The organism is Xanthomonas dyei, assembly GCF_002939865.1.
Lineage (GTDB): Bacteria > Pseudomonadota > Gammaproteobacteria > Xanthomonadales > Xanthomonadaceae > Xanthomonas > Xanthomonas dyei.
On sequence record NZ_MDEE01000002.1, the window covers coordinates 55,378 to 258,897 of the forward strand.

At 65.0% G+C, this 203,520-nt stretch carries 159 protein-coding genes, 2 tRNA genes, 9 other RNA genes and 5 pseudogenes (1 of these 175 only partly in view); 96 read left to right on the plus strand and 79 right to left on the minus strand.

Annotated features, from left to right (window positions below; translation table 11 throughout):
- Both XdyCFBP7245_RS02830 and XdyCFBP7245_RS02835 read right to left on the minus strand, forming a co-directional pair.
- Nucleotides 1-1,572, minus strand: the 5' portion of a protein-coding gene (locus XdyCFBP7245_RS02830; RefSeq protein WP_104614304.1) for an HrpF/NolX family T3SS translocon protein. Its footprint begins 1,311 nt before the window's first position; the window shows 1,572 of its 2,883 coding nt (coding positions 1-1,572); the start codon lies at nucleotides 1,570-1,572; its stop codon lies off the left edge, out of view.
- Between the two features lie 991 nt (nucleotides 1,573-2,563).
- A complete protein-coding gene (locus XdyCFBP7245_RS02835) occupies nucleotides 2,564-2,905 on the minus strand; it encodes an HPF/RaiA family ribosome-associated protein (protein WP_055853941.1) in 342 nt (113 codons plus the stop codon).
- A 287-nt stretch (nucleotides 2,906-3,192) separates the two neighbouring features.
- Here XdyCFBP7245_RS02835 and XdyCFBP7245_RS02840 point away from each other — a divergent pair, with 287 nt between their 5' ends.
- Nucleotides 3,193-5,616, plus strand: a complete 2,424-nt coding sequence (locus XdyCFBP7245_RS02840) for a DUF3772 domain-containing protein (RefSeq protein WP_104614444.1) — start codon at nucleotides 3,193-3,195, stop codon at nucleotides 5,614-5,616.
- A 121-nt stretch (nucleotides 5,617-5,737) separates the two neighbouring features.
- Here the strand turns inward: XdyCFBP7245_RS02840 and XdyCFBP7245_RS02845 are convergent, their stop codons facing one another.
- The 3 genes from XdyCFBP7245_RS02845 to XdyCFBP7245_RS02855 all read right to left on the minus strand — a co-directional run bounded on the left by XdyCFBP7245_RS02845 (nucleotide 5,738) and on the right by XdyCFBP7245_RS02855 (nucleotide 10,263).
- The gene (locus tag XdyCFBP7245_RS02845; RefSeq protein WP_104614306.1) at nucleotides 5,738-7,846 is read right to left on the minus strand and encodes a phosphoglycerol transferase I; all 2,109 of its coding nucleotides are present in this window, start codon (nucleotides 7,844-7,846) and stop codon (nucleotides 5,738-5,740) included.
- 153 nt (nucleotides 7,847-7,999) lie between these two features.
- A non-coding RNA gene (locus tag XdyCFBP7245_RS02850) (sX9 sRNA) lies at nucleotides 8,000-8,079 on the minus strand.
- A 459-nt stretch (nucleotides 8,080-8,538) separates the two neighbouring features.
- On the minus strand, nucleotides 8,539-10,263 hold the full coding sequence (locus XdyCFBP7245_RS02855; protein WP_104614307.1) for an ABC1 kinase family protein: 1,725 nt from the start codon (nucleotides 10,261-10,263) through the stop codon (nucleotides 8,539-8,541).
- A 255-nt stretch (nucleotides 10,264-10,518) separates the two neighbouring features.
- On the opposite strand from XdyCFBP7245_RS02855, the gene XdyCFBP7245_RS02860 reads away from it, so the two are divergent.
- Nucleotides 10,519-11,460, plus strand: a complete 942-nt coding sequence (locus tag XdyCFBP7245_RS02860) for a DUF808 domain-containing protein (protein WP_104614308.1) — start codon at nucleotides 10,519-10,521, stop codon at nucleotides 11,458-11,460.
- A gap of 14 nt (nucleotides 11,461-11,474) precedes the next feature.
- Here the strand turns inward: XdyCFBP7245_RS02860 and XdyCFBP7245_RS02865 are convergent.
- A non-coding RNA gene (locus XdyCFBP7245_RS02865) (sX9 sRNA) lies at nucleotides 11,475-11,551 on the minus strand.
- A 255-nt stretch (nucleotides 11,552-11,806) separates the two neighbouring features.
- On the opposite strand from XdyCFBP7245_RS02865, the gene XdyCFBP7245_RS02870 reads away from it, so the two are divergent.
- Nucleotides 11,807-13,183, plus strand: coding sequence for a glycoside hydrolase family 10-like protein (locus XdyCFBP7245_RS02870; RefSeq protein WP_104614309.1), 1,377 nt, complete (start codon nucleotides 11,807-11,809; stop codon nucleotides 13,181-13,183).
- A gap of 4 nt (nucleotides 13,184-13,187) precedes the next feature.
- On the opposite strand, the gene XdyCFBP7245_RS02875 is transcribed toward XdyCFBP7245_RS02870, so the two are convergent.
- Both XdyCFBP7245_RS02875 and XdyCFBP7245_RS02880 read right to left on the minus strand, forming a co-directional pair.
- A non-coding RNA gene (locus tag XdyCFBP7245_RS02875) (sX9 sRNA) lies at nucleotides 13,188-13,264 on the minus strand.
- Nucleotides 13,265-13,339: 75 nt separating this feature from the next.
- Nucleotides 13,340-14,968, minus strand: a complete 1,629-nt coding sequence (locus tag XdyCFBP7245_RS02880) for a GGDEF domain-containing protein (protein ID WP_104614310.1) — start codon at nucleotides 14,966-14,968, stop codon at nucleotides 13,340-13,342.
- Nucleotides 14,969-15,453: 485 nt separating this feature from the next.
- On the opposite strand from XdyCFBP7245_RS02880, the gene glgA reads away from it, so the two are divergent.
- The 8 genes from glgA (at nucleotide 15,454) to XdyCFBP7245_RS02920 (ending at nucleotide 28,691) form a co-directional block, all read left to right on the plus strand.
- Nucleotides 15,454-17,037 (plus strand): glycogen synthase GlgA, encoded by a 1,584-nt coding sequence (gene glgA / locus XdyCFBP7245_RS02885; RefSeq protein ID WP_104614311.1) that lies wholly within the window; start codon nucleotides 15,454-15,456, stop codon nucleotides 17,035-17,037.
- Nucleotides 17,034-19,268 carry a 1,4-alpha-glucan branching enzyme gene (locus XdyCFBP7245_RS02890; protein ID WP_170068475.1) on the plus strand — a complete coding sequence of 745 codons (2,235 nt, stop codon included), beginning with the start codon at nucleotides 17,034-17,036 and terminating at the stop codon, nucleotides 19,266-19,268. The genes glgA and XdyCFBP7245_RS02890 overlap by 4 nt, the downstream gene beginning before the upstream one ends.
- Nucleotides 19,269-19,270: 2 nt before the next feature.
- Nucleotides 19,271-21,028 (plus strand): malto-oligosyltrehalose trehalohydrolase, encoded by a 1,758-nt coding sequence (gene treZ, locus XdyCFBP7245_RS02895; protein WP_104614312.1) that lies wholly within the window; start codon nucleotides 19,271-19,273, stop codon nucleotides 21,026-21,028.
- Nucleotides 21,025-22,956, plus strand: coding sequence for a 4-alpha-glucanotransferase (locus XdyCFBP7245_RS02900; protein ID WP_104614313.1), 1,932 nt, complete (start codon nucleotides 21,025-21,027; stop codon nucleotides 22,954-22,956). Before treZ ends, XdyCFBP7245_RS02900 begins: the two co-directional genes overlap by 4 nt.
- Complete coding sequence (treY, locus tag XdyCFBP7245_RS02905) at nucleotides 22,953-25,556, plus strand: malto-oligosyltrehalose synthase (RefSeq protein WP_104614314.1); 2,604 nt, start codon at nucleotides 22,953-22,955, stop codon at nucleotides 25,554-25,556. The genes XdyCFBP7245_RS02900 and treY overlap by 4 nt, the downstream gene beginning before the upstream one ends.
- Before the next feature lie 24 nt (nucleotides 25,557-25,580).
- Nucleotides 25,581-25,766 carry a DUF2934 domain-containing protein gene (locus tag XdyCFBP7245_RS02910; protein WP_039424237.1) on the plus strand — a complete coding sequence of 62 codons (186 nt, stop codon included), beginning with the start codon at nucleotides 25,581-25,583 and terminating at the stop codon, nucleotides 25,764-25,766.
- A 113-nt stretch (nucleotides 25,767-25,879) separates the two neighbouring features.
- Nucleotides 25,880-28,042 (plus strand): glycogen debranching protein GlgX, encoded by a 2,163-nt coding sequence (gene glgX / locus XdyCFBP7245_RS02915; protein WP_104614315.1) that lies wholly within the window; start codon nucleotides 25,880-25,882, stop codon nucleotides 28,040-28,042.
- Nucleotides 28,043-28,058: 16 nt separating this feature from the next.
- Nucleotides 28,059-28,691, plus strand: coding sequence for an NAD-dependent epimerase/dehydratase family protein (locus tag XdyCFBP7245_RS02920; protein ID WP_104614316.1), 633 nt, complete (start codon nucleotides 28,059-28,061; stop codon nucleotides 28,689-28,691).
- A gap of 196 nt (nucleotides 28,692-28,887) precedes the next feature.
- Here the strand turns inward: XdyCFBP7245_RS02920 and XdyCFBP7245_RS02925 are convergent, their stop codons facing one another.
- The gene (locus tag XdyCFBP7245_RS02925; RefSeq protein WP_104614317.1) at nucleotides 28,888-29,646 is read right to left on the minus strand and encodes an SDR family NAD(P)-dependent oxidoreductase; all 759 of its coding nucleotides are present in this window, start codon (nucleotides 29,644-29,646) and stop codon (nucleotides 28,888-28,890) included.
- A 253-nt stretch (nucleotides 29,647-29,899) separates the two neighbouring features.
- On the opposite strand from XdyCFBP7245_RS02925, the gene XdyCFBP7245_RS02930 reads away from it, so the two are divergent.
- The 5 genes from XdyCFBP7245_RS02930 (at nucleotide 29,900) to XdyCFBP7245_RS02950 (ending at nucleotide 33,599) form a co-directional block, all read left to right on the plus strand.
- Nucleotides 29,900-29,975: non-coding RNA, sX9 sRNA (locus tag XdyCFBP7245_RS02930), on the plus strand.
- Between the two features lie 508 nt (nucleotides 29,976-30,483).
- Entirely contained in the window at nucleotides 30,484-31,890 is a 1,407-nt protein-coding gene (locus XdyCFBP7245_RS02935) for an FAD/NAD(P)-binding protein (protein ID WP_104614318.1), read from the plus strand.
- 479 nt (nucleotides 31,891-32,369) lie between these two features.
- Nucleotides 32,370-32,801: a VirK family protein gene (locus XdyCFBP7245_RS02940; protein ID WP_104614319.1), complete on the plus strand. Its 432-nt coding sequence runs from the start codon at nucleotides 32,370-32,372 to the stop codon at nucleotides 32,799-32,801.
- A 225-nt stretch (nucleotides 32,802-33,026) separates the two neighbouring features.
- Nucleotides 33,027-33,461, plus strand: coding sequence for a VirK family protein (locus XdyCFBP7245_RS02945; protein ID WP_104614320.1), 435 nt, complete (start codon nucleotides 33,027-33,029; stop codon nucleotides 33,459-33,461).
- 61 nt (nucleotides 33,462-33,522) lie between these two features.
- A non-coding RNA gene (locus XdyCFBP7245_RS02950) (sX9 sRNA) lies at nucleotides 33,523-33,599 on the plus strand.
- Nucleotides 33,600-33,827: 228 nt separating this feature from the next.
- Here XdyCFBP7245_RS02950 and XdyCFBP7245_RS02955 read toward each other — a convergent pair.
- Nucleotides 33,828-35,291, minus strand: a complete 1,464-nt coding sequence (locus tag XdyCFBP7245_RS02955) for an efflux transporter outer membrane subunit (protein ID WP_104614321.1) — start codon at nucleotides 35,289-35,291, stop codon at nucleotides 33,828-33,830.
- 88 nt (nucleotides 35,292-35,379) lie between these two features.
- Between XdyCFBP7245_RS02955 and XdyCFBP7245_RS02960 the strand changes: the two genes are divergently transcribed.
- From XdyCFBP7245_RS02960 to XdyCFBP7245_RS02985, 6 genes are all read left to right on the plus strand, one after another.
- Nucleotides 35,380-35,997: a TetR/AcrR family transcriptional regulator gene (locus tag XdyCFBP7245_RS02960; RefSeq protein ID WP_104614322.1), complete on the plus strand. Its 618-nt coding sequence runs from the start codon at nucleotides 35,380-35,382 to the stop codon at nucleotides 35,995-35,997.
- A gap of 77 nt (nucleotides 35,998-36,074) precedes the next feature.
- The gene (locus XdyCFBP7245_RS02965) at nucleotides 36,075-37,223 is read left to right on the plus strand and encodes an efflux RND transporter periplasmic adaptor subunit (RefSeq protein ID WP_104614323.1); all 1,149 of its coding nucleotides are present in this window, start codon (nucleotides 36,075-36,077) and stop codon (nucleotides 37,221-37,223) included.
- The gene (locus tag XdyCFBP7245_RS02970) at nucleotides 37,220-40,303 is read left to right on the plus strand and encodes an efflux RND transporter permease subunit (protein ID WP_104614324.1); all 3,084 of its coding nucleotides are present in this window, start codon (nucleotides 37,220-37,222) and stop codon (nucleotides 40,301-40,303) included. The genes XdyCFBP7245_RS02965 and XdyCFBP7245_RS02970 overlap by 4 nt, the downstream gene beginning before the upstream one ends.
- 134 nt (nucleotides 40,304-40,437) lie before the next feature.
- Nucleotides 40,438-41,244, plus strand: a complete 807-nt coding sequence (locus XdyCFBP7245_RS02975) for an oxidoreductase (RefSeq protein WP_104614325.1) — start codon at nucleotides 40,438-40,440, stop codon at nucleotides 41,242-41,244.
- 446 nt (nucleotides 41,245-41,690) lie between these two features.
- Nucleotides 41,691-42,023 carry a DUF6172 family protein gene (locus XdyCFBP7245_RS02980; RefSeq protein ID WP_104614326.1) on the plus strand — a complete coding sequence of 111 codons (333 nt, stop codon included), beginning with the start codon at nucleotides 41,691-41,693 and terminating at the stop codon, nucleotides 42,021-42,023.
- Nucleotides 42,024-42,294: 271 nt separating this feature from the next.
- Nucleotides 42,295-42,373: non-coding RNA, sX9 sRNA (locus tag XdyCFBP7245_RS02985), on the plus strand.
- A 67-nt stretch (nucleotides 42,374-42,440) separates the two neighbouring features.
- Here the strand turns inward: XdyCFBP7245_RS02985 and XdyCFBP7245_RS02990 are convergent.
- The 6 genes from XdyCFBP7245_RS02990 to XdyCFBP7245_RS03015 all read right to left on the minus strand — a co-directional run bounded on the left by XdyCFBP7245_RS02990 (nucleotide 42,441) and on the right by XdyCFBP7245_RS03015 (nucleotide 51,912).
- Nucleotides 42,441-43,730, minus strand: coding sequence for a DEAD/DEAH box helicase (locus XdyCFBP7245_RS02990; RefSeq protein ID WP_104614327.1), 1,290 nt, complete (start codon nucleotides 43,728-43,730; stop codon nucleotides 42,441-42,443).
- Nucleotides 43,731-44,078: 348 nt separating this feature from the next.
- Nucleotides 44,079-45,614, minus strand: coding sequence for a dihydrolipoamide acetyltransferase family protein (locus XdyCFBP7245_RS02995; protein ID WP_104614328.1), 1,536 nt, complete (start codon nucleotides 45,612-45,614; stop codon nucleotides 44,079-44,081).
- Nucleotides 45,611-45,994: an SH3 domain-containing protein gene (locus tag XdyCFBP7245_RS03000; RefSeq protein ID WP_104614329.1), complete on the minus strand. Its 384-nt coding sequence runs from the start codon at nucleotides 45,992-45,994 to the stop codon at nucleotides 45,611-45,613. The genes XdyCFBP7245_RS02995 and XdyCFBP7245_RS03000 overlap by 4 nt, the downstream gene beginning before the upstream one ends.
- A gap of 1 nt (nucleotide 45,995) precedes the next feature.
- Nucleotides 45,996-47,066 carry an alpha-ketoacid dehydrogenase subunit beta gene (locus XdyCFBP7245_RS03005; RefSeq protein ID WP_055853297.1) on the minus strand — a complete coding sequence of 357 codons (1,071 nt, stop codon included), beginning with the start codon at nucleotides 47,064-47,066 and terminating at the stop codon, nucleotides 45,996-45,998.
- On the minus strand, nucleotides 47,059-48,147 hold the full coding sequence (gene pdhA, locus XdyCFBP7245_RS03010) for a pyruvate dehydrogenase (acetyl-transferring) E1 component subunit alpha (RefSeq protein ID WP_104614330.1): 1,089 nt from the start codon (nucleotides 48,145-48,147) through the stop codon (nucleotides 47,059-47,061). Before pdhA ends, XdyCFBP7245_RS03005 begins: the two co-directional genes overlap by 8 nt.
- Nucleotides 48,148-48,324: 177 nt before the next feature.
- Nucleotides 48,325-51,912, minus strand: a complete 3,588-nt coding sequence (locus tag XdyCFBP7245_RS03015; RefSeq protein ID WP_104614331.1) for a lamin tail domain-containing protein — start codon at nucleotides 51,910-51,912, stop codon at nucleotides 48,325-48,327.
- Between the two features lie 315 nt (nucleotides 51,913-52,227).
- Between XdyCFBP7245_RS03015 and XdyCFBP7245_RS03020 the strand changes: the two genes are divergently transcribed.
- From XdyCFBP7245_RS03020 to XdyCFBP7245_RS03030, 3 genes are all read left to right on the plus strand, one after another.
- Nucleotides 52,228-53,124 carry a tryptophan 2,3-dioxygenase gene (locus tag XdyCFBP7245_RS03020; protein WP_104614332.1) on the plus strand — a complete coding sequence of 299 codons (897 nt, stop codon included), beginning with the start codon at nucleotides 52,228-52,230 and terminating at the stop codon, nucleotides 53,122-53,124.
- 177 nt (nucleotides 53,125-53,301) lie between these two features.
- Nucleotides 53,302-54,822, plus strand: coding sequence for a peptide MFS transporter (locus XdyCFBP7245_RS03025; RefSeq protein ID WP_104614333.1), 1,521 nt, complete (start codon nucleotides 53,302-53,304; stop codon nucleotides 54,820-54,822).
- Nucleotides 54,823-54,833: 11 nt separating this feature from the next.
- Nucleotides 54,834-55,424 (plus strand): thioredoxin family protein, encoded by a 591-nt coding sequence (locus tag XdyCFBP7245_RS03030; protein WP_104614334.1) that lies wholly within the window; start codon nucleotides 54,834-54,836, stop codon nucleotides 55,422-55,424.
- A 294-nt stretch (nucleotides 55,425-55,718) separates the two neighbouring features.
- Here the strand turns inward: XdyCFBP7245_RS03030 and XdyCFBP7245_RS03035 are convergent, their stop codons facing one another.
- Nucleotides 55,719-56,207: a MarR family winged helix-turn-helix transcriptional regulator gene (locus XdyCFBP7245_RS03035; RefSeq protein WP_104614335.1), complete on the minus strand. Its 489-nt coding sequence runs from the start codon at nucleotides 56,205-56,207 to the stop codon at nucleotides 55,719-55,721.
- A 122-nt stretch (nucleotides 56,208-56,329) separates the two neighbouring features.
- Here XdyCFBP7245_RS03035 and hppD point away from each other — a divergent pair, with 122 nt between their 5' ends.
- From hppD to hmgA, 3 genes are all read left to right on the plus strand, one after another.
- Nucleotides 56,330-57,445 carry a 4-hydroxyphenylpyruvate dioxygenase gene (gene hppD, locus XdyCFBP7245_RS03040; RefSeq protein ID WP_211287633.1) on the plus strand — a complete coding sequence of 372 codons (1,116 nt, stop codon included), beginning with the start codon at nucleotides 56,330-56,332 and terminating at the stop codon, nucleotides 57,443-57,445.
- Between the two features lie 278 nt (nucleotides 57,446-57,723).
- Nucleotides 57,724-58,116, plus strand: coding sequence for an endonuclease domain-containing protein (locus XdyCFBP7245_RS03045; RefSeq protein ID WP_104614337.1), 393 nt, complete (start codon nucleotides 57,724-57,726; stop codon nucleotides 58,114-58,116).
- A gap of 60 nt (nucleotides 58,117-58,176) precedes the next feature.
- Nucleotides 58,177-59,490 carry a homogentisate 1,2-dioxygenase gene (hmgA, locus tag XdyCFBP7245_RS03050; RefSeq protein WP_104614338.1) on the plus strand — a complete coding sequence of 438 codons (1,314 nt, stop codon included), beginning with the start codon at nucleotides 58,177-58,179 and terminating at the stop codon, nucleotides 59,488-59,490.
- Between the two features lie 453 nt (nucleotides 59,491-59,943).
- On the opposite strand, the gene XdyCFBP7245_RS03060 is transcribed toward hmgA, so the two are convergent.
- Nucleotides 59,944-60,501, minus strand: a complete 558-nt coding sequence (locus XdyCFBP7245_RS03060) for a hypothetical protein (protein ID WP_104614340.1) — start codon at nucleotides 60,499-60,501, stop codon at nucleotides 59,944-59,946.
- A gap of 141 nt (nucleotides 60,502-60,642) precedes the next feature.
- On the opposite strand from XdyCFBP7245_RS03060, the gene XdyCFBP7245_RS03065 reads away from it, so the two are divergent.
- Nucleotides 60,643-61,290: a lectin gene (locus tag XdyCFBP7245_RS03065; RefSeq protein WP_104614341.1), complete on the plus strand. Its 648-nt coding sequence runs from the start codon at nucleotides 60,643-60,645 to the stop codon at nucleotides 61,288-61,290.
- 374 nt (nucleotides 61,291-61,664) lie between these two features.
- On the opposite strand, the gene XdyCFBP7245_RS03070 is transcribed toward XdyCFBP7245_RS03065, so the two are convergent.
- The 6 genes from XdyCFBP7245_RS03070 to XdyCFBP7245_RS03095 are packed head-to-tail and all read right to left on the minus strand — an operon-like array spanning nucleotide 61,665 to nucleotide 67,611.
- On the minus strand, nucleotides 61,665-62,087 hold the full coding sequence (locus XdyCFBP7245_RS03070) for a Na+/H+ antiporter subunit G (protein ID WP_104614342.1): 423 nt from the start codon (nucleotides 62,085-62,087) through the stop codon (nucleotides 61,665-61,667).
- Nucleotides 62,084-62,368: a K+/H+ antiporter subunit F gene (locus tag XdyCFBP7245_RS03075; RefSeq protein WP_055853273.1), complete on the minus strand. Its 285-nt coding sequence runs from the start codon at nucleotides 62,366-62,368 to the stop codon at nucleotides 62,084-62,086. Before XdyCFBP7245_RS03075 ends, XdyCFBP7245_RS03070 begins: the two co-directional genes overlap by 4 nt.
- Nucleotides 62,365-62,871 carry a Na+/H+ antiporter subunit E gene (locus tag XdyCFBP7245_RS03080; protein ID WP_104614343.1) on the minus strand — a complete coding sequence of 169 codons (507 nt, stop codon included), beginning with the start codon at nucleotides 62,869-62,871 and terminating at the stop codon, nucleotides 62,365-62,367. The genes XdyCFBP7245_RS03075 and XdyCFBP7245_RS03080 overlap by 4 nt, the downstream gene beginning before the upstream one ends.
- Nucleotides 62,868-64,412 (minus strand): monovalent cation/H+ antiporter subunit D, encoded by a 1,545-nt coding sequence (locus XdyCFBP7245_RS03085; protein ID WP_104614344.1) that lies wholly within the window; start codon nucleotides 64,410-64,412, stop codon nucleotides 62,868-62,870. Before XdyCFBP7245_RS03085 ends, XdyCFBP7245_RS03080 begins: the two co-directional genes overlap by 4 nt.
- Nucleotides 64,409-64,783 (minus strand): Na+/H+ antiporter subunit C, encoded by a 375-nt coding sequence (locus XdyCFBP7245_RS03090; protein WP_104614345.1) that lies wholly within the window; start codon nucleotides 64,781-64,783, stop codon nucleotides 64,409-64,411. The genes XdyCFBP7245_RS03085 and XdyCFBP7245_RS03090 overlap by 4 nt, the downstream gene beginning before the upstream one ends.
- The gene (locus XdyCFBP7245_RS03095) at nucleotides 64,783-67,611 is read right to left on the minus strand and encodes a monovalent cation/H+ antiporter subunit A (RefSeq protein WP_104614346.1); all 2,829 of its coding nucleotides are present in this window, start codon (nucleotides 67,609-67,611) and stop codon (nucleotides 64,783-64,785) included. The genes XdyCFBP7245_RS03090 and XdyCFBP7245_RS03095 overlap by 1 nt, the downstream gene beginning before the upstream one ends.
- A 168-nt stretch (nucleotides 67,612-67,779) precedes the next feature.
- Here XdyCFBP7245_RS03095 and XdyCFBP7245_RS03100 point away from each other — a divergent pair, with 168 nt between their 5' ends.
- Nucleotides 67,780-68,682, plus strand: coding sequence for an NAD-dependent epimerase/dehydratase family protein (locus XdyCFBP7245_RS03100; protein WP_104614347.1), 903 nt, complete (start codon nucleotides 67,780-67,782; stop codon nucleotides 68,680-68,682).
- Between the two features lie 80 nt (nucleotides 68,683-68,762).
- Here XdyCFBP7245_RS03100 and XdyCFBP7245_RS03105 read toward each other — a convergent pair.
- From XdyCFBP7245_RS03105 to XdyCFBP7245_RS03130, 6 genes are all read right to left on the minus strand, one after another.
- Nucleotides 68,763-68,839: non-coding RNA, sX9 sRNA (locus tag XdyCFBP7245_RS03105), on the minus strand.
- 126 nt (nucleotides 68,840-68,965) lie between these two features.
- Nucleotides 68,966-69,451, minus strand: coding sequence for an Mpo1 family 2-hydroxy fatty acid dioxygenase (locus XdyCFBP7245_RS03110; RefSeq protein WP_104614348.1), 486 nt, complete (start codon nucleotides 69,449-69,451; stop codon nucleotides 68,966-68,968).
- Nucleotides 69,452-69,560: 109 nt separating this feature from the next.
- Nucleotides 69,561-71,168 carry a M4 family metallopeptidase gene (locus XdyCFBP7245_RS03115; RefSeq protein ID WP_104614349.1) on the minus strand — a complete coding sequence of 536 codons (1,608 nt, stop codon included), beginning with the start codon at nucleotides 71,166-71,168 and terminating at the stop codon, nucleotides 69,561-69,563.
- Nucleotides 71,169-71,612: 444 nt separating this feature from the next.
- Entirely contained in the window at nucleotides 71,613-73,355 is a 1,743-nt protein-coding gene (locus XdyCFBP7245_RS03120) for a peptidoglycan-binding protein (RefSeq protein WP_104614350.1), read from the minus strand.
- Nucleotides 73,356-73,474: 119 nt separating this feature from the next.
- Entirely contained in the window at nucleotides 73,475-73,870 is a 396-nt protein-coding gene (locus XdyCFBP7245_RS03125) for a hypothetical protein (protein ID WP_104614351.1), read from the minus strand.
- Nucleotides 73,871-74,181: 311 nt separating this feature from the next.
- Complete coding sequence (locus tag XdyCFBP7245_RS03130; RefSeq protein WP_104614352.1) at nucleotides 74,182-74,676, minus strand: hypothetical protein; 495 nt, start codon at nucleotides 74,674-74,676, stop codon at nucleotides 74,182-74,184.
- 335 nt (nucleotides 74,677-75,011) lie between these two features.
- Between XdyCFBP7245_RS03130 and XdyCFBP7245_RS03135 the strand changes: the two genes are divergently transcribed.
- Nucleotides 75,012-75,088: non-coding RNA, sX9 sRNA (locus XdyCFBP7245_RS03135), on the plus strand.
- Nucleotides 75,089-75,091: 3 nt separating this feature from the next.
- Here XdyCFBP7245_RS03135 and XdyCFBP7245_RS03140 read toward each other — a convergent pair.
- Nucleotides 75,092-75,742 (minus strand): hypothetical protein, encoded by a 651-nt coding sequence (locus tag XdyCFBP7245_RS03140; protein WP_104614353.1) that lies wholly within the window; start codon nucleotides 75,740-75,742, stop codon nucleotides 75,092-75,094.
- A 194-nt stretch (nucleotides 75,743-75,936) separates the two neighbouring features.
- Nucleotides 75,937-76,863, minus strand: a complete 927-nt coding sequence (locus XdyCFBP7245_RS03145) for a phosphoribosylaminoimidazolesuccinocarboxamide synthase (RefSeq protein WP_170068477.1) — start codon at nucleotides 76,861-76,863, stop codon at nucleotides 75,937-75,939.
- Nucleotides 76,864-77,070: 207 nt separating this feature from the next.
- On the opposite strand from XdyCFBP7245_RS03145, the gene XdyCFBP7245_RS03150 reads away from it, so the two are divergent.
- Nucleotides 77,071-77,400: a J domain-containing protein gene (locus tag XdyCFBP7245_RS03150; protein ID WP_055853254.1), complete on the plus strand. Its 330-nt coding sequence runs from the start codon at nucleotides 77,071-77,073 to the stop codon at nucleotides 77,398-77,400.
- 119 nt (nucleotides 77,401-77,519) lie between these two features.
- Here XdyCFBP7245_RS03150 and XdyCFBP7245_RS03155 read toward each other — a convergent pair whose 3' ends face one another.
- Entirely contained in the window at nucleotides 77,520-78,359 is an 840-nt protein-coding gene (locus tag XdyCFBP7245_RS03155; RefSeq protein ID WP_104614355.1) for an outer membrane protein, read from the minus strand.
- A 129-nt stretch (nucleotides 78,360-78,488) separates the two neighbouring features.
- On the opposite strand from XdyCFBP7245_RS03155, the gene rpe reads away from it, so the two are divergent.
- From rpe to XdyCFBP7245_RS03210, 11 genes are all read left to right on the plus strand, one after another.
- Nucleotides 78,489-79,160 (plus strand): ribulose-phosphate 3-epimerase, encoded by a 672-nt coding sequence (gene rpe, locus XdyCFBP7245_RS03160; protein ID WP_104614356.1) that lies wholly within the window; start codon nucleotides 78,489-78,491, stop codon nucleotides 79,158-79,160.
- Nucleotides 79,157-79,648, plus strand: a complete 492-nt coding sequence (locus XdyCFBP7245_RS03165) for a GNAT family N-acetyltransferase (RefSeq protein WP_104614357.1) — start codon at nucleotides 79,157-79,159, stop codon at nucleotides 79,646-79,648. Before rpe ends, XdyCFBP7245_RS03165 begins: the two co-directional genes overlap by 4 nt.
- A 363-nt stretch (nucleotides 79,649-80,011) precedes the next feature.
- The gene (yegS, locus tag XdyCFBP7245_RS03170; RefSeq protein WP_104614358.1) at nucleotides 80,012-80,941 is read left to right on the plus strand and encodes a lipid kinase YegS; all 930 of its coding nucleotides are present in this window, start codon (nucleotides 80,012-80,014) and stop codon (nucleotides 80,939-80,941) included.
- 482 nt (nucleotides 80,942-81,423) lie between these two features.
- Nucleotides 81,424-82,899: an anthranilate synthase component I gene (gene trpE, locus XdyCFBP7245_RS03175; RefSeq protein ID WP_104614359.1), complete on the plus strand. Its 1,476-nt coding sequence runs from the start codon at nucleotides 81,424-81,426 to the stop codon at nucleotides 82,897-82,899.
- Nucleotides 82,899-83,975, plus strand: coding sequence for a threonine aldolase family protein (locus tag XdyCFBP7245_RS03180; protein WP_104614360.1), 1,077 nt, complete (start codon nucleotides 82,899-82,901; stop codon nucleotides 83,973-83,975). Before trpE ends, XdyCFBP7245_RS03180 begins: the two co-directional genes overlap by 1 nt.
- An 18-nt stretch (nucleotides 83,976-83,993) precedes the next feature.
- Nucleotides 83,994-84,782: an SIMPL domain-containing protein gene (locus tag XdyCFBP7245_RS03185; protein WP_104614361.1), complete on the plus strand. Its 789-nt coding sequence runs from the start codon at nucleotides 83,994-83,996 to the stop codon at nucleotides 84,780-84,782.
- Nucleotides 84,783-84,792: 10 nt separating this feature from the next.
- A complete protein-coding gene (locus XdyCFBP7245_RS03190; RefSeq protein ID WP_104614362.1) occupies nucleotides 84,793-85,371 on the plus strand; it encodes an anthranilate synthase component II in 579 nt (192 codons plus the stop codon).
- 202 nt (nucleotides 85,372-85,573) lie between these two features.
- The gene (locus XdyCFBP7245_RS03195; protein WP_104614363.1) at nucleotides 85,574-86,206 is read left to right on the plus strand and encodes a flavin reductase family protein; all 633 of its coding nucleotides are present in this window, start codon (nucleotides 85,574-85,576) and stop codon (nucleotides 86,204-86,206) included.
- Between the two features lie 125 nt (nucleotides 86,207-86,331).
- On the plus strand, nucleotides 86,332-87,369 hold the full coding sequence (gene trpD / locus XdyCFBP7245_RS03200; protein ID WP_104614446.1) for an anthranilate phosphoribosyltransferase: 1,038 nt from the start codon (nucleotides 86,332-86,334) through the stop codon (nucleotides 87,367-87,369).
- A 138-nt stretch (nucleotides 87,370-87,507) separates the two neighbouring features.
- On the plus strand, nucleotides 87,508-88,305 hold the full coding sequence (gene trpC / locus XdyCFBP7245_RS03205; RefSeq protein ID WP_104614364.1) for an indole-3-glycerol phosphate synthase TrpC: 798 nt from the start codon (nucleotides 87,508-87,510) through the stop codon (nucleotides 88,303-88,305).
- A complete protein-coding gene (locus tag XdyCFBP7245_RS03210) occupies nucleotides 88,298-89,014 on the plus strand; it encodes a haloacid dehalogenase-like hydrolase (protein WP_104614365.1) in 717 nt (238 codons plus the stop codon). The genes trpC and XdyCFBP7245_RS03210 overlap by 8 nt, the downstream gene beginning before the upstream one ends.
- Nucleotides 89,015-89,340: 326 nt before the next feature.
- Here XdyCFBP7245_RS03210 and crp read toward each other — a convergent pair whose 3' ends face one another.
- Nucleotides 89,341-90,033: a cAMP-activated global transcriptional regulator CRP gene (crp, locus tag XdyCFBP7245_RS03215; protein ID WP_104614366.1), complete on the minus strand. Its 693-nt coding sequence runs from the start codon at nucleotides 90,031-90,033 to the stop codon at nucleotides 89,341-89,343.
- Nucleotides 90,034-90,170: 137 nt separating this feature from the next.
- Here crp and speD point away from each other — a divergent pair, with 137 nt between their 5' ends.
- Both speD and XdyCFBP7245_RS03225 read left to right on the plus strand, forming a co-directional pair.
- Nucleotides 90,171-90,965, plus strand: a complete 795-nt coding sequence (speD, locus tag XdyCFBP7245_RS03220; RefSeq protein WP_005990692.1) for an adenosylmethionine decarboxylase — start codon at nucleotides 90,171-90,173, stop codon at nucleotides 90,963-90,965.
- A 162-nt stretch (nucleotides 90,966-91,127) separates the two neighbouring features.
- Nucleotides 91,128-91,442, plus strand: a complete 315-nt coding sequence (locus XdyCFBP7245_RS03225; RefSeq protein ID WP_104614367.1) for a DMT family transporter — start codon at nucleotides 91,128-91,130, stop codon at nucleotides 91,440-91,442.
- Nucleotides 91,443-91,966: 524 nt separating this feature from the next.
- Here XdyCFBP7245_RS03225 and coq7 read toward each other — a convergent pair.
- On the minus strand, nucleotides 91,967-92,620 hold the full coding sequence (coq7, locus tag XdyCFBP7245_RS03230; protein ID WP_104614368.1) for a 2-polyprenyl-3-methyl-6-methoxy-1,4-benzoquinone monooxygenase: 654 nt from the start codon (nucleotides 92,618-92,620) through the stop codon (nucleotides 91,967-91,969).
- A 181-nt stretch (nucleotides 92,621-92,801) separates the two neighbouring features.
- On the opposite strand from coq7, the gene rplM reads away from it, so the two are divergent.
- Nucleotides 92,802-93,230 (plus strand): 50S ribosomal protein L13, encoded by a 429-nt coding sequence (rplM, locus tag XdyCFBP7245_RS03235; RefSeq protein ID WP_006451009.1) that lies wholly within the window; start codon nucleotides 92,802-92,804, stop codon nucleotides 93,228-93,230.
- Between the two features lie 2 nt (nucleotides 93,231-93,232).
- Nucleotides 93,233-93,625, plus strand: a complete 393-nt coding sequence (rpsI, locus tag XdyCFBP7245_RS03240) for a 30S ribosomal protein S9 (protein ID WP_055853228.1) — start codon at nucleotides 93,233-93,235, stop codon at nucleotides 93,623-93,625.
- Nucleotides 93,626-94,105: 480 nt separating this feature from the next.
- On the opposite strand, the gene XdyCFBP7245_RS03245 is transcribed toward rpsI, so the two are convergent.
- A tRNA-Gln gene (locus tag XdyCFBP7245_RS03245) sits at nucleotides 94,106-94,180 on the minus strand.
- 52 nt (nucleotides 94,181-94,232) lie between these two features.
- Nucleotides 94,233-94,309: transfer RNA gene (locus XdyCFBP7245_RS03250), tRNA-Met, on the minus strand.
- Nucleotides 94,310-94,427: 118 nt separating this feature from the next.
- On the opposite strand from XdyCFBP7245_RS03250, the gene XdyCFBP7245_RS03255 reads away from it, so the two are divergent.
- From XdyCFBP7245_RS03255 to bfr, 3 genes are all read left to right on the plus strand, one after another.
- Complete coding sequence (locus XdyCFBP7245_RS03255) at nucleotides 94,428-95,045, plus strand: RNA pyrophosphohydrolase (protein WP_104614369.1); 618 nt, start codon at nucleotides 94,428-94,430, stop codon at nucleotides 95,043-95,045.
- A gap of 80 nt (nucleotides 95,046-95,125) precedes the next feature.
- Entirely contained in the window at nucleotides 95,126-95,335 is a 210-nt protein-coding gene (locus XdyCFBP7245_RS03260; RefSeq protein ID WP_104614370.1) for a (2Fe-2S)-binding protein, read from the plus strand.
- A gap of 259 nt (nucleotides 95,336-95,594) precedes the next feature.
- Complete coding sequence (gene bfr, locus XdyCFBP7245_RS03265; protein WP_055853222.1) at nucleotides 95,595-96,065, plus strand: bacterioferritin; 471 nt, start codon at nucleotides 95,595-95,597, stop codon at nucleotides 96,063-96,065.
- A gap of 267 nt (nucleotides 96,066-96,332) precedes the next feature.
- Here bfr and XdyCFBP7245_RS03270 read toward each other — a convergent pair whose 3' ends face one another.
- Genes XdyCFBP7245_RS03270 through XdyCFBP7245_RS03280 form a run of 3 tightly spaced genes read right to left on the minus strand, consistent with a single transcriptional unit; the run spans nucleotide 96,333 to nucleotide 101,254 of the window.
- Nucleotides 96,333-98,591: an ATP-binding protein gene (locus XdyCFBP7245_RS03270; RefSeq protein WP_104614447.1), complete on the minus strand. Its 2,259-nt coding sequence runs from the start codon at nucleotides 98,589-98,591 to the stop codon at nucleotides 96,333-96,335.
- A 39-nt stretch (nucleotides 98,592-98,630) separates the two neighbouring features.
- On the minus strand, nucleotides 98,631-100,589 hold the full coding sequence (locus XdyCFBP7245_RS03275; RefSeq protein ID WP_170068479.1) for an EAL domain-containing protein: 1,959 nt from the start codon (nucleotides 100,587-100,589) through the stop codon (nucleotides 98,631-98,633).
- A gap of 38 nt (nucleotides 100,590-100,627) precedes the next feature.
- Complete coding sequence (locus XdyCFBP7245_RS03280; RefSeq protein WP_104614371.1) at nucleotides 100,628-101,254, minus strand: DUF4126 domain-containing protein; 627 nt, start codon at nucleotides 101,252-101,254, stop codon at nucleotides 100,628-100,630.
- Nucleotides 101,255-101,381: 127 nt separating this feature from the next.
- On the opposite strand from XdyCFBP7245_RS03280, the pseudogene XdyCFBP7245_RS03285 reads away from it, so the two are divergent.
- The 6 genes and pseudogenes from XdyCFBP7245_RS03285 to XdyCFBP7245_RS23685 form a co-directional block, all read left to right on the plus strand.
- A pseudogene (locus tag XdyCFBP7245_RS03285) lies at nucleotides 101,382-102,116 on the plus strand (DUF6776 family protein); the annotation flags it as partial.
- A 6-nt stretch (nucleotides 102,117-102,122) separates the two neighbouring features.
- Complete coding sequence (locus XdyCFBP7245_RS03290; protein WP_104614449.1) at nucleotides 102,123-102,572, plus strand: bactofilin family protein; 450 nt, start codon at nucleotides 102,123-102,125, stop codon at nucleotides 102,570-102,572.
- An 80-nt stretch (nucleotides 102,573-102,652) separates the two neighbouring features.
- The gene (erpA, locus tag XdyCFBP7245_RS03295) at nucleotides 102,653-103,039 is read left to right on the plus strand and encodes an iron-sulfur cluster insertion protein ErpA (RefSeq protein ID WP_055853212.1); all 387 of its coding nucleotides are present in this window, start codon (nucleotides 102,653-102,655) and stop codon (nucleotides 103,037-103,039) included.
- Between the two features lie 320 nt (nucleotides 103,040-103,359).
- Nucleotides 103,360-104,259: an NAD(+) diphosphatase gene (gene nudC, locus XdyCFBP7245_RS03300; RefSeq protein ID WP_104614372.1), complete on the plus strand. Its 900-nt coding sequence runs from the start codon at nucleotides 103,360-103,362 to the stop codon at nucleotides 104,257-104,259.
- A 133-nt stretch (nucleotides 104,260-104,392) separates the two neighbouring features.
- Nucleotides 104,393-105,286, plus strand: coding sequence for a regulatory signaling modulator protein AmpE (gene ampE / locus XdyCFBP7245_RS03305; RefSeq protein WP_104614373.1), 894 nt, complete (start codon nucleotides 104,393-104,395; stop codon nucleotides 105,284-105,286).
- 78 nt (nucleotides 105,287-105,364) lie between these two features.
- Entirely contained in the window at nucleotides 105,365-105,961 is a 597-nt protein-coding gene (locus tag XdyCFBP7245_RS23685) for a hypothetical protein (RefSeq protein WP_146091640.1), read from the plus strand.
- A gap of 285 nt (nucleotides 105,962-106,246) precedes the next feature.
- Here XdyCFBP7245_RS23685 and XdyCFBP7245_RS03310 read toward each other — a convergent pair whose 3' ends face one another.
- From XdyCFBP7245_RS03310 to XdyCFBP7245_RS03325, 4 genes are all read right to left on the minus strand, one after another.
- Complete coding sequence (locus XdyCFBP7245_RS03310) at nucleotides 106,247-106,657, minus strand: DUF2752 domain-containing protein (protein WP_104614374.1); 411 nt, start codon at nucleotides 106,655-106,657, stop codon at nucleotides 106,247-106,249.
- On the minus strand, nucleotides 106,657-107,001 hold the full coding sequence (locus tag XdyCFBP7245_RS03315; protein WP_104614375.1) for a CD225/dispanin family protein: 345 nt from the start codon (nucleotides 106,999-107,001) through the stop codon (nucleotides 106,657-106,659). Before XdyCFBP7245_RS03315 ends, XdyCFBP7245_RS03310 begins: the two co-directional genes overlap by 1 nt.
- Before the next feature lie 305 nt (nucleotides 107,002-107,306).
- Nucleotides 107,307-109,229: an MFS transporter gene (locus XdyCFBP7245_RS03320; RefSeq protein WP_104614376.1), complete on the minus strand. Its 1,923-nt coding sequence runs from the start codon at nucleotides 109,227-109,229 to the stop codon at nucleotides 107,307-107,309.
- Between the two features lie 66 nt (nucleotides 109,230-109,295).
- Nucleotides 109,296-110,198, minus strand: a complete 903-nt coding sequence (locus XdyCFBP7245_RS03325; protein WP_104614377.1) for a LysR family transcriptional regulator — start codon at nucleotides 110,196-110,198, stop codon at nucleotides 109,296-109,298.
- A gap of 97 nt (nucleotides 110,199-110,295) precedes the next feature.
- On the opposite strand from XdyCFBP7245_RS03325, the gene XdyCFBP7245_RS03330 reads away from it, so the two are divergent.
- A complete protein-coding gene (locus XdyCFBP7245_RS03330; protein ID WP_104614378.1) occupies nucleotides 110,296-111,486 on the plus strand; it encodes an MFS transporter in 1,191 nt (396 codons plus the stop codon).
- 61 nt (nucleotides 111,487-111,547) lie between these two features.
- Nucleotides 111,548-111,624, plus strand: a non-coding RNA gene (locus XdyCFBP7245_RS03335) — sX9 sRNA.
- Between the two features lie 167 nt (nucleotides 111,625-111,791).
- Here the strand turns inward: XdyCFBP7245_RS03335 and yccS are convergent.
- The 6 genes from yccS to purH all read right to left on the minus strand — a co-directional run bounded on the left by yccS (nucleotide 111,792) and on the right by purH (nucleotide 119,937).
- Nucleotides 111,792-114,008, minus strand: a complete 2,217-nt coding sequence (yccS, locus tag XdyCFBP7245_RS03340) for a YccS family putative transporter (protein WP_170068480.1) — start codon at nucleotides 114,006-114,008, stop codon at nucleotides 111,792-111,794.
- 227 nt (nucleotides 114,009-114,235) lie between these two features.
- Nucleotides 114,236-114,817 (minus strand): DUF4276 family protein, encoded by a 582-nt coding sequence (locus tag XdyCFBP7245_RS03345; RefSeq protein ID WP_104614380.1) that lies wholly within the window; start codon nucleotides 114,815-114,817, stop codon nucleotides 114,236-114,238.
- Entirely contained in the window at nucleotides 114,814-116,007 is a 1,194-nt protein-coding gene (locus XdyCFBP7245_RS03350; protein WP_104614381.1) for an AAA family ATPase, read from the minus strand. Before XdyCFBP7245_RS03350 ends, XdyCFBP7245_RS03345 begins: the two co-directional genes overlap by 4 nt.
- A 151-nt stretch (nucleotides 116,008-116,158) precedes the next feature.
- Entirely contained in the window at nucleotides 116,159-117,448 is a 1,290-nt protein-coding gene (gene purD / locus XdyCFBP7245_RS03355) for a phosphoribosylamine--glycine ligase (RefSeq protein WP_104614382.1), read from the minus strand.
- Between the two features lie 34 nt (nucleotides 117,449-117,482).
- The gene (locus XdyCFBP7245_RS03360; protein ID WP_104614383.1) at nucleotides 117,483-118,331 is read right to left on the minus strand and encodes a hypothetical protein; all 849 of its coding nucleotides are present in this window, start codon (nucleotides 118,329-118,331) and stop codon (nucleotides 117,483-117,485) included.
- Between the two features lie 22 nt (nucleotides 118,332-118,353).
- Nucleotides 118,354-119,937, minus strand: coding sequence for a bifunctional phosphoribosylaminoimidazolecarboxamide formyltransferase/IMP cyclohydrolase (gene purH, locus XdyCFBP7245_RS03365; protein WP_104614384.1), 1,584 nt, complete (start codon nucleotides 119,935-119,937; stop codon nucleotides 118,354-118,356).
- Between the two features lie 75 nt (nucleotides 119,938-120,012).
- On the opposite strand from purH, the gene XdyCFBP7245_RS03370 reads away from it, so the two are divergent.
- The 8 genes from XdyCFBP7245_RS03370 (at nucleotide 120,013) to XdyCFBP7245_RS03405 (ending at nucleotide 127,969) form a co-directional block, all read left to right on the plus strand.
- Nucleotides 120,013-120,627, plus strand: coding sequence for a CDP-alcohol phosphatidyltransferase family protein (locus XdyCFBP7245_RS03370; protein WP_104614385.1), 615 nt, complete (start codon nucleotides 120,013-120,015; stop codon nucleotides 120,625-120,627).
- Nucleotides 120,628-120,712: 85 nt separating this feature from the next.
- A complete protein-coding gene (locus tag XdyCFBP7245_RS03375; RefSeq protein WP_104614386.1) occupies nucleotides 120,713-122,467 on the plus strand; it encodes a bifunctional alpha/beta hydrolase/class I SAM-dependent methyltransferase in 1,755 nt (584 codons plus the stop codon).
- Nucleotides 122,464-123,801 (plus strand): phosphatase PAP2/dual specificity phosphatase family protein, encoded by a 1,338-nt coding sequence (locus XdyCFBP7245_RS03380; RefSeq protein ID WP_104614387.1) that lies wholly within the window; start codon nucleotides 122,464-122,466, stop codon nucleotides 123,799-123,801. The genes XdyCFBP7245_RS03375 and XdyCFBP7245_RS03380 overlap by 4 nt, the downstream gene beginning before the upstream one ends.
- Nucleotides 123,798-124,241, plus strand: a complete 444-nt coding sequence (locus XdyCFBP7245_RS03385) for a hypothetical protein (protein WP_104614388.1) — start codon at nucleotides 123,798-123,800, stop codon at nucleotides 124,239-124,241. The genes XdyCFBP7245_RS03380 and XdyCFBP7245_RS03385 overlap by 4 nt, the downstream gene beginning before the upstream one ends.
- Nucleotides 124,238-125,725 (plus strand): TIGR04222 domain-containing membrane protein, encoded by a 1,488-nt coding sequence (locus XdyCFBP7245_RS03390; RefSeq protein ID WP_104614389.1) that lies wholly within the window; start codon nucleotides 124,238-124,240, stop codon nucleotides 125,723-125,725. Before XdyCFBP7245_RS03385 ends, XdyCFBP7245_RS03390 begins: the two co-directional genes overlap by 4 nt.
- Nucleotides 125,725-126,369, plus strand: a complete 645-nt coding sequence (locus XdyCFBP7245_RS03395) for a CDP-alcohol phosphatidyltransferase family protein (protein ID WP_104614390.1) — start codon at nucleotides 125,725-125,727, stop codon at nucleotides 126,367-126,369. The genes XdyCFBP7245_RS03390 and XdyCFBP7245_RS03395 overlap by 1 nt, the downstream gene beginning before the upstream one ends.
- Nucleotides 126,366-126,998: a lysophospholipid acyltransferase family protein gene (locus XdyCFBP7245_RS03400; RefSeq protein ID WP_104614391.1), complete on the plus strand. Its 633-nt coding sequence runs from the start codon at nucleotides 126,366-126,368 to the stop codon at nucleotides 126,996-126,998. The genes XdyCFBP7245_RS03395 and XdyCFBP7245_RS03400 overlap by 4 nt, the downstream gene beginning before the upstream one ends.
- Nucleotides 126,995-127,969, plus strand: a complete 975-nt coding sequence (locus XdyCFBP7245_RS03405; RefSeq protein WP_170068482.1) for a phosphatidate cytidylyltransferase — start codon at nucleotides 126,995-126,997, stop codon at nucleotides 127,967-127,969. Before XdyCFBP7245_RS03400 ends, XdyCFBP7245_RS03405 begins: the two co-directional genes overlap by 4 nt.
- A 79-nt stretch (nucleotides 127,970-128,048) precedes the next feature.
- Here XdyCFBP7245_RS03405 and fis read toward each other — a convergent pair whose 3' ends face one another.
- The 3 genes from fis to XdyCFBP7245_RS03420 form a co-directional block, all read right to left on the minus strand.
- Nucleotides 128,049-128,321 (minus strand): DNA-binding transcriptional regulator Fis, encoded by a 273-nt coding sequence (gene fis, locus XdyCFBP7245_RS03410; protein ID WP_002804983.1) that lies wholly within the window; start codon nucleotides 128,319-128,321, stop codon nucleotides 128,049-128,051.
- 114 nt (nucleotides 128,322-128,435) lie between these two features.
- Nucleotides 128,436-129,506: a DUF3426 domain-containing protein gene (locus XdyCFBP7245_RS03415; protein WP_104614451.1), complete on the minus strand. Its 1,071-nt coding sequence runs from the start codon at nucleotides 129,504-129,506 to the stop codon at nucleotides 128,436-128,438.
- Between the two features lie 317 nt (nucleotides 129,507-129,823).
- A complete protein-coding gene (locus tag XdyCFBP7245_RS03420; protein ID WP_005997552.1) occupies nucleotides 129,824-130,201 on the minus strand; it encodes a helix-turn-helix transcriptional regulator in 378 nt (125 codons plus the stop codon).
- A 144-nt stretch (nucleotides 130,202-130,345) separates the two neighbouring features.
- Here XdyCFBP7245_RS03420 and XdyCFBP7245_RS03425 point away from each other — a divergent pair, with 144 nt between their 5' ends.
- Nucleotides 130,346-130,840 carry a hypothetical protein gene (locus XdyCFBP7245_RS03425; RefSeq protein ID WP_104614392.1) on the plus strand — a complete coding sequence of 165 codons (495 nt, stop codon included), beginning with the start codon at nucleotides 130,346-130,348 and terminating at the stop codon, nucleotides 130,838-130,840.
- 11 nt (nucleotides 130,841-130,851) lie between these two features.
- Here XdyCFBP7245_RS03425 and prmA read toward each other — a convergent pair whose 3' ends face one another.
- Complete coding sequence (prmA, locus tag XdyCFBP7245_RS03430) at nucleotides 130,852-131,772, minus strand: 50S ribosomal protein L11 methyltransferase (protein ID WP_104614393.1); 921 nt, start codon at nucleotides 131,770-131,772, stop codon at nucleotides 130,852-130,854.
- A gap of 723 nt (nucleotides 131,773-132,495) precedes the next feature.
- Between prmA and XdyCFBP7245_RS03440 the strand changes: the two genes are divergently transcribed.
- Nucleotides 132,496-133,422 carry a hypothetical protein gene (locus XdyCFBP7245_RS03440; protein ID WP_104614395.1) on the plus strand — a complete coding sequence of 309 codons (927 nt, stop codon included), beginning with the start codon at nucleotides 132,496-132,498 and terminating at the stop codon, nucleotides 133,420-133,422.
- Nucleotides 133,419-133,781: a hypothetical protein gene (locus tag XdyCFBP7245_RS03445; protein ID WP_104614396.1), complete on the plus strand. Its 363-nt coding sequence runs from the start codon at nucleotides 133,419-133,421 to the stop codon at nucleotides 133,779-133,781. The genes XdyCFBP7245_RS03440 and XdyCFBP7245_RS03445 overlap by 4 nt, the downstream gene beginning before the upstream one ends.
- Before the next feature lie 292 nt (nucleotides 133,782-134,073).
- On the opposite strand, the gene accC is transcribed toward XdyCFBP7245_RS03445, so the two are convergent.
- From accC to XdyCFBP7245_RS03480, 7 genes are all read right to left on the minus strand, one after another.
- Nucleotides 134,074-135,441 carry an acetyl-CoA carboxylase biotin carboxylase subunit gene (gene accC / locus XdyCFBP7245_RS03450; protein ID WP_055853158.1) on the minus strand — a complete coding sequence of 456 codons (1,368 nt, stop codon included), beginning with the start codon at nucleotides 135,439-135,441 and terminating at the stop codon, nucleotides 134,074-134,076.
- Between the two features lie 42 nt (nucleotides 135,442-135,483).
- Nucleotides 135,484-135,813 carry a four helix bundle protein gene (locus XdyCFBP7245_RS03455; protein WP_236699304.1) on the minus strand — a complete coding sequence of 110 codons (330 nt, stop codon included), beginning with the start codon at nucleotides 135,811-135,813 and terminating at the stop codon, nucleotides 135,484-135,486.
- A 77-nt stretch (nucleotides 135,814-135,890) separates the two neighbouring features.
- Nucleotides 135,891-136,373: an acetyl-CoA carboxylase biotin carboxyl carrier protein gene (gene accB / locus XdyCFBP7245_RS03460; protein ID WP_104614397.1), complete on the minus strand. Its 483-nt coding sequence runs from the start codon at nucleotides 136,371-136,373 to the stop codon at nucleotides 135,891-135,893.
- 98 nt (nucleotides 136,374-136,471) lie between these two features.
- Entirely contained in the window at nucleotides 136,472-136,918 is a 447-nt protein-coding gene (aroQ, locus tag XdyCFBP7245_RS03465; RefSeq protein WP_104614398.1) for a type II 3-dehydroquinate dehydratase, read from the minus strand.
- Nucleotides 136,919-137,562: 644 nt separating this feature from the next.
- Nucleotides 137,563-139,890, minus strand: a complete 2,328-nt coding sequence (locus tag XdyCFBP7245_RS03470) for a protein-disulfide reductase DsbD family protein (RefSeq protein ID WP_104614399.1) — start codon at nucleotides 139,888-139,890, stop codon at nucleotides 137,563-137,565.
- 5 nt (nucleotides 139,891-139,895) lie between these two features.
- Nucleotides 139,896-140,228 (minus strand): divalent-cation tolerance protein CutA, encoded by a 333-nt coding sequence (cutA, locus tag XdyCFBP7245_RS03475; protein WP_104614400.1) that lies wholly within the window; start codon nucleotides 140,226-140,228, stop codon nucleotides 139,896-139,898.
- 357 nt (nucleotides 140,229-140,585) lie between these two features.
- Nucleotides 140,586-142,361: an endonuclease gene (locus XdyCFBP7245_RS03480; protein ID WP_104614401.1), complete on the minus strand. Its 1,776-nt coding sequence runs from the start codon at nucleotides 142,359-142,361 to the stop codon at nucleotides 140,586-140,588.
- 444 nt (nucleotides 142,362-142,805) lie between these two features.
- Here XdyCFBP7245_RS03480 and XdyCFBP7245_RS03485 point away from each other — a divergent pair, with 444 nt between their 5' ends.
- Together XdyCFBP7245_RS03485 and groL are read left to right on the plus strand one after the other, a co-directional pair.
- Nucleotides 142,806-143,093, plus strand: a complete 288-nt coding sequence (locus XdyCFBP7245_RS03485) for a co-chaperone GroES (protein ID WP_003483210.1) — start codon at nucleotides 142,806-142,808, stop codon at nucleotides 143,091-143,093.
- A 148-nt stretch (nucleotides 143,094-143,241) separates the two neighbouring features.
- Nucleotides 143,242-144,882 carry a chaperonin GroEL gene (groL, locus tag XdyCFBP7245_RS03490; RefSeq protein WP_104614402.1) on the plus strand — a complete coding sequence of 547 codons (1,641 nt, stop codon included), beginning with the start codon at nucleotides 143,242-143,244 and terminating at the stop codon, nucleotides 144,880-144,882.
- A 160-nt stretch (nucleotides 144,883-145,042) separates the two neighbouring features.
- On the opposite strand, the gene XdyCFBP7245_RS03495 is transcribed toward groL, so the two are convergent.
- Complete coding sequence (locus XdyCFBP7245_RS03495) at nucleotides 145,043-145,960, minus strand: LysR family transcriptional regulator (RefSeq protein ID WP_104614403.1); 918 nt, start codon at nucleotides 145,958-145,960, stop codon at nucleotides 145,043-145,045.
- Nucleotides 145,961-146,072: 112 nt separating this feature from the next.
- Here XdyCFBP7245_RS03495 and XdyCFBP7245_RS03500 point away from each other — a divergent pair, with 112 nt between their 5' ends.
- On the plus strand, nucleotides 146,073-146,999 hold the full coding sequence (locus tag XdyCFBP7245_RS03500; RefSeq protein WP_104614404.1) for an alpha/beta hydrolase: 927 nt from the start codon (nucleotides 146,073-146,075) through the stop codon (nucleotides 146,997-146,999).
- Nucleotides 147,000-147,332: 333 nt separating this feature from the next.
- Complete coding sequence (locus tag XdyCFBP7245_RS03505) at nucleotides 147,333-149,576, plus strand: beta-glucosidase (protein WP_211287634.1); 2,244 nt, start codon at nucleotides 147,333-147,335, stop codon at nucleotides 149,574-149,576.
- Nucleotides 149,577-149,804: 228 nt separating this feature from the next.
- On the opposite strand, the gene xopX (XdyCFBP7245_RS03510) is transcribed toward XdyCFBP7245_RS03505, so the two are convergent.
- Together xopX (XdyCFBP7245_RS03510) and xopX (XdyCFBP7245_RS03515) are read right to left on the minus strand one after the other, a co-directional pair.
- Nucleotides 149,805-151,997, minus strand: coding sequence for a XopX family type III secretion system effector (gene xopX / locus XdyCFBP7245_RS03510; protein ID WP_244907754.1), 2,193 nt, complete (start codon nucleotides 151,995-151,997; stop codon nucleotides 149,805-149,807).
- A 206-nt stretch (nucleotides 151,998-152,203) separates the two neighbouring features.
- Nucleotides 152,204-154,222, minus strand: coding sequence for a XopX family type III secretion system effector (gene xopX, locus XdyCFBP7245_RS03515; RefSeq protein WP_104614453.1), 2,019 nt, complete (start codon nucleotides 154,220-154,222; stop codon nucleotides 152,204-152,206).
- Between the two features lie 653 nt (nucleotides 154,223-154,875).
- On the opposite strand from xopX (XdyCFBP7245_RS03515), the gene XdyCFBP7245_RS03520 reads away from it, so the two are divergent.
- The 5 genes and pseudogenes from XdyCFBP7245_RS03520 to XdyCFBP7245_RS03540 all read left to right on the plus strand — a co-directional run.
- Nucleotides 154,876-157,689, plus strand: coding sequence for a TonB-dependent receptor plug domain-containing protein (locus XdyCFBP7245_RS03520; protein WP_170068484.1), 2,814 nt, complete (start codon nucleotides 154,876-154,878; stop codon nucleotides 157,687-157,689).
- A 444-nt stretch (nucleotides 157,690-158,133) separates the two neighbouring features.
- On the plus strand, nucleotides 158,134-159,207 hold the full coding sequence (locus XdyCFBP7245_RS03525; protein WP_104614406.1) for a 3-deoxy-7-phosphoheptulonate synthase: 1,074 nt from the start codon (nucleotides 158,134-158,136) through the stop codon (nucleotides 159,205-159,207).
- A gap of 1,269 nt (nucleotides 159,208-160,476) precedes the next feature.
- The gene (locus XdyCFBP7245_RS03535) at nucleotides 160,477-162,654 is read left to right on the plus strand and encodes a translocation/assembly module TamB domain-containing protein (protein WP_170068486.1); all 2,178 of its coding nucleotides are present in this window, start codon (nucleotides 160,477-160,479) and stop codon (nucleotides 162,652-162,654) included.
- Nucleotides 162,655-163,127: 473 nt separating this feature from the next.
- Nucleotides 163,128-163,494: pseudogene (locus tag XdyCFBP7245_RS24875) on the plus strand (hypothetical protein); the annotation flags it as partial.
- A gap of 281 nt (nucleotides 163,495-163,775) precedes the next feature.
- Nucleotides 163,776-165,563 (plus strand): annotated as a pseudogene (locus XdyCFBP7245_RS03540) (hypothetical protein); the annotation flags it as partial.
- Nucleotides 165,564-165,785: 222 nt separating this feature from the next.
- Here XdyCFBP7245_RS03540 and XdyCFBP7245_RS03545 read toward each other — a convergent pair.
- Nucleotides 165,786-166,703 (minus strand): annotated as a pseudogene (locus XdyCFBP7245_RS03545) (SMP-30/gluconolactonase/LRE family protein).
- Entirely contained in the window at nucleotides 166,703-167,221 is a 519-nt protein-coding gene (locus XdyCFBP7245_RS03550; RefSeq protein ID WP_104614409.1) for a cupin domain-containing protein, read from the minus strand. Before XdyCFBP7245_RS03550 ends, XdyCFBP7245_RS03545 begins: the two are co-directional and overlap by 1 nt.
- 499 nt (nucleotides 167,222-167,720) lie before the next feature.
- Here XdyCFBP7245_RS03550 and glnE point away from each other — a divergent pair, with 499 nt between their 5' ends.
- Nucleotides 167,721-170,546, plus strand: a complete 2,826-nt coding sequence (glnE, locus tag XdyCFBP7245_RS03555; protein ID WP_104614410.1) for a bifunctional [glutamate--ammonia ligase]-adenylyl-L-tyrosine phosphorylase/[glutamate--ammonia-ligase] adenylyltransferase — start codon at nucleotides 167,721-167,723, stop codon at nucleotides 170,544-170,546.
- Nucleotides 170,547-170,736: 190 nt separating this feature from the next.
- Here glnE and XdyCFBP7245_RS03560 read toward each other — a convergent pair whose 3' ends face one another.
- The 6 genes from XdyCFBP7245_RS03560 to XdyCFBP7245_RS03585 all read right to left on the minus strand — a co-directional run bounded on the left by XdyCFBP7245_RS03560 (nucleotide 170,737) and on the right by XdyCFBP7245_RS03585 (nucleotide 176,258).
- Entirely contained in the window at nucleotides 170,737-171,237 is a 501-nt protein-coding gene (locus XdyCFBP7245_RS03560; RefSeq protein ID WP_104614411.1) for a cyclophilin-like fold protein, read from the minus strand.
- 18 nt (nucleotides 171,238-171,255) lie between these two features.
- On the minus strand, nucleotides 171,256-172,284 hold the full coding sequence (locus tag XdyCFBP7245_RS03565) for an alpha/beta hydrolase (RefSeq protein WP_104614455.1): 1,029 nt from the start codon (nucleotides 172,282-172,284) through the stop codon (nucleotides 171,256-171,258).
- A gap of 513 nt (nucleotides 172,285-172,797) precedes the next feature.
- The gene (locus tag XdyCFBP7245_RS03570) at nucleotides 172,798-173,355 is read right to left on the minus strand and encodes a VUT family protein (protein ID WP_104614412.1); all 558 of its coding nucleotides are present in this window, start codon (nucleotides 173,353-173,355) and stop codon (nucleotides 172,798-172,800) included.
- 542 nt (nucleotides 173,356-173,897) lie between these two features.
- The gene (locus tag XdyCFBP7245_RS03575) at nucleotides 173,898-174,401 is read right to left on the minus strand and encodes a hypothetical protein (protein WP_104614413.1); all 504 of its coding nucleotides are present in this window, start codon (nucleotides 174,399-174,401) and stop codon (nucleotides 173,898-173,900) included.
- A 38-nt stretch (nucleotides 174,402-174,439) separates the two neighbouring features.
- Nucleotides 174,440-175,261, minus strand: a complete 822-nt coding sequence (locus XdyCFBP7245_RS03580) for a DUF2145 domain-containing protein (RefSeq protein ID WP_104614414.1) — start codon at nucleotides 175,259-175,261, stop codon at nucleotides 174,440-174,442.
- Between the two features lie 49 nt (nucleotides 175,262-175,310).
- A complete protein-coding gene (locus XdyCFBP7245_RS03585) occupies nucleotides 175,311-176,258 on the minus strand; it encodes a mitochondrial fission ELM1 family protein (protein ID WP_104614415.1) in 948 nt (315 codons plus the stop codon).
- Between the two features lie 134 nt (nucleotides 176,259-176,392).
- Between XdyCFBP7245_RS03585 and XdyCFBP7245_RS03590 the strand changes: the two genes are divergently transcribed.
- Complete coding sequence (locus XdyCFBP7245_RS03590) at nucleotides 176,393-176,983, plus strand: malonic semialdehyde reductase (RefSeq protein ID WP_039424579.1); 591 nt, start codon at nucleotides 176,393-176,395, stop codon at nucleotides 176,981-176,983.
- Nucleotides 176,984-177,344: 361 nt separating this feature from the next.
- Nucleotides 177,345-178,074, plus strand: a pseudogene (locus XdyCFBP7245_RS03595) (YceI family protein).
- A 94-nt stretch (nucleotides 178,075-178,168) separates the two neighbouring features.
- Here XdyCFBP7245_RS03595 and XdyCFBP7245_RS03600 read toward each other — a convergent pair.
- The 3 genes from XdyCFBP7245_RS03600 to XdyCFBP7245_RS03610 form a co-directional block, all read right to left on the minus strand.
- On the minus strand, nucleotides 178,169-178,597 hold the full coding sequence (locus tag XdyCFBP7245_RS03600) for a hypothetical protein (RefSeq protein ID WP_244907755.1): 429 nt from the start codon (nucleotides 178,595-178,597) through the stop codon (nucleotides 178,169-178,171).
- A gap of 585 nt (nucleotides 178,598-179,182) precedes the next feature.
- Nucleotides 179,183-179,971 carry a siderophore-interacting protein gene (locus tag XdyCFBP7245_RS03605; protein ID WP_104614416.1) on the minus strand — a complete coding sequence of 263 codons (789 nt, stop codon included), beginning with the start codon at nucleotides 179,969-179,971 and terminating at the stop codon, nucleotides 179,183-179,185.
- 586 nt (nucleotides 179,972-180,557) lie between these two features.
- Nucleotides 180,558-181,100, minus strand: a complete 543-nt coding sequence (locus XdyCFBP7245_RS03610; protein WP_104614417.1) for a PadR family transcriptional regulator — start codon at nucleotides 181,098-181,100, stop codon at nucleotides 180,558-180,560.
- Nucleotides 181,101-181,288: 188 nt separating this feature from the next.
- On the opposite strand from XdyCFBP7245_RS03610, the gene mdcA reads away from it, so the two are divergent.
- The 9 genes from mdcA to XdyCFBP7245_RS03660 all read left to right on the plus strand — a co-directional run bounded on the left by mdcA (nucleotide 181,289) and on the right by XdyCFBP7245_RS03660 (nucleotide 190,032).
- The gene (gene mdcA, locus XdyCFBP7245_RS03615) at nucleotides 181,289-182,935 is read left to right on the plus strand and encodes a malonate decarboxylase subunit alpha (protein ID WP_104614418.1); all 1,647 of its coding nucleotides are present in this window, start codon (nucleotides 181,289-181,291) and stop codon (nucleotides 182,933-182,935) included.
- Nucleotides 182,936-182,944: 9 nt separating this feature from the next.
- Nucleotides 182,945-183,262, plus strand: coding sequence for a malonate decarboxylase acyl carrier protein (gene mdcC, locus XdyCFBP7245_RS03620; RefSeq protein ID WP_104614419.1), 318 nt, complete (start codon nucleotides 182,945-182,947; stop codon nucleotides 183,260-183,262).
- A gap of 333 nt (nucleotides 183,263-183,595) precedes the next feature.
- Entirely contained in the window at nucleotides 183,596-184,498 is a 903-nt protein-coding gene (locus tag XdyCFBP7245_RS03630) for a biotin-independent malonate decarboxylase subunit beta (RefSeq protein WP_211287635.1), read from the plus strand.
- A complete protein-coding gene (mdcE, locus tag XdyCFBP7245_RS03635; protein ID WP_104614421.1) occupies nucleotides 184,489-185,193 on the plus strand; it encodes a biotin-independent malonate decarboxylase subunit gamma in 705 nt (234 codons plus the stop codon). The genes XdyCFBP7245_RS03630 and mdcE overlap by 10 nt, the downstream gene beginning before the upstream one ends.
- 2 nt (nucleotides 185,194-185,195) lie before the next feature.
- On the plus strand, nucleotides 185,196-185,837 hold the full coding sequence (mdcG, locus tag XdyCFBP7245_RS03640; protein WP_104614422.1) for a malonate decarboxylase holo-[acyl-carrier-protein] synthase: 642 nt from the start codon (nucleotides 185,196-185,198) through the stop codon (nucleotides 185,835-185,837).
- Nucleotides 185,834-186,703: a triphosphoribosyl-dephospho-CoA synthase MdcB gene (mdcB, locus tag XdyCFBP7245_RS03645; protein ID WP_104614423.1), complete on the plus strand. Its 870-nt coding sequence runs from the start codon at nucleotides 185,834-185,836 to the stop codon at nucleotides 186,701-186,703. Before mdcG ends, mdcB begins: the two co-directional genes overlap by 4 nt.
- Nucleotides 186,704-186,869: 166 nt before the next feature.
- Complete coding sequence (gene mdcH / locus XdyCFBP7245_RS03650; RefSeq protein ID WP_104614457.1) at nucleotides 186,870-187,790, plus strand: malonate decarboxylase subunit epsilon; 921 nt, start codon at nucleotides 186,870-186,872, stop codon at nucleotides 187,788-187,790.
- Nucleotides 187,791-187,877: 87 nt separating this feature from the next.
- A complete protein-coding gene (locus XdyCFBP7245_RS03655) occupies nucleotides 187,878-189,233 on the plus strand; it encodes an SLC13 family permease (protein ID WP_104614424.1) in 1,356 nt (451 codons plus the stop codon).
- 79 nt (nucleotides 189,234-189,312) lie between these two features.
- Nucleotides 189,313-190,032 (plus strand): GntR family transcriptional regulator, encoded by a 720-nt coding sequence (locus tag XdyCFBP7245_RS03660; RefSeq protein ID WP_104614425.1) that lies wholly within the window; start codon nucleotides 189,313-189,315, stop codon nucleotides 190,030-190,032.
- Between the two features lie 697 nt (nucleotides 190,033-190,729).
- Here XdyCFBP7245_RS03660 and XdyCFBP7245_RS03670 read toward each other — a convergent pair.
- From XdyCFBP7245_RS03670 to XdyCFBP7245_RS03685, 4 genes are all read right to left on the minus strand, one after another.
- On the minus strand, nucleotides 190,730-191,353 hold the full coding sequence (locus tag XdyCFBP7245_RS03670) for an HAD hydrolase-like protein (RefSeq protein ID WP_104614426.1): 624 nt from the start codon (nucleotides 191,351-191,353) through the stop codon (nucleotides 190,730-190,732).
- A gap of 93 nt (nucleotides 191,354-191,446) precedes the next feature.
- Complete coding sequence (locus tag XdyCFBP7245_RS03675) at nucleotides 191,447-191,866, minus strand: STAS domain-containing protein (protein ID WP_104614427.1); 420 nt, start codon at nucleotides 191,864-191,866, stop codon at nucleotides 191,447-191,449.
- Nucleotides 191,863-192,294 (minus strand): ATP-binding protein, encoded by a 432-nt coding sequence (locus XdyCFBP7245_RS03680; protein ID WP_104614428.1) that lies wholly within the window; start codon nucleotides 192,292-192,294, stop codon nucleotides 191,863-191,865. The genes XdyCFBP7245_RS03675 and XdyCFBP7245_RS03680 overlap by 4 nt, the downstream gene beginning before the upstream one ends.
- Nucleotides 192,291-194,243: a SpoIIE family protein phosphatase gene (locus tag XdyCFBP7245_RS03685; RefSeq protein ID WP_244907758.1), complete on the minus strand. Its 1,953-nt coding sequence runs from the start codon at nucleotides 194,241-194,243 to the stop codon at nucleotides 192,291-192,293. The genes XdyCFBP7245_RS03680 and XdyCFBP7245_RS03685 overlap by 4 nt, the downstream gene beginning before the upstream one ends.
- A gap of 296 nt (nucleotides 194,244-194,539) precedes the next feature.
- On the opposite strand from XdyCFBP7245_RS03685, the gene XdyCFBP7245_RS03690 reads away from it, so the two are divergent.
- From XdyCFBP7245_RS03690 to XdyCFBP7245_RS03715, 6 genes are all read left to right on the plus strand, one after another.
- On the plus strand, nucleotides 194,540-195,139 hold the full coding sequence (locus tag XdyCFBP7245_RS03690) for a hypothetical protein (RefSeq protein ID WP_170068488.1): 600 nt from the start codon (nucleotides 194,540-194,542) through the stop codon (nucleotides 195,137-195,139).
- Nucleotides 195,136-196,458: an XVIPCD domain-containing protein gene (locus XdyCFBP7245_RS03695; RefSeq protein ID WP_104614430.1), complete on the plus strand. Its 1,323-nt coding sequence runs from the start codon at nucleotides 195,136-195,138 to the stop codon at nucleotides 196,456-196,458. Before XdyCFBP7245_RS03690 ends, XdyCFBP7245_RS03695 begins: the two co-directional genes overlap by 4 nt.
- Before the next feature lie 463 nt (nucleotides 196,459-196,921).
- Nucleotides 196,922-197,923, plus strand: coding sequence for an arabinogalactan endo-1,4-beta-galactosidase (locus XdyCFBP7245_RS03700; protein WP_104614431.1), 1,002 nt, complete (start codon nucleotides 196,922-196,924; stop codon nucleotides 197,921-197,923).
- A gap of 597 nt (nucleotides 197,924-198,520) precedes the next feature.
- Complete coding sequence (gene aceE, locus XdyCFBP7245_RS03705) at nucleotides 198,521-201,208, plus strand: pyruvate dehydrogenase (acetyl-transferring), homodimeric type (RefSeq protein WP_104614432.1); 2,688 nt, start codon at nucleotides 198,521-198,523, stop codon at nucleotides 201,206-201,208.
- 44 nt (nucleotides 201,209-201,252) lie between these two features.
- Entirely contained in the window at nucleotides 201,253-202,200 is a 948-nt protein-coding gene (locus tag XdyCFBP7245_RS03710; RefSeq protein WP_158255499.1) for a sce7726 family protein, read from the plus strand.
- Nucleotides 202,172-203,110: a sce7725 family protein gene (locus XdyCFBP7245_RS03715; protein WP_104614434.1), complete on the plus strand. Its 939-nt coding sequence runs from the start codon at nucleotides 202,172-202,174 to the stop codon at nucleotides 203,108-203,110. Before XdyCFBP7245_RS03710 ends, XdyCFBP7245_RS03715 begins: the two co-directional genes overlap by 29 nt.
- Nucleotides 203,111-203,520 lie beyond the last annotated feature (410 nt).

Here is a 203,520-nt window from a genome sequence, read left to right on the forward strand (position 1 = left end):
GCTGTCGCCTTCGACCAATTGCTTGAACGCGTCCTGGTTCAGATCCTTCGGTAGATAGTCCGAGTAGCGATAGAACTCGCGCATCGCATCGCTTTCGGTCATGACCGTCGCCTGGGTCTTATCCGGGCTGTCCGACGCTACATAGTTTTGCGTGTAGCCCTTTGCTTGCTTGGTGGCGTATTCCGCTACCTGCGCGTGGCCGGCCGAGAACTTGCTGAGATCGCCGGCCTTGATCTTGCCGCCACACTTGCCATCGCCCTGCGAGCCGATGGCAAAGAACAGCCGCGGGTCTTTCTGCAGTTCCGTCAAGGCCTTCTTCAGATCCGGCGGGGTCGCGGGATCGTTGATTTTCGCATCGAGATCGGCCCACGCAACCGGCAATTGGTCCTTGTGGCGATCGAGCGTAGTGACGATCTCCAATTCGTTCTGCGTAAGCGTCCCGTCTTTCCATGTGACCGACGAGCCGTCCACCGCAGGTGGCAGTTCGCTTCCCTTCATTTTTTCGGGATTATAGGTCGCGTTCTTTCCACCCAGCGGCGTCACCTGCGGATGGCGGTCGGCAAAGTCGTAGAGGTTGGCGGCAATAAGCTTGCCGTTGCACTTGCCCTGATCGTCTTTGTGGTGTTTGCCGTGTCCCTGCGATGCCAGCGCGAAGAACAGGCCAGGGTCCTGCTGCAGGCCTTGCAGCGCTTTCTTCAGGTCCGGCGGGGTGGCCGGGTCGTTGATCTTTTCATCGAGCTTGGCGAACTCGATCGGAGTCATGTCGCGATGCGCATTGAGCGTGGAGACGATATCGAGCTGGGACTGGGTGAGCGTGCCGCCGTCCCAGGTTACCGATGAACCTTCTGCGGCAGGAGGCGGCGTGGATCCCTTCATATTCTTGGGATTGAATTCGGCATTCTTCCCGCCCAGGTCGGTCACCTGTTGATGATGGTCCGCAAAATCCCACAAATCATCTGCCTTGATCTTGCCGCCGCATTTGCCGTCTCCCTGCGAGCCGATGGCGAAGAACAGACGCGGGTCTTTCTGCAAGCCTTGCAGCGCGCTCTTCAGATCGGGAGGCGTGGATGGATCATTGATCTTGTCGTCGAGTTTTTTGAACTCAATCGGCATCTTGTCCTTGTGCTGATTGAGTGTGGAAACAATCTGAAGTTCCGATGGGGTGAGCGTGCCGCCGTCCCAGGTCACCGACGATCCCTCTACCGCAGGCGGCAGCTTGGATCCCTTGATGTCCTTGGCATCGAACGCGGTCGACAGCGTTGGCCAGGAGGTGCGTTTTTCGATCGGCTGGCTGGCTTGCATGTCGTCAGCTGAAGGCGTGGACTCCGGAATGCCGCCGCTATCTGGCTGACTGCCCGGAATCTCGCAGTCTGGCCCATTGATTGGGGCATTGCGGTAGGTGGCGGCAATCAGACGGTAAATCTGCTGCAAGAACATGTTGTCGATCGCAAGCAACAGATCGGAGTCGTTCATGCCCGACTCGGATCCGAGCAACTCCGGGCACGACGTGTCATCCGTTGGCGGTGGAAGCGGACCGGCGTTACTCCCGGTCGAAAGCGTGTTGAGCGACATATATGCGGCCTCGCAGTGACAAAGCAGGACAGAGCGGCTGCATATGAGTACATGCTCATACGATCACACGGCATGTCTCATGCGGCGAGCACAAATGTTGCCACTCCTCGCTACGGGATGCATGCGCGGATGAACTATTTTGGCGAAAAAAGCGCAAGAAAATGCGCGCAGTCGGAAAGCGTTCGAGCTGCCGTCGAGGTAAGACAGGCTTGCCCCTGGGTGCGCCCACGAGACAACGGAGCGTTGCCGTGGGCTGCGCAGGGGAGGGCACCAGTCCTCAACTGCGTGGTGACCTCACTGCATAGCGCGCTTGCCGCAGCAACTTTCGCCATTACCGCTGGTTGGACGTGGGAGCCGCAGCAGCGACTCTTCAAGAAACTGCACCGCAGCGCTTGTACGTTGGACGTTGCTCGACTTGGCGCTGGCCAGACCACTCGTCAACGGCGCCTCGGCAGCGCGTTGCGGCTAAAAAGAAGCACACGCGAGTGATCCGCATCTTTCGCCGCCGCGCCAGCTTGGAAACGCTGAGGTCGCTCGGATCATGCCAGGCCATTGTCTCTTCTGGGGACAGGGGAGCGGCGCGAGATCCTGCCAGAAGCCACAAACTACGGTGGCACCTCACCCTGGAGGCGCGCTGATTGCCTGGCCTTAGCGCTGATCCCGATGGTGCCTCTGCGTCGCCGCTGGCGCTGCATGCCCGCCAGCGCTGGTGTCGAATGTCCGCGTCGTTCGATGCCGGCAACGCTGATGCACTGCGTTGGAGCCGGGCGTCGATGCCGCAGCGCCGGTGTCCGTCGATATCATGGGGTGCGAGCGCTGACAGCCCGCACTGATTGCGCCAGTGCGCCACTCGGCGCGTCCGTTGCGGACTGCGCCCAAGCCTGTGGCCAATCGCTCCCACGTCATCGGTATCGAGGAACGTGGTGTGCCGAACAGGCCTCGACGCTGGACTCGCTCAAGGGCAGGGCGCGTCGCCCTGCCCAGCAAGCGATCAGAGGCTATCCGGTGCCGGCGCAGTGGCCCTGGCGTGCTGCTTGCCGCGCGCGTGCTCGATGGCGGTGCGCAGCTTGCGGGCGGCGCCGGTGACGGCAGAGGCAGTGGTTTCGGCGCTGTTGGTGGCGGCGATCGGCGGCAGACCGGCGACATGCGCTTCGATACTGCAGGTTCGATCCGCTGCGCCGCCGCGTTGGCCGTTCTCGTCGCGCAAATGCACTTCGACGCGGGTAATGTCGTTGGCAAAATGCGCCAGCTGGGCGGTGCAGGTTTTCTCGACATGTTGCACGACGGACGGGTCATGCGGCACGTGCTTGTCGGTCTGGATCTGAATCTGCATGGAGTTCTCCTTCGCGGTCATCCGCTGCGTCTGCCGCAGCGGTGACCCGATTCTGCGACAGCTCGGTGTTGCCGCAAGGTGACAAGCCGCCAGATGTTCATGCACTGGTCGGCTGGGTGGTCGCACCCTCCCGGACGCTACGCTTGCGTCCGCATGAATTGCCGGCCCGGCGGCGGGCGGCACGGTGGGGGCGGTGGCTTAAGATGCCGGCACCGCGCGGTTCTGCGCCTGTCCGATGCCTGCCTGTGTCCCGATTGCGTTTTGTGCCGTCTGCCCGTTCCAGCGTGTTGTTGCGCCTGCTGCTGTGCTATGCGTTGTGGCTGGCCTTGGCCGGGGGCGTGTTCGCCCAGGACCAGGACACATTGCTGAAGAGCGCCCAGACGCAGCTGGACACCGCGCAGAAGGTGCTTGACCAGGGCGAGGCCGGGCTGGAAAAGGCCGATACCGACCGTCTACGCAAGCTGACCGACTCAGTGGTCGGCGTCCAACGGCAGGCGCAGGAGATTGCACGTCAGCTGGATCCACCGCTCAAGCAAATCAGTTCGCAGCTGGCCGGTTTGGGTGATGTGCAGAACGGCGAAGCGCCCGACCTTAAAAAACAGCGCGAAGCGTTAAAGAAAGAAAAAAACGCGTTGGATGCAGAATTCAAACGCGCCAATCTCCTCGATTCCCAAGCCCGCGAGCTTGCCGACCGCCTGGAACAAAAACGCGCGCAGCTCTTCAGTGTGCAGCTGTCCACGCGCGTTGCCTCACCGCTGTCGCCGGCACTGTGGGCGCAGATCGCGCAGCAATGGCCGGATGACCGTACCCGTCTGCGCGGCGTTTACGACGATACAGACCAGGCGGTGCGTGCCGGCACGGCTGCCAACGGCGTTGGCGGCCTGGTGACGGGTGTGGCGATCGCGCTGCTGCTGGCCTTCCCGTTGCGCATCTTTCTGCGCCATCTGGGGCGGCGCTACGCAGCGTCGCGTGCCCCGGGCGGGCGGTTGCGACGGTCCGGTCTGGCGCTGTGGTTTCTGCTGATCGGCACGCTCAGTCTGGGTATGGCCGCATGGGTGCTGGCCGAAAGCGTGCGTGCGATTGCCCAGGTGCCGGCCGATCTGGACGAGTTGCTGGGTGCGTTTGTCTTCATCAGCTTCATCGCGGCCTTCGTCGGCTCGCTCAGCGCCAGTCTGCTGATGAAGCACCAACCCACCTGGCGGTTGTTCCCGCTGGACGATGCCACCGTCGATCGGCTGCGCGTGCATTGCCTGGCCACCGCCGCGGTGAGCTGGTTCAGCGGCATGGCGATGAAGCTCAACGAGGTGGCGCGTACCAGTGCCGCCGCCGCCACCGCCACCGACGCGGTGGCCGCATTGTTGTATGCCGGCCTGATCCTCTCGGCACTGGCCGGCCTGAGCCTGTCGTTGCGCGCGCGCGCCGCCAGCGCCGGCGCCGCCAGCGCCGATAGCAGCGAGCCGCCACCGGTGGTCTCGCGTGGCGGCGGCGTCATCGTACTGATCCGCCTGCTGGGGCATGTGGCGGTGCTCGTGTCGCTGCTGGCGGCACTGTTCGGCTATCTCAATCTGTCGCTGTTCATCGCGCGCCAGATCATCTGGATCACGCTGATCTGCAGTCTGCTCGGCTTGCTGGTGGTGTTTGCCGACGACCTGCTCACATGGGTTTTCAATCCGGAAGGGCGCTTCAGTCGCGCGTTGTCGCATGCCTCGGGCATGGGCAGCGGACGGCTGGTGCAGTTGGGCCTGCTGCTGTCCGCGGTAGTACGTGTCGTGTTGATCCTGCTGGGAATCGCGGCCCTGATCACGCCGTATGGCGCCAATCTCTCGGCGGTCACCGGCTGGGCCGAGAACGTCTCGCACGGTATCTATCTCAGCGACGAGCTCACCATCACACCGGCGGCGGCCTTGCGCGCGTTGCTGGTGTTCGTCCTGGGCCTGGGCGTGGTGCAGGTGGTGCAACAGTGGCTGCTCAACACCTATCTGCCCAAGACCGAGCTCGATGCCGGCGCGCGCAACTCGATCAGCACGGTGGCGCGCTATCTGGGCTGGTTGGTGGTGGTGGTGTGGGGGCTGACCGCGCTGGGTCTGGACCTGAAGCGCTTGGCGCTGGTGTTGAGCGCGTTGTCGGTGGGTATCGGTTTCGGTCTGCAGGCGATCACGCAGAACTTCGTGTCCGGGTTGATCCTGCTGGCCGAGCGGCCGGTCAAGATCGGCGACTGGGTGCGTATCGGCGATCAGGAGGGCGACGTGCGCAAGATCAGCGTACGTGCGACCGAAATCCAGGTGGGCGACCGTTCGACCCTGATCGTGCCCAATTCGGAGTTGATCACCAAGAGCGTGCGCAACATGACGCTGTCCAATCCGATGGGGCGGGTGCAGCTGCAGTTCTCGGTGCCGTTGGAAACCGATGTGGCGAAGGTGCGCGACATGTTGCTGGGCTTGTTTGCCGAGCATGCCAAGGTGTTGGCGGAGCCGGCGCCATCGGTGTTCATCGACTCGCTGGCCGGTGGGTACGTCAACTTCAATTCGTTCGCCTATGTCAGCAGTCCGCGCGATTCGTATGGCGTGCGCAGCGAGTTGTTCTTTGCGTTGCTGCAGCGGATGGAGCGTGCAGGCGTCGCGCTGCAGTCGCCGCAGGAAATCCGTTTCAGTCGTGCCGGGGTGGCGGTGGCGCGCGACAGTGGCGAGGACGCGTTGTCAGAGCAGCAGTGATACGGCGTGTGCGTCCCACGTGACGTAGGAGTGCGCCGGCGCGTGTTGGATATCGCCGGTAAGCCTGCAGCGCATGCCAGCCCGCTCCTGCGAGGCCAACGCGTTTGGCAGCAATGCTGGCTTACGAACGGTCGGCCACCGGGGTGTCCTTGACCAGTGCCAGGTCGTCGACGCTGACCTCTTCGGTGTAGTCGAGCCAGGCGCGAATTTCCAGATCCTCCACCGCATGCTCCAGGCCCACCGGCATGCGGATGCGTCCGGCGGCATCGGGCACTACCCATTGCTGGGCCAGCACCAGCTTGCGTTCGGACGACACCGCTTCCACCCAGAACGCGCGGGTGGGGCGACGCTTGGCGTAGAGCTCGAGCATGTAGCGGCCTGCAGCAGTCTTGCGCGCGGACTGGGTGAGCATGATCGGCTGACGCACGCGCGGGCGCGGGCCTTGTTGGCTGGCATCCAATGGCGCATCGACGGCGATGCCGCGGGTCAGGTCCGGGTCGCGGTAGAGCTTCATGCGTTGCCGACGATCGACGACCAGCGCGCACCAGTCGCCGTCGGCCGAGCCGTCCTCGAATGCGGTGCAGCGGTCCACATAGGCCAGCGTGCCCTTGCTGTGGGTGCGGTCGAACTGACGCGAGGTGTTTTCCAGGTACACGGTTTTCAGATGGGTGTCTTCGTCGTATTCGAGCAGCACCGGCGGGCGCACCTGTTGCACGCCCACCACCACATCGCCATTGCCGTTGACGCGCAGCATGCGGGTGCGTTGCCCGGTCCACAGCGTGCGTGCAAAGGCGAGATAGCGCGGGTAGTCCTTGCCGCTGTCGCGACTGGCGGCGACGCTGGCGCTGGGCGGTGCATCGCTGGCAAGCAGCGAGCGCCCAAAGCCCAGGCTGCGCATGCCCGGCTCCAGCAATTGCAGTAGCGTGGCACCGGAATCGAGCGTGCTACCTGCGCGCGTGAGCACCTGTTGCGGCGCGATGCCCTTGCCGAGAAACAACAGCAGGTTTTCGCGCTTCTGTTTGGCCAGCACATCGCTCAGATCGTTCGGCATGGCCAGATGATCGGAGGCGATCACAATGATGGTGTTGTTGCCGTAGCGGCTGTTGCGGATACGCGCCACCAGCTCGCCGATCAAGCGGTCGCTGCACTTGATCGCATGCAACAGACCGATGTCGCCCAGCGCGCTGTCGTAGCGCTGGCCCTTGCACGCCAGCGGCAGGTGGCCGGCCGGGTGATGGGTGTCCATGGTCAGCGTGGTCAGCATGAACGGTTGGCCGGCGCGCGACAGGGTCTGGAAGCTGTCCCAGGCATCGTCCAGCAACACGTCGTCGTGCACGCCCCATGCGGAAAAGTGCTTGGGCGCCACGCCTTTATCGCGGAAATGCTGCACGTCATCCACCACGTCGAAGCCATGGCTGGACAGGAAACGGCCCTTGCCGGCAAAGCTGGCATCGGCACCGCCCACGTAGTGATTGCGGTAGCCCTGATCCTTGAGATAGTCGCCCAGACAGCGCGCTTCGGGCAGGAACATGCCCATGCGATCCATGCTGTTTTCATCGCCCGGCGCGGTGGTCAGCGGCACGCCGCACATCGAGGCCACCATGCCGGCGATGGTCCACCCGCTGCCTTCGGTGGAACTGAGATTGCGTACGTCCACCGCTTCGGTGGCCAGCGCGCGCAGGTTGGGCATCAGGCCCGGAAACACCGACTCATCGAAGTAGGTGCGCTCCAGGCTCTCGCCGTAGATCCAGACGATGTTCTTGCGCTTTTGCAGCGGTTGCTGCGGCAGCTGATATTCCGGCACCACCGTGGCGTAATCGACCGGGCGCAACTGGTAGTACAGGCGTTTGCCATCGCGATACAGCGGGCTCACCACGATGCTGACCAACAACATGGCCACGAACGATCCGAACACCACACCGCCGCCGCGCGGGCGGCGGAAACGGCGCACCCTGACCAGGATGAGCGGGCTTAACGACAGCAGCAGCATGCCGATGAACACGGCGATATAGCCGGAAAAGTCGCTGACCCCGGCGCCATCCATGTCTGCGCGCAAGTGATACAGCGTGGCCGCATTGATGCCGTCGCCGCTGAGCCGGTCGATCAAACCCCAGGCGCTGAGCAGCAGCAACAATAGCGAAAGTAGGCCTGCCTTGAGCCACGCCAGACGCGGTGAGGCGACCAACAGCCACAGCAATAGCAACAACGAGAACACCAACATCCAATGCATGCGCAACGTCCGTGGGGGAATGATGCGAGCGCGTTCCGGACGCCTTGCTCGCCATGTCCTGTGCGCCACCTGCAATGTGACACTCGGGTGACGGACTATGCCGCGCTCAAGCTGACTGAAATGTTTGTTGCGTTTGGGGTGTGGGTTTAGAGCGGCAAACAATATGTCGCGAGCAGTCGTCAGGTGGGTGTGGACGGCGCACAGGAATAGTTGCCGCAACGAGCGCAGGCCGCGCCCGCCTGGTGGTGAGTACAGTGGTTTTGTTAGCCGCTCTTAATGCGTTGTTCGATGCGGGTGTGTGCATCCGCATGGAGTGTTTTTTGGGTGTGCTATGGGGCGGTGCGTGCGGTGTTGATTCACGGCAGTCGCAGTGGGTGCTGGCAAGATAATTTGGCAATGCGCTGTGCGTGACATATCTGCTGTGCGTGGCCACGACTGGCGGCGGGTGATCGAGATCGGGCGATTACGCCGGATTCGGTCTTCACTGATCGATGCAATCGGTCATGCTGTTAGCGGCAGCGTTTGCGTCTGTTTGCGTCAGTGCGTCGTTGAGGGCGATGCGGGGTTTGCGTCACACCGTCGAGGCTTGATGCGTGAGCTCGATGAGCGGCTTCGCCACGTACCCTCACCTCAACCCCTCTCCCGGTGGGAGAGGGGCTTTGTCGAATAGTAGCGCGCTGACTCGGCGGCCGCTATCTGTGCCCGCGCTCTTCGCGTGCGCGTACGCGGCGGTCGAATAGCAGTGCGCTGAGCACGATGCCAAGGCCCAGCACGACGCCGAGCAGAAACAGCACCATCGCAATGGCCGGATAGCCCCACAGTTTCAGGCCGGTTTCGATGCGCATCATCTGCGCCGAGGCCATGATCAGCGCCGCGGTGACGATGCCTGCCGCAACGCGGTTGGCGATCTTCTGCAGGCTTTCCATCAGATGCGATTCTTCCAGCCCGGTGACGCGCATCTGCAGGCGGTTTTCCGCGGCCAGCGACAGGATCTCGGACATGCGGCGCGGGCCTTCGCGCACCAGATGCTGTAGTTCCATCGCCTCGCTGGCCAGGTTGGCGGCGGACAGCGATTTTTTCAGCCGCGCGCGCATCACATGCTGCAGGTGGCGTTCGACGATGCGGCGCGTGTCCAGGTTGGGCGACAACGCGCGGCAGACGCCTTCCAGATTCAGCAGGGTCTTGCCGAGCAGGCTCAGTTCCGGTGGCGTGCGCAGTCCGTTCGCGGTGGCGATACGCACCAGATCCAGTACCACGCGGCCTTCGGAGGTGGTGTCGTGCGCGGCATAGCGCGCGATCATCTGCCCGGTTTCGCGCTGGTAGCGGTCTTCGTCGTAATCCTCAAGGCGCGTGCTGAGCGCGATGGTCTCCTCGGCCACTTCTTCGCCGCGCCCGTCGACGGCGGCAAACAGCAGCTTGAGCAGCCGCTCGCGCAGACGCGGGGGTACGTGCGCCACCATGCCCAGGTCGAAGATGGCCAGCCGCCCGTCCTGCAACACACGCAGGTTGCCCGGATGCGGGTCGGCATGGATTTCGCCATGCACGAACATCTGATCCAGATAGCCCTTGACCAGCTCCGCCGCCAAATTATCCATCGGCTGCTCGGTGCGACGCAGGCCGGAGATCTTGTCCACGCGCACGCCTTCGGCCAGCTGCATGGTCAGTACCTTGCGGCTGCTCAGGTCCCAGATCGGTTGCGGCACCCACAACAACGGAAACGGCTTGAGATGCTTGCCGAAGCGCACCAGGGTTTCGGCTTCGTCTTCGTAATTGAGTTCGGCGCGCAGGGTCTTGCCGAATTCGCCCAGCCAGTCGGCAAAGCGCACGCGGCGGCCGATGCCGGTGAGCCGGTCGGCGGCGGTGGCAAAGCTCTTGAGGACATCCAGGTCCGAGCGCACCTGCGCGGCGACTTCGGGCTTTTGCACCTTGATCGCCACCGGTGTGCCGTCGCGCAACGCGGCGCGATGCACCTGCGCCAGCGAGGCGCAGCCCAGCGGCACCGGGTCGAAGAACGAGAACGCCTTGTTGACCGACACGCCGAGTTCTTCTTCGATGATCTGGCGGATGCGTTCCACCGGCACCGAGCTGGTGTTTTCCTGCATGCGCTCCAGCGCGGTGGCGAACTCCGGCGGCACGATGTCCGGGCGGGTGGACAACATCTGGCCGAGTTTGACGAAGGTGGGGCCTAGCGATTCCAGGTCGGAGACGAACTGGTCCGGGGTGCCTTCTGCCGGCACCTCGTACGCGTTGATGGCGGCCGGGTCCAGGTTCATGCCGGCAAACACCCCCGACCCGCGGTACCGCAGCAGCAGGCGCAGGATCTGCGTACGCCGGCTCATGCCGCCCACCACGGCCTGGTCGGCCGAGTGCGTCGCCGGGGCCGGTGCGCGGTGCGGGTCATTCGGACTCAAGGCCATCTCCGGGGCGTCATGCGAGCAGCGAGTGTGGCCAGCGCGGGGTCGTCAGCCGGTGAATCCGGGTGCGCCGTGGCAGCGTTGCGGGCGCTGCCGGTGCCTGCGCTGGCGCGTGTCTGGCCAGGGGTGGGCAATACCGGCAATCGCCCGACAACGGCACGCAACGACCGCGCAATGGCCTGCCATCACCCAATCCGGGCGCGGGATCGGCGAGAATTCACGTTCACTCACGCACGACCACCCTCGAAGGACCTCCGCATGGCCGGTGCCAGCCTGTTCACCCTGCTCGACGACATCGCCACCCTGCTGGACGACGTTTCCATCCTGACCAAGGTTGCGGCCAAGAAGACCGCCGGCGTGCTGGGCGACGATCTGGCGCTCAACGCGCAGCAGGTGACCGGTGTCAGCGCCGACCGCGAGTTACCGGTGGTGTGGGCGGTGGCCAAGGGCTCGTTGGTCAACAAGGTGATCCTGGTGCCGGCAGCGTTGGCGATCAGCGCGCTGGAAGCCTGGTTGCGCGGACGCGGCTACAACGTGCCGTTGGTGATGCCGCTGATGATGATCGGCGGCGCTTACCTGTGCTTCGAAGGCGTAGAGAAGCTGGCGCACAAGTTCCTGCACGACGCCGACGAAGAAGCGCAGCGGCATGCCGAGCGCACCCGCGCGCTGGCCGACGAACAGGTCGATGTGGTGGCGCTGGAAAAGGACAAGGTCAAGGGCGCGATCCGCACCGACTTCATCCTGTCGGCGGAGATCATCGTGCTGTCGCTGGGCGTGGTCGCAGGCGTGTCGTTCGGGCAGCAGGTGACGGTGCTGGTGGCGATTGCGTTGGCGATGACCATCGGGGTCTACGGCCTGGTCGCGGCGATCGTGAAGCTGGACGATCTGGGCCTGTACCTGACCCGTAAGGGCGCGTCGCTGGCGGCGCTCGGCCGCGGCATCCTGGTGGCCGCGCCGTGGCTGATGAAGTTCCTGTCGGTAGCCGGCACGCTGGCGATGTTCCTGGTCGGCGGCGGCATCCTGGTCCACAACATCCCCGCGCTGCATCACATCGTGCAGGATCTGACCAGGTCGGCCGGCGGCCTGGGCTGGCTGGTCGACGCGCTGGGCAACATGGTGGTCGGCGTGGTCGCCGGTGCGGTGGTGCTGGGAGTGGTCACCGGGTTCCAGAAGCTGCGCGGGAACACGGCCGCGCACTGATCTTGTCCTGGAGCGGCGAACAAACCGTAGCGAGCAATCGTCAGGTGGGTGTGGACGGCGTGCTCAGAACCGGAGGGTACGCGTGGACCATGCCGCACCGAGTACCGGCCGCATCCACCGGGCGGTGAGCACAGTGGTTTTGTTAGCCGCTCTTGGTCGCTGAGGCGACAAGCGAACTGGCGTGCACGCTGGCGATCACACGCCTGCGCCTGGCGCGTGACGCTTGCTAACCTGCTTGAACGCCGTGGGTGCGAGGTGCAGGTTGCGTCGCTGCCTGCGGTGGCACTGACGGCAGCCTGGCCGGCCTGGCCGGCGCGTACTGGCAGACATCAGGTGGGAGCGCAGCATGCAGAAGATGATCGAGGGTCTCGGTAGTGCAGGCGGTTCTTCGCCCGCAGTCACGCAGGTAGACGCGGTGCAGGTGGACGACTACGCGCACGTTGCATCGATCAGCGCGTGCTCTGCAATCGGGCGCAGACGCTTCCTGGGGTTGGGAGCTGCGGCAATCGCGGCGAGCATGGCCGGCGCACCGGTGCACGCCGCGCTGCCCACACGCGGGCCGATGCGGGCCACCTGGGTGGCGAGTGTGCTCAATCTCGATTGGCCAAGTGCGGCGTCCTCCCGGATGGCCGATCCGGTTGCGCGTGTCATGGTCCAGCAGCAGGAATTGCTGACGATTCTCGACCAAGCCGAAGCGCTGCATCTCAATACGCTGGTCTTCCAGGTCAAGCCATGTGCCGATGCGCTTTACCGATCGGCGATTCTGCCGTGGTCGCCGGTGCTGACGGGCGTGCTCGGGAAAGACCCCGGTTTCGATCCATTGGCGTTTCTGCTCCACCACGCACACGCACGTGGCATCCAGGTCCATGCCTGGCTCAATCCTTACCGGGTGTCGACCGACATCAGTCAGGCCACGCTGGAGATGTTGACCACTCCATCGGGCGATTCCCCGCCCAGCGTGTATGCGCATCGTCCCGAGTGGGTGGGCGTGGCCGCCAACCGGCTGGTGCTTGATCCAGGCATTCCCGCCGTCCGCCGCTGGATCTGTGCCGTTGTTGCGGAACTGATTGTCCGTTACGACGTGGATGGTGTGCAGTTCGACGATTATTTCTACAGCGAAACCGCCCAGTCGCCACTGGACGACGCACAGACCTACGCGCGCCATGGAGCAGGCTTCGCAGACAAGGGCGATTGGCGGCGCAACAACACCTATCGATTGATGCGCGATGTGGGCAGGACCATTCGTGCGATCCGGCCGCGCGTGGCCTTCGGGGTCAGCCCGGCAGGCGTGTGGCGCAATCGGCAGGACGATCCGCTGGGCTCGGACACGCAGGCAGGCGCGCCCTCGTTCGATGTCGCTTACGCCGATACCCGACGCTGGGTGCGCGAAGAACTCGTCGATTACATCGTGCCGCAGATCTATTGGCCGTTTGCACGGCAAATCGTGCGTTACGACACCATTGCGCGGTGGTGGGCCGACACCGTGGGCAACGGGCGTGTGCAGCTCTACATCGGCATGGCGTTATACAAGGTGGGTCTCGCCAATGCATTGGAGCCGGACTGGGCCGTTGCAGGCGGTGTCCCTGAGATCGCCCGCCAGTTGGACCTCAACGCTGCCTTGCCGCAGATACGCGGATGCATGCTGTTTCGCCACGGATTCCTTGCCATGCCCCAGACCGCGCAGGTCGTGGATTACCTGAAGCTGCGGTGGCAAGGGGGCTAAGAGCGGCCCACAAAACGTAGCGAGCAGTTGTCGGCCGGGTGTGGACGTCGCGCTCAGAACCGGCGTCTACGCGTGGACCATGCTCGCACCGAGCACCAAGCACCAAGCACCAAGCGCGCCGGCTTGGCGGTCAGCACGGGCGTTCTGTCAGCGGCTCTAATCGGCGCTGACCACCCGATTCTTGCCCGCGGCCTTGGCGTCGTACATGGCGCGGTCGGCGCGGCGCACCAGCTCGTCCTGGGTTTCGTCGGTATGGCGCAGCGCCACGCCTGCGCTGAAGCTGATGAAGATCCGCACGTCCTCGTGCAGCAAGGAGCGCTGCGCCAGGGCGCGTTGCAGGCGGATGACCGCCGCGCTGGCTTCGAAGATGGTCGAGTCCGGCAGCAGCAGTACGAATTCTTCGCCGCCGAAGCGGGCAATGGCGTCGGTGGTGCGCAACACCGCCTTGGCCACCTCGACGGTGTGGCGTAGCGCCGCGTCGCCGCCGGCGTGGCCGTGGGCTTCGTTGAGGCGGCGGAAGTCGTCCAGGTCCAGCATCGCCACGCATAGCGGCTGGCCGCTGCGTTGAGTGCGCACCGCTTCGCGCTGGAACAGTTCTTCGAAACCGCGCCGGTTGAGCGCGCCGGTCAGCTGGTCTTCGCGCACCAGTCCGGCGACTGCGTTGAGTTCCTGTTCGAGCGAGGCGATGCGTTGTTCGGCGTCTTCGACCTGGCGGCGTGCGGACAGCAGTTCGTCGCGCGCGGCCAGCGCCTGGGCCTGGACGCCGGCGGTGTCCTGCAGCACGTCCTGCAGCAGGCGATTGAGGTCGGGAATGCTACGAGCGTCGCCGATCGCCTGCGAATAGCCGGCAACGCGGTCGTGGTATTCGCCGGTGCTGGTGGCCATGCCGTCGAGCCGGTCGACGAAGGACACCATCATTTCGCGCATGGCGCTTTTGGAATCGGCAATGCCCTGCTTGAGCAGGCCCTGCTTGTAGATCACCTCGCGCAGGGTGCCGCGCGCCTGCTCGATCGATTCCACGTCCAGCGGCCCGGCCAACAGCTGCCGCACCACCGAGATCTGGCCCTGCAACCAGCTGCGATCGTCCAGGAGTTCGCCGACGTTCTCCAGCAATAGGTCGAACAAGCCGAGCAACAGGTTCTGTTGTTCGCTGGCATCGTCGGCGCGCAGACCGATCTGATGGCTGAGCTCGCGCAGCCGCTGCTCCAGCGTGATCAGCTCATGCCCGGGGCGCCAGTGGCGCAGGGCCGATGCCAGGGTCTGGGCTTCTTCGGCCAGTTCGGGGCTGCGTTGCAGCAAGGTGGCCAGGGCGTTGCCCAGCGCATGCCGCAGCAGGTCGCGTAACTGTTCGGCTTCGGTGCGGCCTTCGGCGATCGAGTCGCCGATATCGATGGTGCGGATGTATTTGTCGATCAGCTGGCGCAGGGTGCGGCCGTAGCCTGGCCAGTCGCCGGCCGCATAGGCCGCGCTCAGGCGCACGCCCATGTCGCCGAGCTCGCCATGCAGGCTGGCGATGCCTTCGGCGAACGCCAGCAACAGCGCTTCGGGATGCGCGGCATGCGAAAACAAGCGAATGAGCAGCGCGGTGGCGGCCGCCGGATCGTGCGCGCCGGACTTGGTCTTGGCGGGAACCAGCTGATGTGCCGCCAGCCCCGGCGCGGCATGCGCACTGCCGCGCACGCTCGGCAGCGCAGCGACCGGGCGCGCGGTGTCCGTGCCGCCCCAGGGCAACAGACGGCGCAGCCCGCCACGCGGGCGGCTTGGAAGGTCAGGCTGGTCGGTCATGCCAGGTCTCGAAAGGTCGACGTGCTATCGCTGGTTATCGGCGCGCGCACGGGTCGCTTGAGCAGACCGGACCGTATGGCGCACTCCACAGCATGCATCCAATCGTGCCGTCACGCTGCGCGACAGCACACGAATGCTGGCATGAACAAGTTACACAGATGACAACGAACGCAGCCGCACTCTCCCGCATTCGGTGCATCTCAGTGCCAATGCACCGATGCGGGGATGTCATCGCACTGCAATGCATCGCTTATGCCTGTAGACATGCGCAATTGTGCGTAAAGGAATGTGGGCTGTCGCAGAAAAGTCAGGACATGTTCACGCATATTTTATTTGGTCGGGGTGTAGATTCATCACCAAGGACGACGTGGAGTACGCGCGTCGTTCTAGCTCCTCATTCGCAGCATGTCGTCTGGCCACATCGGCAGACGATGGTTTTCGCTTCGCCGTTTTCCGTCTCCACCCACTTTACGACGGACGTTTAGATGGTTGCCACGATGCCGCTTCACGCCAGCACTGCACGCCTAGAGCGCAGCACGATGATCCCCACGCTGAAGAAGAGCGGGCGGCCGCGTGATGCACGCGGGCGGTTCATTCGCCATCACGAGCGATTGCCGGTGTCGCTGGCCGATACGCGCGGTGCATTGTTCGTGGTGTCGGAGATGGCCGACTTCATCAAGGCCGGCGGTCTGGGCGATGTCGCGGCGGCATTGCCGCGCGCGCTGCGCCACCGCTACGACGTGCGTGTGTTGATCCCTGGGTATCGGGCGGTGCTCGAGCGCGCCGGCAAGGTGGAGATCGTGGGCCGCGTGTTGGCGCATGCCGCGCTGCCGGCCTGCGACATCGGCCGCATCGTGCAGTCCGATGGCCTGCCGATCTACATCCTGCTGTCCAAGGAACTGTTCGAACGCGATGGCTCGCCGTATGTGAGTACCAGCGGTTCGGAGTTCGAAGACAACGCGATCCGCTTCGCCACCTTGTCGCATGCCGCCGCGCAGATTGCCGCCGGTCATGCCGGCCTGGGCTGGAAGCCGCGCCTGCTGCATCTCAACGACTGGCCGTGCGCGCTGGCGGCCGGTTACGTGCGTTGGTCCGGCGGCACCACCCCGTGCCTGTTGACCATCCACAACCTGGCCTACCAGGGCCTGGTGCCGTATTCGATGGCCTCGGCACTGGGCATCCCGGCCGAAAGGGTGGCCGAGCTGGAGTTCTACGGGCAGATGTCGTTCCTGCGTGGCGGCATCGTCAATGCCGACCACGTCAACACCGTCAGCATCAGCTATGCCAAACAGATCACCGGCCCGGCGCAAGGCTGCGGGCTGGACCGGCTGCTGGCCGGTCGCGCCGCCAAGGGCGCGCTGACCGGCATCGTCAACGGCATCGACGCCAGCTGGGACCCGCGCACCGACGCCCACCTGGATGCGCACTTCAGCGTGAACCAGTGGCAGGGCCGGCAGGCCAATGCCGCCCAGGTGCGCAAGGCCTTCGGGCTGCGCGACAGCACCGGGCCGTTGTTTGCGGTGGTGTCGCGGCTGGTGCATCAGAAAGGTCTGGACCTGATCTGCGAGGTGGCCCCGCAGATCGTGGCGGCCGGCGGCCAGATCGCCGTGATCGGCGGTGGCGAGCCGGAGATCGAACAACAGGTGGCCGAGCTGACCCGCCGGTATCCCGGCCAGGTCGGTGCCTTCATCGGCTTCGAGGAAGGCCTGGCGCGGCGCATGTTCGCCGGTGCGGACTTCCTGCTGATGCCGTCGCGCTTCGAGCCCTGCGGCCTGAGCCAGATGTACGCGCAGCGCTTCGGCTGCCTGCCGATCGCACACGCCACCGGCGGGCTGATCGATACCGTGGACGACGGCGTCACCGGATTCCTGTTCCAGCACGCCAGCGTGGAGGCCCTGCGCCGCTGCCTGGAACGCGCGTTCCGCACGTTCCGCTTGCCCAGCCTGCTGTCGGCGATGCGTCGCGCGGCCATGCTGCGGCCCAGCGGCTGGGATGTGGCCGGCAAGAAGTATCTGTCCCTTTACGAACGCACCGCCGCAACCGCACCTGCGCTTGCGACGGTGTCATGAGCGAACGGTTGGGCGTGCAAGGGCAGGGAACGGAAGGCGAGGCTGTGACCACGGAAGGAGTGTCTGATAGCGCGCTTGCCTTGCAGGCGCTGGCCGACGGAGCGCCCACCGACGCGTTCGCGGTGCTGGGCCCGCATCTGCAGGCCGATGGCCGCCGCCGTGTTCGGGTGCTGGCACCTGGCGCCGAGGCGATGGGCCTGATCGATCCACGCGGCAAGTTGCTGGCGCGCATGCAGGCCGGCGCGGTCGATGGCGTATTCGAAGGCGAGCTGGCGGTCGATGGCCCGTATCGGCTGCGCATCGTCTGGCCTGACGTGGTGCAGGAGATCGAAGACCCGTACGCGTTCGCCCCCACCCTGGACGAGTCGCTGCTGCTGCAGATCGCCGCCGGCGACGGGCAGGCGTTGCGCAGCGCGCTGGGCGCACAGCATCTGCGCTGCGGCGATGTGCCGGGCGTGCGCTTTGCGGTCTGGGCGCCACACGCCCAGCGCGTGGCAGTGGTGGGCGACTTCAACGGCTGGGAGGCGCGGCGGCATCCCATGCGTCAGCGTCTGGGCGGCTTCTGGGAGCTGTTCCTGCCGCGTGTGGAAGCCGGCGCCCGCTACAAATACGCGATCACCGCCGACGACGGCCGTGTGCTGCTCAAGGCCGACCCGGTCGCACGCCAAAGCGAGCTGCCGCCGGCCACCGCCTCGGTGGTGCCCGGCGGCGCCGCGTTTGCGTGGACCGATGCAGAGTGGATGGGAAAGCGTGCGGTGCAGGCATTGCCGGCGCCGATGTCCATCTACGAGGTGCACGCCGCCTCGTGGCGCCGCGATGGCCACAACCAGCCGCTGGACTGGACCACCCTGGCCGAGCAGCTGATCCCCTACGTGCAGGAACTGGGCTTCACCCATCTCGAGTTGCTGCCGATCACCGAGCACCCGTTTGGCGGCTCGTGGGGCTACCAGCCGCTGGGCCTGTATGCCCCGACCGCGCGGCACGGCAGCCCGGATGGCTTTGCGCAGTTCGTCGATGCCTGCCACCGTGCCGGCATCGGCGTGATCCTGGATTGGGTCAGCGCGCACTTCCCCGACGATGCGCACGGCCTGGCGCAGTTCGATGGCGCCGCGCTGTACGAGCATGCCGACCCGCGCGAAGGCATGCATCGCGACTGGAATACGCTGATCTACAACTACGGCCGCCCGGAAGTGACCGCCTATCTGCTGGGCAGCGCGCTGGAATGGATCGACCATTACCACCTCGACGGCCTGCGCGTGGATGCGGTGGCCTCGATGCTGTACCGCGATTACGGCCGTGCCGAAGGCGAGTGGGTGCCCAACGCGCATGGCGGCCGCGAGAATCTGGAGGCGGTGGCGTTCCTGCGCCAGCTCAACCGTGAGATTGCCGCGCGCCATCCGGGCGTGCTGACCATTGCCGAAGAATCCACCGCCTGGCCTGGCGTGACCGCGCCGATCAGCGATGGCGGTCTGGGCTTTACCCACAAATGGAACATGGGCTGGATGCACGACACGCTGAGCTACATGCAGCGCGATCCGGCCGAGCGCGCGCAGCACCACAGCCAGCTCACCTTCGGCCTGGTGTACGCGTTCTCCGAACGCTTCGTGCTGCCGCTCTCGCACGACGAAGTGGTGCATGGCACCGGCGGCCTGCTTGGGCAGATGCCGGGCGACGACTGGCGCCGCTTCGCCAACCTGCGCGCCTACCTGGCGCTGATGTGGGCGCATCCGGGCGACAAACTGCTTTTCATGGGCGCCGAATTCGGCCAGTGGAGCGACTGGAATCACGACCAGTCGTTGGACTGGCATCTGCTCGACGGCGCGCCGCATCGCGGCGTGCAGCAACTGGTGGGCGATCTCAATGCCACCTTGCGCCGCGTGCCGGCGCTGTATCGCGGCACGCATCGCGCCGAGGGGTTCGATTGGAGCGTGGCCGACGACGCACGCAACAGCGTGCTGGCCTTCATTCGTCACGATCCCGAAGGCGGTGCGCCGCCGTTGCTGGCGGTGAGCAACCTCACCCCGCAACCGCAGCACGACTACCGCGTGGGAGTGCCGCGTGCCGGCATCTGGCGCGAAATCCTCAACACCGACAGTGCCCACTACGGCGGCAGCAACCTCGGCAACAGCGGTCCTCTTGCGACCGAGCCGATGGGCATGCATGGGCATACGCAACGTCTGCGCCTGACCCTGCCGCCGCTGGCCACGATCTACCTGCAAGCGGAGAAATAACAATGAACCAGCGCAACGACATCATCCCGGCCTGGGGCGCATGGCCAGCGGGTGAGGGACAGGTGCGCTTCGCGCTCTGGGCACCGGACGCAACGCGCGTGGAAGTGGTCTTCGACGACGGTACGCGCAGCGCGCTGCAGGCCGGGCAGGACGGGTTCTTCACCGCCACCCTGGCCTGCGCGGCAACTGCGCGCTATCGCTACAGCGTCGATGGCGGCGAGCCGGTGCCGGACCCGGCCTCGCGCTGGCAGCCCGATGGCGTGCACGGCCCCAGCGCCGTGCAGCCCACCGACTGCTACCGCTGGCGCAACACCCAGTGGCAGGGCCGTCCGTGGGACGAGGCGGTGATCTATGAGCTGCACGTGGGCACCTGCGGCGGCTATGCCGGCGTGCAGGCGCAGTTGCCGCAGCTGGCCGCGATGGGCATCACCGCCATCGAGCTGATGCCGTTGAGCGCCTTCCCCGGTGCGCACAACTGGGGCTACGACGGCGTGCTGCCGTATGCGCCGGCCGACGCCTATGGCACACCGGACGACCTCAAGGCGTTGATTGATGCCGCGCACGGCCACGGCCTGATGGTGTTGCTGGACGTGGTCTACAACCACTTCGGCCCGGACGGCAATTACCTGCACAGCTATGCCGGCGCGTTCTTCAATGCAGACAAGCCCACTCCGTGGGGCGCGGCCATCGACTTCCACAAGCCGCCGGTGCAGCGCTATTTTCTCGATAACGCATTGATGTGGTTGCACGAATACCGCTTTGACGGCTTGCGCCTGGATGCGGTGCATGCGATCACGCCCAATGCGTTTCTGGACACTTTGCGCCAGACCGTGGAGACCAGCCTGCCGTCTGGCCGCCACGTGCATCTGGTGCTGGAAAACGAGGCCAACCAGGCCTCGCAACTGCAACGCGGCTATACCGCGCAGTGGGACGACGATTTCCACAACGCACTGCATGTGTTGCTGACCGGCGAGGCCGAAGGCTATTACGCCGCCTTCGCCGACAAGCCCACCGAGCATCTGGCGCGTGTGCTCGGCGAAGGCTTTGCATATCAGGGCGAGCCGGACCCGCGTGGTCACGTGCGTGGCGAGCCCAGTGGTGCGTTGCCGCCTTACAAGTTTGTGGTGTTTGCGCAGAATCACGACCAGATCGGCAACCGTGCGCGTGGCGAGCGGCTGACCGTGCTGGTATCGCAACCGCGCTTGCGCGCAGCGTTGGCGTTGACCGCCTTGACGCCGATGATTCCGCTGTTTTTCATGGGCGAGCCCTGGGGTGCGACGCAGCCGTTCCTGTTCTTCACCGACTTCGGTCCGCTGCTGGATGAGGCGGTGCGCGAAGGCCGCCGTCGCGAGTTCGCGCACTTTGCCGCGTTCGCCGACGAGGCGCAGCGCGCCACCATTCCCGACCCCAATAGTCATGCCACCTTCGCCGCCTCGCGCTCGCCGATCGACGATGCGGCGCACGGCGACGGCGCGCAGTGGGCAGCGTGGTTCACTGCGCTGCTCGCCGTGCGTCGCCAGTGGTTGGTGCCCGGTCTTGCCGACGCGCGTGCGGTAAGCGCCAGCGTGCTGGCCGATGGCGCGCTCACCGCCACCTGGGAGCTGCCGGGCGGGCTGTGGCATATCGCCTTCAACGTCGGCCGCGCGGCCGTGCCGCTGCCGCCGCTGCGTGGGCGGGTGGCATTTGCCGAAAACGTGGAGACGTCCGCGCAGCAGTTGCCGGTCGACAGTTTCATCGCCTGGCACGAGGACCGCACATGAGCACGAACACCTTGCACACCCTGGCCGCCGCGGCCGGGGTGATGGTGGAGTGGGTGGACGCCAGCGACCAACCGCGACAGGTCTCCGAGCAGTCGGTGCAGGCGGTATTGACCGCCCTCGAACTGCCATCGGCCACTGCCGCACAACGCGAAGACAGCCTGCGTCGCTGCAAGGCGCAGGCAGACGAACCGGCCGCGCTGCTCACCGTGCAGGTGGGCGCGCCGTTGCCGTTGCGCGTTGCCGCCAATGCGAGTGGCCGCTGGACCGATGACAGCGGCAGCAGCGAAGAAGCACGTGCGGATGCGCAGGGGCAATTGCTTGCACCGCAGCGTTTTGGTTATTGGACGCTGCAGATCGGTGCGCTGACCCAGCAGGTGGCAGTCGCGCCGCAACGCTGTTTCAGCGTGGCCGATGCCTGCGGCCAGCCGTCGCCGCGTGCCTGGGGCATGGCGCTGCAGGTGTATTCGGCCTGCAGCCTCGATGATGGCGGCATCGGCGACGCTGCCGGTGCCGTCGAGTGGCTGCGGCACGCGGCGCTGGCCGGCGCCGATGCGCTGGCACTGAGCCCGGTGCATGCCTCGCGCCCGATCACCGGCGGTTACAGCCCGTATTCGCCCAGCGACCGGCGCTTTTTCGATCCCTTGCATGCCGCACCGGTCCGCGTGTTGGGCGAACTGGCGCTGGAGGCGATCGACGAGATCGCAGGCCTGCGCCAGCGCTTCGATACGCTGCACACCAATGCATTGATCGATTGGCCGGCCTCGGCGCAGGCCAAGTGGGAGTTGTTGCGCCATCTGCACGCGCGCGTGGCGCCGGATCATGCCGATCTGCTCGCCTTCCGTACTGCAGGCGGTGCAGCGCTGGACGGATTCGCACGCTTCGCCGCGCAGGATTACGGCGACAACGATCCGCAGCTGCATGTGTTCACCCAATGGCTGGCAGCGCGCAGTTGGTCCGATGCGCAGCGCGAAGCGCACGAGCGCGGCATGAAGATCGGACTGATCGCCGATCTGGCGGTGGGCTTCGACCCCAACGGTGCCGAAGCCGCTGCCGCCGCAGAGACGGTGTTGCGTGGCCTGGTGCTGGGCGCGCCGCCGGATGCCTTCAATGCCGATGGCCAGCACTGGGGCATCGGTGCGTATTCGCCCACCGCCTTGCGACGCAGCGGGTTTGCGCCGTACATCGCGCTGCTACGCGCGGTGCTGCGCGATCGCGGCGGGATCCGCATCGATCACATTCTTGGCCTGTTGCGGTTGTGGGTGGTACCCGAGGGTGCCGGCTCCAACGAAGGCGCGTATCTGGCATACCCGCTGCACGATCTGCTCAATCTGCTGGCGCTGGAATCGTGGCGCCATCGCGCCATTGTGATCGGCGAAGATCTGGGCGTGGTGCCGCCGGGCATCCGCGAAGAACTCTCGCGCCGCGGGGTGATGGGCATCGATGTGCTGATGTTCACCCGCGACGAAGATGGTGCATTCATTGCGCCCGGCTTGTGGCGCCCGGATGCGGTGGCCACCACCACCACGCACGATCTGCCCACGCTCACCGGCTGGCGCGCTGGCCGCGATATCGACTGGCGACGCAAGCTCGCGCTGATCAAGCCTGAGCAAGCAAGCGACGACGCAAACCACCGCAGCAAGGATGTCGCGCGGCTGGATGCAGCGGTGGAGCACGTCGGCCTGTCCAGCGACGATGCGCTGCTGGGTGCGCTGCGGTTTACCGCCAGCAGCGTGTCGCCGCTGGCCTTGCTGCCGGCCGAAGACGCACTGGCGCTGGACGAACAACCCAATCTGCCGGGCACCGTCGAAGTCCATCCCAACTGGCGTCGACGCCTGCCCGATCCCTTGCCGCATGCGCGCCTGACCACGGCGCTGCAGGGCTTTGCCGAGGCGCGTCGCGTCGCGGCCGTTTCGGAACCACAGTCATGATCGATCTTCGCGCCACCGCCCGCCTGCAGCTGCATGCCGGCTTCACCTTGCACGATGCGCTTGCGCAGGTGCCGTACTACGCTGGCCTTGGCATCAGTCATCTGTATCTGTCGCCGATCGGCACTGCGGTGCCGGGCTCCACGCACGGCTACGACAATATCGACCCGTCCGTGGTCAACCCGGAACTCGGTGGCGAAGCGGCGTTGATCGCGTTGTCGCAGGCGGCGCGCGAACACGGCATGGGTCTGATCGCCGACATCGTGCCCAACCACATGGCCACCCAGGCGCAAAACGCCTGGTGGTGGGATGTGTTGCGCAACGGCCGCAGCGCCAAGCATGCCGACTGGTTCGATATCGATTGGCGTGCGCCGGGCCGCGATGGAAAGGTGTGGCTGGCAGTGCTGGACCGCCCGTACGCCACCGCGCTGGCCGACGGCTTGATCACGCTGGTGATCCAGGACGACGGCAGTGCCGCGCTGGCGCATTACGACCAGCGTTACCCGATCCGTCCGCAGACGCTGGAGATCCCGGAACCATCCGCACGGGCGCAGTGGTTACGCGACTACAACGACGGTGCCAAACGTGGCGATGGCCGCCTGCACAAGGTGATCGAACGCCAGCCGTATCGATTGAACTGGTGGCGGGTGGGCAACGACATGCTCAATTACCGCCGTTTCTTCGACATCACCTCGCTGGTGGCGTTGCGGGTCGAGCTGCCGGCGGTGTTCGATGCGGTGCATGCGCTGCCGCTGCGGTTGGTGGCCGAAGGGCATCTGGACGGCCTGCGCATCGATCACGTGGACGGGCTCACCGACCCCACCGGCTACGTGCGCAAGCTGCGCAGCCGGCTCGATGCAGCCGGGCGCACGCGCGGGCTCAAGCCCGGCACGCTGGGCCTGTATCTGGAAAAGATCCTCGCCCCCGGCGAGTATCTACCGGCCGACTGGCCCTGCGATGGCACCACCGGTTACGACTTCATGGACCAGGTCGGCGGCGTGTTGCACGACGCGGCCGGCTTCAAACCATTGGCGCGTGCCTGGCAACGCGTGAGCGGACGCAGTGGCGACTTCGCGCAGGAAGAACGCGCGGCCCGCGATGAAATCCTGCGTGGTCCGCTGCAGACCGAATTCAATCGTACCGTGGGTGCGTTGTCGGCGCTGGCACGCCTGGACCCGCCCACGCGCGAGTTCAGCCCGCAGATGCTGGCACGCGGTCTGTGCGTGCTGCTGCGCTGGTTCCCGGTGTACCGCACCTATGCAAGTGCCAAGGGCGTTACCGGCAGCGAGGCAGAGCGGCTGCGCACCACCGCTGCGCGTGCTCGCGAGGGCATGCCGGAGTCGATCGTTGCAGCGGTCGACGCCATCGAGCGCTGGTTGCTGGACGATGCCGGTGCCGACCGCGCGCAGATCGCCTTGCGGCGCATCCTGCGCCGCCGCGTGGAGCAGCTGTCCGCACCGCTCAATGCCAAGGCCGTGGAAGACACCGCGTTCTACCGGCACGGCGTGCTGTTGTCGCGCAACGAGGTCGGCAGCCATCCGACCCACTTCGCCAACGAGGCCGCCGAGTTCCACGCGCAGAATCAGCAGCGCGCCAAGCACTATCCGCGCGCGCTGCTGGCCACTGCCACCCACGATCACAAGCGCGGCGAAGACCTGCGCATGCGGTTGGCGGTGCTGTCCGAGCAGCCGAAGTGGTGGGTCGAGCAGAGCGCCCAGTTCGACGCCCTGGCCGAAACGCTGGATTCGCCGGCGCTGGCCGGTGGCGACCAGCAAATGCTGTGGCAGACGCTGGTGGCGGCCTGGCCCATCGGGCTGGGCGCCGATCAGGCCGAGCCGCTCGCCGCCTATGCCGAGCGCGTGGCGCAGTGGCTGCTCAAGGCGGTGCGCGAAGCCAAGTTGCATACCAGCTGGACCGACGGCTCTGCCGAGTACGAACAGGCCGTGCAGGCGACGGTGGAGCAGGTGCTGATCAGCCGCGCCGGGCTGCCGCTGCGCCGCGCGCTGCTACGCGCCAGCAACCATATCGCCGCCGCCGGTGCGCGTAATTCGCTGGTGCAAACTACCTTGCGCCTGACCGTGCCCGGTGTGCCCGACCTGTATCAGGGCACCGAAGGCTGGGATCTGTCGCTGGTGGACCCGGACAACCGCCGCCCGGTGGATTACACACAGCGGCAGCAGTGGCTGCAGCAGGCGCGCGACTTCAATACCTTGCTGCGCAGCTGGCGCGATGGCGCAGCCAAGGCGCGCCTCACCGCTTTGTTGCTACAACTACGTCGCGAACATCCGGCGCTATTTGCGAAGGGCGACTACCAGCCAGTGAACGTTGCTGTCAGCGGCGCTGCGCAGGTGCTGGCGTTCCGTCGTCAGTATCGCGGCCAGTCGTTGGTGGTGGCGGTTACCCGGCTGGGCGCAGGCGCCCACAGCGACGGCGATCTGCCGTTGCTGGTGCCGCCGGCCAATTGGGGTCAGGCGTCGTTGGCATTGCCGGACGCCACATACCGTAATGTGCTCGACGGCAGCACGCTGCAGCCGCAGCGCGGCCGCGTGGCGCTATCCACGGTGTTTGCACGTGCGCCAGTGGCAGTGTTGTTGATCCCGTAATCGACCTTGAGGCAACTGTACGCAATGAATGACACGGAACGGCAAGCGCGGCTTCGCCAGTTGGCACAGGAGATCTGGGAGGCCGAAGGCCGCCCGGACGGGCATGCGGACCGCCACTGGGCCATGGCCGAGCGGCTGGTGGATGCCGAAGAACGCGCGGCCGAGCAGGCCGCCGAGCACGCGGCCACGCCGATCACTGCGCGCCAGTAACGCGGTGTCTGCCACCTTGCATGGGTTGTGCTGCCTGCTCATGCACGCGTGCACAGCCCGCCGCAGCCGCACACCGCGCACTGTCTTGAGTTCACCGTTCTAAGGAGTTACCGATGGCCACTCGCAAGTTCACTCAGCGCTCGCGCATCCGCGAAGGCCGTCCCAACCCCCTCGGCGCCACCTGGGATGGTCTGGGCGTCAACTTTGCGCTGTATTCGCGTAACGCCACGCGCGTGGAGTTGTGCCTGTTCGACGAGCGCGGCCGCGAGCAGGAGCGCTTGGCGCTGCCCGAATACACCGACGAAGTCTGGCACGGCTATCTGCCGGATGCGCGCCCGGGCCAGCTGTACGGCTACCGCGTGCATGGGCCCTATGCCCCCGAGGCCGGTCATCGCTTCAACCACAACAAGCTGCTGCTGGATCCGTATGCCAAGCAGATCGTCGGCGAACTCAAATGGGCGCCGCACCTGTTCGGCTACACCATCGGGCATCGCGACAAGGACCTGAGCTTCGATCGCCGCGACAGCGCGGCCTTCATGCCCAAATCCGCGGTGATCGACCCGGCCTTTACCTGGGGCCAGGACCGCCCGCCGCAGACGCCCTGGAACCGCACGGTGATCTACGAAGCGCACGTGCGCGGGTTGAGCATGCTGCACCCGGCGGTGCCGCCGGAAGAACGCGGCACCTTCTCGGCCTTGAAGACAGACGAACTGATCGACCATATCAGCTCGCTCGGCGTCACTGCGGTGGAACTGCTCCCCGTTCACGCCTTCGTCGACGACCAATACCTGCTGGAAAAAGGCCTGCGCAATTACTGGGGCTACAACACGCTCGGGTTCTTTGCGCCGCAGGGCCGCTACATGTCCACGCGCACCGTGGCCGAGTTCAAGCAGATGGTGGCGCGGCTGCACCACGCCGGCCTGGAAGTGCTGCTGGACGTGGTCTACAACCACACCGCCGAAGGCAACGAGCTGGGGCCGACGCTGTCGTTCAAGGGCATCGACAACGCCAGCTACTATCGCCTGGCCGACGATCGCCGCTTCTACATCAACGACACCGGTACCGGGAATACCTTCGACCTGACCAACGTCGGCGCGCTGCGCATGGTGATGGATTCGCTGCGCTACTGGGTGCAGGAAATGCATGTGGACGGCTTCCGCTTCGATCTGGCCAGCATCCTCGGCCGCGAGCGTTATGGCTTCGATCCGTCGGGCAGCTTTCTGGATGCGGTGCGGCAGGACCCGGTGCTGAGCCAGACCAAGTTGATCGCCGAGCCCTGGGATATCGGCCCTGGTGGTTACCAGGTGGGTAATTTCCCGCCGGGTTGGGTGGAGTGGAACGACAAGTTCCGCGACAACGTGCGTGCGTTCTGGCGCGGCGATGGCGGGCAACTGGCCGAGCTGGCTACGCGCCTGACCGGCTCTGCCGATCTGTTCGATCACAGCGGCCGCCGCCCGACTGCGTCGGTCAACTTCGTCACCGCGCACGATGGGTTTACCTTGCGCGATCTGGTCAGTTACGAGGGCAAGCACAACCTCGCCAACGGCGAAGACGGCAGGGACGGCAGCGATCACAATATCTCCGCCAATTACGGTGTCGAAGGCGACACCAACGACCCGGCGATCAAGCAGCTGCGCCGTCAGCAGATGCGCAACCTGCTCGCCACCTTGCTGCTGTCGCAAGGCACACCGATGCTGCTGGCCGGCGATGAATTCGGCCATAGCCAGAACGGCAACAACAACGCCTATTGCCAGGACAACGAGCTCAGCTGGATCGACTGGACCGCCGCCACCAAGGCTGCCGCTGCCGATCAGGCCGCGTTCGTGCGCCGCTTGATTCGCATCCGTCAGCGTTACCCATTGCTGCATCGCGCACGCTTTTTCGACGGCAAGTTCGACGAAGCGCTGGGCTTGCGGGATCTCACCTGGCTGGCGCCCAACGGCACCGAGATGGATGAAGCCGGCTGGCACGACCCGGAAGCGCGCGCATTGATGCTGCGCCTGGACGGCCGCTCGCCGACCACCGGCCTGCGCGAGATCGCCGCCAACGTCACCTTGCTGATGCTGATCAATGCCGCCTCCACCACTGTGTCGTTCACGCTGCCGGCCATGCACGACGAACACTGGCGCGTGCTGGTCGATACCGCACGTCACGGCGGCCGCGTGGTGGCCGGCGGCAGCGAGTGGAAGGCGCCCGCGCATTCGCTCACCTTGCTGGCAGTGGAGCGCGACCGCGTGATCAGCAGTGCGCGCATCGTCTCCGAGGGTGGGCGTTGATGAGCGGAGTGGCCTGATGGATGTGTTGTTGGCAGGGGCGACCGGTCTGGTCGGCAAACAGGTGTTGCAGCAGTTGCTCGCCGATGCGCGCTGCACGGGTGTGGTGGCGCTGACGCGTCGCCCGTTGACGCAGATTCATCCCAAACTGCGCAACCAGGTGATCGACTTCGAGCGCCTGGACCACTGGACTGCACCGCGCATGGAAGCGGCCATCTGCGCGCTGGGCAGCACCATGAAACATGCCGGTTCGCGCGAGGCCTTCTACCGCATCGACCACGACTACCCGCTGGCTCTGGCGCGCGCTGCCTGCGCGCAGGGTACCTCGGTGTTCGTACTGAACTCGGCGGCCGGCGCGGACGCGCACTCGCGCATCTTCTATAACCGCGTCAAGGGCGAACTGGAGTGCGATCTACGCACGATCGGCTTCCCCTCGCTGACCTTCGTACGCCCCGGGCTGATCGGCGGTGAGCGCGAAGAACGCCGCACCGGCGAACACCTCGGCAGCGTGGTGCTGGGCGCACTCGGCCCGATCCTGCCACGGCGCTTTCGCATCAATCCGGCCGAGCGCATTGCCGCCGCGATGGTCGCCGCCGCGTTAGCGCCGGCACGTGGCGAGCATAGTGTCGAGGCGGCGGAGTTGGCTGGCTGAGCGTTGCCACCGCCATGCAGCGGTGCCAGGCGGTGGCAGCGAATGGAGACAGGTTGCTGCGAATGCAGAGCGCAACGACTGCGTTTGTAGGAGCGTGCCTGTGCGCGACGCGGCATTACCGAGATGGCCTCATCGCGCAACAGCGCGCTCCCGCCAAGCGTTGCGCACTGGCATTCCTGCACCAAGCCTGCGCTGATCACACCCCCAACGACTGCCCGCCATCCACCGCCAGCACCTGCCCGGTGATCCAGCGCGCCTGCGGCGATGCGAGGAACAGTGCGGCATCGGCGATGTGCTGCACCTGCCCGAAGCCGCCGAATGGAATGCTGTCGCGGATGCGTGCGTAGAGTTCCGGTTCGTCGCGACGCCGCTTGTCCCAGAGTCCATCCGGGAACTCGATGGAGCCCGGTGCGATCGCATTGACGCGGATGCGGTCGCGCGCAAGTTCGGCGGCCAGTGTGGTGGTGTAGTAATTGAGCGCGGCCTTGGCGGTGGAATAGGCGATCGCGCGCGGTGTGGGGCGCTGCGCGTTGATCGAGCTGATGTTGAGGATCACCGCTGCGGCGCTGGTGCGCAGATGCGGCAGCGCGGCGCGGTTGCAGCGCACGGCCGCCATCAGGTCGACGTCCAGCCCTGCCTGCCAACTGGCGTCGTCGTTGCCATGCCCGTAGCCGGAGGCGTTGTTGATCACCACGTCCAGGCCGCCCAGCGCCTGCGCTGCGGCCTGCACATACGCCTCGATCTGCGCTGCGTCGGCAAGATCGCAGGGCAGGGTATGTACCGGCGTGCCGTAGGCTTCCAGTGTCTGCGCCGCCTGGGTCAGGCCGTCTGCACTGCGCGCGCAGATCGATACGTGAGCGCCGCTGCGCACGAACGCCTCGGCGATCGCCAGGCCGATGCCGCGGCTACCCCCGGCGATCAGCACGCGTTGCGCACGGTGTGCAGAAAGAGGCATGGCGTTACTCATTGCGGAAAACCCGCATTATCGAACAGCTTGGTGCCGACATGGCCGCTGCGTGCGCTGGCCGTTGTGCTGTCCAGGTGTAAGGCGTCATCGCATAAAGCGTTGCAACAGTCTGCACAGCGCTGCCCACGTCGATTGAAGTCGTTCGACAACACCTGATACTGCGCTTAGAGCAGCTAACAGGAGGACTGCGCAGCCGTCAGGCGGGCGCAGCCGGTGCTCGGTGCCCGGTGCCCGGTGCGGCATGTACCACTCGTCTACTTCGGTTCTTGTGCGCTTTCCGCACTCACCTGACGACTGCTCGCTACGTTTTGTCAGCCGCTCTTGGTTCGGATACAGACGCCCTGACATAAAACACGGTCGCCGGCGCGACATCAGCGCTGGCACAGAGTCGCCACCATCTCCACGATCACACCAGCACCCAGCACCCAGCACCCAGCACCAGCTCCCAGTACCAGCTCCCAACACCCAACACCCAGCACCAACACCAACACCAAAACCAACACCAAACCTCAAACCTCAAACCTCAAACCTCAAACCTCCACGCAGCTGCACCTCGACAAGGCACTTCGCCAGCCCGTATGCGACCCGGCGTGCATTGCGCAGCACAGGCCAAACCCATCATCTGCACCCCGCATCGGCAGCACTGATTGCAGCGGCGGCCGCTGTCATCTCACTGCCATCTGCAGCACGCGCAGCCTGCGCCGTAAGCCTCATCACGGCTGGCGATCAGCTCATGCCTTTCCGGTTGCTCGCCGCTAACCATTTGTTTACACAACCGCGCGGCGCTGCGGGCACAACGTGCGGGTCATTCAGTGGGAGTTGTACATGGAAACCCATATCACCGTCATCGGTGCCGGCTTCTGCGGCACCGCGCTGGTCCGTGCGCTGGCGCAGACGGCCGATGCGCAGGTGCGCATCACCCTGGTCGGTGTTGCCGACACGTTTGGCAGCGGCATCGCGTATGGCGCGGCGCGACCGGAGCATCTGCTCAACGTGCGCGCCAAGGATCTGGGCATCGATGCGCAGGCGCCCGGCGCCTTCGCCGATACCTTGCATCTGGGCGAGAGCGGGCGGCTGGAATTCCTGCCGCGGCTGGCCTACGGCGATTACTTGCGTAGCGAGCTGGATGCGGCGGTCAGTGGTGCGCAGGCATCGGTGATGCGGCTGTCGCAGGAGGCGGTGGCGGTGGAGCGCGCGCGTCGCGGTTTCCGGGTGTTTCTTGCCAATGGCGATGCCTTCCACAGCGACCGCGTGGTGCTGGCGGTCGGTGCGCTGCAGCCGCAGGCGTTGGCCGGCATCGGCCCGCGGTTGAGCGTGCATGCGCGCTACATCGGCTGGCCGTGGCAGGGCGATGCGTTGTCGCGGCTGGCGCCCGACGATGACGTGCTGATCGTGGGCACCGGGCTGACCATGGTGGATGTGGCATTGACCCTGCACGCACGCGGGCACCGCGGCCGCATGCTGGCGATCTCGCGGCGCGGATTGGCCCCGCAGGCGCATCTGCGTCAGCCCGGTGCGCCACTGGACCTGCCGCCGCATCTGCAACGTGCGCTCAAGGATGCCGATCTGCGCGGGCTGCTGCGCGGTGTACGTCAGCTCAGTGCGGTGGTGGACGATTGGCGCCGCGTGGTGGATGCATTGCGCCCGCATCTGCAGCCGCTGTGGCAGCGCCTCACGCTGGCCCAGCGTGCGCGTTTCCTGCGGCATCTGCGCCCCTACTGGGAAGTGGCGCGGCATCGCGTCGCGCCGGGTGCGGCGGAGCACTTGCAGCAGTTGCAGGCATCCGGCCAGTTGCAGATCGTTGCGGCGCGGCTGCTGCGTGCGCGTTGGGTGCCCGATGGTGTGGAAGCGGTGATCCGCCCGCGTGCCGCTGCCGATGCGCAGACGCATCGCTTCGATGCGGTGATCCGCGCCACCGGCCTGGATACCGATATCGACCGCACCAGCGACCCATTGATTGCCGGCATGCGCGAAGCCGGCCTGTTGCGCGCCGATCCATTGGGCCTGGGTGTGGACACCGATGCGCAACTGCGCGTGCGCGACGGCGCCGGGCAGATCGTGCAGGGGCTGTATTGCGTTGGGCCGCTGCTACGCGGGCGGTACTGGGAGATTACCGCCGTGCCGGAACTGCGCGTGGCGACCCGTGCGTTGGCAGAGCGCCTGCTGCTGGGTGCGACGCCGGCGTTACAGCCGGAGCGGGGGACGGTGTCGCGCGAGGTCAATGGGCGGTAGATGTTGGTAGTTGATGCGCTGTTTGCATGAGGCGCTTGATGTGTTTGCTCGGGAACGAGATGGTGTGCGGAGCGCAGGTGCTTGCGGCGTTCGTTTGAGTCGAATGCGTCGCTTTGCTTCGCACCCTCGCCCCAACCCCCTTCCGGTGGAAGAGGGGCTCTGTGGCTGATCGCGTGCTGCCTTTGTTGGAACTGCGGGAATCTGGCGTTTGCGCATCGCGTGGGTCGTTGTGTCGTGCCAGCGCTGCTGCGCTTGTTTGATCGCGACGTGACGATGCGTCTATCGCGTTTTTACCGATCTCTGCGCGCGCAGGCATAGCCAAAAACTGTGCGCATGCGCACCGCTGCGCCACACAGCGCAAACATGCAGCGTGATGCGTAGCGCAGTGCACGCATGCGGACAGGAGTGGGTCATGTTGTGCGTCCTGGGCTCTCTAAAGTCCAGGTCGCTACATCCCCCTTGCCTGCCTGGAGTTCCCCATGCCCCGTCTTGCTCCCATTGCTCTAGCCGCTGCGCTGTGCGCGTCCGCGCTACCTGCCGTCGCCAGCGAAACGCTCAATACGCGTGCCGATGTCATCGCCGCGCTGGATGCCGGTTACGACGTCAGTCTGTCCACCGATCTCAGTCTCTGCACACCCGAAGAAGGCACACCGACCACTCGGACCCGCGGTGGTCGCCATATCGATGCCTATCGCATCACCGAAGACGGCACCGTCGCATTTGCGGGGTCGCATTTCACTGTCGCCAACGATGGCAAGCCGATCCAGCAGTTCATGCGGTATCAGCTGCGTCCGGATGGCAGCGTGCGGTTCACCACCTACATGTACGACCTGCCGTCGCTGCAACAGCGCGGGCCGATGCTGGGGTATGTGTGCACGATCAATCAGGGCATCCGCTTCCACGCCGATTGAGAGCCACCGACAAAGCGATTGCGTAATCCCCGCTGACCGGTGCGATATAACGCCGGGCCAGCGCGGGAGCTGTGCAACACCACGGCCATGCGGCTGCATCCGTGCACTACCGGTGTGCCAGTCATGCGGAGTCTGCACCGCATGCGTCGGACGCACCGCCAACCAATCACCCGGCGCGCATGTACCTGCTCCTTCAGGCGTGCGCGCATCACCAGGAAAATCGTCATGTTGAGCTGCCGTCTTGCAGTGGTTGCTGTCGCCGTTTGCGCGACGATCTCACCGGCATTGGCCAAGCAACGCATCTCTTCGTCTGCAGATCTGATCGCCACGCTGGAGTCCGGTCATGACGTTGCGGTATCGGTCGACCTGTCGCGTTGCGCGCCGGAGGCCGGCACCACGGCCAGCCGCAGCCGCGGCGGTGTGCGTATCGGTGCCTACCGTCTGACCGACGATGGAACGCTGTCGTTTTCCGACACGCAGTTCATTGCCGCCAGCAGCGATGGCCGGCCGTTTCAGCAATTTCAGCGTTACCAGGTGGCTCCGGACAATCGCGTGCGGCTGACCACGTCTATGTACGATTTGCCGAGCCTGCAGCAGCGCGGCCCGCTGCTGGCATATCAATGCACGCTCGACCAGGGCATCCGTTTCCACGCCGATTAAGAGCTGCTAACAAAACGACTGTGCTCACCGCCAAGCGCGCGCGGCCGGTACTCGGTGCGGCATGTATCACCTCGTACACTCCAGTTCTGAGCGCGCCGTCCACACCCACCTGACACCTGCTTGTTACGTTTATTAGCCGCTCTACAAGGCGTTGCTTGCAGGGCACGATGCCACGCGGAGGGTGGCATCGTGCGGATCCTTGCAGGGCATCGGATGCCGAATCGAACTGCCAAGCCAGGCCATAGCCTCATTGCAACACGCGCCGAGCAGACTCCGGCGCGACCACCCGTCAGCTGTGGAAGCGGCGTCTGATCCCGGTCGCTGCAGATCAACTGCAGCTCCGGGTGCAGCAGTGCTCCCCTGGGTCTACCGCTGCTGCACCGCGACTGCGGTATCGCCGCGTTGCCAGCCGCCGCCCAACGCCTTGAAGGCGGCAACCGCGCTGCGTGCCGCTTCGGTGCGCGCCTGCACCTGTGCATCGGAGGCACGCAGCAGGCTGTCGTCGGCATTGAGCACTTCGATCAGGCTGACGGTGCCTTTTTCATACGCCAGCGCCGATGCGCCACGAGCCTTGCCCAACGCGTCCACACCTTGCGTCAGCAAGGCAGCTTGTTGCTCGCGTTTGACCAGCGCGGTGAAGGCGTTTTCGACATCTTCGGTGGCGCGCAAGACTGCCAGGCGGTAGGCGGCCAACTGCTCGGCCTCCTGCCCCTTGGCCTGCGCGATCTGCGCATTGATGCGGCCGAAGTCGAATAGCCGCCAGCGCAGCCCCAGCACGCCGGACGCCTGCGCGGCATCGCCGGTAAACAGGTTGGCGCCGGAGAGGGCGGTGGCGCTGCCCAGCAGGCCGCTCAGCGAGAACTTGGGGTAGTACTCGGCCATTGCCACGCCGATGCGTGCATTGGAGGCAGCCAGCCGGCGCTCGGCGGCGATCAGGTCGGGCCGGCGCCGCAACAGGTCGGCCGGCGAGCCGCTGTCGGCGATCTGCGGCGCCAGCGGGATGGGTTTGCTGGCGGCCAGCTCGGCGCGGTGGGTGCCGGGCGACACGCCCAGCATCACGTCCAGCGCGTTCATTGCCGCGACCAGGCCCGCTTCCAGGCCGGGGACGGTCGCCTGTGCCTGGGACAGCGCGCCCTGGGCCTGCTGCATTTGCAGTTCGGCGGCCAGGCCCTTGTCGTGTAATAGCGTCACCATCGCCACCAGCCCTTGCTGGGCCGCGACCTGGCGCTGTGCCACGTCCAGCCGCGCCTGCAGGCCGCGGATGCTGATGTAGATGTCGGCGGTCTGCGCGGCCACCGCCAGCCGGGTGGCCGCGGCGCCGGCCTCGGTGGCCTGGTAGTCAGCTACGGCGGCCTGGCGCCCACGGCGCAGCCCGCCGAACAGATCCAGCTCCCAGCTGGCGCCCAGATTGGCCTCGTAGACGCTGGCGTAGCGGTCGAAGTCGGGGGTGCTGTTGAGGACCTGTCCCAGCGGAGTCTCCAGCGATTGGTAGGCGCGGGTGGCGCTGCCGCTGAGGTTGCCGGACGGCAGCAGCGCAGCGGTGGCGGCGGTCAGCCCGGCGCGGGCCTGGGTGACCCGCGCGGTGGCCTGGGCCAGATCCAGGTTCTGCGCCAGCGCGGCGCCGACGTAGCGGCTCAGGTCCGGGTCGTTGAAGCCCGCCCACCAGTTGGCCAGCTCCGCCTGCGTGGTGGCGTGGCGATCAGCCAGCGCGGCCTGACCGAGATAGTGGTCGGGCAACGGTGCATCCGGACGGGCGTAGTTGGGGCCTACCGCGCAACCTGCGGCAAGACTGGTGGCAATGAGCACGGCAAGGAGGCGCAGTGAGGGCATGACGGGACCGGAGTGGCGAGACGGTGAGTGACTATAATACGAAATAGTCACTTTTGTAAGTCGCGGGCGACGGCGCTAAGCTGTCGGAATGAACCAAGCATCCAGTTACCCTGTTTCGGGCCGCGGGCCGGCCGATCACGAGGTGCGCGACCAGATCGTGATCGCCGCCACCGAGCATTTCAGCCGCTACGGCTACGAGAAGACCGCCGTGTCCGACCTGGCCAAGGCCGTCGGCTTTTCCAAGGCGTATATCTACAAGTTCTTCGAGTCCAAGCAGGCCATCGGCGAGATGATCTGCAGCCACTGCCTGCGCGAGATCGAGGCCGAAGTACTGGCGGCGGTAGCTGCCGCTGCGGCGCCGCCGGAGAAATTACGCAGTCTTTTCAAGGTGATTATCGAGGCCAGCCTGCGGTTGTACTCGCGCGATCGCAAGTTGTATGAGATTGCCACCTCCGCGGCGACCGAGCGCTGGCCGCCGGTGATCGCCTATGAAACGCACGTCCAGGCGCTGCTGCAGGACATCCTGCTGCAGGGGCGGCAAAAAGGGGATTTCGAGCGCAAGACGCCGCTGGACGAGATGGTGCAGGCGGTCTATCTGGTGATGCGGCCCTATATCAATCCGTTGCTGCTGCAGCACAGCCTGGAGCACGTCGGCGAAGTGCCGGCGTTGCTGTCGGGGCTGGTGCTCAGGAGCCTGGCTCCATAAAATTTGTTCGTGACCATTGACTGATATGGTCACAAGTCCCAAGATGCGAGCCTTCATCAGCTTGCTTCGGGATTCCCATGCTTCGGCGCCGCCTTGTCACCTCCACCGTCCTGTGTGTCCTGCCGCTGGCACTGATTGCCTGCGGCGGCAAGGCGCAGCCCGATCCACGCACCGCCACGCCGCTGGTGCGGGCCGCCACGGTGGCCGACGCCAGCAGCGCGGCACGCAGTTTCTCCGGCACCGTCGCGGCCCGGGTCCAGAGCGATCTGGGCTTCCGGGTCGCCGGCAAGGTGTCCGAGCGGCTGGTCGATGCCGGCCAGCGCGTCAAGCGCGGGCAACCGCTGCTGCGGATCGACCCGATCGACCTGCAACTGGCTGCAAAGGCGCAGCAGGACGCGGTGGCCGCCGCCAGGGCCCGTGCCCAGCAGACCGCCGACGATGAAGCGCGTTACCGCGATCTGCGCGGCACCGGCGCCATCTCGGCTTCTGCGTACGACCAGATCAAGGCCGCCGCCGACGCGGCCAAGGCGCAGCTGAGCGCTGCCCAGGCCCAGGCCGATGTGGCGCGCAACGCCAACCGTTACACCGATCTGCTGGCCGATGCCGACGGCGTGGTGATGGAGACGCTGGTCGAGCCCGGCCAGGTGGTCGCCGCCGGGCAGCCGGTGGTGCGTCTGGCGCATGCCGGCCCCCGCGAGGCGGTGATCCAGTTGCCGGAAACGCTGCGCCCGCAGGTCGGTTCCATCGCGCAGGCCACCTTGTTCGGCAATGCCGCCGTGAGCGTTCCCGCCACCTTGCGTCAGCTGTCCGAAAGCGCCGACCGGCTCACCCGCACCTTCGAGGCGCGTTACGTGCTCGACGGTGCGCTTGCGCAGGCGCCGTTGGGCACCACAGTGAGCATCCGCATTGCCGATGGCACGGCCACCGGCACGCAAACCGGCCTGCAGGTGCCGCTAGCCGCAGTGTTCGATGCCGGAAAGGGGCCGGGCGTGTGGGTGATTGCCGGTCAACCGGCCAAGGTGAGCTGGCGGCCGGTGACGGTGCTGGGGCTGGACGACGACCACGCCAACGTCGCCGGCACGCTGGCACGCGGCGAGCGCATCGTGGCGCTGGGCGCGCACTTGTTACGCGAAGGCGAGCAGGTACGCATTGCCGGCGCCAACGCTGCCGGCACCACCGCGACGACCGCGTCCAAGACCGCCACCGCGGCAGGAGCGCAGCCGTGAGCGAGGGCCGATTCAACCTCTCCGCACTCGCCGTCCGCGAACGCTCGATCACGCTGTTTCTGCTCGTGCTGATTTCGCTGGCCGGCCTGGTCGCGTTTCTCAAACTCGGCCGTGCGGAAGACCCGGCATTCACGGTCAAGGTGATGACGATCATCACCGCCTGGCCCGGCGCCACGCCGCAGGAAATGCAGGACCAGGTTGCCGAAAAACTCGAAAAGCGCATGCAGGAACTGCGCTGGTACGACCGCACCGAAACCTACACGCGCCCCGGTCTTGCATTCACCACCTTGACCTTGCTGGATAGCACACCGCCCGACCAGGTGCAGGAGCAGTTCTATCAGGCACGCAAGAAAGCCGGCGATGAAGTGGGCAATCTGCCGGCCGGGGTGATCGGGCCGATGATCAACGACGAATATGCCGACGTCACCTTTGCGCTGTTCGCGCTCAAGGCTCGTGGCGAGCCGCAACGCCTGCTTGCTCGCGATGCAGAAACGCTGCGCCAGCGCATCCTGCACGTGCCGGGCGTCAAGAAGGTCAACATCCTCGGCGAGCAGCCCGAACGCATCTTCGTCGAGTTCTCGCACGAACGTCTGGCCACCTTGGGCGTGAGCCCGCAGGACGTGTTTGCCGCGCTCAATACGCAAAATGCGTTGAATGCGGCCGGCTCGGTGGAAACGCGCGGCCCGCAGGTGTTCATCCGCCTGGATGGCGCGCTGGATAACCTGCAGAAGATTCGCGATACCCCGTTGGTGGTGCAGGGCCGCACGCTGAAGTTATCGGATATCGCCACGGTCAAACGCGGTTACGAAGATCCGTCCACCTTCATGATCCGCAGCGGCGGCGAGCAAGCGTTGCTGCTCGGCATCATCATGCGCGACGGCTGGAACGGTCTGGATCTGGGCAAATCGCTGGACAGCGAAGTGGGCGCAATCAATGCCGAGTTGCCGCTGGGCATGCGCCTGAGCAAGGTCACCGACCAGGCGGTCAACATCGACGCGTCGGTCGGCGAATTCATGACCAAGTTCTTCGTCGCACTGCTGGTGGTGATGCTGGTGTGCTTCGTCAGCATGGGCTGGCGCGTGGGCATCGTGGTGGCGGCAGCGGTGCCGCTGACGCTGGCAGCGGTGTTCGTGGTGATGCTGGCCACCGGCAAGAACTTCGACCGCATCACGCTGGGCTCGTTGATCCTGGCGCTGGGGTTGTTGGTGGACGACGCCATTATCGCCATCGAAATGATGGTGGTGAAAATGGAGGAAGGCTATAGCCGCGTCGCCGCCTCGGCGTATGCATGGAGCCACACCGCCGCGCCGATGTTGTCCGGCACCCTGGTCACCGCAGTCGGCTTCATGCCGAACGGGTTTGCCGCTTCCAGCGCCGGCGAATACACCAGCAACATGTTCTGGATCGTGGGCATCGCGTTGATCGTGTCGTGGGTGGTGGCGGTGGTGTTTACGCCTTACCTGGGCGTCAAGATGCTGCCGGACCTGAAGAAGGTCGAAGGCGGCCACGCCGCGATGTACGACACACCGCGCTACAACCGCTTCCGTGCGGCGCTGTCGCGCGTGATTGCGCGCAAGTGGCTGGTGGCCGGCGCGGTGGTGGGGCTGTTCGTGGTGGCGATCCTGGGCATGGGCATCGTCAAGAAGCAGTTTTTCCCGATCTCCGATCGTCCCGAGGTGTTGGTCGAAGTGCAGCTGCCGTACGGCACCTCGATCAACCAGACCAGCGCCGCTGCGGCCAAAGTGGAAGCCTGGCTGGCCAAGCAGGACGAGGCGAAGATCGTCACCGCGTATATCGGCCAGGGCGCGCCGCGCTTCTACCTGGCGATGGGCCCGGAACTGCCGGACCCGTCCTTCGCCAAGATCGTGATCCGCACCGACGACCAGAAGCAGCGCGATGCATTGAAGCTGCGCTTGCGTCAGGCCGTTGCCGAAGGTCTGGCGCCGGAAGCGCGTGTGCGCGTGACCCAACTCACTTTCGGCCCGTACTCGCAATTTCCGGTGGCCTACCGGGTCAGCGGTGCCGACCCGCAGGTGCTGCGTGGCATCGCCGCGCAGGTCAAGCAGGTCATGCAGGACAGCCCGATGATGCGGACCGTCAACACCGATTGGGGCACGCGCACGCCCACGCTGCATTTCAGCCTGGATCAGGACCGTCTGCAGGCAGTGGGGCTGACTTCCACCGCCGTCGCACAACAGTTGCAGTTCCTGCTCAGTGGCGTGCCGATCACGCTGGTGCGCGAGGATATCCGCAGCGTGCAGGTGGTGGCCCGTTCGGCCGGCGACACGCGCTTTGATCCGGCACGCATTGCCGACTTCACCCTGGCAGGCGCCAACGGCCAGCGCGTGCCGCTGTCGCAGGTGGGCAAGGTGGATGTGCGCATGGAAGAGCCGATCATGCGCCGCCGCGATCGCGTGCCGACGATCACCGTGGGCGGCGATGTCGACGACAAACTGCAGCCGCCGGATGTCTCGGCCGCGATCACCAAGCAGTTGCAACCGATCATCGAACAACTGCCCAGCGGCTATCGCATCATCGAGGCCGGTTCCATCGAAGAATCCGGCAAGGCCACCGCTGCGATGCTGCCGCTGTTCCCGATCATGCTGGCCGCCACCTTGCTGATCATCGTCCTGCAGGTGCGTTCGATCTCGGCGATGGTGATGGTGTTTCTGACCAGCCCGCTCGGCTTGATCGGCGTGGTGCCTACGTTGATCGTGTTCCAGCAACCATTCGGCATCAATGCGCTGGTGGGGTTGATTGCGTTGTCGGGCATCCTGATGCGTAACACGCTGATCCTGATCGGGCAGATCCATCAGAACGAAGTCGAAGGGCTCGGTCCGTTCCACGCGCTGGTGGAAGCCACCGTGCAACGTGCGCGTCCGGTGATCCTGACCGCACTGGCCGCGATTCTGGCCTTCATCCCGCTCACCCATTCGGTGTTCTGGGGCACGCTGGCATACACGCTGATCGGCGGCACCCTGGCCGGCACCATCCTGACCTTGGTGTTCCTGCCGGCGATGTATTCGATCTGGTTCAAGATCCGCCCCGACACCGACCGCACCCCAACGGCGGCGGCCTGACCCACCGCACGACGGCACGGCTACCGTCGTTGCGTTCACCACAGACGCACACCCGCTGAGCGCGCGGTCGAGACAGGGCGCCTGTCGGCCGCAACGCCACACCCGCTTATCTCCCCTCTTTTGAAGGAAATGCAATGCAACAGCAGACAGTGGTCCTCATCACCGGTGTGTCCTCAGGCATCGGCCGCGCCGCAGCGGCGGGTTTTGCCGCGCGCGGTTGCGCGGTGTACGGCAGCGTTCGCACGCTGGCCACCGCCACGCCGCTGGCCGGTGTGCAACTGGTCGAGATGGATGTGCGCAGCGCCGACTCGGTGAACCGCGCCGTGGCCGGTATCATCGAAACGGAAGGCTATATCGACGTGCTGGTCAACAACGCCGGGGCCAACCTGGTGGGTGCAGTGGAAGAAACCACTACCGAGGAAGCTGCCGCGTTGTTCGATACCAATGTGCTCGGCATCCTGCGTACCATTCGTGCATTGGCCCCCTTCATGCGTGCCAGGCGCAAGGGACGTATCGTCAACGTCAGCTCCGTGCTGGGATTTTTGCCGGCGCCGTACATGGGCGTATATGCCGCGTCCAAGCATGCGGTGGAAGGCCTGTCGGAAACGCTGGACCATGAGCTGCGCCAGTTTGGTGTACGCGTGAGCCTGGTGCAGCCGTCGTATACCAGGACCGGCCTGGGCAGCAATTCGCCGCTGACCCAGACCGCGATCGGCGATTACGAGCGCGAGCGCGGTCTGGTCACGCGTGCAGTGATGCAGAGCATCGATACCGCGCCTTCCGCTGACAGTGTGGCCAGCACGGTCGTGGAAGCCGCGCTGGGGGCATGGCGCATGCGTCGCACGCCAGCGGGGAAGGCATCGCTGTTGAGCAAGTTGCGGCGCTTCATGCCGGCCGGTGCGGTGGATTCGAGCCTGCGCAAGCAACTTGGGTTGCACTAGCAGGTAAGTGATTTCATCCTCGCAAGTGGGCTGGCACCATCAGCGAACCGCGTTGGGCGATACCCTGTAAGCACCGCTGCTTGCATTGCTGTATTGGTGCCCGGATCACGCCGACGAAGTGCTTGCAGCCGAAAAGCGACTCGAACCAACCCAGGTTCCTGCAGAGGCTGCGCCGGCGCGCAATCTGGCGAGCAGCCATGCAGTGATCGGATCTAGTTCAGGCTGGCAGGGCAGCGCGCCGGGACAACGGCAGCGTTCGGCTGCGCTGGCGGCTCAGGTTTTTGGGCGAGATCGATGCGGGTCAGCGCCGCATCGGCGATGGCGGCGCGGGCGCCTGCGCGCCGCAGGGGCATGGATCGGTCGCGTAGCAGGCGCGGAGGCCGGCGATTCACCCACAACGCTCGCGTGGCCTCACAATAGGCGGCCAGTTCCGGAACGATGTCCCCATGCGCAAGACCTACCAGCTCAACCTCGAAGGCAAGAACCGCGACCGTCTGCTGGAAGCCAGCAAGAACGATATCCGCAAGTACATCCGCCGCGAGCGCCGCAAGGACCTGCCCGAAGGTGCGGACTATTGGGACTTCGACATGCGCTTCGGGGTGGACGAGTCCAGCGCCGCGCCGCTGCCGCCAGCCGAGTTGATCCGCGCGATCAATGCGCTGACCGGCGAAGGCGGCGACCAATATTTCGTTGAGATCCTGCGCAAGCCGGGCAAGCGCGTTCCGCGTGCCGATGGCGATGCGCTGACCGGTGGCGAGCTGGATTTCGAGCAGGACTGAGGTCTTCGCTCTCCTCCCGTGGCAGCGCACCGCTGCGGGACGACCAATCCCTGTCGCGTTGTGACCGGCGCCGGATCGAATGCATTCCGCGTACCGTCTTCCGGATGCCAATCGGCACGGCTCACACGAAGGTTGCAGTGCTCCAGCGAGCGCTTTCGGGTGGCTGATGGACGATTGCCTCCTGCTGGTGATAAGTAGCGGCATCTGCCGCTCGCGTTGAGAGCGGCTAACAAAACGACTGTGCGACCGCCAGGCGGGCGCGGCTGGTGCTAGGAATCGGACGCGTACACTACGGTTCTGAGCGCGCCGTTCAGACCCAGCTGACGACTGCTCGCTACGTTTTGTTTGCCACTCTTAGCCATTCGAGTGGCTATGCAGATCAGGTCACAACTGCTCGCTGCGGCGTGTCGGCCGCTCTCAGCCCGGCGTGTCGAACTGCGCCTGTGCCACGGCGCGGAGCTTGTCTTTTTTGCTCGGCCGCTTGCCTTTGATGCCGCCGTTATCGTCCGCTGCGCGCGCGTCAGCGGATGGCGTGTTTTGTGCGGCGGCCTCGACCGGGGTCGGCTCGAAGCCTTCGATCACGCTGGTCGGTACGCGCAGGCCCTGACGTTTTTCGATCAGGCGCCATTGCGGTGCGTTGTCGGCAGTGATGAAGCTGATCGCCAGCCCGCTGGTGCCGGCGCGCGCGGTGCGGCCGATGCGGTGGGTGTAGTCCACGGTGGAGCGGGGCAAGTCGTAGTTGACCACTGCCGGCAAGGCATCGATATCGATGCCGCGCCCGGCCAGATCGGTGGCCACCAGCACTTGCACCGCGTGCTGCTTGAATGCGTGCAAGGTGCGCTCGCGGCGGCCCTGACTCAACTCGCCGTGCAGCGGCTGGGCGTTGATGCCGGTCTTGGTGAGTTTTTCGGCGACCTTCTCGGCGGTGTGGCGGCTGGCCACGAACACCAGCACATGCGACCAGCCGTGCTCGGTCAGCAGGTGCCGCAGCAGCTGCGTGCGTTGGCCGGCATCCACCGCGATGGCGCGCTGTTCGATCGCCGTGGCCTGCTCGGGCGTGGCTTCGATGGTGATGCGCAGTGGGTCGCGCAGCCGGCGTTTGGCCAGCGCGGCGATGGCCGGCGGGTAGGTGGCAGAAAACAGCACGCTCTGCCGTTGCGCCGGCAACAACGCCAGGATGCGATCGAGCTCGGCGCCGAAGCCCAGCTCCAGCAGGCGGTCGGCTTCGTCCAGCACCAGCGTGGTCACCTCGCCCAGGTGCAGTGCGTTGTGCTCGACCAGATCCAGCAACCGGCCAGGTGTGGCCACCACGATGTCGGCACCGCCGCGCAGCGCCAACAGCTGCGGGTTTATCGAACTGCCGCCGGTGGCGACCACCGTCTTCAAGCGGCGCGGCAGATGCGCGGCCAGCTGACGTAGCGTGTCGTCCACCTGTGCGGCGAGTTCGCGCGTGGGCACCAATACCAGCGCACCGAGCACGCGCGGCGCTGTGTCCGGGGCCAGGCAGCGCTGCTGCAGCAGCGGCAACGCATAGGCCAGCGTCTTGCCCGAGCCGGTCTGCGCCATCGCAATCAGGTCGCGCCCGGCCAGCATCGGCGGGATCGCCTGCTGCTGGATCGGTGTGGGCGTGCGATGACCGGCCTTGCTCAGCGCGGTGTCGAAGAACGGCTGCAGCTGCGGCGACAGCGAGAGATGAGCAAATGACATGCCGCCGATTATCCAGGATTGGCGATGGCGCGTGCGCACTGCGGGCTGCGCGTTGGATTGGGCGCGCGATCGGCGTCACGGCCGATCCGCGAACAACCCGCGTCACCCGGAGACACAGCAGGCGGTGTGCTCGGAAGCGCTGTGCACAAAATCGCGTTGCATGTAGCCCTCGTCACGTCGATGCGGACATGGCCCCAAAATCATGGCGTCAGTCCACCTGCAGACCCACAAAAAAGCCGCCCATCTCGGGCGGCGTTGCGTACCGTGCAGCCAGTGCGTGCCCACGGCGGCTTTCGCATCACCGGCAGCGCTGCAGGCGCAACGCCGCCGGTGGATGGGCCAGGGCGATTACTGCGCCAGTGCCAGATCGTCCAGCATGGCGCGCAGGAAGCGTGCGGCTTCACCGCCGGTGGCGGCGCGGTGATCGAAGGTCAGCGACAGCGGCATCACCTTGTGCGTTTCCACCCCGCCCATCACTGGGGTGAGCTGGTAGCGCGCGCGCCCGGCAGCGACGATGGCCACGCACGGCGGCACCACCACCGGGGTGGCGTAGCGGCCGGCGAACATGCCGAAGTTGGACAGCGAGATGGTGTAGCCGCTCAATTCGGAGGCAGCGATGCTGCGGGTTTCCACCTGCTGGCGCAGCCGATTCACGCCCTCGCGGATGCCGTACGCATCCAGCATGTCGGCATTGCGCAGCGCCGGCACGAACAGGCCTTCTTCGGTATCCACCGCAATACCGATATCGACCTGGTTGTGCAGGGTGCGGCTAAGCGCATCGCCGTCGAACCAGGCGTTGAGCGCCGGCACGGCCTGGCAGGCACGCACGATGGCGCGCACCAGCCGCACGGTGACATCGTTGCCGGGTTGCCAGGCGTGGATGTCGGCGTCGTCGTTGAGGGTGGTCGGCACCACCTTGCTGTGCGCATCGGCCATCACGCGCGCCATGTTGCGCCGCACGCCTTTGAGCTGTTCGGGCTGGCCCTTGGCGACGACGCCTGGCGGCTGGGTGCGCATGGGTTTGCCGCTGGTGGAGAGTGCGGAGCGGTGCTGGCCCTCATCCGCCCTGCGGGCACCTTCTCCTGCAGACGGCAGAAGGGTCGCCGTTGCCGGTCGATCGCTGCCGTCGGCAGCGATCCCATTGGCTCTGCCACCTTCAGCGAACGGACCACTGGCGAACGAACCCCCTCTCCCGCTGGCGGGAGAGGTCGGCACGCCCTGCGCGCCGGGTGAGGGCTGCGCGGTCCCTGCGGCGGCAGCCTGCTTCACGTCGGCCAGCGTCACCGTGCCGTCCGGGCCGGTGGCACGCACCTGCGTCAGATCCACGCGCAGCTTGCGCGCGAGCGCGCGCACCACCGGCATGGCGCGGACGCCGCCGACCGCAATAGCCTGTTCGCTTTGCACGGTGTTGGAGCTCTGCATCGCACCGACCACGGTGCCGGCGTCATCGCGCTCGCCTGCCGCATCGGAAGCTGCATGTGCGTCGGCATCAGCGATTTCGCCACCGTTGTCGGAGGCGACCACGCGTTCGGTTGGGCCCGCCGCGCTCTGTCCGGTGCTCTGCGTGGCCGCCTGCGCGCTGCCGCCGTGACCATGCCCATGACCGGTATCCTGGCCATCGGCGCGTTGTGGCTGCGAGGCATCCAGTGCGAACTGCGCCAGCATGGAGCCGGTCACGATCACATCGCCGGCCGCACCGGCCAGCTTGACCACGGTGCCGGAAAACGGCGACGGCACCTCGACCACCGCCTTGGCGGTTTCCATCGACACCAACGGGTCGTCCAGGCGCACCGTGTCGCCCTCCTTGACGAACCACTCGACGATGGTGGCATCGGGCAGGCCTTCGCCCAGATCGGGCAGATGAAAATTCTTCGCTTCGCTCATGGCAGATTCTCTTGCACCGCAGACAGCTGCGGCGTGGTGTCGTCGAGGAGTTCCAGGTCGGCCGCCGGCAGCCAGCCCTGCGCGCCATCGGCACGCTCGGACCACCACCAACCACCGTGTTCGTAGTGCAGCAACACGTCCTCGCCCTGACGGGCATCGAGTTCGCGCGCGTCGTAATCGCGCAGGGCTTCGGCCAGGCCGTCACCGAGCGGACGCAGCCAGGCCAGCGGCGCCCAGCCGGCGCGGCCGTCGTCGGTGGTGACCCAGGCAAACGCTGGCCATTCTTCATCGCGTACGCCCACGCTCACCTGCCGGCCCGCCTCAAAGCGGACCGGGTTGGCGTAGGCGGCGCGATGTGCGCAAAGCAGACGGGCGCGCATGTCAGCCCGCAGCCACCGCACGGCGCGCTGCCGTGACGATCCGCTCCACGCTCGGCAGATACTTCATTTCCAGCCGGAACAGCGGGATATGCGTGTCGTAACCGGTGACGCGTTCGACCGGCGCGAGCAGGTCGTACATCGATTTTTCGGCGAGCTGGGCGGCGATCTCGGCACCGAAGCCGGCGGTGCGCGGTGCCTCCTGCACGATCACGCAGCGGCCGGTCTTGGCCACCGATTCGGCAATGGTGTCGAAGTCCAGCGGGCGCAGCGTGGCCACGTCGATGACTTCGGCGCTGATGCCTTCGCCAGCGAGTTTGTCGGCCGCTTCCAGCGCTTCTTTGACCTGCGCGCCCCAGGTGACCAGGGTGACGTCGGTGCCGTCGCGCAGCACGAAGCACACATCCAGCGGCAATGCTTCGCCATCGTTGGCGACCACTTCCTTGTATTGCCGATAGATGCGCTTGGGCTCCATGTAGATCACCGGATCCGGGTCGCGGATCGCGGCCAGCAACAGGCCGTACGCGCGCTGCGGCGAGGACGGCAGCACCACGCGCAAACCGGGCACGTTGGTGAAGATGGCTTCGTTGGCTTCGCTGTGATGTTCCGGTGCGCGGATGCCGCCGCCCCACGGCACGCGCAGCACCATCGGGCAATGCAGGCGGCCACGGGTACGGTTGCGCAGGCGTGCGGCGTGGCAGATCAGGTGATCGACCATGGGATACACGAAGCCGTCGAACTGCGCTTCGGCCACCGGCTTCATGCCTTGTGCGGCCAGGCCGACGCTGAGGCCGGCGATGGTGGTTTCATCCAGCGGGGTATCGAGCACGCGCTCGCTGCCGAAGCGCTGCTGCAGGCCGGCAGTGGCGCGGAACACGCCGCCGTTGACGCCCACGTCCTCGCCCAGCACCAGCACTGCGGGGTCGTGCTCCAGCTCCCAGGCCAGCGCCTGGGTGATGGCTTCGATCAAGGTGATGGGTGAACTCATGGCACTGTCTCCGCGCGTGGCTGCGGCGTTGTAGGGGGCACTGGCGTGGTGCGAGGTTTCCGCGTGTACCTGCTTGAGCTCATCCATGACGCGCCTCCAGGGCCATCACTTCGGCACGCTGCGCCAGCAACTGCGCCGGCGGGTCGCCATAGAGGTAATCGAACATGGCCTCCACCGGCTGCACCGGGGTATTGAGATAGGCGTTGACCTCTTCGTCGATACGCGCGCCGCATTCGGTCTTCCACGCGTCTTCCTGCGCCTGGTCCCACAGACCTTGCGCGGTGAGATAGGTCCGCAGACGCAGCAGCGGTTCGCGCGTCCAGGCCTGTTTGACCTCGTCTTCGCCGCGATAGCGGCGCGCATCGTCGGCGGTGGTGTGGTCGGTGAGGCGATAGGTCATGAACTCGATCACCGTGCCGCCTTCGCCGGCCAGCGCACGCACGCGCGCCTGACGCATCGCTTCGAGCACCGCGATCAGATCGTTGCCGTCCACCTGCAGGCAATGCAGGCCGCCGGCCAGCCCCTTTTGCGCCAGCGTCTGCGCACCGGTCTGCGCCGAACGCGGCACCGAGATCGCCCAGCCGTTGTTGATCACGCACAGGATCAGCGGCAGCTTGTAGGCGCCGGCCGAATTGAGCGCGGCATAGAAGTCGGTCTTGGAGCTGCCGCCATCGCCGCAGCAGGCCACCGCCACCTGCGGCTTGTTCTGCAGTTTGAACGACAGCGCGGAACCGGCCGCGTGCAGGCACTGGGTGGAAATCGGCACGCAGATCGGGAAGTCGATGGCCGCATCGGCATCGCGCGGATAATCGCTGCCGCGCTCGTCACCGCCCCAGTACAGCAGTACATCGCGCGGACGTACGCCGCGCTCGAACATGGTGCCGTACTCGCGGTAGCTGGGCGCAAACACGTCGCCGCTGCGCATCGAGGCACCGATGCCCACATGCGTGGCTTCGTGGCCCAGGCTGGCAGCGTAGGTGCCGAGCTTGCCGGTGCGCTGCAGGGCCACCGACTTGCTGTCGAAGGTGCGCACGAACAGCATGCGCTTGAACAGGGCGAGCAGGGTTTGCGGATTGGCGGCGTCGGCCGGCAGGTCGTCGCGGACGAAGTTGCCGTCCGCGTCCATGTATTGCAGATAGTCGATCTGGAACTGCGCGGCTACGCTCATTGCGGCGACACCTTCATCAAGAAGTTTCAAATGATATGAGTTGCCATGTTAAGGACGGCGAAGCAAAACGCTGTCCTGCACCGCAACACATAATGATGCTGGCATGCACAAAAAAAAGGGCGCGGACCAGGCCGCGCCCTTTGTCGCAGTAAGAAACTGCGACGTGGTGCACTGCAATTAGCGGCGGCCGGCGCCTCCGCCGATCGGGGTGACGATCAGCGCCGAATCGTTGGCCGGGTTGGCATCCGGCGATGCCGACGTGGCACTTGCCTGCACGCGGATGGCACCGTCGACCGGGATCGGCTTGGCCGCCACGGTCAGCTGGAAGGCCAGCTGCGCGCCCGGCAGCACCACTGCCGCACTGCTGCACACGAAGCGGGCACTGCGCAGCGACTGCACCTGTTTGTCGCAGCGCCAGCCCTGCGGCGGCACCAGCTGCGACAACGCAGACACCGTATTGCCTTCGATCACCAGGCCGGGACGCTGCGCCGGCGCGGCACCGACGTTGTCCAGCAGCACGCGGTAGCTGGCGTTGAACGCGGTGGTCGGCAGACTGGCCGGGCCATCGAACCGCACCGCCAGGTCGCTACGCGGCTGCGGCCGTGCCTGCACCACGACGGCCGCGGTGTCGGTGTTGTTGTCCGGCTGCGGGTCGGGCGATTGCGAGGCCACCGAGGCGGCCAGGGTGAGGGTGCGTCCGGCCAGGTCCGGGCTGGCATCCAGCTGCACTGCAAAGCTCTGCGCAGATCCCGCCGCAAGCAGGGGGATATTGCAGGTGAACGTGGTCTGCGTGGCGTTGGTCTGGTTCTGGCAGACCCAGCCCGTCGGGGCAGTGAGACGCGCTCGTGCCGGCAGGTCGAACACCAATGCCAGCGCGGTGAACGGGGCACGATCCGGTCCACGGTTCTCGACATCGACGGTGTAGTCGATGCGCTCGCCTTCGACCACCTGGTCGCGCGCGGCGGTGACAGCCACTCGCAAGTCCGCGTTCACCTGCTTGGTCATGCGCAACAGCACCACGGTGGGATCGTGATCCGAAAGACGGGTGGGCGTGTTGGCATCGTTGCGCGCGGTGCCGGGGAAATCGGCATTGATGCGGGCATGGCCCACCGACAGCGAGGCGATGTTGGGTGCGCGCATCAGCGCCGCGTTGGCCAGGATGTGATCCAGCGACTGCACGTTGCCATCGAAGGCGTACGAGTAGCTCTGGTCGGGCGTGTTGAACCAGGTCAGATCGGTGTAGTCCGGGTCGACCAGATCCACGCCATCGCCGCCGACCACGGTCTGCACATCCGGCGCCGGTTTGCCGGTGACGGTGCCCATCGCATCCACATAGCCGTCGTTGAACTCGAAGGCGTTGAAGTCGCCCATTACCAGCACGTTTTCCGCCGGATTAAGTTGCTGACGCGTCTGCAGCAGGCGCGCCAGATACTCGGCCTGGGCCTGGCGCTTGGCGCGGATGCGGGTACCGGCTGCGTCGTCGGTCTCGGCGCCGTTGAGCGAGCGCTGATGCACCACGATGGCGGACAGCGGCAGCACGCGGCCGTCGGCCTGATGCACATTGGCCGTGAGCACCAGCGGCGGGCGGTCGTTGAGCAGGCTGACAGCGCCCGCCGGCTCGGTCCAGGTGGTGGTCTTGCCTTCCTGCGCGATGGAAAGCACTTCCACGCGCGGCACGCCGGCGGCAACGTCGGCGGTCTTGACCAGGAAGCCGACGTCGATGCCGCCGACGTCGTTGCCTTCCTGCAGGTAGGCCACGTATTGCGGATTCGGTTGGCCGGAGCCTGCCGTATCGGCATTGATGCGTGCAGCCAATGCCTGCAACACGCTGAGGTTTTCCACTTCCACCGTACCCAGGATGTCGGGCAGATGCAGATAACGGCGGATCGCCAGCGAAGCCTTGTTGAGGCGGCCCTGGAACGCGGCCGGGGTGAGCACCGGTTCGCCGATGGCCGGGTCGTTCTGGTCGTCGAAGAAACGTTCCATGTTGTAGGTGGCCACGGACACATCGTCGGCCTGCGGCATCGGTGCCGGACGCGGTTTATCCGCATCGTTGCAATACACCTGCGGGGTGCGTTCCGGGTACAGCGTGTAGCGGCGGAAGCTGTAATCCAGCGGGCCGACCACATTGAGCACCTGGCAACCAGCGGCCAGATCCAGCCGCTCGGCGCCGACGCCGGCACTGCCGACGGCGATCACTTCCGGGTTGGTGTTCCAGCGCGGCACGCCGACAGGCGCGGCGGCCGGCAGCGGGTCGGGCAACTGCACGCCGGGTTCGCGGAAGGCGCGCGGCACGCCGGTGACCACCGCATGGAACACGCCATTGCTGGTGGCCGTGGCGTTGGTCTCGTTGACGCTGCCGCCGGTGGGCGCATTGACGGTGAGGCTGGGCGCGGCGACGCGCATGCCTTCCAGCGCTTCGAGCTGATCGAAGGCGCCGGTGGGGCTGGGGAAGTCCGGGCGCAACAGCACCGGCGACGGCAGCGGGTTGCCGGTGGAATCGGCCAGCACGGTGACGCTGCCGCCGATTTCGGTCAGTGGCGGCTGGGTCGGGTCGGCGGTGGGCACGTATTCGATCACCGTGCCCTGCACGCGCACCCGGTTGCCGATGGCGGCCGCTTCCGGCGGGGCGCTGCCGGTGTAGACGTAGACGCCTTCGGAGGTGGCCGGGTCGCCGTCGCCCTCGGTATCCGGGGCCTGCAGGAAGAAGCCGGCGCTGCGGCGTGCGGTCACTATGCCGGAGGTGGCCACCACCTGGCCGTCCAGCGGCGAGCGTGCGCCCTTGCCCTGGATGCTGTGGATTGGCAACAGATTGAAGTCGTCGTTGACGATGGTGCCGGTGGCACTGAGCGTGGCCGGCAGCGCGCCTGTGAGGCCGCTGATCTGCAGGCTGAAACGCTCGTCCGGCTCGGAGAGGGTGTCGCCGAGCACATCCACCGAAATGGTGGCGGTGCGGTCGCCTGCGGCAATGCGCACGGTGGTCGCGGGCAGGCCGATGTAGTCGCTGCCGGCGGTGGCCGTGCCATCGCGCGTGGCGGCGGTGAAGCTCACCCCGCCGGCACCGGCCGGCTGGCTCAGGCTCAGCGTGAACACGACGCTGCGGCTGCCGCTATTGCCTTCGGCCTGGCTGACATCGTCCAACGTGGCGATCGGCTGGCCGCCGCCGCTGCATAGGCGCGCAGCGCTGGCGCTATTGCGCGGCATGGGTGCGCCGGTGGCGAAATCGGCCGCGTTGTTGTCGGTATCGCTGCAGCCATCGCCACCGCGCAGCACCGCCAGCGTGTTACTGGGGGCCGGCGTGGGCGCATTGCCTTCGGCGCAGCTGGCATTGCTGCCATAGCCGACCAGATCGGCGTTGCCGGTGGGGCAGGCGCCGCTCAGTGCGGACGCGGTGGTGCTCAGCGCCACCTTGCCGGCGGTACCGCTCAGGGCCAGGGTGCCGGTGGCATCGGGCGTGGGCAGCGCAACGCTGCCGCCGCTGCCATCGGCCTGCTTGACCAGGTAATACCCGCCGGCCGGCACGCTGCCTGCCAACGGGGTGGCCTGCCAGCTGCTGCCGGCGGCCGAGGCGTACTGCACCGACCAGCCGTCGAGGCTGACCGCGGTACTGCCGATGTTGTGCAGCTCGATGAAATCGCTGCGGAGGGTGGCGCCGCTATTGCCGCCACCGCCATAGACCTGGCTGATGACGACCTGGGCATTGGCGTGGCCGGCAACGGCCAGCGCACAGAGAAATACGGCTGCACGACACTGCAACACATGCATGAGATGAGAGTCCCCTGATCCTTGAGACGTGAAACGCTCCCCTGGTCCGGCCACGTCCCTGGCCGGCAGCGCCGTTCGATTCTGCATGAATTTGCAGACCTTGGTTGACGATACTGTGACAGCGGTGCACTGGCTGAGACTGCACTGGCGGCTGGCCGGGTGGTTCAGAAGCGAAATAAGTCCCGGCGTCGAGCACGCCTGGACGTGTGGCGCTCGATGAGTCGCCGGGTCTGCGCGGCATGACTCAACCGCAAACCGCCAAACCCAATCCCCGCCGCTGAGCTACCCTGACCGGCCCGATCCATCTGCACTGCCATGCCCGTCGACAAGAACCTGCGTGACCTGGAACCCGGCATCCACACCGACCTGGAGGGGCGGCTGACCTACGGCGGCTATCTGCGGCTGGATCAGCTGTTGTCCGCGCAGCAGCCGCTGTCCGAGCCGGCGCACCACGACGAGATGCTGTTCATCATTCAGCACCAGACCTCCGAGCTCTGGCTGAAGCTGCTGGCGCACGAGTTGCGTGCGGCGATCGTGCACCTGCAACGCAACGAGGTCTGGCAGTGCCGCAAGGTGCTGGCGCGCAGCAAGCAGGTGTTGCGCCAGCTCACCGAGCAATGGTCGGTGCTGGAGACGCTGACCCCCAGCGAGTACATGGGTTTTCGCGATGTGCTCGGCCCCTCGTCGGGGTTCCAGTCGCTGCAATACCGCTATATCGAGTTTCTGCTGGGCAACAAAAACCCGCAGATGCTGCAGGTGTTCGCTTATGACCGACAGGGCCAGGAGCGCCTGCGCGAGGTGCTCGAAGCGCCCAGCCTGTACGAAGAATTCCTGCGTTACCTGGCTCGCTTCGGCCATGCGATCCCGCAGCAGTATCAAGCCCGCGACTGGACCGCCGCGCATGTTGCCGACGACGCCCTGCGCCCGGTGTTCGAGCGCATCTACGAAAACACCGACCGCTACTGGCGCGAATACGCGCTGTGCGAGGACCTGGTGGATGTGGAAACCCAATTCCAGCTCTGGCGCTTTCGCCACATGCGCACCGTGATGCGGGTGATCGGCTTCAAGCGCGGCACCGGCGGCTCCAGCGGCGTGGGATTTTTACAGCAGGCGCTGGCGCTGACGTTCTTCCCGGAACTGTTCGACGTCCGCACCTCGGTGGGTGTGCAAAGCCGGGCGCCGCAGGGTGATACGGACGCTGCCAAGGGCTGATCAAGGCGAAACGCCGAGCAGGTCGCCAAGGCCGAGTCCCGCACGTCCCGCCCACCGCCATCAGGTCGCCGACTCCGGCGAATTTGACGCGTACATGACGTCTAAGTGATCCTCGCGCGTCGCCCAGGGTTCCGCCCTGGGGCACCCAGCCATTACTGAATACGCAAGGGACACCACATGAGCGTTGACGCAACTGCGCCGACATCCGCTTCCACCCCGCCGCAGCCGCCTGCGCCTCCCGAGTTCCCCACACTGCTTGGCCACCCCCGGCCGCTGTGGATGCTGTTCATGACCGAGTTCTGGGAACGCTTTGCGTTCTACGGCATTCGCTGGGCGCTGACGCTCTATATCGTGGCCGAGTTCTACAACGGGTCTGGTGTCGGCGAGGCGCCGGCCAACCGGCTCTACGGCGCCTATCTGGCGCTGGTCTACGCCTCGGCACTGTTTGGGGGCTTCGTCGCGGATCGATTGATCGGCTACCAACGCTCACTGTTGATCGGTGCAGTCGTCATGTCGGTCGGTCTGTTCCTGATCGCGGTGCCGAACGACCAGGTGTTCAAGATCGGCCTGGCGACCATCATCGCCGGCAACGGCCTGTTCAAGCCGAATGTCTCGACCATGGTCGGTAAGCTGTATCCGCTCAATGACCCACGCCGGGATTCGGGATTCACGATTTTCTACATGGGCATCAATGCGGGCGGCTTCGTTGCGCCGATCCTGACCGGCCTGCTTGCCGACAAGCTGTTCGGCACTGAAGCGATGCCGGCTTACAAGTACGTGTTCATCGCCTCCGGCGTGGGCATGTTGATCAGTCTGGTCTGGTTCTGGATGGGGCGTCGCCAACTCGGACCGGTCGGTTTGCCGCCGGTTGGCGGAGAAGGCATGGGCCGAACGCTGGCGGTCCTGGTGGGCACGATTGTTGCCATTCCGGTCGCCTACGGGCTGCTGCTGATCGATGCCAGCATCCTTGGTTGGATCCTGACCATTCTGTTCCTTGCCCTGTGCGGACTGATCCTGTTCGAAGGCATCCGTGAAGGCAAGGTACAACGCGATCGCGCTGTCGCCATGCTGATCGTCTTTGTGTTCAACGTGATGTTCTTCATGTTCTTCGAGCAGGCGGGCAGTTCGTTCAATTTCCTTGCCCAGAACATCGTCGAGCGCGACCTGGGCGGCTGGATGTTCCCGGTGGGTTGGTTCCAATCGGTCAATACGTTGGCAATTCTGGTGCTTGGCCCGGTGTTCGTGTGGCTGTGGGTCGCGCTGAAATCGGCCAACCCGTCAATCCCGCGCAAGTTCGGCTTGGGTCTGATCTTCAACGGTCTGGCCTTTGCACTGCTGATGTACGCCTTGTCGGCCCTGGTCGACGATGCCGGCAAGATTCCCTTCTGGACGTTGTTCATGGTCTATGTCATCCAGACCGTCGGCGAGCTGTGCTTGTCTCCGATCGGCTTGTCGATGACAACCAAGCTGGCGCCGGCCAAAGTGGTCGGTTTGGCCATGGGAGGCTGGTTCCTGTCGGCCGCGATTGGTAACAATCTCTCCGGAATCTTCGCTTCCGCGGTAAGCGGCGAGACCGGCATGACCGTCGCGTCTGCATTGAAGGGCTACACTTTTGGCTTCTGGTCGTTGATCGCTGCGGGGGTGTTGCTGCTGCTGATTGCCCCATTGGTCAACAAGCTGATGCATGGTGTGAAGTGAGGAGAAAAGCGATGCCGATCAAACCCATTGTCTGTGGCCTGCTGCTGGCCGGTCTGTTGAGTGCCTGCGGGCAGCACGCCGAGCAACAGGAGGCGCCACGGCCGCTGGATACGTCGATGCAGAAGCCACCCAGTGCCGACCCCAGCCAGCCGGTGTCCTCGGGCAATACGCCCACCGCAGCCGACATCGCGGCGGCGGCCGCGCTCAATGCGCAGTACGACCCGTCGCGCGATCCGGCTGCCGATCTGGAAACGGCCAAGGTCGAGGCCAAGCGCGGCGGCAAGCGCATCGTACTCAACGTGGGCAACGCCGCCTGCGAGCCGTGCAAGACGCTGGACGAGCTGATGGGCGGCGATGCAGAGCTGCGCAGCTTCCGCGATGCGCATTTTGTGGTGGTCAAGGTCAATCGCGATGCGGCCAACGAAAACGCCGCGTTCCTGTCGCAGTTTGCTCAACTCAACGACTACCCGTCGCTGTTGGTGTTGGACAACGACGGCAAGCTGCTGACCACGCAGACCAGCCCGGAGCTGCGCAAGGGCGAGGGCTTCGATCGCAAGAAGCTGTTCGACTTCCTCAAGCAGTGGGCGCCGCCGGAAGCCTGATCTCCTGCGAATGCGTCATACAAAAACCCCGCACTGCTGCGGGGTTTTTTGTGGATATCTGTCCAGGCGCGGTGTCCGAAGACCACGCAGATGTGCATGGACCTTTGCATGCGATGCCCGCTGACGCGAGCGGGTTGGGCATCGCCGCCTGCAATAACGCAGTGCCCGCAGCGATCGCGCAACACACTCGGCGACGTCGGCGTCAGCCGCGTGCCTTGCAGCGCGGCGTACCCGCGCCCAACCCGATCAACGCAGCGCTGCACGAACGCCAGCTGCCGTCCTGCAAAGCGAAGCTCAGTCCTTGCCGGCCATGCGCGGTAGCCCATCCTTGGCCAGCCGGTCGATCAGCCGTTCCAGCGTTTGCTGTTCTTCATCACTGAACACCGACATCAGCCGTTGTTCCATTTCGTTGACCAGCGGTGCGACGGTTTCGTACACCTGGCGCCCGGCCGGCGACAGCGCCAGCATCGAGCGGCGGCGGTCGTCGCCGTGGGTCTCGCGGCGGATGAAGCCCCGTTCCAGCAGCCGCGCCACCGCGCGACTCACGGCAACTTTGTCCATCGCGGTGCGGTCGGAGACCTCGCTGGCCGACGAGCCCGGATACAGCGCCAGGATGGTGATCACCCGCCACTCGGGAATGGCCATGCCGTAGCGGTCGCCGTAGACCTTGGCGATGTTGGCGCTGATGCGGTTGGACAGCACGCTGAGGCGATACGGCAGGAACTGCTCAAGGTTGAGCAGCACGGGATGTTGCGGCGGGTTGGAGATGTCGTGATCGCTCATGTTGCACTGTGTCTTGATTTTGGTTTCATTTGCAACTACAAACGAGGGGTGGCCTGCGCATTCTCGCGGGTCTTCTGCCACCCCGCATAGCCCCGCGGGCCGCCTAGCGTGGAGAAACGACGATGAGCGCACAACCGAACACCACTGTAGCCCGCCCCGATCCGGGGATGCAGGTCACCACCTTCGACAATCCGATGGGAATCGACGGGTTCGAATTCGTCGAATTCGCCGCACCCGCCGGCCAGGCCGCACAACTGCACGAGTATTTTCGCAAGATGGGCTTCAGCGCGGTGCTGCGCCACCGTAGCCGCGCCATTACCGTCTATCGCCAGGGCGGGGTCAATTTCCTGCTCAACGAAGACCCCGACGCGTTTGCCGCCGATTTTGCGGCCGCCCACGGCCCCTGCGCCTGCGGCTTTGCCATCCGCTTCCGCACCCCGGCCGACACCGTGCTGCAGACGGTGCTGGGCAACGGCGGCGAAGCGGTGCAGAACAAGCCCCAGACGCGCGCGGTGCCGGCACCGGTGGTCAAGGGCATCGGCGATTGCATGCTGTATCTGGTGGACCGCTATGGCGATGCCGGCAGCATCTACGACGCCGACTTCGAGCCCATCGAAGGCGCCGACCAACACCCGGCCGGCTTCGGCCTGACCTTCATCGACCACCTCACCCACAACCTGTATTTCGGCAACATGCAGCGTTGGTCGGATTACTACGAACGCTTGTTCAACTTCCGCGAAATCCGCTACTTCGACATCAAGGGCGCCAAGACCGGCCTGGTGTCCAAAGCGATGACCGCGCCCGATGGCATCGTGCGCATTCCGCTCAACGAATCGTCCGACCCCAAGAGCCAGATCAACGAATATCTGGACGCCTATCAGGGCGAAGGCATCCAGCACATCGCCTGCTTCACCGACGACATCTACGCCAGCGTGGAAAAGATGCGCGCCGCCGGCGTGAGCTTTCTGGATACGCCGGACACCTATTTCGACGTGGTGGACCTGCGCATCCCCGATCACGGCGAAGACGTCGCGCGTCTGCGCCGCAACAAGATCCTGATCGATGCGGACGTGGACACCAAGCAGCGCAAATTGCTGCAGATCTTCACCACCAACAGCATCGGCCCGATCTTCTTCGAGATCATCCAGCGCAAGGGCAATGAAGGCTTTGGCGAAGGCAATTTCCAGGCGCTGTTCGAGAGCATCGAGCGCGACCAGATCAAGCGCGGGGTGCTTTGAGGGCGGGGATTGGTGATTCGCCGTTCGAGATTTGTGGTCGGTGCCATTAGCTGCGTCGGCGCGGGTTTGAAGTGGTGCTGATTGTTGCGGTGTCGCGCCTGTCTGTCCGTCAGGTCGAATGTAGTTCCGGTGCTTATGAGACGAAGCGTTAGGCAAGTGGCCGCAATCGAGTACGCCCAGGCAAGGTGTTTTTCTGACAACACAGGGCAACGAAGACGCGCGTGGTTAAAGCCCCTCTCCCTGCGGGAGAGGGGTTGGGGTAAGAGTACGGTGGAGCGATGAAAATCAAACCGCCATTACCCACCGTTGCGCTCACCAACGCGCGTGCGTTACGGGCAGGGATGACAGAAGCAGAGCATGCGCTTTGGCGCTGTCTCCGCAGCAATCAGCTACAAGGTTGCAAATTCAGGCGTCAGCATCCGATTCCGCCTTACATCGCAGATTTTTGTTGCATCGAACTAATGTTGATTGTTGAACTGGATGGATCGCAGCACCCAGCATTCAGCGATCAGGCAAGGACGCGGTGGTTGCAGTCCAAGGGATGGACAGTGCTGCGCTTCTGGAACAACGATGTGTTGCTTTCGCTGGATGCGGTGGTCGAGGCGATCTTCAAGATGGCCGCTACACCGTACCCTCACCCCAACCCCTCTCCCGACGGGAGAGGGGCTTGATTCACCCCAAGCCCAGCCTTCTGCGGTCGAGGAGGAGGGGCAACATCCGGACGCGCCACCATGCACAACCAGCAGCATTACATGACCGGCTTCGGCAACGAGTTCGCTACCGAAGCGGTGCCGGGCAGCCTGCCGGTCGGGCAGAACTCGCCGCAGCGCGTGGCGCACGGGCTGTATGCCGAGCAGTTGTCGGGCACCGCGTTCACCGCACCGCGCGGCGAGAACCGGCGCAGTTGGCTGTACCGCATTCGCCCGGCGGCCGTGCATGGCAGCTTCTCCCTGATCGAGCAGTCGCAGCTCCACAACGCGTTCGGCAGCGGGCCGGTGCCGCCGGATCAACTACGCTGGAGTCCGTTGCCGCTGCCGACCGCGCCCACAGATTTCATCGATGGCCTCTACACCATGGCCGGCAATGGCGGCCCCGAGGCGATGACCGGGGTGGCCGTGCACCTGTATGCGGCCAACGCCTCCATGCACGATCGCTTTTTCTATAACGCCGATGGCGAGTTGTTGCTGGTGCCGCAGCTGGGCCGGCTACGGGTGCACACCGAGCTTGGCGTGCTGGAGCTGGAGCCACAGCAGATTGGCGTGATTCCGCGCGGCGTGCGCTTCCGTGTCGAGCTGCGCGACGACACCGCGCGCGGCTATGTCTGCGAAAACTTCGGTGGCTTGTTGCGCCTGCCCGACCTGGGCCCGATCGGTGCGAACGGCCTGGCCAATCCGCGCGACTTCCAGACCCCGCACGCCGCCTTCGAGCAGCGCGAAGGCGCGTTCGAGCTGGTGGCTAAATTTCAGGGCCATCTATGGCGTGCGGACATCGGGCATTCGCCCTTGGATGTGGTGGCCTGGCACGGCAATTACGCGCCGTATCGCTACGATCTGCGCCGCTTCAACACCATCGGCTCGATCAGTTTCGATCACCCCGACCCCAGCATCTTCACCGTGCTGACCTCGCCCAGCGACACGCACGGCACGGCCAACATGGATTTTGCGATCTTCCCGCCGCGCTGGCTGGTGGCGCAGCACACCTTCCGCCCACCGTGGTTCCACCGCAATGTGGCCAGCGAGTTCATGGGATTGGTGCATGGCGTGTACGACGCCAAGGCCGAGGGCTTCGCACCCGGCGGCGCGTCGCTGCACAACTGCATGAGCGGGCACGGCCCGGATGCGGCAACCTTCGACAAGGCCTCGCAGGCGGATCTGTCGCGCCCGGACGTCATCGCCGAGACCATGGCCTTCATGTTCGAAACCCGCGCGGTATTACGCCCTACCCAGCAGGCGCTACAGGCCTCCCATCGACAAGGCGACTACCAGCAATGCTGGTCCGGCTTGCGTGCAGGGTTCAAGGCACCGACATCTGGCTCGGTGGACTAAGCGCGGCTAGCAAAACGGCTGCGCTCACCGCCAGGCGGGCGCGGCCGGTGCTCGGTGCGGCACATTCCCTCGTGCGATCCGGTTTTGAGTGCGCAGCCCACACGCACCTGACGACTGCTCGCTACGGTTTCTTGACTGCTCCACGCGCGCCGATCAAATCGGTTTGCGCCGCCGGCAATAGCGTGCAATCGGGGCCGACGTTTCCAACGCGGGCACTGCCGTGCCGTCGCCTCACCGGCACCCATTGCACGCTCACGTGCATTCAGCGCAACGCAGGTGCTGGCGTGCTCTTGGCCATTGGCTTGGCATCGCCGCTGCGACGGACTGCGACGGACTGCGACAATAGCAGGCAGCGTTGGTCTCGGCGATCGCCAGGAAATGACCGAGTGCTTGGAGTTCATCGCCGACATTCGCGTGCTGCGCTCCAAAATCGCATCCGCGTGCCGGCCGGCATCACGCAGCCTGCAACGCATCCGGCAGTAGCTCTTCGATCCGGGCGCGCACGCGTTGCGTATACGAAGCCGAGGTGAATTGCGGAAGTTCACGCAGCGCCGTATTGATGGCGATGCCGATCTCCGGTTCCGCGCGTGCGGCCTGCAACTGCCGGTGCAATACCACCGCCACCGGGTTGCGCTGCAACTGCAGGATGTCGAGCAGGTACAGGCGCGCGTTGGTGGCAGCCCGACGGCGCAGGCGTTGCAGGTCTTCTTCGGTGGGCGTAGTGACTGGCGGCGCGTGGACAGTCGCGGGCGCTGCAGAAAGCGGTGCCACCGCCCGCATGGGAGCAGTCATACGCGATGCACTGGCTGGCGCATCTTCAGCGTCGGTCAGGTATCCCAGTGTGCACAGCGTCTGCACCAATACGGCTCCGTTGTCGCCTAGCAACAGTGCCAGTGACGTCAGATCGCGCTGCCCATCGGCCAGGATCAACGCACGGCGCTGCAGTAACGTCAGTGGGCTGCGGTGCGATTGCAGCGCGGTCAGGGCGAGCTCGGTCTTGCGTGGGGTCATGGCGGCAGTCCTGCGAAGCCGACAGCGTGACCGCTGCCAATGAAGCGCCGATGACATCACCGCGACGGCAGGTAGCTGCGGCCTGCACATCGCCGCGATGCCGGCTGTGTAGGCTGGGACAAGGCCTACTGGAGCGCATCGATGACACGCAGACTGCTTGGTTGGATAGGTGTGGTGCTGGTGGTGGCCGGCTGTCATCGCGGCGACGATGTGCCGGCTGCGCAAGCGCCGGCCGATACCGCGCATGCACCGGTCGCGTCTGCCAACGATCAGCCCGCAGACGCAGTGCCGCCGGCAACCGCCCCGCCCGGCACGTTTCCCCCGCATCTGCGTCAGCAGCCCACCACGCTAGCGCGGATGGATGGCTACGGCGACCTGTGGTTGGGCATGGATGCCGTACAGGCGCGCAAGGCCTGGGGTGGCGAATTGCGTGGCGACACCGCCAGCGACGGCGGCTGTTACGTGCTGCGCCCGCAGTGGGCCGATGACGCGCGTCGATTCGGTTTCATGTTCGAAGGCGATCACCTGGTGCGTTACCAGACCAACGAGCCGAAGGAAATCGCGCCCGGCGGCGGCAAGGTCGGCATGACGGTGGCGCAGCTGCGCGCGCTGTATCCCGAGGGCTTGGACGCACAGCCGCACAAATACCTGCCCGGTGCGCAGACGCTGCGCCATGCCGATGCTGCGAGGCAGTCTGCGCTGGTCTTCGAGACCGATGCCGGCGGCACGGTCAGCAGCTGGCGGGTTGGGCAGGCACCGCAAGTCGATTATGTGGAAGGCTGCGGCTGAGCTGCGCGCCACATCGTATGCCGGTGTGTGCGTGTCGCTGCAGATGCAGCCGCTGCAGCCACGGCGGAATATCACGCTGGGGTAGATGGGTGCTGCTGGCGCCAGCAGCGCTACTGACCATGGATCGGCCGTGCCCTGCTGGTTCAACCGCCGACGGGCGCCGCGGATGAACGATGTAAAGGGGATCGTGGTCGAGGTTTACCGGAGCGCTATCAACACACACTCAACGCAGGGTTTTCTGCGCTCCGCACAGACGCTGTATCGCAACCCCTGAAGTAGCGTTGCATCTATCGCGGGTGCCGCAGCGTCACCGTCAGATTGCGTATTGCGTACTGAGCAAAATCGCGCACTCGCGTCACCGGTGCCGCGCGAGATCACCGCTTAGATGCAGGCCGCTCATGTTGCTTGGCGGTCTCTGCGTTCCCGCCGACATCACCTTCGGTGGCCGGCGTTGGCAGGCCTTCTTTTTCCATATCGCCGTGATTGGGTACTTCCGGGCGGTCTTCCATCATCAACGACAACGCAGCCTTGGCCATCATGTGCGCGCTGATCGGCGCGGTGATGAACAGAAACACGGTGATCAGCAGCTCGCGCGGTTGCGGGTCCACGCCCAGGAACAGGTGATACCCCACCGAGCCCAGCAGCACACAGCCCACGCCCAGCGTGCTGGCCTTGGTCGGCGCATGCAGCCGTTTGAAGAAGTCCGACAGTTTGACCAGCCCGAACGCACCGATCAGGATGAAGAAGGTACCGACCAGCAGCAGCGCGCTCAGCAGATATTCGGTGAGTGCGATCATTCGACGATATCCCGACGCAGCACGTACTTGCTCAGCACCACGGTGCTACCGAAGCCCAGCATCGCAATCACCAGCGCCGCCTCGAAATAGATCGGCGAATCCAGATACATGCCCAGCAGCATCAGTTCGGCGATGGCGGTGATGGACAGCGTGTCCAGCGCCAAAATGCGGTCGGGCACCGTCGGCCCGCGTAGCAGCCGCCATAGCGCCATCAGGATGGCCAGGCCCACCGTGTGCATGCAGATGACGATGGTCGATTCGATGAACATATGACCGGTCATGGAAAGATCTCCATCAGAGGCTTTTCGTAGCGGGTCTTGATCTCGGCGATCAACGCGTCCGGGTCGTCCAGATGCAGCACGTGCACCAGCAGGTATTTGCGGTCGTCCGACAACGCCGCCGACACCGTGCCCGGCGTGAGCGTGATCATGCTGGTCAGCGCGGCAATGCCATGGATATTGGCGATATCCAGCGGCACCCAGATAAACCCGGGATGGATGCGCGATTCCGGGCCCAGCACCTGGATGGACACCTTGATGTTGGAACGCACGATGTCGGCGGCCACCACCAGCAACATGCGCGGTACCGAGCGCAACGAGCCGATGCGGGCGAATTCGCGGTCCAGCCGTGCAGCGAAGATCGGCACCACCACGCCCAACAGCGCGCCCAGCACCCACTGCTGCGGCCCGAAGCTGTCGCTGAGCAGCAGCCAGAACACGAAGACCATCACGCTCAGCGGCGCCGATGGAAACAGCCGGCGTTGCCACGAAACTTGTGCGGTCATGGCTGCCTCCGCTGCGGCGTGGTCGCGCGCACCTGATCAACGTAGGCACCGGGGTCGCGCAGCTGCGCGGCGGCGGCATCGGTGTAGCGCATCAGCGGGTCGGCAGCGACCGTCATCGCCACCAGCCCGGTCAGCAGCAGGATCGTGGCGGCGGTCTCCACCGGCCGCATGCGGCCGCGCCGCTGCGGTTGCAGGGCTGGCGTGTCCTCCACTGCCTCCGGCACGCGCCAGAACAGCCGCACGCCAGCCCGGGTCAAACCGATCACCACCAGCAGGCTGCTGCCGAGAATCGCGCCCCAGACCGGCCCGACCAGGCCGTCGGGCACATGCTGCAACAAGGCCGCCTTGGCGAGAAATCCGGACAACGGCGGCAGGCCAGCCACTGCAATTGCAGCGATCAGGAACATCGCGCCGGGGATCGCCCGCCCCGGCAGCGGCGCCACCACTTCCTTGCGGTCGCTGGCGGTACCACGACGACGCCGGATCAGGTCCGACACCAGGAACAAGGCCGCGGCCACAAAGCTGCTGTGCGGCAGGTAGTACAGACCCGCGCCCAACGCGCCCGCATCATCGAGCGAGAAGGCGATGAACAAGGTCGCTGCCGAAAACACCACCAGATACGACACCATCACCCGCAGCCGCGATGCGGCCATCACTCCGAAGGCGGCCATCAGCAGCGTCGCAATGCCCAGCCACAGCAGCGCATGCCGGCCAAAGCCATGCAGCGCGCCGGCACCGGCGCCAAACCACAGCGACGACACGCGCAAGGTTGCGTACAGCCCGACCTTGGTCATGATCGCGAACAGCGCAGCCACCGCGGCCGGCGCACGCGAGTAGGTTTCCGGCAGCCACAAGTACAGCGGCAGCAACGCGGCCTTGCTGCAGAACACCAGCAGCAACAATCCCAGCGCAGCCTTGGCCAGCGGCACGTCCTGCGCCGGCAGCTCGGCAATGCGCTGCGCCAGTTCGGCCATGTTGAGCGTGCCGAACACCCCAAACACCAAGCCCAGCGCAATCAGAAACAGCGTCGACGCGCACACGTTGAACACCACGTAATGCAGGCCGATGCGCATCTGCAGGCCGCGCCCGCCACTGAGCAACAGCCCGTAGGAGGCGATCAGCATCACTTCGAAGAACACGAACAGGTTGAAGATGTCGCCGGTCAAAAACGCGCCGTTCAAGCCCATCAGCTGGAACTGGAACAAGGCATGGAAGTGCGGCGCGCGCCGGTCCCAGCCGGCGCAGGCATGCAGCAGGCAGGCCGAGGCCAGGATCAAGGTCGTCAACAACATCCAGGCCGACAGCCGGTCGCCCATCAGCACGATGCCGAACCGCGCCGGCCAGTCGCCGAGCAGATACACCAGCACGCCGCCATCGGCGGCACGTGTCAATAACGCGATTACCGCGGCCGCCAGCAACGCCATGCTCACCCAGGCCACGCTTCGTTGTACGCGCGGTCCATAGCGGCGGTGCTCGACGAACAGCGATGCGGATGCGCCCAGCATCGGGATCAGAATCGGCAGGATCAAAAGATGATTCATCGCCGCGCCTGCCGCGTGTCCATGCCGGTGGCGGCATCTTCATGCGCATCCACATGGTCGCTGCCGTTATCGCTGCGGCTGCGGATCGCCAGCACCAGGCTCACCGCCGTCATCGCAAAAGCGATCACGATCGCGGTCAGCACCAACGCCTGCGGCAACGGGTCGGTGTAATGCTGCAGGTCCATCGGCACGCCGTCGCGCAGCACCGGCGGCTGGCCACTGCGCAGCCGCCCACCGGCGAAGATCAGCAGGTTGGTCGCATACGACAGGAAGGTCATCCCCAGGATCACATCGAAGCTGCGCGCACGCAGCAGCAGATAGATCGCCAGTGCGGTGAGGACGCCGATCGCGCTTGCCACTGCCAATTCCATCAATCCTGCTCCGCGGTGCGTGTCGAACGTTGGGTGGGGTCGATCTCGCCGCGCTGCGAACTGCGCGTGCGCGAGGGTTTGATCGTGCCCATCATCGACAGCATCAACATGGCCGCACCGAACACCACCAGATACACCCCGGTATCGAAGCCCAGCGCGCTGGCAAGTTCCAGCTCGCCCAGCAACGGCAACGGGATGTTGGCGTGCCCGCTGCTCAAGAACGGCAAGCCGAAGAGCAGCGAGCCGGCACCGCTGAGCAATGCGCACAACAAGCCGATGCCGATCAGCCGGATGTAGTCGAAGCCGAAGCGCGACTCCACCGATGCGGCGCCCTGGATCACGTACTGCATCAGCAACGGCACCGCCAGCACCAGCCCGGCGATAAAGCCCCCGCCGGGTGCGTTGTGCCCGCGCAGGAACAGGAACAGCGACACCGTCAAGGTCAGCGGGAACATGATCTGCGCCAGATCCGCCGGCACCGGCAAGCGTATCGCCGGCCCCGGCATGTTGCGTTCCGGTGCCATGCGCGAGCGTCGCAACAGCGCATGCACCACCAAGCCTGCAATCGCGAACACGGTGATCTCACCAAAGGTGTCGAAACCGCGGAAATCCACCAGGATCACGTTGACCACGTTGCGGCCATACGCCTCAGGCAGTGCGCGTTGCAGCAGTTCGCCGGCAACCGTGTGGCTGGATTGCGTCATCAAGGTGTACGACAACGCGGCCAGACCGGCGCCGCCCACGATCGCTATGCAGACATCGCGAATCTTGCGCAGCCGCGCGCGCTCGGGCAGCGAGCGTTCGGGTAGGTAATTCATCGCCAGCAGCATCAGCACCAGCGTCACCATCTCCACCAGCAGCTGTGTCAGTGCCAGATCCGGCGCGGACAGGAATACGAAAGTCAGGCTGACCGCCAGCCCGGTGCCGCCGAGTACCAGCACCGCCAGTAGGCGCTGCCTGTACAAAAACAGGCTGCCCAGCGCGCAGGCGATCAACAGCAGCCAGACCATCCAGCCCAGCAACGGCATCGGGGTGGGTGCCGGCCAGGCCGGCAGCGTGCCGCCCTGCAGGAACGGCACCAGCGCCACCACCACCGCACTCAGCACCAGCAACATCAGCATGCGCTGCAGATTGCCGTTGGTGATCGTGTCGGTCATGTGCGTGGTGGCGGCAAATAGCGCACGTAGATTCCAGTGGAACACCGCCTTGCCGGGCGAGCGATTCTGCACCGCATACAGATCCAGCATGCGGCGGATCGCCATGTAGAGCAGCGTGCCGCCGATCATGCCGGCGATGCTCATGGCCAGTGGCCAGTTGAAGCCGTGCCACAGCGCCAGACTGTAGTCGGGCAAGCGGTCGCCAAGAATCGCGCTGGCACCGGCGCGCAGCACCGGCGCCACCGTCCACGCCGGCACGATGCCGACCGCCAGGCAGATCAGCACCAGCACTTCCACCGGGATCTTCATCCAGCGCGGCGGCTCGTGCGGCGTGGTCTCCAGCGCGCGTGGGCCGTCGCCGAAGAAGGTGTCGTGCACGAACCGCAGGCTGTAGGCCACGCCGAGCAGGCCGGCCAGCAAGGCCGCAATACTCGCCAGTATGCGCATCAGCTGCGGCGCTTGCGTGTCCAGCGCCACCGCAAAGAACATTTCCTTGGACAGGAAGCCGTTGAGCAGCGGAATGCCGGCCATCGCCAGCGACGCGATGATTGCCAACGCACTGGTGAACGGCATCAAGCGGCGCAGATTGCCCAGCCTGCGCATGTCGCGCGTGCCGGTCTCGTGGTCGATGATGCCCGCGGCCATGAACAACGACGCCTTGAACACCGCGTGGTTGAGGATGTGGAACACGCCCGCCACCACGGCCATCGGTGTCGACAGGCCGAACAGCATCGTAATCAGGCCAAGATGCGAGATGGTGGAGTAGGCCAGCACGCCTTTGAGGTCGTGCTGGAAGATCGCGTACCACGCACCCAGCAACAGCGTGATCGCGCCGATACTGGTGACGGTGTAAAAAAACAGATCGGTGCCGGCCAGTGCCGGATGCAGACGCGCCAGCAAAAACACCCCGGCCTTCACCATCGTGGCCGAGTGCAGGTACGCCGACACCGGGGTGGGCGCGGCCATCGCCTGCGGCAACCAGAAGTGGAACGGAAACTGCGCGCTCTTGGTAAAGATGCCCAGCAGTACCAATCCCAATGCAGACGGATACAGCGGGCTGGCGCGGATCACCTCGCCTGCGGCCAGCACCGCATCCAGCTGAAAACTGCCGACGATGCGGCCGAGCATCAGCACGCCGCCCAGCAGCGCGAGCCCACCGCCGGCGGTCAGCACGAACGCCATGCGCGCGCCCTCGCGCGCATCCTTGCGGTGCGACCAAAACCCGATCAGCAGGAATGAACTGATGCTGGTGAGTTCCCAGAACACCATCAGCAACAGCAGATTGCCCGACAGCACCATGCCGAGCATCGCGCCCATGAACAGCAACAGATAGGCGAAGAAGCGCGACGCGCTATCGCGTGCGCTCAGGTAGTAATGCGCATACATCACCACCAGCGCGCCGATGCCCAGCACCAGCAGCGCGAACATCCAGGCCAGCCCATCGAGCCGCAGCGAGAACATCAACCCGATCTGCGGCAACCACGCATGCTCGCTACGGATCACCTCGCCGCGCAGCACTGCCGGCGTCAAGCTGGCAAGCACCAGCAAGCCGACCAACGGCGCGGCCGCGGCCAACCACGCAGTGAGCGAACGTGGCGCGCGCGCGAACAGCACAGCGGCGGCGGCCATCACAAAGGGCAGCGCCAGCAGAATTTCCAACGGAAAAAGCATGCAGGGAACACATAGATTCGCGAGCAGGCTAGAGAGTTTAACAAAACGTTGACTGACGCCCGTGTCAACGCCGGTGGCGTGCATGCGAGGGCTTCCCCGCCAAACGGCAGGCGCATCGGCCTGAGGGACTCGGTATGCTGCTGTCATTCATCACCGCGTAGTTTCCCTGTGACCGCTGCCCATCCCGCTCCGTCCACCGCTGTGTCTGCGCCGCGTGCCCTGGTGTTCGGCGGCAGCGGGCAGATTGGCGAGCGCCTGTTGACCCGGCTGTTGAGCCGCGGCTGGCAGGTGACGGCATGGTCGCGGTATCCGCGCGCAGCGCGCTCCGGGTTGATCTGGCGGCAAGGCGATCTGGCCGTGCCGGCCGCCGCGGGCGAGGCGTTCGAGGTGATCTTCAGCTGCGGACCGCTGGACCACTTCGCCCGCTGGTATGCCGAAAACCCGGTGGCCGCACCACGCATCGTGGCGTTCGGCTCCACCAGCGTGGAGGTCAAGGAACATTCGATCGATGCGGCCGAGCGCGACGTGGCGCGACGGCTGGCGCATGCCGAACAGGCGCTGTTTTCTGCAGCCATGGCGCGTGGCGCCACCGCTACCGTGTTGCGCCCGACCCTGGTCTACGGTGCCGGACGCGACAAGACGCTCACCCAGATTGCCGGCCTGGCGCAGCGCACCGGCGCCTTCGTGCTGCCCGCCAATGCCACCGGTTTGCGTCAGCCGGTGCATGTGGACGACCTGGCCAGCGCGGCGCTGGCGGTGATCGGCCAAGTGGCGACCCAGCAACGCAGCTACGCGGTGGGCGGCGGCGAAGTGCTGGCTTACACGCAGATGGTGGAACGGGTGCTGGAGGCGCTGCCACGGCCGGCGCGGCTCTATCAGGTGCCACCGGGCCTGTTCGGGTTGGCGCTGACTGCCGCGCAACGCCTGGGCCGCCTGCGTGGCATGAACGCAGCGGTGCTTCAACGCATGCGCGACGATCTGGTATTCGACCTGGAACCGGCACGTCGCGATTTTGGATACGCCCCGCGCGCGTTCCGCCCATTGCCAGAAGAGCTCGGTATCGGCGAGTAAGCGATTGCGCACGCGTCCGGTCGCGGTGTTGAGCAGCGCATAGCGGGTTCGACGCGCCGACAGTCGCAGTGGTCACGCGCGACTAACAAACCGTAGCGAACAGTCGTCAGGTGGGTACGGACGTCGCACTCAGAACCGGAAGGTGCGCGTGGTACATGCTGCATCGAGCATCGAGCATCGAGCACCGGCCGCCTGGCAGTGAGCCCAGTCGTTTTGTTAGCCGCTTTAAACGGGATGACAGCTGCGTGGCCTCGCATCTGCCGGGCCTATGCGCTCACCGCACTCAGTAGCGCCAACCCAACTGCCGATACACCTTGGCCAGCACCCAGATCGGCCCGATCAGCAGATAGGTCAGATCGGTCAGAAAGCTCGGCTTGCGGCCTTCGATCTTGTGGCCGACAAATTGCGCAATCCACGCCAGCACGAACACCGTCAGCGCGGTGGCGAATAATCCGGTCAGCCCAACCCGGCCTTCGATCAACCGGCACAGGCAGCCGAAGAAAAAAAAGATGCCCAGCATGCCCAGCCCGAGCGGGCGCGACAGCCGGTTGTAATACGACCACGCCGCAAACATCGACAGCGCCGCCCACACGCCACTGCTGAACCAGGTGCCGCCCACCGGAATGCACCACAGCAGCCCCACCACCGACCACAGGATTGCCGGCACCGCCACCACGTGGATCAGCTGATTGGTGTCGTTGCGGTGATCGTCGGAATAGCTGGCGAAATAGCGCTCGATCGGTCGTGCGGTCGTGGTGCGTTCGGTCATGTTCCCTCCCAGGAATGACCCAAGCATACGCGTGCGAACGGCCGCAGTGGCACTACGCCGGTGACCGGGCCCCACCACGCCCCAATGGCGTGGGGAGGCCCGGACAGCATCAGTTGACCGACACCGCACTCCAGGCGGCGGCCACCGCACGGTACTGGGTGGAGGTGCCGCCATACAGATCGGTGGCCGCGCTCAATGTCGCCCGACGTGCGGCCGCGTAATTGGTGGAGGACGTCATATAGACGGTGAGTGCGCGATACCAGATACGGCTGGCCGCAGCCCGGCCGATCGCCGTCAATGCGGTATTGCCGTTGCAGACCAGCCCGGCCGGGGTCACGTTGTAGCTGGTGCCTGCGCCGAAACCGCTCGGCACCACCGCGCCTTCGGCCAACAGGTAGTAGAAGTGGTTGGCCACACCGGAGCTGTAATGCACGTTGAGCGAGCCCAGGCTGCTGCTGTAGCAATCCGGCGAATCGCCGTCCAGGCTCGGCTTGAACATGTAGCGCAACGCCAGCGTGCCAGTGCTGTTGCGGGGAATGATTTTTTCGCCGATCAGGTAATTGCCAGGCTCGGTCGGGTTATTGGCGTAGTACTCCACCATGCTGCCCATGATGTCGGAGGTGGCTTCGTTCAACCCTCCGGATTCGCCCGAATACACCAGCCGTGCCGAGCGGCTGGTCACGCCGTGGGTCATCTCGTGGCCGGCCACATCCACCGACACCAGTGGCGTCAGGCTGCTGCCGTCGCCGTCGCCGTCGCCGTCGCCGAAGGTCATGCAGAAGTAGTCGTCCGACCAGAATGCATTGTTGTAGCGGCTTCCGTAATGCACGCGGCTGCGCGCGCCCTTGCCGTCGTTGGCGATCCCGGTGCGCGCGTGGGTGTTCTTGAAGTAATCCCAGGTCAGCGCCACGCCGAAGTGCGCGTCGGCAGCCACCGTGACCGTATCGCTGGTAGCGCCGTTGCCCCAGGTGTTGTCGGCATCGGTGATCAAGGTGCCGTTGCCGGAGGTGGCATTGCGCAGGTTGTAGGTGGCGCCGCCACCGCGGCTCAGATCGGTCAGCTCATACCCGCTGCTGCAACGCGTGGTCGACAGCGCCACGCTGCCCGCATACAGCGAGCGTCCGGTACCGGACGCACTGGTGCCGCCCGCGCATGCGGTATGCACCGTGTCCCAGGATTCGAGAATGCGTTGATCGGCCGCATCGACGATGTAATGCATTTCGGTCGGCGTCTGATCGGGTTTGATACCGCTATAGATCACTTCATACACCAGTCGCGGTGCGCCTTGCCGCGCGTACAGCGCAAGGCTGGCGCGTGGCGCGGCAGCCTGCGGCACATCGAATTGCGCACCAGCTACGCGCAATGCGGTGGCCGTATCGATGCCCGGCAGCAGGCTGGGACGCAGGTTGGTGTCCATGGTTTGACTCAACTGCCGCATCACTCCGCGCCGCGAATGCACCACCACATCGCCGCCGATGACCGGCAAACCCTGATAGGTACGATCGAAGCGCACATGCTCGGTGCCATCGGCATCGACGATGCTGTCGCGCGCGATAAAGGCATCGGCCGGTGCACGATTGGCCAGCGCTGCGGCGTTGTTTCCCAGCAGGGACTGCGCGCGCGACACGGCCGCGTTGGCAGACAAATCAGCAGCGGTAGCGACAGCAGAAAACGATAGCGCGCAGCAGATTGCCGCGCCCAATACATGGAATTGCATGACGACTCTCTCCAGAAAACGTGCAATGCAAAGACCGACGGCACCCCCCCGACAGCCGGTCGCCGATGGCACCTTGGGTGCCGGCAGCTACGCTTGCACAGTCCCGAACTGGACATTAGTAAAAATTACGGATGTGTTGCGTTCTGTGCGCCCGGCCACTTTGCGATGCGGACCGCATCGCAGAGATGTGCCTGTCCCACTGCGTGCAGGGCATCTGCACGTTTGCGTCTGCGCAAGCTCTCTATGTGTTCAACAGGTTTCGTGGGAAATGCGCCCAGGTGCGCGGAGTGCGGCAGACAAGCAAGGCGAACGACGCGTCTCCATGAATGCAACATTCAAATGGATGACGTCTCACTTCTAGGCGAGTGCATAGAGCCCTGGGCAGGTACAAGGCAGGCACAAAAAAGCCGGCCATGCAGGCCGGCTTCGTTGCGCTGCGAAACCTTAGCGGCCGCCGATGGCGACCTTCTGCTGCTCTTCGTGCGCCGGTTGCTGCTGCGGCTGGCCGGACAGCAACTGCGCGCTGGTCTGCTCCAATGACGGAGCAGGCTGGTTCAGATCCACCGCCGCACGGAACCCTGGCGTGGTCCCCATCACGAACGCCTTGCCGTCCTGCACCGTCACGCTTTGCAGTTTGTCTGCGCTGTCGATGCCGTTCTGCTTGGCCTGCAAGGTGACGTTGGCAGCGGTCTCGTGGGAGATCATGCTCGGCAGCTTGGTGCGAATCGCGTTGTGCAATGCATGGTCAGGATGCGATGCATCGTTGAGCGACGGACCTTTCGGCGCCGCAACTGGCGCGTCGGCCGCTTTGGCCGCAATCTGCGCCGCAGGCACCGACAACGCAGCCCGCGTATCGCGGCCGACGACACCGTCCTGCTGCAGCCCATGCTGCTTCTGGAATGCCATCACCGCCTCGCGCGTGTTGTCGCCAAAGCGACCATCCTCGGCAAGCCGATTACCCTGCGCATCGCGTACGCCAAGGCGGTTGAGATCCTGCTGCAGCTTGCCGACATCGCCACCCTGCTCGCCGTGACGCAGCGTGCCATTGCCGGCCGGTGTGGCTGGCTGGGATTGACGAGCGCCGGACTCCTGCTGATGGCCCTGATTCCAGAACGTCTCAGGACTGGTCAGCTTGCCGTTGGCATCGCGCAGTTGGTAATGCACATGCTGCGCGTACTGGCTGTTACCGTTCGGGCCGCGTCCACCCATCGTGCCGATGGCATCGCCCGCGGACAGCGTCTGACCTTCTTTCACCTTGAGTGCGTCCAGGTGCAGGATCTCGTGCGAGTTACCCTGCGCATCGCGAATCTTGACGGTGCCGTAGTTGCCGCCTGCGAAGGTGACGGTCCCGGAGACCGGCGCATGCACGGTCGGGTGCTGCAAATTGCGGCCTGTCTGGCCACCCTGGTAGTTGAAGTCGGTCCCGCCGTGCGGCCCGTGGCTGCCGCGGTGCTCGCCATAATGACCAGTGATATGCGGATCGGTACGGCCGTGACCAGGCAGCATGCGCTCCATCGTGTGCTGAAAATTGCTGCGAGCGCCATGGCTGGATTCGGCCTGGTGCATCGCTGGTGCCGGTGCCGGTGCCGGCCGGTCCACCGCATTGCCCTGCGTTTGGGCAAGACGCTGTTCGACAAACTGGGTGTAGTTGTCCAAATGAGGGGCAATCTCGCGCCGCGACAGCGCAAGGCCACCATAATCCTTGCTGGGACCATCGTGGTGATATTTGTAGATGTAATCCTCACCCTGGCCGCGGCTGCGCGCAAGGTCGCGGTTATCGATGAAATGTTGCACCAATGCCTGCGACTGCGTTTGCACGTCGAAGCGGTTGGACGCGTTGACCCCGTAATGCGCGCCAGTGCGGTCAATGAACTGACCCAGGCCCGAGGCAGACGTCGTGCCCGCAGCGGCATCGGGATTGAAGCCTGATTCAACGCGGGCGATGGCAAGAACGTAAGCGGTCTCGCGCGCGGAAAGCCCGGCATCCCGCGAGGAATCGATCAGGCTGTCGATCACTCTGGATTGGGTCTGTGGACTGGCATCGCCCCAGCGCCGGGACTCGCCGTGCAGCCGGCCATCGGTGCTGTCGATGGGCTCGCGATAATGGCTCCAGGCTTTGATTCTGTCGCTGCTGTATCCAGCGCCGCGGGGCTGGACCATATCGGTGTAGATCGTATCGTCGGTCATGATGTGCGTTCCTTTCTATGAGACAGATTCTTCCGTGTCGGGGGTGTTGCTCCATGTACTGCGTACTTCATTCGCCATGCACCAGATCCGTGACGGTGCATGCGCATCTCTTGCTCCAGTCAAGACTGGAACGGCAATAGCTCGGGGTGCTTCAACCCCAGCTGTTCAAGCATGTGTTCGTAGTCGTCGTTGTTCGGGCTTTGCTGGCCGTCCTGCTCGAGAAGCGGCGGGGTGGCGTGATTGAGCAGCTTTCCCGTGGCGTCGTAGAGGAAGAACCACTCGCAGAATTCGCAACCATAGGGCAGCTCGCCGTACTGGACGACAGCGTAGGCGGTCCCCTTGCCATCTTCCGCACAGCCAATCCCGACCGGCGTGTATTCCGCCATCTCGGCAGGTGCCGGCAAGGTCTGGCGTTGGCCCTCGCGTTCCATGTCCACCCGTGTCTTGGTGGACGTTCCGTCTTGTGAAGGCAGTGCAGTCAATTGCAGGCGCATGCCGCGGCATTCCTTGATCATGTCGTTTTGTCCTGGTCGGACCGCTTCCGCTGAAACAGCAGGTTGGGGAGTGGGCGCCGCCGCCGGCGCGCTTGGGGCACTCGTTGCGGACATCGGTTTGTCGCCGCAGGCAGACAAGCACAGCGTCGCAGCGAGCACAGGTAACAGAAACATGTCACGTCGCATCGGTTGGCCTCCTTGGAGGTCTCATCAAAGTATCTCGCCCTGTGCCCACTCCAACGGAACGCCTGCCGGCGGTTGACGTCGCGTCGAAAGTGGCGTCAACGCGTCCGTCTGTAACGTCCGCCGCGTGGGTTCTACCGGCTACCGAGTTACAGCGACTGGTCGTCCACCTTGACCAACGTCCAGCACGGACGCTGAGCGAACTGGTAGACCTGCTGGTCGCCGGTGTTCGGTGTGCGGACCAGCACCTGGCGACCGCCGGCGTCCTCGGAGACGACGACTTCGCGGCCGCCGTTGCGGACAGCGTCCAGGTTGGGGATGACCGGCCACTCGACCTTTGCGAGCGGAACCTCGCGCGTCACCGGTGCCGGCTCGGGCTGCGCCTCCGGGTCCAGCTGGACCATGGTGAGCGGATCGGCGGTGGCCTTCTCCTGCACAGCAATCTCCGCACTGAAGCGCTTCAAGAACGCGGAGAAGTCGGCCTCCGGGCAACGCGCTGCCGGTGCCGGCGCGGTGGCTGCGACGGTGGTCGCGGGCGCGGCGGCGGGTGGCGAGCCTGCGGCTGCCGGTGGCGCCTGTGCGGAGCAGGCCGCAAGCGCCACGCTCAATACCAGAGCGGTCAGGGTAGTACGGTAACTAGCCAATGGGATCCTCCTGATCGTGTGGGGGCAGCATGCGCGCGGCGAGAGTCTATCGGCGGCGCGGTTGCAGTGTGTGAAAAACCCGCAGTCGGAGCATTGGCGCGAGTGAAGAGGCTGCGCAACGCCGCGAGCACGCAGCCGTGGTTTCGAGGGATGCGGCCGTTCCGATACGGCACACAGACTCCGCTGATCGAACCACTGTGTCACCGGGACCATCTGTCGGCGCACGTGTGCACTGCACTCCTCTCAGCATCCCCGATGTGCCGAACGTAACCTAGAGCGGCTGACAAAACTCCTGTGCTCACCGCCAGGCGAGCGCGGCCGGTGCTCGGTGCAGCGTGCACCACGCGTACACTCCGGTTTTGAGCGCGCCGTCCAAACCCGCCTGACGACGACGCGCTACGTTTTATAAACCGCCCTAAATCCCGTTCGAAAAAACGTCCAGCGCATCTGCATCGACCCAGCCCTGTGCACAGTCGCCGACATAGCGGCCCTGCGCAGCGAGCCGACAGGCCGCGCCGCCAGTTGGCTTCAAACGTGTGATCGGCCTGTCGCCATACGTTTCACACAGCGTCGCGTTGTTGCACGCAGCGACACTGCTCGCCGGGATCGCGACCACGTAGTAATAGCGCGGATTCTGCCCGGTGCGGGCGACGCCCTGGACGCAGACGAGTTGACCTTGCGTCAGGCTGGCAGTGGCGGTTGCGGTGCTGCCGGTGGCTGGCACGGTATCGCGTATGTCGGCGCCCGTTGCACGCGCGACGCCTGCGAACAATCCCGTGTCACCGCAGTCCGATAACAGCTCCACATCATAAAAATCGCCTGTATCGATATTGCCTGCCGTGCAGCCTGTGCCAGAGAGTGGGTTGGCACACGTCACGCCACTGACCTTGATTGCCGCTGCGAATGGCTGACCGACAGCAGTCACCGGTGCCGGGGCTGCCGGCAAGGGGCGTGCTGCGGCCTGCGTAGAAATCGGCTCGCCAGCGCTGCATGCCATTGCCGCAAACAACGCAGGCAGCATGACGCAAGACAATGGCGTGAGGCGGTTGTTTGAGGGATGCGACATCGTCAAAACCTGGCTGCTGGATGTGATCACTATTGCAACAGGCCTCTGGGAGAACTCTCACGCATCATCAAACGCGCGCCATGTCTTGTTTCAAGCGCGCATTAGCGATCGATGCGTTACCGGTCCCTCCAGCGCCGACTCCGATAATCGACGACCGCAAAAAACTAAAGCCCCGCACTCGGGGCTTCAACGCATCAATCGACTGAAATACCCGCAAGCCGCTGCAGCGCTTCTGCATATTTGGCGCGTGTGCGGTCGATGACGTCGGCCGGCAGGCTCGGGCCCGGTGCGGTCTTGCCCCAGTCCAGCGTCTCCAGATAATCGCGCACAAACTGCTTGTCGTAGCTTGGCGGGCTGGTGCCCACTTCGTACTGATCGGCCGGCCAGTAGCGCGACGAATCCGGGGTCAGCATCTCGTCCATGATGTACAGGCGGCCATCGGCGTCGGTGCCGAATTCGAACTTGGTGTCGGCCAGCAAAATGCCGCGTTCGGCAGCAAAATCTGCGGCGAAGCGGTAGATGCGCAAGGTGGCATCGCGTACGCGTTCGGCCAGTTCGGCGCCGACGGTCTTGACCATCGCATCGAAGTCGATGTTTTCGTCATGGTCGCCCACGGCGGCCTTGGTCGACGGGGTAAAGATCGGCTCGGGCAGTTTCTCGGCCTGGCGCAGGCCGTCGGGCAATTCGATGCCGCTGACCTTGCCGGTGCGCTGATAGTCCTTCCAGCCGCTACCGATCAGATAGCCGCGCGCGATCGCTTCCACCGGCACCGGCTTGAGCTTGCGCGTGACCACCGCACGTTTGGCGTACAGCGCCGGGTCCACGCCGTCGGGCAGCACCTGCTCCACCGCGATGTTGACCAGGTGGTTGGGCATCAGGTGTTCGGTCTTGTGGAACCAGAAATTGGAGACCTGGCACAGCATCTCGCCCTTGCCGGGAATCGGGTCCGGCAACACCACATCGAACGCGGACAGGCGGTCGGTGGCCACCATCAATAGATAGTCGCCGGGCGGCGCGTTGGCGGGCAGGCGGTCGCGGGGAATATCGAAGACATCGCGGACCTTGCCACGATGACGCAACGGCAGGCCGGGCAGATCGGATTGCAACAGCGTGGTCGACACAGGCACTCCTAATGACGTCGCTATGACGCTGTCCCCGGGACCCGGCGGGCCCGCGGGTGGGCAGCGGGCCGCGTAGTGTACGGCGCTTCGGCGCGCCCCGCTGGATTTATTGGCGGCTGCCGTGCACCGGTTGTGGACGGCCCGTCAGCTAGGCCAGGCGGGCGTTCGGGTAAGATCGCCAGCCCGCCTTGCCACCCCCGATTACTCATGTCCTGGTACGGAAAATTGCTCGGCGCATTGGCCGGCGCCTTGCTGTTCCGCGGCGCGCCATTCGTGGGGCTGATGATCGGCCTGGCCATCGGGCACGCGGTGGATGCCGGCTGGTTCAAGCGGCGCGCGGAAAACCCGTACGAAGCCCTGGGACTGGAGCCGGACGCGACCACGGCCGAGATCGATCTGGCCTATCGCCGGCTGATGTCGCGCTATCACCCGGACAAAGTGATCAACGCCGAGCCGGAGGCGCGCCGCCAGGCAGAGAAAAAAGCCAGTCAGATCAACGCCGCGTACGACCGGATCCAGCGGCTGCGCAAGCGCTGAGTGGCAGAGGTGAACGCATTGCGCGTTCAACAGGTCGTAGCAAGCAGGGCCGCTGCCCATCCCGAACAGAAACAGCGCCACCCAGGCCGAGCCCAGGTGGCGCTGCCGTCAGCCCTGTATCAGAAGCGATACGTCGCCGTCAGCCGCACTGCATTGGTCGAAAAGTCGGTGTCGGTGCGACGCAGGTCGGTACCGGCCGGATTGACCCGCAGGAACGGGTTGGTGGCAGGTGCGGTGCCTGGACCGACGCGCACGCGGGTGTCTTCGTCCTGCAGGCGGGTGAACAGATATTCCACGCCCACCGAGACATGGTCGCTCAAACGACGCTGCAGGCCCACGCCAGCCTGGTAGCCGTCGGCGCTGTCGCCGCCGCTGCCGGTGAAGCTGTTGGCGGTGTTGCTGCTGGCAAAGCTGTGGTCGAACTCGCCGCGCGCCACGCCGGCGGTGAAGTACGCCAGATAATCGCCCTGCGCACCGAACGCATAGCCGATCCGGCCGCGCAACGCGGCGGTGCGGTTGAGCTGGCGGGTGAAGGTGTACAGCGCAGGCGTGGTGCTGAAGGCGCTGACGCTGTCGCGGATGTCGTTGCGGGTGTACTCGGCCACCACGCCATAGACCCAGTTGCCGGCCTGCCAGTCGTAGCCCAGCCGCGCACCGTATTCGGCGCCGCCCTTGTCCTTGCTGCAGCCGCTGGCCGGCGTGCGCCCGGCCGCCGCCCCACCGCAAAAGCCCGGCGAGAACGCATTGGCGCCGGTGGCGGTGCTGACCTGGTCGACGTCGCGGCCATCCAGGTTGGTATCGAAGCCGAAACGGCCGCCGGACACGCCGGCAGGATCGGCACCGCCCACATTGGCGCCAACGGAGAAGCCGGACCAGTCTGCCGGGCCGGTTTGTGCCCAGGCGGATGGAGCGAGGGCCAGCAACACGATGGCGGCGGAGGCGAGCGGGGTGGTTTTCATGGAGTTTCCTCAAATCGGGCGCAGTACGCCAATTAAGGGCATACGCAGTTGAGCCCGCCACGGATGCACGCCTTTCCTCGTCGGGCAGGGGTTGCGACAATGGGGTTTCCGTCTTCCTACGAGCTGCCCATGCAATCGACGGCGATCGCCCCGTCCATCCTGTCCGCCGATTTCGCCCGTCTTGGCGAAGAGGTGAACAACGTCCTCAAGGCCGGCGCCGACTGGGTGCACTTCGACGTGATGGACAACCATTACGTGCCCAATCTGACCATCGGCCCGATGGTGTGCCAGGCCCTGCGCAAGCACGGCATCACCGCGCCGATCGACGTGCACCTGATGGTCGAGCCGGTGGACCGCATCGTGCCTGACTTCGCCGAGGCCGGCGCCACCACCATCAGCTTCCATCCCGAAGCCAGCCGCCACGTGCACCGCACCATCCAGCTGATCAAATCGCACGGCTGCCAGGCCGGGCTGGTGCTCAATCCGGCCACCCCGGTGGATATTCTCGATTGGGTGCTGCCGGAGCTGGACTTGGTGCTGGTGATGTCGGTCAACCCCGGCTTCGGCGGGCAGGCATTCATCCCATCGGCACTGGATAAATTGCGTGCCATCCGCAGCAAGATCGACGCGCTGGGCAAGCCGATCCGCCTGGAGATCGATGGCGGGGTCAAGGCCGACAATATCGGCGCAATTGCCGCGGCCGGCGCCGATACCTTCGTGGCCGGCTCGGCGATCTTCAATGCGCCCGACTATGCCGATGTGATCGCGCAGATGCGCGCAGCGGTGGACGCGGTGCGATGAGCGCGCCCACGCTGCAGATCCGCAGCGCCACGCCCGATGACGTGGTGCTGCTGCATGCGTTGATCACCGACCTGGCGGTGTACGAGCGCGAACCGGACGCGGTGAAAGCCACCCCCGACGATCTGCGTGCCAGCCTGTTAGGCGAGGGCGCCACTGCGCATGCGCTGATCTGCGAGCACGATGGCCAGGCATTGGGCTTTGCGGTGTATTTCTTCAATTACTCGACCTGGCTGGGCCGCAACGGCCTGTATCTGGAAGACCTGTTCGTGCGCCCGGAAGCGCGCGGCAAGGGTGCCGGTCTGGCGCTGCTGCGGCATCTGGCGCAGCTGGCGGTGCAGCGCGGCTGCGGGCGCTTCGAATGGTCGGTGCTGGACTGGAATCAACCGGCCATCGACTTCTACCAAGCCGTCGGCGCCCGCCCGATGGACGGCTGGACGGTGTACCGGCTCGATGGCGAGCGCCTGGCCGCATTTGCCGCGGGCGGTTAAGAGCGTCTGACAGATCGTCGCGAGCAGTCGACAGCTGGATGTGGATGGCGCACTCAGCGCCGGAATGTGCACGTGGTCGGTACCGTTCCGCGCAATGCCACGTCCGCCTGACGCTGAGCGCAGTCGTCTTGCTTGGTCGCTCCAAGCCCGGCATCGCACACAAAAGGAAGGCCGCCCCACCCGGAGCGGCCTTCAAGAAAATTGGAGGCTGATCCTGCCTCCGCCCGTCGTCCCTGCTATGGACTTCTACTCTCCGGGTCATCGATGACATGCCAATGACAGCCCGGTGGCATTACGTATTCACGATCCACCCATCGGCGCGCTGCTAGCCTGCGCGCACCACACACACCGCATCGGCAGCGCATGGCCCCGTCCCACTGGCGTCTGATCCTCAACGGCAAGTCCACCGACAATCTGGACCTGCGTGAGGCGGTGGGGGAGTTGCGCAACCGCGGCGTCCAGCTCGAGGTACGCGTTACCTGGGAAGAGGGCGACGCCGAGCGCTATGTCGCCGAAGCGGTCGCCGATGGCGTGCACACGGTGGTGGCGGCCGGCGGCGATGGCACCTTGAGCGAGGTGGCCGCCGCGCTCGCGCACCACGACGGCGATGCCGCCAGCCTGCCATCGCTGGGCCTGGTCCCGTTGGGCACCGCCAATGATTTCGCCGCGGCCGCCAATATCCCGATCGCGCCGCTCGATGCGCTGAGCCTGATTGCCGAGCGCCCCGCACAAGCGATCGATCTGTTGCGCTTGGACACCCCGCACGGCCCCCACTGGTGCGCGAATGTCGCCAGCGGCGGCTTCGGCACCCAGGTCACCGTGGAAACCGACGACGGCCTCAAAAAAATGCTCGGTGGCCTGGCCTACCTGATTACCGGCATGTCGCGGCTGGGCCGGATCGACCCAATCAGTGCCCGCTTTTCAGGGCCGGATTTCAGCTGGGAAGGCGAGTTCATCGCACTCGGTCTGGGCAACGGCCGTCAGGCCGGCGGCGGCCAGGCGCTGTGCCCGGAAGCGGTGATCGACGATGGCCTGCTCGACGTCACCATCGTGCCCGCGCTCAACGGCGAGGTGGCCGCCACGCTCGGCACCCTGGTCACCAGCGGCAAGCAGGCGGCGTTGGAACGCGTCGCCGTCCGCGCGCGGCTGCCATGGCTGGAAATCGTCTCGCATCAACCGCTCACGCTGAACCTGGATGGCGAGCCGGAAACCTCGCTGCATTTCCATATCGACTGCGTCCCGGCGCGGCTGCGGATGCATTTGCCGCTGGATTGCCCGTTGCTGAGTGCGTGAGCGCGGTGATTTGGGAGTCGGGATTGAGGATTGAGGATTGGGAAGTCGAATGTGGGATTTGGAAAACCTGATCCTGTAGTGCGCGCCGCTCAGAGTCCCTCTCCCGCCGGGAGAGGGGTTGGGGTGAGGGTCCCTGCGCCAACACCGATGCCGACACCAGAGGCACCTCGCCCTGCGACGGCTCAGGGCAGTGGCTGCCAACAGCGCAACAGGCGCACAACGACAGGCTCGCGTTGCCCGGAACGAGATACCAGTCCGAGTTGACAGACTCTGCCCGACAATACCCAAACCAACCCAAAGCGCCTTCGCAATTCGTACCGCCTCCGCCCGCGCACCTGCTGCCCTGAAGCGGCACTTGCGCTACAGTAGCGGCGTGTCCCGCCTGACGACCCCACGCTCCTTCTCTTCCGCTCGCCGCTGGTGGCGATGGTGGCCCGTTGCCGTCGTCCGCCCCGCCACAGAGTCCCGGAAGGAAAGTCGTCTTGATCACTGCAGAGCAGTTCCAGCGCCAAGCCGCTGAAGGTCACACCCGTATCCCCGTTGTCCGCGAAGTGCTGTCCGACCTGGACACGCCGCTCTCGGTCTATCTGAAGCTTGCCGACGGCGCCTACACCTATCTGTTCGAATCGGTCGAAGGCGGTGAGCGCTTCGGCCGCTATTCCATCATCGGCCTGCCGGCGCGGCGCGTATACAGCTTCCGCGGCCACACGCTGGAAGTCAGCGAACACGGCGAAGTCATCGATACCCGCGACGTCGCCGACCCGTTGGCCGAAGTCGACGCGCTGCGTGCCGAGCATTCGGTGCCGCAACTCGATGGCCTGCCCGGCTTCACCGGCGGGCTGGTGGGCTGGTTCGGCTTCGAATGCATCCAGTACATCGAGCCGCGCCTGGGCAGCGGCGACAAACCCGACGAACTGGGCACGCCCGACATCCTGCTGATGCTCTCCGAAGAGCTGGCGGTGTTCGACAATCTCAAGGGCCGGCTGTATCTGATCGTGCATGCCGACCCGCGTCAGCCGCAGGCGTATGTGCGCGCCAACCGCCGACTGGACGAGCTGGCGCATCGCCTGCGTCAGGGCGGCGCCGGGTATCCGCAGGCGCAGATTTCCGATGCCATCGACGAATCGGATTTCCATTCCTCGTTCACCCGCGAGGAGTACCACGCAGTGGTGCGCAAGGCGCAGGAATACGTGCGCGCCGGCGATATCTTCCAGGTGGTGCCATCGCAGCGCCTGCGTGTGCCGTTCCGTGCGCGCCCGGTGGATGTGTATCGCGCGCTGCGTGCGCTCAATCCCTCACCGTACATGTATTTTCTGGATGTCGGCGGCACGCAGGTGGTCGGCTCGTCGCCAGAAATCCTGGCGCGGCTGCGCGATGGTGTGGTCACCGTGCGCCCGATCGCCGGCACCCGCCCGCGTGGCGCAACGCCGGCGCTGGACAAGGCGCTGGAAGAAGAATTGCTGGCCGACCCGAAAGAGCGCGCCGAGCACGTGATGCTGATCGACCTGGGGCGTAACGATGTCGGCCGCGTTGCCGAACCGGGCACGGTCAAGGTGGGCGAGCAGTTCGTCATCGAACGCTATAGCCATGTCATGCACATCGTCAGCGAGGTCACCGGCACGCTCAAGGCCGGCCTCAATTACAGCGACGTGCTGCGCGCCACGTTCCCCGCAGGTACCGTCAGCGGCGCGCCGAAAATTCGTGCGCTGGAAATCATTCGCGAGCTGGAGCCGGTCAAGCGCAATGTCTACTCCGGTGCAGTTGGCTACATCGGCTGGCACGGCGATGCCGACACCGCCATCGCCATCCGCACCGCGGTCATCCAGGATGGCTATCTGTATGTGCAGGCCGGCGGTGGCGTGGTCTACGACTCCGACCCCGACCTGGAATGGCAGGAAACGATGAACAAGGGGCGCGCGCTGTTTCGTGCCGTCGCCCAGGCCGCAAAGGGGCTGTGATGGACGGGCAGGGCAGCGCCGCGCGCATCAGCTTTCGCAACGATTACAGCGAAGGCGCGCATCCGCGCGTCTTGCAGGCGTTGGTGCAAGCCAGTGCCGAGCAGAACGGCGGCTATGGCACCGATCGGTATAGCGAACGTGCTGCGGCATTGATTCGCACTGCCATCGCGCAACCGCAGGCTGCCGTGCAGTTGCTGGTGGGCGGCACGCAGACCAACCTGATTGCGATCAGTGCGTTCTTGCGCCCGCATCAGGCGGTGATTGCGGTCGAAGCAGCGCATATCGCCACGCACGAAACCGGTGCCATCGAAGCGACCGGGCATAAGGTACTCACGGTGCCGGCGCTGCACGACAAGCTGACGCCTGCATTGATCGCGCCAGTACTGGAGGTGCACAGCAACGAGCACATGGTGCAGCCGCGGCTGGTCTACATTTCCAATAGCACCGAAAGCGGCACTATCTATACGCGCGCCGAACTCGATGCACTGTCGCGCTTCTGTCGCGCACACGATCTGCTGCTGTATCTCGACGGCGCGCGGCTAGGGGCGGCACTCACCGCCAACGGCAACGATCTGGATCTACCGACGATTGCCGCGCTCACCGATGCGTTCTACATCGGCGGCACCAAGAACGGCGCGCTGCTCGGCGAAGCCTTGGTCGTGATCAACCCTGCCTTGCAGGCCGATCTGCGCTATCTGATCAAGCAACGCGGCGCATTGCTGGCCAAGGGCATGGTGCTCGGCGTGCAGTTCGCCACCTTGTTCGAAGATGGCTTGTTCTTCGCACTGGCCGCGCACGCCAACGCCATGGCGCAACGCCTGCGCGCCGGCTTGCTGGCAGCAGGCGTGGACTTCACCAGCGACTCGCCAACCAACCAGCAATTCATCGCCGTCACCGCGCAGCAGGCCGCGCAGATCGCGCAGCGCTACGACGTCGAGCGCTGGGAAACGCGCGCCGATGGGCGGCTGGTCATTCGCTTCGTGACCTCGTGGGCCACCACGGCCGATGCAGTCGATCGGTTGTATGCGGATGTTGCTGCGCTTCTGCAAAATCCCACATTTCAGGACCGTTTCTAGGACACAAGGATGATGACGATGAAAAGACTCGCAGGTTGGATGCTCGCTGGTGCACTGATGTTGCCTGTGATGGCATCGGCACAGATCAACACCCTGCCTTCGCAGCCGCACTTGCTGGTGAAGGGGCAAGCATTTCGTACCGTCGATCCGGATCGTTTCATCGTCGATCTCAAGATCAGCAAAATCGACCTGCAGCCAGATCTGGCACGGCAGTTCGTCGAAGAGCGCGCCAAGCAGGTCTTGCAAGGGCTTCAGCGCAATCACGTGATGAAGGATTCGCTCTACGCCTCAGCACTGTCGATCTCTCCGCAATCTCGCTATGAGAACGGCAAGCTGGCCTTCCAGGGAACCCAGGTGGAGCGCAAGATTCGCGGCACATTCACGTCCTTGAAGGATGTGCGCGCCTTCCTCGGCGGACTGGATGCCAACGAGAATGTCCAGGTGCTGTCGATGCAGACAGCGTTCGCCGATGCGGCCGCATTGCGTGCAGCACTCAAGCGCGAAGCGGCCACGCAGTCACGCGAATCTGCCCAGGGTCTGGCCGCTGCCTACGGTGTTCGACTTGGCGGGATCTACAGCATCTCCGATGTCGCCCCCAGTTTTGCCTATGGCGTCGAAGCAGGTACCTGGTCTTCCCCCGCAGTGCCCAGGCCGGGCTCGGTGGTATCGCCGCCTTCGCCACCGGCACCGCCCCCTCCGCCGCCACCTGCTCCAGGCGCGGGTGCCCAAGGTCTTGGTGAAAGCCTGCTGACCGGCACCATCACCTATACCGAATACATCTATGCGGTCTTCCTGATCGCGCAATGAGTCCCTTGCCATGCTGCTGATGCTCGACAACTACGACAGCTTCACCTACAACCTTGTGCAGTACCTGCAGGCGCTGGGTGCCGAGGTCACGGTGGTGCGCAACGATGCGATGCGCGTCGATCAGATCGCCGCGCTCAAGCCCGAGCGCATCGTGATCTCGCCTGGCCCTTGTACGCCCAACGAGGCCGGTATCTCGCTGCAATTGATCGAGCAGCTCGGTCAGACCACGCCCATCCTCGGCGTGTGCCTGGGTCACCAGAGCATCGGCCAGGTGTATGGCGGCGATGTGATCCGCGCCGGCAACATCATGCACGGCAAGACCTCGCCGATCCGCCATGAGGGCAAGGGCGTGTTCGCCGGCCTGCCGGACAGTTACCAGGCCACGCGCTATCACTCGCTGGTGGTGGACAAGACCACCCTGCCGGATGCGCTGGAAGTCACCGCGTGGACCGAGAACCCGGATGGCTCGGTGGAAGAGATCATGGGCCTGCGCCACCGTCAGTTTCCGGTGGAAGGCGTGCAATTCCATCCCGAGTCGATCCTGACCCAGCACGGTCATGCCCTGCTGAAAAACTTTCTGGAGCGGTGATCGCGATGGGCGCTACGCGTGTTGCCGCTGGCGGTGCAGCTCGTCTGGACAGCGATGCATCCGCATGGCACTCCCGCGTCGGCACGCTTGCCTACGGCGCAATACAGAGTGGATCGCTGACCGCTTCGCTGCAGTACACAGACAGCGAAGCCGGCGCTGAGCAAGGCCTGCACGCTGCGCAACTCCCCAAGGCCGCTTCATGATGAACATGTCCAACGACAGCATGCATTTCTACGAACCGGCGCACGGCCACGGGCTGCCACACGACCCGTTCAATGCCATCGTGGGCCCGCGCCCGATCGGCTGGATTGGCTCGCGCAGCGCCGAGGGCATCGCCAATCTGGCGCCGTATAGCTTCTTCAACGCCTTCAACTACACCCCGCCGATCGTCGGTTTTGCCAGCATCGGCCGCAAGGACAGCTTGCGCAATATCGAAGCGACCGGTCAGTTCACCTGGAATCTGGCCACGCGTCCGCTCGCCGAAGCAATGAACGCGAGCGCGGCGATGGTGCCGTCGGAGGTCGACGAGTTCGCGCTTGCCGGCTTGCAGATGGCGCCGTCGCGTTTGATCGATGCGCCGCGTGTGGCGGCAAGCCCGGTCAGTTTCGAATGTCGGTTGAGTCAATTGGTGCAGCTGCACAGTGCAAGTGGTCAGGCTGTAGAAACCTGGCTGGTGCTTGGCGAAGTGGTGGGCGTGCATCTTGCGCATGCCGCGCTCGATGACGGCATCTACGACCCGGCCAAGGTGCAGACCATTCTGCGTGCCGGTGGCCCGGCCGATTATTTCGAAGTGCAGCCGCAGGCGCGCTTCCGCATGCGTCGGCCCGGCCAATGACCGGCTGACCGCGTCGATTCGGTCCTGCGCACCTGGCCGCCTCTGCCAGCTCTGCGCGGTGATCACGGCGCGACACACTGCAAGCCCCGCTTGCAGCCGTTTTTCTTCTGTTTATGGCCGTTCCCATGCCCATCACGCCCCAAGAAGCCCTGCAACGCACCATCGAACACCGCGAAATCTTCCACGATGAAATGGTGGATCTGATGCGGCAGATCATGCGCGACGAAGTCTCCGACACGATGGTCGCTGCCATCCTCACCGGGCTGCGGGTCAAGAAGGAAACCATCGGCGAGATTGCCGGTGCCGCTACCGTGATGCGCGAGTTCTCGCGCCGCGTGGAGGTGAGCGATCGCCAGCACATGGTCGATATCGTCGGTACCGGCGGCGATGGGTCGCATACGTTCAACATCTCCACCTGCGCGATGTTCGTGGCCGCCGCCGGCGGTGCCAGGGTGGCCAAGCACGGCAACCGCAGCGTCTCATCCAAATCCGGCAGCGCCGACGCGCTGGAAGCCCTCGGCGCGGTGATCGAACTGCAGCCCGAGCAGGTCGCCGCATCGCTGGCGCAGACCGGCATCGGCTTCATGTACGCGCCGGTGCATCACCCGGCCATGAAGGTGGTGGCACCGGTGCGCCGCGAAATGGGCGTGCGCACCATCTTCAACATCCTGGGCCCGCTCACCAATCCGGCCGGTTCGCCCAACATCCTGATGGGCGTGTTCCATCCGGATCTGGTCGGCATCCAGGCGCGCGTGTTGCAAGAGTTGGGCGCCGAACGCGCCTTGGTGGTGTGGGGGCGCGACGGCATGGACGAACTCTCGCTCGGTGCCGGCACCCTGGTGGGCGAATTGCGCGACGGCCAGGTGCGCGAATACGAAGTGCATCCGGAAGATTTCGGCATTGCCATGTCGGCCAGCCGCAACCTCAAGGTCGCCGATGCCGCCGAGTCGCGCGCGATGCTGCTGCAGGTGCTGGATAACCTGCCTGGCCCGGCACTGGATATCGTTGCGCTCAACGCCGGCGCTGCACTGTACGTCGCCGGCGTTGCCGACAGCATCGCCGAGGGCGTGGTGCGCGCCCGCGCCGTGCTGGCCGACGGCTCGGCGCGCGCCCGACTGGACGCATATGTCGCCTTTACGCGCCAGGTCGGCGCATCGCACTGACCAGGCATCCCGCCACGTTGCGGCAATCACGCGGCGGCATCCTCACCCTTCCACTGACATGCTGCGTACGTTTGCGTGCAGCTGCGGCCCGTTGTGGCCATCTTGACCGATAATGCCCGCCCGCCAGGACCCGATACGATGAGCGATATCCTCAACACCATCCTCGCCCGCAAGGCCGACGAAGTCGCCGAGCGCAGTGCGCGCGTGCCGCTGGCCGAGCTGATCGCACGCAGTGCGGACCTGCCGCTCACGCGCGGTTTCGCCGCGGCCATGCAGGCCAGCATCGCGGCCGGCGACCCGGCCGTGATCGCCGAAGTGAAGAAGGCCAGCCCGTCCAAGGGCGTGATCCGCCCCGATTTCCACCCTGCCGACATCGCGGTCAGCTACGAATTCGGCGGTGCCAGTTGCCTGTCGGTGCTGACCGACGTGGATTTCTTCCAGGGCGCCGATGCCTACCTGCGCCAGGCGCGGGATGCCTGCACGCTGCCGGTCTTGCGCAAGGATTTCACCGTCGACCCCTACCAGGTCTACGAAGCGCGCGTGCTGGGTGCCGACTGCATTCTGTTGATCGTCTCGGCGCTGGAAGACGCGCAGCTGGCCGATCTGTCCGGATTGGCGATGCAGCTGGGGCTGGACGTGCTGGTGGAAGTGCACGACATCGACGAGCTCGAGCGCGCGTTGCAGGTGCCGGTGCCGCTGATCGGCATCAACAACCGCAATCTGCGCACCTTCGAGGTGTCGCTGCAGACCACGCTGGACATGCGCGCCGCGGTGCCACGCGACCGCATCCTGGTCACCGAAAGCGGCATCGTCACCCATGCCGATGTCCAGTTGATGCGCAGCCATGGTGTGAACGCGTTTCTGGTCGGCGAGACCTTCATGCGCGCACCCGAACCCGGCGAGTCGCTGCGTCAGCTATTCTTCGCGCATGACTGAGTCGTTTCCCGCACCGCGCGACGATGCGCCGCTGGTGGTCTTCGATTTCGACCACACCTTGTACGACGGCGATTCCGGCAGCCATCTGTTTGCCTGGTTGATCAAGCGCAATCCGCTGCGGCTGCTGGTCGCGGTATTGGCCTCGCCGATTCTCGGACCCATGGTGGCGATGTTGCCCACCCGCCGCCGCGGCGTGTCCGGCTACGTCTGGATCGCCACCTTCGGCCTGCATCGTGCGCGCGAGTTCAATCGCTTCATCGACGCTTACGTGCTCAAGCACGAAGCGCAGATCCGGCAGCGTCTGCTTCCGCATGCATTGAAAGTCTTCACCGACCATCGTGCTGCCGGCGATCGCGTGGTGGTCGCCACCGGCGCGCCGCCCGAGCTTGCGCGCGCGATTCTCGGATTCGTCGCCCATCAGGACGTGCCGGTGATCGGCAGCCTGGTGGGGCCGCGGCTGGGCGCAGTCACTGCGCGGCGTCACTGCCACAACGAAGAAAAGATGCGCATGTTGCGCGAACGCGGCTATGCCGATATCGCCATCGCGTATTCGGACAGCACCGCAGACTTGCCGTTGTTGAAGGCCGCACGCGCACCGGTGGTGGTCAATCCCAAGGCCAATCGCGAAGACCTGTTCCGTCAGGTGCTGCCCGCCGGCACGCCGATCCTCAACTGGGGTTGCCGCGACCGTGGTGGCAAGGCGCTCTGAGACAGGCGCAAGCCTCTATGTGGCGGACTGTGTGCAAACGGCAAAGACATCGCGCCCAGTCCGGCTACCGGCTACCGGCTACCAGACTCGTAAGTGATTAGTCGGCACGCACATGAGCTCGCTGCAATCAACGGATCGTCAGGACTGTGATGCAGTCGCGGTGCAGACCGTGCGGCCTGATCGGTTGAAAACAGTCTTATAATTGGTATCGCGCAAAACTGCACCGCTGCGACATACCAAGCGAGCGCAAAAGCACATCAGGCACTGCCCTGATTTTGCCGTCTCGGCATGCAGCCAGTGCACCAGGCACTGGCTGCACCGTGTGCTTAGCGCGTGCCGTACAACACGACAGTCTTGCCGCGTGCATGCAGCAAGCCATCGGCCTGCAGCTTCTTGAGCACACGTCCGGCCATCTCGCGCGAGCAACCGACCAGGCGCGCCAACTCCTGCCGCGACACACGCAGCTGCGTGCCCTGCGGGTGACTCATCGCCTCCGGCTCCTTGGACAGATCGTGCAAGGTGCGCACGATGCGGTCGGTCACATCCAGGAACGCCAGGCGGCTGGCTTTCCTTGTGGTGTCGAGCAGTCGTTTCGAAAGCTGAACCCCCAGCGCGTACAGGATGCGGGGGGCATCCGGCGACAAGCTGGTCTGAAACAGCTGCTGCAGGCGCTCGTAGCTGATCTCTGCCAACTCGCACTGGGTGCGGGTGCGCAGGATCACTTCGCGCGTATCGGACTCGATGAACAACCCCATCTCGCCGACGAACTCGCCGCTACCGAAGTAGCCCAGCACCAACTCACGATCGTCATCTTCCTCGGCAATGATGCTTACCGAGCCGCTGATGACGTAGTAGAGGGTGCCGGCCGGGTCTCCTGGCCTGAACACATCGGTCCGGGTCGGATAGCGCCTGCGGTGGCTGTGCGCCAAAAAACGCTCAATGGTGCCCGCGTCCAGCGCCAGTAAGGGGGTAGCGTTACGTACCGTCGTGGTGACAACCGTCGTGTTTCCTGGGCTCATGGTAGTTCCGCGTGTAATTCCTGAAGCTTAACGGCATGAGTCATGCAAGGTAAACCATTCTTAACATCGGCATTTCGTTGCTGGGATCTTTGGCTCATAATTGACTCCTTTCCCGCTTTCCATAAGGACAGACCGACGTGGTCAAGCCGTTGCCTCGCCTGAGGCTACAGGGGTTCAACAACCTCACCAAGGCGTTGAGCTTCAACATCTACGACGTCTGTTATGCGCGTACCGAAGAGGAGCGTCAGCGCTACATCGAGTATATCGATGAGCAGTACGACGCCGATCGTCTGACGCAGATCCTGACCGATGTGGCCGAGATCATTGGCGCCAACATCCTCAATATCGCACGTCAGGACTACGATCCACAGGGCGCATCGGTGACGATCCTGATCTCGGAAGAGCCGGTGATCGACAAGAAGCAGGCCGGCAAGGAGCTCATCTCCGACGCTGTGGTTGCCCATATGGACAAGAGCCATATCACTGTCCATACATATCCGGAGACGCATCCGCAGGAAGGTATCGCCACCTTCCGCGCCGACATCGACGTCGCCACCTGTGGCGTCATCTCGCCGCTGAAGGCGCTGAACTACCTGATCGAGAGTCTGGAATCGGACATCGTGATCATGGATTACCGCGTGCGCGGCTTCACGCGCGATGTGAAGGGTAAAAAGCACTACATCGATCACAAGATCAACTCGATCCAGCATTTCCTCGCCAAGAACGTGAAGTCGCGCTACGAGATGTTCGACGTCAACGTCTATCAGGAAAATATCTTCCACACGAAGATGCACCTGAAGGATTTCGACCTGGACCAGTACCTGTTCGAAGAGCGTGCCAAGAACCTCTCGTTCAAGGAGCGCATGAAGATCGAAACGCTGCTCAAGCGCGAGATCGAAGAGCTTTTCCACGGGCGTAACCTGAGCGAGTAATCGTCAAGAACGACCGGTTGCGCGCCCGTTCGCAGGTGCGACAACGACTCAAGGCGGGACGGCCCGCCACGCGATGACCTCGCGTTCCACAGCCGACGGCGGCCCAGTGTGCAGACACTGGGTCGCTTTTTTTTGTCCGTTTTTCTGTTGAGGAGTACTGCAATGCCCTGGATCTATCTCGTACTGGCCGGCCTGTTCGAAATCGGCTTCGCCATGGGTCTGAAATACAGCGACGGCTTCACGCGGCTGTGGCCAACCGTGCTGACGATCGGCTTGGCCGGCACCAGCCTGTGGTTCTTGACCCAGGCGCTGAAGACCATTCCGGTCGGCACCGGCTACGCGATCTGGACCGGTATCGGTGCACTGGGTGTGACCATTGCCGGCATCGCATTGTTCGGCGACAGCGCATCGTGGTCGCGTCTGGCTTGCATCGGGCTGATCGTCGCCGGTGTGGTCGGATTGAAGTTGTTCGGTTAGTCAGCCCCGCTACGCGGGCCTGCTCCCCAAGGTTTGCTTCGCAAATCTTGGGCCCCGACTTCGCTGCTACCTATCCCCGCGCCCTCGGCCGTGGCCATGCCCGCTTCGCGGGCCTGACCCCCAAGGTTGCTTCGCAAATCTTTAGGCCCCGACTCCGTGGCTGCCTATCCCCGCGCTTATCAGCGCGCCCCTTAACAAAGGGGGCTTTGCCCCAGTTGGGTGCTGCGGGGCGTGATGCGATGTTTTAGCAGGCGACGAGTCTCGTGTTGCTCTTTATGGCCCGCTTTCGCTGCGATTGCTGCTAGGGATTTCGACTCCGTCGCTGCTTCTTGCTGCTGGTTGGGCGCAGCCATGTTGTGCTGGGTGGTTGCTGTTTTCGAAGAGGTTGCTTGGACGGCAGGCTTCATTTCGCGATGACTTTCGGCTCGCGTTGCAGCGGTGTTTCTCACTCTACGGTGCGCGCGTCACTGCAGGCCGGAACCTGCTCGCCAGCCGCCAGCCGCCAGCCGCGAATGCCAAATCTCCTAAAACCGATAAGCAACCGTCTTCATCAGCTTGGAGGCCAAAGCCATGGCGGTGGGGATGGGGGGCGGGAGGATGCGGGCGCCGGCTTGTTCGGCCTGGTCGGCGTGGCGGGCTTCGTCGATCTTCATTACGCGCAGGATCGCGCGGCTGCGTTGGTCGATCTCCGGCAGGGTCTCCAGGTGTTCGTCCAGATGGGCTTCCACCTGGCGCTCGGTCTCGACCACGAAGCCCAGGCTCCAGTCGTCGCCGCGCAGCCCGGCCAGGGCGCCTAACGCGTAGCTGCCGGTATACCAGACCGGGTTGAGCAGGCTGGGGCGGCTGTCCAGCTCATGCAGGCGATCCGCGCACCAGGCCAGATGGTCGGTTTCTTCCTGCGCGGCTTCCAGCAGGTGATGCTGGGTGTGCGCGTCGCGGGCGACTGCCGCCTGGCCGAAGTACAGGCCTTGCGCACAGACCTCGCCGACATGGTTGATGCGCATCAGCCCGGCGGCATGGCGTCGCTGCTCTGGTTGCAATACGACATCGGGGGTGTCGGCAGCGGGGTTGGGGCGCTCGGCGGGCGGGTTGCCGAAGACGGTCTCCAGCGCGCGCTGGGCTTCGACCAAGAGTCGATCGAGCGGGCTGTGCAGTCGGGTAGGGGAGGTCTTGGTCATGGCGCGATTCTGGCGCCCGGCCGATCCGCTGCCAACCGCCTTGACCCCGACAGGCGCGCGACTTGCGCCGCTGCGGGCTGACGCGTACAATCCCGCCTCTTATGTTCCGCCTTCACAACGCGTGGCAAAGTTCCAGCGGTCATCGCCGCTGCAATCCGCCCGACTACTCAAGAGCTTCCTCATGACTACGTTCACCGCCAAGTCCGAGACCGTCCAGCGCGACTGGTATCTCGTTGACGCCGCCGGCAAGACGCTTGGCCGTCTCTGCACCGAACTGGCTAGCCGCCTGCGCGGTAAGCACAAGCCGATCTATACCCCTCACGTCGATACTGGCGATTACCTCGTGGTGATCAATGCCGAAAAGATCGTGGTCACGGGCAATAAGCTGAAAGACAAGAAGTATCACCGCTTCACCGGCTACATCGGTAATTTGAAGACCGAGAGCCTGGAGCAGGCGCTGCAGCGCCACCCGGAGCGCGTGATCGAAATCGCCGTCAAGGGCATGTTGCCGAAGGGCCCCCTGGGCCGCACCATGTACCGCAAGCTCAAGGTGTATTCGGGTGCCGAGCATCCGCACGCCGCCCAGCAGCCGCAAGTTCTGGATATCTAATCATGGCTATCACGCAAAACTACGGCACTGGCCGCCGCAAGTCCTCCACCGCTCGCGTGTTCCTGCGCAAGGGTACCGGCAAGATCACCGTCAACGACCGTCCGCTGGATGAGTTCTTCGGCCGTGAGACGGCGCGCATGATCGTGCGTCAGCCGCTTGAGCTCACCAAGAACACCGAAAGCTTCGACATTCTGGTCACCGCCTCCGGCGGCGGCACCACCGGTCAGGCCGGTGCGATTCGTCTTGGCATTTCCCGTGCGCTGGTCGAGTACGACGAAACCCTGAAGTCCGAGCTGCGCAAGGCTGGATTCATGACTCGCGACGCCCGTGAAGTCGAGCGTAAGAAGGTCGGTCTGCACAAGGCCCGTCGCGCGACCCAGTTCTCCAAGCGCTAATTCATTGCGTTTGCTGCGTCCCGGCTTGCTGGGGCGCCTGCTTCAAAAGCCCGGCAATGCCGGGCTTTTGTCGTTTCGGCGTGTGTCGGTTGGACTGTTTGAAGGCAGCGAGGCGACTGCTCTAATGTTGGTCCCGGTCCGCCGGGGTCATTGGATGGCACGGGTCTCGGTGGTTCGGTGGTTCGGTGCGCCGGGGTCGTGGGCGGTGCCTGGCAGGTGATGTGCATTCACGCGCGTGCGCGCCGATGACGAAGATTCCATCCCGGCCCGTTACGTCTATCGTAGGCTCCGATGCGCGACCGTGCCCGATGTCACTCAGGTGACAAGGGCTTTAGGAGTTGTGCATTCCCCCGGTAGGCAATGGCCGAATACAGCGCGCGGCATCTGCGTGTGAGCCAAATGCTGTGTCGAGATTCGGATCATCTGCATATGGCGCAGGCAACAAAAAAGGCCCGATCTTTCGATCGGACCTTTCGTGTTTGGCTGCCCCGGATGGATTCGAACCACCGAATGCCTGAGTCAGAGTCAGGTGCCTTACCGCTTGGCGACGGGGCAATAAAAACGTGTTGTCCCAGAGTATAGCACGCCTGTGCAGGCCTGAATACCGTGGTGGCTATGGGTGGACTCGAACCACCGACCCCAGCATTATGAGTGCTGTGCTCTAACCGGCTGAGCTACATAGCCTAGGGAGCCGGCAATTCTCGCGATGCGCCTGGGTGTTGTCAAGTATTTCGTTTTCAGCTTGTGAGCCGGGCGTCGCCGTGGCAGAGTCGGTGACAGTAGATTTTCAGGAGTCCGCATCGTGATCGATCCGGACGGCTTCCGGCCAAACGTTGGCATTGTGCTGATGCGGAAGGACGGTCAGGTGTTCTGGGCACGACGTGTGCGCAGGGACGGCTGGCAGTTCCCGCAAGGTGGCATGAACACTGATGAGACGCCCGTCGAAGCCATGTACCGCGAGTTGCGCGAAGAAACCGGGTTGTTGCCCGAGCATGTGGAATTGCTCGGCGCCACACCTGGATGGCTACGCTATCGCCTGCCGAGCCGGGCGGTCCGCCGCAATGAGCGGCAGGTGTGTATCGGCCAGAAGCAGGTGTGGTTCCTGCTGCAGTTCACTGGCGACGAGTCCCATCTCAAGCTCGACCACACCGATACCCCCGAGTTCGACCATTGGCGCTGGGTGGATTTCTGGTACCCGGTCGAGCACGTGGTGATCTTCAAGCGTGGTGTCTATGCGCGGGCGCTGCGGCATCTGGCGCCGCTTGCGCAGAATCTGGCAGGCCCTGCGGCGGTCGGTGCGATGCCCGAGCGTGCGCTGGAAGCGTGGCTGCCGGGTAGCAGTGCGGCCGGCCACGACAGTCCGCGCAAGCGTCCACGCAAGCGCGGCGGGCCTTCGCACGCACGGATTAATAATGATTAACGTTTGGAATTGACACCTATTCTCGTTTGCGGTGCAATCAGCACCGGTCCTCTCCGGATCGCCAGCACCCGACCGATACCGTGTACGTCTGCATCTGTAATGGGGTCACCGACCACCAGATCCGCGAAGCGGCCGAAAACGGCTGCGCCAGTTTGGCCGAGCTGACCATGCGCACGGGCTGTGGCTCCAACTGCGGCTCATGCCTTGAGATGGCCGGCGACCTGCTGAGCAAGGCGCACGCAACCCGTGCGTTGCCGCTGCCGTTGCTGGGTCTGGCAAGCGCCGCTTGATTGGTGGGGGTGCGCCTTGCGCGCCTCCAACAGGTAATGCGTCTCTGAGTGCGCTGGTGGCTTGAGCCACTGTTGGGACGCAAGTGTTGCGTCGAGCAGTGCCCTGGCTCGTCCCGCACCTCTCAGTCACCCGCGATACGGCATGTGCGGCTTTGCCGCATGCCCCGGCGGCAGCACGCAACTGATCACGATTCGCGTTCCTTCATGCGCCGCGCCAACGCGTTAGAGTGCGGCCGGCTCACTGTCTCGGAGACATCGCATGAAGGGCGATACCAAAGTCATCGAGTACCTCAACAAGGTGCTCTACAACGAACTCACTGCGATCAACCAGTATTTTCTGCACGCCAAGATGCTGAAGAACTGGGGCCTGAAAGAACTGGCCGAGCATGAGTACAAAGAATCCATCGACGAGATGAAGCATGCGGACAAGTTGTCCGACCGCATTCTTTTTCTCGAAGGGCTGCCCAATTTTCAGGCGCTGGGCAAGCTGCGTATCGGTGAAAACCCGACCGAGATGTTCCGCTGCGACCTGACGCTGGAGCGCGAAGCGGTCGCGGTGTTGCGCGAAGCGGTGGCGTATGCGGAAACCGTCAACGACTACGTCAGCCGCCAGTTGCTGGTGGACATCCTGGAGTCGGAAGAAGAGCACATCGACTGGTTGGAAACCCAGCTGGATCTGGTGGCGCGCATCGGCGAGCCCAATTACCTGCTGACCAAGCTGGACGACTGATCGCGCTCGGCGCGGTGCTGGTCGGCGTTGTGTCGGGAACAGCGCAGATGGTGGGTTCGCTAGCGCATGCAATGCTGGTGAGCATGCAAGCGCGGCGGGCGATGGGTGCGTGTTGTGCTGCAGCTGCTTGGCTGCATATGGCTTCGCGCGTACCCGCACCCCAACCCCTCTCCAGGCCCGAGAGGGGCCAGATTTTTCTTCCGGTGCGGGATTTCTTTGACTGCATTGCCTAGTCGGTTCTTGTCGCCGGGGCTTGGCTTGCTCGGCTCAGCCGGCTGCGCGGGTTGCCGCTTGCAGGCGGGCGACCTGGCCTAGCAGGGCCAGGCGCGCGCGGGCGTATTCGGCGATGACCAGGGCCACCATCACCGAGGGGCGTTCGATGGTGCCGGTGCGGGCGGCCAGTTCGATGCGCCGCGCAGCGTTGGACACGGCCTGGGCGCCGACGTTGGCGCTGGACGATTTGAGCGTGTGGGCCAGGTCGCGCAGCTGCATGCTGTCGCGGTTGGCGGCCGCTGTTTCGAGTCGCTCGATGATGCCAGGGGCATCGTCCAGGAACAGCTGCAGGATGGTGATGGTGTCGGCGCCGGCCACTTCGTACAGCTCGTCGATCACGCTGCTGTCCAGGATCGGCAGGGCGCGTGCCTGGGCGACTGCGCTGGCGCTTTCGGGATCGACCGGGGCTGCGCCGCTGGTCGGGCCGGGCAATAGCGGCTGACGCGGCAGCCAGCGCTGCAGGCAGGCATCGAGTTGTTCGCGGGCGACTGGCTTGGAGAGGTAGTCGTCCATGCCGGCGGCCAGGCAGCGTTCGCGGTCGCCGGCCATGGCGTTGGCGGTCATCGCCACGATCGGGATCGGGCGGCCGCCGCCTTCGGTTTCCATCGCGCGCCAGCGGCGGGTGGCGGCATAACCGTCCAGCACCGGCATCTGGCAATCCATGAAGACCATGTCGTAGCGGGTGGATTCCATGCTGCTCAGCGCGGCCTCGCCGTCGGTGGCGGTGTCGGCCTCGAAGCCCAGCACCGCCAGCAGCTTCTGCGCGACCAGCAGGTTCACCGGGTTGTCCTCGACCAGCAGGATGCGTACCTCGCGCGCATTGGCCATCGGGGCCGGCAGCGGTTCGGGGATCATCGCTGCGGCCAGCGCATGCACGGGCTTGGAATCGGGCGGCAGCACCAGCGTCCGCAGTACCTCGTCCGGGCTCTGACGCGGCACCAGGGTGGCGTTGTCCTGCAGTTCGGACGGCACCGGTTCGTCGCCGTAGAGCCAGATCAGCTTGGAGCCGCTGGCATCCTCCGGGTGGGCCAGCGCGCGATGCACGGCGCGCGCGCTGTAGCGCAGCGTGTCGTGGTCGGCGATGACGCAGCGGAAGCCTTCCCCATCGCTGTGGCGGCGCACGCGTTCCAGCGCTTCCTGGGTGGTTTCCATCAGCACGTGCGATACGCCCCAGCTGTCGAGCAGGCGCTTGAGCCGCTGCGACAGTCGTGCGTCGGAGCTGATCACCATCACCCGTGCCGCATCGGCGCCGGTGCTCTGCTGCAGGTCGCCGATGACCTTGAGCAGCGGGATCTCGAACCAGAACGTGGCACCGCGCCCGGGTTCGGATTCCACGCCGATGCGCCCGCCCATCAGATCGATGATGCGCTTGCAGATCGCCAGGCCCAGCCCGGTGCCGCCGTACAGGCGAGTGGTGGAGGCGTCGGCCTGTGCGAAGGAGCGGAATAGACGGGCCTGCTGATCCGGTGCGATGCCGATGCCGGTGTCGCGCACCTGGAACCGCAGCAGGTGCTGGGCGCGGGTTTCGCCCAGGCGGCGCAGCTGGATATCGATGCTGCCACGCTCGGTGAACTTGATCGCATTACCGATCAGGTTGCCCAGCACCTGGCGCAGGCGGATCGGGTCGCCGCGCACCAGCAGGCGCACCGACGGTTCGATGTCCAGGCCCAGGCGCAGTTGGCGGCTTTCGGCGGTGCGTTGCAGCAGCTGCACCACACCGTCGAGCAACTCGCGCAGGTTGAAGGTGGTGATCTCCAGTTCGAGCTTGTTCGCTTCGAGCTTGGAGTAGTCGAGGATGTCGTCGACGATGCGCAGCAGCTGCAGCGAACTGCCGGTGGCGGTCTGCAGCATGTCGCGCTGGTCCAGGCTGAGCTGGCCGCTGGAGATGAGCTCCAGCATCGGAATGATGCCGTTGAGCGGGGTGCGGATCTCGTGGCTCATGGTGGCCAGAAATTCGCCCTTGGCCAACGTCGCGGCTTCGGCTGCCTGTTTGGCGCGCAGCAGCTCCTGTTCGAGTTCGCCGTGGCGTTGCAGTTCCTGTTGCAGGCGTTCGCGGGCAACTTCCGCCTCGTCCAGGCGCTGCGCCAGGCCTTGCTGGGCGCGGGCGCTGCGTTGGGCGGCGACTGCCGCGCACAGGGCAGACACCACGGCCAGTGCCGCAGCGATGGCGGTGAGCGCGCGCCACGGCCCCTGGATGTCGCTCCACTGCAGGCCTGCGCCCACCGCTGCGGTGAGTGCGGTCACCGTGGCCAAAGCGCTCCAGGCGCGAAGGCCTCCTGCCTGCGCCGTCATTTAGAGCACCGCGTTCGTGAAGTCGAAATCCAGTTCCTTGCCGACGGTCTGCACCAGGTTGCCCTGGATGAAATCCACGCCGCTCATCCACATCGCAGCGGCCGCCTGCGGGTCTTCGATGCGCTGGCCGATGATCAACAGGCCACGCTGATGGGCGATATCGATGACGCTGCGCAGTTCGTCGCGCACTGCGGCATTGCCATGCGCATCGGCAAAGCGGTTGGCCATGCGCACGAAACTCAGCGGCAACTGGCTAAGCAGCGCGTTGGCTTCGTCGCCGGGTTCGAACTGGCTCAGGCAAAACTGCACGCCGGCCGGCATCAGCTTGGCGCAGAACTGCTGCACGGTGACCGCATGGATCAGGGCGTCGTCCAGCCGCAGGTCCACGATCAGCGATTGCCCGGCCACGCCGCGTTCGACCAATGCCTCGATCAACCAGTCGGCAAACGCATCGCGCGCCAGCGTGCGCGGCGATTGCGAAACGAACAGGCGCAGCGGCGGGCTGGCGTGCTGATACAGATGCAGCAAGCCAAGCGCGTGATCCATGACCTGCTGGTCCAGATCGGCGATGCGTCCGGCCGCCTCGGCGGCAGGGATCACCTGGCCAGCCGACAGCAGCGTGCCGTCGGCCTGGCGCAGCCGCAGCAGCACCTGGTATTGCGCGGTGTCGCCGCCGGCCACTGCCACGATGGGCTGATAAGCCAATTCGAGCTGGCCTTCGACCAGGCGCAGTTGCTCCTGTTGCTCGGCCTGGCTGGACGCCAGGTAGGTCTGCACGCCGTCGCTGCGCAGGCGTGCCTGCAGCGCGGTGCGCTCGACCGCTTCCAGCGCGCTGCCGGTGTCGTCGAAGCCCAGCCCCAGCGGCGCGGCGCCGATGGCGCAGCGCACATGCACCGATTCTTCTTCGCGCACCGGGAAGGCGTTGGCCGAAAGCCGCTCGCGGATGTCCAGCGCGCGTTGTTCCAGACTGGCCTCGTCCATCTCCACGGCCAGCAGCAGGAAGCTGTTGTCGTTCAAGCGCGCCAGCGGATACGGCTGGGCGGCACTGGCCAGACGATGCCCGGCTTGGGTCATCAGGCGTTCGTAGGCGGCGTAGCCGTAGCGTTCGCGCAGGCCGAGTGCGCTGGCGATCTCGATGAAGAACAGGCCGCCGGATTGTTTGCGCTCCAGCGCATCGGCGAGCAGTTCCATCACATGGCCGCGCGTGGGCAAACCGGTTTCCGGGTTGCTGCGCACGCTGACCTGCTCGCCGGCCAGCTGCAGCGCCTGTTGGCGCGCGCGGCGGATGCGGTTGGACACCGCGGCGATCAGGTGGCGCGGGCGGATCGGTTTGGTGAGGAAATCGTCGGCGCCGCTGTCGAGCACTTCGAACTGACGCTCCGGGTCGGGGTCGCCGGTGAGGAACACGATCGGCAGCAGCTGCTGACCCGGCTGCTGGCGGATCAAGGTGGTCAGGCGGATGCCGTCCAGCTCGGGCATGTGCAGGTCCATCAGGATCAGATCCGGGTGATAGTCCTGGATCGCCTGCGGCACGCTGGCGGCGGTCATTTCGACCTGCGCGTGCATGCCGGCGCCATGCAGCACGCTCTGTGCGAACAAGGCCTGGGAGCGGTCGTCTTCGACGATCAAGACCCGATACGGCGCATCGGCCGCGACAGTGTCGCCGCCATCGGTGTTGACTGCGGGCGCCGCGGAGGACGGCGCCGTCGCAACACGCGTGGCGCCGGCATTGGCCGTAGCACGCGCCGGTGCAATGGATGCCGCATGGCTGGGAAGATTGGCCGCGGCGGGCGCGGGAATGATGGCCGCACTCACCGGCGCGCTGTCATCGGGTGCGCTGGCGGCCTCGTCGGCCCAGCGACGCCAATAGTCGGCTGGCGGCGTCTCGGCGCGCAGCGGGCGATTACGCGTGGCGGTGTCGTCACGGGTGGTGAAAGGAACCGGATCTCGGGCGGCCATCGATACTCCCTGCAGTCGCGATGATTATGCGATGAACTTCACGATAGCGGGGAGCGGCGTGCAGCCGGCGTGCTCGAAGCGCGCATTGGCGCGACCAGCCGGCGCATACCACGCCACAACAATCGCCACACCCACCACACCACCAGCGCGACCAACACGCTGGACCCCACTGCCAGACTCAATGCCAACCACGGATGCGCCAAGGCCAGGGCCAACGCAGTGGTGGCGATGGTGTCTTCGGCCAGTGACGCGACCCAGTTGCTGGCCGGCTCCGGCGAAGTGTTGAGCAGTGCGCGGGTGCCGGCCTTGAGCGTGTGGCTGGTCAACGCCACGCCAGCGCCGGCTGCCAGCGCGCCCGCGCCCAGGTCGCCATCCGGCGACAGCGTGGCGGCGGCCAGAAACGCGCCGGCCGGCACCCGCGCCAAGGTTTGCAGCAGATCCCAGCCCGAATCCACGCCGGGAATCTTGTCGGCAAAGAATTCGGCCACCGCCAACGCGCCGGAGGTGCCCAGCACCCACCACGATTGCGCCGGATGCAAGGCCGGCGGCAGCTCGATCCAGCCGAGCAGGCCGGCCAGGCCGACGCCGAACACGGTGAGGTAGACGCGGATGCCGGCCAGCCAGGCCAGCAGGATGCCGATCACGAACAGATGGGCTTCGCTCATGGCGTTGCTTCCTGCGAACAATGCGGAACTATCGGATAACGGGCGGCTCAGCGCCAGCGCGACGGCCGGCGAGGCTCTGGCACACTACGCCGCCGCCACAGCGCCGGCCTGTCCGGACCCGATGCCCATGAGACCAGCCGCACGCGTTCACATCGTCCAACGGGAGTCGGGCGCTGGCCCTTCCAGCGGCCGCTGGCTGTGGATCGTGGTCGTCCTGCTCTGGCTGGCCTCGCTGGGCGCGGTGTGGTGGATGGCCAGTCGCACCGCGGCGCCACGCCTGGTCGAGGCCGAGACGGCCTTGCAGCAGGCCCAGCGCAGCCAGGCCCAGCAGCGCCGGCTGATCGAACAATTGCAGCAGCGCCAGGTCAATCTGGCGATGTCCGACAAGATCAGCCGCGCCGCCAATACCGAAGTGCAGGCCTCGCTGGCCGAGCGCGACGAGCAGATCGCCGCGCTGCGCGCCGATGTGGCCTTCTACGAGCGGCTGGTGGGCTCCACCGCGCAGCGCAAGGGGCTCAATGCGCACTCGGTGCAGTTCACCGCCGAAGCCGGCGGGACCTGGAATTACAGCGTGGTGCTGACCCAGAACCTCAACCGTGGCACGATCAGCCAGGGCCAGCTGCGCTTTGCGGTGGAAGGCGTGCGCGCCGGCAAGCTGGTGACGGTGAGCTGGAACGAGCTGCACCAGAAGCCCGATGCCGCCGCGCAGCCGTATTCGTTCCGCTATTTCCAGCAGTTGGACGGCAGCGTGATCCTGCCGAAGGATTTCACTCCGCAACGTGTCAAAATCTCCCTGAGCGGCGACGGGGCGCCGGTCAATCAGACATTCGATTGGAAAGTCGCCGGCAATGGCGCGGGGGAGCAGCTCATGTTCGGAAACAAGTCCAACCGTGGTGCGCAGACCGTGGTCGATACCTTGATCGGGCCGCAGGTGGTGATCCGCGGCGACCTGACCTTCAGCGGTGGCCTGTATGTGGAAGGCCGCATCCTGGGCAAGGTGATTGCCGAAGACGGCGCCAGCGCGATCCTGACCGTGGCCGAGCAGGGCAGCATCGAGGGCGAAGTGCGTGCGCCGGTGGTGATCATCAATGGTCAGCTGACCGGCGACGTGCATGCGGCCGAGCGGGTCGAGCTGGCCGCCAATGCGCGGGTACAGGGCAACGTGCACTATCAAGTGGTGGAAATGAGCGCCGGTGCGCAGCTCACCGGGCGGTTGATCCATGCCGCCACGGCGGGTGCGACCGCCGCACTGCCGGCCCCGGAAGGCAGCCGTACCGAGCCGGTCAAGGCCCTGCGGGCCGAAACCGCCGAGGCCTGAGCGGGCACGCGGCTGAAGCGCGGGCGCCTTGCGGGCACGATCAACTTGAAGTGGGGCCGCTTGGCCCCCATGCTGACGCCATGAGTACGCTCGTTTCGCTTCCCACTGCCGCCCCGGCCCCGGACTACCAGTCCATCGACCGGCCGCTGAACTTTTCTGGAGCTGCCGCCGCCAAGGTGCGCGAGCTGATCCAGGAAGAGGGCAACGCCGAGCTGGCGTTGCGCGTGTATATCCAGGGAGGCGGGTGTTCCGGCTTCCAGTACGGTTTCGAGTTCGACGAGAACCGCGCCGAAGACGATCTGGCCGTGGCCACCGATGGGGTGACGCTGTTGGTCGACCCGCTGAGCTTGCAATACCTGATGGGCGCCGAGGTGGATTACACCGAGAGCCTGACCGGCGCGCAGTTCGTGATCCGTAACCCCAATGCCAAGACCACCTGCGGGTGCGGTAGCAGCTTCAGCGTCTGAGGTTGTTCGGTGGGCTTCGGTTGCGTTGTCGTGATCGTTTGATGGGGGCATTGGCTGCGCTGACGGGTGTCGTGCAGTACGGGCCAGCCGACGTGGCCTGATCGAGCGCAGCGCGCGATCATCGCTGAGATGATCGATACCGATGGCGCAAACGCGCTGCGATAGCCCTCCGCTGCAGGTGCATCGCACCAGCATCGTCGACTGGTTGTCATCATCAGCGACCCTGCCATGAGTGCCAGCCCACTACGCGCGCCTGCGCCGTGTCGATCGTCATGCACTGCTGGTTGCGGGTGTCGCCAATTATCGGCAGGCTTGCGCCGATGTCAGAATCTACTTTTCCGTTATCCGGTTTTGCCTTCACCCACGCGCCGCTCGATCGTGGCGATGCGTTGCGTGACGATCCCGCTGCGTTGGCGCACCTGTGGCCGCAAGGCAACGTGCTGCTGATCGATGCCAAGGGCACCGCGCTGGCCGATGGGCAGGGGCAACCGTTGCTGCTGCAGGGCTCCACGCTTGCCGATGGGCCGGAGGCGGCAATCTTTCTGGGCGTGCGCGATGGCCAAGGCTGGTTCTGCCTGTCGGCCGACCCGCTGGACATCAAGGCGCCACAGCGTGTGGACCTGCGCCAGGCCGCGGCCGAGTGGCCGGCGGAGATCGCCACCGCGGTGTCGTATGCGCGGGCCATGCTGCACTGGCAATCGCGCACGCGCTTCTGCGGCGTCTGCGGCGGGGCGATCGTGTTGCGCCGCGCCGGCTTCATCGCGCATTGCACGCAGTGCCAGACCGAGCACTATCCGCGCGTGGACCCGGCGATCATTGTCGCGGTCAGCGACGGGCAACGTTTGCTGTTGGGCCGCCAGGCCAGCTGGGCGCCGCGGCGTTATTCGGTGATCGCCGGATTCGTGGAGCCGGGCGAGTCGCTGGAACAGACGGTGGCGCGTGAGGTGCACGAAGAGACCCGGGTGCGGATCGAGTACTGCAGCTATGCCGGCGCGCAGCCGTGGCCATTCCCGGGTGCGCTGATGCTGGGCTTTACTGCGCATGCGGCGGCGAGCGAAGTGCCGCAGGTGACCGGTGAGCTGGAAGACGCGCGCTGGGTGAGTCATGCCGAGGTCGGCGCCGCGCTGGCCGGGCAAGGCGGCGAGGACGGGATTGGGCTGCCGCCTGCCATTTCGATTGCGCGCGCGCTGATCGAGCAGTGGTATCGCACGCATGGCTGAGGGCGCTGACTGCAAGTGCTCGCAGCTGGCAAGTGCGCTTGCACGCCTTTCCAGTAAGCACTGTATCGGCACGCGAAACGCGTTACAGGGCGGTTGTGTCCGCTCGGCTAGACTCGGCTGAAGAGGGATACCCATGTTCACCACCCTGGTTGCCGTCGTCGTCGCACTCACGCTGGGCCATCTGGTGCCGGCGCAGGTGGCCAGGCTGCGGCGTTTTGAATGGTTTGGTCATTGGCTGCGCAGGCTAGACAGTGATGCCGCCGGACGTGGCGCCTGGCAGGGCCGCTATGGGGTGCTGCTGGCGCTATTTCCGGCCCTGTTTGTAGTGCTCGTGCTGCAGTGGCTGCTGGACGATGTCTGGCACGGGTTCCTGTCGCTGCTGTTCGGCGTGGCGGTGCTGGCCTGGACCTGGGGGCCGCGCGATCTGGATCGCGATGTCGAGGCGGTGATCGATGCCGACGAACCGAGCGCGCGGCGCGATGCGATCTCGCAGTTGCAGGCCGCCGGCGGCAGCGTGCACGAGGATGCGCCGTCGCTGGTCGAGGCGGTGGTGGTCAATGGCCTGCGGCGCTGGTTTGCGGTGCTGTGGTGGTTTCTGTTGCTGGGGCCATTCGGCGCGGTGTTGTATCGCCTGACCGCGCTGGCGGTGGAAAGCCCGCTGGCGGTGCTGCTGCCGCCGCGCAATCTTGCCGGCGCGCGCTGGCTGCTGGCGGTGCTGGAATGGCCGGTAGCGCAGCTGATCACGGTGTCGATGGCATTGGTCGGCAACTTCGACACGGTGTTCCGCGCGTGGCGGCAAGCGCATGGCAACCGCTGGTCGCTGGAGCCGCATTTTCTCGGTGCCGTCGCGCGTGCCAGTGTCAGTGCCGAGCTGCGCGAAGAAGCGCACGACTACACCGATTCGGGCCTGGTACCGATCTGGCGCCGGCTGCCGGAAGTGCGCGATGCAATGAGCCTGGTGTGGCGCGTGCTGCTGCTGTGGATGGTGGTGCTGGCGTTGCTGGTGATTGCGGGGTGGGTGCGGTAAACGGTGCGTTTAAACTGCACTGCCTCCTTAGGCAATTCTTATGCCTAGCATTTGAACGAAGGGTTAGGACTATGAGACATGCCAGACGATCAACTAACTATTGAAAGCCTTCGCCGTTGGAGTCAAATATTCCTTTGGGTGTCTGTGATCCTTCCTGTGCTCGGCGGCCTAGCTGCTGGTGCTCGCTACTATGTGGAGCGCAGAGAGAAGCAGATTTCATCTCGCATCAGCACAGCATCCATCCAAAGCGCTCAGATCGAGGCCTTCGCCGCTCGCAAAGAGCTTGGCGAATTCAAACAGCAAGCTGCTCCTCGCAGACTCTCAGATCAACAGCGAGCCAAGATTATCAATACGATTCAGCTCAAAGGCCTACCTATCGTTGTGGCATGTCGAATGATGGATGGTGAGAGCTGTGATTTTGCGAGTGATTTAGTTGCAGCGTTTACTCAAGCTGGCAGCGTTGTCCCTGACTTGGTTAAAACTTCTCTCAATGACCTCCCAGGCTATGTAGCGGTTAGCTATACAGGAGAAGGAAATTCAGCCCAAATTGAATCGGTTGTTGACGTTCTGATTGCCAGTGGAATTGACGCGAGGTTGGAGGCAGTCAAACAGAACTCCATTGGAGGGTGGCGCTCCGGGGCTTTCTACGTAATTGTCGGTCGCAAGCTGCCTTGATCCATGCAGGCTGAAGCTACACAGATCATTCAAATCAAAAACTTCTTTGCTGCCCGGTTTAATTCAGGTGTTGCGAGATGCGAGGGTAATAGTCATCGTCATTTTGCCTTTTTTGTGTTTGTGAGGTTTGAGGGAAGGCGTATTGCCTGGGGTTTGCTTGTTATCCCGCTGCCTCCTATCCGGTTTGCCCGTGGAGTCTGCGATGCGCTTCGGACCAGGCTGATAGCCATCTATTTTCTCCTGAGATTTAGGTGATGTGTAAGGCTAGACGGATGTTCGTGACGCCTAGCCCGGCGCCAGCAGCGTAAACGGGTACCACGGCAGATTTCGCGCAATCCAGTATGTGGGGAGTGCCCATAACCAGAATTTCGGTTCGGACATCACGCTCACCACCGGTGCGAACCAGCGCGCGCGCCAGCCGGCTTTCCAGGCGATCAGGCCGGGCAGGGTGAACAGGCCGAGCACGGCGGCCGGATTCATGGCGAAGGCGCCAGGAAGATCGAAATGCACCAGCGCATACAACGCGCGGGTCATGCCGCAACCGGGGCAGTAGCAGCCGGTGACGGCGCGAAAAATGCAGGGCGGGAACGGGCTGTTGCTCGCGTTCGGATCGAAGCGATAGAGCAGCGATACGCCAAAGGCGGCCACGCTGGTGGCCGCCCCCAGTCCAAGCCAGTGGCGTGGACGCAGTTCCATTACTGCATGTGCTGCAGCTGCTGCATGTAATCCGAGTACCCCTGCATGCCGCCGGTGGCGACCATGCCGATGTTGACCAGCAGGCCGATCGCGGCCAGCACGCTGGTCACGATGCACCAGGTCTTGGCGGTGTTGGAGGCGCGACGGGCGCCGTCGATATCGCCCTGGTTGAGCAGGCCGTTGACCTTGCTGGAGAACACGATCGCCACGATGCCGCTGATCAGGGACGGGCAGCACAGGCAGAAGCCGAGCACGGTGGAGACGATCGCCCAGATCAGGTGATTGGGCACCGGGCCGGGGGCCGCGCTAGACGAGGGATGGATCGGCGGTGGGATGGCACTCATGGTGAAGCTCCTTGGGTGGTAAACGACAACAAACGGATCGGGCGCGTGGGGAGGGTAATGACGGTCGCAGCGCGATGGATAAAAGCGTGCGACGTGCTTGCAGGGCGGTGCAGGGCTGCAACCGCGCGCCGCCGACAGGCGCGCCGGCTGCCGGTTGCGGCAGATGCCTCAGACACCAGATAGAGCACGACGACATCCCCCGGTACGACCTGCCGCGTCCGCTTGGCGAACGCGGCGACAAAGCGTGCAGTGGCGCACAGGCTACTCGCGGTGCGCGACGGACGCAAAGCCCGCACCAAGGCTGCTCACGGTTGGTGCTGGCGCAGTGCCCGGACCTGCTGTTCGAGCAACGCGGCGCTGGCCTGGTCGCCGGCAACGGCGGGGCCGGCGACCACTTCGATCTGCGCACGCATCCGGCGCGGCACGCGCATGCGACCCAGGCGGGTATCGCGGCGGCTCCACATGCTTGACCACATACCACGCAGCGCCATCGGAATCACCGGCACGGTGCGACGCTCCAGAATCTTTTCGACACCGGACTTGAACGCGGCAATCTCACCGTCCTTGGTCAACGCACCCTCCGGAAAGATGCACACCAGCTCTCCATCGGCCAGCGCGGCGTCGATGCGGTCGAACGCCTGCTGCATCAGCGCAGGGTCTTCGCGCGCGCCGGCGATCGGAATGGCCTTGGCGGTGCGGAAGATCCAGCGCATCACCGGGATGCGGAAGATCTTGTAGTACATGACAAAACGCACCGGGCGCGGAATTACCGCCGACAGGATCAGCGCGTCCATGTAGCTGACGTGGTTGCACACCAGCAAGGCGGCGCCATCGTCGGGCACGTGGGTGTCGATGTCGCGTGCGCGCAGCCGGTACAACACGCTCACCAGCACCCAGCTGAGAAAGCGCATCAGGAACTCGGGCACCAGGGTGAAGATCCACAGCGCCACCAGCGTGTTGGCGATGGCCAGCGCCAGAAACACCTGCGGAATGCTTAGCCCCGGCATCGGAATGCGCATGCCGAACAGCACCACCTGCGGCAGCTGCAGCGCGATGCCGATGATGGCGGCGGCCACGATGAAGAGCGAATTCTGGATGTTGAGCCCGGCGATGACGCGCGACAGTTCGGCCTTGGGCGTGCGGCTCTGGATCAGCGCGAACAACGGCACCACGAACAGACCGGTGAACAGGCCGATGCCGACCAGGTCGATGATCAGCCGCACGCTGCCGGCCTGCCGCACGAACTGGCCGATCGACAGATCGCTCACCGGCGCGGCGCCGGGGCGGGCGAAATACAGGTCCAGCAGGAACGCGCTGATGCCGAACGCACCCAGCGGCACCAGGCCGATTTCCACGGTGCGCCCGGACAGCCGTTCGCACAGCAGCGAGCCGACCCCGGTGCCGATCGAAAACAGCGCCAGCGCAAACACGTACAGGTCTTGCTGGCCGCCGAGATTGAGCTGCGCGTAGGTGGGCAGCTGCGCGGTGAGCACGGTGCCGACGAACCAGAACCACGACACGCCCAGCACCGAGTTGCGCACGGCCGGCGTGCGCCGGGTCAGGCGCATGATGGCGCGCGATTCGGGGATGGGGTTCCAGTTGATCTTCAGCGCCGGCGCGCCTGCATCGACCTTGGGCACCAGCCGTGCCACCAGGTTGCCGGTGACGGCGATGGCGATCACCGCGGTGGCTGCGGCGACCGGGCCATGGCTGCCGGCGATCTGGAAGATCAGCCCGCCGAAGATCATGCCGCACAGGATCGAGATCGAGGTGCCCATCTCGACCAGGCCATTGCCGCCGGTGAGTTCCTCGGGTTTGAGCACCGAGGGCAGGATCGAATATTTCACCGGCCCGAACAGCGTGGATTGCAGGCCGGTGCAGAACAGCGCGACCAGCAGGATCACCATGTTCTCGGTGATGAAGCCCACCGCGGCCAGCGACATGATGGCGATCTCCATCGTGGTGGTAATCACGATGAGCTTCTGCTTCTCCAGTTTTTCGGCGATCTGGCCGGCCAGCGCGGAGAACAGGAAGTACGGCAGGATGAACAGCGCCGGCGCCAGATTGGTGTAGAGCGTGCGCTGCGCCGCATCGATGCCGAGATAGAACAACAGACCGATGATGGCCTGCCGATAGACGTTGTCGTTGAACGCGCCCAGCGCCTGGACAGCGAAGAACGGCAAGAAGCGGCGCTGCCTTAGCAGGGCGAACTGACTGTGACCGGACATGCAGTTTCCTTTGCGAACGCGCGCAGCCTAGCAGGCTTCCACGGTGCTGGTGGAGGGCCGGTGCGCTTAGCGCGACCGGCCAGTCGATGGTGCACGCTGCGCCGCCTGGTCACGCAGCAGCGCCACGAACGCGCGTGCGGCCGGGGTGGGGTCCGGCCGCCACACCGCGTAGGTCAAAAAGCGGAAGCGCTCCTTGAGCGCGACCGTCACCACCTCGCGCATGGCGCTGGCCATGGTGTGCGGCACGATGCCCACGCCCAGGTCGGCGGCGACCAGTTCGCGCATCAGGTCGGCGTGGGTGACTTCGTATTGCTGGCGCTGCCGTAGCCCGGCCTGCTCGAAGGCCGCATCGATGATGCCGCGTACCCCGGCACCGGGGATCAGCCCGGCCATCGGTTCGTCCTCCAGCTCGGCCAGGGCCACCCGCTTGCGCGCGGCAAAGCGATGGCCGGGGGCGACGATCAAGGCGAGCGATTCTTCGTGCAGGAGCAGGCGCTGCTCCGGTACCGCGACCTGCGGGCCGACGCCGACCAGGGCCACATCCAGCCGGCCTTCGCCCAGATCGTGCAGCAAGGCCTCGCTCATGGCGGTGCGCAGGTGCACGTCTACCCGCGCATGTGCGGTGCGGAACTGGCGCAGCAGCTGCGGCACCTGCACCGTGCTCAGCGAGGAGATCTGCCCCAGCGTGAGCCGGCCGCGCACGGTGCCCAGTGCCTGGGCCATTTCTTCGTGCAGGCGTTCGGCCGCGCGCAGGGTTTCGCGGGCGTTGTGCAGAAAGACTTCGCCGGCCGCGGTGGGGCGTACCCGGCGGGTGCCGCGCTCGAACAGCCGCGCGCCAAGCGTCTCTTCGATCTTGGCCACCTGATGGCTGAGCGCCGATTGCACCGTGTTGCAGCGGCGTGCGGCCGCGGTGAAGCCGCCTTCGTCGGCTACGGCCACGGCAAATTCCAGCTGGCGCAGGGTGAGCATGCGATCTCGAAACAAGATGGATACGGTGAAAACAATACATTGGAAAGATGCATTGCCGCCGCCCACACTGCCTCCATTCCTTCCACAGGCCTCTGCCATGACCGTCGACCCCGCCGCCCATCCGCCCTTGCCGCGCCGCCTGGTGCTGTTGATGGCCGCCGCTACCGGGTTGGCGGTGGCAAGCAACTACTACGCCCAGCCGCTGCTGGAAACGCTGGCGCAGACCTTCGGCATCCAGGTGCGCAGCGCCGGGGCGATGGTGACCGCGGCGCAGCTGGCGTACGCGGCCGGCTTGCTGTTGCTGGTGCCATTGGGCGATCGGCTGGAGCGGCGCAGCCTGATCGTGGGCCTGTTCGTGCTCAGCGCACTGGGCCTGCTGATCAGTGCCAGCTCGCACAGCTTTGCGATGTTGCTGGTCGGCACCATTGTCACTGGCGCCAGTTCGGTGGCGGCGCAGATCCTGGTGCCATTCGCGGCCACGCTGGCGGCACCGCACGAGCGGGGCCGGGTGATCGGCACAGTGATGAGCGGCTTGCTGCTGGGCATCCTGCTGGCGCGCACCGCCGCCGGGCTGCTGGCCGGCGTGGGCGGCTGGCACACGGTGTACTGGATTGCTGCCGGCTTGCTGCTGATCACCGCCGCATTGCTATGGCGCGGGCTGCCGCGGCACCCGGGTAATGCGCAGTTGTCGTATCCGCAGTTGGTGGGGTCGGTGGTGACGCTGCTGCGCGACGATGCGGTGCTGCGCGCGCGCTCGGTGCTGGGTGGGTTGATCTTTGCCGGCTTCAGCATGTTCTGGACCACGCTGGCGTTTCTGTTGTCCGGTCCGAATTATGGTTATGGCACCGCGGTGATCGGGCTGTTTGGCTTGATCGGTGCGGCCGGTGCGTTGGCGGCCAATCGTTCCGGGCATTGGTCCGACCACGGCCACGGCGACCGCGTGAGTTGGGGTGGGCTGCTGATGTTGCTGGTGTCGTGGGGGCTGCTGGCGTTTGCGCCGCACTCGATGGCGTTGCTGATCGTGGGCGTGCTGCTGCTGGATATCGCAGTGCAGGGCGTGCACATCGCCAATCAGAGCGTGATCTATCAGCGCAATCCGCAGGCGCGCAACCGCATCACCTCGGCCTACATCACCTGCTACTTCATCGGCGGCGCGCTGGGGTCGACCTTGAGCACGGCAGCCTACGCGCAGGCCGGCTGGAGCGGTGTGGTGATCGGCGGTGCGCTGCTGGCGGTGGCGGCATTGGGCTGGGTGGGCTGGAGCGTGTCGCGCAACACCTGGAAGTAGCAGCGGCTAACACAACGACTGCGCCCACCGTCAGGCGGGCGTCGCCGGGGCTCGGTGCGGTAGGTACCACCCGTAGATTCCGGTTCTGCGTGCGTCGTCCGCACGCAGCTGACGGCGGCTCGCGACGGTGTGTTAGCCGCTCCACGCGCTGCCGATGCGTAGTGACGCGTCCTCGCACGCTGCACGGATGCGCGCATCTGAAGCGCTTGGCTTTTGCGACGTTGCGCGCAGGTGTTGCGCCAATGCCGCCGGGCTGCGCGGCGTGGTCGATGACCGGCCGCAGCCCGCACTGTCCTCAAACGCCGCTAGTGTTTGCTCACCGCCAGACGCGCCGCACTCTCGGCCGGCGCATCGGTCACCGCCACCGCAGCGGCGCGCAGCTTGGGCAGCAGGCGCAAGGTGAGTGCGAGTTGGTCGCGCACCAGACGCTGCTTGGGCGGCAACTGCACGGCGTGCTGTTCCAGCGCATCGGCCATGGCCAACTCTTCGGTTTCGTCATGCGCCGGCAGTGGGTGGCGTTGGCTCAATGCGGTAGCGATGTCGCCAAGCGCACGCTGCAGATAGTCGCCGGCCCGGGCGATGATGGTGGCGTCGTGTTCGCCATCGAGCGCGGCGCGGTGCGCGCCCAGCGCGGACAGGTAGCCCAGCAAGGTATTGGACAGTGCGAGGAAGCGGAAACCCGCATCCAGATTGCGTCGAAAGCGGCCCGGCTCGCGCAGCATGTTGGACAGCGCCACCGACAACGCCGCATCGGCGTTGTGCATGTCGCGGCGTGCGATACGGTAGGGCAGATCGTCGCGCATGCCGCTCGCATATTGCTCCAGCACCTGGGCCAGATAGCGCGCGCAGCTGGCCAGCACCGTGGCCATCACCTGGTTGAGGCGACGGCCCTGCCAGTCGGGCAGGATCAGGAACGAGGCCGCCGCGGCGATGGCGCAGCCGATCACGGTGTCGATCAGGCGCGGCCAGATCAACACGAAACCATCGCCGAGCAGGTTGAAGCAGAACAGCGCCATGACCGTGATGCCGGCGGTGGCCAGCATGTAGCGATCGGTGCGGGTAATGAAGAACACCAGCGCGGCGACCAAGGCCAGCAGCAGCTGCACCTCGGTGCCGGGGAATAGCTGCATCAGTGCCCAGGTGGCGACCAGGCCGATCAAGGTGCCGGCGATACGCTGCACCAGCCGCAGGCGGGTTGCACCGTAGTTGGGCCGGCACACGAACGCGGTGGTGAGCAGGATCCAGTAGCCGTTGTCGGCATGGATGGATTGCATCACCGCATAGCCGGCCACCAGCGCGATGGCCATGCGCAGGCCATGCCGGAACAGCACCGAGCCGGGCGTGAGTTGCTGGCCGAGCCGCGCGGCCATTTCGCGCAAGGTGTGCGGCGAGGAATCGCGCAGGCGGGTGTCGAGGTTGTCGCTGGTGGAATCGGATTGCGCCGCTTCGGAGAGCTTGCGTTCGATGGTCTGCAGATTGGTGACCAGCAGTTCCAGCGCGCCGAGCAGGCGGGCCAGTGCGGGGTCGGCGCGCGCATGCAGATAATCCAGCGACTGGCGCAGGTCTTCGGTGGCCAGACGGCTGTTGTCGCCATAGTCGAACGGCTGCCGCAGCCGGATCGCCTCGCCCAACGCGGTGCAGGCCTTGCCCTGCAGTGCAAGCAGGCGCTGGCAGCGGTACAGCACATCGCTGTGGAAGAACGCATCGGTCAGCGCTTCGTAGGGATAGTGCGACGAACTGGCGCGTTCGTGGAATTCCTGCGCCATGTAATACAGCCGGAAATACAGGCCCGATTGCACGCCCGGCCGCCCCGAGCGCCCGAAGCGGCTGATGATCGCGGTCTTGGCGGCATTGAGTGCGCCGACGACCTTGGCGTTCTGTTCGGCCAGCGCCAGCCGGCGCGCATGCAGGTCGCTTTGCCGCACCGGTTCGAACAGGTCGGCCTTGCGCTTGAGATAGAGGCCCAGCTCGAAGAACAACCGCGACAGCCGCTCGCGCACCGGGCGATTGGCGAACAGGATGGTCCACAGGATCGACAGCACGCCGTACCAGGTGGCGCCGATCAACAGCAACGCCGCGCCATGCCAGGCCACCAGCGGATCGTGGCTGCCGTGCTGGTCCATGCCGATCATGGCGTAGATCGACAACGCCACCGTGGCCTGCGCGATGGAGGCGTAGCGCTCGCCCAGTGCGCCCAGCAGGGTCAGCGAGAAAGTGGCCACCGCCATGCCGATCACGAACGGCAGCGGGTACGGGAACAGCAGCGTCACTGCCGCCGCCGCTGCGGCAAAGCACAGCAACGACAGCAGCACCGATTTGATGCGGCCCAACCAGTTGTCGTCGGTTTCGGCGATGGCGCTGGCGATGGTGCCCAGAAACAGCGCCGGGACTGCGGTGAGTTGCTGCCAGTGCCAGCACACGCCCATGGCCACCGCCAACGCGATGAACACACGCAGCCCGTAGCTGGCCTTTTCATGGGCCCACAGGCGGCTGAGGCGGGATTCGAAGGAAGTGGTGGCCACGGTCTCTGATGGGCAAGCGTGCCCGGGCATTATTGCCGCAGGCACGCGCCACCGGTGTGGAGAGCGGCTAGTTCTTTGTCAGTAGGGCGCTCTGCTAACGCGCTCCTCACATGCTCGGACTTGTGCGGAGCACTCGCGGGCCAGCCGACGTCGCTGCGATGGAATGCGCAGGCCCAGTGGACCGGTTACAGGTTGAAGGCGCGGTACCTCCCAAATGACTGCTATCTTCAGGCCGAAATAGCCAGTAGTTCTGCTTCCATTCGTTTGACGCCGGTTACAAGGTTGCGAAAGCTCGCAGAGCGAGCATTGTCCAATTGAAGGTACTTCCCGATCTCCCGCGAGCCAGCTACCTTTTGATACCGGTTATTTGTTATGAACTTAAGCTCTTTACTTGGATTGCCAAGAGCGTCTGGCGATCTGAACTTGCGATTGTTCTGATGAGAGGCAAGCCTGCTCATCTGCAGAGCCATGCCGACCGCCTGGAGGTCGGCGAGGTAGAAAGTCTCAAGCTCTGTGCACGCAATTCTCACTAGGCAGAATTGAATCTTTCCAGAAAGCCTGCAAATTTCCAGTAGATTCTGTTTGACCGCTCGACAGTCGGGGTGACTGTCCAGATCTCTCAGTATGACGAATCGGGCTAGTGAATTCTGATATCCACGGATGCGACGTTCCAATTGTTTTTCCAAATCTTGCTTGCCTTCGAAAGCGATAAGCCGATACTTGATGTCATCTGACAAGATCCTAGGCAGTAAGCTTTCCAGCATGGCTCGAGCGGAAGGCTCTTCTAGAAGAAATACAAGTTCCCTCATTGCGGATCGACTCCGTCGAAGAATCCCTGTTTCCAAAGATAACCAAGTTGGTCGCCCTCCTTGACATAGTTGGAGATCTGTTGGTTGTCGCGCGCGCGATGAACTTCGGTGCACCCATTTCTCTTTACCAGCCAGCATGCCTCGTCGAGTTCGGCAGAATTCAGGAAATCAGGCGAATGAGTAGATACTAGAACCTGACCCCCACGTTCGGCATACATGCGGAATTCTTCCGCCAGTTCGGTCATGAGTTGCGGATAAAGTTGGTTTTCCGGTTCCTCGACGCAAAGTAGTGGATGAGGAGATGGGTCGTAAAGAAGTACTAAGTAGGCGAACATCTTGATCGTGCCGTCAGAAACATATCGGTCAAGGAAAGGTGTTTTGAACGAACCGTCTTGGAACCTTAGGGTCAGATAGCCATCGTCCATCAGTTTAGGTTCGACAGAGGCCACTCCAGGAACGCGTCGCGCCATGATGTCGAGGATGCGCCGAAATACTTGCGGATGACGTTCATTCATGTATTGCGCAACTAGCGGTAAGTTGTCGCCACTTTCCGACAAGTGTTCAGAATCGCCGGTGGCTTCCTTGCGCCCTCTCGCTGCATTGATGTGAAAGTCAGAGACGTGCCAGTTCTCGATCAGTTGTCGGAATGCATTGGCAGCCTTGAAACGCTCGAATTGTCCCAGGCCTTTGATCGCCAGTGTATCAGGAGAGACCTTCTGACTTTCTCTGTCCAATTCTTCATCGGGTTTTTTGAAGTCCTCTTCGTTGGTGATTGCATAACCTTCACCTTTGGAGAAGTTCAAGAAGTGATAGGGGCTACCGTAGCGTCCGCGTTTATAGCGTAATAGCTCCCTTTGCACGATGGGAGTGCCATTCTCTTCGCCAATCTCGATTGAGTAGGTTACCAGTCGCTCTACACCGGTTATTTCCATTCGGTACTGCAGTTCGATCAGAATGGAATCGATTGTGGGATCACATCCGCGGCTGAGAACCTCCCGGAAACGTCCCCGCTTGTCCAGTGCTTGCCGAACGTTTCCCTTTAGGCAGTCATGGAGAAAGCCAAACACATCGAACAGCGTGCTCTTGCCCGATCCATTGGCACCAACGACCACGAGAAACGAAGGCATGTCCTTCAAGTGCACGTCGCGGAATGCCTTGAAGTTCCTTAGCCGGATTGACTCAATCTTCATGCTGTGGGCTCCGCGCGTAATTAATCATTATGAAAGCAGATGCATAGTGGTGTACTCGACGCATCCGGACCACTTGTAATCTCCTGCCAGCCGGTATCAGGTTAGGGTCAATCAACCAGGTTAAGTGTGTTTCAGTGAAGAGGTTTACCACTTACTGGTCGCGCTCCCGGGCGATCGCACGCCAGCCGATATCGCTGCGCTGGAAGGCGTTGGGCCAGTGGATCGGCTGCAGGCCGGCGTAGGCGGTGCGCTGTGCGTCCTGCACGCTGTCGCCCAATGCGGCAACGCACAGCACGCGGCCACCGGCGCTGATCACCTCGCCTGCGGCATTCAATGCGGTGCCGGCATGGAAGACCTTGGCACTGGCCGGTACCTGGTCCAGGCCGGTGATGACCTCGCCGGTGACCGGGGTTTCCGGATAGGGCTTGGCGGCGATCACCACGCCCAGCGAGGGGCGCGGGTCCCACTGCGCCTGCGCGGTGGCGAGTTCGCCATCGATGGCCGCTTCGAGCAGCTCCACCAGATCCGACTGCAGCCGCAGCATCACCGGTTGGGTTTCCGGGTCGCCGAAGCGCACGTTGAATTCGATCACCTTAGGCGCGCCGTGCGCGTCGATCATCAGCCCGGCATACAAGAATCCGGTAAACGGTACGCCGTCGGCGATCATGCCCTGCACGGTCGGCTCGACCACTTCGCGCATCACCCGCGCATGTACCTCGGGCGTCACCACGGGGGCTGGAGAGTACGCGCCCATGCCGCCGGTGTTGGGGCCGGTGTCGCCATCGCCGACGCGCTTGTGGTCCTGGCTGGTAGCCATCGGCAAGGCGTGGGTGCCATCGACCATGGAGATGAAGCTGGCCTCTTCGCCATCGAGGAATTCTTCGATCACCACGCGCGCGCCGGCATCGCCGAACGCATTGCCCGAGAGCATGTCGCGCACCGCGTCTTCGGCCTCGCTCAGCGTCATCGCCACGATCACGCCCTTGCCGGCGGCCAGGCCATCGGCCTTGACCACGATGGGCGCGCCTTTCTCGCGCACGTAGGCGAGTGCGGCGTCCACCTCGGTATGCACGGCGTAATACGCGGTGGGAATGCCATGACGGGCCAGGAAATCCTTGGCGAAGGCCTTGCTGCCTTCCAGCTGCGCGGCCTTGGCGGTGGGCCCGAAGATGCGCAGGCCTGCGGCATGGAAGCGGTCGACCACGCCCAGCACCAACGGCACTTCCGGGCCGACCACGGTGAGCGCGACGGCTTCGCGCTGTGCCAGTGCGAGCAGGCCATCGAGGTCGTCGACCTTGATCGCGACATTGCGGCACTTGGCCTCGGTGGCGGTGCCGGCATTGCCTGGCGCCACGAGTACCTCGCTCACGCGCGCGGATTGCGCGATCTTCCAGGCCAGGGCGTGTTCGCGGCCGCCGGAGCCGATGACAAGGATTTTCAAGAGAGCTGCTCGCTAGGACGGAGGAAAGGGCGCGCTACTTGCAGCCTTCGCGCTGCAGAGCGTTGGGGAAGGGGTAGGTCCAGGTCTTGGGGTCGAGTGCGAACACATGCGTGGTGTCCAGCGTCTGCCCGCAATCGCTGCCGTGTTCGTGGATGCGTAGCGGCCAGATGCGTGCCTGTGCGTTGCTGCTGTCCACGTCCAGGGTGAAGTCCACATCGAACGCTTCGGCCATGCATTGCGCCTGGGTTTGATCCGGCTCGCGGGCCTGGTCGTTGCAGTCCAGCCCGCCGCTGTTGTCGATATGCGCGCGCAGCGAACCGGCGCCGACCAGCCCCTTGGGGCCGGGCACGACCAGATCCTGCGATTCCAGCATCAGGCCCTGGCCCATCCAGAAGCTGTGCACGATGAAACCGTAAAAATCGCTGCCCAGCCGCAGCACGTCCACGCTGCCGGGATTGCCATCGCTGCCAAAGGTGTCGGACAGTTTTTCGGCCACCACCTTGAACGTGTCGCCGTCGCTGCGCAGCACGAAAAAGTCGATCAGCCCGGGATTGCCGTGGCCGCCATCGCTGAGGCTGTGACACACCGCGAGCAGCTGCTGCACCTGCTCGCCGACTACCACCGGCTGCTCGGCGCAGACCTGGCTGTCGGCCTTGAAGCCATCGGCCTCGCCGCTCCATTGCGCGGCCAGACCGGCCTTGGCGCCATAGCGCGTGCGCAAAAAACCGTCCAGGCGCTCGGTGCGGCTCAGTTGCGTGGTGGCGGCCGCAGCAGGGGTGGGCGCTGCGGCGGCGGGCGCCGCTGCAGGCGCGGGATCCTGCTTGCATCCACCGAGCAAGCCGCCAGCAGCCAGCACGGCGGCGAGGGAGCGCAATCGGTACATGGACCTGTCCTTGTCGTTCGGCTCAGTGACGGAAATGGCGTACGCCGGTGAACACCATCGCGATGCCGTGTTCGTCGGCGGCGGCGATCACTTCGCCATCGCGCATCGAACCGCCCGGCTGGATCACTGCCTTGATGCCGGCAGCAGCAGCGGCGTCGATGCCGTCGCGGAACGGGAAGAACGCATCCGATGCCATCACCGAGCCGGCCACTTCCAGCTTGGCTTCTTCGGCCTTGAGCGCGGCGATCTTGGCGCTGACCACGCGGCTCATCTGCCCGGCGCCCACACCAATGGTGCGGCTGTCCTTGGCGTAGACAATCGCGTTGGATTTGACGTACTTGGCCACGCGCCAGGCGAACAGCAGATCGCCCAGTTCCGCATCGCTGGGCGCGCGCTGGGTGACCACGCTCAATTCGCCAAGCGACATGCCGCGGTTGTCGGCCGACTGCATCAGCAGGCCAGAGCCAATCCGCTTGGTGTCGTAGTTGTTGAGGCCGGCGCCGTGCGGAATCTTGAGCACGCGCACATTGGCCTTTTTGGTAGCGTATTCGAGCGCGCCGGCCTCGTAGTCGGGGGCGATCAGCACCTCGACGAACTGGCGATCCAAAATGGCCTTGGCGGTCGCCGCATCCAGGGTCTTGTTGAAGGCCAGGATGCCGCCGAACGCGCTGGTCGGGTCGGTGGCGTAGGCCAGCTCATAGGCATCGCCGCAGGCCACGCCCACGGCTACGCCGCAGGGGTTGGCGTGCTTGACGATCACGCAGGCCGGCGCATCGAACTGACGCACGCATTCCCACGCCGCATCGGCATCGGCCAGGTTGTTGTAGCTCAGCTCCTTGCCCTGCAACTGCTGGAAGGTGGCCAAGGTGCCCGGCACCGGATACAGGTCGCGGTAGAACGCGCCGGATTGGTGCGGGTTCTCACCGTAGCGCAGGTCCATGACCTTGATGAAGTTGGAATTGATCTGCGCCGGGAACGGGCTGCGCGTGGGGATGTTTTCCGCACTGTCGGCCACTGCCGAGAGATAGTTGCTGATCGCCGCGTCGTATTGCGCCACGCGGTTGAACGCAGCCACCGACAGCGCAAAGCGCTTGGCGGCCGACAGCTGGCCATCGTTGGCTTCCAGCTCGGCAAGCAGGTCGGCGTATTGCGCCGGGTCGGTGGCCACCGCCACGCGGGCGAAGTTCTTGGCTGCGCTGCGCAGCATCGCTGGCCCGCCGATGTCGATGTTTTCCACCGCGTCGGCCAGCGTGCAATCGGCCTTGGCGGTGACCGACTCGAACGGATACAGGTTGAGCACCAGCAGATCGATCGGCGCGATGCCGTGTTCGGCCATCACCGCTTCGTCGATGCCGGCGCGGCCGAGCAGGCCGCCGTGCACCAGCGGGTGCAGGGTCTTGACGCGGCCGTCCATCATTTCCGGGAAACCGGTCAGGTCGGCAACGTCCTTGACGGGCAGGCCGGCGTCGCGGATCGCCTTGGCGGTGCCGCCGGTGGACAGCAGCTCGACCTTGCGCGCCACCAGCGCGCGGGCCAGGTCGATCAGGCCGGTCTTGTCGGAAACGGAGAGCAGGGCCCGGCGCACGGGCAGGAAATCGGAGGCCATGAGTGAGGGAACAGTCGTTGCGGGGCAGCCGATATTGTAGGCTGCGCCAGCGCTCGAATGGACTCAACCACTGGTATGGCCTCGATCTATGCTCTGAAAGGACGCTTCCAGGACCTGCTGCGGCCCATGGTCGGCGCGCTGTACCGCGGCGGCATCAGCGCCAACCAGGTGACGCTCATCGCCGCAGCGGTGTCGGTGATGGTGGCCGCGGTGGTCTACCGCGCCGGCGCCAGCTGGCCGCTGCTGTATCTGTTGCTGCCGCTGTGGATGCTGCTGCGCATGGCGCTCAATGCAGTGGATGGCATGTTGGCGCGCGAGTTCGGCCAGCAGTCGCGCCTGGGCGCCTACCTCAACGAGCTGTGCGATGTGGTGGCCGATGCGGCGCTGTACTTGAGTCTGCTCGGCGTGCCCGGCGTGGGCGCGCACTGGCTATGGATCTTTGCGCTGCTGGCGGCGCTGACCGAATACACCGGCGTGCTCGGGCTGATGGTCGGTGCCAGTCGCCGTTACGACGGGCCGATGGGCAAGAGCGACCGCGCCTTCGTGATCGGCGTGGTGGGGGTCGGCCTGGCCTGCGGGCTGCTGGGCGCGCGCGGCGTCTCCTGGGTCGCCATTGCCTTGAGTCTTGCCTGCAGTGCCACGGTGTGGCGGCGGGTGCGCGCCGGGCTGGCCGAGGCAGCGGCGCGCTAACCGACATCGCGACGCGCCGTGCGCTGCCGCGTCTCATTGGCGCTGCACGGCTTTCACTCTTTCTCACTGATTTCAGGATGATCCGATGCGTGATGTCGTAGAGCGCGAATTCGCCAGTTTCGATGGTGCGCAGCTGTTTTATCGGCACTGGCCGGCGCAGCTGGCAGGCGCTGCACCCAAGGCGGTGGTGCTGCTGCATCGCGGGCATGAGCACTCCGGCCGGGTGATGCATCTGGCCGAAGAATTGAATCTGCCCGATGCGCAGTTCTTTGCCTGGGACGCGCGCGGCAATGGCCGCTCGCCGGGCGTGCGCGGCGATGCACCGGGCTTCGATGCACTGGTGCGCGATCTGGACAGCTTCATCGCGCATCTGGGCACCACGCACGGCATCGCGGTGCAGGACATCGCGGTGATCGCGCAGAGCGTGGGCGCGGTGGTCGCGGCCACTTGGGTGCACGATTACGCCCCGCCGCTGCGCGCGTTGGTGCTGGCCTCGCCGGCGTTCAAGGTCAAGTTGTACGTGCCGTTCGCACGGGCCGGGCTGGCGCTGATGCATGCGTTGCGCGGCAATTTCTTCGTCAACAGCTACGTCAAGCCGCAGTGGCTCACCCACGATGCGCAACGCGTGGAAAGCTACCGCACCGACCCGCTGATCACCCGTCCGATCTCGGTGCGCGTGCTGCTGGGTCTGTATGCAGCGGCCGACCGTGTGGTGGCCGATGCGCAGGCGATCACCGTGCCGACGCAACTGCTGGTGTCCGGCTCGGACTTTGTGGTGCATCGCGGCCCGCAGGATCGGTTTTACGAGAACCTGCGCTCGCCGATCAAGCAGCGGCATTGGCTGCCCGGTTTCTTCCACGACACCCTGGGCGAGCGCGACCGCGCGCTGGCCATCGCGCCCATTCGCAGCTTTATCGAAGCGCGTTTCGCACAGCCGCCAGTGCGTGCGGACTTGCGCGATGCGCATCGCGCCGGACCCAGCTTCGAAGAAGCCGAACGGCTGGCCTGGCCGCCGCAACGCAACAGCCTGCAGGACCTGCGCTGGCGCGGCGTGCGTGCCGGGTTGCGTCTGGGCGGCACGTTGTCCGAGGGCATTGCCTTGGGCCTGCAGACCGGCTTCGATTCCGGTAGCACGCTGGATTACATCTACCGTAACCAGGCGCGTGGACGTGGCCCGCTGGGGCGCATGATCGACCGCAATTATCTCGATGCGATCGGCTGGCGTGGCATCCGCATCCGTGGCGCGCATCTGGGCGAACTGCTGCGCGATGCGGCAGGCCGCTTGCGCCAGGCCGGCCAGCCGGTGCGCGTGCTCGATGTTGCTGCGGGGCACGGCCGTTACGTGCTGGAAGCACTGGGAAGCGGTACGCAACGTGCCGATGCCATCGTGCTGCGCGATTTCAGCCCGCTCAACGTCACCCAGGGCGGTGCGCTGATTGGCACGCTCGGCGCCGGCGACATTGCCCGCTTCGAACAAGGCGATGCGTTCGACCCGGCCGCCTTGGCCGCAGTGCAGCCGGCGCCCACCCTGGCGGTGGTGTCGGGGTTGTACGAACTGTTTGCCGACAACGACCAGGTGGCGCGCTCGCTGGCCGGCCTGGCCGCCGCGGTGCAGCCAGGCGGCTATCTGCTCTACACCGGCCAGCCGTGGCATCCGCAGCTGGAATTCATCGCGCGCGCGCTCACCAGTCACCGCGATGGCGTGGCCTGGGTGATGCGCCGCCGCAGCCAGCAGGAGATGGATGCGCTGGTGGAGGCGGCAGGCTTTTGCAAGGTGGCGCAGCGGATCGATGCATTCGGCATCTTCACCGTGTCGATGGCGCAGCGGATCGACGCATGACGCACGGCGCACGCCCGAGCGGTCGTGCCGCGCTGTGGTTGGCGCTCCTGGGGCCGTTTTTCTTCCTCAGTTATGGCCTGACCAATACGCTGGCCGGGCGTGCGGTACAGGTGCCGTCGGTGGTGTTCGGCTGGGAACACGGCATGCCGTTCTGGCCGTGGACCATCGTGCCGTACTGGACGATCGATCTGTTCTACGCCGCCTCGTTCTTCGTCTGCCGGACCCGCCGCGAACTGGATACGCATGCGCTGCGTTTGCTCAGCGCGCAAGTGCTGTGCGTGGCCTGTTTTGTGCTGTGGCCGTTGCGGTACAGCTTCGTGCGCCCGGACACGGACGGTGTGTTCGGCTGGTTGTTCGCCGTGCTGCTGGGCTTCGACAAGCCGTTCAACCAGGCGCCGTCGCTGCACATCGTGTTGCTGGTGGTGCTGTGGGTGCGCTATGCGCAGCATCTGTCCGGTGTGTGGCGCTGGCTGTTGCACGGTTGGTTCGGCTTGATCGGCGTGTCGGTGCTGACCACGTATCAACACCATTTTCTGGATATCCCCACCGGCCTTGCCGCGGGCTGGCTGTGCGTGTGGCTGTGGCCGGAGCGGATCGCCGCACCGTTCGCGCAGGCGCACCTGGCGCGCGATCCGCGGCGTTGGCGTTTGGCCGCGTTGTATCTGGTCGGTGCAGTCGCCAGCGCCGTGGCGGCGTTGTACATCGGCGGCGTCGGGTTGTGGATGCTGTGGGTGAGCCTGTCGCTGGGCCTGGTCGCGCTGAACTATGCAGTGCTTGGCGCGCTCGGCTTCCAGAAACGCGCCGATGGTGGTTTGAGCCTGGCCGCGCGCTGGTTGTATGCACCGTATCTGCTGGCGGCCTGGTGCAACTCGCGGGGATGGACCCGCCGCGACCCGCTGCCGCGTGTGGTCTGCGATGGCGTGTGGCTGGGCCGCATTCCGCTGCCCGGCCAGCGCGCTGCGTTCGCCGCAGTGGTGGACGTCAGTGCGGAGGTATCCTTGTACGCAGCGCGTGCGCACGATCGCACGCTGCCGATGCTGGATCTGGTGGCGCCCACGCCCGCACAGCTACGCGCCGCCGCCGACGTAATCGAATCCGCGCGCGTGCATGGCCCGCTGCTGGTGTGCTGCGCACTGGGCTACTCGCGCAGCGCCGCCAGCGTTGCGACCTGGTTGGTGCGCAGTGGCCGCAGTAACGATGTGGACGCGGCCATCGCGCAACTGCGTACCGCCCGCGCGTCGATCGTGCTGGGCGCACCGCATCGCGCTGCCATCGTGGCGGCGTGCACGGGTCAGCTAGAGCACGACGGCGTGGCCGTGCGGAGCCTCCAATGAATACCTCTCTGATGACCTTTGCAGCCATGCGCGCGGTGTTGCGCCAGGGCGCGGCACTGGACCGGTTCTCGTTGCTGCTGCTGGCCGCCGCCATCGCCTTGCTGGGTGTTGCCGAAGCGCCGCCATCGATACAACTGAGCTTTGCGCTCAGTGCAGCGGCCGGGCTGATGCAACGCTATTGGGCATTGCGCGTCGGCCTGGATGTCGACCTGCTGGAAGGTGTGATCGCGCAGATCGCGCGCGGCAGCGACGAGACACAGGCTGCGCAACAACTCGACACGGCCCTGCATGCCATCGGCCTGCGCGCGACGCTGCCACCCACCCGCGATTGGTCGGCGCGCTGGAGCGGCATGCGCCGCTTGCTGCGCTGGCAACTGGCGAGCGTGGCAGCGCAGTTGCTGTGGATGGTCGCGGCACTGGCACTGCGGGTGTTCGGATGAGCGACACGCGTGTCTCCGGTCAGCCCGAACCGATGCAGGCCACCGCGGCGCAGCTGGCGCTGTGGCAGCGTTTGCAGGCGTACCGCTTCGGCAGCGATGCCGATGCGTTGCCGGCGTTCGTGCGGCGTGTCGCCAAGCAGGCCCACTGCAGCGTGGCGCAGGCGCAGCTGGCGGTGGACGAATACCGACGGTTCTGTTTTCTGGCCTGCAGCGACACCCACGATGTCACGCCCAGCCCCTTGGTCGATCAGGTCTGGCACACCCATCTCACCGATACCCGCGAGTACTGGCAGCAGTTTTGCCCGCAGGTGTTGCAGACCACGCTGCACCATCAGCCCGGACGTGGCGACAGCGACGACGCTGCGCGTTTCCAGACGCAGTATCGGCAGACCCTGGAACGGTACCGCACGCACTTCGGCGGGCCGCCGGCGCAGGTCTGGCCTGCGCCACCGCCGCACTCGGCGCCGAGTGAAGCCACGCCAGCGCAGCACCACGATGCCGAAGCCAGCTTGCGCGCCCTGCGCGGCGAGCCGATGCGCGCGCGGCGCGGTGCCGGCCTCGGCACGCTGCTGGTCTGGGCGGTGGCGACACTGGTGATTGGCGTGGTTGCCGGCAACGGGGAGGCCGCCTCGCCGCTGCACTGGCGCGGCAGCAGTTTTCTGGCGGTGTTTGCGGTGGGCATCGGCCTGGCCTGGTCGGCTTCGGCGTGGTTGCGTCGCCAGTTGCGCAGCATCGGACGCGCCTCGCCGGTGCACGCGGTCGATACGATGGAACTGGCCTGCCTGAGCGGTGGTGCCGGGCGTGTGGCCGATCTGCTGTTTGCCCGCTTGCTGGCCTACGATGCGGTGCATCTGCAGCGCGATGAAGATGCGCAGGCGCGCAAGTGGCTGCATTGCGACCCCACCGTTGCAGTGCCGGCGGCGCTGCAACCGGCACTGCAGTGCGTGCGCGATGGAGAGGATCCGGTGCTGGCATGGCAGACGCTACGCACGCTGGCCGCACCGGTGCAGCAGCGGCTGATCGACAAGGGCTTGCTGCTGGATCGGCGTATGGCGCTGCTGGTGCGCGGGATAAGCGCCGTGCCGGTGGCCGCACTGTGGACCCTGGGCGCGTGCAAGCTGGTGATCGGGCTGCAAGGGGGGTATCCGGTGGGCTATCTGCTGGCGTTGATGGTGCTGGTCAGCATGGTGCTGCTGGGGTTTTTACTGGTGCCGGTGCGCCGCAGCGGGGCCGGCGACGCTCGCCTGCGCGAGCGCAGGTCGAAAGTCCGGCCCGATGCGGCGCGCACTGGCAACGACCCCGGCGAAGCGGTGGCGTTGTACGGCACCGTCGCCTTGGTGGGCACGCCCTGGGTGAGCTACCACACGCTGCGCGCGCCAACGACCAGCACCACCGACAGCAGCGGCAGCAGTTGCGGCGGTGGCGGCGATAGTGGGGGAGACGGTGGCGGTGGATGTGGTGGTTGCGGTGGAGGAGGCGACTGATGCAACGCAAACAGACCCTGTTGCAACGACGCCAGCGCTGGGCACGCGCCTTGCGCGGACGCGGCGCCACGCCCAATGGCGTGTCGTGGGCCGGCATCGCCTTCGCCGCGCTGGCCGCGGTGATGTTCTACATCGCCTTGAGCGCACCGGCGCGCGAAGGCGCCGCCCCCCTGCTGCTGGCCTTGCTCGGCCTGCAGGGGCGGCTGTGGTGCAACCGCCTGGATGGCGTGCTGGCGCGACAGGCGCGGCTGGTGTCGCGCGCCGGCGAGGTCTACAACGATGCGCCGGACCGGCTGTCGGATGTGCTGGTCTGCGTCGGGCTGGGCTACGGCTTGCAGGCCAGCGTGCCGTGGGCCGCGCACCTGGGCTGGGCGGCGGCAGTGTGCTGTGTGGCCACCGCCTACGTGCGCATGCTCGGCCTGGCCTGTGGCACCGCCGAGCCACGGCAGGGGCCGATGGCGCGCGTGCAGCGCATGCACTGGTTGTCGCTGATGACCGTGCTGGCGATGCCGCTGCAGTGGATGGGCCAGCCGCGCAGCGCGGCCTGGGTGTTGATCGGCGCGCTGGCGGTGTTGATCGCCGGTGCGGTGCTGACGGTGGTGCTGCGGTTGCGCATGATCGTGCGCACATTGGAGTGGACATGATTGCCCGTTTGATCGCGCGCGCCTGCAGCGGCGCCATCCGTACCTTGACCGGCGCGCGCGCCTTGTGGCGCGGCTGTGCACCGTCCAACGAGCGCCGCGTGTACTACGGCAACCACGCCAGTCATGGCGATTTCGTGCTGATCTGGTCCTCGTTGCCGGCCAGCCTGCGTCACGAGGTGCGCCCGGTGGCCGCGGCCGATTACTGGCAACGCACCGCGTTGCGGCGCTATCTGATCCATGCGGTGTTCAATGGCGTGCTGGTCGAACGCAACCCGGCGCAACGCACCCGCGACCCGATCCAATGCCTGTGCGACGCGGTGGATGCGGGCGATTCGCTGATCCTGTTTCCCGAAGGCACGCGCAACCCGGACGAAGGCGTGCTGCCGTTCAAGAGCGGGCTGTATCACCTGGCGCGGCAACGCCCGGAACTGGAGTTCGTGCCGGTGTGGATCGACAACCTCAAACGCGTGATGCCCAAGGGCAAGTGGTTGCCGCTGCCGTTGTTGTGCACCACCACGTTTGGCGCACCGTTGCGGCTGGATGCCGATGAAGACAAGGACGCGTTCCTGGCGCGCGCACGCGCGGCGCTGCTGGCGTTGTCGCCGGACCAACTGGAGGCGCGCGCATGAATCCGTATGCCTTCAGTGGGCAGTTGCAGCAGTCCTCGATGCATCAGCAGACGCTGTGGTTATTCAGCGGTATCGCACTGGTGCTGATCATCGCCACGCTGATTTCCGAAACGCTGCGTTGGCGTGCGCGCGAACGCCCGAGCGCGGTGCTGGACAACCTGGTGGCGCGGATCCGTGCGTGGTGGGTCATGGCGGGGGTGGTCGGCATCGCGTTCGTGTTCGGGCGCGCCGGTGTCATCGGCTTGTTCGCACTGGTGTCGTTGTTCGCGCTGCGCGAGTTCATCACTCTGACACCGACGCGGCGCGGCGATTACTACGCGTTGTTGGCCGCGTTCTACATCGTGCTGCCGTGGCAATACGGGCTGGTGTGGACCGGCTGGTACGGCATGTACACGCTGCTGATTCCGGTCTACGCATTCTTGGTGTTGCCGATCCTGGCCACCATCGGCGGCGATACCACGCGCTATCTGGAACGTACTGCCAAGGTGCAGTGGGGCTTGATGATCAGCGTGTTCTGTATCTCGCACGTGCCCGCATTGCTGAATCTGGAAATCCCAGGTTACACCGGGCGCAATCTGTTGTTGATCGCGTTCCTGGTGATCGTGGTGCAGTCGTCGGACGTGTTGCAGTACGTCTGGGGCAAGTTGGCCGGCCGCCATCTGATCGCGCCGAAATTGTCGCCGTCCAAAACGGTGGAAGGCTTCATTGGCGGCGTGCTGTCGGCCAGCCTGCTCGGCATGGCGCTGTGGTGGATCACCCCGTTCGCGCCGTGGCACGCGTTCGTGCTGGCGCTGGTGGCCAATCTGATGGGGTTCTTTGGCGGCCTGGTGATGTCGGCGATCAAACGCGATCGCGGCATCAAGGACTGGGGCCACATGATCGAAGGCCACGGCGGCGTGCTGGATCGGCTGGACTCGGTGTGCTTTGCCGCACCGGTGTTCTTCCATCTGATCCGCTACGGCTGGGCATAACGCTGCCCAAAGACATGGCTCATGTCGCAGGTCAGCGACGCTGCACCGCTCTTGCGATTCCCCAATCCCGATTGCCGATTTACGTCAGCCCGTACTCTTTCAACTTCTTGCGCAAGGTGGCGCGGTGGATGCCCAGCATTGCCGCGGCGCGGCTCTGGTTGCCTTCGCAGTGATTGAGCACTTCGACGAACAACGGGATCTCCATTTCGCGCAGCACGATTTCGTACACATCGTCCGCGTCGCTGCCGTCCAGATCGCGTAGGTAACGGCGAACGGACTGGGCCACGTGTTCGCGCAGCGGCGACTTCGGGGCGCCACGACTGGTGTCAGGACGAGAGGGGGCTGCGTTCAAAGAAAGTTCCCAGTGTCACGAGGCCGGGGCGCGGGCCGGCGAGGGGGAGTGAGTCTAGCGCGTGACCTCATCGCTCGCCACGCCCATGTGGCTATCGGACGAGGTTGTGTCCGCTTAGCGGAAGTCGAAACTGAAGGCAGCGGTACTGGCAGCCGGTTCGCGCACGCGAAATGCCACCTGCACGGCCTGACCCGGCGCCAGCGTGTCGTGCTCGGCTGGCGCCTGGCCCAGGTACTCCTGCGGCGACAGCACCCGGGTGCCGATCACCCGCCCATCGGCATCGGACAGCGACAGCTGCAACCAGGGCCAGGCCTGCGCCCAGGGCGCATCGTTGCGGAAGCTGGCCTGGATCTCCAGCACGCCGGACACGCCCGGCAGCGGGCGCACATCGCGATTGAGCAGGGTCAGCGCGGCCGGTTCGCGCCACGCCGGCAGCGTGCAGCGCACCACCGCACAGGCGCTGGCCACCAGCGGCCGCCAGCGTGCGTCGCCGGCCAGATGCGCACGGTCGGCGATGACGATCTGCAGACCCAGCAACCCGGCCAGCCCGAACAACAGCGCCCACTGCCGCCCGCTGGCGCGCAGCCGCGGGCGGCTGAGCCCGCGGCGCGCGAAGGCAGGCGCTGCCACCGCGGGCACGGGCAAGGGATGCAATTGCGCGGCGTGGGCGCGCGCCTCGCTGGCGGTGTGGCGCTGCGCGTGGGCTGCGATGTCGGTAGCGGACGTGGCGTTGCCGCCGGTATCGAGCGCCTCACTGTCCTGCCGGTCTGCGGCGTCGCGTTCGATGTCTGATGCGGTGTTGGCAGCGGACGCGTATGACGCCTCGTCTGCCGCCTGCCGCTCCACCGGCAGCTGCGGCGCCTCGCGTTCATCGGGCGCGGTTTCCTGCAGCTCTGCGTCGTCTGCAGCAGCGCTGCCATGTTCGCTGGTCAGTGGCGTCGTCTGCGGCAGCGCGGCGTGCGGTGCGACCACGACCGGCGCGCTCGGTGCAGCGACCTCGGGCGCAGACGGCGCCGGCACCGGGTGCAGCACGGGCGCAGCTGGCGTTTCAGCCGCGGGCATCGGCACTACCGGCTCTGCAGGCGCGGTGGCCGGCAGCACCGGCGCTTGAATCAACGTCGGTGCAGGCGGCGTGGCCCGCAGAAAGGTGGCAAGGGGGCGGCGCGGTGGCGGAGTCTCTGACATCGGCAGGCGTGCAGCGGGAAGACCGCTATTCAACCACGTGCGCAGCGATGGGCGAATGTCCGGACGGGGAAGTGCGACGCGTACTCACTGGCGCAGCGCCTTGGCAACGATGCCGCGACGTTACCGAGGAAGACAGATTCACGCAAAACCGCTCTCTGCGGCGCAGCGCCTTGGCAGCGATGCGGCGACGTTACCGAGGACTAGATCCACGGAAGTGGCCGTACGCCCAAGCGAAGCGCCAACACCACCGCAGCTCACGTCACAGCGCAGCAAACCCGCTGTTGCGATTCCCGATTCCCCACTCCCGATTCCCAGCCTCACCGCCTGCGCCGCGTCTTGCCCTCGGCCAGCAACAGATCCAGCAACCCGCTGCGCTGACGCGGTGCCAGGGTGTCGAAGCGGGCCAGCAGTACGCGTTGCTGGTCGTCCAGGCGGCGGTACTGGGCCGGTTCCTCGGCAATGGCCGACACCGGCGGGCCGAACACGCGCTCGCCACGGCCGGTGGCCAGGTATTCGAACGCCATGCCGCTGCGCTTGGCCAGGCCGATCAGGTTCTCCACCGACGGGGCGGTGCCTTCGGCCATTTCCCACTGCGCCACCGCGCTGCGGGTAACGCCCAACTCGCCGGCCAGAGCTTCCTGGGTCAGCTTGGTGAAGCTGCGGGCTTCGCGTACTCGTTCGTACAGCTTGCTCACACGGCACCGGATGGGAGGCAGGCAGGGCCGGGAGATATAGCCCTAGCAGCGCTTGGGGATAGTTCGTATGTCTTTCATATCGGCATATGTTTGCGATACTGTCGCAACGACGTCGAGGATGTGATCGCAGCGAACTCAAGGAGGATGTTCATGGTCGAGCCTGTCACTCCAAAACCTGGCCATCGTGGCCACACACCGCCGCCGCGCGCGCCGTGGCCCGCCCATTCGCCGCTGGATCCGGCGGTCGCGCGGTTTCGCGGAGCGCCCTGCTATCAGGTCTGGCGACGCGAGCAGGACTGGGTCGCCATCGTCGAAGGCGTGCACTGGTCGGCCGCGCTGGCGCCGCGGGTCTGGGCGTTGCGTTATCGGCACTGGCCGTTGCTGGGGGTGGGGGCGACGCTCGCTGGTGTTGCCGCAGGCGTGGCGTTGGCCGGCGCGCACACGTGGTCGGCGGGCGCCTGGATGGCGCTGTTGCTGGCCGAGTTGGGGTTGCGCGTGGGTGCGGCCCGGCAGGCCGGGCGCTGGCGTAATGCGGCGTTACAGCGTGCCGGCTGGCAGGCGGTGACCCGCCTGCGTGCGATCAGCGTGGCCGATGCGGTGACCACTGCGCAGATCCGCGCCGGTCGCCCGCAGCGGTGAGCAAACCACGATCAGCTGCGGCGAACGCCCTCGATGCGCATCCAGTCTTCGTCGCGTTCGCAACGCAGTTGATCGAACCAGGGCGCGTAGCGCTTCAGCAGGTCGTCTTCCTGGCCGTGCAGGATGCCCGACAGGGCAATGCGGCCGCCCGGCGCCACGCGCGCGGCCAGGGTGTCGGCCAGCGCATCCAGCGCCGAGGCAAGGATGTTGGCGACCACCACCGGGTAGGTCTGCACCGGTTCGTCCTGCGGTAGATACACCGCCAGCTGCGTGGCCACGGCATTGCGCTCGGCATTGTCGGCCGTTGCCAACAGCGCCTGCGGGTCGTGGTCCACCCCGACGGCGCTGGCCGCGCCCAGTTTCAGCGCGGCGACCGCCAAAATGCCCGAACCGCAGCCGAAGTCGAGCACGCTGCGGCCTTGCAGCTCGCCGCTGCCGGCCAGGCTGTCCAGCCAGCGCAGGCACAGCGCGGTGGTCTGGTGCGTGCCCGACCCGAACGCCAGGCCCGGATCCAGCCGCACCACGGCGGCCTCCGGCATGTTGGCCTCCTCGGGCAGGTCGTGATTCCACGGCACGATGAAGGTGCGCGCACCGAACTGTATCGGCTTGAACAGATCCATCCAGGCACGTTCCCAGTCGCTGTCCTCGACCATGCGCAGCGCCACCTGGCTCCAGTCCAGCTCCGGGTCGAACGCGTCCAGCGCCGCAAGCACCTCCAGCGCGTCGCTCTCGCCATCGAACAGCGCGGTGAGCACCAGCGCATTCCAGAGCGGCATCTCGCCCACACCGGGCTCCAGGATGGCGCGCTCGTTGCTGGTATCGGCATCGGCATCGAGCAGGGTCACCGCCAGCGCGCCGACCTCCTCCAGCGCGGTCTGGAAGCGGGGCTGGGTGGTATCGGAGCAGGGCAGGGTCAGTTCAAGGAACGGCATCGTGGCAGTCGGCAATCGTCAAGGCTTGCATCGTAGACGATTCGTGCCGGCGGGCTGACACGGTGCCCCAGGCGGGGCGCACGGTTTGGTGGAAGGTGGCGGTCCATGTATCAGGTAGAAACCCGCGAGCGCGCCGGTATCGTGATGTATCCACAGGCGAGACGCGTGCTGGATGCGGCATCCGGATCGTGATGCGACCAGATGCACTCAGCGCGAGCAGCAGACACATCGCACTGAGCGCGCTCGCGCACCGGCTGCCACGCATTCGGTTTGTCAGGTAGAAACCCGCGAGTGCGGCGCCATCGCGACGTGTCCACATGCAATACGTACGCTGCACATCCACCACGACCACGACCAGGACCAGGACCAGGACCAGGACCAGGACCAGGACCAGAATCGCGATGCGGCCAGACATCCGCAGCGCGCACGCAACAGGCGAATCGTACGAAGAGCGCCAAGAAGCGCAGCGAGCGGCTGACAGGCCGATCTGGGCGCCGCGCAGAAACCGGCGTGTACGCGTGGTGCCTGCCGCACCAGCACTGGCCGCGCCCGTTTGGTGGTCCCGTAGTCGTTTTTATCGGTCGCGCTCGCCATCACTGCTGGTATTGCCTGTCGGTACCGCACGCACCGGCCGCGCTCGCTCGCCAGCCGCTGCCTGCACAGCCGGGTGCTAGACTCCGCGCCGTCGCTGCGGGCGTCTTCCGCAGCTGGGTTGCCGCTGTCATGCCGCTTGTCCGTGCCCGCCATCTCTGGCTGTTGCTCGCTCCCGTCGCACTCGCGGCGGCAGCCTGGTGGCAGCTGCGCGCGCAACCGACGGCGCTCGCCATTGCAGCGCCCGCCGCCAGCGCCACTTCCGTGCGCGCCGCTGTTGCAACCCCAGCGCGCCACGCCTCTTCCGAACGCGGCAACGCGCTGCAGCTGCCGTATCGCGATGCGGTGGATGCGCAGCAGGATCTGTATCGCTACGCACAGCAGTTGCAGCAACAGGTGCGTGCCGGCGATGCGCAGGCCGGCTGGCGGTTGAGCCGCGTCTACGATTACTGCGCGCCGTATGCGTCCAGCCCGGCCGGCTACGCCGCAGATAGCGAGTGGATCGCCGCGCACCAGACCCCGGGCGTGGCGGCGATGCATGCCGCGCGCGACCGGGTGGCGCAGCGCTGCGTCGGCTTTGCCCCCGGCGATGGGCTGGGTCCGCGCCTGGTCGCGCAGCAGCGGCTGAGCGCGGCGCGCGGCGGTAGCCTGGCCGCCGAAGCCGCGTTGCTGGCCCTGGGCGAACCGCTGCAGGCAACGCCCACCTACAAGCGCGCGCTGGTGCGCCGTGTGCTGGCCTCGCGCGACCCGGAGGCCTATCTGGCCCTGGCGCCGGCGATGGGTGCGCGTGCCATCGGCGATGACAGTCTGCAAGGGTATGTGGCCGGCGATCAGTTCGCCGAACTCGCCTGGCAGGTGGCCGCATGCCGCCTGGGCCTGGACTGCAGTGCCGACAGCACGTTGGTCACCAGTTATTGCGCCAATGCGGGCATCTGCTCGCGCGAGGGCGCGCAGGATTTTGTGTCGTTCGTATTCGACGCCGCGGTATCGCGGCAGGGAGCAGACAGCGTGGATGAGATGGTCGATCGATTGGTGTCCGATCCGGGAGCACAGTCATGAATTACCGTCGGTTGGCGCATGGCGCCAAGTTCTGGTTCTGGGTGGCATTGTTCGTGGCGTATTCGGCCGCGGCGGTGGGCATCGTGATGATCGATACCGCCGATCACCGCTACCAGCCGCTGTCGATCAAATCGACCACGGTCGGTGCCGACGAGCAGCAGCGACGGCATGGCGCCAGCCAGGTGGCCGCGGTATATCGCGCCAGCAGCGCGATGCCGTTCTCCACCTTGTCGGCGGGCTCGACGTTTCAAGTGGTCTGGCCGGATGGCTCTACCGAAACCATGATGGTGGTGGATCCGTCATCGTCCAGCGGCATCGTGCCGGTGCCGGGCAGCCAGCAGGCGCCTGCGCGGCGTTGAATGGTGTTGCCGACAGCACGGTGGTTCGATCGCTGCGTTATCGTGGCGGCACCGCGCGCATCGCTGGGGATGATCGGTTTTCCACAACGCTGACTCTGCCGATGCCCGTGCGTTTGCGTGGCATGCCAACGCCAAACAGCTCCGCTTGCAGGCAGCGCATGGCCACACACGCTTCCAATCACGTCTTGGTCTACGCAGCACTGTCGCAACACCGCTAATGCAGCGATCGTGCAGACATAACAAAAAAGCCCGGTTTCCCGGGCTTTTTTATTGCCATCGATGACGCTCGCGATCAGGTCAGCGCAATCGACTTGTTCTTGCGCTCGGCCAGGCGTTTTTCCAGGTAGTGGATGTTCTGCCCACCGGCCTGGAAGCCCTTGTCGCGCATGATGCGCTGCTGCAACGGGATGTTGGTCTTGATGCCGTCCACCACCATCTCGCTCAGCGCCACGCGCATGCGCGCGATCGCGGTTTCGCGGTCGGGCCCGTGCACGATCAACTTGCCGATCATCGAGTCGTAGTTCGGCGGCACCTTGTAGCCGGCATAGATGTGCGTATCCACGCGCACACCCGGGCCACCTGGCGGATGGAAGGCGGTGATCAGGCCCGGGTTGGGCATGAAGGTTTCCGGGTCTTCGGCATTGATGCGGCACTCGATCGCATGCCCGCGCAGCACGATGTCGCTCTGCTTGATGCTGAGCTTGTGGCCGGCGGCGATGCGCAGCTGCTCGCACACCAGATCGATACCGGTGATGCGCTCGGTGACCGGGTGCTCCACCTGGATACGGGTGTTCATTTCGATGAAGTAGAAACGCCCGCCTTCGAACAGGAATTCGAAGGTGCCCGCGCCGCGATAACCGATACGGATGCAGGCATCCACGCAAACCTTGCCGATTTCAGCGCGCAGTTCTTCGGTGATGCCCGGTGCCGGCGCTTCTTCCACCACTTTTTGATGGCGGCGCTGCATCGAGCAATCGCGTTCGCCCAGATGGATCGCACCGCCCTGGCCATCGGCGAGCACCTGGATTTCCACGTGACGCGGATTTTCCAGGAACTTCTCCATGTAGACCTGATCGTTGCTGAAAGCGGCCTTGGCTTCGGACTTGGTGGTTTCGATCGCCGCCTTCAACGCCGCTTCCGAATGCACCACGCGCATGCCGCGCCCACCGCCGCCACCGGCAGCTTTGATGATCACCGGGTAGCCGATCTCGCGCGCCACCTTGGTGTTGGCCACGATGTCATCGCCCAACGGGCCGCCCGAGCCGGGCACGCACGGCACGCCGGCGGCCTTCATCGCACGGATCGCTTCCACCTTGTCGCCCATCAGGCGAATGGTGTCGGCCCTGGGGCCGATGAAGATGAAACCGGATTCTTCTACGCGCTCGGCAAAATCGGCGTTTTCCGACAGGAAGCCGTAGCCGGGATGGATGGCCTGCGCATCGGTGACCTCGGCCGCAGCGATCAACGCCGGGATATTGAGGTAACTGTCGCTGGACGCGGCCGGGCCGATGCACACCGACTCATCGGCCATGGCCACGTGCTTGAGGTTGCGGTCGACCGTGGAATGCACCGCGACCGTGCGGATGCCGAGCGTATGGCACGCGCGCAGGATGCGCAGCGCGATTTCGCCTCGGTTGGCAATGACGACTTTATCTAGCATGGGAATAGGGAGTCGGGAATGGGGAATGGGTAGATGCGGGCATCATGGTGCGGCTCCACGTCTGCGTAAGGCATTCATCAATGCGGTGAGCTTGGCGAAGACCTGGTCGACCTGCTGGCTGACGATGTCTTCGTCTTCGGTGTTGCTATAGCCCAGTCGTCCGGCGATCTGGACCTGTGTATCCAGTTCGGAGAGCGAGCCGCGCGCAATCGAGAGAAATCGCGCGTAATCGGGGGTGGAGCGTCTCGCCGCACCTTCGGCGATGTTTGACGGAACGCTGACGGCTGCGCGGCGCAATTGCGCTATCAGGCCGTAGCGCTCCTGCTCGGGAAAGAACTCGGTGAACCGATAGATCATTTCGACAAGCTCCATGGAATCGCGCCACGCCTCAAGACGTTCGTGAGGCCGCTTTGCCGATTCCCGATTCTCCACTCCCGATTCCCGGCCGCTCAGCCAATCACAAACAGCGGCTGATCGAATTCCACCGGCTGACCTGTTTCGCCGAGGATGGCGACGATGGTGCCGGAGACGTCGGCTTCGATCGGGTTGAACATCTTCATCGCCTCGATGATCGCCAGGGTGTCGCCGGCCTTGACCGCCTGGCCCACGGTGACGAAGGCCGGTTTGTCGGGGGAGGGCGAGGTGTAGAACGTGCCGACCATCGGCGCGCGCAGCACATGGCCTTCCGGCAACGCGGCAACCTGCTTTGCGCCGCCGGTGGAGGCTTCGGTGGGCGATTGCATCGGCATGGAGGCCGCTTGCGGCGGCGCGGCGGGGGCCGGTGCGTACTGCTGCATCGGCGCGCTCACCACCTGGGTGCCCTTGGGCACACGCGCCAGACGCACGCTTTCTTCGCCTTCCTTGATCTCGATTTCGGCGAGATTGGATTCTTCGAGCAGGTCGATCAGTTTCTTGATTTTGCGGAGATCCATAAGGGCCTCTTGAGGTGAATCGGTGGAGAGTGTCGGCGGGGTGCCGGCGGAATGGAGTCAGACCGTCGGCGTGGGCGCCGTGGTCGTTGCTGCAGGTGTCATACGTCGCGCTCCAGGCGCGCGATCGCCGCTTCCAGCGCCAGCCGGTAGCTGTCTGCGCCGAAGCCGCAGATCACGCCGTCGGCCTTGTCGCTGAGATAGCTGTGGTGGCGAAACGGCTCGCGCGCATGCGGATTGGACAGATGGATCTCCACGAACGGCAGGCCCACGCCCAGCAGCGCGTCGCGCAGCGCCACCGAGGTGTGGGTGAAGGCGGCCGGGTTGATCAGGATGTAGGCGGTGCCGTCCTCGCGGGCGGCGTGAATCCGCTCCACCAGCACATGCTCGGCGTTGGACTGCAGGCAGGCCAACGTGTGTCCGGCCGCCTGCGCGCGGTCCACCAGGGCCGCATCGATCTGCGCCAGCGTGGTGCGCCCGTAGACCTCCGGCTCGCGGGTGCCGAGCAGATTGAGGTTGGGGCCGTGCAGCAGCAGCAGGTGGGCCATGAGATCCAGCAGAGCGGAAAGGCCAGAAGTCTGCGCGATGTGGGCGATGCTGTCCAGATAGCAGAAGTTATGCGTGTTTTAAACGATTGATTGAAAGTGCCCGGTGGTTGCGGCCAGTGCGAGTGCTGGCGGGCATCCGGGCCGAACAGGTCCGGTTGCGAAGATCTGCCGCCTGCCCTGTGTGCAGTCGCTGCGCATCGTCAGGTATTCAGGCGCGACGCGCTGGTGTGCGGCAATTGGACGATGTGGCCAAGACTGCAGCTCTGCCGGTCTGCATGCCTGCATCCTCCATGGCCGCGCGTCAGGGTTCTGTGCCGGCGGCAGCAATTCGTGGTTCGGGTCTGCGCGCGCTGCCTCCCGCGATGGTCGATCGTCCGGGCGGCATGCTGCGGCAGTGGGCTGGGTGGGGTGTCGAAAGTCCCACCGCCAGCAAGGCCGCTGGTCGCTGCTGGCATGTCTGCGGGACCACCAACGGCAAGCGGATGCTCGCCGTTGGTCGCCGGATCTGCTGGCGCTCCGTAATGGCGGCTCCGCCTATGTCAGTGCAGCGCTCTGCGCAGCCTGGGAGTCGTTGCCGGGATTGGTGTGCCGCCCTGGATGCTTTCGTAGACCACCACATCCTTGCCCGCTTCTCGAAACGCGACTCACCGCGCCGCGCGCAACAACGCATCCTCGGTAATCGCGTTGGTCAGCACCGTGGGCAGGATCGCCGGCGGGGCGCCGGGGCCGTAGACCACATAGAGCGGCACACCGACCGCCTGGTGCTGGTCGAGGAAGGTGCTGATGGCAGGGTCGACATTGGTCCAGTCGCCCTTCATGTAGACCGCATCGACGCGGCGCAGCGCGTCGCGGAATTCGGCGCCGCCCAGCACGTTCTTTTCGTTGGCCTTGCAGGTCACGCACCAGTCGGCGGTCATGTTGACGAACACCACGCGGTTGTCGGCGCGCAGGCGATCCAGCAGTTGCGGCGAAAATGCGACCGCCCCTTCGCTGGCGGCGGTGGCGGCCGGCAGGCGCAGGCGGGTGACGCCCACCACCGGCACGATGGCCAGCACCAGCATCACTGCGGCCAGGCGCATGCCCGTGCGGTTGCTGTTCCAGCGGCTGCGCTCGAAACACCACAGGCCCAACGCCAGCAGGGTGGCGCCGACCAACATCAGCGCCAACGCATCCACACCGCGTTGCTTGCCCAACACCCACAGCAGCCAGATCGCGGTGAGATACATCGGGAACGCCAGCACCTGCTTGAGCGTTTCCATCCACGCGCCGGGCGTGGGCAGGCGCCGCGCCAGCGACGGGATGAAGCCGATCAGCAGGAACGGCAGCGCCAGGCCCAGGCCCAGCGCCAGAAACACCAGCATCGCCAGCGGCGCAGGCGCAGTGAAGGCATAGGCCAGCGCGGTGCCCATGAACGGGGCGATACAGGGGCTGGCGACCACGCAGGCCAGCACGCCGGTGAAAAAGTCGCCCAACGGGCCATTACGCGCGGCCAGCGACTGGCCGATGCCGCCCAGATTGCTGCCCAGCGTGAACACGCCCGACAGGCTCAGGCCCACCGCAAACATCAGATACGCCAGCGCCGCCACAAACCACGGCTGCTGCAGCTGGAAGCCCCAACCGGCCGCCTGGCCGGCCGCACGCAGGGCGATCACCAGCCCGCCGATGGCGGCGAAGGACACCAGCACGCCCAGCGAATACCAGATGGCATGGCTGCGCGCGTGGCTGCGGCTCTCGCCGCTATGCGCCAGGCCCAGCACCTTCAGCGACAGGATCGGCAGCACGCACGGCATCAGGTTCAGCACCAGCCCGCCGAGCAGCGCCAGCGCCAGCATCGCCAGCAGGCCCTTGTCGGTGTGCGGCGGCTGGGTGCGCTGCGAGTTGTCGGCTGCCGCCGTCGGGGCGGGCTGCGTTGTGCTGTCCGGTGCCGTTGCAGGTGCCTCGGGCGGCGCCTGCCCGGCGGCCAGCGGCGAGATCATCAGCGGGGCGGCTTGCGCCTGGTTCTGCGGCGATACCGTGCCGGCCGGCAGGTCCAGCGTCACGCGGCGGGTCATCGGCGGGTAGCAGATGCCATCGGTCTGGCAGCCCTGGAAGGTGGCCACCAGGGTCACGCGCGCCGGGTCGGGATGCTCGCGCAGCAACGGCAAGGTGACTTCGGCCTGGTCGAAATACACCACCACATCGCCGAAATGTTCATCGCGATGGGTCTTGCCCTGCGGCCAGCGCGGCAGCCCGGTGCGCACGCCGCCGCTGCCTTCCACCGCCAGCGAGGTGCGGTCGCGGTAGAGGTAATAGCCGGGTGCCGGAGTGAAGCGCAGCAGCAGGCTGTTGCCGTCGCCGACGATGGCTTCGAAGGTAAAGGCCTGCTCGGCCGGCAGCGGCAGCGCATCCACGCCGGCGGTCTGGCCGGGCGCCCCGAACAGGCGCGGGCCGGGCGCGGTGCGTGGCACCAGTGCGCCCAGATTCTCGCGTTGCGGCGTGGGCGTGGGCGTGGCTGCACCAGCCGCTTGCGCGCCGGGCAGGGCCACGCGGATCTCGCGCCGCTGTGGCGGGTAGCACACCCCGGCGTCGGCGCAGCCCTGGTATTGCACCTGCAATACCGCGGTTTGCAGCGCCGGATCGGTCTTGCCGGCCAGGGTGGCCTGCAGTTGCTTGCGGTAGGTCTGCACCTGGCCGAAGAACTCGTCGTGCTTGCTCTCGCCCTCCGGCAGCGCCAGGTCGCCGGCAGAAAAGCCCTGCCCGGATTTGACGCTGATGCGGTGCCGGTACAGGTAATAGCCCGGCGCGATCTTCCAGGTCAGGCCGATGCTGTCGCGGCCCTCGGCCTGGGCACTGAGCACGAAGGCCTGGTCCACCGGCAGCAGGTCGGCCTCGCTGACCGCCTGCGCGGCCGGCGACACCAGTGCGAGCGAGGCGGCGATGACCGGGGCGGACAACAGTGCGCAGCGGGCGATCCAGCGGGACAAAAACTTCATGGACGTCAGGATTCCTTGCGGGTGTCGGCCCGGACCCAATCGAGATATGCCGGCAACCCGGCACTGGCTTGGACAGCGACCGCCTCCGGCAGTTCATACGGATGCAGCGCCCGCAGCCGCGCGATGGCGTCGGGCAGGCGGTCTTCCCAGGTCTTGATCAGCAACTGCACCTCGGTGCTGCGCGCGATCTCCCCGTTCCAGCGATACAGCGATTGCGCGCCGGGCAGCTGGGTGACGCAAGCGGCCAGCCGTTCGTCGAGCAAGGCATGCGCGATGCGGTCGGCGCTGTCGGCATCCGGGCAGGTGCTGAACAACAAATGGAGGGAAGAGGCGTTCATTCGACCCGGCAGTGTAATCCCCTGACCTGCGGGGGATCGACTGCGCATTCCGGAACAGGGCGTCAACTTCGCTGGATTGGCGCTGCCGGCGGGACCCGTTTCCCCGGCCCGGCATGGCGATGGGTCGGGTTTGCGGGTGCATGACCGCCTGGCGCCGACGCCGGTATTCCCGCCGCACGCACCATCTGCCACCCCGCACTGCAGTGCGGCACCCAACAATGCGATTGGCGACATGCCGCCGGTCGGCTGTCGCCGCCATTGGCGTCGCGCACCCACCGCACGCCGGCCATCTCGGCACGCGCGGAACAACGCTCTAACCACACCGGCCCGACGCAGCACGCGCCGGGCCGGTGGGTCTCAGTTGGCCAGCTGGCAGCTGGCCGGCTTGGCCGAGTTGAACAGGCCGGCGGTGGCCCATTCGGGATGGTCGACGAACGGATTGCGGTTGCCCTGGAAGCTGAAGATCACCTGGTTGCGCGCACGCTCGGCATCGTCGGGCGGGTCGGCCTGGTGCCAGGCCAGCAGCGTCGACAACAGGCCCATGTACGCGGGCGAGGACGAGGTCTGCACGATCCGGCTGCGATCGTCGGTGAGCTCCAGATCCGGTTCGGACTGGCCGGTGGCCGCATCAAGGCCGCCTTCGTAGCGGATCGCCATGTACATCACCGCGCGTGCCATGTCGCCCTTGCGCCGGCCCCACACCTCGAAGGTGCCGCCGTTGCCGTCCGGCGTGCGTACCCAGTTGGAATTGCCCGGATAGCGCCCGCTGCCGCCGCCACTGCCGTCGTTGACCTCGGTCACCCGCTCGCCGCAGCTGCTGGTGCAGGTGGCATAGGGCTTGTTGCCACGGTCGGCGTTGAAGGTGGTGTCGGTCAGATACAGCATGTGGGTATCGGTGTAGGGCGCGTACGGCAGGCCGCGGTCGCCGGTGGCGCTGCCGAAACCCAGCGAGTTGGGCCAGGTGTGCTCGCGGTTGTAGGTCAGGCCGCTGCCGGTGCCGGCCCGGTCGCTGACCTTGGCGTAGCTGCGGTTGCGGTAGGCGTCCAGGATGCGGCCGCTGTTGTTGGGGTCCTCGTCGGCCATCTCCAGGATGGTCCAGGTGCTGGTGCCGGTCCCACTGTAGGGGTAGACCGTGTGGCCGCGAATGGTGGCATTGAGCGAGCAGCGCAGCTGGCTGGGGCTGGTGGTGTTGACCCGCGAGTAGTAGCCGGTGCCGCCGCCGCCGGCCGTCGCCACCGTGAAGGCGATCGACTGATTGGCCGCCGGGCTCAGCCCGCTGGCATCGCGGATGGCGCTGGCGGTGATCGCCAGGGTGCAACGCTCGCCGCCGACCAGTGCGGTGTTGGTGGACAGGGTGAAGCGGGTGCCAGTCGTTGCGTAGCTCAAGGCCACCGTGCCGGAACTGGCGCAACTGAGCGCAAAGGCGCCGCTGCTAAGCGTCACCGCCTCGCTGAAGCCCACCGCCAGATCGCCGGCCGCCGGGAAGCCGCTCGCGCCCTGGGTCGGCGTGGTGCTGGTGATCGTCGGTGCGCCGGTGGTGCCGCCACCGCCGCCGCTGCCGTTGAAGGTCTGGCCGCGGTTGCAGGCGCCGAAGGTCTGCGCCGCCGAACCCGCCCAGCTGAAGTTGGCCGCGGCACTGCCGGTGCCGGTGAGTTGCAGCGAACTGCCGACTGCGCTGCTGTTGCTCTCGCTGACCGGCAGGTTCTGGCTGGTAACGCCGGCTGCCGGGCCGCCGCTACCGGTGATGGCGCCTTCGTAGCTGAGGAACTGCACCAGCTGGCCGCTGGGGTCCACCAATGCCACGCCGTCGTTGGGCCCGTTCTGCACGCCGTTGCTGGCGTAGCTGACGGTGGCAATGCGCACCTGGCTGCCGCAGCTGACCAGGCTGCCGGCCGGTACCGCCGTGTTGGCGTAGCTCACCGCTGCGCTGGGCGCACTGCCGTTGTACAGATAGATCCGGTAGCCGCTCAGCGATTCGCCGGCGGTGGCCACCACTTCCACGCCTTCGCCGGTGTCGCCGGAGGCGCCCGCGTCGTCGTAATGCAGTTCGTTGATGAACACCGCGGCGTGGGCGGTGGGGACGGCCAGGACAATGGCGCAGGCCAGTGGAAGACGACGGAACGGCAACCTCATCGACAGCTCCTTGTGATCGGGGAATGCTGTACGGACTGTAGAGCCTGCGCATGACAAACGATGGAACCTGGTTCCATTTTTAGAGCGGCTGGCACACGGCCCGCATGGCCGGGCGGGCGGCTACTTTCGAACTTCGAAGCGGTAAGTGGGCGGTTGCCTGAAGCGAGCGACGGCAACCGCGCGCGGCGTCCGGCTTTCTGCGCACCACCCACTCCACCCGATGACGGTTCGCTGCGTTTTGTTGTCGCTGCCCGGCCTCCGAACGAGACCGGCCGACGAAAAAATTTTGCGCCCGGCCCTTGAAACCCGCTCGCCCAGCACAATCTCTGGCCCGCACCCGCTCTGTCGGGTTTTTTCCGCGCGCTGTGCTGGCAGTCGTCACATACGAGTGCTAACATCGCCGATAATTTCCAGACCAATCAATCACTTAAGAGGGTCTTATCTATGAGCATCAAGCCGCTTCACGACCGCGTTGTAGTCAAGCCGATCGAAGCCGACGAAGTTTCTGCCGGCGGCATCGTGATCCCGGACTCCGCCAAGGAAAAGTCCACCAAGGGTGAAGTCGTCGCCATCGGCGCCGGCAAGCCCCTGGACAACGGCAGCCTGCGCGCGCCGGTGGTCAAGGTCGGCGACAAGGTCATCTACGGCCAGTACGCCGGCAGCAGCTACAAGTCCGAAGGCGTCGAGTACAAGGTGCTGCGCGAAGACGACATCCTGGCGGTCATCGGCTGATCAGGCGCTATGCGCCGGGAATCGGGAGTTGGGAATCGGGAATTGGCAAAGCGGCTAACGCCCTTCGCCATCCCACCCCGCCCCGATTCACTCTGTTGATCTACCGATTCCCCATTCCCTATTTCCCTATTTCCGGAGTTACATACAAATGGCTGCTAAAGACATTCGTTTCGGTGAAGATGCACGCAACCGCATGGTGCGTGGCGTCAACGTTCTTGCCAATGCCGTCAAGGCGACCCTGGGCCCGAAGGGCCGCAACGTCGTGCTCGAGAAGAGCTTCGGCGCCCCGACCATCACCAAGGACGGCGTCTCCGTCGCCAAGGAAATCGAACTGGCCGACAAGTTCGAGAACATGGGCGCGCAGATGGTGAAGGAAGTCGCGTCGCGCACCAACGACAACGCGGGCGACGGCACCACCACCGCCACCGTGTTGGCTCAGGCCCTGATCCGCGAAGGCGTCAAGGCCGTGGCTGCCGGCATGAACCCGATGGATCTCAAGCGCGGTATCGACCAGGCCGTCAAGGCTGCGGTCGTCGAGCTGAAGAACCTGTCCAAGCCCACCACCGACGACAAGGCAATTGCCCAGGTCGGCACCATCTCGGCCAACTCGGACGAATCGATCGGCAACATCATTGCCGAAGCGATGAAGAAGGTCGGCAAGGAAGGCGTGATCACGGTTGAAGAAGGTTCGGGCCTGGAAAACGAGCTGGACGTGGTCGAGGGCATGCAGTTCGATCGCGGCTACCTCTCCCCGTACTTCATCAACAACCAGCAGAGCCAGTCGGCCGATCTGGACGACCCGTTCATCCTGCTGCACGACAAGAAGATCTCCAACGTGCGCGACCTGCTGCCCGTGCTGGAAGGCGTGGCCAAGGCCGGCAAGCCGTTGCTGATCGTCGCTGAAGAAGTCGAAGGCGAAGCGCTGGCGACCCTGGTGGTCAACACCATCCGCGGCATCGTCAAGGTCGTGGCCGTCAAGGCACCGGGCTTCGGCGACCGTCGCAAGGCGATGCTGGAAGACATGGCCGTGCTGACCGGCGGCACCGTGATCTCCGAGGAAGTGGGTCTGGCGCTGGAGAAGGCCACGATCAAGGACCTGGGCCGTGCGAAGAAGGTGCAGGTCTCCAAGGAGAACACCATCATCATCGACGGCGCTGGCGATTCGGCCGCGATCGAGTCGCGCGTCGGCCAGATCAAGACCCAGATCGAAGACATCTCGTCCGATTACGACCGTGAGAAGCTGCAGGAACGCGTGGCCAAGCTGGCCGGTGGCGTTGCAGTGATCAAGGTCGGCGCATCGACCGAAATCGAAATGAAGGAAAAGAAGGCGCGCGTCGAAGACGCCCTGCACGCTACCCGTGCAGCCGTCGAAGAAGGCGTGGTCCCGGGCGGCGGTGTGGCCCTGGTGCGTGCGCTGGTGGCCGTCGGTAACCTGACCGGTGCCAACGAAGACCAGACCCACGGTATCCAGATCGCCCTGCGCGCCATGGAAGCACCGCTGCGCGAGATCGTGGCCAATGCCGGCGAAGAGCCGTCCGTGATCCTGAACAAGGTCAAGGAAGGTACCGGCAACTACGGCTACAACGCCGCCAACGGCGAGTTCGGCGACATGGTCGAATTCGGCATCCTGGACCCGACCAAGGTCACTCGTTCGGCGCTGCAGAACGCAGCCTCGATCGCCGGCCTGATGATCACCACCGAAGCCATGGTGGCCGATACGCCGAAGAAGGACGAGCCGGCAATGCCCGGCGGCGGTGGCATGGGCGGCATGGGCGGCATGGATTTCTGATCCAGCCGGCTCACGCCGACACGCAACACCGCAGTCAGAAGGAGCCCCGCAGCGATGCGGGGCTCTTTTTTTGCGTGCACCGCGACGGTCATTGCGCTTGCATCACGATGCGCTATCAGCGGCGCACCTACCGCCAGGCGCAGGAGCCGTGGTCAGCCGCTCACTGACTGTTTCCGCCCGGTGGATCAGCGCTCCATGCGTCGCTCAGTAGGTCGATAAACCGACGGATCTTGGGCGACAGGTGACGCTTGCTCGGATAGACGACACGGATGGGCTCCGGAGCGGGCTCGAATGTTTCCAAGATCCTCACCAATGTTCCCAATGCGAGGTCATCGCGGATGAGATAGTCGGGAAGTTGGGCAATGCCTACCCCGGCGCAGGCTGCATGTTGCAAGGCTTCCCCACTGTCCATGACAAGTCTGCTTGCAGTCGAAAAGGATGCATCGCCTTTTTCAGTTCGAAACGTCCATGGTCTTGGGCGTCCTTCGTCTAGAAAGAAACAGCAATGATGCTGAGCCAGGTCGGATGGAGTTTGTGGCGCGTTGTGCTTCGCTAGGTAACTGGGCGATGCACACGCCACCATGCGTTGGTGCGTGACGGTTCGACTGAAGATGCGAGAGTCCTCGCGTGCAGGTCCGGTGCGCACTGCAATGTCGATACCATCTTCAATCAGATCCACAAAGCGATCGGAATACTGCACAACTGCGCCGACGTTTGGCCAGGTGTCGATGAACTGCTCCACTAGCGGAAGCACATACCTCACTCCCAGTGTCACAGGAACACTGATGGCGAGGCGGCCATAGGGAGCTTCCGAACGCAGCGCCATCGCGGTCTCTGTTTCCTTCAGATCCTCAAGGATCAGAGCGCTTCTCGCATACAGAACGTGCCCATCATCCGTTAGGCTCAAGCTCCTGGTCGTCCGGTTCAACAGACGCATCCCCAGTCTTTCCTCCAGACGAACGACGCGCTTGCCAACGGCCGAGCGCGTCAACCCCAGACGTTTGGCGGCCAGCGTGTAATTGCCGCTGTCAACGACCGTAACGAACGCGACAATGTCGTTGATGTTCGTGAGTTCCATCGAGGCCTCTAGGGATTGATCACCGGATCAGTGGGGAACCACATTCCCCAATCGTGCGCCTAATCTTGGCATACCGGTTTTCAAGAACCAATGATCCACTGAGGGAACTTCTGTGAACAAGAACGTCAAGGCAAGCGTCAAAGCGTGGGCTCAGAGCCTGGCAGAGCTTGCCCCGGTAGTGACAGGGGAAAATAAAACACTCACGATGAAAGACATTCGCGACAGCTACGTCGCCATGCTGGCCAAGCAGCTGCCGCCAGCGGACGTGAGTTTCGAGAAGATCGATCTGAACGGCGTGCCCGCCACGCGGGTGACTCCGGCAACGCAGAACACCGATGCCGTCCTGTTTTATATTCACGGCGGGGCCTATATCGTCGGTGCGCCCGATGGATATCACGGAATAGGCGGCAATTACGCGCAGATGCTGGGTGCACGGGTCTACATGCCCGATTACAGGCTTGCTCCCGAGTATCCTTTTCCTACGCCGATTGACGACACGCTAGCGGCCTACAAGGGACTTCTTGCGTTAGGCATCCCAGCGCAAAAAATCGTGTTCGCCGGCGAATCGGCTGGTGGCGCGATGGTGGTTTCCGTCATGGTGGCAGCGCGCAACGCAGGCTTGCCTCTTCCTGCAGCCGGCACTGCGATTTCGCCTTGGGCAAATCTGGAGCACACCGGGGCATCGGTCGCCAATCGCGAAGGACTCGATCCGCTGAATACCGGAGCGGGATTGCGCTTCTTGGCTCGCACTTTCTTGGGCGATGCATTGCCGAATCATCCGATGGCATCTCCTGTGTTTGCCGATGTCACTGGCCTGCCACCGATCCAGATTCAGATCGGCGAGAACGAGTTGATGTTGAGCGACGCGATGCGCCTGGCGACGCATCTGGGCGACAACCGTGTCCGCGTCGATCTTGAAGTCTGGCCGGGCATGTTCCATGCGTGGCACTTTTTTGCAAACGCACTTCCCGAGGCTCGCCAAGCACTTGCAAGCTCAGTGCGATTCTTGAATGCGCAGCTCGAAAAGACCTCGAGCTGACGCTGTCGGGATGACCTTACAGAAGCGGCAGGCTTGCAACCGACTGATGCTGCTGTTTGAACACACTACTATCGGCGAAAAAGCCGGTCGCACAGCGGCGTTGGATAGGAGGTTGCTGGCAAGCCGGCGTGACGCTGAGTGGCCAATCATCTTCACCATCCGCTGTTATGCGATGTCTGAGTCATCGATTTTTCATCGAATACCAAGCACGAAAGTTTCGCCTCGGTGACAAGCGATCCGCTGCTCGCGCGACGTACCCATTCGAGCGCAGCGCTTCATCGCCTCCACACTTTCAAACATTTATCTTTCCAGAAACTTTTCAGGAGTTCTGTCTTGCACAGCCCATCTCGCAGCGATACGCCGAAAGACACGGACAACGCTCGCATTGTCGGTGAGGGCCATGCTCGATCGGCTGCTGCGGACGCGCAGCAATTCCCTTGGTCTGATGCAAGCCTGCCAGCAGAGGTGCGCGCGTGGCTGGTGGTTCAGGCGATGACCGAGGACGAGAAATTTGCATGGTTGTCCGGGCCAATGGCAATTCCGATTGCAGGCAGTGACAAGCCGGAAGGTGCGCTCGGATCAGCGGCCTACTACCCGGCAGTGCCGCGTTTGGGCATTCCTGCGCAACAGCAAACCGATGCAAGCCTGGGTGTAGGCAATCTGGCCAATGTGCGTCCTGGCGACAACGCCACAGCGCTGCCGTCGTCGTTGTTGCTGGGGGCGACCTTTAATCCAATCATGGCGCGCGAAACGGGCGCGATGGTTGGGCAGGAAGCCAGGGCCAAAGGGTTCAATGTGCAGTTGGCGGGCGGGGCGAATCTGGTACGTGAGCCACGTGGTGGACGCAACTTCGAATATGTCTCCGAAGACCCGCTGCTCACTGGTGTGATCGCTGGCAACTCCGTTGCTGGTATTCAGTCGCAAGGCGTGGTTTCGACTGTCAAACACTTTGCGCTCAACCCGCAAGAAACCGGGCGCGTGGTGGTGAACTCGCACATCGCCGATCAGGCGCTCCACGAGTCGGATCTGCTCGCATTCAAAATCGCGATTGAGATTGGCGAACCGGGCGCGGTGATGCCCGGCTACAACCTGGTCAACGGAGAGTGGGCCAGCGAAAATACCTACCTCATCAACACCGTATTGAAGGGGGAATGGGGCTATCCGGGTTGGGTGATGTCCGACTGGGGGGCGACACACTCGGTGGAGAAGGCCGCACTTGCCGGGCTGGACGTTCAATCCGGAGCGAACCTGGACCCTGAGCCTTATTTCGCCGAACCGCTGCGAACCGCCGTCAGCAAGGGCTTGGTCCCCCAATCGCGTATCGACGACATGGTGCATCGTCAGCTGCGTAGCCTTTTTGCCGTCGGCGTTATCGATAATCCGCCCAAGCCAGGCGCCGCGATCGACTACGCCGCGCATCGCCTGTTGGCGCAGCGGTCTGCCGAGCAAGGCATCGTATTGCTCAAGAACCAGGCCGATGTCCTGCCGCTTTCGAGGGGCGCTAACCGCATCGTCGTCATCGGCACGCAGGCGGACATCGGCGTCGTGGCAGGGGGCGGCTCGTCTGCCGTCACTCCGATCGGCAGCGTGACCAAGCCGGGCTTCGAGTTCATGGGCACGATGATGGAGAAGGTCTACCATCCCAGCTCGGTCTTGAACGCCATCAGGGCCGAAGCCTGCGCGGCGCAGGTCGCTTATGTGAGCGCGAACGACGCGGCCGCAGCCGTCGCAGCGGCGCATGGTGCCGATGCGGTCATCGTCGTTGCCGAAGAATGGCGTTCGGAAGGTCAAGATGCCCAAGGTCTCTCCTTGCCCGATGGTCAGGATGCGTTGATCACTGCCGTGGCCAAGGCCAACGCAAACACCGTGGTCGTGCTGATCTCAGGTGGCCCGGTCACGATGCCCTGGTTGGACGACGTCGTTGGCGTGGTCGCAGCGTTCTATCCTGGCCTGGGCGGCGCAGACGCCATCGCTGGCATCTTGTTTGGCCGCGTCAACCCGTCCGGGCGCCTGCCCATCACGTTCCCACAGAGCGTCGAACAGTTGCCGCATCCTGAGCAGCGAGATCCGTCGACCACGACGTCCAATCCGGGGGAGCCGATCAAGGGCGAGATCTTCTGCATGGATTACAACGTCGAGGGCGCGGACGTAGGGTATCGCTGGTTCGACGCGCGCTCGCTAACACCGCTATTCCCGTTCGGATACGGGTTGTCGTATACGCGCTTTGAAACCCACGACCTTCGCGTGAGTGACGAAGGTGGCAGGTTTGTCGCGCGCTTTGTTGTCAGCAATTGCGGCGACCGTGCCGGAGCGTATGTGGCGGGCGAGGGCGCGATTAAATTTCCAAAACGGCTGGGTGCCTTCGCGCGCGTCGCGCTTGCGCCGGGCGAGAGCAAAACGTTGGAGCTTGCGATCGATCCAAGATTCTTCGCCAGGTTCGACAGCGCAGCGCGTCGGTGGGCGATTTCGGAAGGCACCTACAGCGTTCGCTTGGCGGACAACGCAGCCGATCCGGGGACGTCTATGTCGTTGAACGTGGGCGCTCGCACCGTCAGGCCTTCTGGTGGTGGCGCGTGAGAGCTGTGGGGTGACTCCGTCCATCGAAGATGGCACGGCGCGTGGTTAAGGCCGAAGAAGGACGAGTTGGCAATGCCGGCCGGCGCTGGCACGGGTAGCATCGGCTGCATGGATTTCTGATCCAGTCCCATCGGTTGCCCGTTTGAACAAGAACCCCGCCGCGAGGCGGGGTTCTTGCGTTATCGCAGCAGCGGTGTGGCATGGGTGGCGCGTGCCGATCTTGCCTGGTCAGTGCACAGGAGACGAACTGCTGGCACTGGCGTGAGGGTCGGTCCCAGCCTCCGGCGCCACCGTGTGCTCGGTTGACGTGGGGGTGGCGGAACCACCGGCGTGGTCGTCGATCTCGCTCTCGGTGGCGCCGTCCACCCCGCCTTTGACCTCGGCAGTGGCCGTCTGGATTGTCGACGGCCCGGCAGTGCCGTCGGCCGCTGTCGGCGCAACCGGCGGTTCGGCACCCTCGCTGCCCTCCTCGATCTCGGTGATGACGACGCTGCTTGGCCGGGTCGGCGCTGTTGCGCCGGCGTCCTGAACTGCCTGCAGCGCGGCCTCTGCGACCAGTTGCCCATAGGCCTGCTGATCCTCCTGCTTCAGACTCAGGAAATACGCCAAGGTACTGCGCGTCCTTTCCTGCAGCTCCTGTTGCGTGCCGGGAAGACCGGTGGCCAGTGGCGTGCCGTCTGGCCCCTTGAACATCCGCATGATCTGCTGGCGTCCCCGCGTGATCTGGCGTCCACCCCAGTTCATCGCCAATTCCGAGCCGCGTGCCATCGGGCCTGGCATGGTCACCGCCATCAACGACATGATGGCGCCGGCGTAATACGGCGATGCGGACGATGCTTCGATCAAGCTCTTGTCGGCGAAGGTCTTGGATAGCTTCTCCGCGCCAAGCGCCAGTGCCATGACCATGCTGCTGGAACACATGGCCTTGAAACGCTCCATCGCATCCTGGCGATTGGCGTTCGCATTGAACGTCGACTGCAACATCGCCGTCGTCACCACGATCGAGTCGGCGATGAGGTCGACCGTGCCGATCCGGTCCGGTTGGATCAGATAGACGGTCAGCCCGGTCACGCCCCCGCCCAGCAGTGCCAAGGTCAGTTTGGACGAGAAATCGTGATTGTCGATCTGGCGGGGAATCGCTGCCGGTTGGTCCTGATCGGCATGCAGTGCCGCACTCAATCGCTTGCTGCATCGATCCAGCGTTTCCAGCAGGTGCGTGCACTGCGCATTGAGCGTGCGGGTGAGTTCGCCGCCGTCTTCCTCGCCACTGAAATCGCGGCGCGCCTGTTGGAATGCGTCTCTGCCGGACAGTATCGCCTGGCCGATCTCGTCGAGCTGCGTACGCAGCTGCGTGGTGATCTGGCCGGGGGTCAGGGCGGTACGCATCCGCTCGGCGTGTGTTGGCAAGCCTGCGCGTTGCGCCAGGTTCGCCCCCATGTGCGAGGCCCGTTGATACAGCCGATTGCCGAGCGCATTGATGCTGTGCCAGAAGAACGGCGTGAGCACCAGCGCGGCACAGGCGGCCGATGCGGCTGCGGCAAATCCCAGGTTATTTTCCACCGCTTCGGCCTGATGCCGGGTGGACGGATTGCCGAACTTCTTGGGCAGTTCCGTGCCGAGAAACATGCCATTGAGCAGGATGGAGTACAGGTGCATCTCGTTGGCGTCGCGCCCTAACTGGCCTCCCATCAGTGGAAACGGCAAGCCATCGGCGGTTGGCCGCAGTGCCGATGCCGACAGCGTCATTACACCGCGGGTCGCTGCGGCAATGGAGTAGGCAAAGGTCTTGGCCTGATTGCCGAGCAGCGGGCTCGGTACGGCCAATGGCCACAGATTGACCAGGTTGGCCAGCGACTTCAGCGTGCGCCCGAGCGCAGGTGTGCCGTGTTCCAGCGGGTGCAACGCGTCTTCCACGGCCTTGATATCGCCGAGTAACTGCTGTCGGAGACGATTCTCCAGTCCATTTTCGCGGTCGGCCACGACGTCGCGCAATTCCGAGACGGACTGGCGGCACATCTCCAGGCTGGCGGGCCCGCCGCTCTCCGAACCCAGGCTGCGTACCACGCGCAAGAAGGCCGGATCGTCGGCATGTATCTGCAGCATGCTGCGTAGGTCTACCAGCGACCAGAGATTGGACGCAGCGCTGGATGCCGTTGCCGACACTTGCTGCGCGCCTCTGGTCAGCGCCGACTGCGCGCGCGCGCGCAGCGATGGTGCGTCGGTGGGCGCCGCTGACTGCCTGGTGCGGGACGGCGTGTTGGTGCGTTGTAGCGGAGCCAGCGCAGTCAGCGCTGGATCGATGGGGGTGGTTGCCGGTGATGCGGACGGGCGCGCTGCCGGGTCGTTTGCGTCGTTGGGGGGATGGTCGGAGGCTGGGGCGGAGGAAGACGGTGTGGTGACGGGGGTGTTTCTGATCTCCATAGCGTGGTGTCCTCGATGTAGGGGCGAGCAGACAGCGCGTGGTGCGCGAACCATGATCCGGATGCACGCCGTCGGCCCATGCTGCGGATGTGAAATGTTGCGTTGCAACGCTGTCTTGCGTGCCTGCGGTACGGATCGACTGCAACCTGGATGCACTTAATTAATCGGAGCGCGCTCGGCCAGCGTCGCTGACCGACCGAGGACTGCTAATGCGTCGCTGCGGCAGGAGTTTCGTCTATCTCGGTGATGGTCACACCTCTTCGAGGCACCTGCGGATGTGCTTGGGTGGCGGCTGCGTCAATCGCCTGCGCAACGGTCTCGCCGACTATGTCTGCGTATCTTTCGAGATCCTCTGGGTCGAGGCCTTCCACATATTCGGCGGTGGCCTGAATCTGCTCCTGCATTTCCTCAAAAGAGGAAGGCATCCGTGTCGCAAGCTCGGTTCCGTCGGGGCCGGTGAATAGACGCATCAGGCTGCTTCCAGCCACATTCATCGCCAACTCCGCGCCACGTGCGATCGGGCCCGGCATCGTCACCGCCATCAGCGACATGATGGCACCGGCATAGAACTGTGCGTTGGGCGAGGACTCGATCAGGCTCTTGTCAGTGAGCGTCTTGGACAATTTCTCTGCGCCCAGTGCAAGAGCGATGACCATACTGCCGCCGCACATGGCCTTGAAGCGGTCCATCGCGTCCTGCCTGGTGGCCTGCTTGTTCAACGTCGATTGCGCCATCACCGCTGTCACGATGCATGTGTCGCTGAGCAGATTGATCGTGCCTAACCGATCCGGTTGGACCAGGTAGATGGTCGAGCCCGTCACCGCAGTAGCCAATATCGTCAATGCTACCTTGGAGGCGACATCTTGGTTGCGCATTTCGCGTGGCACACTCTGCTGGTGGCCATCGAGCTGCAGCACGCTGGCGAGCCGTTTGCTGCACGTGTCCAGCGTTTCTAGCAGATGCGTGCATTGTGCATTCACCGTTCTGGTGAGTTCCCGCCCTCCGTCCTGACCGACGAAGATGCAGCGCGCCTGCTGAAAGGAATCGCAGGAGGCGTCCAGTTGGCCCCGGATGTCCTCCAGCTGAGAGCGCAGCGCGTCATTGATGCTGGCAGGCGTCAGGCGAGCACGCAGTTGTTGCGCCTGGTTGTTCAGGCCCGCCGCCTCGGCTGCGGCCGCACCCAGGCGTGCCGTTTTGTCCAGCATCTTGTTGCCGAGTTTGTTAAGACTGCTCCACAGGAACGGTGTGAGCATTATCGCCGTGAAGCTCACCGAAAGGCCTGCGGCGTAGCCTATGTTTTGGCTGACCGCTTCTGCTTCCTTGCGCAACGTTGGATTGCCGAATTTCTTCGGAAGTTCGGTGGTGAGGAATAGCGTATTTATCAGTACATTGTAGAGATGCATTTCGTTCGCGTCGCGGCCTAGTTGACCGCCGGCGAACGGAAACGGCAGGCCGTCGGCGCTGGGACGCAACGCCGAGGCCGACATCGCCAGCACACCCTTGGTGGCAGTGGACATCGTGAAGGCGAAGGTTTTTGCTTGTTTGCCCATTAGGGGGCTAGGGACCACGATCGGCCAAAAATTGATCAGGTTGGCGATCGATTTGAACACCCTCGAGGAGACCGGCATGGCGTGATCAAGCGGCTGCAATGCGTTCTGCACCGACTTGATATCGCTCAGCAACTGCTTGCGCTGATGTGGACTCAGCCCTTGTGCAGTGTTGATGAGTTCGCCGAGGTCCTGGATTTGCTGGCGACAGGACGACAAGGTATGCGGCGTCAGTTGTTCCGGATCCTCCCCTTTCAGAACTGCCAGAAATGCCGGATCGCCCGCATGCATCTGCAGCATCGTACGCAGGTCGGAGAGCGACCAGAGATTAGACGCGGCCCTAGATACCGCAGCAGAGGCGTGCCGAACGCCGCTTGCCAAAGCAGCGTTTGCGCGTCCGGCCAGTGTTGCAGCAGTGGATGTGCCGGAGGTGCGTTCCGATGAATGCGGCTGCATTTCAGGGGCGTGCGATCCAGTCGGCGAAGAGCTGCGCATGGAGCTGGAGGTGGACGCGCTCGAACGGCTGCGCGGAGTGAGCGCCGACAAGTTGGGGTTCACCGGCGCCTGCACCGGCGATGCGGGGGAGGCACCGTCTGCGACGGGTGTGGAGTCCGTATGGAGGTCTTGCGATGGAGCGAGAGAAAAGGGTCCTGCAACTGGCGGCTTCTTGATCTCCATGGTGGTTTCCTTGATGGGGAAATGGTCAGCTCGCCATCTATGGCGCGCATGAATCATCCGAAAAAAGAATGCCGGCCTGTACAGCGCGATGCGAAATGCTGCACTTAAGGAAGAACCGTTGGAACAAGGCCACGGCAACTTAGGATCGCGCGGCATGTTGCTACTAGGGAACCTCTGAACAACTCTTTCGCCAGCTTCCGATCAGTACCTGGGGCAGTCTCCGTCACTCGCAATCCATTGATTTCCAGCATGAGCGACCGCCGCGATCAGGCGAAATCCCGAGTTCGCTCGCAACGCCACGAGTTGTTCAGAGGTTCCCTAGCGCACGGTCGAGTGCGCTCGCGCCTTGTTAACTGCCGCGACGACGGCCCAAGTCGCCAAAATGACGATGCGCATCACATTATTTTGGCTGGTCTTGACACCGATGTCATCGCAGCTCTAGCGTCGCTGGGCAGGCGTTTGCGCCGCGTGGTCGGGGGGGCCATCGGACAAGGGGCGGCGGTGCATGCATCGCTGGCAGACGTCGTTGCAGCGCACTGCCACGCCGGCCGCGTCCGGCTTCTCCCGGGGATCTTATGAACTGCCGCAGTCATCGTCTTGCCTTGTCGATTTCCGTGTCCCTTGCACTGACGGCCGCCGCTGCGCCGCCGCTCATGGCCCAGCAAACCGAGCCGGACACACCGCGCGCCACGTCCACCCTGGATGCGGTCAGCGTCACCGGCTCGCGCATCAAGCGCGCGCAGGTCGAAGGCGCGCAGCCGGTGGTCACCATCTCCGCGCAGCAGATCCAGCAGGAAGGCTTCGCCACCGTCTACGACGTGCTCAACAGCATGAATCAGCAGGGCTCGGTAGAAGCCGATACGCAATGGGGCTCGCACACGCCCAACGCCTCTCCGATCAATTTGCGCGACCTGGGGCCGGGGCGCACCCTGCTGCTGGTCAACGGCCACCGCGTCGCCGATTACCCGCTGCCTTACGGCGGCGAAAGCAACTTTTCCAACTACAGCAATATCCCGTCCGCGGCGGTGGAGCGCATCGAGATCCTCACCGGCGGCGCCTCGGCGATCTATGGCTCGGATGCGGTGGCCGGCGTGGTCAACGTGATCCTCAAGCGCGACTACCAGGGCGACCAGGTGCGCCTGCGTGGCGGCACCGCCACCGAAGGCGGGCGCGACAGTTTCGATGTGTCGTGGGCGGGCGGGCGCACCGGCGAAAACTGGAGCGTGACCTACGCCCTGCAGGCCACGCGGCGCGACCCCTTGAGCGGCCGCGATCGCCCGGAAATGGACGATTCGGACGACATGTCCTATTCCAACTGGACCGGCCAGAACCGCCTGTACGGCTTCAATCCATTCACTGGCCTGAGCCTGGTCGATGCCAACACCAACCAGCGTCTCGCCCCGCCTGCGGGCACCTGCGCGCGCTTCGGCGGCGAGTTCGTCGATGCGCAGCGGCTGAGCTACGACCAGAACAGCGGCGCGCTCACCAATGCCGGCAACTATTGCGGCGTGGCGCGCGATTACGGCGACTGGGGCCTGGTCACCGGCAGCGAAGATTATTCGGCGTATCTCTACGGCACCTGGAAGTTCGGCGAGGCCACCGAGGCCTGGGCCACGCTGTCGGCCAACCGCAGCATCGGGCGCTGGACCTACGACCCGCCATACGCGTATCTGGGCCCATTCCAGGACGCGGCCACCGGGCGCTCGTTGAACCTGATCCGTCAGCTCACCCGGCGCGAAGCCGGCGGCTGGGACCGGCTGGCCAACTACAACAAGGAACAATCGTGGGATCTCAGCGCCGGCCTGCGCGGGGTCTGGGCCGACCGTTTCGATTGGGAGTTGAGCCTGGGCCGCTCGCGCTACACCGTGGACGAATACATCCGCACCGTGGATACCGCGCGTGCCACCGAATACTTCCTCGGCAGCCCCACCGGTACCGCGGCCGATGGCTCGCCCATCTATGCAATCAACGAAGCGCGCCTGTACGCACCGCTGTCGTCGGATCAGTACGACGACCTGGTCGCCAAATCGCACAACGCCGCGTATTCCTGGGTGAATCAGGCCAGTTTCAGCCTCAGCGGCGATCTGGTGCAGGGCTGGGCCGGGCCGATCCGCTTCGCCACCGTGGCCGAAGTGGCCAAGCAGGGCTATCAGCTGTCGCCGGACCCGTGCGCCAACGCGTGCTACCCGGTGGATGTGGTCGATAGCGGCGGCGGCGAACGCGTGCGCAGCTCGGCCGGCCTGGAATTCCAGATCCCGTTGCTGTCCACGTTGAGCGCGAATGTGGCCGGTCGCTACGACCGCTATGGCAGTTACCGGTCGTCGGCCGCCATCGCCACCGATGTCGGCACGCAAAGCGATACCACCTGGAGTGCGGGGTTGGAATGGCGCCCGGTCGAGAGCCTGTTGTTGCGTAGCACGCTGGCCACCAGCTTCCGCGCGCCGGACATGCACTACGTGCTCGGCGAACCCAGCTCCACCAACCAGACCGTGATCGATCAATACCGCTGCATTTCCTCAGGCGCCTACCTCACCGGCGGCTGCAACGACGAAAACAACGATATCTACTACACCGTGGATGTGAATCGGCGCGGCACCCCGGATCTACGCTCGGAAACCGGCCGCTCGTTCACCGGTGGCGTGGTGTGGGATATCGCGCAAGGGGTGTCGCTGAGCGTGGATTACTACCGCATCCAGCTGGAGGAAATGATCAAGGATCTGGACCGCGACGAGATCCTGTCGGCCGAAGCCGGCTGCCGCACCGGCACCACCGTCAGCGGCGGCGCCTGGAACAATCCCGGCGGTGCGGGCTATTGCGACACCATCACCTCGCGGGTGGTGCGCAATGCCGACGGCACCATCGCCAGCATCGAGCGCGGCCCGATCAACCTGGCGCAGATGGAAACCTCCGGCATCGATGCATCGCTGAAATATCGCCTTGCCACCGCGGGCTGGGGCAACTTCCAGCTGTCGCTGGATTATAACAACCTGATCGCCTATCGCGAACAGATCTACCGCACCGACAGCGACGAAAACCGCCGCGACGAACGGGTGCGCAGCCGGGTGCGCGGCAGCGTGCATTGGGACAACGGCGGCGCCTGGGACTGGACGGTGTACTTCCGCCGGCTCGGCTCGATGCGTGCGGTCAACTGGGGCACCTGCGCGCGCTTCGACGATGGCTACCAACCCAGTGCATCGGACCAATGCCTGGTCACCGACACCGCCAACGTGCATCTGGGCGAGAGCAGCAAGCGTTACTTCGGCCGCGTGGGCCCGGCGATCTACTGGAACCTCAGTACCGGCTACAAGATCACCGACCAAGCCAAGGTCAATTTCTACGTCAACAACGTGTTCAACGAAGTGGGCTACGAAAACAAGGAGCGCTTCTACGGCTACGGGTTCTACAACACCACCTTGTTCAACCCGATCGGCCGCGAAGTGGCAGCGGAGTATGTGTTTACGTTTTGAGTGAAGGCGGCCGCATCGCACGCCACGGCACAGCGCCGTGGCGTGCGATGCATCGTCGAGGCAAGCCGTACTCGATCCCGGCTTGCCAGCGCGCGCGTGGCGATGCCACGCATCGGTTCGCCCAGCTTGTCGTGCGATGTGGCGGCTGGCGCGGCACATGCGGCTTGCAGGCACCCTGCATGGGCACCGCTGCAACGTTCCGTTGCCGATGAAACTGTGGCAACGCGCAAATACGCGTGGTATCAATGCATCCCATGAACGCACCCCGCAGCCAGTTTTATTTTTGGTACTACGGTTTTCCGATGCCGCTGGCGGAGGAAGGAGTGCGTTCACCCTGAAGGAAACTTCAGCAGCATTCCCGAAAAGCCGCCAGCGCACACTGGCGGCTTTTTTGTTGCCGCCTCGCCTGGCTCCCCGATGCAACCGCCGACCCGAGACACTGTTATGCCGCCCGTAACCGATGACCTGCGTATCCGCAAGATCGAAGCCCTCGCACCGCCTTCGCAGCTGCTGTCGCTGCTGCCCTGCGATGAGCGCGCCTCCGAAACCGTCACCAACTCGCGCGCCGCGCTGCACGAGATCCTGCATGGGCGCGACGACCGCCTGGCGGTGGTGATCGGGCCCTGCTCGATCCACGACCCGGTCGCGGCGATGGAGTACGCGCACCGGCTGCGCCCACTGCGCGAGCAGTTCGGCGATGCGCTGGAGGTCGTGATGCGGGTGTACTTCGAAAAGCCGCGCACCACCATCGGCTGGAAGGGCCTGATCAACGATCCGGACCTGGATGGCAGCTTCCAGATCAACAAGGGGTTGCGCGTGGCGCGCGGCCTGCTGCGCGACATCAACAACCTTGGATTGCCGGCCGGTGTGGAGTTTCTCGACATCATTTCGCCGCAATACATCGCCGACCTGGTGGCCTGGGGCGCAATCGGCGCACGCACCACCGAAAGCCAGGTGCATCGCGAAATGGCCTCTGGCCTGTCGTGTCCGGTGGGGTTCAAGAACGGCACCGGTGGCGACGTCAAGATTGCGGTGGACGCGGTGGGCGCGGCCTCGCATCCGCATCATTTCCTGGCCGTGACCAAGGACGGCCAGACCGCGGTGGCAGCCACGGCGGGCAATCCGGATTGCCATGTGATCCTGCGCGGCGGCAAGGTGCCCAACTTCGATGCGGCCAGTGTCGAATCGGCCAGCCAGGTGCTCAACACCTCCGGTCTGCCGGCACGGCTGATGATCGACGCCAGCCACGCCAACAGCGGCAAGAATCCCGACAACCAGCCCAAGGTGATCGACGATATCGCGCGGCAGCTGGAAGGCGGCGAGACGCGCATCGTCGGCGTGATGGTCGAGAGCCATCTGGTCGGCGGCCGCCAGGAACTCGTCGCAGGTTGCGAGCTGACCTACGGCCAGAGCATCACCGATGGCTGCCTGGACTGGGACACGTCGTTGCAGGTACTGGATCGCCTGGCCACTGCAGTGCGCGCCCGGCGCGCGCGGCGGATTGCCGAGGCTGCGTAAGCGTGCGGCATCGCGTTCGTTGACTGATTTTGAGCTTGCGGATTGGTCGGTTTGCGGATGCGGCATCAGGTGTCGCCCGGACCCGCATCCGGCGCGATGCGCCACCTTCTCCCGATGGGAGAAGGCCGAGAGCGTCGTTTCTTCGGACAGGATGAAAGCAGCGCGCATCGACAGGATGAAAGCGTCTTTCGTCCGAGAAAACCAAAGCCGCCGTGCTGGCGGGAGAGGTTTGGGGCGATGGTGCGGCGGAAAAACCCATCCATCGCCTGAAGCACCACACGGGCGGCCAAAGAAAACCGCCGGACCGGCGCAGGGAGCCGGTCCGGCGGATTGAACAACACCACCCACTGGTGACCCGTCGCTGCGGTGGCTAGGGGGGAGAGACGTTCTGCACCGCCAGCGAGCGGGTAGAGACGTTATCGCCCGTGCGCTTGGCCTGCGCATGTCGCTGCGTGGCGCAGGCAGACATGAAGTTTCGAAAGAGTTAAGCAGTACCGCGGCGGTGCTTCACTTGCGTACATCGCTGCACGCATGACCACGCAACCCAATAACCTGTGCATGCACGCAACGTCCAGCCCAGCATGTCGCCAGGGTCGAGTCAGCGCTGGCGCCGCACCAATGACTCCAGTCAGCGTATGCGGAGTGTGCGCGCCATCGCTATCGTGATTGGCGCGTGCCACCTGGTGTTCCAGTGCATTGCGATAGCGCGGGGACACGCAATGGTCGAGCGACTGGCGCGCGTGCTGGTTGGGTCTGAACAGGCGCAGATTGGCCACTGCTTGCCCTGCAGGTTCGTCGCTTTGATGCGCTGCGCCAGCGCCATTGGCGCCGCCTTGGGATAGCCGGAGCCGATGAAGCCGCTCGTCGCCACGGTCTGGTCCGGTTGGGTCGGCGCGGCTGCCGCTCGGCAGACACCCTTCGGTCGCGCAGCAGCGCGTACATGACGCGTTACTCGGATATGGCGGGCACCGCGGCAACGGGGCAGCGCCATTATGGCCGCAGCTGGCATCTGGCTGCGTGCGACCTTGGTGCAATGGTCACTGGCGTCTGCTGCCAGTGAGGCCGCCATCTGCAATCGCTGCGCCCGGCGTCAGCCGAACGCGGCCGCACCGCGTCGACGCCTGGATGCGTGTCGCGCATGCAGAGGCGACAGCGCGCATTCCAGCATCCACCTGACAGCGCCTCCATCGTGTCGTGCGCGCTCAGCATTCACGCCTCGCCGTCGGCGCACCCGCGATAGTGGTGGCCGACTCGTCTTTGCCTGCGCCCATGCCCTCTCTTCGCGAACGCTTTCAGCGCTGGCCCCGGCCGTGGCGGCTCGCAGTGCTTGTGCTGTTGGCGCTGTACGCGCTGTATCTGTTGGCCGGCAATGTGTTTCTCAACACGCCGTTGTTCGATGCCACGACCAACCGGCAGCCGCACAAGTTCACCATGCAGACCGGCCCGGCACTGACGCTGTTCCCGGGCGAGGTGATGGCCTGGAATGTGCGCATGCGCGGGCAGGCCAACCGCACCGTGTATGTGTTGCATGCCGATCGTGCGCATGCACGCATCGCGCTGCTGCCGCTGTTCCGGCGTGAGGTCCGTCTGCCGTGGCTGCATGCCACCGGCCTGAGCGCGGAAGTGGAAACCTCCGACACGCCGATCCCGCCACCGCCGCGCGGCGACCAGGGCTGGACGCTGCGCTTCGATGCGATCAGCAGCAACAGCATCCGCAGCGCGCGGCTCGGCAAATTGCTGATCGCCGGCAACGGCCACGGCACGGTCGGCTTTCTGAAACAGCTCAAGGGTGGGCCATCGGAGCTGTTTCCGTCCGAGGCCGGCTTTACCGATGCGGTGGTCAGCTTCGATGGCGTGCAGGTGTTCAATGGCGCGCAATTGGATGCGCAGTTTCAGTTTCCGCGTCACTACCGCGATGAAGCGCCTGGTCTGCGCAAACTCGGCATCACCCATGCGCGCCTGCAGTTGAAGGCCAGTACGGTGGCCTTGAAGATCGATACCGGTGCCCCGCACGTGGACATCCGCAGCGGGCCATCGGCCGCGCGCGTGGAGGCTGACATCACGCTGGACCGCGGCGCGCTGCAGCCGGGCAGCCATGCGGTGTGGCGGCTGCCGTTGATGGCCGGTGTCGGTGCGACTGACCGCGGCATGTTGGCGTTACAGCTGGACGTGGCGCAGGACATGCGCGTGCAGGCGCGTTTGCCGCGCGATGCAGACACCGGCAGCGAACTGCACGCCGATCTGCGCATTGCTGGGCGTAGCATTCCCTTCCAGGAGCCGGCGCAGATCTTGCCGCGGCTATCGGGACAGGTGCAGGGGCGCTGGAAGTTCGAATCCTTGAACTGGATCGCCGAGCTATTTGTGCGTAAGCCGTGGTTTCAGCTGGAAGGCGGCGGCCTGGTGGAAGCCGATCTACGCCTGGCGCAAGGTCGGCTGACCAGCGGCAGCAGCCTGGAGATTCCACGTGTGGAGGCGGTGGCGCAGGTGTTCGACACGCGTTTGACCGGCATCGCCAGGGCGCGCGGCCGCATCGACGATGCCGCCACCCCGCAGGCGCATCTGGATGTGAGCATTCCAACGTTCCGCGCCGCGCCACGCGATGCGCCCAAGCAGGTCCTGCTGGATGGCCGCGACCTGCAGCTGGCCATGCATGGCGATGCGGAACTGGTGCGCCTGCGCGATACGCTCAAGGCGCAGCTGCGTTTTAGCGATGCGAAGGTGCCCGACCTGACGGTCTACAACCGCTATCTCTCCGGTAAGGCCGTGCGTCTGCTCGGCGGCAGCGGCAGCCTGACCGGCGATGTCGCGCTTAACGCAGCCGGCGATGTCGGCAGCGGGCATGCGCATCTGCGCGGGCAGGGCGCGCATCTGGCGCTGGCCGGCGTGCAAATGCGCGGCGATGCCGAACTGCAGGCGCAGCTGCAACGCGCCGACTTCAAGAACAAGTTCTTCGACCTCAGCGGGACGCGCGTGCGTCTGCGCAACATGCGCGTGGGCGAGGACGCTGCCGATGCTACTTGGTGGGGCGAGCTGCAGGTCGGGGCCGGCACCATCCAGGCCAGTGCGCCGTTCCAGCTGGACGCCGACGCGGCGCTGCGCATGCGCGATGCCGCGCCGCTGCTGTCGGTGTTCGCGCAGCGAGCCGACTATCCGCGCTGGGTGGTGGGCTTGCTGGATTCGGGCGAGCTTGATGCCACCGGCCGCGTGCGTTGGCGCAAACAGCAACTGACGGTCGACGACCTGCAGGCGGAAAACGCGCGGCTTTCGTTGCGCGCGCGCCTGGCGCTGGACGACGACACGCGGCGCGGCAATCTGTATCTGCGTTGGGGCGTGCTCGGCGCCGGCATCGAACTCGATGGCAAGCAGCGTCAATGGCATCTGGCCGGCGCGCGCGAGTGGTACGACAAACAGCCGGGCTTGCTGCCGCCGGTGTCCAAGCATAAGTAGCCGGTATCCAAGCAGAAGTCAGTGCTTGATGGTTCGTGATGGCGTGGCGTAGTGATGCGTTAGGCATGCATCGGTGCAATGCCGTGTCGGCGCGCGTTGCAGGCAGCGCGGCGGATGCATCAAACGGCTAAAAACGGCTAACACAACGACTGCCAAGCCGTCAGACGAGCGCGGCCAGTGCTCGGATTCGGCACGGCCCACTCGTTCACTGCATGTGCTGTGTGCCGTCCATATCCACCTGACGACTGCCTGCTAGGTGCCGGCAACGTGTTGCATCACCCGGTCGCCTGATGGAGCATTGCGCCGAGCGTTCGATGCGAAGCATCCACACCAAACGCCATGCCGCGCGGCAGTCATCGCTTCGCCTTCGCTACGCGCATGCGCAGCAATGTCGCCCGATACGCACCGCACTCACGGCCGGCTTGGCACACTGCGCGGCGCCGCCTGCGCGGTCTTGTAAGGAGCCTGCCGTCATGACGATGCCCGTTCGCGCCCGCTGGCGCGCAGTGCCTCGCGCGCTGCGTTGGCCGTTATCGGCAGTGATCGCGCTGTATGCCAGCTACCTGCTGCTAGGCAACCTGCTGCTCAACACGCCGCTCGGGCCGGCAGCGCTCAATCGCAAGCCGGACACCTTCGCCATGCAGTGGGGCCCTGGGCTGACCTGGTGGCCGGGACGGATGATGTTGTGGGATGTCGATCTGCACGGCAGCTCAGTACGCAACCGCTGGAGCGTCAGCGCGCAGCGCATGAGCGGACAGATCCGGATATTGCCCTTGCTGCATCGGCAACTGCTGGTGCCGGAACTGCATGTGCAGGGTGTGCGTGCCGGCCTGCAGTCGGTACCGTCCGTAGCGGATGCCGTGGGCGCAGCTCCCGTTGCCAACGCGGTGGGTGCGCCCACAGCAACCACGACGATGGACGCAACATCGAATGCATCCGCGACCGGTACACCCGAAGAAGCCGCAGCGAACGCCACGCGCGCGACAGCAGCGCTTTCGACAGCAACACCAACGCCACCCGCAGAACCTGCGAAGCCGACACCACCAGCAACATCTCCATCAGATCGGGCACACAATCCGCCAGCCGCTAATGTCCCCGCAAACCCCAAGCCAGCCACACCCGCCTGGACACTGCAGTTCGACCGCATCGATGCCGCGCAGGTACACGCGCTGTCGCTGCATCAATTGCGGATCGAAGGCGACGGCCAGCTGCAGCTCGGTCTGTTCAAGCAGTTGCGTGGTGGGCCGATGGAATTGTTTCCGTCGCGTGCCGTGTTCGACAACGCACGTGTGCACTGGGGCAAGAGCGAGGCGCTGCGCAACGGGCAGCTGCGCATGGAAGCGAGTATTGCGCGGCATGCGCCCGACCAGGCGCGCGGGCTTGCCTTGCTGCAGCTGACCGATGCGCTGGTGGCCGTGCACGGCGACACTGCGGCGCTGGATGTCACCCGCACCGCGCAGGGCCGCCACACGGTGGTCACGCGGCCGGGCAAGGGGCGTGCGGATGGCGAGTTGCGCTGGACGCGCGGTGCGTTGCAACCGGGCAGTCAGCTGCATTGGCGTGCGCCGCTGCACGACAGCACGCGCACGCCTGCCGCGTTGTTGGGCGAGCTGGCAGCGCAATTGCAGGTGGACGACAACATGCGCCTGACCGTGAGCATGCCCGAGCCTGCCGATGCCGGGCTGACGCTGGATGCCGACCTGCGCGTGCAGGGCCGGCAGTTGCCGCTGCACTCCCTGCGCGACCTGCTGCCGCGCACCTCCGGGCATGCACGGCTGCATTGGCAGCTGGCTTCGCTCAGCTGGATTCCTGCACTGTTTCCGGATGTCGACTGGCTCACCCTGGAAGGCGATGGCCTCGTCGATGCGGACCTGCGCATTGCGCGTGGCCAGCTCGGTGCGGGCAGCCGGCTGCAGGTGCCGCATGTGCGCGCGCATGTCGGCGTGATGGGGCACGCGATCGATGGCCAGGCCAGCGCCGATCTGCGCGTGGATGCCGATGCCAATGGCCAGCTGTTGCCCGCGCTCGCACTGCAGATGCAGCAGTTTTCGATCGCGCACAGCGACGCACTCGCGCGTCCGTTCGTGCAAGGCCGCGATCTGCGTCTGGAGCTGCAGACGCGCGCCGACGCACGCAACCTGACCAGCTTGCGCGATGCCACGCGTGCGCATCTGACCTTTGCCAATGCGCGTGTGCCGGATCTGCGTGCGTATAACCGCTATCTGCCGCAACAGCAGCTGCGCTTCGATGGCGGCAACGGTGTGCTCAGCGGCGATCTGCAGATCGAGCCCGGCGGGCGTATCGGCAAGGGCGGCTTGCGTGTCGGCGCACGCGCGGCGCGCCTGCAGTTTGCCGGGCTCGCCTTGCGTGGCGATGTGGATGCCGATCTGCGCCTGCAGCGTGGCGATTTGCGTGCAGAAAATTTTCGCCTCGATGCAAGCACGGTGCAGCTGCGCAATGTCGGGTTCACCGGTCCGGACGGACAGCGCCGCGATGGCTGGTGGGCGCGCATCGTGCTGGACGACACGCGCATGCAATGGCGGCAGCCGATCGGTGTGGATGGACGCGTGCGCATCCAGATGCGCGACCTGGCGTTCTTGATGGCGCTGTACGCGCGCGACCGCTCCATCCCCGGCTGGATGCTGCGCCTGGTGGATGCAGGGCAGGCGCAGGTGACCGGTCGTGTGCATTGGCAAGGCGATACCGTCATCGTCGATCGACTGCAGGCGCGCAACGATCGTTTCCAGGTCGATGCGCGCTTGCGTCTGCAAGGCAGCCAGCGCACCGGCAGCCTGCTCGCGCGCTGGGGTGTCGTGAGTGCGGCCGTCGGCCTGCGCAACGACACCCCCGAGTGGCACCTGCGCCGTGCGCCGGAGTGGTATCAGGCGCAGCCGGATCTCATCCGGTGACGCCCGGCCCGCCTGCGCTATGTGAAGAGAACTGGGTCAGTTCTGTACCGTCTGGTGTTGTTTTGCAGTGCAGCGTGCAAGTCGGATTCGGGGCGCGCACTATGATCCTGCATCCCGACGTGGGGGAGGGAGCAAAGCCCGCTGGCAGTTCGCTGCAAGCGGGCTTTTTTATTGCCTGACGTTTGGCCAGTCAAGCGTGTTCAGCACCGTAAGGCCCTGGATTTACGGCAATTCCAGCATCCACAGCGCGCTGCCGCCGGTGATGAACAGCCGCGTCTGCTCCTGGTCGAAGCTGCAGTTGGAGGCGGTGTGTGGGGTCGGGACCAGCCCCAGCAGGTGCCCCTCCGGATCGAAGATGCACACGCCGGCGCCGGAACTGCTCCATACCCAGCCCTGCCGGTCAACGCAAAAGCCGTCGGCCAGGCCTTGGGGCACCACTGCAAAGCGGCGTGGATCGTGCAGTGCACCATCGCGCCAGTCGAGTTTGGTGATCTCCGGCTCGCCCGGGCCGGTTTCCGGGGTTTGCGACACTTACAGCACGCGCTCGTCGGGCGAAAACGCCAGCCCATTGGGGTGATCCAGCCTGGCCATGCACTGCAACGCGCCGCCGTCGGGCGGTAGCCGGTAGACGCCGTGATAGTCCAGTTCCTGCGGGCCGGGGCAGCCCTGGCTGGGCTTGAGCAGGCCGAACGGTGGGTCGGTGAACCAGATCGCGCCGTCGCCGGCCACGATCAGATCGTTGGGCGAATTCAGCCGCTTGCCGGCGAAACGCCCGACCAGCAGATGCGCACGTCCAGCTGCATCGCTGCGGGTGATCGCGCGGCGGCCATGCTCGCAATGCACCAGCCGTTGTTGCGCATCCACCGCATTGCCGTTGGTGAAGGCGGTGGCGTCCAGCAATACGTCCACCGCGCCATCCTCGCGCCACCCGAGCACGCGGCGGCCCACCACATCGCTCCACACCAGCGTGCGCCGGGCCTCCCACCACACCGGGCCTTCGCTCCAGGTCGCCTGGTCGTACAGCGTGTGCAGGCGCGCGTTGCCCAGCCGTGCGGCCAGTGCGGGGTGCTGCGTGCTTGGCGGTGCGCACTCGGTTGGCGGTGGCGCCCCGGCCGGACGCACGCGGCAATGGCTGTCCATCAACGCGGCGCCTGGTGACCGAACGGATGCGCCACCGCCGCGCCGGGCGATTGCGCAAACTGCACCAGCATCTGAAAGCACGGCGCATCGCCGAGCTGGCCGGAACGGTGACCACGCGCATCGGTGGTGCCCTGGTCCTGGCCGAAATGGATATCGCCGGGGCCCATTTCCACCCGCGTGCCGTCGCCGGTTTCGATGAACCAGCGGCCGCGCAGCGGAATCACCCACTGCGGATGCGGGCTCTCGTGCCAATCGCCGACCCAGCCCACCGGCAACACCGCAAACTGGATGCCGAGCACCTCACCCGGGAACGGCCGCAGCCACTGCGGCGCGGCCCCACCGCCCACGCTCTTGCTGCCGAAACCCGGCAATTGCGAAAGGTTGAGCCGGCTGGCGCCATCCGGCCCGGTCCACAGATGCAAGAACGGCAGGCTGGGCGGTGAGGTCAGATCGGTGCCGTCGTTGTCCAGCGGAATCCGGGACGGCAGCAGCGCGTTGGGCAACAGCGTGGCGGACATGGCGGAGCCTCGTGCAAAAACCGCAGTGCAGCACGGCCGTCGTCAGGGCTCCGTCAGCAGAATGTTCACTGCTTGGAAATCGCGCGACTGCGTTACCCGCGACTGCTCCAATCGCTGGGCCGAGTGCGATATCTGTCTGTCTACCCGCGTTGTATGGAGTGAGCGTTCGTCGACGCGCTGCAGCCTGCAGCCCTCGCGCTGACCGTGTCGACGCTTGGTCTGGTGCTTGCCCGAGCGTGTCGAGTTCATCGCTGACATCGGTGTGCTGCGCTTCAAGGTCGAATCGACGCTGCGCCTGCGATGCGGCCTGTATGTTTCGGTGCCCAGGCACGGCGTAGCCCCGGTCGCGTGCTTGATCGACAGCGCGGTGTGCCGGCATCTCGCTGCGCTTGGCCTGCATCGCGCAGCGTGCAGGCGAGAGCGACAGCTGCATGCGGTTGCCGGGCAAGGGAGCGCGCGCCTACATGCCACTGTCGTGGCGGGATGCCAGAATCGGCGCATGTCGCTGCCCATCTCCTCCGCTTCTCCTGCGCTCACCGCTCTGATCGAGCGGGCCGTGGCGCGTGTCCGCCAGGCCGTCCCAGCCGAGCAACCCTGGCCCGGCGGCGATCTTGCGCCAGCGCTTGAACAGGTTGCGCTCGCCAGCGACTTCGCGCTGGAAACCCTGGCCCGCCAGCCGGCACTGCTGCTGCACCTGGCCCAGGCCGACCCACCACCGCTGCCGGTGCCAACGCTGGACCCGGCACAGCCGCAGGCCTGGGCGGCGCAGTTACGACGCTACCGCGCCGCTGAATCCACCCGCCTGGTGTGGCGCGACGTGCTGGGCCTGGACAGCGTGGACGCCACCCTTGCCGGTGCGACCCGGTTGGCGGAAACCTGCCTGCACTGCGCGCTGCAGGCGCTGGAGCAGCAGTTCGACAGCCGTCATGGGCAGGTGATGGCCGAAGACGGCAGCGTGCAGCGGCTGGTGGTGTTCGGGCTGGGCAAACTCGGCGGCGGCGAGCTGAATTTTTCTTCGGATGTGGATCTGGTCTACGCCTACCCGCAGGGCGGGCAGTCCACCGGCGCGCGCCCGTTGGCGGCCGAGGAATACTTCGCGCGATTGGGCCAGCAACTGGCCAAGTTGCTCGACGAAACCACCGCCGATGGGTTCAGTCACCGCGTGGATCTGCGCCTGCGCCCGTTCGGCACCGCCGGCCGCGTGGCGTTGTCGTTCACCGGCATGGATCAGTATTTCCAGCGCGAAGGCCGCGATTGGGAGCGCTATGCCTGGCTGAAGGCGCGTGCAGTGGCCGGCGACATCGCTGCCGGCGAGGCCTGGCTGGAAACGCTGCGGCCGTTCGTCTACCGGCGCTATCTGGATTTCACTGCACTGGACGGCCTGCGCGACATGAAGGCCGCCATCACTGCCGAAGTGGCGCGGCACGACCGGCTGGACGACATCAAGCGCGGGCCCGGCGGCATTCGCGAGATCGAATTTCTCGCGCAATCGCTGCAGCTGATCCGCGCCGGACGCGAGCCCGCGCTGCGCGAGCGGCGGCTGTTGCCTGCGTTGCAGGCGCTGGTTGCCGCAGGCCAGATCGAAGCGGACAACGGTGCCGCATTGACCGAGGCGTATCGCTTTTTGCGCCGTCTGGAAAACCGCCTGCAGATGTTGCGCGACGCGCAGACCCATGCGTTGCCGCAGTCGCCGCTGGACCGCGAGCGGATTGCGTTGGGCCTGGGCTACGCGGGCTGGACTGCGCTGCTGGACGCGCTGGCCCCGCATCGCAGTCGGGTGGCGGCGGAGTTTGCCGAGTTGCTGGCGCCGCGCGTGCGCGCCACCGCGCCGGATGCGCTGGCCGATTACTGGCGCGCATTGCCCGAGGGCGATGCGGCGCCGTTGCTGGGCATCGGCTTGCACGATCTCGCCAACGCGCATCAGGTGTTGAGCGATTTTGCGCAGTCGTCCGGCGTGCACGCACTGTCCGATACCGCGCGGGTGCGGCTCGATCGGGTCATGCCGGCGCTGCTGCACGCGGCCACGCGCGCCAGCCAGCCCGATGCGGCGGTGCGGCGCATGCTGGGCCTGTTGCAGGCCACCTTGCGCCGCACCAGCTATCTGGCGTTGCTGGACGAGCAACCCAGCGCGCTCGCACGCCTGGTCGATGTGCTCTCGCGCAGCGCGTTGCTGGCCGAACGCCTGGCCGCGTATCCGCTGCTGTTGGACGAGTTGCTCGACACCCGCATCAGCGGGCCATTGCCGGATCGCGCGGCCCTGCATGCGGCATGTGCCGATACGCTACAGATCGACGATACCGAAGCGGCCTTGCGCGAACTCAACGAGCGCCGATTGGCGCTGAGTTTTCGCATCGCGCTGGCCACGCTCGATGGCCGCCAACTCGCGGTGGACAGCACCCGCCAGCTGGCCTGGCTTGCCGAGGCGGTGGTGCAGACCGTATTGCAGCTGGCGCGGGTCGAACTGGTCGCCGCGCACGGGCAGGTACCCAGCGTCAGCTTTGCCATCATCGGCTACGGCAGCCTGGGTGGGCTGGAACTGGGCTTCGGCTCGGATCTGGACCTGGTGTTTCTCTACGATCATCCGCGTGCGGTGGAAAGCTCCGACGGCAAGCGGCCGCTGGAAGCCGGGCGCTGGTTCGCACGGTTTGCGCAGAAGGTGATGGCATTGCTGTCTGCCGAAACCGGCGCCGGCCGGCTCTACGACATCGACGTGCGGCTGCGTCCGGACGGCGGCAAGGGTGCGCTGGTGTCGTCGCTGGCCAGCTACCGCGAGTATCAGCGCGAACGCGCCTGGACCTGGGAGCATCAGGCGCTGGTGCGCGCACGTGCAGTCGCGGGCGACGCCGCGCTGTGCCAGGCGTTTGCGCAGGTACGCCGCGAGACGCTGGCGCGCGTGCGCGACACTGCGCTGCTGCACGGAGACGTGCGCAAGATGCGCGCACGCATGCGCGCCGAACTCGATCGCAGCGATGCCGGCCGGCTGGATCTCAAGCAGGGCGCCGGCGGTCTGGTCGATCTGGAATTCCTGCTGCAGGCCGGTGTGCTGGGCCAGGCGGCGCAGCATCCGCCGTTGCTGCAGGTCTGCGACACGCCCGCACTGATCGATGCACTGGTGCAGGCGCAGTGGTTGCCCGGCACTGCCGCGCAGGCGCTGCACGATGCACATGCCACGCTGGTGGATGCCGGGCTGGCCTGCACGCTGGACCGGCGCCCGCGCCTGATCACGCCAACTGCCGCCATCCAGCAGGCCACCGGCAGCATCTTTGCGATTGCGCAGGCGCAAGGCCTGGCGTTCCCGCGCGGCAGGGACGCACCGCGTGGGTGAGGAGGCATTACGCGGTGATGTGCAGGTGATTCACAGCGCCGCCTGCGTGCTGCCGCTGGCACAGGACGCCAGGCGCAGGAGTGGCTCAGCAGGAGATCGAGGCCCGCGTCGGCGAACGGGGCCGGCAAGGTCTGCAGCAACGGCAGCACGCCATGCGCAGCGGAGTTGATGCCTGTTGTGGTCGCCCGCCTCAGTGCGGCGGCGGTGCCGCAGCCGCGGGGGCCGCACGTGCGATGGTGGCGGTGAAGCTGGCCGAGCGTGTCAGCGCCTGTGGGTTGGACACGATCCGCCCCAGTCGCACCAGATCGCGCGATGGCGTGTAGCCGCGGTAGAACACCGCCAGGTTGCCCCAGGGCACGTAATACATCAGGTCGCCCACCTGCGCCGGGCCGGCAGGGCCGACTGCGCTCAGGTCGAGCTTGGTCGGCAGGTAGCTGATCTTTTCGCTCGCATGGAAGTCTTCGAACGACACAGTCATCGGCAGCCGCGAGAGCAGGTCGCGCGTGGCCGAGTGATCGACCAGCTCCGCTTCGACGACGTCATCGCCGATGGTCAGGGTGATGCGCATTGTGCGCTCCGGTGTATGTGGGGTGGTCACCGCCGGTGGCGTTGCAGCCGAGCAGGCGGTGACCAGGAAGGCGCACCCCAGTAATAGGGTGCGTAGGCAGGCGCTGGGGCGAAGGATCGGCATCGGCGCTGTCCTCGTGGGTTACTGCAGGTGCTTGCGAAAGAAGGCGGTGAGCGTGTCGAACGGAATCAGCTCCACGCGATCGTACAAGTCCACGTGTCCTGCGTCCGGCACGATCACCAATTGCTTGGGCTGGCCAGCCAGACGGTAGGCCTCTTCGCTGAACTCGCGTGAATGTGCCTTCTCGCCGGTAATGAACAGCATCGGCCGCGGCGAGATGGTCTCGATGTCGTTGAACGGGTAGAAGTTCATGAACTTGACGTTGCTGGTCAGCGTCGGCCGTGTGGTGTGCTCGGGCGACTGGCCCTTAGGCGTGTACTGCCCGCGCGGTGTCCGATAGAAATCGTAGAACTCGCGTTCGATCGGGTTGGACTCCGGCGTCAGCGCCAGGACCGTGCCGCCGGTGTATTCCACCGGCCCGCCGCTGAATTCGACTGAGCGCTGTTTTGCGGCCGCGGCGATGATCTGCTTGCGCTGCGCCAGGCTGAGCCCATGACGCAGGCCGTTGCGGTTGGCCGCGCCCATGTCGTACATGCTCACCGTGGCGATCGCGTGCATGCGTGGGTCGATCTTGGCCGCGCTGATCACGAAGCTGCCACTGCCGCAGATACCCAGCGCACCGATCTGCTCGCGATCGACAAACGTCTGCGTTTCCAAGAAATCCACTGCCGCACTGAAGTCTTCGGCATAGATGTCCGGCGACACCGCGTTGCGCGGTTGCCCTTCGCTTTCGCCCCAGAACGACAGGTCCAGGGACAGCGTCACAAAGCCCTGTTCGGCAAGTTTGGTGGCGTAGAGATTGGCGCTTTGTTCCTTGACCGCACCCATTGGATGCCCGACCACAATGGCCGGATGCCGCTTGCCGGTGTCCAGACCCTTGGGGACGAACAGGGTGCCGGCCACGGTCATCTGGTACTGATTCTTGAAGGTGACCTTTTTCATGGTCACCGCCTCGCTGGTGTAGAAATTATCGGCACCGTGGGACATGTCTGCTCCTAGCGTAGTGAATGAAACGAGCAAGAGCACCAGAAGGAGGATGCGCAGTTGCATGGTGTGGCTCTCATGAAGGGTGCACGCCGCCCGCAGCTGTGTGCCGCTGCGGTTGCGTTTGCCGGTGGATGACGAGATGACGTGTGCGGCCAACGGGCGACGCCGTGCGGGCAGTGGCATGGCCGCAGCACTGCTCTTTACGATGTCGCCGATGACTGCAGTGCATCACCGTGGGCGGTCGGCGCCGCAATGCATGCAGCGTCGCGCCATTGGTTGTTTATTGCGCGTTTGCTGGCCTACCTGCTGCAGCGGGTGGGCGTTGCTGCCGCCGTGGTGCATCTTGCGGTGGCCTAATGTAGGTCAAGCGATGCGCTAGAGCATTAGCGCCACGCGCATGCCTTCATGTGCGTGTTTCATGAGTGCTGTGATGTGCCGTGCGCATGGCAAGGTGGGGCGCCTTGGCGCCATGCAGGTGGTGGGTGCTGACGCATGCGCAGACTGCGTGTCTGTGGCATTGGCAAATCGTTTACAGCGCAGATGCCCATGCGCAGGCTGCGAGAGCGCAATCGTGAGTCAGCTGGTCGCCCGAGGTGCGCTGCGCCAGAGCAACGCGCGGAACGGCCCGAGCAAGAGCACGCCCATGCCCAGCTTCACCGCCAGATCGCCAGCGGCCCAGCTCACCCACGGCAGCGATGCACCGGCAAAGGCGATGCTCCAGAACAGTGCGGTATCCAGCGTGGCGCTGCAGGTGGTGGCCACGATCGGCGCGCGCCACCAGCTGCCGTAGCGCAGCCGGTCGAACACGGTGATATCCAGCAACTGCGCCGCGATAAAGGCCGTGCACGAGGCCGCCGCAATGCGCGGTGTCGCCAGCCAGATCGACAACAGCACCGCCAGTGCGAACCCGCACCAGGCCACCGTGCGTGCTGCGCGTGGGCCGAAGCGGCGATTGATCAGATTGCTGACCAGAAACGCCAATGGGTATGAAAACGCGCCCCAAGTCAGCCAGTCGTTGATCGGGTACTGCACCAGGATGTTGGACAGCAGCACCACCGCGCCCATGGCCAACACCGCCCACGCCAATGCGCGCGCAGTGAGTGGGGTGTACGGCGTCGGCGAGGTGCTGGACATGGCAGTGCGGCAATGACAGAAAAATACGGATTATCCGCGCGTTGACGCAGGCGGACCAGTGCGCAGAGCCGCACGTAGAATCCACGGCGGCTGCTGCAGATTGAAACGGCGTGGTGATGAGGGGATGGACCCAGCACGGTGGAGTGACGTCGTGTGAGTCGCTTGCGTTCGCGCGACCGCGATGCCTGATCGATTCACCGTGCCGCTGCGCTGTCATTTGACCGCATGCGGTGCGCCACCAGTGCCAGCACGCCCGCACGCAAACGCCACCAAGACATCGCCAATCGGCGTACACACTGTTGCTACCTGCAGCGTGATTGGCACGCTGGCAACTGCGCACATGCCAGGCATCGTGCGCTACGGGTCTGCAACTGCGCACGCCGTACGCATCGGTGACCATCAACACGTCTTCGCGCAGGTAGTTCGGCAGACGGTGGAAGATGTGTCTGCGTGCGCCGCGCTTAGCACCGTATCCGCAGACGGGAGGCGTCAGTAACGCCCCATCCTGGCCGACGACAGCATCTACAAGCAGCTTGCCGGCATCACCAGGTCTTGCTGCTGTTCTGCGCAGCGGATTCTGCGGTCGGCACGAACGCCAGCGCCTGGCCTTGTGGCGACTGCACCGTCCAGCCGGCGCCGGCCGGGCTTGGCTGGAAGGTCACCGTCTCGCCAACGCGAAAGCCCGCAGCCGGGTCGTCCTCGCGCGCCGGCCAGCGCAGCAGGGCGGTGTTGTCGGCTTTTTCTGGATCCTGCAACTGCACTTCGCAGCCGCCGTCGGTGGTTTTCTCCACCGACTTGACCCGCATCGGCGGCAACGGCCCTGCGGAGGCCTTGTTCGATGCGTGATCGAGTGCTTCCGAGCCTGCTATCGCACTATGGCCCAGCGCCAACGACACGAAGTACGGTGCGGAGATCACCAGAATCGCCGACATCGCAGAGGCATCGCCGCGGGTGATCGTGGTCAAGCCTGCGTTGGCCGGCATCGGCTGACCGAACGAGACGGCGAGCAACAGCCCGAGGAAGGTAAATCGAGAAGGGATGTTCATGGAGACGCTCCGTGCGTGGCGACGCGGTGTGGAATGGACTAGTCCTGCTGCAGCACCTGTTGTTGCTGCAGGAAATCGAACACGGACTCGACCGTGATCACCGAATAATTGCCGGAGAGACGTTCGCTTGCAGGATGGTCGGTTACCGCGGCATTGGCGACGAAAAAACGTGCGCCAATGCGCTTGCTCAGATCCAGATGCAAGCGGGTGGGCTGGTAACCGTTGTGCTTGAGCCAGGCTTGCGCGCTGCGTCGATCGCTCACCGGCGCAGGTGTCGCATCTGCTGCCGTGGTTGCCGCCATTGCCGCCGCCAGCACCTCGAGCACCCATTGGTTGGAGTTCTGATACTCGGTGGAGAACGGGTAGGCAATTATGCTGTAGCGCGCCTCATGCAGCGCATGCGCCAGCGTGGCCGGGTCCTGCAGCAAGGTGCGTAGCTGCCGCTGCAGCGCAGGTGCCAGCACGCCGACGCGCAGATCTGCAGTGAGGGCGGTTTCGCCGATGAAGTTGCTCAGACCTTCGTGATACAGCGCGGAGTTGTCCGACTTGCAGTGATTGAGCAGGTGCTTCACTCGCCATGCGCCGTCGTCCTCGCGTAGTGCGAAGGCCAGATGGCTGTGTTTCAACCCATAGCGGCTCAGATCCTGGCCGCCGCGTGCCAGCAGCACCACCTGCGCACCGTCCACGGCGTCCAGCGTCTGCTGGGTGGATCTGGCCATGTCGAACATCGCCGCCAGCGTGGCGGGGGTCGGATAGTGCGGGGTGCAGACCGGCGCGGCAAAAGCGGGCAGTGCGCCCGTCAAGGCGATGAGCAACGACGCCGTTGCAAGCCACCTGCGCTGCTTAAGTTCGAATTGCATGGGGGTCGATCGTCCGTGTGGTTGCCCCGTGGCAGCCACGGCGACACCATCATACGGTCAGGCGCTCGCGCACCAGCGCGGCGATGCGCTGGGTTTCGCGCAGCGGTTGAAGGTGTGACGGCGTTACGAAGACATCCGCTGCATCGCATAAACGGCCATGCGACAGCAGTGCCCGCACGTACGTGGCAATCCGGCCTTGCGCCTGTTCGGCAAACGCCGCCGTTACCGGTACCCTCGTGGCGCAGGCTTCGGAGAGCAGGTTGACCGAGTCGGCGCTGGCCACGATCGCATCGGCCCAGCCCAGCAGCCCGGCGTACGGGTTGGGGCCGTCGCGGTCGTCGCACCACAGCAGGTGCGGTAAGCCGCTGCAGATCGCACGCAACGGGGCGATTGCCTCCGCCGGCGTGCGGCGTGAGACGGTGACCAGCAGGCTGCCGCCGGCGGCGTGCAGTTGCTCGCGCAGTGGCGTGCACAGCGCGGTCAGTTCCTGCGTTGTCCATGGCACCTGCGCGGTGGGTCCGCCGACCAGTAGCGCCAGCCGCGGGTCGGGCAGGCGGCCCAGTGCCGGGAACGCGGCGCGCCCGGCCGCCAGCCAGGCATCGTCCACCGGGTGCAGGCTGCCGAGCAGGGTGAGCACGTTACTGCCGCGTAGCGCGTCGTGCTCGGGCACGATCAGCAGATCCCAGTGGCGGGCATCCAGGCGCGGGTCCAGGATCTGCACGCTACGGCTGCCGCGCGCGTGCAGCAGCCGGGTGGCCAGCGCTGCCTGGCGGCCACAGCCGATGGCCAGGGCGGGGGGCTGCTGCAGTTGCTGGGCAAACGCTGCGCCAAATGCGCGTTGTGCGCCGGGTAGCAGACGCGGCGCCGCCCAGCGCCAGGGCGGCTGCGTGTGCAGATGGATCGGCTGGAAGGCCTCAGGTTGCAGTGCCCGCGCCAGCGCTTCGGCCTGGCGCGCATTGCCGGCGCGGCCGTCGCTCAGCGCCCAGGTCACCGCCATCGTTTCAGATCCGACATAGATTTGTTTCAGATTGAACGCGTGTGGCGGCAATCGCGCCACTCTACACTGCGGGTCTTCACACTGGTGCCGACGCCGCAGCTTACCGTCGCGCCATCCCTTCTTCTGGAGTGCTCATGTCCGACTCGCTCAACGCCGCCGCACTGGATCAGCTGTTCCGTACCGCCCGCACGCAAAACGCGTTTGCCGACACGCCGGTCAGCCAGGACGTGCTGCGTGAGCTCTATGAGCTGGTGAAGTGGGGTCCCACCGCCGCCAATAGCTCGCCGGCGCGCTTTGTGTTCGTGACCAGCGCCGAGGGCAAGGCCAAGCTCAAGCCGGCGCTGTCCGAAGGCAATGCGGCCAAGACGCTGGCCGCGCCGGTCACGGTGATCGTGGCGCACGACGAAGACTTCCACGAAAAGCTGCCGTACCTGTTCCCGCATGCCGATGCCAAGAGCTGGTTCGACGGCCCGCGCGAAGGCCGCACCGAATCGGCGTTCCGCAACGGTTCGCTGCAGGGCGCTTATCTGATCCTGGCTGCGCGCGCGCTGGGTCTGGATGCCGGCCCGATGTCGGGCTTCGACAACGCCAAGGTGGATGCGGCGTTTTTCGCCGGCACGCCGATCAAGTCCAACTTCCTGATCAATCTTGGCTACGGCGACCCGGCCGGGCTGTTCCCGCGTTCGCCGCGCCTGAGCTTCGATGAAGCGGCGCGCTTTGAATAATCGTCCGCATTGAGCGGCACCGCGTGTGACGCATCCGGTGTGACATCAACGCTGCAGCGTGTCTGCCCGGCAATCGCTGTGCGTCGTCATTGGCGCCGCCCGGTGTGGGGCGCGCTATGGTTTGCTGCATCGCTGTGTTTCGTCGATCAAGCGGCCGTGCTCACGCGCAAGTGAGCGCGGCCGATGCCCGGAAGCGGTGGATGTCACCTGTCCACTGCGCGTTCTGAGCCTGCCGTCCTTCGCCGTCTGACCACTGCGGTGCAAGATAGGTTTGCCGTTTCCACTTTCCTGCAGTCCTCGTCCGTCTGCGTTTCGTCCCATCCGCGTTGATCCAACGCGTCTCTCATCACATGGAGTTCCAATGAAAACCACCCACAAGCTGCTGCTGCCGCTCGCCCTGACCCTGGCCATCGCCGCCTGCTCCAAGCCGGCCGACAACGCCGCCACGCCGGCCGCCGAAACCCCGGCCGCCACCGCACCGGCCGATGCCGCTGCCACCACTCCGGACCCGGCTGCGACGCCGGCTGCCGCGACCGCTCCGGCCGTGGAAGTGGCCTCGGGCACCTACACCCTGGACCCGAGCCACACCGACGTGCTGGCGCAGTGGAGCCACTTCGGCTTCTCCAACCCGAGCGCGCATTTCGGCAATGTCGACGGCACCCTGGTGTACGACGCGGCCGACGTGACCAAGTCCACCGTGCAGGTGACCCTGCCGCTGTCCGGCTTGAACAGCTTCACCGCCAAGTTCGACGAGCATCTGAAGATGCGGTGACTTCTTCGACGCGGCCAAGTTCCCGACCGCCACCTTCAAGAGCACCAAGGTCGAATCGGCCGGCGCCAACAAGCTGACCGTCACCGGCGACCTGACCATCAAGGATCAGACCAAGCCGGTCGTGCTGGACGTCACCCTCAACGGTGCCGGCGAGCACCCGATGAAGAAGGTGGCCGCAGCCGGTTTCGACGCCACCACCACGATCAAGCGTAGCGACTTCGGCGTGGGCCAGTACGCCCCGAACGTCAGCGACGAGGTCAAGATCCGCATCACCACCGAAGCGCTGCAGGCCAAGGCCGGCGACGCTGCTGCGAAGTAATTAAGCGGTTGCTCGCATTAGGGCCCGCCATTGGCGGGCCCTAATTTTTTCGGGCAAATTTCAAGTGTCTAAGCTTTGAGAGAGTCGCCTCTGATCAGATGGCTTGCTCGATTGGAAGCAGATAGATCTGAACGCTGTAATCGCCGAACGTCGCAGTCGTGTTTCCTGCAATATTCATTTCCGCGAGGGTTTTCCCTTTTGCGTCTGCCAGAACAAGTGCGTAGATGTCCCCAAATCGTGGGTCGGTACGGATAATTGATGCTTTTACGCGGTATTTTCTGTTGTCGGGTAGAACCAGGACGGGCGAAATTTCGCCAGGACTTAGCTCAAGGTCAACGTCTCTTCCGCTCAAATCACCTCGAACCTTCACCTCTAATATCTGCTTCTTCGGTATTGCCCGATGAAGGGCGGTGGTGTCTTCTTGCTGAGCCGAGTAAGCAGCGATAGGCGATGCTGCAAAAAGCACGATGCCGACGGCCACTCTTAAATAGCGGCGACGTTGATCTGCCTTCATATCTTTCATGGGAAGCCTCTCGATTGAGTAGCTCCATCCGGTGACAAGCACCTATCAGATAAATGTCTATGGGGTCCTGACGCTTGCGTTCTAGCAAGCGCACTTATGACTGTCAATGGCTGTTGTGTTTGCCTGCTTGACGTTGTGGTCGAATGTAACTCCGCACTTTTGATAATCGTGCTGGCCGGTATTCTTTGCATCTCATGCCGTCTTCCAAGCCGCGTTCGTACGTATCAAGCCCACACGTCATGCCCGAATACGTTTGAACAGCTTGAGCCGGTCGCGACTGAGCATCGATGCGTTACCAGTCTTGAAAGCCTCACCGTGGAGCGGTGCGCAACCGCGCGAGATGTCATCCGGAGGCCATGCTGCCAAACCAGGTGCGGAACCATCCCAGGTCATATCAAGGTGCATGCGCCGTACCACGCCTTTGAAGGCGGTGATACGTCAGAACCGCCGCGATCAAGGCGGTTCTCCCAAGTCAGTCCAGGACTTATGCCTTGAGGTCTCTGACTCTGAACGTCGACAGCTCGCCAGATGTGAATTAGTTTTTGGCTGCCCTCGATTGATCGCCAGAGGCGGGAACATTTGGCCTCACTCTCCGGCCGGATCCGCTTTCCAATACCCCTTCGCGCGGATCCACTCCTTGTCCACGCCGATGTGCTCTTCCACAAACTTGCGCATGGCCCGCGCGCGCATCGATTCGGCGCCGATCCAGTAAAACGTGTCGCCGTCGTGCGGCTCGTAATCGCGCAGGCTGTCTTCCAGCAAGGTGCTGCTGGCCGCATCGAAGCCGTTGCGCTCCAGCCAGTACACAGCGACATCGGCGGCGCTGATCAACTCCTGCCGCTCGTCTGCATCGGCCACTTCGATAAAGACCTCTGCCTGCATGTCGGCCGGTATCGACTCCAGCCAGCGACTGATCGCGGGCAGCGCGGTTTCATCGCCGATCAGCACGTAATGGTCGAAGTCGTCGGCCACCAGAAACGAGCCGCGTGGGCCGCCGATCTTCAGCGCATCGCCGGGCTGCGCCTGTGCGGCCCAACTGGATGCCACGCCATCGCCATGCAGCACGAAATCGATACTCAGCTCGCCGCTCTGCGGGTCGAACGCGCGCGGGGTGTAATCGCGGCCGTGGGAGGGCAATGCGCCTTCGGCGTAACGCGGTCCTTCTGGGGTCATGGTCGGCAGCACGAAGGCGCCATCGGCATTTGGGAAAAACAGTTTGACGTGGTCGTCCGGCGCTTCGCTTTGAAAACCGGCCAGTTCGCTACCGCCAAAGACAATGCGGCGCATCTGCGGAGTGATCGATTCGCAACGGACCACGTGCACGGAGCGCAGGCGCGAGTCGCGACGAAGTTGGGTATTGGTGTGTGCAGCCATGGGGGGCGATTCCTGATGGTGTCGCGCACAGAGGCGCGGCGTGGGGGGGGAGCAGGTACGGCGGTGACACGATGGATAGCTCAGAGCGGCTAACACGACGACTGCGCTCAGTGCCAGGCGGGGGCCGCAGGTGCTCGGTGCTGTATGTAGTCCTCGTAGGCTCTGGTTCTGGGTGCGCTGTCCATGTCTAGTTGACGATTTTTTGCTGCTTTTTACCGGTCTAAAACTTGCTGATTGCCAAGACACCGCTGTTTTTCTTCCCGCTTCGAGGTGTTTCTTCCTGCAGCTGGAGAAGGTGACGCGTAGTTGTAGGTGGAGGAAGTTGAGCGACATCTTGTGTGGTTGAAATGTTCATGAAGCTTCGCGCCGTACCCTCACCCCAACCCCTCTCCCGAGGGGAGAGGGGCTTTAGCAACGCTCGCAACATCGGGCGACGGAACGAACACCCAACGGAACTTCCGATCAACAGAGCAGCCAATCAACTCAACAGAACGACCGATCAACAGAACCGGCCAGCAGACTCGCTGTCGCAACATCGCAACATCGCAACAACGGCCAACGGCTGCCGTCGACGCTGCAACACCGCTCAGTGCTCGTCCTGCTCCATGCCGTCGGCGGCGGCGTTGAGCAGTGCGGCAATCCGTTCGATGTCTGCTTCGCTCCATTGGCCGTGGCGTGCAAACAGGCCGTGCTTGATGCGGTGGATTGCCTCGCGGATGGGTGCGGGCGTCTGCGCCTTGATCAGCTCGCGTGCGCGGCGATGGGTGCGCGCCAGTGCGGCATCCAGGGCGTCGCGCTGATCGCCGGCGTAGCTGCGGCCGGCGTCGGTGATCCGATACCGCTTGCGGCCCTGTTCCAGATCGGTCTTCACCCAGCCATCGGCTTCCAGCTGCGCCAGCGCCGGGTAGATCGCGCCGGCGCTGGGCGTGTACAGGCCTTTGAACAGCGCGGTGATCTGCCGCATCAACTCGTAACCGTGGCGTGGGTGCTGTTCGATCAAGGCCAGCAGCAGCAGGCGCAGATCGCCATGCCCCAGCGGCCGGATGCGCGCGCTGCCGCGCCCGGAGACGTTACCGTCGGCGGCATCCAGATCGGTCAAGACCGCATGGTGGCGAGGGTTGGGTTTCATTCGATATATCGAAGCATGCAAAAACGATATATCGAAGTGCGGGCGGCCGCAAGCACTTAGCTGTCGCATTGCTGACCGTCCGTCGCCACGTCATCCACCGATGCTGCAACGCGTCTAGACAGCACCTCTTTCCATAATTACGATGTAATTACTTCAACATTACGGGCTCGGCCCGGTGAGGCAATGCGATGAGTCGACAGTGGGACACCCAGGCCGAAGGCCGGCGCAGGCGCTTGCAGCGTGCCGCCGCGCTGGCGCCGCAGGGCCGCGTGGTGGCCGCCAACGATGTGGTGGCGCTGCTGGAGGCGGTGATCGAGCCCGGCGACCGCGTGTGCCTGGAGGGCAACAACCAGAAGCAGGCCGATTTCCTGGCGCGCTGCCTCACCGAGGTGGACCCCGCGCGCGTGCACGAGCTGCACATGGTGCAGTCGGTGCTGTCGCTGGCCTCGCACCTGGATGTGTTCGAGCGCGGCATCGCCAAACGTCTGGATTTTTCGTTCTCCGGCCCGCAGGCCGCGCGTCTGGCTGGCTTGGTGAGCGAAGGCCGCATCGAGATCGGCGCCATCCACACCTATCTGGAATTGTTCGGCCGCTATTTCATCGACCTCACTCCGCGCATCGCGTTGATCACCGCCCAGGCCGCTGACCGCCACGGCAATCTCTACACCGGCCCCAACACCGAAGATACGCCGGTGATTGTGGAGGCCACCGCGTTCAAGGGCGGCATCGTGATCGCGCAGGTCAACGAAATCCTCGACACCTTGCCGCGCGTGGATATTCCGGCCGATTGGGTGGACTTCGTGACCGAAGCACCCAAGCCCAACTACATCGAACCCTTATTTACCCGCGACCCGGCGTTGATCTCCGAGATCCAGGTGTTGATGGCGATGATGGCGATCAAGGGCATCTACGCCGAGTACGGTGTGGACCGGCTCAATCACGGCATCGGCTTCGACACGGCCGCCATCGAATTGTTGTTGCCCACCTACGCCGAATCGCTGGGGTTGAAAGGCAAGATCTGCCGGCATTGGGCGCTGAATCCGCATCCGGCGCTGATCCCGGCGATCGAATCGGGCTTTGTGCAGTCGGTGCATTCGTTCGGTTCCGAGCTGGGCATGGAGAACTACATCGCCGCGCGCCCGGATGTGTTCTTCACCGGTGCCGACGGCAGCATGCGGTCCAACCGCGCGCTGTCGCAGACCGCCGGTTTATATGCCTGCGACATGTTTATCGGCTCCACCCTGCAGATCGATTTGCAGGGCAATAGCTCCACTGCCACGCGCGACCGCATCGCCGGGTTTGGTGGCGCGCCCAACATGGGCTCGGATGCGCGCGGTCGTCGCCATGCCAGCGCTGCCTGGCTCAAGGCCGGGCGCGAGGCCGCACGACCGGGCGAGATGCCGCGCGGGCGCAAGCTGGTGGTGCAGATGGTGGAAACTTTCCGCGAGCACATGGCGCCGGCGTTCGTCGACAAGCTCGATGCCTGGGAACTGGCCGAGCGCGCCAACATGCCGCTGCCGCCGGTGATGATTTACGGCGATGACGTCAGCCATGTGCTGACCGAAGAAGGCATCGCCAATCTGTTGTTGTGCCGCACGCTGGAAGAGCGCGAGCAGGCGATTCGCGGCGTGTCCGGTTACACCGCCGTGGGTCTCGGACGTGACAAACGCATGGTGGAAAACCTGCGCGATCGCGGGGTGATCAAGCGGCCGGAAGATCTGGGCATCCGTCCGCGCAATGCCACGCGCGATCTGCTTGCCGCGCGCACGGTCAAGGACTTGGTGCGTTGGTCTGATGGGTTGTACGACCCGCCGAAACGTTTCCGCAATTGGTAAGGGCTCAGAATGGAAACCCTGCGATATCGCTTTGACGGCCAGCACGGTGCGCGCACCGGTCTGGAGCATGCGCTGGTCGGCGTGGTCGCCTCCGGCAACCTGGAAGTGCTGGTCGAGCGCGTGCCGCTCGGCGGCGCGATGGAAATCGAGATCCTCACGGCGGCCCGGGGCTTCGGCACGATCTGGCAGGCGGTGCTGGGCGACTTCGCCGCGCGCCACCCGCTGCGTGATGTGCGCATCAGCATCAACGATGTTGGCGCAACGCCGGCAGTGGTGAGTCTGCGTCTGGAACAGGCGATCGATGTTCTGCAAGGAGATGCCGCATGAGCCTCGTGCATCGCACAGACACAGATACCTGCGTAGGAGCGCACCCGGGCGCGACCGGCGTTCCCGGTAACGCCGCGGTCGCGCCCAGGTGCGCTCCTACAGCACAAATCCGGAGGCGCGTAGATGTTGGCGCAACGCCGGCAGTGGTGCGTTTGCGTCTGGAACAGGCGATCGATGTCCTGCAAGGAGATGCCGCATGAGCCTCGTGCATCGCACAGACACCTGCGTAGGAGCGCACCCGGGCGCGACGGGTGTTCCCGGTAACGCCGCGGTCGCGCCCAGGCGCGCTTCTACAGCACAAATCCGGAGTCGCGTATGACCACTACCATTCCCATGGCCGAGCGCAGCTATTACGAAGCCGATGCCCGCGAGCGTATCGACGGGCTGCTGGACGCCGGAAGCTTTCGCGAATTCGTCGGCCCGCGTCGCCGCCTGGTCAGCCCGCATTTGGCGCAGCTCGACGTGCCGGGCGCCTTCGACGACGGCATCGTTGTGGGCGAGGGTGCGTTGCGTGGCCGCAGCGTGTTGATCGCTGCCCAGCAGGGCGCCTTTATGGGTGGCGGCGTGGGTGAAGTGCACGGTGCCAAGCTCACCGGTTTGCTCGAGCGCGCGGCAGCCACGCATCCGGCAGCAGTGCTGTTATTGCTCGACACTGGCGGCGTGCGCTTGCACGAAGCCAATGCCGGCCTGATCGCCATTTCCGAAGTCATGCGTGCCACGCTGGATACGCGCGCGTCCGGCGTGCCGGTGTTGGCGTTGATCGGTAGCGGCAATGGCGCATTCGGCGGCATGGGCATCGTGGCGCGCTGCTGCAGCGCGGTGATCATGTCCGAAGAAGGCCGCTTGTCGTTGTCCGGTCCGGACGTGATCGAAACCGTACGCGGGGTGGAAGAGTTCGACGCCCGCGACCGCGCTCTGGTCTGGCGCGTGACCGGCGGAAAACACCGCTATCTGCTGGGCGACGCGCAGACTTTTGCGGCCGACCGCATCGCCGCGTTTGCCGATGCAGCGGCCGTCACGCTGGACACACTTGTCGAACCCGAAAGCGATGCCGCGCTGCAGGCCCTGGAGCAGGCGCATCAGCAACTGTCTGCGCGCATCGAGGCCTATGGCGATTGCCGCGACGGCCTGGACATCTGGGCGCGCCAAGGCATCGCCGATCCGCAGCGGCTGCCGCTGCTGGACACCGACGCCTTCCTCGCGGCCACTGCAGATCGGAGCACACCATGGAGCTGAGCCAACTGCTCGACCAGCTGTTTCCGCTCGGCCACGCCATCGCGCGCAATGAGGATGTGCTCACCGGCAGCGCGACCACGGCCACAGGCGAGGTCACGGTGATCGGCACCGCTAACAAGCTGGAAGTGGGCGTGGACCATGCGTTGGCCCTGGCCGCCACTGTGTTGGCCAGCACCCGCGCGCATCCGCAGCGGCCGATCGTGATGCTGGCCGACACCGCCGGGCAACGCCTGGCACGTCGCGATGAATTGCTCGGCATCAATGGCTATTTCGCGCATCTGGCGCGTGCGCTGGATCTGGCGCGCAGGCGCGGCGCGCGGCTGGTCACACTGGTGTATGGCGAAGCGGTGAGCGGCGGATTTCTGTCGTTCGGCTTGATGGCCGACCGCATCCATGCATTGCCGGATGCGCAGGTGCGCGTGATGGATCTGCGTGCCATGGCCCGTGTCACCAAGCAATCGGTGGACACCTTGCAGGCGCTCAGCAAAAGCTCGCCAGTGTTCGCGCCGGGCGTGGAGAACTATGTGCGCATGGGCGCGGTGGAATCGCTGTGGGATGGCGATCTGGCGCAGGCGCTGCTCGATGCATTGGTTGCGCCCGTCGATGGCGACCAGCGTCGCGCATTCGGCGCGCAACGCGGCGGCCGCACGCTGGCGCGCGAGGTTGCCGCCGCCGTGGCAGCGGGCGAGGCCTGAGAATGGCCAGCCGCCACGCCCTGGTGTGGTTACGCGACGATGCGCACTGGCAGGCGCACACGCCCGGTGCGCAGCCACGCTTGCAGCAGTGGTTTGCCGCCGGCTTGCCGGCAGTGGTGGCGCGTGGCGACGGCAGCGAGGCGCCGGGCAGCGTGCGCCTGGGCGTGCCGTTGCCGCCCGCCGAAGGTAAACAGCGTCTGGCCTTGCGTGCCAACGTTGTGGAAATCGCCCGCTGCAGTGAGCCCCTGTCGTTGGATGCGGTCATCGCGCACGCACCCGGCGAGTTGCAGCCCGCGCTGCAGGTATTGCGCGCGCAAGCGCAGGCTGATGCACTGCAGCCGCGCGTGTTCGGCAGCTTCGCGTGGCAAGCGTTGACGGGCTTGACCTATGTGCACGCGCAATCGGATCTGGATCTGCTGTGGTCCGTCGAGACGCCCGAGCAGGCGCAAGTAGTGGTTGCCTTGTTGCAGCGCTGGGAACAACGCCATGGCATGCGTGTCGATGGCGAGTTGCTGCTGCCCAACGACATCGCGGTGAATTGGCGCGAGTACGCCAGTGACGCGCAGCAGGTGCTGGTCAAATCCAGCAACGGCTGCTGCTTGTTGCCGCGCGCTGCGTTGTTTCAGTTAAGGAGCGCGGCATGAGCGCGCAGGTCCAACACCTGCAGCATGTGGACTCGCGCGCAGCGCCGCGCGACGTTGCGCACCGGCTCGGCCGGCTCGCCGTCGGCACGCTGCATGCGGAGTTGGCCTGCGCGCCCAAGCCCGGGCTGGTGACGCCGTTCGACAGCGGTAGCCACATCGACATGGATGCCTCCACGTTCTTGCGCAGTCTGTTCGCATTGCGCGGCTACTTTATTGCCATCGCACAGGCCGGCAGCGACAACGCACCCTTTGCACGGCTGCGCGACCTGGGCATCGCGGCCGAGGCGGCCATGCTGCGCGCCACCGGGGGCATCAATACCCACCGTGGCGCGATCTTCAGCCTTGGCCTGCTCACCGCACAGGCCGCACGTCTGCGCGCCGCGCACGGCCAGCGGCCATCTGCCGACGCGGTCTGCAACGGGGTGCAAGTGTGGAGCGCGGCGTTGCGCGCTGCGCCGCTGGACCCAAGCAGCAACGGCCAGCGCATGCGCGCGCAGTACAAGGTGGCTGGCGTTCGCGAGCAGGCCGCAGCCGGCTACCCGCTACTGCGCGAGATCGCGCTGCCGAGCCTGCGCGCCGCGTTGGGCACTGGCGCCACGCAGGACGCTGCACTCGCGCAGACCTTGATGCAACTGGTCGCGCATGTCGACGATCTCAATCTGCTGCATCGTGGCGGCGCAGACGGTCTGGCGTATGCCAAAGCGCAGGCGCGGCGCTTTCTCGATGACGGCGGTATTGCGCAACCGGGCTGGCGCGATCGGCTGTCGTCGATCGGCAAACAATTCGTGGCGCGTCGGCTCAGTCCCGGCGGCAGCGCGGACCTGCTGGCCTGCGCGTGGTTTTTGCATCGTCAGGAGACGCTGTGAGCAGGCGCGCGCCCAGTGTCACTGTGGCTGCAGAAGCAGGTTGCGCGCACACGCAACGCATCTATGCCTCACTTCGCACAGCAGCGGTATTGAACACCGTTGCCCTTAGCGCGCAGATGTGCAGTTCCTGCCGCAGTCGCGCCAGCGCATGCACGCGGCCAACGCCATGACCCTGGCCATCCTCTGCCCAGGCCAAGGCGGCCAGCACGCCGACATGTTCGCCCGCATCGCCGATGCGCCCGCCGCGGCAGCGGTGCTCGCGGCTGCCGGCCAGGTGCTTGGCTCCACTCCGCAAACCCTCGCCGCAGATTCTGGCCGCTACGCCAATGCCGTCGCACAGCCGCTGGTCTGCGCAGGCACCTTGGCGCAATGGCAGGTGCTGCGCGAACACCTGCCGACGCCGTTGCTGGTGCTGGGTTATAGCGTCGGCGAGCTGGCGGCGCATGCGGTGGCCGGCAGCATCGATATCCAGACCTGCCTGCACCTTGCGGCCACCCGTGCGCGCGCGATGGATACGGCCAGCCCCGAGGATGCCGGGCTGATGGCGGTGATCGGCCTGCCGCTGCCCACGCTGGAATCCCTCTGCAGCACGCATGGTGCAGCAGTGGCCATCATCAATGGTGACGACCAAGCCGTGCTCGGCGGACCACGCACGGCATTGCAGCGGCTCGGCGATGATGCGCAGGCGCGCGGCGCGCGCGTCACCGTGCTGCCGGTCAGCGTGCCTGCGCATACGCCGTGGCTGCGCGCGGCCGCCGATGCCTTCGCCGCCGCGTTGAACACGGTGGCCATTCGCGCCCCCACGCTGCGCGTGCTTGCCGGCATCGACGCACGTGCCGTCGCCACGCCGCCGCAGGTGATCGACAGCCTGGCTGCACAGATCGCGCAGACCGTGCGCTGGCACGACGTGCTGGTGCAGGCCGCCGAACGCGGTGCGCGTGTATTTCTCGAACTCGGCCCCGGTAGCGCATTGGCGCGCATGGCGCGCGAGATCGTACCGGGCTGCGAAGCGCGGTCGGTCGACGATTTCCACAGCACCCAAGGGGTGGTGGAGTGGGTCAACGCCGCGTGCGAACGCGCGGCATGACCATCAGGCAGGTGTCGTACACGGCGTGACCCTTGGATGGCGGGTGGCCATCCGTGCTGTACGCGTATCAGGTGTCTGGGAGGGCGCATGACCCCGCAAATTGCAACGATTCTTGGCTTGGTGATCATGTTCATCGTCGCTACCGCATTGCCCATCAACATGGGCGCGGTGGCTTTCGCGCTAGCGTTCATCGTCGGTGGCGTGTGGGTGGGGCTGGACGGCAAGGAGGTGCTGGCCGGCTTTCCCGGCGACCTGTTCCTGACCCTGGTCGGCATCACCTATCTGTTCGCCATCGCGCAGAAAAATGGCACCATCGATCTATTGGTGCATTGGGCAGTACGCGCGGTGCGCGGGCATATCGTGGCCATCCCGTGGGTGATGTTCGTCATCACCGGCCTGCTCACCGCCTTCGGTGCGCTGGGCCCGGCGGCGGTGGCCATCATCGGACCGGTGGCATTGCGTTTTGCCAAGCAATACCGCATCAACCCGCTGATGATGGGCTTGCTGGTCATCCATGGTGCGCAGGGCGGCGGGTTTTCGCCGATCAGCGTGTATGGGGGCATCACCAACAAGGTGGTGGAAAAGGCCGGGCTGGACGTCACCGAGATGGCGGTGTTTCTCACCAGCCTGGGATTCAACCTGATGATGGCGATCATCTGCTTCTGCGCCTTCGGCGGGCTCAAGCTGATGCGTCGGCAGGAGGTGTCGCTGGCCGATGCGCAGTACGTGCCGGTCAGTGGCGATCAAGCATCGCAGCGACGCTTCTCCATCGAAGGCCATGGCGCACTGGTGGCGGCCGGCGGCGGCACCTTGTCCACCGACCCGCTGGCGCTGGAGGCCGTGTCCATCACCCGCGATCGCGTGATCACGCTGGTCGGCCTGCTGGGGCTGGGCGTTGCGGCGCTGGTCTACAACCTCAACGTCGGCTTGGTCTCGATCACCGTCGCCGTGGCGCTGGCGTTGATCTCGCCCAATGCACAAAAGGGCGCGGTGGATGGCATCAGCTGGTCCACGGTGCTGCTGATCAGCGGTGTGGTCACGTATGTCGCGGTGCTGGAAAAGGCCGGCGCGGTGGACTACATCGGCACCGGCGTGTCGCATATCGGCATGCCGTTACTGGGCGCGTTGCTGGTGTGCTACGTGGGCGGCATCGTGTCTGCGTTCGCATCGTCTGCGGCCGTGCTGGGCGCCACCATTCCGCTGGCGGTGCCGTTCCTGATGCAGGGCCAGCTGGGTGCGGCCGGGGTGATCTGCGCGTTGGCGGTGTCGTCCACCATCGTGGATGTCAGCCCGTTTTCCACCAACGGCGCGCTGGTGGTGGCCTCGGCGGCCAAGGAAGAACGCGATGGGCTGTTCCGCCGTTTTCTGGTCTACAGCGGGCTGGTGGTGCTGTTGGGGCCGCTGGCGGCGTGGCTGCTGTTCGTGGTGCCGGGTTGGCTGTGACGATGGCGCTGGTGGGCAGGGTCGGCGGGCGCGCCCGTAGAATGGGCGCCCCCGATCCACTGCCGATGACCTGCCCACCATGACCCTCGCCCCTGATTCGCGCAGTGCCAAGAAGCGCGTGCCGCTGTACGAGGAAGTGGCCGAGCGCCTGCGGCAGAAAATCTACGACTACGCGTTGCCGCCGGGCGAGTGGATCGACGAGCCGGCGTTGGCCGAAGAACTCGGCATCAGCCGCACGCCGCTGCGCGAAAGTCTCAAGCTGCTTGCGGCCGAAGGCCTGGTGCAACTGGATGCAGGCCGCGGCAGCCGGGTCACGCGGCTGACGCTGGAAGATCTCAACCAGCTGTTCCCGGTGATGGCGATGCTGGAAGGCCGCTGCGCGCATGACGCGGTCAAGCGTCTGGATGCGGCCGGCGTGCAGCGGCTGGAAGAGCTGCATGCGGCGATGGAAGCGTCTGCCGCTTCCGGCGATCTGGCCGAGTATTACCGCAACAATTACCTGATCCACGAAACGGTGCAGCATTACGCAGGCAATCCGTGGTTGATCCGGGTGACCCACGATTTGCATCGCATCTTGAAAATGCACCGCGGCCGGCAGTTGTTGACGCCGGGACGGATGGCGCAGTCGCTGGCCGAGCATCGGCAGTTGATGGACTGCGTGCGGCGCGGCGATGCAGAAGGTGCGGAGCGGACCATGCACGGGCATCTGTTGAGCCAGGGCCAGGCGCTGGCGGCCTACGTGGCGGCGGGCGGGATGTTGAACGTGCCGGCGCCGTTGCCGAGCTCCGGTGGGGTGTAGGCGTTCGCGCGTGGTTTCCGGATGTCATGCGGCGCACGTTGCAGTGTTCAACCGTTTCCCTCCGTGCCACGCGCAGTACGGCTAAAAGCTCGCTGCATGCTCATCCTTCTCCCTCCGGGAGAAGGTGCCCGAAGGGCGGATGAGGGTACGGTTGCCGGTGATCTCCAACAGGTGCACCTGTAGACCATGCAGGAATTTGAAGCACAGCTTTCAAGCGTCTGCGCTCAAGCCACAGCGCTCAAGCCACAGCGAAGTCAAAGGCTTCCGCGCCCTCCGGGCGCGGGTGACTTTTGTCTTGGCAAAAGTCACCAAAACCGCTGTCGCCTGACGCAATCCGGCGCGATACGGCCGCGCCGGTCCCCTGCGCTCCTCGTCATGCGCGGCACGGCGCCCAAACTCGCTTCGCTCAAACAAGGGCGCCTCTTCGGCCACACATGACTCCGGTGCTCGGCTTGCTTTAAGGCGACTTGGGTGAAGCGACAGCAAGAACAACAGCAAGAACAACAGCAAGAACAACAGCAAGAACAACAGCAAGAACAACAGCGCCTGCTCACCACGGCAAACACCAACATCAGCGAGCGCCAGAGCTGGGCCGTGGAAGGAGATGTCAGTGTGCCGATTGCCGCTCAACGCAAGCAGGTGCTACGTCCCCATCTGTGTGAGAAGGCGCCCGAAGCGCTGCTGCGCTTTGCCGTCGCTAACGCATCCCCAACGCCAGCAAATCGTCCACCCGTTCGATCAGCGAGGTTCCGGCCAGCCCGGCAAACACGTCCGGGTGGGCGTAGCCCCAGGCGACGGCGGCAAACGGCAGGCCGAGGACCTGCGCCGCTTCCCAGTCGGCGACCTGGTCGCCCACATAGACTGCCTGCGCTGGGGTGTGTGAGGTCGCGCGCAAGACCCGGCGCAGTGCGCGTTGTTTGCCCAGCAGATGCGCGCCGCCTTCGATGATGGCGAATTTGGCGCTCAGTTCTTCGCCCAGGGCGCGTTGTACGTTGTCCACCGCGTTTGACGACACCACCGCCAGGCGCGTGCCACCTGCATGCAGCGCGCTCACAGTCTGTGCAATGCCGGGAAATAACGCAGCCGGTGGCGCGTTGCGCATCAGGCGGATGAAGTCGGCTGCGACCAGCGGCACCCGCCAGGCGGGCAGACCCGATTGTTTGAGCAGCTCGCGCGTGGTCAGCCGTCGCGCGGCGTCCACTTCATGCGCTTCTGCCGCACGGAAGCTATGCCGCGCGGCTAGTGCGCGCTGTGTGCTCAAGAAGAAGCCGAACGAATCGGCCAGGGTGCCATCGAAATCGAAAATGATCAGTGCAGGCATTGCGGCGCAGCGAATGGGGCGTCATAGCCTAAGCAAGCGCGCACGCACGCCGCACGCACACACGTCCCCACGTGTGCGCGCAGGCGATGCGGCTTACGCTTCGGCGAAATGCGACACGATGGGCGCATCGCCCTGCGCGCTTTGTTCGATGACCTTGCGCTGCATTGCGGCCAGGTAGGCGTCCAGTTCTTCGGTGGAGGCGAACACATCGCTCAGCGGCACCGCCTTGACCATGTCGAAGACCTTGCGGATCTGCGGTTGCGGGTTGGTCACCAGCACCTTGCCATGGTGCGTGGCCAGCGCCTTGCGCGCCTTGAAGATGCAGCGGATGCCGGCGCTGGAAATGTATTCCAGCGCGGACAGGTCCAGCACCAGCGTGGTGATGCGGGTGCCCAGCAACGGCGACAGCGCCGTGTCCAGGTCCTGGTAGGTGTGGGTGTCCAGCCGCCCGGTCAGGATGACGCGTTGGCGGGTGTCTTGCGGCGGGTCGATCTGGATGGCGAGCGTGGTCATGACAAAGCCTCGGGGACAGGGGCGTACGGGTGGAGCAGGGTGACGCGCACGATGTTGTATGCACCATCGCGGCGGTAGTCGATGTGATCGGCGAACTGATGCACCAGAAACAAGCCTAAACCGCCGATCTGGCGATCGTCGAGCTCGCTTGTCACATCGGGCATGGGCGCAGCGCACGGGTCGAATGCGCTGCCGGGGTCGTGCATTTCCAGCACCAGGGCCTGGGCGTCCAGTTGCAGCTGCAACCGCAGCGGCTGTTCGGCGCACTGTCCGTGGGTGAGCGCATTGCAGCCCAGCTCCTCCACGATCAGCCGGATCTGGCCGATGCGCTCGGCGTGCAGGCCCTCACGGGTGAGCGAGTCTTCCAGCGCGTCGTTGGCGCCGGCCAACTGGGCCAGCGACGGTGCAATGGCCAGATCGAACTTCATGGGCTGGTTGCCTCTCCGGGAACGCCCCGGCCGGTCTCTGCGACCCGCCCAGCATGCTCCTGGCGCAGCCGGATCGCCAGCAGGGTGATGTCGTCGTACGGATCGGCGTTGCCGGTAAAGCGCGCAATGTTGGCAATCACCGCCTTGCACTGCGCCGCCGCACTGCGGCGCGGATGCAGCGTGGCCAGCAGCCGCTCCAGCCCATAACTTGCGCCGTGCTCGTCCATCGCCTCGGTCACCCCGTCGGTGTACCCCAACAAGGTCTGCCCTGCGGTCATCCGGCCCTGCAGCACGGGGAACGAGGTCTGCGGTTCGATCCCCAGCGGCGGGCCGGTTTCCAGCGGCAGCGGATGCGTCGTGCCGTCGATGTCGATCAACAGCGGCGGCTCGTGCCCGGCGCTGGCCAGCCAGTAATCGCCGCTCACCACATTGATCAGGCCGCACAGCACGGTGGCGAACATGCAGGTGTCGTTGTTCTCGGCCAGCCGCGTGGAGGCGGCGATCAGAATGCCGTCCGGGCGCGTGTGCCGGCGCGCGGCGATCTCCAGCACGCTCACCGCACGCGCCATGAACAACGCCGCCGGCACGCCCTTGTCGGACACATCGCCGACCACAAACCATAGCAGCCCGGGTTCGGTTTCGACAAAGTGGTAGAAATCGCCGCCCACCGCCTTGGCCGGCTCCAGCCAGGCGCAGGTTTCCAGATGCGAACTTGCACGGTCGAAGGTGCGCCCGGACGGCAGCATCGCCTGCTGGATCTCGCGCGCAATCTGCAGCTCGCTCTGCATGCGTTCGCGCGCGGCGGTCATCTCGCCGATCTCGGCGATATGGTGACGGATCGCATCGCGTGCGCTGTCGAACGCGCGCGCCATCACCCCCACCTCGTCATCGCGCTCGATGTGCCGCAGCGGGTATTCGAATTCGCCACGGCGGAAATGCTCGGCGGTATCGGTCAACTCCTCGATCGGCCGCGTCAATTTGCGCGTGATCCGCCCCATCAACCACCACCACACGCATGCACCCACCAATGCGGCTGCGGCCACCCATGCCGCCAGCCAATTCAGACCAGACAACACATAGCCTTCCGAAGCAGACAGCACAAATGTCCAACCACTGTGCCCCACGGCCGCGCTATGGGTCAGAAAGCGCTCGCCATCCGGCGCAGTGTGCGAGAACGAAATCGGCTGGCCGGCCGCAACGGCCCGCTGCAATGGCCGCAGATCCGGCCGCGAGCGCGTCACATAAGCGTCCAGCGTGTGATGCAGGTTGAGCGCCGGGTCGGGGCTGAACACCAGCAGGCCTTCCGGCGACAACAGCATCGGCTGGATACCGATATCGCGCGGCAATTGGTCGATGATCTGGCGCAGATGCTGCAGCGGCAGATCCACGCTCACCATGCCCACGGGCGCCGCGTCGGGCGCATCGCCCGGCCGCCGCAGCGGCAGGTTGTAGCTGGTGTACAGCGCACTGCCGCCATTGCTGTTGAGGTAAGGCTCGGACCACCACGCACGGCCTTCGCGCTGCGTGCGCAGGTACCACGGCATCGCGCGATAGTCGTAGCCCAGCTCGTTCACCGACTTTTCAACGGTGCGCGTGCCGTCGCGATGCACGTACCAGACAAAGCCCGTATCGCCCGCTTTTTGCGTTCGCGGCTCGATGATCAACCGCGCCGCACCGATATCCGGGTCGCCACTGAGCGTAGCCAGCAACAACGCGCGCAGGTTGAACGGCTGCAATCCCACCGCGCCACTGCTCGCCGCCAGCGTGCGCCCGCTCACCTGCACCGAATCCAGCGTCGCCGCCAGGCTGCGCGCGGTCTGCTCGGTCAACCCGTCCACCTCGGTCCGCGCTGCGCCCACCAACTCCGCACGTGCGCCCAGGTAGAACACCGTCCCCAGGGCTGCCAGCAACACCACCAGCACCGCCGTTGCCGCCAGCATCACCCGCATCCGCAAGCTGTTGCGCCAGTGCACGCGCGGGGCGGCCGGTGCGGGAGGCGCGGGCGCTGGTGGGCGGGTAACGATGGCGCGCACTCCCTGGCGATGGCTGTGCGCGATCATGGCAGCTTTGCGCACATCCACAATCGCCGGCAGCGGCCTCATCCTCACGCCGCCGCGATTGACCCCCCGAACGCAAGCGGACTAGATTGGCTGCCCAACTGCCACGGAGGCCGGCCTTGCGCCAGATTCTGACCCCAAGCCTGCTGGCCCTATTGCTTACGGCCTGTAGCGCCCCGGAGACCAGCATGACCCAGACCCAATCCCCCGCCACCGAGGCCGCTGCAGAAGCCAACGTCGAGGCGGGCGGCCGCGGCCTTGCCAAGGTCAATCCCGGTCCGCGCAAGGCGTTCGAGGTCACGCTCACCCTGAACAACGCGCCTGGCACGTTCGGCCTGGTGCAGGCCGCGGCGCAGTACGACGTCAGCAACGAAGCCGAGTGCGGCAAGATCCAGCCGGAGACCGGCACCGCCGGCCGCATCACCAGCCAGGAAGACGTCGCGCTGAAGAAGGTGTCCGATACCGAATATCGCGGCACCGTCTATCTGGACCTGATGCAGGACGAAGACTATTACGGTCGCGGCGTCTGCCATTGGGAATTCAGTGGCGCCAGCGTGATGCTCAAGGCGACTGGCGCGGAAGAAGAGACGCGCTTCCTGTCGTTTATCGAAGCCAAAACGGTGACGGCGCAGCAGGCGTCAACGGAGTACTACTGGAGCGAGCGTTATCCGCGCTCTGAAATGAGCAACTTCCCGGACATGGGCAAGCACGCTGCCGAGGAATTCAAGCCAGAGATTCGCGACAAGCTCTTCACCATCACGCTGGCCGCCAAGGAAGTTGCGCCATGACCATCCCGTCTCCGCAATATGCCGGTCTCTCCGACGACGTCTACAAGGATCGTGCAGTAGGCCGTCGCGCCCCTGGACACGAAGAGATCGTCACGATCGAAGGGCAGCGCTACGCTGTTCTGGAACACGTCAATAACAAGTCGAATGGCTACCAGGGCACGATCTATCAACGCCAGGGCACTGGCGAGATCGTGGTTGCGCACCGAGGTACCGAGGGTGCAGCCAATGACATCCTCACCGATGCGACCATGGTCACCTCGCGGACCAATCCGCAGGCTGCCGATGCATTGGCATTGACCAAACATGCCTTGGATTACGCAAAGGAAATCGGCAAGGAAGAAGGGCGGACACCCCAAGTCACCGTCACCGGTCACTCGCTCGGCGGCGCACTCGCACAGATCTCCGCGCACCATTACGACCTCAAGGGCGAAACCTTCAACGCGTACGGTGCCGCCAGCCTGAGCTATCGCATCCCGGAAGGCGGCAACAGCGTGGTCAATCACGTCATGGCCTCCGACCCGGTCAGTGCGGCCTCACCGCATTTCGGTCAGGTGCGCATTTATGCCAAGCCCACTGAAATTCTCGCCTTGAGCGCGAGCGGTTATAGCAACAGCAAGGCCAACTTCCTGATTCCCGACGATCCGCTGATGGCAGCTACGGCCTCGTTGGGTGCGCACAAACTTGGCAATTTTTTAGGAGAGCATTCCGCGCTCACCGATCCCAACGCACGTCCGCTCGCCGAAAAGAACGCGCGGATGATTGAGGAATACCGCAGCGACGTGAACGGGTTGCGTACCGGTACCACCATCCTGACGCGTGGTGCACCAGGCCTTGGGCAGGATGTGGTCGACGCCGTTCGCGGCCCCCTCGCTCCAGGTGAGCCGGCCAAGCGCGATGCGCATGAGCATGGCAACGACCGCACCTCGTTGCGTATCGATCAACCTGGGCACGTGGGCAACCCCTTGTTCCAGGATGCGCAACGTGGCGTGCATGCGCAGGATGCACGCGCGGGGCGCAGCCCCGATCATCGGAGTGCGCAGTTGTCTGGCTCGCTCGCTTCGGAAATGCACGCGGCCGGCGGCCAGCGCATCGATGCGGTGATGATGAGCCCGGATGCCGCGCGCACGTTTGCGGTGCAGGGCCGTGTGGACGACCCGGCGCAGCTGCGCGTGAGTGTGGACACCATGACCGCCATGAACACGCCGCTCGAACAGAGCAGCCAACGCGTGGCCGACAACGCTGCGCGGCAGTCGGTGGCATTGGAACAGCAGCAGGCGCAGACCCAGCAGCAACAGCAGGGCGCGCGTGCAATGAGCTGAGCGCAGCTCACAGACCAACTGCGCTCACCGCCAGGCGGGCGCAGTCGGTGTTCGCTACCGCATGTGCAACGCATGTACGTCGATCGGTGTGCGATGTACACACCCCACTGAAAAACGCTCGCGACGTTCTATAACGCTCCAGCCATAAGCGCCGGCCTGCCCGGCGTTTGTTGTGTCTTGCGCAACCAGACACCACTTTTCTGCTGCAAGCGCACAACAAAACTCTCTCGCACATCGGGCGCACTCGCAAATTCAAGCACTTCGCGCCCGGAGATATTCCGACATCACAGCTGAGCTATAGCGACCTCGACCAATCGAAACGCGGGTGGTTGAATCGCCAGCGTTTCGCAGTGTCGCTGGTCGTGACTTGAATCGTCTGTCACGCCACACCACGCGGATCGCAATCAGGGGATCAGGCACGGCGCCATCTGGCGCGATATCCATCGATCAAGGGAGAGGGTTCATGAGTGTGTTGAGTACGCGTTACGGCCGCCTGTTGTTGGTGTTGCTGCTGTCGTTGGTCTGCATGAGCGCCGGCGCGCAGGGCATCGCCAAAGGCGCCGATGTCAGCTGGCTCAATCAGCAGGCAGCCAACAATCCGCCGCAGGTCTTCCGCGATGCCTCCAACAAGACCACCGACTTCATCAAGCTGTTCAAGGATGTCGGCGGCAACGCCATTCGCTTGCGCGTGTGGGTCAACCCGAAAGATGGCTGGAACGACGGCCGCGATACGCTCGACAAGGCCAAGCGCGCCACTGCGCAGGGCATGCGCATCATGATCGACTTCCATTACAGCGACAGCTGGGCCGACCCTGGCAAGCAGAACAAACCGGCGGCCTGGGCCGGCCATACCGTTGCCCAGCTCAATACCGACGTCTACAACCACACCCAGGGCATCCTCAAATATCTCAAGGACAACGGCATCACCGTCACCTGGGTGCAGGTGGGCAACGAGATCAACAGCGGCATGCTGTGGGACCAGGGCAAGACGCCCAACTTCGCCAACCTGGGGCAGTTCATCAACAGCGGTTACAACGCCACCAAGGCGGTGTATCCCAACGCCAAGGTCATCGTGCATCTGGCCAACGGCTACGACAACGCCAACTTCCGCTGGTTCTTCGACAACCTGCGCTCGGCGGGCGGCAAGTGGGACGTCATCGGCATGTCGCACTACCCGCCGGTCGGCAGCTGGCAGGATTACAACAACCGCCTGGACACCAACATGCGCGACATGATCAAGCGCTACGGCAGCGACGTGGTGGTGTCCGAGGTCGGCATGGACTGGCAGCAGGCAACCACCACCCATTCCATGCTCACCGACCTGCTCAGCCGCAGCAATGCCATCGGCTCACGCATGCTCGGCGTCTTCTACTGGGAACCCAACGCCTACCCGGGCTGGCAGGGTTACACCATGGGCGCGGTCAACAACAACGGCCAACTCACCGAAGCGCTGCAGGCGTTCTGACCGGCATCCCAGCGAACACGGCGGGGCCCTCCAGCCCCGCCAAACCCCACCCACCGTAGGAGCGCACCCGGGCGCGACGGGTCTTACCGGTAAAGCCCCATCGCGCCCAGGTGCGCTCCTACGGGATGGTCGGCCCTACACGCGTACCCAGCTGCGCAGCGCAAATGCTGCATCGACGGTAGCTACCCACCAATGCCGATGGCTTGACGTCCTACCGACGCCAGCCTGCCGCACCAGCAGACCGCGTCCATCCCGCACATCCGTAGGAGCGCACCGGGGCGCGACTGTGGCGTTACCGGTAAGGCCCATCACGCCCAGGTGCGCTCCTGCAAACACGTGCACGTGTGTGGGTGCATTCCGCCTGTGCCCGAGCGGCAACGGCCGCGTGCGCATCACCCGTCCATGCCCCTCATCCTTTGGTCGTACACCGGCCGCGCCCGTGTGCACAGCACCCGCCATCCCCCCACGCACGCACACACCATCCCATTCCATACGCACCCGTAGCGAGGAATGCCAACAGGTGCGTGCGGTACACTTGGGGGTTCACGAATTCACGATGTCGACACACCCGCGGGGTGTGTCCCCCCGGGAGCGCTAATGAACTGGTTGAACGAAGTGCTGCACAACGATCCGAACCCGCTAGAGACGCAGGAGTGGCTCGAATCGATCAAGGCCGTCATCGACGTCGAAGGCCCGGAGCGCGCCCATCAGCTGCTGGAAGGCATGGTCGAACAGACCCGCCGCGCCGGCGCTTACCTGCCGTTCTCGCCCACCACCGAGTACGTCAACACCATCTCTCCGGCCAACGAGGCCAAGAACCCCGGCGACTCCGCGCTGGAGTGGAAGATCCGCTCGATCATCCGCTGGAACGCCATGGCCACCGTCGTGCGGGCCAACCGCAAGCCGGGTGACCTGGGCGGCCACATCGCCTCGTTCGCGTCCAGCGCCACGCTGTACGACGTGGGCTTCAACCACTTCTGGCGTGCGCCCTCCGACAGCCACCCGGGCGACCTGCTGTTCGTCCAGGGCCATAGCGCGCCGGGCATCTACGCCCGCGCCTTCCTGGAAGGCCGCATCAGCCAGGCCCAGCTGGACAACTTCCGCATGGAAGTGGACGGCCAGGGCATCTCCTCCTACCCGCACCCGTGGCTGATGCCCGAGTTCTGGCAGACCCCCACCGTGTCGATGGGCCTGGGCCCGCTGGCCGCCATCTACCAGGCGCAGTTCATGCGCTATCTGGAAAACCGCGGCCTCATCGAGAAGTCCGACCGCAAGGTGTGGTGCTTCATCGGCGACGGCGAGTCGGATGAGCCGGAAACCCTCGGCGCCATCGCGCTGGCCGGCCGCGAAGGCCTGGACAACCTCATCTTCGTGGTCAACTGCAACCTGCAGCGCCTGGACGGCCCGGTGCGCGGCAACGGCAAGATCATCCAGGAACTGGAAGGCGTGTTCCGTGGCGGCGGCTGGAACGTCATCAAGCTGCTGTGGGGCGGTTACTGGGATGCCCTGCTGGCCAAGGACACCGACGGCGTCCTCAAGAAGCTGATGATGGAAACCGTCGACGGCGAATACCAGAACTGCAAGGCCTTCGGCGGCGCCTATACCCGCGAGAATTTCTTCGGCAAGTACCCGGAGACCGCGGCCATGGTGGCCGGCCTGTCCGACGACGACATCTGGCGCCTCAACCGTGGCGGCCACGACCCGCACAAGGTGTACGCCGCCTACCACCAGGCCGTGAACACCAAGGGCATGCCCACCGTGATCCTGGCCAAGACGGTCAAGGGCTACGGCATGGGCTCGGCCGGTGAGGCGCTCAACCCCACTCACCAGACCAAGAAGCTGGACGACGCGGCGGTCAAGCACTTCCGCGACCGTTTCAACATTCCGGTGACCGACGCCCAGTTGGAAGACGGCCAGGTGCCGTTCTACCACCCCGGCGACGATTCCCCGGAAGTGCAGTACCTGAAGGACCGCCGCAACGTGCTGGGCGGCTTCCTGCCCGCACGCCGTCCCAAGGCCAGCAAGTCCTTCGTCGCGCCCACGCTCGACAAGTTCGAGCGCCTGCTCAAGGACAGCGGCGAGCGCAGCTATTCCACCACCATGTCCTTCGTGCAGAGCCTCAACATCGCCCTGCGCGACAAGGAACTGGGCCCGCGCATCGTGCCGATCGTGGCCGATGAAGCGCGCACCTTCGGGATGGAAGGCATGTTCCGCCAGATCGGCATCTACGCCCCGTTCGGCCAGAAGTACAAGCCGGTCGACGCCGACCAGCTGATGTACTACCGCGAAGACCAGACCGGCCAGGTGCTGCAGCAGGGCATCAGCGAACCGGGTGCGATTGCCTCGTGGATGGCCGCCGGCACCAGCTACTCGGTGTCCGACGTGCCGATGCTGCCGTTCTACATCTACTACTCCATGTTCGGCTTCCAGCGCGTGGGCGACATTGCCTGGCAGGCAGCAGACATGCGCACGCGTGGCTTCCTGCTCGGCGGCACCGCCGGCCGCACCACGCTCAATGGCGAAGGCCTGCAGCACGAAGACGGCTTCAGCCAGGTCATCGCCGGCTCGATCCCGAACGTGCGTAGCTACGACCCGACCTTCGGCTTCGAAGTCACCGTCATCATGCAGCACGGCATGAAGTCGATGATGGAAGACCAGATCGACGAGTACTACTACATCACCCTGATGAACGAGAACTACGCCCACCCCGGCATGCCGGACGGCGCAGCCGAAGGCATCATCAAGGGCATGTACCTGCTCACCGACGCCGGCAAGCCCAAGAAGGGCGAGCTGCGCGTGCAGCTGCTGGGCAGCGGCACCATCCTGCGCGAAGCCATTGCTGCGGCCGAGCTGCTCAACAAGGACTTCGGCGTCACCGCCGACATCTGGTCCTGCCCCAGCCTCAACGAAGTCCGCCGCGACGGCTTCGACGTTGAACGCTGGAACCGCCTGCACCCGGAAGCCGAACAGCGCAAGCCGTACGTCACCCAGCTGCTGGAAGGCCGCCAGGGCCCGGCCATCGCCGCAACCGACTACGTACGCGCCTTCGCCGACCAGATCCGCGCCTTCGTCCCGATGACCTATACCGTCCTCGGCACGGATGGGTTCGGTCGCTCGGATACGCGTGCGAACCTGCGCCGCTTCTTCGAGGTCGACCGTTACTACATCGCACACGCGGCGATTGCCGCGCTGGCGAAGGATGGCAAGATGACCGGCAAGGACGTTGCTCGGGCGATCAAGCAGTACAAGATTGATCCTGAGAAGGCGAATCCTGTTGGGGTTTGATGGAAATAGGAGGGGCGTCGGCCCCTCTTCTTTTTGGTGTACTGATGAAACAAAAAGAGGAGATGAATAATCCGGCTCGAGCAGGTAGTCGCGTTGATTTTTCGTGTGCAGACGTAATTCTTGTTCGCCGGATTTTCTCGAGCAGAGTTCTTAAGGAGCTGGCCAATGGATGGCTGCCAATGGAGCTTTCGGCTGTTCTTAGGTCTTTGGAATCAAATGGGCACTTGAATGAAGGTGCGACACTTTCCAGCATCTATGAGCATGCGTTCAAGTACTGTTTCAAGAATCAACGCGTCGAATACTTCTACAAGAACGCAGTAATTCAGAAGTTGGTCCTAGGTAGGAGTTCACTGGCTGCGACGGCTGCGTTTCTTGAGGTCAGAATCGCCGGCGCAAAGTTAGATGTTCTTCTCGCGAAAGACTGTATAAATGCATTTGAAATAAAGACTGATTTTGATGAATTGGCGCGACTTCCCTCCCAGGTAAGTGCCTATCAGCATGCCTGCCGGGAGGTGTCTGTTGTCACCAGCGATCGCTATGCTTCTGCAGTTGAGAGGTCAACTGGAAGAGAGATTGGAGTCTATGTTCTTACAGATAGGTATCAATTGCATACGATACGCGCGCCGGAAAAGTTCGATTCCTGTCTCGTGCGATCCGATATGCTCGCGCTCCTGCGGCGTAGAGAGTTAGTCGAGTTGATCGATGCATATGGTCGAACATCTGCGTGTATACCTAATACAAGGCTATACCAGGAGGCTCTCGCTGCTTGCCAGGGAGTTGGGCTCATCGAGCTGAATTCGTTCGTGGCGAATCGACTGCGTCGGCGATCTGCCAAGAAGGGGAGCCTCGTGAGCGGGCTGCCCATGTCTCTCGCCGCCTCAGCGATGGCTCAGGACTTGACACACACTCAGATCGCAAGGTTAATTAGGCTGTTCGAAATGGACGTCACAGGGGGAATTCAGAATGAGCTATCACCCGTATTTCCGAGGTAAGCAGTACGAGCTAATCTGCGTCAAAGAGAATGCGGAGCTTCTAGCCAGAGCAGGGTTTTGCCCCGTCATTGAACCGGTAAAGAATGATGCCGGCTCAATGCTCCGTTGCCTCTCAGAAGTGAAAGATAAGGGGGGGCGGGCGTACATTGTTGCGAATCCCGGGTGCGGAATGCTGAAGGGTGGCCTCCCGGAAGATTTTATGGGTAGTATCTCTGCGCTTATTAGTAACTATGAAGGGCTGTCTTGGATCTACCGAGCTCAAGGGGTCGAAGATCAATCAGTAGAGCTATCAGCGGCTAAGCTACCGTTGCTCCATGATCGTTCGACCGATGCTTCAATTATGCGTGCGAGAGCGGAGGCGGCTGGGGCGAGCTTCGACCCCAACGTGTTCGTTGATACAAAAGACTCCGGCCCTCTGTACCGTAGGAATTTCAGAGGCGCGGATAGAATTCTGATTCGAGATGGATTTCGAAAAAAGAAGAATTCGGATTACCTAGATCCGAACATTGAGCATTTTTCTGATCTCCATATAACCTACCAGGATGACGGGATGCAGGGGTTCGGGGACTTTCTCACTGTAGGTGATGAGTATTCGGAGGGAGGTGGGCCTGCATATGCGGTAGCAATTCACCTGACTTTTGTGGATGAGGATAATGACTCGTCAATGTTTATTCGCCACTTCGTTTCTGATTCAAATTTGACGCCTGCGGATCCTGCCGGAAAATTCAGTGAGGCGTTGGGGAAGCTTGCAAAAGCAGTTAGAAAAGTCAATTCAAAGATCATGAAGACTAAAGCGGTTCTTGAGTTTTTGGACCTTCATGATCGGGGGCACTATCCTGGATTGGGTTATGTCAAGAAGCTCAGCATGCAACACCATATCGAGCTGATGATGGATGTTGTCCATGGCTAAGTGCTGCATGCTTTGCTTCCGGGATTCGGCTATTTCCCAGAAAGTTGCAAGGCAGAGTACTGAGCTGGGTTACTGCGACAGATGCACTACACAGCGTGCAATTCTTGTTGAGTGTTCAGAGCTGAGTAGTGATTTTTCTATCCTCCTCTCGCTATATCAGGAGTCCGCAGATGGGGAGCACCTCTTGGAGCTACTCGAGCGAGACTGGGACATATTCTCTTCCGCGGTTTCCGAGAAGCGCTCGCTTCTTGATGCGCTACTTCCGGAGACTGTTGGAACGAGATACATTGCCATCCAATCGGTTGCGGATACTGCTCAGATGTAATGACCCATCGGTTTCTGCACAGGTCAGGTGGTTAATGTAGCGGCATAGGCTTGGTCAGGCGTCATCATCTTCAGTGCCTGATGCG

What these genes read in the sequence shown, in the direction of transcription:
- XdyCFBP7245_RS03015 (WP_104614331.1), bottom strand. Translation starts at nt 51,912, where the DNA reads ATGCATGTGTTGCAGTGTCGTGCAGCCGTATTTCTCTGTGCGCTGGCC.
- XdyCFBP7245_RS03445 (WP_104614396.1), top strand. Translation starts at nt 133,419, where the DNA reads ATGAATTACCGTCGGTTGGCGCATGGCGCCAAGTTCTGGTTCTGGGTG.
- XdyCFBP7245_RS02955 (WP_104614321.1), bottom strand. Translation starts at nt 35,291, where the DNA reads ATGCCCTCACTGCGCCTCCTTGCCGTGCTCATTGCCACCAGTCTTGCC.
- accC (WP_055853158.1), bottom strand. Translation starts at nt 135,441, where the DNA reads ATGCTAGATAAAGTCGTCATTGCCAACCGAGGCGAAATCGCGCTGCGC.
- XdyCFBP7245_RS03655 (WP_104614424.1), top strand. Translation starts at nt 187,878, where the DNA reads ATGACCCCGCAAATTGCAACGATTCTTGGCTTGGTGATCATGTTCATC.
- XdyCFBP7245_RS03115 (WP_104614349.1), bottom strand. Translation starts at nt 71,168, where the DNA reads ATGCAATTCCATGTATTGGGCGCGGCAATCTGCTGCGCGCTATCGTTT.
- XdyCFBP7245_RS03065 (WP_104614341.1), top strand. Translation starts at nt 60,643, where the DNA reads ATGACACGCAGACTGCTTGGTTGGATAGGTGTGGTGCTGGTGGTGGCC.
- aceE (WP_104614432.1), top strand. Translation starts at nt 198,521, where the DNA reads ATGAACTGGTTGAACGAAGTGCTGCACAACGATCCGAACCCGCTAGAG.
- XdyCFBP7245_RS03660 (WP_104614425.1), top strand. Translation starts at nt 189,313, where the DNA reads ATGACCCTCGCCCCTGATTCGCGCAGTGCCAAGAAGCGCGTGCCGCTG.
- XdyCFBP7245_RS03150 (WP_055853254.1), top strand. Translation starts at nt 77,071, where the DNA reads ATGTCCTGGTACGGAAAATTGCTCGGCGCATTGGCCGGCGCCTTGCTG.
- XdyCFBP7245_RS02940 (WP_104614319.1), top strand. Translation starts at nt 32,370, where the DNA reads ATGCCCCGTCTTGCTCCCATTGCTCTAGCCGCTGCGCTGTGCGCGTCC.
- nudC (WP_104614372.1), top strand. Translation starts at nt 103,360, where the DNA reads ATGTCAGAATCTACTTTTCCGTTATCCGGTTTTGCCTTCACCCACGCG.
- XdyCFBP7245_RS03715 (WP_104614434.1), top strand. Translation starts at nt 202,172, where the DNA reads ATGAGCTATCACCCGTATTTCCGAGGTAAGCAGTACGAGCTAATCTGC.
- XdyCFBP7245_RS03600 (WP_244907755.1), bottom strand. Translation starts at nt 178,597, where the DNA reads ATGAAAGATATGAAGGCAGATCAACGTCGCCGCTATTTAAGAGTGGCC.
- xopX (WP_244907754.1), bottom strand. Translation starts at nt 151,997, where the DNA reads ATGGAGATCAGAAACACCCCCGTCACCACACCGTCTTCCTCCGCCCCA.
- hppD (WP_211287633.1), top strand. Translation starts at nt 56,330, where the DNA reads ATGAGCGCACAACCGAACACCACTGTAGCCCGCCCCGATCCGGGGATG.
- treZ (WP_104614312.1), top strand. Translation starts at nt 19,271, where the DNA reads ATGAACCAGCGCAACGACATCATCCCGGCCTGGGGCGCATGGCCAGCG.
- XdyCFBP7245_RS03180 (WP_104614360.1), top strand. Translation starts at nt 82,899, where the DNA reads ATGGACGGGCAGGGCAGCGCCGCGCGCATCAGCTTTCGCAACGATTAC.
- XdyCFBP7245_RS03535 (WP_170068486.1), top strand. Translation starts at nt 160,477, where the DNA reads ATGCCCTCTCTTCGCGAACGCTTTCAGCGCTGGCCCCGGCCGTGGCGG.
- XdyCFBP7245_RS03710 (WP_158255499.1), top strand. Translation starts at nt 201,253, where the DNA reads ATGAAACAAAAAGAGGAGATGAATAATCCGGCTCGAGCAGGTAGTCGC.
- XdyCFBP7245_RS03605 (WP_104614416.1), bottom strand. Translation starts at nt 179,971, where the DNA reads ATGGCTGCACACACCAATACCCAACTTCGTCGCGACTCGCGCCTGCGC.
- XdyCFBP7245_RS03225 (WP_104614367.1), top strand. Translation starts at nt 91,128, where the DNA reads ATGCCCTGGATCTATCTCGTACTGGCCGGCCTGTTCGAAATCGGCTTC.
- XdyCFBP7245_RS02945 (WP_104614320.1), top strand. Translation starts at nt 33,027, where the DNA reads ATGTTGAGCTGCCGTCTTGCAGTGGTTGCTGTCGCCGTTTGCGCGACG.
- XdyCFBP7245_RS03310 (WP_104614374.1), bottom strand. Translation starts at nt 106,657, where the DNA reads ATGGAACTGCGTCCACGCCACTGGCTTGGACTGGGGGCGGCCACCAGC.
- XdyCFBP7245_RS03400 (WP_104614391.1), top strand. Translation starts at nt 126,366, where the DNA reads ATGATTGCCCGTTTGATCGCGCGCGCCTGCAGCGGCGCCATCCGTACC.
- XdyCFBP7245_RS03670 (WP_104614426.1), bottom strand. Translation starts at nt 191,353, where the DNA reads ATGCCTGCACTGATCATTTTCGATTTCGATGGCACCCTGGCCGATTCG.
- XdyCFBP7245_RS03330 (WP_104614378.1), top strand. Translation starts at nt 110,296, where the DNA reads ATGACCGTCGACCCCGCCGCCCATCCGCCCTTGCCGCGCCGCCTGGTG.
- mdcB (WP_104614423.1), top strand. Translation starts at nt 185,834, where the DNA reads ATGAGCGCGCAGGTCCAACACCTGCAGCATGTGGACTCGCGCGCAGCG.
- XdyCFBP7245_RS02910 (WP_039424237.1), top strand. Translation starts at nt 25,581, where the DNA reads ATGAATGACACGGAACGGCAAGCGCGGCTTCGCCAGTTGGCACAGGAG.
- XdyCFBP7245_RS03070 (WP_104614342.1), bottom strand. Translation starts at nt 62,087, where the DNA reads ATGATCGCACTCACCGAATATCTGCTGAGCGCGCTGCTGCTGGTCGGT.
- XdyCFBP7245_RS02980 (WP_104614326.1), top strand. Translation starts at nt 41,691, where the DNA reads ATGCGCAAGACCTACCAGCTCAACCTCGAAGGCAAGAACCGCGACCGT.
- XdyCFBP7245_RS03110 (WP_104614348.1), bottom strand. Translation starts at nt 69,451, where the DNA reads ATGACCGAACGCACCACGACCGCACGACCGATCGAGCGCTATTTCGCC.
- mdcG (WP_104614422.1), top strand. Translation starts at nt 185,196, where the DNA reads ATGGCCAGCCGCCACGCCCTGGTGTGGTTACGCGACGATGCGCACTGG.
- XdyCFBP7245_RS03120 (WP_104614350.1), bottom strand. Translation starts at nt 73,355, where the DNA reads ATGACCGACGATACGATCTACACCGATATGGTCCAGCCCCGCGGCGCT.
- XdyCFBP7245_RS03680 (WP_104614428.1), bottom strand. Translation starts at nt 192,294, where the DNA reads ATGAAGTTCGATCTGGCCATTGCACCGTCGCTGGCCCAGTTGGCCGGC.
- trpC (WP_104614364.1), top strand. Translation starts at nt 87,508, where the DNA reads ATGAGCGATATCCTCAACACCATCCTCGCCCGCAAGGCCGACGAAGTC.
- XdyCFBP7245_RS02860 (WP_104614308.1), top strand. Translation starts at nt 10,519, where the DNA reads ATGGCCGGTGCCAGCCTGTTCACCCTGCTCGACGACATCGCCACCCTG.
- rpsI (WP_055853228.1), top strand. Translation starts at nt 93,233, where the DNA reads ATGGCTATCACGCAAAACTACGGCACTGGCCGCCGCAAGTCCTCCACC.
- XdyCFBP7245_RS02965 (WP_104614323.1), top strand. Translation starts at nt 36,075, where the DNA reads ATGCTTCGGCGCCGCCTTGTCACCTCCACCGTCCTGTGTGTCCTGCCG.
- XdyCFBP7245_RS03020 (WP_104614332.1), top strand. Translation starts at nt 52,228, where the DNA reads ATGCCCGTCGACAAGAACCTGCGTGACCTGGAACCCGGCATCCACACC.
- XdyCFBP7245_RS03360 (WP_104614383.1), bottom strand. Translation starts at nt 118,331, where the DNA reads ATGTACCGATTGCGCTCCCTCGCCGCCGTGCTGGCTGCTGGCGGCTTG.
- glgX (WP_104614315.1), top strand. Translation starts at nt 25,880, where the DNA reads ATGGCCACTCGCAAGTTCACTCAGCGCTCGCGCATCCGCGAAGGCCGT.
- XdyCFBP7245_RS03140 (WP_104614353.1), bottom strand. Translation starts at nt 75,742, where the DNA reads ATGTCGCATCCCTCAAACAACCGCCTCACGCCATTGTCTTGCGTCATG.
- glgA (WP_104614311.1), top strand. Translation starts at nt 15,454, where the DNA reads ATGGTTGCCACGATGCCGCTTCACGCCAGCACTGCACGCCTAGAGCGC.
- XdyCFBP7245_RS03685 (WP_244907758.1), bottom strand. Translation starts at nt 194,243, where the DNA reads ATGCGGGTGATGCTGGCGGCAACGGCGGTGCTGGTGGTGTTGCTGGCA.
- XdyCFBP7245_RS02845 (WP_104614306.1), bottom strand. Translation starts at nt 7,846, where the DNA reads ATGCATTGGATGTTGGTGTTCTCGTTGTTGCTATTGCTGTGGCTGTTG.
- cutA (WP_104614400.1), bottom strand. Translation starts at nt 140,228, where the DNA reads ATGAACGCCTCTTCCCTCCATTTGTTGTTCAGCACCTGCCCGGATGCC.
- mdcC (WP_104614419.1), top strand. Translation starts at nt 182,945, where the DNA reads ATGGAAACCCTGCGATATCGCTTTGACGGCCAGCACGGTGCGCGCACC.
- XdyCFBP7245_RS03165 (WP_104614357.1), top strand. Translation starts at nt 79,157, where the DNA reads ATGAGCGCGCCCACGCTGCAGATCCGCAGCGCCACGCCCGATGACGTG.
- XdyCFBP7245_RS03470 (WP_104614399.1), bottom strand. Translation starts at nt 139,890, where the DNA reads ATGAAGTTTTTGTCCCGCTGGATCGCCCGCTGCGCACTGTTGTCCGCC.
- XdyCFBP7245_RS03090 (WP_104614345.1), bottom strand. Translation starts at nt 64,783, where the DNA reads ATGGAATTGGCAGTGGCAAGCGCGATCGGCGTCCTCACCGCACTGGCG.
- XdyCFBP7245_RS03275 (WP_170068479.1), bottom strand. Translation starts at nt 100,589, where the DNA reads ATGGCCGCCCGAGATCCGGTTCCTTTCACCACCCGTGACGACACCGCC.
- hmgA (WP_104614338.1), top strand. Translation starts at nt 58,177, where the DNA reads ATGCACAACCAGCAGCATTACATGACCGGCTTCGGCAACGAGTTCGCT.
- XdyCFBP7245_RS02990 (WP_104614327.1), bottom strand. Translation starts at nt 43,730, where the DNA reads ATGTCATTTGCTCATCTCTCGCTGTCGCCGCAGCTGCAGCCGTTCTTC.
- XdyCFBP7245_RS02920 (WP_104614316.1), top strand. Translation starts at nt 28,059, where the DNA reads ATGGATGTGTTGTTGGCAGGGGCGACCGGTCTGGTCGGCAAACAGGTG.
- XdyCFBP7245_RS03345 (WP_104614380.1), bottom strand. Translation starts at nt 114,817, where the DNA reads ATGAGGGAACTTGTATTTCTTCTAGAAGAGCCTTCCGCTCGAGCCATG.
- XdyCFBP7245_RS03025 (WP_104614333.1), top strand. Translation starts at nt 53,302, where the DNA reads ATGAGCGTTGACGCAACTGCGCCGACATCCGCTTCCACCCCGCCGCAG.
- XdyCFBP7245_RS03580 (WP_104614414.1), bottom strand. Translation starts at nt 175,261, where the DNA reads ATGCAATTCGAACTTAAGCAGCGCAGGTGGCTTGCAACGGCGTCGTTG.
- groL (WP_104614402.1), top strand. Translation starts at nt 143,242, where the DNA reads ATGGCTGCTAAAGACATTCGTTTCGGTGAAGATGCACGCAACCGCATG.
- XdyCFBP7245_RS03000 (WP_104614329.1), bottom strand. Translation starts at nt 45,994, where the DNA reads ATGCGCGCCCGTCTGCTTTGCGCACATCGCGCCGCCTACGCCAACCCG.
- XdyCFBP7245_RS03610 (WP_104614417.1), bottom strand. Translation starts at nt 181,100, where the DNA reads ATGAAACCCAACCCTCGCCACCATGCGGTCTTGACCGATCTGGATGCC.
- XdyCFBP7245_RS03455 (WP_236699304.1), bottom strand. Translation starts at nt 135,813, where the DNA reads ATGGAGCTTGTCGAAATGATCTATCGGTTCACCGAGTTCTTTCCCGAG.
- XdyCFBP7245_RS03550 (WP_104614409.1), bottom strand. Translation starts at nt 167,221, where the DNA reads ATGTCCGCCACGCTGTTGCCCAACGCGCTGCTGCCGTCCCGGATTCCG.
- trpD (WP_104614446.1), top strand. Translation starts at nt 86,332, where the DNA reads ATGCCCATCACGCCCCAAGAAGCCCTGCAACGCACCATCGAACACCGC.
- XdyCFBP7245_RS03085 (WP_104614344.1), bottom strand. Translation starts at nt 64,412, where the DNA reads ATGAATCATCTTTTGATCCTGCCGATTCTGATCCCGATGCTGGGCGCA.
- XdyCFBP7245_RS02925 (WP_104614317.1), bottom strand. Translation starts at nt 29,646, where the DNA reads ATGCCTCTTTCTGCACACCGTGCGCAACGCGTGCTGATCGCCGGGGGT.
- mdcE (WP_104614421.1), top strand. Translation starts at nt 184,489, where the DNA reads ATGGAGCTGAGCCAACTGCTCGACCAGCTGTTTCCGCTCGGCCACGCC.
- mdcH (WP_104614457.1), top strand. Translation starts at nt 186,870, where the DNA reads ATGACCCTGGCCATCCTCTGCCCAGGCCAAGGCGGCCAGCACGCCGAC.
- XdyCFBP7245_RS03210 (WP_104614365.1), top strand. Translation starts at nt 88,298, where the DNA reads ATGACTGAGTCGTTTCCCGCACCGCGCGACGATGCGCCGCTGGTGGTC.
- XdyCFBP7245_RS02870 (WP_104614309.1), top strand. Translation starts at nt 11,807, where the DNA reads ATGCAGAAGATGATCGAGGGTCTCGGTAGTGCAGGCGGTTCTTCGCCC.
- XdyCFBP7245_RS02890 (WP_170068475.1), top strand. Translation starts at nt 17,034, where the DNA reads ATGAGCGAACGGTTGGGCGTGCAAGGGCAGGGAACGGAAGGCGAGGCT.
- XdyCFBP7245_RS02995 (WP_104614328.1), bottom strand. Translation starts at nt 45,614, where the DNA reads ATGAGCGAAGCGAAGAATTTTCATCTGCCCGATCTGGGCGAAGGCCTG.
- XdyCFBP7245_RS02975 (WP_104614325.1), top strand. Translation starts at nt 40,438, where the DNA reads ATGCAACAGCAGACAGTGGTCCTCATCACCGGTGTGTCCTCAGGCATC.
- XdyCFBP7245_RS03290 (WP_104614449.1), top strand. Translation starts at nt 102,123, where the DNA reads ATGTTCGGAAACAAGTCCAACCGTGGTGCGCAGACCGTGGTCGATACC.
- erpA (WP_055853212.1), top strand. Translation starts at nt 102,653, where the DNA reads ATGAGTACGCTCGTTTCGCTTCCCACTGCCGCCCCGGCCCCGGACTAC.
- XdyCFBP7245_RS03125 (WP_104614351.1), bottom strand. Translation starts at nt 73,870, where the DNA reads ATGATCAAGGAATGCCGCGGCATGCGCCTGCAATTGACTGCACTGCCT.
- XdyCFBP7245_RS03370 (WP_104614385.1), top strand. Translation starts at nt 120,013, where the DNA reads ATGGCCTCGATCTATGCTCTGAAAGGACGCTTCCAGGACCTGCTGCGG.
- XdyCFBP7245_RS03585 (WP_104614415.1), bottom strand. Translation starts at nt 176,258, where the DNA reads ATGGCGGTGACCTGGGCGCTGAGCGACGGCCGCGCCGGCAATGCGCGC.
- rplM (WP_006451009.1), top strand. Translation starts at nt 92,802, where the DNA reads ATGACTACGTTCACCGCCAAGTCCGAGACCGTCCAGCGCGACTGGTAT.
- treY (WP_104614314.1), top strand. Translation starts at nt 22,953, where the DNA reads ATGATCGATCTTCGCGCCACCGCCCGCCTGCAGCTGCATGCCGGCTTC.
- glnE (WP_104614410.1), top strand. Translation starts at nt 167,721, where the DNA reads ATGTCGCTGCCCATCTCCTCCGCTTCTCCTGCGCTCACCGCTCTGATC.
- XdyCFBP7245_RS03380 (WP_104614387.1), top strand. Translation starts at nt 122,464, where the DNA reads ATGACGCACGGCGCACGCCCGAGCGGTCGTGCCGCGCTGTGGTTGGCG.
- XdyCFBP7245_RS03690 (WP_170068488.1), top strand. Translation starts at nt 194,540, where the DNA reads ATGACCCAGACCCAATCCCCCGCCACCGAGGCCGCTGCAGAAGCCAAC.
- aroQ (WP_104614398.1), bottom strand. Translation starts at nt 136,918, where the DNA reads ATGGCCCACCTGCTGCTGCTGCACGGCCCCAACCTCAATCTGCTCGGC.
- XdyCFBP7245_RS02855 (WP_104614307.1), bottom strand. Translation starts at nt 10,263, where the DNA reads ATGGCCTTGAGTCCGAATGACCCGCACCGCGCACCGGCCCCGGCGACG.
- crp (WP_104614366.1), bottom strand. Translation starts at nt 90,033, where the DNA reads ATGAGCCCAGGAAACACGACGGTTGTCACCACGACGGTACGTAACGCT.
- XdyCFBP7245_RS03155 (WP_104614355.1), bottom strand. Translation starts at nt 78,359, where the DNA reads ATGAAAACCACCCCGCTCGCCTCCGCCGCCATCGTGTTGCTGGCCCTC.
- XdyCFBP7245_RS03565 (WP_104614455.1), bottom strand. Translation starts at nt 172,284, where the DNA reads ATGCAACTGCGCATCCTCCTTCTGGTGCTCTTGCTCGTTTCATTCACT.
- XdyCFBP7245_RS03525 (WP_104614406.1), top strand. Translation starts at nt 158,134, where the DNA reads ATGCCGCCCGTAACCGATGACCTGCGTATCCGCAAGATCGAAGCCCTC.
- XdyCFBP7245_RS03075 (WP_055853273.1), bottom strand. Translation starts at nt 62,368, where the DNA reads ATGACCGGTCATATGTTCATCGAATCGACCATCGTCATCTGCATGCAC.
- XdyCFBP7245_RS03095 (WP_104614346.1), bottom strand. Translation starts at nt 67,611, where the DNA reads ATGCTTTTTCCGTTGGAAATTCTGCTGGCGCTGCCCTTTGTGATGGCC.
- mdcA (WP_104614418.1), top strand. Translation starts at nt 181,289, where the DNA reads ATGAGTCGACAGTGGGACACCCAGGCCGAAGGCCGGCGCAGGCGCTTG.
- prmA (WP_104614393.1), bottom strand. Translation starts at nt 131,772, where the DNA reads ATGCCGTTCCTTGAACTGACCCTGCCCTGCTCCGATACCACCCAGCCC.
- bfr (WP_055853222.1), top strand. Translation starts at nt 95,595, where the DNA reads ATGAAGGGCGATACCAAAGTCATCGAGTACCTCAACAAGGTGCTCTAC.
- rpe (WP_104614356.1), top strand. Translation starts at nt 78,489, where the DNA reads ATGCAATCGACGGCGATCGCCCCGTCCATCCTGTCCGCCGATTTCGCC.
- xopX (WP_104614453.1), bottom strand. Translation starts at nt 154,222, where the DNA reads ATGGAGATCAAGAAGCCGCCAGTTGCAGGACCCTTTTCTCTCGCTCCA.
- XdyCFBP7245_RS03045 (WP_104614337.1), top strand. Translation starts at nt 57,724, where the DNA reads ATGAAAATCAAACCGCCATTACCCACCGTTGCGCTCACCAACGCGCGT.
- XdyCFBP7245_RS03035 (WP_104614335.1), bottom strand. Translation starts at nt 56,207, where the DNA reads ATGAGCGATCACGACATCTCCAACCCGCCGCAACATCCCGTGCTGCTC.
- XdyCFBP7245_RS03415 (WP_104614451.1), bottom strand. Translation starts at nt 129,506, where the DNA reads ATGTCAGAGACTCCGCCACCGCGCCGCCCCCTTGCCACCTTTCTGCGG.
- XdyCFBP7245_RS03080 (WP_104614343.1), bottom strand. Translation starts at nt 62,871, where the DNA reads ATGACCGCACAAGTTTCGTGGCAACGCCGGCTGTTTCCATCGGCGCCG.
- XdyCFBP7245_RS03375 (WP_104614386.1), top strand. Translation starts at nt 120,713, where the DNA reads ATGCGTGATGTCGTAGAGCGCGAATTCGCCAGTTTCGATGGTGCGCAG.
- XdyCFBP7245_RS03185 (WP_104614361.1), top strand. Translation starts at nt 83,994, where the DNA reads ATGAAAAGACTCGCAGGTTGGATGCTCGCTGGTGCACTGATGTTGCCT.
- XdyCFBP7245_RS03195 (WP_104614363.1), top strand. Translation starts at nt 85,574, where the DNA reads ATGAACATGTCCAACGACAGCATGCATTTCTACGAACCGGCGCACGGC.
- XdyCFBP7245_RS03325 (WP_104614377.1), bottom strand. Translation starts at nt 110,198, where the DNA reads ATGCTCACCCTGCGCCAGCTGGAATTTGCCGTGGCCGTAGCCGACGAA.
- XdyCFBP7245_RS03395 (WP_104614390.1), top strand. Translation starts at nt 125,725, where the DNA reads ATGCAACGCAAACAGACCCTGTTGCAACGACGCCAGCGCTGGGCACGC.
- XdyCFBP7245_RS03590 (WP_039424579.1), top strand. Translation starts at nt 176,393, where the DNA reads ATGTCCGACTCGCTCAACGCCGCCGCACTGGATCAGCTGTTCCGTACC.
- ampE (WP_104614373.1), top strand. Translation starts at nt 104,393, where the DNA reads ATGTTCACCACCCTGGTTGCCGTCGTCGTCGCACTCACGCTGGGCCAT.
- XdyCFBP7245_RS03675 (WP_104614427.1), bottom strand. Translation starts at nt 191,866, where the DNA reads ATGACCACGCTCGCCATCCAGATCGACCCGCCGCAAGACACCCGCCAA.
- XdyCFBP7245_RS03320 (WP_104614376.1), bottom strand. Translation starts at nt 109,229, where the DNA reads ATGTCCGGTCACAGTCAGTTCGCCCTGCTAAGGCAGCGCCGCTTCTTG.
- XdyCFBP7245_RS03385 (WP_104614388.1), top strand. Translation starts at nt 123,798, where the DNA reads ATGAATACCTCTCTGATGACCTTTGCAGCCATGCGCGCGGTGTTGCGC.
- XdyCFBP7245_RS03005 (WP_055853297.1), bottom strand. Translation starts at nt 47,066, where the DNA reads ATGGATGAGCTCAAGCAGGTACACGCGGAAACCTCGCACCACGCCAGT.
- XdyCFBP7245_RS03520 (WP_170068484.1), top strand. Translation starts at nt 154,876, where the DNA reads ATGGCCCAGCAAACCGAGCCGGACACACCGCGCGCCACGTCCACCCTG.
- XdyCFBP7245_RS03575 (WP_104614413.1), bottom strand. Translation starts at nt 174,401, where the DNA reads ATGAACATCCCTTCTCGATTTACCTTCCTCGGGCTGTTGCTCGCCGTC.
- XdyCFBP7245_RS23685 (WP_146091640.1), top strand. Translation starts at nt 105,365, where the DNA reads ATGCCAGACGATCAACTAACTATTGAAAGCCTTCGCCGTTGGAGTCAA.
- XdyCFBP7245_RS03350 (WP_104614381.1), bottom strand. Translation starts at nt 116,007, where the DNA reads ATGAAGATTGAGTCAATCCGGCTAAGGAACTTCAAGGCATTCCGCGAC.
- accB (WP_104614397.1), bottom strand. Translation starts at nt 136,373, where the DNA reads ATGGATCTCCGCAAAATCAAGAAACTGATCGACCTGCTCGAAGAATCC.
- XdyCFBP7245_RS02880 (WP_104614310.1), bottom strand. Translation starts at nt 14,968, where the DNA reads ATGACCGACCAGCCTGACCTTCCAAGCCGCCCGCGTGGCGGGCTGCGC.
- XdyCFBP7245_RS03425 (WP_104614392.1), top strand. Translation starts at nt 130,346, where the DNA reads ATGTTCATGGTCGAGCCTGTCACTCCAAAACCTGGCCATCGTGGCCAC.
- XdyCFBP7245_RS03495 (WP_104614403.1), bottom strand. Translation starts at nt 145,960, where the DNA reads ATGGAACTCACGAACATCAACGACATTGTCGCGTTCGTTACGGTCGTT.
- yegS (WP_104614358.1), top strand. Translation starts at nt 80,012, where the DNA reads ATGGCCCCGTCCCACTGGCGTCTGATCCTCAACGGCAAGTCCACCGAC.
- XdyCFBP7245_RS03405 (WP_170068482.1), top strand. Translation starts at nt 126,995, where the DNA reads ATGAATCCGTATGCCTTCAGTGGGCAGTTGCAGCAGTCCTCGATGCAT.
- purH (WP_104614384.1), bottom strand. Translation starts at nt 119,937, where the DNA reads ATGGCCTCCGATTTCCTGCCCGTGCGCCGGGCCCTGCTCTCCGTTTCC.
- XdyCFBP7245_RS02835 (WP_055853941.1), bottom strand. Translation starts at nt 2,905, where the DNA reads ATGCAGATTCAGATCCAGACCGACAAGCACGTGCCGCATGACCCGTCC.
- XdyCFBP7245_RS03190 (WP_104614362.1), top strand. Translation starts at nt 84,793, where the DNA reads ATGCTGCTGATGCTCGACAACTACGACAGCTTCACCTACAACCTTGTG.
- XdyCFBP7245_RS03570 (WP_104614412.1), bottom strand. Translation starts at nt 173,355, where the DNA reads ATGTCCAGCACCTCGCCGACGCCGTACACCCCACTCACTGCGCGCGCA.
- XdyCFBP7245_RS03480 (WP_104614401.1), bottom strand. Translation starts at nt 142,361, where the DNA reads ATGAGGTTGCCGTTCCGTCGTCTTCCACTGGCCTGCGCCATTGTCCTG.
- pdhA (WP_104614330.1), bottom strand. Translation starts at nt 48,147, where the DNA reads ATGAGCGTAGCCGCGCAGTTCCAGATCGACTATCTGCAATACATGGAC.
- XdyCFBP7245_RS03030 (WP_104614334.1), top strand. Translation starts at nt 54,834, where the DNA reads ATGCCGATCAAACCCATTGTCTGTGGCCTGCTGCTGGCCGGTCTGTTG.
- XdyCFBP7245_RS02900 (WP_104614313.1), top strand. Translation starts at nt 21,025, where the DNA reads ATGAGCACGAACACCTTGCACACCCTGGCCGCCGCGGCCGGGGTGATG.
- XdyCFBP7245_RS03700 (WP_104614431.1), top strand. Translation starts at nt 196,922, where the DNA reads ATGAGTGTGTTGAGTACGCGTTACGGCCGCCTGTTGTTGGTGTTGCTG.
- XdyCFBP7245_RS03390 (WP_104614389.1), top strand. Translation starts at nt 124,238, where the DNA reads ATGAGCGACACGCGTGTCTCCGGTCAGCCCGAACCGATGCAGGCCACC.
- XdyCFBP7245_RS03695 (WP_104614430.1), top strand. Translation starts at nt 195,136, where the DNA reads ATGACCATCCCGTCTCCGCAATATGCCGGTCTCTCCGACGACGTCTAC.
- XdyCFBP7245_RS03315 (WP_104614375.1), bottom strand. Translation starts at nt 107,001, where the DNA reads ATGAGTGCCATCCCACCGCCGATCCATCCCTCGTCTAGCGCGGCCCCC.
- XdyCFBP7245_RS03440 (WP_104614395.1), top strand. Translation starts at nt 132,496, where the DNA reads ATGCCGCTTGTCCGTGCCCGCCATCTCTGGCTGTTGCTCGCTCCCGTC.
- XdyCFBP7245_RS03060 (WP_104614340.1), bottom strand. Translation starts at nt 60,501, where the DNA reads ATGACCCCACGCAAGACCGAGCTCGCCCTGACCGCGCTGCAATCGCAC.
- XdyCFBP7245_RS03280 (WP_104614371.1), bottom strand. Translation starts at nt 101,254, where the DNA reads ATGAGCGAAGCCCATCTGTTCGTGATCGGCATCCTGCTGGCCTGGCTG.
- XdyCFBP7245_RS03560 (WP_104614411.1), bottom strand. Translation starts at nt 171,237, where the DNA reads ATGCCGATCCTTCGCCCCAGCGCCTGCCTACGCACCCTATTACTGGGG.
- XdyCFBP7245_RS03485 (WP_003483210.1), top strand. Translation starts at nt 142,806, where the DNA reads ATGAGCATCAAGCCGCTTCACGACCGCGTTGTAGTCAAGCCGATCGAA.
- XdyCFBP7245_RS02960 (WP_104614322.1), top strand. Translation starts at nt 35,380, where the DNA reads ATGAACCAAGCATCCAGTTACCCTGTTTCGGGCCGCGGGCCGGCCGAT.
- XdyCFBP7245_RS03630 (WP_211287635.1), top strand. Translation starts at nt 183,596, where the DNA reads ATGGCCGAGCGCAGCTATTACGAAGCCGATGCCCGCGAGCGTATCGAC.
- XdyCFBP7245_RS02935 (WP_104614318.1), top strand. Translation starts at nt 30,484, where the DNA reads ATGGAAACCCATATCACCGTCATCGGTGCCGGCTTCTGCGGCACCGCG.
- coq7 (WP_104614368.1), bottom strand. Translation starts at nt 92,620, where the DNA reads ATGACCAAGACCTCCCCTACCCGACTGCACAGCCCGCTCGATCGACTC.